At 67.8% G+C, this 230,686-nt stretch carries 206 protein-coding genes, 6 tRNA genes and 1 other RNA gene (1 of these 213 cut by a window edge); 107 read left to right on the top strand and 106 right to left on the bottom strand.

What is annotated here, in order from left to right:
- A protein-coding gene (locus ACSVDM_RS15795) for an APC family permease (RefSeq protein ID WP_439265757.1) crosses the window boundary here: on the top strand, positions 1-102 show its final stretch. The gene continues 1,137 nt to the left of window position 1, outside the view; the window shows 102 of its 1,239 coding nt (coding positions 1,138-1,239); its start codon lies beyond the left edge, outside the window; its stop codon occupies positions 100-102.
- A gap of 49 nt (positions 103-151) precedes the next feature.
- Entirely contained in the window at positions 152-1,492 is a 1,341-nt protein-coding gene (locus ACSVDM_RS15790; RefSeq protein WP_439265755.1) for a serine hydrolase domain-containing protein, read from the top strand.
- Positions 1,493-1,539: 47 nt separating this feature from the next.
- On the opposite strand, the gene ACSVDM_RS15785 is transcribed toward ACSVDM_RS15790, so the two are convergent.
- The 3 genes from ACSVDM_RS15785 to ACSVDM_RS15775 form a co-directional block, all read right to left on the bottom strand.
- On the bottom strand, positions 1,540-2,574 hold the full coding sequence (locus tag ACSVDM_RS15785) for an aspartate-semialdehyde dehydrogenase (protein WP_357150975.1): 1,035 nt from the start codon (positions 2,572-2,574) through the stop codon (positions 1,540-1,542).
- A gap of 2 nt (positions 2,575-2,576) precedes the next feature.
- The gene (locus ACSVDM_RS15780) at positions 2,577-3,842 is read right to left on the bottom strand and encodes an aspartate kinase (RefSeq protein WP_067494539.1); all 1,266 of its coding nucleotides are present in this window, start codon (positions 3,840-3,842) and stop codon (positions 2,577-2,579) included.
- Between the two features lie 136 nt (positions 3,843-3,978).
- Entirely contained in the window at positions 3,979-4,551 is a 573-nt protein-coding gene (locus ACSVDM_RS15775; RefSeq protein ID WP_067640440.1) for a dihydrofolate reductase family protein, read from the bottom strand.
- Positions 4,552-4,623: 72 nt separating this feature from the next.
- Between ACSVDM_RS15775 and ACSVDM_RS15770 the strand changes: the two genes are divergently transcribed.
- From ACSVDM_RS15770 to ACSVDM_RS15760, 3 genes are all read left to right on the top strand, one after another.
- On the top strand, positions 4,624-5,196 hold the full coding sequence (locus ACSVDM_RS15770) for a TetR/AcrR family transcriptional regulator (protein ID WP_067494545.1): 573 nt from the start codon (positions 4,624-4,626) through the stop codon (positions 5,194-5,196).
- Between the two features lie 97 nt (positions 5,197-5,293).
- Positions 5,294-5,752, top strand: coding sequence for an SRPBCC family protein (locus tag ACSVDM_RS15765; protein ID WP_439265752.1), 459 nt, complete (start codon positions 5,294-5,296; stop codon positions 5,750-5,752).
- 40 nt (positions 5,753-5,792) lie between these two features.
- Complete coding sequence (locus ACSVDM_RS15760; RefSeq protein WP_439265750.1) at positions 5,793-6,995, top strand: low temperature requirement protein A; 1,203 nt, start codon at positions 5,793-5,795, stop codon at positions 6,993-6,995.
- On the opposite strand, the gene ACSVDM_RS15755 is transcribed toward ACSVDM_RS15760, so the two are convergent.
- From ACSVDM_RS15755 to ACSVDM_RS15745, 3 genes are all read right to left on the bottom strand, one after another.
- Entirely contained in the window at positions 6,982-7,773 is a 792-nt protein-coding gene (locus ACSVDM_RS15755) for an ion transporter (protein WP_439265748.1), read from the bottom strand. The genes ACSVDM_RS15760 and ACSVDM_RS15755 overlap by 14 nt on opposite strands.
- Positions 7,774-7,929: 156 nt before the next feature.
- Positions 7,930-9,540 carry a GMC oxidoreductase gene (locus ACSVDM_RS15750; protein ID WP_439265746.1) on the bottom strand — a complete coding sequence of 537 codons (1,611 nt, stop codon included), beginning with the start codon at positions 9,538-9,540 and terminating at the stop codon, positions 7,930-7,932.
- Between the two features lie 107 nt (positions 9,541-9,647).
- Complete coding sequence (locus ACSVDM_RS15745; protein WP_439265744.1) at positions 9,648-10,412, bottom strand: sulfite exporter TauE/SafE family protein; 765 nt, start codon at positions 10,410-10,412, stop codon at positions 9,648-9,650.
- Between the two features lie 283 nt (positions 10,413-10,695).
- Between ACSVDM_RS15745 and leuA the strand changes: the two genes are divergently transcribed.
- Positions 10,696-12,495: a 2-isopropylmalate synthase gene (gene leuA / locus ACSVDM_RS15740; protein ID WP_067494564.1), complete on the top strand. Its 1,800-nt coding sequence runs from the start codon at positions 10,696-10,698 to the stop codon at positions 12,493-12,495.
- A 325-nt stretch (positions 12,496-12,820) separates the two neighbouring features.
- Entirely contained in the window at positions 12,821-14,578 is a 1,758-nt protein-coding gene (locus ACSVDM_RS15735) for a nucleotide-binding protein (RefSeq protein ID WP_439265799.1), read from the top strand.
- An 83-nt stretch (positions 14,579-14,661) separates the two neighbouring features.
- Here the strand turns inward: ACSVDM_RS15735 and ACSVDM_RS15730 are convergent, their stop codons facing one another.
- Complete coding sequence (locus ACSVDM_RS15730; protein ID WP_439265742.1) at positions 14,662-15,561, bottom strand: LysR family transcriptional regulator; 900 nt, start codon at positions 15,559-15,561, stop codon at positions 14,662-14,664.
- A gap of 72 nt (positions 15,562-15,633) precedes the next feature.
- On the opposite strand from ACSVDM_RS15730, the gene ACSVDM_RS15725 reads away from it, so the two are divergent.
- Positions 15,634-16,623, top strand: a complete 990-nt coding sequence (locus ACSVDM_RS15725; RefSeq protein WP_439265740.1) for an EamA family transporter — start codon at positions 15,634-15,636, stop codon at positions 16,621-16,623.
- Here ACSVDM_RS15725 and mycP read toward each other — a convergent pair.
- Complete coding sequence (mycP, locus tag ACSVDM_RS15720) at positions 16,572-17,906, bottom strand: type VII secretion-associated serine protease mycosin (RefSeq protein ID WP_243750020.1); 1,335 nt, start codon at positions 17,904-17,906, stop codon at positions 16,572-16,574. The genes ACSVDM_RS15725 and mycP overlap by 52 nt on opposite strands.
- A gap of 383 nt (positions 17,907-18,289) precedes the next feature.
- On the opposite strand from mycP, the gene ACSVDM_RS15715 reads away from it, so the two are divergent.
- The 3 genes from ACSVDM_RS15715 to ACSVDM_RS15705 all read left to right on the top strand — a co-directional run bounded on the left by ACSVDM_RS15715 (position 18,290) and on the right by ACSVDM_RS15705 (position 22,042).
- Positions 18,290-19,951, top strand: coding sequence for a hydroxysqualene dehydroxylase (locus tag ACSVDM_RS15715; RefSeq protein ID WP_439265738.1), 1,662 nt, complete (start codon positions 18,290-18,292; stop codon positions 19,949-19,951).
- A 68-nt stretch (positions 19,952-20,019) separates the two neighbouring features.
- Positions 20,020-21,255: a MurT ligase domain-containing protein gene (locus ACSVDM_RS15710; RefSeq protein WP_439265736.1), complete on the top strand. Its 1,236-nt coding sequence runs from the start codon at positions 20,020-20,022 to the stop codon at positions 21,253-21,255.
- 70 nt (positions 21,256-21,325) lie between these two features.
- Complete coding sequence (locus ACSVDM_RS15705) at positions 21,326-22,042, top strand: type 1 glutamine amidotransferase (RefSeq protein ID WP_067494578.1); 717 nt, start codon at positions 21,326-21,328, stop codon at positions 22,040-22,042.
- A gap of 1 nt (position 22,043) precedes the next feature.
- Here the strand turns inward: ACSVDM_RS15705 and ACSVDM_RS15700 are convergent, their stop codons facing one another.
- Genes ACSVDM_RS15700 through ACSVDM_RS15685 form a run of 4 tightly spaced genes read right to left on the bottom strand, consistent with a single transcriptional unit; the run spans position 22,044 to position 26,267 of the window.
- Positions 22,044-22,418: a type II toxin-antitoxin system VapC family toxin gene (locus ACSVDM_RS15700; RefSeq protein WP_439265733.1), complete on the bottom strand. Its 375-nt coding sequence runs from the start codon at positions 22,416-22,418 to the stop codon at positions 22,044-22,046.
- Entirely contained in the window at positions 22,415-22,666 is a 252-nt protein-coding gene (locus ACSVDM_RS15695) for a type II toxin-antitoxin system Phd/YefM family antitoxin (RefSeq protein WP_439265732.1), read from the bottom strand. The genes ACSVDM_RS15700 and ACSVDM_RS15695 overlap by 4 nt, the downstream gene beginning before the upstream one ends.
- Positions 22,667-22,716: 50 nt before the next feature.
- Positions 22,717-23,580, bottom strand: a complete 864-nt coding sequence (locus tag ACSVDM_RS15690; RefSeq protein WP_439265730.1) for a transglutaminase family protein — start codon at positions 23,578-23,580, stop codon at positions 22,717-22,719.
- A complete protein-coding gene (locus ACSVDM_RS15685; protein ID WP_439265728.1) occupies positions 23,577-26,267 on the bottom strand; it encodes a circularly permuted type 2 ATP-grasp protein in 2,691 nt (896 codons plus the stop codon). Before ACSVDM_RS15685 ends, ACSVDM_RS15690 begins: the two co-directional genes overlap by 4 nt.
- Positions 26,268-26,393: 126 nt before the next feature.
- Between ACSVDM_RS15685 and ACSVDM_RS15680 the strand changes: the two genes are divergently transcribed.
- A complete protein-coding gene (locus ACSVDM_RS15680; protein ID WP_439265726.1) occupies positions 26,394-27,029 on the top strand; it encodes a hypothetical protein in 636 nt (211 codons plus the stop codon).
- On the opposite strand, the gene recR is transcribed toward ACSVDM_RS15680, so the two are convergent.
- Both recR and ACSVDM_RS15670 read right to left on the bottom strand, forming a co-directional pair.
- On the bottom strand, positions 27,026-27,634 hold the full coding sequence (recR, locus tag ACSVDM_RS15675) for a recombination mediator RecR (RefSeq protein ID WP_067640390.1): 609 nt from the start codon (positions 27,632-27,634) through the stop codon (positions 27,026-27,028). The genes ACSVDM_RS15680 and recR overlap by 4 nt on opposite strands.
- Positions 27,634-27,948, bottom strand: coding sequence for a YbaB/EbfC family nucleoid-associated protein (locus tag ACSVDM_RS15670; protein ID WP_210740525.1), 315 nt, complete (start codon positions 27,946-27,948; stop codon positions 27,634-27,636). The genes recR and ACSVDM_RS15670 overlap by 1 nt, the downstream gene beginning before the upstream one ends.
- 239 nt (positions 27,949-28,187) lie before the next feature.
- Here ACSVDM_RS15670 and ACSVDM_RS15665 point away from each other — a divergent pair, with 239 nt between their 5' ends.
- From ACSVDM_RS15665 to ACSVDM_RS15655, 3 genes are read left to right on the top strand one after another with little or no spacing between them, the layout of a single operon-like run.
- Positions 28,188-28,736 (top strand): hypothetical protein, encoded by a 549-nt coding sequence (locus ACSVDM_RS15665; RefSeq protein ID WP_439265723.1) that lies wholly within the window; start codon positions 28,188-28,190, stop codon positions 28,734-28,736.
- Positions 28,737-28,777: 41 nt separating this feature from the next.
- Complete coding sequence (locus ACSVDM_RS15660; protein ID WP_439265721.1) at positions 28,778-29,608, top strand: MerR family transcriptional regulator; 831 nt, start codon at positions 28,778-28,780, stop codon at positions 29,606-29,608.
- Complete coding sequence (locus ACSVDM_RS15655; RefSeq protein ID WP_357395076.1) at positions 29,605-29,955, top strand: VOC family protein; 351 nt, start codon at positions 29,605-29,607, stop codon at positions 29,953-29,955. Before ACSVDM_RS15660 ends, ACSVDM_RS15655 begins: the two co-directional genes overlap by 4 nt.
- A gap of 1 nt (position 29,956) precedes the next feature.
- Here ACSVDM_RS15655 and ACSVDM_RS15650 read toward each other — a convergent pair whose 3' ends face one another.
- Entirely contained in the window at positions 29,957-30,391 is a 435-nt protein-coding gene (locus ACSVDM_RS15650) for an SRPBCC family protein (protein ID WP_439265719.1), read from the bottom strand.
- A 173-nt stretch (positions 30,392-30,564) separates the two neighbouring features.
- Between ACSVDM_RS15650 and ACSVDM_RS15645 the strand changes: the two genes are divergently transcribed.
- The 6 genes from ACSVDM_RS15645 (at position 30,565) to ACSVDM_RS15620 (ending at position 35,937) form a co-directional block, all read left to right on the top strand.
- The gene (locus ACSVDM_RS15645; RefSeq protein WP_439265797.1) at positions 30,565-31,998 is read left to right on the top strand and encodes an FAD-binding oxidoreductase; all 1,434 of its coding nucleotides are present in this window, start codon (positions 30,565-30,567) and stop codon (positions 31,996-31,998) included.
- The gene (locus ACSVDM_RS15640) at positions 31,995-33,311 is read left to right on the top strand and encodes a class I SAM-dependent methyltransferase (protein ID WP_357150939.1); all 1,317 of its coding nucleotides are present in this window, start codon (positions 31,995-31,997) and stop codon (positions 33,309-33,311) included. The genes ACSVDM_RS15645 and ACSVDM_RS15640 overlap by 4 nt, the downstream gene beginning before the upstream one ends.
- 152 nt (positions 33,312-33,463) lie before the next feature.
- Positions 33,464-33,805: a WXG100 family type VII secretion target gene (locus tag ACSVDM_RS15635; protein WP_439265795.1), complete on the top strand. Its 342-nt coding sequence runs from the start codon at positions 33,464-33,466 to the stop codon at positions 33,803-33,805.
- Positions 33,806-33,830: 25 nt separating this feature from the next.
- Positions 33,831-34,106 (top strand): WXG100 family type VII secretion target, encoded by a 276-nt coding sequence (locus ACSVDM_RS15630; protein ID WP_439265717.1) that lies wholly within the window; start codon positions 33,831-33,833, stop codon positions 34,104-34,106.
- Between the two features lie 8 nt (positions 34,107-34,114).
- Positions 34,115-35,428: a hypothetical protein gene (locus tag ACSVDM_RS15625; RefSeq protein WP_439265715.1), complete on the top strand. Its 1,314-nt coding sequence runs from the start codon at positions 34,115-34,117 to the stop codon at positions 35,426-35,428.
- Positions 35,428-35,937 carry a hypothetical protein gene (locus ACSVDM_RS15620; protein WP_439265713.1) on the top strand — a complete coding sequence of 170 codons (510 nt, stop codon included), beginning with the start codon at positions 35,428-35,430 and terminating at the stop codon, positions 35,935-35,937. Before ACSVDM_RS15625 ends, ACSVDM_RS15620 begins: the two co-directional genes overlap by 1 nt.
- On the opposite strand, the gene ACSVDM_RS15615 is transcribed toward ACSVDM_RS15620, so the two are convergent.
- The gene (locus ACSVDM_RS15615; RefSeq protein WP_439265711.1) at positions 35,938-39,489 is read right to left on the bottom strand and encodes a protein kinase domain-containing protein; all 3,552 of its coding nucleotides are present in this window, start codon (positions 39,487-39,489) and stop codon (positions 35,938-35,940) included.
- Between the two features lie 114 nt (positions 39,490-39,603).
- Positions 39,604-40,683, bottom strand: coding sequence for an esterase-like activity of phytase family protein (locus ACSVDM_RS15610; protein WP_439265709.1), 1,080 nt, complete (start codon positions 40,681-40,683; stop codon positions 39,604-39,606).
- Positions 40,684-40,821: 138 nt separating this feature from the next.
- On the opposite strand from ACSVDM_RS15610, the gene ACSVDM_RS15605 reads away from it, so the two are divergent.
- On the top strand, positions 40,822-41,568 hold the full coding sequence (locus ACSVDM_RS15605) for a hypothetical protein (RefSeq protein WP_439265707.1): 747 nt from the start codon (positions 40,822-40,824) through the stop codon (positions 41,566-41,568).
- Positions 41,569-41,703: 135 nt separating this feature from the next.
- The gene (locus tag ACSVDM_RS15600; protein WP_225281219.1) at positions 41,704-42,069 is read left to right on the top strand and encodes a cupin domain-containing protein; all 366 of its coding nucleotides are present in this window, start codon (positions 41,704-41,706) and stop codon (positions 42,067-42,069) included.
- A gap of 77 nt (positions 42,070-42,146) precedes the next feature.
- On the opposite strand, the gene ACSVDM_RS15595 is transcribed toward ACSVDM_RS15600, so the two are convergent.
- From ACSVDM_RS15595 to ACSVDM_RS15585, 3 genes are all read right to left on the bottom strand, one after another.
- The gene (locus ACSVDM_RS15595; RefSeq protein WP_067640365.1) at positions 42,147-44,297 is read right to left on the bottom strand and encodes a 3-hydroxyacyl-CoA dehydrogenase NAD-binding domain-containing protein; all 2,151 of its coding nucleotides are present in this window, start codon (positions 44,295-44,297) and stop codon (positions 42,147-42,149) included.
- 40 nt (positions 44,298-44,337) lie between these two features.
- Complete coding sequence (locus ACSVDM_RS15590; protein WP_067494619.1) at positions 44,338-45,552, bottom strand: acetyl-CoA C-acetyltransferase; 1,215 nt, start codon at positions 45,550-45,552, stop codon at positions 44,338-44,340.
- 189 nt (positions 45,553-45,741) lie between these two features.
- Positions 45,742-48,534 carry a DNA polymerase III subunit gamma and tau gene (locus tag ACSVDM_RS15585; RefSeq protein WP_439265705.1) on the bottom strand — a complete coding sequence of 931 codons (2,793 nt, stop codon included), beginning with the start codon at positions 48,532-48,534 and terminating at the stop codon, positions 45,742-45,744.
- A gap of 446 nt (positions 48,535-48,980) precedes the next feature.
- On the opposite strand from ACSVDM_RS15585, the gene ACSVDM_RS15580 reads away from it, so the two are divergent.
- Positions 48,981-49,808, top strand: a complete 828-nt coding sequence (locus tag ACSVDM_RS15580) for a hypothetical protein (RefSeq protein ID WP_067494625.1) — start codon at positions 48,981-48,983, stop codon at positions 49,806-49,808.
- A gap of 1 nt (position 49,809) precedes the next feature.
- On the opposite strand, the gene ACSVDM_RS15575 is transcribed toward ACSVDM_RS15580, so the two are convergent.
- Positions 49,810-50,718 carry a neutral zinc metallopeptidase gene (locus ACSVDM_RS15575; protein WP_439265703.1) on the bottom strand — a complete coding sequence of 303 codons (909 nt, stop codon included), beginning with the start codon at positions 50,716-50,718 and terminating at the stop codon, positions 49,810-49,812.
- 269 nt (positions 50,719-50,987) lie between these two features.
- Here ACSVDM_RS15575 and ACSVDM_RS15570 point away from each other — a divergent pair, with 269 nt between their 5' ends.
- Positions 50,988-52,601, top strand: coding sequence for a DUF2207 family protein (locus ACSVDM_RS15570; RefSeq protein WP_439265701.1), 1,614 nt, complete (start codon positions 50,988-50,990; stop codon positions 52,599-52,601).
- Here ACSVDM_RS15570 and ACSVDM_RS15565 read toward each other — a convergent pair whose 3' ends face one another.
- The 3 genes from ACSVDM_RS15565 to ACSVDM_RS15555 all read right to left on the bottom strand — a co-directional run bounded on the left by ACSVDM_RS15565 (position 52,602) and on the right by ACSVDM_RS15555 (position 55,572).
- Positions 52,602-53,870 carry an ROK family transcriptional regulator gene (locus ACSVDM_RS15565; protein ID WP_067640355.1) on the bottom strand — a complete coding sequence of 423 codons (1,269 nt, stop codon included), beginning with the start codon at positions 53,868-53,870 and terminating at the stop codon, positions 52,602-52,604. It lies immediately after the preceding gene.
- 358 nt (positions 53,871-54,228) lie between these two features.
- Complete coding sequence (locus ACSVDM_RS15560) at positions 54,229-54,924, bottom strand: hypothetical protein (RefSeq protein WP_357150919.1); 696 nt, start codon at positions 54,922-54,924, stop codon at positions 54,229-54,231.
- Positions 54,925-54,993: 69 nt separating this feature from the next.
- Positions 54,994-55,572 carry an HhH-GPD-type base excision DNA repair protein gene (locus tag ACSVDM_RS15555; protein ID WP_357150917.1) on the bottom strand — a complete coding sequence of 193 codons (579 nt, stop codon included), beginning with the start codon at positions 55,570-55,572 and terminating at the stop codon, positions 54,994-54,996.
- A 45-nt stretch (positions 55,573-55,617) separates the two neighbouring features.
- Between ACSVDM_RS15555 and ACSVDM_RS15550 the strand changes: the two genes are divergently transcribed.
- Positions 55,618-56,421 carry a methyltransferase domain-containing protein gene (locus ACSVDM_RS15550; protein ID WP_439265698.1) on the top strand — a complete coding sequence of 268 codons (804 nt, stop codon included), beginning with the start codon at positions 55,618-55,620 and terminating at the stop codon, positions 56,419-56,421.
- Between the two features lie 51 nt (positions 56,422-56,472).
- Here the strand turns inward: ACSVDM_RS15550 and ACSVDM_RS15545 are convergent, their stop codons facing one another.
- From ACSVDM_RS15545 to ACSVDM_RS15535, 3 genes are all read right to left on the bottom strand, one after another.
- Positions 56,473-57,762: an aminotransferase class I/II-fold pyridoxal phosphate-dependent enzyme gene (locus ACSVDM_RS15545; protein ID WP_439265696.1), complete on the bottom strand. Its 1,290-nt coding sequence runs from the start codon at positions 57,760-57,762 to the stop codon at positions 56,473-56,475.
- 129 nt (positions 57,763-57,891) lie between these two features.
- Positions 57,892-57,986: signal recognition particle sRNA small type (gene ffs / locus ACSVDM_RS15540), an RNA gene on the bottom strand.
- A 26-nt stretch (positions 57,987-58,012) separates the two neighbouring features.
- Positions 58,013-58,573, bottom strand: a complete 561-nt coding sequence (locus ACSVDM_RS15535) for a TetR/AcrR family transcriptional regulator (RefSeq protein ID WP_067640344.1) — start codon at positions 58,571-58,573, stop codon at positions 58,013-58,015.
- A 147-nt stretch (positions 58,574-58,720) separates the two neighbouring features.
- On the opposite strand from ACSVDM_RS15535, the gene ACSVDM_RS15530 reads away from it, so the two are divergent.
- From ACSVDM_RS15530 to ACSVDM_RS15520, 3 genes are all read left to right on the top strand, one after another.
- On the top strand, positions 58,721-59,722 hold the full coding sequence (locus ACSVDM_RS15530; RefSeq protein ID WP_439265694.1) for a hypothetical protein: 1,002 nt from the start codon (positions 58,721-58,723) through the stop codon (positions 59,720-59,722).
- Between the two features lie 67 nt (positions 59,723-59,789).
- Positions 59,790-59,877, top strand: a tRNA-Ser gene (locus tag ACSVDM_RS15525).
- A 253-nt stretch (positions 59,878-60,130) separates the two neighbouring features.
- Positions 60,131-60,544, top strand: coding sequence for a DUF5994 family protein (locus ACSVDM_RS15520; protein ID WP_133734144.1), 414 nt, complete (start codon positions 60,131-60,133; stop codon positions 60,542-60,544).
- Between the two features lies 1 nt (position 60,545).
- Here the strand turns inward: ACSVDM_RS15520 and ACSVDM_RS15515 are convergent, their stop codons facing one another.
- A complete protein-coding gene (locus ACSVDM_RS15515; RefSeq protein ID WP_084476706.1) occupies positions 60,546-61,991 on the bottom strand; it encodes a threonine/serine ThrE exporter family protein in 1,446 nt (481 codons plus the stop codon).
- An 85-nt stretch (positions 61,992-62,076) separates the two neighbouring features.
- Positions 62,077-62,208: a hypothetical protein gene (locus ACSVDM_RS15510; protein WP_255284036.1), complete on the bottom strand. Its 132-nt coding sequence runs from the start codon at positions 62,206-62,208 to the stop codon at positions 62,077-62,079.
- 126 nt (positions 62,209-62,334) lie between these two features.
- Between ACSVDM_RS15510 and ACSVDM_RS15505 the strand changes: the two genes are divergently transcribed.
- Complete coding sequence (locus tag ACSVDM_RS15505) at positions 62,335-62,973, top strand: helix-turn-helix domain-containing protein (RefSeq protein ID WP_166655806.1); 639 nt, start codon at positions 62,335-62,337, stop codon at positions 62,971-62,973.
- Positions 62,974-63,245: 272 nt separating this feature from the next.
- A complete protein-coding gene (locus ACSVDM_RS15500; RefSeq protein ID WP_084457204.1) occupies positions 63,246-63,692 on the top strand; it encodes a helix-turn-helix domain-containing protein in 447 nt (148 codons plus the stop codon).
- Here the strand turns inward: ACSVDM_RS15500 and ACSVDM_RS15495 are convergent.
- Both ACSVDM_RS15495 and ACSVDM_RS15490 read right to left on the bottom strand, forming a co-directional pair.
- A complete protein-coding gene (locus tag ACSVDM_RS15495; RefSeq protein WP_439265692.1) occupies positions 63,689-65,080 on the bottom strand; it encodes a wax ester/triacylglycerol synthase domain-containing protein in 1,392 nt (463 codons plus the stop codon). The genes ACSVDM_RS15500 and ACSVDM_RS15495 overlap by 4 nt on opposite strands.
- 85 nt (positions 65,081-65,165) lie before the next feature.
- The gene (locus tag ACSVDM_RS15490) at positions 65,166-65,375 is read right to left on the bottom strand and encodes a DUF397 domain-containing protein (RefSeq protein WP_067494664.1); all 210 of its coding nucleotides are present in this window, start codon (positions 65,373-65,375) and stop codon (positions 65,166-65,168) included.
- Positions 65,376-65,795: 420 nt separating this feature from the next.
- On the opposite strand from ACSVDM_RS15490, the gene ACSVDM_RS15485 reads away from it, so the two are divergent.
- Genes ACSVDM_RS15485 through ACSVDM_RS15475 form a run of 3 tightly spaced genes read left to right on the top strand, consistent with a single transcriptional unit; the run spans position 65,796 to position 67,960 of the window.
- On the top strand, positions 65,796-66,281 hold the full coding sequence (locus ACSVDM_RS15485) for a DUF309 domain-containing protein (protein WP_439265690.1): 486 nt from the start codon (positions 65,796-65,798) through the stop codon (positions 66,279-66,281).
- A gap of 10 nt (positions 66,282-66,291) precedes the next feature.
- Positions 66,292-67,212: a tRNA glutamyl-Q(34) synthetase GluQRS gene (gene gluQRS / locus ACSVDM_RS15480; RefSeq protein ID WP_439265688.1), complete on the top strand. Its 921-nt coding sequence runs from the start codon at positions 66,292-66,294 to the stop codon at positions 67,210-67,212.
- Between the two features lie 43 nt (positions 67,213-67,255).
- Positions 67,256-67,960 carry an RDD family protein gene (locus ACSVDM_RS15475; protein ID WP_439265687.1) on the top strand — a complete coding sequence of 235 codons (705 nt, stop codon included), beginning with the start codon at positions 67,256-67,258 and terminating at the stop codon, positions 67,958-67,960.
- A 74-nt stretch (positions 67,961-68,034) separates the two neighbouring features.
- Here ACSVDM_RS15475 and ACSVDM_RS15470 read toward each other — a convergent pair whose 3' ends face one another.
- Positions 68,035-68,595, bottom strand: a complete 561-nt coding sequence (locus ACSVDM_RS15470; RefSeq protein ID WP_067640330.1) for a DUF4190 domain-containing protein — start codon at positions 68,593-68,595, stop codon at positions 68,035-68,037.
- 84 nt (positions 68,596-68,679) lie between these two features.
- Here ACSVDM_RS15470 and ACSVDM_RS15465 point away from each other — a divergent pair, with 84 nt between their 5' ends.
- Positions 68,680-69,453, top strand: coding sequence for a queuosine precursor transporter (locus ACSVDM_RS15465; protein WP_067640328.1), 774 nt, complete (start codon positions 68,680-68,682; stop codon positions 69,451-69,453).
- A gap of 89 nt (positions 69,454-69,542) precedes the next feature.
- On the opposite strand, the gene tgt is transcribed toward ACSVDM_RS15465, so the two are convergent.
- The 5 genes from tgt to ACSVDM_RS15440 form a co-directional block, all read right to left on the bottom strand.
- Positions 69,543-70,796, bottom strand: coding sequence for a tRNA guanosine(34) transglycosylase Tgt (gene tgt / locus ACSVDM_RS15460; protein ID WP_439265684.1), 1,254 nt, complete (start codon positions 70,794-70,796; stop codon positions 69,543-69,545).
- Positions 70,797-70,816: 20 nt separating this feature from the next.
- Complete coding sequence (locus ACSVDM_RS15455; protein WP_357150895.1) at positions 70,817-72,721, bottom strand: ABC transporter ATP-binding protein; 1,905 nt, start codon at positions 72,719-72,721, stop codon at positions 70,817-70,819.
- The gene (locus tag ACSVDM_RS15450; protein WP_067640321.1) at positions 72,718-74,451 is read right to left on the bottom strand and encodes an ABC transporter ATP-binding protein; all 1,734 of its coding nucleotides are present in this window, start codon (positions 74,449-74,451) and stop codon (positions 72,718-72,720) included. Before ACSVDM_RS15450 ends, ACSVDM_RS15455 begins: the two co-directional genes overlap by 4 nt.
- Before the next feature lie 94 nt (positions 74,452-74,545).
- The gene (locus ACSVDM_RS15445) at positions 74,546-75,022 is read right to left on the bottom strand and encodes an RrF2 family transcriptional regulator (RefSeq protein WP_067494693.1); all 477 of its coding nucleotides are present in this window, start codon (positions 75,020-75,022) and stop codon (positions 74,546-74,548) included.
- 10 nt (positions 75,023-75,032) lie between these two features.
- On the bottom strand, positions 75,033-75,626 hold the full coding sequence (locus ACSVDM_RS15440) for a TetR/AcrR family transcriptional regulator (RefSeq protein WP_067494697.1): 594 nt from the start codon (positions 75,624-75,626) through the stop codon (positions 75,033-75,035).
- 133 nt (positions 75,627-75,759) lie between these two features.
- Between ACSVDM_RS15440 and ACSVDM_RS15435 the strand changes: the two genes are divergently transcribed.
- Positions 75,760-78,054, top strand: a complete 2,295-nt coding sequence (locus tag ACSVDM_RS15435; RefSeq protein ID WP_439265682.1) for an MMPL family transporter — start codon at positions 75,760-75,762, stop codon at positions 78,052-78,054.
- A gap of 161 nt (positions 78,055-78,215) precedes the next feature.
- Positions 78,216-80,504 (top strand): MMPL family transporter, encoded by a 2,289-nt coding sequence (locus ACSVDM_RS15430; protein ID WP_067640317.1) that lies wholly within the window; start codon positions 78,216-78,218, stop codon positions 80,502-80,504.
- A 33-nt stretch (positions 80,505-80,537) separates the two neighbouring features.
- Here the strand turns inward: ACSVDM_RS15430 and ACSVDM_RS15425 are convergent, their stop codons facing one another.
- Positions 80,538-80,786 carry a hypothetical protein gene (locus tag ACSVDM_RS15425; RefSeq protein WP_067494949.1) on the bottom strand — a complete coding sequence of 83 codons (249 nt, stop codon included), beginning with the start codon at positions 80,784-80,786 and terminating at the stop codon, positions 80,538-80,540.
- 285 nt (positions 80,787-81,071) lie between these two features.
- On the opposite strand from ACSVDM_RS15425, the gene ACSVDM_RS15420 reads away from it, so the two are divergent.
- Positions 81,072-82,049, top strand: a complete 978-nt coding sequence (locus tag ACSVDM_RS15420) for a GlxA family transcriptional regulator (protein WP_439265681.1) — start codon at positions 81,072-81,074, stop codon at positions 82,047-82,049.
- A 17-nt stretch (positions 82,050-82,066) separates the two neighbouring features.
- Here ACSVDM_RS15420 and ACSVDM_RS15415 read toward each other — a convergent pair.
- From ACSVDM_RS15415 to ACSVDM_RS15405, 3 genes are all read right to left on the bottom strand, one after another.
- Positions 82,067-82,157: transfer RNA gene (locus ACSVDM_RS15415), tRNA-Ser, on the bottom strand.
- 46 nt (positions 82,158-82,203) lie between these two features.
- Positions 82,204-82,638: a nucleoside deaminase gene (locus ACSVDM_RS15410; RefSeq protein ID WP_439265793.1), complete on the bottom strand. Its 435-nt coding sequence runs from the start codon at positions 82,636-82,638 to the stop codon at positions 82,204-82,206.
- An 11-nt stretch (positions 82,639-82,649) separates the two neighbouring features.
- On the bottom strand, positions 82,650-83,189 hold the full coding sequence (locus ACSVDM_RS15405; RefSeq protein ID WP_067494712.1) for a tRNA adenosine deaminase-associated protein: 540 nt from the start codon (positions 83,187-83,189) through the stop codon (positions 82,650-82,652).
- A 40-nt stretch (positions 83,190-83,229) separates the two neighbouring features.
- On the opposite strand from ACSVDM_RS15405, the gene ACSVDM_RS15400 reads away from it, so the two are divergent.
- On the top strand, positions 83,230-84,195 hold the full coding sequence (locus tag ACSVDM_RS15400; RefSeq protein ID WP_439265679.1) for a prephenate dehydrogenase: 966 nt from the start codon (positions 83,230-83,232) through the stop codon (positions 84,193-84,195).
- Positions 84,196-84,290: 95 nt separating this feature from the next.
- Here ACSVDM_RS15400 and ACSVDM_RS15395 read toward each other — a convergent pair whose 3' ends face one another.
- From ACSVDM_RS15395 to ACSVDM_RS15385, 3 genes are read right to left on the bottom strand one after another with little or no spacing between them, the layout of a single operon-like run.
- Positions 84,291-84,908 carry a putative glycolipid-binding domain-containing protein gene (locus tag ACSVDM_RS15395; RefSeq protein WP_084457200.1) on the bottom strand — a complete coding sequence of 206 codons (618 nt, stop codon included), beginning with the start codon at positions 84,906-84,908 and terminating at the stop codon, positions 84,291-84,293.
- Between the two features lie 49 nt (positions 84,909-84,957).
- Complete coding sequence (locus ACSVDM_RS15390) at positions 84,958-86,802, bottom strand: ABC transporter ATP-binding protein (RefSeq protein ID WP_439265676.1); 1,845 nt, start codon at positions 86,800-86,802, stop codon at positions 84,958-84,960.
- On the bottom strand, positions 86,802-88,631 hold the full coding sequence (locus ACSVDM_RS15385) for an ABC transporter ATP-binding protein (RefSeq protein ID WP_439265674.1): 1,830 nt from the start codon (positions 88,629-88,631) through the stop codon (positions 86,802-86,804). The genes ACSVDM_RS15390 and ACSVDM_RS15385 overlap by 1 nt, the downstream gene beginning before the upstream one ends.
- A gap of 271 nt (positions 88,632-88,902) precedes the next feature.
- On the opposite strand from ACSVDM_RS15385, the gene ACSVDM_RS15380 reads away from it, so the two are divergent.
- Complete coding sequence (locus ACSVDM_RS15380; protein ID WP_439265791.1) at positions 88,903-90,036, top strand: DNA cytosine methyltransferase; 1,134 nt, start codon at positions 88,903-88,905, stop codon at positions 90,034-90,036.
- Positions 90,033-90,479, top strand: coding sequence for a very short patch repair endonuclease (locus ACSVDM_RS15375; RefSeq protein ID WP_439265672.1), 447 nt, complete (start codon positions 90,033-90,035; stop codon positions 90,477-90,479). Before ACSVDM_RS15380 ends, ACSVDM_RS15375 begins: the two co-directional genes overlap by 4 nt.
- A gap of 49 nt (positions 90,480-90,528) precedes the next feature.
- Here the strand turns inward: ACSVDM_RS15375 and ACSVDM_RS15370 are convergent, their stop codons facing one another.
- Both ACSVDM_RS15370 and ACSVDM_RS15365 read right to left on the bottom strand, forming a co-directional pair.
- Entirely contained in the window at positions 90,529-90,657 is a 129-nt protein-coding gene (locus ACSVDM_RS15370; protein WP_255284037.1) for a hypothetical protein, read from the bottom strand.
- 113 nt (positions 90,658-90,770) lie between these two features.
- Positions 90,771-92,351, bottom strand: a complete 1,581-nt coding sequence (locus ACSVDM_RS15365) for an esterase-like activity of phytase family protein (protein WP_439265670.1) — start codon at positions 92,349-92,351, stop codon at positions 90,771-90,773.
- 85 nt (positions 92,352-92,436) lie between these two features.
- Here ACSVDM_RS15365 and ACSVDM_RS15360 point away from each other — a divergent pair, with 85 nt between their 5' ends.
- Both ACSVDM_RS15360 and ACSVDM_RS15355 read left to right on the top strand, forming a co-directional pair.
- Positions 92,437-92,832, top strand: a complete 396-nt coding sequence (locus tag ACSVDM_RS15360; protein ID WP_067494731.1) for a RidA family protein — start codon at positions 92,437-92,439, stop codon at positions 92,830-92,832.
- Positions 92,833-92,976: 144 nt separating this feature from the next.
- A complete protein-coding gene (locus ACSVDM_RS15355) occupies positions 92,977-93,702 on the top strand; it encodes a maleylpyruvate isomerase family mycothiol-dependent enzyme (RefSeq protein ID WP_439265668.1) in 726 nt (241 codons plus the stop codon).
- Positions 93,703-93,757: 55 nt separating this feature from the next.
- On the opposite strand, the gene ACSVDM_RS15350 is transcribed toward ACSVDM_RS15355, so the two are convergent.
- The 3 genes from ACSVDM_RS15350 to ACSVDM_RS15340 form a co-directional block, all read right to left on the bottom strand.
- Positions 93,758-93,830, bottom strand: a tRNA-Arg gene (locus ACSVDM_RS15350).
- A gap of 30 nt (positions 93,831-93,860) precedes the next feature.
- Positions 93,861-93,950 (bottom strand) — tRNA-Ser (locus ACSVDM_RS15345).
- Positions 93,951-94,043: 93 nt separating this feature from the next.
- Positions 94,044-94,772 carry a dienelactone hydrolase family protein gene (locus ACSVDM_RS15340; RefSeq protein WP_067494737.1) on the bottom strand — a complete coding sequence of 243 codons (729 nt, stop codon included), beginning with the start codon at positions 94,770-94,772 and terminating at the stop codon, positions 94,044-94,046.
- A 45-nt stretch (positions 94,773-94,817) separates the two neighbouring features.
- Here ACSVDM_RS15340 and hisC point away from each other — a divergent pair, with 45 nt between their 5' ends.
- Both hisC and ACSVDM_RS15330 read left to right on the top strand, forming a co-directional pair.
- Positions 94,818-95,885 carry a histidinol-phosphate transaminase gene (gene hisC / locus ACSVDM_RS15335; protein ID WP_439265666.1) on the top strand — a complete coding sequence of 356 codons (1,068 nt, stop codon included), beginning with the start codon at positions 94,818-94,820 and terminating at the stop codon, positions 95,883-95,885.
- A gap of 249 nt (positions 95,886-96,134) precedes the next feature.
- Positions 96,135-96,923: a DUF2382 domain-containing protein gene (locus tag ACSVDM_RS15330; protein ID WP_067640297.1), complete on the top strand. Its 789-nt coding sequence runs from the start codon at positions 96,135-96,137 to the stop codon at positions 96,921-96,923.
- Between the two features lie 56 nt (positions 96,924-96,979).
- Here ACSVDM_RS15330 and ACSVDM_RS15325 read toward each other — a convergent pair whose 3' ends face one another.
- Both ACSVDM_RS15325 and ACSVDM_RS15320 read right to left on the bottom strand, forming a co-directional pair.
- On the bottom strand, positions 96,980-97,396 hold the full coding sequence (locus ACSVDM_RS15325; RefSeq protein WP_439265664.1) for a hypothetical protein: 417 nt from the start codon (positions 97,394-97,396) through the stop codon (positions 96,980-96,982).
- A gap of 48 nt (positions 97,397-97,444) precedes the next feature.
- Positions 97,445-97,532: transfer RNA gene (locus ACSVDM_RS15320), tRNA-Ser, on the bottom strand.
- A gap of 161 nt (positions 97,533-97,693) precedes the next feature.
- Here ACSVDM_RS15320 and ACSVDM_RS15315 point away from each other — a divergent pair.
- Positions 97,694-98,677, top strand: a complete 984-nt coding sequence (locus ACSVDM_RS15315) for an NAD(P)H-quinone oxidoreductase (RefSeq protein ID WP_439265663.1) — start codon at positions 97,694-97,696, stop codon at positions 98,675-98,677.
- Between the two features lie 18 nt (positions 98,678-98,695).
- On the opposite strand, the gene ACSVDM_RS15310 is transcribed toward ACSVDM_RS15315, so the two are convergent.
- Positions 98,696-99,898, bottom strand: a complete 1,203-nt coding sequence (locus ACSVDM_RS15310) for a cysteine desulfurase-like protein (RefSeq protein ID WP_067494785.1) — start codon at positions 99,896-99,898, stop codon at positions 98,696-98,698.
- Positions 99,899-99,984: 86 nt separating this feature from the next.
- Here ACSVDM_RS15310 and ACSVDM_RS15305 point away from each other — a divergent pair, with 86 nt between their 5' ends.
- From ACSVDM_RS15305 to rsgA, 6 genes are all read left to right on the top strand, one after another.
- Positions 99,985-100,575, top strand: a complete 591-nt coding sequence (locus ACSVDM_RS15305; RefSeq protein ID WP_067640291.1) for a bacterial proteasome activator family protein — start codon at positions 99,985-99,987, stop codon at positions 100,573-100,575.
- Positions 100,576-100,688: 113 nt separating this feature from the next.
- Complete coding sequence (gene wzm, locus ACSVDM_RS15300) at positions 100,689-101,576, top strand: galactan export ABC transporter permease subunit Wzm/RfbD (protein ID WP_439265789.1); 888 nt, start codon at positions 100,689-100,691, stop codon at positions 101,574-101,576.
- Between the two features lie 18 nt (positions 101,577-101,594).
- Positions 101,595-102,413, top strand: coding sequence for a galactan export ABC transporter ATP-binding subunit Wzt/RfbE (gene wzt / locus ACSVDM_RS15295; RefSeq protein ID WP_067494791.1), 819 nt, complete (start codon positions 101,595-101,597; stop codon positions 102,411-102,413).
- Complete coding sequence (glfT1, locus tag ACSVDM_RS15290; protein WP_245655377.1) at positions 102,410-103,492, top strand: galactofuranosyltransferase GlfT1; 1,083 nt, start codon at positions 102,410-102,412, stop codon at positions 103,490-103,492. Before wzt ends, glfT1 begins: the two co-directional genes overlap by 4 nt.
- Positions 103,493-103,531: 39 nt before the next feature.
- Positions 103,532-104,059 carry a hypothetical protein gene (locus ACSVDM_RS15285; protein ID WP_439265661.1) on the top strand — a complete coding sequence of 176 codons (528 nt, stop codon included), beginning with the start codon at positions 103,532-103,534 and terminating at the stop codon, positions 104,057-104,059.
- 235 nt (positions 104,060-104,294) lie between these two features.
- The gene (rsgA, locus tag ACSVDM_RS15280; protein ID WP_439265659.1) at positions 104,295-105,326 is read left to right on the top strand and encodes a ribosome small subunit-dependent GTPase A; all 1,032 of its coding nucleotides are present in this window, start codon (positions 104,295-104,297) and stop codon (positions 105,324-105,326) included.
- Between the two features lie 72 nt (positions 105,327-105,398).
- On the opposite strand, the gene ACSVDM_RS15275 is transcribed toward rsgA, so the two are convergent.
- The gene (locus tag ACSVDM_RS15275) at positions 105,399-107,297 is read right to left on the bottom strand and encodes a glycosyltransferase (RefSeq protein ID WP_067494799.1); all 1,899 of its coding nucleotides are present in this window, start codon (positions 107,295-107,297) and stop codon (positions 105,399-105,401) included.
- Between the two features lie 110 nt (positions 107,298-107,407).
- Entirely contained in the window at positions 107,408-107,938 is a 531-nt protein-coding gene (locus tag ACSVDM_RS15270; RefSeq protein WP_067640283.1) for a GtrA family protein, read from the bottom strand.
- Positions 107,939-108,066: 128 nt separating this feature from the next.
- On the opposite strand from ACSVDM_RS15270, the gene ACSVDM_RS15265 reads away from it, so the two are divergent.
- Together ACSVDM_RS15265 and ACSVDM_RS15260 are read left to right on the top strand one after the other, a co-directional pair.
- Complete coding sequence (locus ACSVDM_RS15265; protein ID WP_067494802.1) at positions 108,067-109,032, top strand: glycosyltransferase; 966 nt, start codon at positions 108,067-108,069, stop codon at positions 109,030-109,032.
- The gene (locus ACSVDM_RS15260) at positions 109,029-110,546 is read left to right on the top strand and encodes a DUF2142 domain-containing protein (RefSeq protein ID WP_439265657.1); all 1,518 of its coding nucleotides are present in this window, start codon (positions 109,029-109,031) and stop codon (positions 110,544-110,546) included. Before ACSVDM_RS15265 ends, ACSVDM_RS15260 begins: the two co-directional genes overlap by 4 nt.
- A gap of 24 nt (positions 110,547-110,570) precedes the next feature.
- Here ACSVDM_RS15260 and rfbB read toward each other — a convergent pair whose 3' ends face one another.
- Positions 110,571-111,572, bottom strand: coding sequence for a dTDP-glucose 4,6-dehydratase (gene rfbB / locus ACSVDM_RS15255; RefSeq protein ID WP_181700758.1), 1,002 nt, complete (start codon positions 111,570-111,572; stop codon positions 110,571-110,573).
- Between the two features lie 306 nt (positions 111,573-111,878).
- Between rfbB and ACSVDM_RS15250 the strand changes: the two genes are divergently transcribed.
- The gene (locus tag ACSVDM_RS15250) at positions 111,879-112,580 is read left to right on the top strand and encodes a hypothetical protein (protein ID WP_181700760.1); all 702 of its coding nucleotides are present in this window, start codon (positions 111,879-111,881) and stop codon (positions 112,578-112,580) included.
- Between the two features lie 114 nt (positions 112,581-112,694).
- Here the strand turns inward: ACSVDM_RS15250 and ACSVDM_RS15245 are convergent, their stop codons facing one another.
- Positions 112,695-113,744, bottom strand: coding sequence for an alpha/beta hydrolase (locus tag ACSVDM_RS15245; RefSeq protein ID WP_439265655.1), 1,050 nt, complete (start codon positions 113,742-113,744; stop codon positions 112,695-112,697).
- Between the two features lie 242 nt (positions 113,745-113,986).
- Here ACSVDM_RS15245 and rfbA point away from each other — a divergent pair, with 242 nt between their 5' ends.
- Positions 113,987-114,859, top strand: coding sequence for a glucose-1-phosphate thymidylyltransferase RfbA (gene rfbA / locus ACSVDM_RS15240; protein WP_067494815.1), 873 nt, complete (start codon positions 113,987-113,989; stop codon positions 114,857-114,859).
- A 3-nt stretch (positions 114,860-114,862) separates the two neighbouring features.
- Entirely contained in the window at positions 114,863-115,411 is a 549-nt protein-coding gene (locus ACSVDM_RS15235) for a dTDP-4-dehydrorhamnose 3,5-epimerase family protein (RefSeq protein WP_439265652.1), read from the top strand.
- A 49-nt stretch (positions 115,412-115,460) separates the two neighbouring features.
- Here ACSVDM_RS15235 and ACSVDM_RS15230 read toward each other — a convergent pair whose 3' ends face one another.
- The gene (locus tag ACSVDM_RS15230) at positions 115,461-116,927 is read right to left on the bottom strand and encodes an MFS transporter (RefSeq protein ID WP_439265651.1); all 1,467 of its coding nucleotides are present in this window, start codon (positions 116,925-116,927) and stop codon (positions 115,461-115,463) included.
- An 85-nt stretch (positions 116,928-117,012) separates the two neighbouring features.
- Between ACSVDM_RS15230 and ACSVDM_RS15225 the strand changes: the two genes are divergently transcribed.
- A complete protein-coding gene (locus ACSVDM_RS15225; protein ID WP_067494823.1) occupies positions 117,013-117,411 on the top strand; it encodes a MarR family winged helix-turn-helix transcriptional regulator in 399 nt (132 codons plus the stop codon).
- Between the two features lie 3 nt (positions 117,412-117,414).
- Here ACSVDM_RS15225 and ACSVDM_RS15220 read toward each other — a convergent pair whose 3' ends face one another.
- Both ACSVDM_RS15220 and ACSVDM_RS15215 read right to left on the bottom strand, forming a co-directional pair.
- Entirely contained in the window at positions 117,415-118,260 is an 846-nt protein-coding gene (locus tag ACSVDM_RS15220) for a helix-turn-helix domain-containing protein (RefSeq protein WP_439265649.1), read from the bottom strand.
- Between the two features lie 121 nt (positions 118,261-118,381).
- Complete coding sequence (locus ACSVDM_RS15215) at positions 118,382-118,987, bottom strand: DUF4282 domain-containing protein (RefSeq protein WP_439265647.1); 606 nt, start codon at positions 118,985-118,987, stop codon at positions 118,382-118,384.
- A gap of 180 nt (positions 118,988-119,167) precedes the next feature.
- On the opposite strand from ACSVDM_RS15215, the gene ACSVDM_RS15210 reads away from it, so the two are divergent.
- The 3 genes from ACSVDM_RS15210 to ACSVDM_RS15200 all read left to right on the top strand — a co-directional run bounded on the left by ACSVDM_RS15210 (position 119,168) and on the right by ACSVDM_RS15200 (position 122,690).
- Positions 119,168-119,659 (top strand): hypothetical protein, encoded by a 492-nt coding sequence (locus tag ACSVDM_RS15210; protein WP_174552230.1) that lies wholly within the window; start codon positions 119,168-119,170, stop codon positions 119,657-119,659.
- 106 nt (positions 119,660-119,765) lie between these two features.
- Entirely contained in the window at positions 119,766-121,928 is a 2,163-nt protein-coding gene (locus ACSVDM_RS15205) for a molybdopterin-dependent oxidoreductase (protein WP_439265645.1), read from the top strand.
- A 138-nt stretch (positions 121,929-122,066) separates the two neighbouring features.
- Positions 122,067-122,690, top strand: coding sequence for a pyridoxamine 5'-phosphate oxidase family protein (locus ACSVDM_RS15200; protein WP_439265643.1), 624 nt, complete (start codon positions 122,067-122,069; stop codon positions 122,688-122,690).
- Here ACSVDM_RS15200 and ACSVDM_RS15195 read toward each other — a convergent pair whose 3' ends face one another.
- Positions 122,691-123,146, bottom strand: coding sequence for a GtrA family protein (locus tag ACSVDM_RS15195; RefSeq protein WP_084457194.1), 456 nt, complete (start codon positions 123,144-123,146; stop codon positions 122,691-122,693).
- 57 nt (positions 123,147-123,203) lie between these two features.
- Here ACSVDM_RS15195 and ACSVDM_RS15190 point away from each other — a divergent pair, with 57 nt between their 5' ends.
- From ACSVDM_RS15190 to ACSVDM_RS15180, 3 genes are all read left to right on the top strand, one after another.
- Positions 123,204-124,631, top strand: coding sequence for an FAD-binding protein (locus ACSVDM_RS15190; protein ID WP_439265640.1), 1,428 nt, complete (start codon positions 123,204-123,206; stop codon positions 124,629-124,631).
- Complete coding sequence (locus ACSVDM_RS15185) at positions 124,628-125,407, top strand: decaprenylphospho-beta-D-erythro-pentofuranosid-2-ulose 2-reductase (RefSeq protein ID WP_181700776.1); 780 nt, start codon at positions 124,628-124,630, stop codon at positions 125,405-125,407. Before ACSVDM_RS15190 ends, ACSVDM_RS15185 begins: the two co-directional genes overlap by 4 nt.
- 149 nt (positions 125,408-125,556) lie before the next feature.
- Positions 125,557-127,527: an arabinofuranosyltransferase gene (locus ACSVDM_RS15180; protein WP_439265638.1), complete on the top strand. Its 1,971-nt coding sequence runs from the start codon at positions 125,557-125,559 to the stop codon at positions 127,525-127,527.
- Position 127,528: 1 nt separating this feature from the next.
- Here ACSVDM_RS15180 and ACSVDM_RS15175 read toward each other — a convergent pair whose 3' ends face one another.
- Together ACSVDM_RS15175 and ACSVDM_RS15170 are read right to left on the bottom strand one after the other, a co-directional pair.
- The gene (locus ACSVDM_RS15175; RefSeq protein WP_439265636.1) at positions 127,529-127,921 is read right to left on the bottom strand and encodes a PIN domain-containing protein; all 393 of its coding nucleotides are present in this window, start codon (positions 127,919-127,921) and stop codon (positions 127,529-127,531) included.
- On the bottom strand, positions 127,918-128,172 hold the full coding sequence (locus tag ACSVDM_RS15170; RefSeq protein WP_067640258.1) for an AbrB/MazE/SpoVT family DNA-binding domain-containing protein: 255 nt from the start codon (positions 128,170-128,172) through the stop codon (positions 127,918-127,920). Before ACSVDM_RS15170 ends, ACSVDM_RS15175 begins: the two co-directional genes overlap by 4 nt.
- Before the next feature lie 190 nt (positions 128,173-128,362).
- Between ACSVDM_RS15170 and ACSVDM_RS15165 the strand changes: the two genes are divergently transcribed.
- The 4 genes from ACSVDM_RS15165 to ACSVDM_RS15150 all read left to right on the top strand — a co-directional run bounded on the left by ACSVDM_RS15165 (position 128,363) and on the right by ACSVDM_RS15150 (position 133,394).
- Positions 128,363-128,899 carry a hypothetical protein gene (locus tag ACSVDM_RS15165; RefSeq protein ID WP_439265633.1) on the top strand — a complete coding sequence of 179 codons (537 nt, stop codon included), beginning with the start codon at positions 128,363-128,365 and terminating at the stop codon, positions 128,897-128,899.
- A gap of 191 nt (positions 128,900-129,090) precedes the next feature.
- The gene (locus ACSVDM_RS15160; protein ID WP_067640256.1) at positions 129,091-129,600 is read left to right on the top strand and encodes a hypothetical protein; all 510 of its coding nucleotides are present in this window, start codon (positions 129,091-129,093) and stop codon (positions 129,598-129,600) included.
- A gap of 48 nt (positions 129,601-129,648) precedes the next feature.
- Entirely contained in the window at positions 129,649-133,080 is a 3,432-nt protein-coding gene (locus ACSVDM_RS15155) for an arabinosyltransferase domain-containing protein (protein ID WP_439265631.1), read from the top strand.
- 152 nt (positions 133,081-133,232) lie between these two features.
- Positions 133,233-133,394 (top strand): hypothetical protein, encoded by a 162-nt coding sequence (locus ACSVDM_RS15150; protein ID WP_157101793.1) that lies wholly within the window; start codon positions 133,233-133,235, stop codon positions 133,392-133,394.
- A 71-nt stretch (positions 133,395-133,465) separates the two neighbouring features.
- Here the strand turns inward: ACSVDM_RS15150 and ACSVDM_RS15145 are convergent, their stop codons facing one another.
- On the bottom strand, positions 133,466-136,798 hold the full coding sequence (locus tag ACSVDM_RS15145; protein ID WP_439265629.1) for an arabinosyltransferase domain-containing protein: 3,333 nt from the start codon (positions 136,796-136,798) through the stop codon (positions 133,466-133,468).
- Between the two features lie 471 nt (positions 136,799-137,269).
- Positions 137,270-137,572, bottom strand: a complete 303-nt coding sequence (locus ACSVDM_RS15140) for a hypothetical protein (RefSeq protein ID WP_245655374.1) — start codon at positions 137,570-137,572, stop codon at positions 137,270-137,272.
- Between ACSVDM_RS15140 and ACSVDM_RS15135 the strand changes: the two genes are divergently transcribed.
- From ACSVDM_RS15135 to ACSVDM_RS15120, 4 genes are all read left to right on the top strand, one after another.
- A complete protein-coding gene (locus tag ACSVDM_RS15135; protein ID WP_245655373.1) occupies positions 137,562-137,900 on the top strand; it encodes a hypothetical protein in 339 nt (112 codons plus the stop codon). The two genes, ACSVDM_RS15140 and ACSVDM_RS15135, sit on opposite strands and share 11 nt — an antisense overlap.
- A 188-nt stretch (positions 137,901-138,088) precedes the next feature.
- Positions 138,089-138,586, top strand: coding sequence for a peptidylprolyl isomerase (locus ACSVDM_RS15130; protein ID WP_439265626.1), 498 nt, complete (start codon positions 138,089-138,091; stop codon positions 138,584-138,586).
- Between the two features lie 106 nt (positions 138,587-138,692).
- Positions 138,693-139,190, top strand: a complete 498-nt coding sequence (locus ACSVDM_RS15125; RefSeq protein WP_439265625.1) for a hypothetical protein — start codon at positions 138,693-138,695, stop codon at positions 139,188-139,190.
- Between the two features lie 50 nt (positions 139,191-139,240).
- Complete coding sequence (locus ACSVDM_RS15120; RefSeq protein ID WP_439265623.1) at positions 139,241-140,095, top strand: hypothetical protein; 855 nt, start codon at positions 139,241-139,243, stop codon at positions 140,093-140,095.
- 56 nt (positions 140,096-140,151) lie between these two features.
- Here the strand turns inward: ACSVDM_RS15120 and ACSVDM_RS15115 are convergent, their stop codons facing one another.
- From ACSVDM_RS15115 to ACSVDM_RS15020, 20 genes are all read right to left on the bottom strand, one after another.
- On the bottom strand, positions 140,152-141,696 hold the full coding sequence (locus ACSVDM_RS15115) for an acyl-CoA carboxylase subunit beta (RefSeq protein ID WP_067494870.1): 1,545 nt from the start codon (positions 141,694-141,696) through the stop codon (positions 140,152-140,154).
- 5 nt (positions 141,697-141,701) lie between these two features.
- The gene (gene pks13 / locus ACSVDM_RS15110; protein ID WP_439265621.1) at positions 141,702-146,906 is read right to left on the bottom strand and encodes a polyketide synthase Pks13; all 5,205 of its coding nucleotides are present in this window, start codon (positions 146,904-146,906) and stop codon (positions 141,702-141,704) included.
- A gap of 94 nt (positions 146,907-147,000) precedes the next feature.
- The gene (gene fadD32, locus ACSVDM_RS15105; protein ID WP_439265620.1) at positions 147,001-148,914 is read right to left on the bottom strand and encodes a long-chain-fatty-acid--AMP ligase FadD32; all 1,914 of its coding nucleotides are present in this window, start codon (positions 148,912-148,914) and stop codon (positions 147,001-147,003) included.
- Between the two features lie 213 nt (positions 148,915-149,127).
- Positions 149,128-150,147 carry an LLM class F420-dependent oxidoreductase gene (locus ACSVDM_RS15100; protein ID WP_067494879.1) on the bottom strand — a complete coding sequence of 340 codons (1,020 nt, stop codon included), beginning with the start codon at positions 150,145-150,147 and terminating at the stop codon, positions 149,128-149,130.
- A gap of 153 nt (positions 150,148-150,300) precedes the next feature.
- Entirely contained in the window at positions 150,301-151,290 is a 990-nt protein-coding gene (locus ACSVDM_RS15095; RefSeq protein WP_067640242.1) for a cutinase family protein, read from the bottom strand.
- Positions 151,290-151,793, bottom strand: a complete 504-nt coding sequence (locus tag ACSVDM_RS15090; RefSeq protein ID WP_067494883.1) for a DUF732 domain-containing protein — start codon at positions 151,791-151,793, stop codon at positions 151,290-151,292. Before ACSVDM_RS15090 ends, ACSVDM_RS15095 begins: the two co-directional genes overlap by 1 nt.
- A gap of 113 nt (positions 151,794-151,906) precedes the next feature.
- On the bottom strand, positions 151,907-153,673 hold the full coding sequence (locus ACSVDM_RS15085) for an alpha/beta hydrolase-fold protein (RefSeq protein ID WP_439265786.1): 1,767 nt from the start codon (positions 153,671-153,673) through the stop codon (positions 151,907-151,909).
- Positions 153,674-153,889: 216 nt separating this feature from the next.
- On the bottom strand, positions 153,890-154,927 hold the full coding sequence (locus ACSVDM_RS15080) for an alpha/beta hydrolase (RefSeq protein WP_243750028.1): 1,038 nt from the start codon (positions 154,925-154,927) through the stop codon (positions 153,890-153,892).
- 239 nt (positions 154,928-155,166) lie between these two features.
- Entirely contained in the window at positions 155,167-156,225 is a 1,059-nt protein-coding gene (locus ACSVDM_RS15075) for an alpha/beta hydrolase (RefSeq protein ID WP_067640238.1), read from the bottom strand.
- Positions 156,226-156,526: 301 nt separating this feature from the next.
- Positions 156,527-157,597, bottom strand: a complete 1,071-nt coding sequence (locus ACSVDM_RS15070; protein WP_181700508.1) for an alpha/beta hydrolase — start codon at positions 157,595-157,597, stop codon at positions 156,527-156,529.
- Positions 157,598-157,754: 157 nt separating this feature from the next.
- Positions 157,755-159,656, bottom strand: a complete 1,902-nt coding sequence (zomB, locus tag ACSVDM_RS15065; protein ID WP_439265784.1) for a flagellar motor control protein ZomB — start codon at positions 159,654-159,656, stop codon at positions 157,755-157,757.
- 4 nt (positions 159,657-159,660) lie between these two features.
- Positions 159,661-160,593: a decaprenyl-phosphate phosphoribosyltransferase gene (locus tag ACSVDM_RS15060; protein WP_067494894.1), complete on the bottom strand. Its 933-nt coding sequence runs from the start codon at positions 160,591-160,593 to the stop codon at positions 159,661-159,663.
- A gap of 26 nt (positions 160,594-160,619) precedes the next feature.
- Positions 160,620-161,132 carry a phosphatase PAP2 family protein gene (locus ACSVDM_RS15055; protein WP_067494988.1) on the bottom strand — a complete coding sequence of 171 codons (513 nt, stop codon included), beginning with the start codon at positions 161,130-161,132 and terminating at the stop codon, positions 160,620-160,622.
- Between the two features lie 71 nt (positions 161,133-161,203).
- Positions 161,204-163,129, bottom strand: a complete 1,926-nt coding sequence (locus ACSVDM_RS15050; protein ID WP_439265615.1) for a glycosyltransferase — start codon at positions 163,127-163,129, stop codon at positions 161,204-161,206.
- Positions 163,126-164,364 (bottom strand): UDP-galactopyranose mutase, encoded by a 1,239-nt coding sequence (gene glf / locus ACSVDM_RS15045; protein WP_439265613.1) that lies wholly within the window; start codon positions 164,362-164,364, stop codon positions 163,126-163,128. The genes ACSVDM_RS15050 and glf overlap by 4 nt, the downstream gene beginning before the upstream one ends.
- A gap of 161 nt (positions 164,365-164,525) precedes the next feature.
- Positions 164,526-165,146 (bottom strand): hypothetical protein, encoded by a 621-nt coding sequence (locus ACSVDM_RS15040; RefSeq protein WP_067640229.1) that lies wholly within the window; start codon positions 165,144-165,146, stop codon positions 164,526-164,528.
- 49 nt (positions 165,147-165,195) lie between these two features.
- Positions 165,196-165,741, bottom strand: coding sequence for a hypothetical protein (locus ACSVDM_RS15035; RefSeq protein WP_439265611.1), 546 nt, complete (start codon positions 165,739-165,741; stop codon positions 165,196-165,198).
- 24 nt (positions 165,742-165,765) lie between these two features.
- Positions 165,766-166,176, bottom strand: a complete 411-nt coding sequence (locus tag ACSVDM_RS15030) for a hypothetical protein (RefSeq protein ID WP_439265610.1) — start codon at positions 166,174-166,176, stop codon at positions 165,766-165,768.
- Between the two features lie 247 nt (positions 166,177-166,423).
- Positions 166,424-167,182 carry a MerR family transcriptional regulator gene (locus ACSVDM_RS15025; RefSeq protein ID WP_067644284.1) on the bottom strand — a complete coding sequence of 253 codons (759 nt, stop codon included), beginning with the start codon at positions 167,180-167,182 and terminating at the stop codon, positions 166,424-166,426.
- 68 nt (positions 167,183-167,250) lie between these two features.
- Positions 167,251-167,964, bottom strand: a complete 714-nt coding sequence (locus tag ACSVDM_RS15020) for an SDR family NAD(P)-dependent oxidoreductase (RefSeq protein WP_439265608.1) — start codon at positions 167,962-167,964, stop codon at positions 167,251-167,253.
- A 107-nt stretch (positions 167,965-168,071) separates the two neighbouring features.
- Between ACSVDM_RS15020 and ACSVDM_RS15015 the strand changes: the two genes are divergently transcribed.
- Positions 168,072-168,698 carry a TetR/AcrR family transcriptional regulator gene (locus ACSVDM_RS15015; RefSeq protein WP_439265606.1) on the top strand — a complete coding sequence of 209 codons (627 nt, stop codon included), beginning with the start codon at positions 168,072-168,074 and terminating at the stop codon, positions 168,696-168,698.
- 57 nt (positions 168,699-168,755) lie between these two features.
- Here the strand turns inward: ACSVDM_RS15015 and ACSVDM_RS15010 are convergent, their stop codons facing one another.
- Positions 168,756-169,670 carry an EamA family transporter gene (locus tag ACSVDM_RS15010; protein ID WP_439265605.1) on the bottom strand — a complete coding sequence of 305 codons (915 nt, stop codon included), beginning with the start codon at positions 169,668-169,670 and terminating at the stop codon, positions 168,756-168,758.
- 104 nt (positions 169,671-169,774) lie between these two features.
- Here ACSVDM_RS15010 and ACSVDM_RS15005 point away from each other — a divergent pair, with 104 nt between their 5' ends.
- Positions 169,775-170,275, top strand: coding sequence for a MarR family winged helix-turn-helix transcriptional regulator (locus tag ACSVDM_RS15005; RefSeq protein WP_439265603.1), 501 nt, complete (start codon positions 169,775-169,777; stop codon positions 170,273-170,275).
- Between the two features lie 161 nt (positions 170,276-170,436).
- On the opposite strand, the gene ACSVDM_RS15000 is transcribed toward ACSVDM_RS15005, so the two are convergent.
- A complete protein-coding gene (locus tag ACSVDM_RS15000) occupies positions 170,437-172,083 on the bottom strand; it encodes a SpoIID/LytB domain-containing protein (RefSeq protein WP_439265602.1) in 1,647 nt (548 codons plus the stop codon).
- A gap of 321 nt (positions 172,084-172,404) precedes the next feature.
- Here ACSVDM_RS15000 and ACSVDM_RS14995 point away from each other — a divergent pair, with 321 nt between their 5' ends.
- Entirely contained in the window at positions 172,405-174,861 is a 2,457-nt protein-coding gene (locus ACSVDM_RS14995) for an N-acetylmuramoyl-L-alanine amidase (protein WP_439265600.1), read from the top strand.
- Between the two features lie 121 nt (positions 174,862-174,982).
- Here ACSVDM_RS14995 and ACSVDM_RS14990 read toward each other — a convergent pair whose 3' ends face one another.
- Positions 174,983-175,819, bottom strand: a complete 837-nt coding sequence (locus ACSVDM_RS14990; protein ID WP_181700242.1) for an HAD family hydrolase — start codon at positions 175,817-175,819, stop codon at positions 174,983-174,985.
- A 77-nt stretch (positions 175,820-175,896) separates the two neighbouring features.
- On the opposite strand from ACSVDM_RS14990, the gene ACSVDM_RS14985 reads away from it, so the two are divergent.
- The 15 genes from ACSVDM_RS14985 (at position 175,897) to ACSVDM_RS14915 (ending at position 194,284) form a co-directional block, all read left to right on the top strand.
- Positions 175,897-176,874: an ABC transporter permease gene (locus ACSVDM_RS14985; protein WP_181700240.1), complete on the top strand. Its 978-nt coding sequence runs from the start codon at positions 175,897-175,899 to the stop codon at positions 176,872-176,874.
- Complete coding sequence (locus ACSVDM_RS14980) at positions 176,871-177,839, top strand: ABC transporter permease (protein WP_439265598.1); 969 nt, start codon at positions 176,871-176,873, stop codon at positions 177,837-177,839. Before ACSVDM_RS14985 ends, ACSVDM_RS14980 begins: the two co-directional genes overlap by 4 nt.
- Complete coding sequence (locus ACSVDM_RS14975; RefSeq protein WP_439265596.1) at positions 177,836-179,680, top strand: ABC transporter ATP-binding protein; 1,845 nt, start codon at positions 177,836-177,838, stop codon at positions 179,678-179,680. The genes ACSVDM_RS14980 and ACSVDM_RS14975 overlap by 4 nt, the downstream gene beginning before the upstream one ends.
- 16 nt (positions 179,681-179,696) lie before the next feature.
- On the top strand, positions 179,697-181,388 hold the full coding sequence (locus ACSVDM_RS14970) for an ABC transporter family substrate-binding protein (protein WP_439265594.1): 1,692 nt from the start codon (positions 179,697-179,699) through the stop codon (positions 181,386-181,388).
- Positions 181,385-183,073 (top strand): ABC transporter family substrate-binding protein, encoded by a 1,689-nt coding sequence (locus ACSVDM_RS14965; protein WP_439265592.1) that lies wholly within the window; start codon positions 181,385-181,387, stop codon positions 183,071-183,073. Before ACSVDM_RS14970 ends, ACSVDM_RS14965 begins: the two co-directional genes overlap by 4 nt.
- A 32-nt stretch (positions 183,074-183,105) precedes the next feature.
- Positions 183,106-184,776: an ABC transporter family substrate-binding protein gene (locus ACSVDM_RS14960; RefSeq protein WP_439265590.1), complete on the top strand. Its 1,671-nt coding sequence runs from the start codon at positions 183,106-183,108 to the stop codon at positions 184,774-184,776.
- Positions 184,773-185,417 (top strand): hypothetical protein, encoded by a 645-nt coding sequence (locus tag ACSVDM_RS14955; protein ID WP_439265588.1) that lies wholly within the window; start codon positions 184,773-184,775, stop codon positions 185,415-185,417. The genes ACSVDM_RS14960 and ACSVDM_RS14955 overlap by 4 nt, the downstream gene beginning before the upstream one ends.
- 159 nt (positions 185,418-185,576) lie before the next feature.
- A complete protein-coding gene (locus ACSVDM_RS14950) occupies positions 185,577-186,362 on the top strand; it encodes a FadR/GntR family transcriptional regulator (protein ID WP_439265586.1) in 786 nt (261 codons plus the stop codon).
- A 171-nt stretch (positions 186,363-186,533) separates the two neighbouring features.
- Positions 186,534-187,160, top strand: a complete 627-nt coding sequence (locus ACSVDM_RS14945) for a sterol desaturase family protein (RefSeq protein ID WP_439265782.1) — start codon at positions 186,534-186,536, stop codon at positions 187,158-187,160.
- 139 nt (positions 187,161-187,299) lie between these two features.
- Positions 187,300-188,715, top strand: a complete 1,416-nt coding sequence (locus ACSVDM_RS14940; protein WP_439265584.1) for an MFS transporter — start codon at positions 187,300-187,302, stop codon at positions 188,713-188,715.
- Positions 188,716-188,767: 52 nt separating this feature from the next.
- The gene (locus tag ACSVDM_RS14935; protein WP_439265583.1) at positions 188,768-188,968 is read left to right on the top strand and encodes a heavy-metal-associated domain-containing protein; all 201 of its coding nucleotides are present in this window, start codon (positions 188,768-188,770) and stop codon (positions 188,966-188,968) included.
- 20 nt (positions 188,969-188,988) lie between these two features.
- Positions 188,989-189,918, top strand: coding sequence for a hypothetical protein (locus ACSVDM_RS14930; RefSeq protein ID WP_439265581.1), 930 nt, complete (start codon positions 188,989-188,991; stop codon positions 189,916-189,918).
- Between the two features lie 56 nt (positions 189,919-189,974).
- Entirely contained in the window at positions 189,975-192,224 is a 2,250-nt protein-coding gene (locus tag ACSVDM_RS14925; protein WP_439265579.1) for a heavy metal translocating P-type ATPase, read from the top strand.
- 142 nt (positions 192,225-192,366) lie between these two features.
- Entirely contained in the window at positions 192,367-193,506 is a 1,140-nt protein-coding gene (locus ACSVDM_RS14920) for a serine hydrolase domain-containing protein (protein WP_439265577.1), read from the top strand.
- Positions 193,507-193,510: 4 nt separating this feature from the next.
- Positions 193,511-194,284 carry a MerR family transcriptional regulator gene (locus ACSVDM_RS14915; protein ID WP_439265575.1) on the top strand — a complete coding sequence of 258 codons (774 nt, stop codon included), beginning with the start codon at positions 193,511-193,513 and terminating at the stop codon, positions 194,282-194,284.
- A gap of 58 nt (positions 194,285-194,342) precedes the next feature.
- On the opposite strand, the gene ACSVDM_RS14910 is transcribed toward ACSVDM_RS14915, so the two are convergent.
- Positions 194,343-195,056: a DUF6636 domain-containing protein gene (locus ACSVDM_RS14910; protein WP_439265573.1), complete on the bottom strand. Its 714-nt coding sequence runs from the start codon at positions 195,054-195,056 to the stop codon at positions 194,343-194,345.
- Between the two features lie 259 nt (positions 195,057-195,315).
- On the opposite strand from ACSVDM_RS14910, the gene ACSVDM_RS14905 reads away from it, so the two are divergent.
- Together ACSVDM_RS14905 and ACSVDM_RS14900 are read left to right on the top strand one after the other, a co-directional pair.
- The gene (locus tag ACSVDM_RS14905; protein ID WP_439265571.1) at positions 195,316-195,960 is read left to right on the top strand and encodes a histone deacetylase; all 645 of its coding nucleotides are present in this window, start codon (positions 195,316-195,318) and stop codon (positions 195,958-195,960) included.
- Between the two features lie 34 nt (positions 195,961-195,994).
- A complete protein-coding gene (locus ACSVDM_RS14900) occupies positions 195,995-197,407 on the top strand; it encodes a lipase maturation factor family protein (protein ID WP_439265569.1) in 1,413 nt (470 codons plus the stop codon).
- Positions 197,408-197,445: 38 nt separating this feature from the next.
- Here the strand turns inward: ACSVDM_RS14900 and ACSVDM_RS14895 are convergent.
- A tRNA-Gly gene (locus ACSVDM_RS14895) sits at positions 197,446-197,518 on the bottom strand.
- Between the two features lie 221 nt (positions 197,519-197,739).
- On the opposite strand from ACSVDM_RS14895, the gene ACSVDM_RS14890 reads away from it, so the two are divergent.
- Positions 197,740-198,156: a hypothetical protein gene (locus tag ACSVDM_RS14890; protein WP_439265567.1), complete on the top strand. Its 417-nt coding sequence runs from the start codon at positions 197,740-197,742 to the stop codon at positions 198,154-198,156.
- A gap of 13 nt (positions 198,157-198,169) precedes the next feature.
- On the opposite strand, the gene ACSVDM_RS14885 is transcribed toward ACSVDM_RS14890, so the two are convergent.
- Positions 198,170-199,024 (bottom strand): SDR family oxidoreductase, encoded by an 855-nt coding sequence (locus tag ACSVDM_RS14885; RefSeq protein WP_439265565.1) that lies wholly within the window; start codon positions 199,022-199,024, stop codon positions 198,170-198,172.
- Between the two features lie 162 nt (positions 199,025-199,186).
- Here ACSVDM_RS14885 and ACSVDM_RS14880 point away from each other — a divergent pair, with 162 nt between their 5' ends.
- Entirely contained in the window at positions 199,187-199,474 is a 288-nt protein-coding gene (locus tag ACSVDM_RS14880; protein ID WP_439265563.1) for a helix-turn-helix domain-containing protein, read from the top strand.
- On the opposite strand, the gene ACSVDM_RS14875 is transcribed toward ACSVDM_RS14880, so the two are convergent.
- Positions 199,471-200,229: a lysophospholipid acyltransferase family protein gene (locus ACSVDM_RS14875; RefSeq protein ID WP_067495346.1), complete on the bottom strand. Its 759-nt coding sequence runs from the start codon at positions 200,227-200,229 to the stop codon at positions 199,471-199,473. The two genes, ACSVDM_RS14880 and ACSVDM_RS14875, sit on opposite strands and share 4 nt — an antisense overlap.
- Positions 200,230-200,294: 65 nt before the next feature.
- Here ACSVDM_RS14875 and ACSVDM_RS14870 point away from each other — a divergent pair, with 65 nt between their 5' ends.
- Positions 200,295-201,182 (top strand): hypothetical protein, encoded by an 888-nt coding sequence (locus tag ACSVDM_RS14870; protein WP_439265561.1) that lies wholly within the window; start codon positions 200,295-200,297, stop codon positions 201,180-201,182.
- A 114-nt stretch (positions 201,183-201,296) separates the two neighbouring features.
- Entirely contained in the window at positions 201,297-202,832 is a 1,536-nt protein-coding gene (locus ACSVDM_RS14865; RefSeq protein WP_439265559.1) for a Rieske 2Fe-2S domain-containing protein, read from the top strand.
- A 67-nt stretch (positions 202,833-202,899) separates the two neighbouring features.
- On the opposite strand, the gene ACSVDM_RS14860 is transcribed toward ACSVDM_RS14865, so the two are convergent.
- The 11 genes from ACSVDM_RS14860 to serS form a co-directional block, all read right to left on the bottom strand.
- The gene (locus ACSVDM_RS14860) at positions 202,900-203,946 is read right to left on the bottom strand and encodes a Gfo/Idh/MocA family protein (RefSeq protein ID WP_439265557.1); all 1,047 of its coding nucleotides are present in this window, start codon (positions 203,944-203,946) and stop codon (positions 202,900-202,902) included.
- Between the two features lie 46 nt (positions 203,947-203,992).
- Positions 203,993-205,909: a protein kinase domain-containing protein gene (locus tag ACSVDM_RS14855; protein ID WP_439265555.1), complete on the bottom strand. Its 1,917-nt coding sequence runs from the start codon at positions 205,907-205,909 to the stop codon at positions 203,993-203,995.
- Positions 205,906-207,756, bottom strand: a complete 1,851-nt coding sequence (locus tag ACSVDM_RS14850; protein WP_439265553.1) for a protein kinase domain-containing protein — start codon at positions 207,754-207,756, stop codon at positions 205,906-205,908. Before ACSVDM_RS14850 ends, ACSVDM_RS14855 begins: the two co-directional genes overlap by 4 nt.
- A gap of 11 nt (positions 207,757-207,767) precedes the next feature.
- Positions 207,768-208,916 (bottom strand): DUF7373 family lipoprotein, encoded by a 1,149-nt coding sequence (locus ACSVDM_RS14845; RefSeq protein WP_439265551.1) that lies wholly within the window; start codon positions 208,914-208,916, stop codon positions 207,768-207,770.
- A gap of 55 nt (positions 208,917-208,971) precedes the next feature.
- Positions 208,972-210,846: a serine/threonine-protein kinase gene (locus ACSVDM_RS14840; RefSeq protein ID WP_439265550.1), complete on the bottom strand. Its 1,875-nt coding sequence runs from the start codon at positions 210,844-210,846 to the stop codon at positions 208,972-208,974.
- Positions 210,847-211,090: 244 nt separating this feature from the next.
- Positions 211,091-212,092 carry a DMT family transporter gene (locus ACSVDM_RS14835; RefSeq protein WP_439265548.1) on the bottom strand — a complete coding sequence of 334 codons (1,002 nt, stop codon included), beginning with the start codon at positions 212,090-212,092 and terminating at the stop codon, positions 211,091-211,093.
- 42 nt (positions 212,093-212,134) lie between these two features.
- Complete coding sequence (locus ACSVDM_RS14830) at positions 212,135-213,403, bottom strand: MFS transporter (protein WP_439265546.1); 1,269 nt, start codon at positions 213,401-213,403, stop codon at positions 212,135-212,137.
- A gap of 99 nt (positions 213,404-213,502) precedes the next feature.
- Entirely contained in the window at positions 213,503-213,763 is a 261-nt protein-coding gene (locus tag ACSVDM_RS14825) for a Txe/YoeB family addiction module toxin (RefSeq protein ID WP_067495331.1), read from the bottom strand.
- Positions 213,760-214,053: a type II toxin-antitoxin system Phd/YefM family antitoxin gene (locus tag ACSVDM_RS14820; protein WP_378667695.1), complete on the bottom strand. Its 294-nt coding sequence runs from the start codon at positions 214,051-214,053 to the stop codon at positions 213,760-213,762. The genes ACSVDM_RS14825 and ACSVDM_RS14820 overlap by 4 nt, the downstream gene beginning before the upstream one ends.
- Positions 214,054-214,082: 29 nt before the next feature.
- The gene (locus tag ACSVDM_RS14815) at positions 214,083-215,900 is read right to left on the bottom strand and encodes a putative bifunctional diguanylate cyclase/phosphodiesterase (protein WP_439265543.1); all 1,818 of its coding nucleotides are present in this window, start codon (positions 215,898-215,900) and stop codon (positions 214,083-214,085) included.
- A 78-nt stretch (positions 215,901-215,978) separates the two neighbouring features.
- Complete coding sequence (serS, locus tag ACSVDM_RS14810; RefSeq protein WP_067644185.1) at positions 215,979-217,235, bottom strand: serine--tRNA ligase; 1,257 nt, start codon at positions 217,233-217,235, stop codon at positions 215,979-215,981.
- Between the two features lie 80 nt (positions 217,236-217,315).
- Here serS and ACSVDM_RS14805 point away from each other — a divergent pair, with 80 nt between their 5' ends.
- The 6 genes from ACSVDM_RS14805 to ACSVDM_RS14780 all read left to right on the top strand — a co-directional run bounded on the left by ACSVDM_RS14805 (position 217,316) and on the right by ACSVDM_RS14780 (position 222,885).
- Positions 217,316-219,013: an aldehyde dehydrogenase family protein gene (locus ACSVDM_RS14805; protein ID WP_439265541.1), complete on the top strand. Its 1,698-nt coding sequence runs from the start codon at positions 217,316-217,318 to the stop codon at positions 219,011-219,013.
- 41 nt (positions 219,014-219,054) lie between these two features.
- Positions 219,055-220,119: a septum formation family protein gene (locus ACSVDM_RS14800; protein ID WP_181700181.1), complete on the top strand. Its 1,065-nt coding sequence runs from the start codon at positions 219,055-219,057 to the stop codon at positions 220,117-220,119.
- Positions 220,116-220,466 (top strand): metallopeptidase family protein, encoded by a 351-nt coding sequence (locus ACSVDM_RS14795; RefSeq protein ID WP_067495311.1) that lies wholly within the window; start codon positions 220,116-220,118, stop codon positions 220,464-220,466. Before ACSVDM_RS14800 ends, ACSVDM_RS14795 begins: the two co-directional genes overlap by 4 nt.
- Positions 220,467-220,576: 110 nt before the next feature.
- Positions 220,577-220,888, top strand: coding sequence for a PE family protein (locus tag ACSVDM_RS14790; protein ID WP_439265538.1), 312 nt, complete (start codon positions 220,577-220,579; stop codon positions 220,886-220,888).
- Positions 220,889-220,930: 42 nt separating this feature from the next.
- Positions 220,931-222,058, top strand: coding sequence for a PPE domain-containing protein (locus tag ACSVDM_RS14785; protein ID WP_181700177.1), 1,128 nt, complete (start codon positions 220,931-220,933; stop codon positions 222,056-222,058).
- A complete protein-coding gene (locus tag ACSVDM_RS14780; RefSeq protein WP_439265536.1) occupies positions 222,055-222,885 on the top strand; it encodes an ESX secretion-associated protein EspG in 831 nt (276 codons plus the stop codon). Before ACSVDM_RS14785 ends, ACSVDM_RS14780 begins: the two co-directional genes overlap by 4 nt.
- Here the strand turns inward: ACSVDM_RS14780 and ACSVDM_RS14775 are convergent.
- The 3 genes from ACSVDM_RS14775 to ACSVDM_RS14765 are packed head-to-tail and all read right to left on the bottom strand — an operon-like array spanning position 222,882 to position 224,918.
- Entirely contained in the window at positions 222,882-223,550 is a 669-nt protein-coding gene (locus ACSVDM_RS14775) for a histidine phosphatase family protein (protein ID WP_439265534.1), read from the bottom strand. The two genes, ACSVDM_RS14780 and ACSVDM_RS14775, sit on opposite strands and share 4 nt — an antisense overlap.
- Positions 223,547-224,461 (bottom strand): prephenate dehydratase, encoded by a 915-nt coding sequence (gene pheA, locus ACSVDM_RS14770; RefSeq protein ID WP_181700171.1) that lies wholly within the window; start codon positions 224,459-224,461, stop codon positions 223,547-223,549. The genes ACSVDM_RS14775 and pheA overlap by 4 nt, the downstream gene beginning before the upstream one ends.
- Before the next feature lie 40 nt (positions 224,462-224,501).
- Positions 224,502-224,918, bottom strand: a complete 417-nt coding sequence (locus ACSVDM_RS14765) for a hypothetical protein (RefSeq protein ID WP_181700169.1) — start codon at positions 224,916-224,918, stop codon at positions 224,502-224,504.
- Between the two features lie 108 nt (positions 224,919-225,026).
- On the opposite strand from ACSVDM_RS14765, the gene ACSVDM_RS14760 reads away from it, so the two are divergent.
- The 5 genes from ACSVDM_RS14760 to ACSVDM_RS14740 all read left to right on the top strand — a co-directional run bounded on the left by ACSVDM_RS14760 (position 225,027) and on the right by ACSVDM_RS14740 (position 229,363).
- Complete coding sequence (locus tag ACSVDM_RS14760; RefSeq protein ID WP_439265532.1) at positions 225,027-225,788, top strand: DUF2470 domain-containing protein; 762 nt, start codon at positions 225,027-225,029, stop codon at positions 225,786-225,788.
- Positions 225,789-225,848: 60 nt separating this feature from the next.
- Positions 225,849-226,625 (top strand): CPBP family intramembrane glutamic endopeptidase, encoded by a 777-nt coding sequence (locus ACSVDM_RS14755; RefSeq protein ID WP_439265530.1) that lies wholly within the window; start codon positions 225,849-225,851, stop codon positions 226,623-226,625.
- Positions 226,626-226,736: 111 nt separating this feature from the next.
- Positions 226,737-228,191: an LCP family protein gene (locus ACSVDM_RS14750; protein WP_439265528.1), complete on the top strand. Its 1,455-nt coding sequence runs from the start codon at positions 226,737-226,739 to the stop codon at positions 228,189-228,191.
- A 9-nt stretch (positions 228,192-228,200) separates the two neighbouring features.
- Positions 228,201-228,728 (top strand): ferritin, encoded by a 528-nt coding sequence (locus ACSVDM_RS14745; RefSeq protein ID WP_439265526.1) that lies wholly within the window; start codon positions 228,201-228,203, stop codon positions 228,726-228,728.
- 86 nt (positions 228,729-228,814) lie between these two features.
- Positions 228,815-229,363 (top strand): ferritin, encoded by a 549-nt coding sequence (locus tag ACSVDM_RS14740; RefSeq protein WP_181698155.1) that lies wholly within the window; start codon positions 228,815-228,817, stop codon positions 229,361-229,363.
- Between the two features lie 259 nt (positions 229,364-229,622).
- Here the strand turns inward: ACSVDM_RS14740 and ACSVDM_RS14735 are convergent, their stop codons facing one another.
- Positions 229,623-230,543, bottom strand: a complete 921-nt coding sequence (locus tag ACSVDM_RS14735; protein WP_439265524.1) for a DUF5926 family protein — start codon at positions 230,541-230,543, stop codon at positions 229,623-229,625.
- Between the last annotated feature and the right edge of the window lie 143 nt (positions 230,544-230,686).

Genomic DNA, 230,686 nt, shown 5'->3' with positions numbered 1-230,686 from the left:
GTCGGCTTCTCGTTGCCGATCGGCTCGGTGCTGGCCGGACTCGCGGTTCTCGCCCTCGGCGCGGCGGTATACGGAGTGCGGCGGAACATACCCGCGGGTTAGGGGCCTCGCTTTACGGGTTACGGCGCCACGAGCGAACTAACCTCGAATTATGCGAATCAGGGGTGTTCTCGCAGGGGTATTCGTCACGGCGCTGGTATCGGCGACGCTGTTCGCCGCCCCCGCCCAGAGCGCACCGACGACCACGTGCGAGGTGACCTCCGCCCGCGACCTGGAACGCGCCGAACCCGAAGCGGTCGGCCTCGATTCGGCGAAACTCACCGAGGCACTGCAGTTCGCGGCCACCCGCAACCGGCTCAATGTGCAGGTGTTCCGGCACAACTGCCTGGTCGGTGAGGGGTTGCGCAATCATGAGACCGGCAAGGTGGCGTGGAACATCTGGAGCGTCACCAAATCGGTGACATCCATGCTCGCCGGAATCGCTTCGGACCAAGGAAAACTCGTCATCGACGCCCCTATCGACCGCTACCTGCCACCTGGTCTCGGCGATGCGACGCACCGGTCGATCACCGTGGAACACCTGCTCACCGAAACCTCCGGCATGAAGGTCGGTGTGCTCACCGAGGGCATCACCGCCGTGGTGCCCGTCGACCCGAACAGCGCGGTGCAGGCGCTGGCCGTCCCGCTGGCGAACCCGCCGGGCACGGCCTTCAGTTACAGCCAGCGCAATGTCGACTTGCTGTCGTATGTCATCGAATTGGCGGTCGGCGAACCGCTGCAGCAGTTCGCGCAGCGCGAGCTTTTCGACCCGCTCGGCATCCCCGCCTCCGACTACTACTGGGCGCGTGACCGTTCCGGGCACACCTACGGCTATGCCCACCTGATGCTGCCGCCCGACGACCTCGCCAAGGTGGGCCTGCTCGTCGCCAACGACGGGCGCTGGGGCGCCGAGCAGGTGATCTCGGCCGACTACCTGCGCAGAGCGCGCACACCGTCGAAGCAGAACCCCTGCTACGGCTACCTGTTCTGGGTGGGCGCCGGGTGCAACGAGTCACCCGAATTCCTGCCGGACAATACGTTTTTCATGTCTGGCCTGGCCCTGCAGAACGTCTTCTTCCTGCCCGAGCTGGACATGATGGTGATGTGGACCGGCGCCTTCGGCAACATCTCCGCATACGGCCCGAGCGGCATCCTCGCCCACGCCGAGGAACTCCCCCACGAATTCTTTCGCCGCCTCTTCGCCGCCGTCACCGACGCCCCCGTCCCGACGCCCGCCCCCTACGTCGAACCACCCCTGAACTTCGACCCGAAATCCCTGGTAGACGCCGAAATCCTGTTGGCCGTCTTCGGCATCGGCCCCGGCGCCTACCCCGGCTGCACCGTCTTCAACTGCCTCAACCAACCCCTTGCCGCCCCCTTCGCCAGCATTCCCCCCGGCTGCGCCATCCTCGCCTGCGTAGGCAACGACCCCCGAACCCCCGGCATCCGCTGACAAAGCCGGGCCACCCCGCAGGGTGACCCGGCTTCGGAAAGTACCTGTCAGCGGTTGTTCAGCAGAACTTCCGCGATCTGAATCGTGTTCAGCGCGGCGCCCTTTCGCAGGTTGTCGCCCGAGATGAACAGGGCGAGGCCCCGCCCGTTCGGCACACCCGGATCCTGACGAATGCGCCCGACGAGCGAATCGTCCTGACCGGCGGCAGCCAGCGGAGTCGGCACGTCGACCAACCGCACGCCCGGCGCCTTCGCCAGCAACTCCTGGGCCTGCTGCACCGAAATCGGTTCGGCGAACTCGGCGTTGATCGACAGCGAGTGCCCGGTGAACACCGGCACGCGCACACAGGTGCCGCTCACCAGCAGGTCGGGCAGGCCGAGGATCTTGCGGCTCTCGTTGCGCAGCTTCTGGTCTTCGTCGGTCTCACCCGAGCCGTCGTCCACGAGCGCGCCCGCGAGCGGGATCACGTCGAAGGCGATGGGCGCCACGTACTTGTTCGGGGCGGGGAAGTCGACGGCCGAACCGTCGTGCACCAGCTTCTCGGCGTCGGCGGCCACCGCGCGCACCTGCGAGGCGAGCTCCTCGACACCGGCCAGCCCGGAACCCGACACCGCCTGGTACGACGACACGATCAGACGCTGCAGGCCCGCCACGTCGTGCAGCGGCTTGAGCACCGGCATCGCGGCCATGGTCGTGCAGTTCGGGTTGGCGATGATGCCCTTGGGCAGCGAGCGGGTGACTTCGGGGTTGACCTCCGAGACCACCAGCGGCACATCGGGATCCTTGCGCCAGGCCGAGGAGTTGTCGATGACAGTGACACCGGCGGCGGCGAAGCGCGGCGCCTGCACCCGCGACATGGTCGCCCCGGCGGAGAACAGCGCGATGTCGAGACCCGACGGATCGGCGGTCTCGGTGTCTTCGACGACGATCTCGCCGCCGCGCCACGGCAGTGTCTTACCGGCCGAGCGCGCGGACGCGAAGAAGCGCACCTCGTCGGCCGGGAAGTTGCGCTCCTCGAGCAGCTTGCGCATGACGGCGCCGACCTGACCGGTCGCGCCGACAACACCTACACGCACACCCATGATCAGCGCCCCGTTCCGCCGTGGACGACAGCGTCTTCGTCGCCGCCGAGATCGAAGGCCTTGTGCAGCACTTGCACGGCCTCGTCGAGTTCGGTGTCGCGCACGAGCACCGAGATCCGGATCTCCGAGGTGGAGATCAGATCAATGTTGACGCCCGCGTTGGCCAGCGCCTCACAGAAGGTCGCGGTGACGCCCGGGTGCGACTTCATGCCCGCACCGACCAGCGACACCTTGCCGATGTGGTCGTCGTAGAGGACCTGCGCGAAACCGATCTCGTCCTGACGCTTGGTGAGCATCTCCACCGCGCGGGCGCCGTCGGTCTTGGGCAGGGTGAAGGTGATGTCGGTCTTGCCCGTGTCGACCTTGGAGATGTTCTGCAGCACCATGTCGATGTTGATCTCGGCGTCGGCGACCGCGCGGAACACCTTGGCCGCGTAGCCCGGCTCGTCCGGCAGTGCCACGACGGTCACCTTGGCTTCGCTGCGGTCGTGCGCGACGCCGGTCAGGATTGCCTGCTCCACGGGAATGTCCTCCATCGATCCGAAAACAGTGGTGCCGATCTTGTCGGTGTAGGACGACCGGACATGAACGGGCACGTTGTAGCGGCGCGCGTACTCGACGCAGCGCAACATGAGCACCTTCGAGCCGCAGGCCGCCATCTCGAGCATTTCCTCGTAGGAGATGTTGTCGAGCTTCTGCGCGTCTTTGACGATGCGCGGGTCGGCGCTGAAGATGCCGTCGACGTCGGTGTAGATCTCGCAGACATCGGCTTTCAGCGCCGCGGCCAGGGCGACGGCGGTGGTGTCGGAACCGCCGCGGCCCAGCGTGGTGACGTCTTTGCTGTCCTGGCTCACGCCCTGGAAGCCGGCCACCAGCACGATCTGGCCTTCGTCGAGGGCTTCCTGCAGGCGGCCGGGGGTGACGTCGATGATCTTGGCGTTGCCGTGCGCGCCCGTGGTGATGACACCGGCCTGCGAGCCGGTGAACGAGCGCGCCTCGGCGCCGAGGGTGTGAATGGCCATGGCCACCAACGCGTTCGAGATGCGCTCACCGGAGGTGAGCAGCATGTCCATCTCGCGAGCGGGTGGCGCGGGGGCCACCTGCTCGGCGAGATCGAGGAGTTCGTCGGTGGTGTCACCCATCGCCGAGCAGACCACGACCACGTCGTGGCCCTGCTTCTTGGTCTCCACGATCCGTTCAGCGACGCGCCGGATCCGCTCGGCGGTGGCCACCGAGGATCCTCCGTACTTCTGAACAACGAGAGCCACAGCAAGGTCCTTCGCGATCGGGTATCAGTTCGGTATCAGGGACCTAGAGTACCGGCCGCCGGTCCCGTGATCTGCCGCTACCTCCCTGACCTGTGCAAAACGACACAGGCTCGTCACCTGTGCCCGATCTCGGCGATCAGGCCCGCTCGAACCAGGTGACCTGCGTGCCGTTGCCGAATTCCTGGCGCCGGACAGGACGGAAGTTTGTCGGTTTGAAGACGCCGGTGAACACCGGAACCCCGGAGCCCGCGATCACCGGGTAGCTCTTGACGACCATTTCGTCGATCTCGTCGATGAGCTGACCGGCCAGCTTGCCGCCGCCGCACAGCCAGATGTCCGCACCGTCCTCCTTCTTCAGCTCGCGCACCAGCTCGACGGGATCGCCGGAGAAGATCTCGACGCCGGGATGTTCGCTCTGATCGAGCGAAGATGACACGACGTACTGCTTCAGGTGTGAGAACGGGCTCTCGATGTGCCCCTCCGGCAGTACATAGGTGCCGCGCCCCATCAGCACGGTGTCCCAGTGCTGGGCCGGTAGCTCAGGGTCCATGCCGAAGTGGGCGCGCAGGTGGGTGGGGATGGAGTCGGGGAACTCCTTCATCATCCACTCCACGTACTCGGGTGGCGTCGGGTAGAAGTCGACCTCACCGCCGGGACCTGCGATGTAGCCGTCGAGGGAGACGCCGATGTAGTAGACGAGCTTTCGCATGGGGTACCGCCTCAGTTGTTGTACTATGGGTGAAGTGGTTAAAACGTAGTACTACAGACGGAGTGGTGTCAAGTGCGAAAAAATCCCGAACGTCGACAAGCCCTGCTCGACGCCGCCATCGAGGTCCTCGCCGCCGAGGGCGCCCGCGGCCTCACCTTCCGCGCCGTCGACAAACAGGCGAACGTGCCCGCCGGAACCGCCTCCAACTACTTCGCCAACCGCGACGAACTGCTCACCCAGGCGGGCAGCCGCTTCTACGAGGTGGTCCAGCCGACCGAGGAGACGCTCGCCCTGGTCAGCGAGGGACCGAAAACGGTCGAGAACATCACCGCGTTGATGAAAGAGGTCGTCGGCAGGCTCGAATCGCACCGCACCGCCTACCTCGCGCTGCTGGAATTACGTCTCGAAGCGACCCGTCGTCCGGAGCTGCGCAAGGTGCTCACCGAGCGGGTCGGCGCGGATCTGGAATTCAATGTCCGCAATCACCTGGCGTCGGGTCAGCCGGGCGACGAAGCCTCCGTACTACTGCTGTACCTGGCGCTGAACTGGCTGATCCTCGAACACCTAACCCTCCCAGGGGTGTTCACCGAGCAACAGAGTTCCCAGCTGATCGAAATCGCCGTCGAGCGGGCAATTCGCGGCTGACCCGGTCGTTTGTCCAGACCATAGACGTGTTGACGATCACTGGTACAACTGTGCACAATCGGCGCGAGAGACAGCGGGGGTTCGGAGGACAGGCAAGATGCGCTCGAAGATCGACATCCGTTTCACCGTTGATGCTCATATCGACCAGGTCATGGATGCCCTACTGGCAGTCGATCGCCTAGCGGAGTGGTCGCCGTCCTACAGCGATGTGCGGATGGGCCCGCCCGATGCCGAAGGCAGACCGCGGCGGGTGTTCGTCACCGCCCACTTCATGGGTGATTCCGACACCCAGGTGCTGGAATATCACTGGGAACCGAACCGGGTGTCCTGGGAGGTCGTCGACAGCAGTCGCGGTTCCAAGGGCGGCGGCTCGTTCGAGCTGTTCGAAGGGGGCGAGGTCACCGAGGTCGATCTGCACGTCGAGCTGCGCTATCCGCTGCCCATCCCCGGCATCCTGTTCAACCGCACCTTGCGCAAGCAGAACGAGGAAGCGGTCGCGAATTTCATCGACTTCGCCGAGCGATTCCCGGAGAACGAGGGCTACGCCGTCGGCTGAGTAGCGCGCCGCCCCGGCTCCGAGGTGACACGATAGGCCGATGATCGGAAAACCACGGGCCAGATTCCAGCCCGTGACCGAGGGCAGCTCGGTCACCCAGCTAGAGCTGTTCTTCGACCTGGTGATCGTCTTCGCGTTCACGATGGTCACCGACCTGGCCGCCGACAACACCTCGGCCGTGAACATGCTGCGCGCCCTGCTGGTGCTCGCGCTCATGTGGTGGTTGTGGATCGCCTATTCGTGGCTGGGCAATGTGGTGCGCGCCGACGAGGGCATCGCCCGAGTGGGCATCTTCGTCGCCATGGGCGGGGCGTTCCTGGCCGCGCTCACCATCCCCGAGGCGTTCGTCGACCTGCCCGGCGGCTGGTACGGGCCACTCGTCTTCGCCATCGCCTACCTGGTCGTGCGGTTGGTGCATGTCGTCATCTTCTGGACGGTGAGCCGCGACGATCCCAAGTTGCGCGGGCAGCTGCTGCGCTGGGCGCTGGGGTCGATCACGATCGGCACCGCACTGCTGGTGATCGCCGCGACCACCTCCGGGCTGGCCCAGATACTGCTGTGGCTCGCCGCGATCGTCGGCGACATGGTCTGGACGGCGGTGGCGGGCACGGATTGGCGGATCAACTCGGCCAAGCATTTCGCCGAACGGTACGGGCTGATCGTCATCGTCGCGCTGGGTGAGTCGATCGTGTCCATCGGCATCGGCGTGGCCGGATTGCCGATCTCGTGGCCGATCACGGTGGCCTCCATGCTCGGGCTCACGGTGTCGGGTCTGCTGTGGTGGCTGTACTTCGACGTGGCCGCCATCTCGATGGAAGAGGGACTGGCGAACGCGAAGGGTTCGGCGCAGATCAAGATCGCCCAGTTCAGCTACACCTACGGGCACTTCCCGATGATCGCCGGTGTCATCGCGCTCTCGCTGGGGCTGAAGAAGGTGCTGTACTACGTGGGCGACTCCTCGCACCATCAACTCACCGATCCGCTGTACGGCATTCCGCTCGGCGCGCTCTACGCCGGGCCCGCGGTGTTCCTGCTGGCGGTCGTCGGCGCGAAATACGCCGCGGTGCGGCAGTTCTCGACCGCCCGAGTGCTGGTGGCGGCTCTACTGTTCGCGTTGATCCCGGTCGCCGCGCAGCTGCCCGCGCTCGTCTCCCTCGGCCTGCTGTGCGCGGTCCTCGCCGCGCCGGTGATCTGGGAGACGGTGCACTATGCGCGCAGGCGCGACGAGATCAGGCACGCTTGATCTGCGAGAGATGATGGCGCACACCGTGTTCGGCCGGTGTCGCGCCGCGCTGTGAGGGCGGCACCCGCACGCCGGCGCGCACGGCCTCGTTGATCTGGTCGAGGTTCTCGCGCAGCATGTCGGCGACCAGTTCGTCGGTGCGCGGATCGTCGAGCAACTGGTTGAGCATGCGGTAGACGGTGTCGGCGACGAGCCGGATGATGTCGTCGTGGAACGGCACGTAACGCAGCTTGCCGGTCTGCGGGTCGTTCTTGATGAGATCGACGATGAGCTGGTCGATCTCGGCGTGGTTCTCCTCGAGCGCGGCGGCGATGTTCTTGGTGTAGTGGCCCGCGCGCAGCACATTGGAGACCTCGTCGAGGATCGCGACGGTCATCGGGCGGCGGATCACGTCGACGATGGTGCCGACGAACCGGTTGACGATCTTGGCCGTCACCCGCTCACCGAACGCCCGGTCGGCCACCCGGCCGAGCCGGATCAGGATCACCACGATCCGCAGCAATCGGAAGCCACGGAAGATCGGGCTGGTCACCGGGATCATGCCGAGCACTTCGTACCAGTAGACGAACGGGAACGTCCACGGCCAGCCCGCTCGCCGCCAGCGCCACAGGAACTCGATCGCGAAGATGCCGCAGATGATCCAGTCGACCACCACGATGGCGTGATAGGTCTTGCCCGACACCGGGAAGAAGGTGATCCAGGCGACCAGCACCACCGACACGATCGCCAGGACGAGCATGAAGATGTCGAGGCGCATCGACGGCGTTGTGGTCCGCACGTCCTGTACCTCGACCGGTTCGATCCCCGGTGACGCCAACTCGACCGCTCCTGTGGTTCCGGCGGCTGACGCCGCTACTCGGCCCGCCCGATCGGCGGCCAGTACTTTGCCCACGCTAATTGGTTGCGGCGCCGTCCGAGTGGGCTTCGGCGCGTGTCAGCCGCGCAGGATCGCCTCGATATTGCGTTCGGCCAGCGCCGTGATGGTCAGTGACGGGTTGACGGTGGCGGTGCTGCCGGGAATCGCGGCACCGTCCATCACGTACAGCCCGGGGTGTCCGTGCACCCGGCCGTAGGCGTCGGTGGCCTTGCCGAGCACCGCGCCGCCCAGCGGGTGGGCGGTGAACTCGGCGTTGGCGTCGTAGCCGAGGGCGCCGTATTCGGCCAGCGCACCGGCCCGGTCGGCGATCCGGCGGTCGACCGTGCGTGCCGCGTGCACCACGGCATCCTGGGCGGCGGTCGGCCAGGTGAGGCCGACGCCGCCGGTGGCCGGGTGGTAACCGAAGCGGGCGCGGGTCGGGTCGAGCACCATGCCGAGCGAGGCGAGCGCGCCGGTTTCGAAGGGGATGCCGGGGATGTACCAGTTCTCGAGCGTCAACGGCATCGTGGACTCGTCGTAGATGCGGCTCGCGCTCGGCACGCCCTGACCGAAACCGGCCAGGCCGCTGGCGCCGCGGGCCAGGACCACGTCACCGTTGGTGCCCCAGCCGTCGCCGATGTGCTCGTTGAGGTTGGGCAGCGCGCCGGTGGCCTGGGCGCGAACCAGCAGTTCGGAGGTGCCGACGGAACCGGCGCCGAGGAACAACTTGTCGCAGGTCAGGGTGCGGGTGCCGAGCTGCGCGCCGGTCGGGGCCAATTTCGTCACGGTGACCACGAACTTGCCGCCGGGTTCCTGGGCGATGCTGTCGACCCGGTGACCGGGGTACACCCGTGAACGGCCGGTCTGCTCGGCGTAGCGCAGGTAGTTCTGGTTCAGATCGAATTTGGCACCGTTGGAATTGCCGAGGTTGGACCGGGCGACGGTGGCCGACGGACGCGAGCCGCCCGCCAGCTCGGCGCGCAGCACGTCCCAGGTGAAGATCGAGTCGTTGGGCACCGGCTGGTACCCGGCCGCCCGCACCTGATCGTCCCAGGCACGGGAGTGCGTGAACGGCTGGGACTGGTAGATGTCACCGGGCATCGGGTCCAGGCGCAGCATCTGACGCACCCTCGGGAAGTACACCCGTTCCAGCTCGCCGTAGTCGACGACACCGCCGAAGACCTGGTCGAAGAGCCTGCGCTCGGGAGCGACCATGGCGCCGGTGAAGATCACCGAACCGCCACCGACGGCCGCCGCCCGCCACACGTCGATACCCGCGAACTCGGTGACGTCGAGGACACCGCCGAAGGCACCGAAACTCATCGGCACCTTGGTGACCCCGGTGAAGCTGGTGCGATGCCAGAAGCCGCGCCCGTCGGGCAGGTCGTCGCCGGTGAAGATCTCGCGCCACGGGTCGTTGGGCCAGCGCGAACCGCGCTCGAGCACGGTGTTGTCGATGCCCGCCTCGGCCAGGCGCAACGCGGTGACGGCGGCACCGAAGCCGGAGCCGATGACGATGGCGCTCGTGTGCGCGGGCGCGTCCGGAACCGGGGCGAAGATCTCGGGTACCCACGATTCGAACATCGCCGATCGCGGGTCGGCGTGCGCGGACGTGCCCGTCAGGGTCGATCCGACAGTCCCGGCGAGCGTCGCCAGTCCCGCCGCCTTGAAGAAGGCACGTCTGTGCACCAGGCCACCTCCCTCATCACGCATGGCCGAGCGCAGAATACCGCGCAACTTCCGAATCGACCCCGCTAGTGGCCGGATTTGTCACCGATCACCAGCAGGCGCCCACGTCAGGTCGTCAGCAGGCGGATCACAGCGATGGAACCGACAACGACGATCACCGCGCGCAGCACATTCGGCGGCAACTTGCGGCCCACCTTCGCGCCGAGCTGACCGCCGATGATCGAGCCGACCGCGATCAGCGCCACCGCCTGCCAGTTCACGTCGGCGATCACGATGAAGATCACCGCCGACACCGCGTTCACGATCAGCGCGAGCACGTTCTTCACCGCGTTGAGCCGCTGGATGTCCTCGTGCACGAACACCCCGAGCAGCCCGACGAGAAGTACGCCCTGGGCCGCGCCGAAGTAGCCGCCGTAGATGCCGGTGCCGAACACCGCGACGAGCAGGATCAGCCCCCCGTGTGCTGGTGCGGGGGTGTCCTCGCCGCGGCGACGTTTCACCCAGGCCGCCAGGCGCGGCTGCACGATCACCAGGATCAGGGCCGCGATGATGAGCACCGGGACCACCGCCTTGAACGCCGCCGCGGGCGTGGTCAGCAGCAGTACCGCGCCGGTGATGCCGCCGAGCAGCGAGGCGGTGCCCAGTTGCAGCAGCCGCTCGCGCTGGCCGACCAGTTCGCGGCGGTATCCGATCACCCCGCTCACCGAGCCGGGGACCAGACCGATGGTGTTGGAGACGTTCGCCGTCACCGGTGGCAAACCGAAGGCCAACAGCGCGGGGAAGGTGATGAGTGTGCCGGACCCGACGATGGTGTTGATGCCACCCGCCGCGATTCCGGCCACGAAGACGGCCAGTTGCTCGAACCAAGTCATGCGAATTCCTTTGGGACGTCTCGTCGTGCGCCAGGCACGTACAAGCGTTGCTGTCCCTGGAAACCGTACCGGTCGGACGGTGCGGCAGAATCGGCGTACCCAATTCCGCAGGCCGCTTACCAGCGCGGCTTCGCACACGGTAAGCTCGGGGAATCATGCAGCGGGCACTTCTTCTCGGCCGCCGCGACGGGTTCTGATACGGACCGGCTCCCGTCGCGGGGTTCCAACGCGCCGGTCGACCCGCTCCCATCAGGGAATCCACCACACCCACGGAGAAACTTGCATGTCCTCGGCTGACGCATTCGTATCCGCTTCGCGCACCATCACGGCCCCCAGCAAACCTGCCCCGGCCGACCAGCCCGCTTGGAACAACCAGAAGAACTCCTCGATGCCGGCCTTCCGGTACCGCCCGTACGCCGAGGAGGTCGAGCCGATCACGCTGCCCGACCGCACCTGGCCGGACAAGATCATCGACCGCGCGCCCGCGTGGTGCGCCGTCGACCTGCGCGACGGCAACCAGGCCCTCATCGACCCGATGAGCCCCGCCCGCAAGCGCCGCATGTTCGACCTGCTGGTCCGGATGGGTTACAAGGAGATCGAGGTCGGCTTCCCGGCCGCCAGCCAGACCGATTTCGACTTCGTCCGCGAGATCATCGAAGACGGCGCGATCCCCGCCGACGTCACCATCCAGGTGCTCACCCAGTGCCGCCCCGAGCTGATCGAGCGCACCTTCGAAGCGTGCAACGGTGCGCCGAACGTGATCGTGCACTTCTACAACTCCACCTCGATCCTGCAGCGCCGGGTCGTGTTCCGCGCCGACCGCGACGCGGTGAAGAAGATCGCCACCGACGCCGCCGCGCTGTGCCTGGAGATCGAGAAGCGCTACCCCGACACCGAGTGGCGCTACGAGTACAGCCCGGAGTCCTACACCGGTACCGAGCTGGACTACGCGCGCGAGGTGTGCGACGCGGTCTCCGAGATCATCGCGCCCACCCCGGCCAAGCCGCTGATCATCAACCTGCCCGCGACCGTCGAGATGGCCACGCCCAACGTGTACGCCGACTCGATCGAGTGGATGCACCGCAACCTGGCCCGCCGCGATTCCATCGTGCTGTCGCTGCACCCGCACAACGACCGCGGCACCGCCGTCGCGGCCGCCGAGCTGGGCTACCAGGCCGGTGCCGACCGCATCGAGGGCTGCCTGTTCGGCAACGGTGAGCGCACCGGCAACGTCTGCCTGGTGACCCTCGGCATGAACATGTTCTCCCGTGGCATCGACCCGCAGATCAACTTCTCCGACATCGACGAGATCCGTCGCACGGTCGAGTACTGCAACCAGCTGGCCGTGGCCGAGCGTCACCCCTACGGCGGTGACCTGGTCTACACCGCGTTCTCCGGCAGCCACCAGGACGCCATCAACAAGGGCCTGGACGCGATGAAGGCCACCGCCGACGCGCAGGACGCCGACGTCGCCGACATCGTCTGGGAGGTCCCGTACCTGCCGATCGACCCGAAGGACGTCGGCCGCACCTACGAGGCCGTGATCCGGGTGAACTCGCAGTCCGGCAAGGGCGGCGTCGCCTACATCATGAAGACCGATCACGGGCTGGTGCTGCCGCGCCGCCTGCAGATCGAGTTCTCGCAGGCCATCCAGGCGATCACCGACGGTGAAGGCGGCGAGGTGACGCCCAAGGAGATGTGGGACGTCTTCGCCACGGAGTACCTGAATCCGATTCTGCCGCTGGAACGCATCAAGCAGACGGTTACCGCCGCCGAGACCGATGGTGGGGTGGACTCCATCGTCGCGACGGTGAAGGTCGATGGGGTCGAGCAGGAGATCAGCGGGTCGGGCAACGGTCCGCTGGCGGCCTTCGTCGATGCGCTGGCCACTGTTGGTTACGACGTGCGGGTGCTGGACTACAGCGAGCACGCCATGTCGGCGGGTGACGATGCTCAGGCCGCCGCTTACGTCGAGGTCGCTGTGGGTGACAAGGTCGTCTGGGGTGTCGGCATCGCCACCTCCATTACGACTGCTTCCCTGCGCGCGGTCGTCTCGGCAGTGAACCGAGCCGCCAACCGCTGAGAACAGCATCGGGGCCGGGCAGCGTAGGCGTTGCCCGGCCTTCGGTGTTTTGGCGCAGGAGCCGCCTAGCGCACTGCCGGCCGTGCGGAACCTTCGCTGAGCTGGGCTCATGCACCGTCACTACTGCCCGTCGGCCTGCTGCCACTAGCGCGCGAAGATTAGCCGCGTGCTAGCGTTTTGGTGCACATTCAGCACCGAGCTTCCTGCTCGAAAAGATCGAGCAAGTGGGGGAACTGTGACCGACAACGACCATAATCCGACCTCTCCGCCCTGGCTGCAGAGTCCGTCGGCTGATACGGCCGACGCTGCGTCCGGTCCCTCCGGGGTGCAGACGGTGCGCGACGACGAGAACGAAGCCGTCGAAGCCGCTGCCGAACCGGCGGCCGAGAGCACCGACAAGCCCGATGAGCAGCCGCCCGCCGAGGCGGAGGTCGGGATCTCCGAGCAGACCGTCTTCCAGCCGGGCGGGTTCGTGCCCGGACCCTTTGCGCAGAACACGTTTTCGGTGCCCGACCCGTATCAGAGCGGTGGCGCGCACCCGGTGGCGAATGCCCCCGAGCAGCAACCGTGGCCTGGTCAGCCGGGTCAGTATCCGACCGGTGAGCAGCCGTATCCCGGTGCGCCGCCGCAGCATCCGGGCCAGGAACCGCAGGCCGGCCTCGATCAGCCGCAGTTCCCCGGGCAACAGTTCCCGGGCCAGGAGCAGCCGCAGTTCCCCGGACAGGAACCGGTCGCGCCGCAGGGCCCGCAGTCGGAGCCGATCTACAGCTGGGCGCCGCCTCCCCCGCCGATGTACCAGCCGCCCATGCAGGGCGGGATGCCGCCGGGTCCGCCGCCGGGTGAGTTCGGCCAGCCGGGTCAGATGCCGTCCGGGGAATTCGGGCAGCCCGGCCAGATGCCGGGTCAACCGCAACCGGGCGATTTCGGGCAGCCAGGTCAACCGCAACCGGGTGAATTCGGTGGGCAGCCGATGCAGCCGCAGGGGCAGTTCCCCGGTGGCGCGCCGATGGGAGCGCCCGGGCAGCAGTGGGGCGCACCGCAGCAGCAGCCGTTCCAGCCGCAGCACATGACACAGCCCGGGCAGCCGGGTCATTCGGTCAACGACCTGAATCTGCTGAAGCGGGCGCGTAAGTCGCCGCGCAGCGGGTGGCGCAAGGCTGTGCACAAGGTGTCCGGTGGTGTCATCAATCCGGGTGAGTCGGCGGCCGATGTGGTGCATCGCGACCTCGTCGAGCGGGTGAATCAGCCGGTGCGCGGCGACTACCGGATCGCGATCCTCTCGCTCAAGGGTGGTGTCGGTAAGACGACGACCACCGTCGGCCTGGGCTCCACCTTCGCCTCCCAGCGTGGTGACCGCGTGATCGCCATCGACGCCAACCCCGACCTGGGCACCCTCGCCCACCGGGTGCCGCGCCAGACCCGTTCGACGGTGCGCAACCTGCTCGAGGACCAGAGCATCACCCGCTACTCGGATGTGCGTGCGCACACCTCGCAGGCGCCGAGCCGGCTGGAAGTGCTTGCGTCCGAGCAGGACCCGGCCGTGTCGGAGGCGTTCAGCGAGGCCGATTACCGCAAGGCGATCGGCATCCTGCAGTCGTTCTACAACATCATCCTCACCGACTGCGGCACCGGTCTGATGCACTCGGCGATGGCCGGTGTGCTGGATATGGCGAGCTCGCTGGTGCTGGTCACCTCGCCCGCGATCGACGGTGCGCGCAGTGCGTCGGCGACGCTGGACTGGCTCGACCACCACGGTTACTCCAAGCTGGTCGAGCGCACCGTCGTGGTGGTGAACGCGTCGCGGCGCGGCGCCTCGACGGTCGACCTGGACCAGCTGCGCAAGCTGTTCCTCGACCGCACCCGCGCGGTGCAGGTCGTCCCGTTCGACGACCACCTGGCCGAGGGCGCCGAGATCGACCTCGAACTGGTGAGCAAGCCGACCCGGCGCGCCCTGCTGGAGCTGGCCGCGATGGTCGCCGACGATTTCGGCTACCACGGTCAGCAGCAGTTCCAGCCGGGTATGCAGGCCCAGTTCCAGACCGGGCAGTTCCAGCCGGGCCAGTACCAGCACGGTCAGTTCTGACGTAGTCGGCCGGCGTGGCCTCGCCACGTCGGCCGTCGCACCGCACAGGCCGGCTCGATGCGCGCCTGTCGAGTCGACCGGCCTCAGCGAGTCAGCACGTCCGCTGCGGCTGTCTCGAAGGCCGCGAGCACCGTGGCGATCGCCGGACGGCGATGCGCCTGTGGCCGGGTGACGATCTCGTACACCCGCGCCGCCCGCACCCCGTCGAGCCGCAGCACCGTCAGCTCCGGGTGGGCGACGGCGAATCGTGGCATCAGCGCGACGCCGTAGCCCGAGGCGACAACGGTCTCGATCACCCGAAACTCGTTGAGCCGCTGCGCGATCCGTGGTCGCACCCCGGTGACGGTGGCAATGGAGTTGAGCACGTCGTCGACCGGGAAACCGCCGCGCACACTCACCCAGGTCTCGTCGGCCAGTTCCTCGGGCCGCACCGAATCACGGTTCGCCAGAGGGTGATCCGCCGCGACGACCACGTCGATCGGTTCGCGCATGAGTACCCGCGCGGCGAGTCGTGGCCCGGCCAGCGAGGGCGCTCGTTCGTCGCGGTGGGTGAGCACGATGTCGTAGTCGGCGAGCAGCTTCCACGCTTCGCTCGGCGGCAGATCCTCGTCGCCCGCGACGAGTTCCACACCGCTGTCGGCGAGCGCGGTGAGCACCGGAGGCAGCAGCAGGGCGGCACCGGACGGGAACGACGCCACCCGCACCTGACCACGCGGCGACCCGCGATAGTGGGCCATCTCCGCCACGGCCCGGTCCATGGCGGCGAGCACGTCGTCCGCGCGGAGCACGAGGGCCTGACCGGCGTCGGTGAGCCGCACCCGCCTGCCGTCCGGCTCGAGCAGGGCGACGCCCGCTTCCCTGGCGAGCACCTTCAATTGCTGCGACACCGCCGAGGGTGTCATCGACAGCGCCTCGGCCACCGCGGCGACGGTGCCGCGTTCGGCGAGTTCCCGCAGAATCCGCAACCGGTCGACCGAAAACATGAAGTAAATCTACTTCATTCATCCACTTTAATTCGATTGTCCTGATGATTAGCCGACCGCACGATAGACCACGTGACCACCCGTGACCGCCTGCTCGGCCTGACCGTCGTCGTCCTGTGGGGCCTGAACTTCCTGGCCATCCGCATCGGCCTCGACCACTTCCCGCCGTTCTTCTTCGCCGCCCTCCGCTTCGCCGTCATCGCGCTGCCGGTGCTCGTGTTCATTCCGCGCCCGGCCGTGCCGACACGCTGGCTGCTGCTCTACGGCGCGGGTTTCGGCATCGCGCAGTTCGCGTTCCTGTTCACCGCCATGCACCTCGGCATGCCGACCGGCCTGGCCTCACTGGTCCTGCAGTCCTCGGCGCCGTTCACGGTCGTGCTCGGCGCGGTGCTGCTGCGCGAACGGTTGCGGCCGGTGCAGATCGCGGGCCTGGTGGTCGCCGTGCTCGGGATGACGATCATCGGTGCCGACCGCATGGCCCATGCCACCCTGCTGCCGGTCCTGCTCACCCTCGCGGGCGGCCTCGGCTGGGCGTTCGGCAATATCGGCGCCCGCAAGGCAGGCGCCGACTCCCCCGGCTTCGACCCGCTGCATCTGACGTTGTGGATGTCGGTGGTCCCGGTGCTGCCGCTGCTCGCCCTGTCGATGGCCGTCGAGGGCCCGACGGCCGGTTTCGCGGCACTCGGCTCGGCCTTCGCCACCGAAACCGGGCCGCCCGCGCTGATCGCCGTCGCCTACATCGCGATCCTCGCCACGGTCTGCGGCTCGGGCCTGTGGACGTACCTGATGAGCCGCTACCCGGCCGGTACCGTGGCCCCGCTGTCGCTGCTCGTCCCGGTCGTCGGCATCGCCGCGGCGTGGCTGGTGCTGGACGAACAGCCCACGGCCGCAGCCCTTTTCGGTGGCGTGATCGTCATCGCGGGGGCCTTCGCGGCGACCACCGCCAAGGCCCTTCCGGTTTCGACGCCGACCACCGAACCGGCACCTGTCCCGATCGATGCCGCGGTTGGTCAGTCCCTGCGTCCGCCGAGCGCACGCACGATCGGGAACGAGGCGAGATAACCGAGCACACACAGCACCACCACGACGCCCAACCCGATCAACGCCACATTCCGCGCGGTGTTGTCGGGCGCGGGCGGAGTGGGCGGCACGGCCAGCTGCACCTGGCGTCCCTCCGCGCTCGACGGCTTCTTGACCAGTGGTGTCGTCGTGTCGACATCGTGGGTGAGCGCGGCGACGGGGTCGATGGTGCCGAACCCGCCGTAGGGGTTCCAGCCCTCCGGGGTGGAGTGGGTGGTCGCCTGGATGCGATGGATCACCTGGGCGGCGGTGAGATGCGGGAACCGGGCCCGCACCAGCGCCGCCACCCCAGCGACATACGGCGCGGCGAACGAGGTGCCCGCGATATTGCTGTCGCCCTGGTTGGTGACGGTCGCGTATGCGAGCCCACCGCTGTTGGGATCCAGCGACACGATCTGCTCACCGGGCGCCGACACTCCGACCCACGGGCCGGGCACGGTGAACGACGAGGGCTGTCCGTTGAGGTCGACCGAACCGACCGAGAGCACGTACTCGTCATACCAGGCGGGAGTCACGGCGGTAGCCAGCGAATCCCACGGATCCGCACCAGGTTTAAGCGGGTTGATCCCCGGATTGCCGGTGCAGGCCTTGTTGTCACTGTTGCCTGCCGAGGCGATGATGACCGCGTCCTTCACCGTCGCCGCGTACGCGACGGCCGCACCGAGCTTGCGGTCGTTCATCGTCGGTGAGCCGCAAGCGACTTCGGAGATGTTGATGACGGTCGCGCCCATATTGGCCGCGTGCACCACGGCCTCCGACAGGCTCGACACATTGCCGACGCCACCGCCGTTCTTGGGGTCGTTCGGGTCGACCTCACGGCCCTTGGGCCGGTACGCGCTGGACGACTGCCTGATCCCGATGATCTGCGCCTCCGGTGCGACACCGGAGAAACCGTCCGTCGAGGACGGTTGACCGGCGATGATGCCCGCCACGAAGGTGCCGTGGGCGTCGCAGTCGACGGTGCCGTCGCTGTCGGCGACATAGTCACCGCCGCCGATGATGTTCGGCAACCGGGGGTGGCGGGCGACGCCGGTGTCGATCACCGCGACGGTCTGTCCCGCGCCACGGCTGAACTGCCAGGCCGGTTCGAGACCGAGGAATTTCTGGGCCGGTGGGGTGGAGGTGGACGGGCTGGTCCGCGTGCTCGTGCACGGGTTCGCCGCTTCGACCTCGGTGTACGGCTTGGGCGCCCCGTCGCCCGGCAGGGCCGAGGCGTCGATGGCGGGCGGCCGGGCCGCGGCAGCGGTCGGCGTGCCGATGCTCACCGAACAGCCGACGATCCCCGCGACGAGAACAACCCGTGTGACTACGTTGTGCGCCCGCCGGCGCCCCCACCAATTCCCACGCACTGCGGCATTGTCGCACATCCGCCACCTACCCGGTTCGCCGGTGAACGGCCGGACCCGATTGCCGAATCGCCGCCGCGACCGGCCGGTGGTCGCTAGCATGTGACCGGTCGGTTTCGAGCTCGGCGAACTGCGCACAGGTCGATATAGCCAGGTCTTCGCCGCGCTCTAGAGTGGTGGCAAATAGCAGGCAATACTCGAGCAAGGCAGCTGAACAGCGTATGGCGGAACAGCGGTGGCCCGTATCGCGCAGGAATTTTCTGCACGGCACGGTCGCAGCGGGGGTGGTAGCGGCGGGGGCCGTGACAGGAGTGCCCGCGAAGGCCGCTCCACCCGGACGCCGGGTCGCGGTGCTCGGCGGTGGTGTGGCCGGGTTGACGGCGGCGCACGAACTCGCCGAGCGCGGCTTCGAGGTCACGGTCTACGAGGCGCGGGCGCTCGGCGGCAAGGCGCGCAGCATCGCCGTTCCCGGCACCGGGCGCGACGGCCGCCCCGACCTGCCCGGTGAGCACGGTTTCCGTTTCTTCCCCGGTTTCTACCGGAACCTGCCCGACACGATGCGCCGAATCCCGGTGCGCGGCAACGCCGACGGGGTGTGGAACAACCTGATCGCCGTGCCCGAGGCGCGGTTCTCCCGGCGCGGCGGTGACGACATCTCGCTCGCCCTGCCCGGCACGGGCCTGCCCGTGACCACCGCCGACGCGGTCCGCGAAACGCTCACCGCGACGATCACCACCACCTCGAAAATGCCCGCCGACGAGGCCGCGTATTTCGCCAACCGGCTGCTGGTGTTCAACAGCAGCTGCCAGGCCCGCCGCTTCGGGCAGTGGGAGCACACCTCGTGGCGCGATTTCGTGCAGGGGCACACGCGCTCGCACGAGTTCCGCGCCATCGTGGCCCGCACGCTGACCAGCATCATGGTGGCCGCCAAGGAAGACCTGGCCAGCACGAGAACCATCGGCAGCATGGGTGAGCAGTTCCTCGGCAACCCGCTGGGCATCGGCAACGACGGCGGGCTCGACCGGGTGCTCAACAACGCGACCAATACCGCCTGGATCGACCCATGGGTGGCGCATCTGCGCGGGCTCGGTGTGCGTTTCGAGCTGAACGCGCGAGTGGAGGAACTCGTCGTGCGCGATCGGCGCATCGCCGCCGCGCGGGTGGCGGGGGTCGGCGAGGTCGACGCCGACTACTTCGTGGTCGCGCTGCCCGTCGAACACGCGCGGACCCTGTGGTCGGCCGACGTGCTGGAGCTGGCGCCGCAGTACGCGGCGATGGACCGGCTGCACGTCGACTGGATGAACGGCATACAGATCTATTTCCGGGCGCCGCTGCGCATCTCACGTGGTCATGCGGCATACGTGGATTCGCCGTGGTCGCTCACCTCGATCAGCCAGAACCAGTTGTGGACGCACAAGCTGCCCACCTTCGGCGACGGCTCGGTGGCCGACTGCCTGTCGGTCGACATCTCCGACTGGCACACCCCCGGCGTCCTCTACGGCAAACCGGCCACCGACTGCACGCACGAGGAGATCTTCCGCGAGGTGTGGGCGCAGCTGAGCGAGCATCTCAACGATCGCGAACAGCTGTTGCGTCCCGCCGAGGTGCATTCATGGTTCCTCGATCCGGGAATCTCCTGGCAGGGCGGCCGCAATGCCAATGCCGACCCGCTGCTGATCAACACCGCCGGTTCCTGGGACCACCGCCCCGAACCGCACGGCCCCATCGAAAATCTTTTCCTCGCGGGCGATTACGTGCGCACCGATGTGGACCTGGCAACGATGGAAGGCGCCAACGAGTCCGCCCGCGCGGCAGTGAACGCCCTGCTCGACGTGGCCGGTTCGGCGGCGCCGCACTGCGAGGTGTTCCATCTGCGCCGCACGCCCGGCCTCGAACCGCTGCGCGTGATCGATGCCGACCGCTACGCCAAGGGCCTGCCCAACCTGTTCGACGTGCCACTGTGAACGCGACCGGACGCAGCTCACACCGCTCCCGAAAGTCAGCCGTAACACCGCGCACATAGACTCGCGTCGTGGCAGACATCTCGGTGCGTGGGCGCCTGGCCTTGCGAGCGGCGGCGGCAGCGTCGTGGGCTTCGCAGAAGGCGGGCCGCGGCAAGGGTTCGATGATCGGCGGCCTGATCGCGCTGAAAATCGATCCGACGATCATGACTCAGCTGGGTCGCGACCGCCGGACGGTGCTCATCACCGGCACCAACGGCAAATCGACGACAACCAGGATGACCACGGCCGCGCTCGGCAGCCTCGGTCAGGTCGCCACCCAGGCCGACGGCGCCAATATGGACGCGGGCATCGTCGCGGCGCTCAGTCAGCACCCCGGGGTGGCGCTGGCCGCGATCGAGGTCGACGAGCTGCATCTGCCGCATGTGTGTGACGCGCTCGACCCCGCCGCCGTCGTGTTGCTGAACCTCAGCCGCGACCAGCTGGACCGGGTCGGCGAGATCAATATGATCGAACGCAAACTGCGTGCCGGGCTGCAACGTCATCCCGATGCCGTGGTGATCGCCAACTGCGACGACGTGCTCGTCGCGTCCATCGCCTACGACCACCCCAATGTGGTGTGGGTCGCCGCGGGCAGCGGCTGGGCCGTCGACGCGACCAGTTGCCCGCGCAGCGGTGAACCCATCGTCTGGGAGGGTGAGAACTGGCGTTCCACCGGCACCGATTTCCACCGCCCGCAACCGGATTGGTGGCTCGACGGCGAACAGCTGTGCGGTCCCGACGGGTTCCGCGCGCCCCTGCACCTTGCCCTGCCCGGCCGGGCCAATCGCGGGAACGCGGCCCAGGCCGTTGCCGCCGCCGTGGCGCTCGGCGCCGACGCGACCAAGGCCACCGATGCCACCGCAACGGTGCGTGAGATCGCGGGCCGCTACCGCACCGTCACCGTCGGCGAACACGACGCGCGGCTGCTGCTCGCCAAGAACCCGGCGGGCTGGCAGGAGGCGCTGTCGATGATCGAGCCGTCCTCGGCCGGGCTGGTGATCGCCGTGAACGGGCAGGTGCCCGACGGTGAGGATCTGTCGTGGTTGTGGGATGTGCGGTTCGAACACTTCGAAGGGGTGCAGGTGGTCGCCTCCGGTGAGCGGGCCACCGACCTGGCCGTCCGCCTGACCTATGCCGGCGTGGAGCACACGCTGGTGCCCGATCCGGTGCGTGCCATCGCGTCGTGCCCCGCCGGGCATGTCGAGGTGCTGGCCAACTACACCGCGTTCCGCGATCTGAATCGTGATCTGGAGGCCAGGGCATGATCGGTCAGCGCCCGGAGGAGGCAGCTTGCGTAACCACGGAGGGCGCCCGAGCATGCCGAGAGGAAACAGCATGAGCGAGTCCACTGTGCGTATCGGGCTGGTGCTGCCCGATGTGATGGGTACCTACGGCGACGGCGGCAACGCGCTCGTGCTGCGTCAACGGTTGCGGATGCGCGGGTACGACGCCGAGATCGTCGAGATCACCCTCGCCGACCCGGTCCCCGATTCGTTCGACATCTACACCCTCGGCGGTGCGGAGGATTCCGCCCAGCGCCTGGCGACCCGTCACCTGCAGCGCTACCCCGGCCTGCAACAGGCTGCCGCCAAAGGTGCTCCGGTGCTTGCCATCTGCGCCGCCATCCAGGTGCTCGGCAACTGGTACGAGACCTCGGCGGGCGAAAAGGTCGACGGTGTGAGCCTTTTCGACGTCACCACCTCACCCCAGGACACCCGCGCCATCGGCGAGGTGACAACCACGCCCTTGCTCGAAGGCCTCTCCGCTCCGCTCACGGGCTTCGAAAACCATCGCGGCGGAACAACTCTCGGCCCCGATGCGAAGCCCCTCGCCCGCGTCACCCGCGGTGTCGGCAACGGTGTCGGTGACGGCACCGAGGGCGTCGTCCAGGGCTCGGTCCTCGGCACCTACCTGCACGGCCCCGCCCTGGCCCGCAACCCCGAACTCGCCGACTACCTCATCGCCCGAGCCCTCGGCATCTCCCCCACCGACCTCACCCCCCTCGACCTCCCGGTAGTCGACCGCCTCCGCCGCGAACGCCTCCGCGCCTGAGTCAACACCGCAGTACGGACACCTCGTACTGCAGGCAGTAGGGGTCGCGGGTGACGAGCACCAGGTCCTCGCAGCGGGCCTGAGCAACGAGCATGCGGTCGAACGGGTCGCGGTGGATCAGGGGCAGGCGCGCCGCTTCGATGGCGTGACGCGCGTCTACCGGCAGGGGCAGGAATCCGCTGCCGACGACTTGTTCCGGCAGGTCGGGCGGGCCGACCACCTTCCCCGACGCCTGCTTCATCGCGATCTCCCACACCGAGACCGAGCTGAGGCACACGTCGGGGTCGTGGTCCAGCCGCTCGCGCAGCTCGTCGTTCAGGGCCGGATCATCGGTGAGCCACCACAGGATCACATGGGTATCGAGCAGCAGACTCATGCGCCGAAGTCGCGCGCGATGTCGGCGTTCGTCTCCGCCGAATCCCAATCCGGGGACAGCGTCACCCGTCCGCGCAGTGAACCCCGCCCTGTCCGGTTCGCTCGTCGCGTCAACGGCACGATCTTGGCGACCGGTGTCCCCGCCCGACTGATCACGATTTCCTCCCCCTGCTCCACCCGCTCGATGATGCGCGACAGGTTGGTCTTCGCGTCGTGAATATTGAACCGCTCCGCCGCGTCCCCAGCCATAACGCCTCCTTAGCTAAGAGGTTAGTCCGACCGCGCTCCAGCGTCTACCGTCAGCCGGCCGGGGCGACGTCTACGGAGACGTCGATGGTGGAGGTGGCGGCTTCGGTGTAGATGATTCCGCGCAAGGGGGCTACGTCTTGGTAGTCGCGGCCCCAGGCGAGGGTGGTGTAGCGGTCGTCGGGGAGTTGGTTGTTGGTCGGGTCGAAAGGGAGCCAGGTGGTGGGGGTGGGGAGCCAGACGGCGGTCCAGGCGTGGGTGGCGTCGGCGCCGATCATGCGTTCGCGGCCGGGGGGTGGCTCGGTGGCCAGGTAGCCGGAGACGTAGCGGGCGGCCAGGCCGTGGGAGCGTAGGCAGGCGGCGGCGAGGCGGGCGAAGTCCTGGCAGACGCCTTCGCGGGCGGTGAAGACATCGGCGACGCTGGTGCTCACCGTTGTCGAGCCGGTGCGGTAGTGGAAGTCGTGGTGGATGCGGGAGTTTAGTTCGGTGATCGCGTCCAGGAGTGGGCGGCCCGGGGTGAAGCTCTGCGCGGCATAGGCTTTGACGTCGGGCGTGATTTCGGGCGGGGTCAGGTCGAGGGTGAATTCGACGGCGAGGGGCCCGGTGTTCGCGGTCGGACGGGCCTGTTCCCAGGGGAGATCGGCGTCCGGTGGTGGCGGTTGATCGACTTCGACGAGCGATTCGGCTGTTACCACGAGTCGACGATGCTCCTGTGTCACATGGAAATACGTGGTGGCGTTGCCGTATACGTCGGGGCCTGCCGAGCGGTCGGACGGACCGGGGTCGATGTGGATGTCGTGGGCGAGCAAGCGCTGGCCGGGGAACTCTCGTGGTGTGAGATACGCACGTCCGTAGGAACTGCTCACCTCATCGGAGTAGGTGTAGGTGGTGTGGTGCAGCACGCGGTAGGTGCTCATCCGACCACCCTCGCGCTGCCCCACAGGGGCTGAATGCCCTGCGGCACGGTCAACTTGGAAGTCTCGAACGATTCGGCCAGCTTGCGCAACCGCAAGTGCACCCCTTCCAGCAGTTCCACCAGTTCGGTGCGCACACCGTCGTCGGCGTGTTCCAGATCGGCGGGGTCGACCCGCCGCACCATGCGTTGCGCGTCGGCGAGCAGGCGTTGCGAACGCGACGTACCCGAACTGCCTGGCAGCGCCTGGAAACCGTTTTCGAGCCGGTCGAGTTGGTACACCAGCGAGCGGGGGTTGGCGGCGTCGAACAGCAACAGGTCGGCCAGGGCAACGATCTGCGGCGCCCCACGATGTCTACGCCGGTACATGACTGCCGATTCGGTGGCCGCGAGCACCGCGTCGAACAGCACCTGCTCCTCCTCCTGCGGATGCTCACGCGCGAGCGTCGATTCGAGCAGGGCCGTCAGCGCGAGCCCGCGCTCCACCCGCTTGCCGATCTCCATCACCTGCCAACCCGTGTCGCGCACAAGGGATTCCGCCCCGATGCCCGACAGGGCGAGCAGGGCCGCCAGCGACAGCGAATGCACCGACGACATCGCCGTCTCACCCTCGGCACCACGGAATTCGGCCAGCGCCCGGTCCACCGCACCGAGGATCATCCAGGTATCCCCCGACACCTGGTCGCGCACAGCCCGAGCCGCCGACCCGTAATGGTCGATCGCGTAGGCCAACGACCCGGCCCGCTGCCGATCCCCGGTCAACGCCGCCAGATACCGGAACCCTTCGGCCGATGCCCCGACAACGCGAGACTCCGCGGCCGTTATGTCCGCGACCTCCGCACCGGACCCACTGTCGGCAGGCACCCCCGCCGCTCGCTCGGCGGGCCCCTCCATCGCCTCGAGAACACGGTCGGTACCGGTTGTCACCGCGAGCGCGTGCCACAGAACCGGCAGCGCCGCACCGCCTTCCAGCCACGGCCGGTAGCGATAGTCCTGGTAGACGTCGTGGGTCGCGGCGAGCAGCCGGACCACCGATTCGGCTCGCTCGCCGTAGCGACCCATCCAGAACAGGTCGTTGAGGACGCGCGGAGAACTCACCGCCTCCACCATCGGCGCGGCGCGGCGCGTGCGATCCTCGTGCGGGAGATCGGCGGCGGCGGGCGCGGCGGCCGGGGCCGCGCGGACCCAGACATCCTTGGCCGCCACCTTGATCGCGACATGACCCGGTTCGCGCCGCAACCACTGCTGGCCGAGACCACCGGCCATCGCCGTGTACCCACCACGCCGCGCCAGCGAGAACAACCGCATCCCCACCGGAGCCGGCGCCAGCCCCGACCGCTCCTGCACCGACGGCGCGACGGAGAATTCGGCGGGTTCCTGACCCACCCACCGCCACGTCTCGGCCTCGATCCGTGCCGCGAGCTCCGCGCGTTCGGCGGCGGTGAGGTTCGGCCCGAAGATGGTCGTCCCGTCGACGGCCGAACGAATCACCAGTTCACCGACATGTGAAACCAGATGGGCGCGTTCGGTTTCCACCTCGCCCCAGTACGACTGCACCCCGTCGAGCAGCAGTTCCTCACCGAGTACCGTCCGCGCGATCCGTGGCAGACACACACTCAGGGCGGGTGATTCGAGCAGTCCGCTGCCGAGGGTGTTGACCACCGTCACCGCTCCGCGCCGCAACACCTCGACCAACCCCACCACCCCGAGCCGCGAATCGGGCCGCAGGTCGAGCGGATCGGCGAACTCGGCGTCGACGCGGCGCAACACCACATCGACCCGTTCGAGACTGCCGAGCGACCGCATCCACAGCGCACCGTCGCGCACGACCAGATCAGCGCTCTCCACCAGCGGGAATCCGAGGGTCTGCGCCAGATAGGCCTGGTCGAAGGCGGTTTCGGACTGCGCGCCCGGACTCAGCACGACCACAACGGGTTCCGCGCCGTCGGCCGATTCGGGGGCCGCCTCGGCGAGCATCGACCGCATCGCCCGCGCGAACGGGCTCAGCGGACGTGGCCCGGCGTGTTCGAACGACTCCGGGATCGCCGAGGCGACAACGCGACGGTCGGCCAGCGCGTACCCGGCGCCCGACGGCGCCTGCGCCCAGTCGGCGAGCACCCGGAAGTCACCGTCACCGAACCGGCTGATGTCGCAGCCGTGCAGGAACAACTGATGCGTACCGGGCACGGTGATGCCGTGCGCGGCACGCACATACCCGGCACTGCCGAACACCACTTGCGGCGGCAGTACACCGGAGGTGAGCAGCCTGCGCGGCCCGTACACATCGGTGAGCACCTCGTCGAGTACACGGGAACGCTGCACGAGACCCGCTTCCAGGCGGGTCCAGTCGTCGGCGGAGACCAGCAGCGGGATGGGGTCGAGCCGCCACGGTCGCGCGCTGCCGTCGGGGCCGGTGTAGGTGACGCCGTCGTCCTCGATCCGCCTGCGCACCCGGTGATCGATGTCGGCCAGGCCCGCGACACCGCGCTCGGCGAAGGCCGCCGAGAGTTCGGCCCACATCGGGCGAACCCGGCCCTGGCTGTCGACCAGTTCGTCGTAATAGCCCGGGGTCGGCCCGCCGCATTCGTCGAACGGCGCGTCGGCCCGGCTCGCGGACCGGTACCGGGCGAACTGCTCGGCCACCTGCGCCCGCACGCCCGGCGCGAGTCGCGCCTCATCGAGCTCGGTCACGGGCCCTCCGTATCGTCGCCGGTCGACACCACGCACATCGGCCCCGATTCTCCCCCGCCACCGCCCCGAGCGGAGTGTTCCCGCCCTCGGTGAGTTCGGTCCGAGCACCTACGTAGGGTTGACCAGGTGAGCTACGACCACATCCTTCTGCCGTCGGGCGCGGCCTCCTCCCTCGACGAGATCGACGCCTACCTGACCGCGCAGGAAGGTCTGCCCGAGACCGACGCCATCGCCGAGATCGCGGCCGAACTCAACGCCCGCGACAGCGCGCTGCCCGAGGAGGACGGTTTCCTCAGCAGTCCCGTCAGCGGCCCGACCGGCGACACCCTGTTCGTGCCGTCGCCGTACGACGCGATCGGCTTCGTCCGCAATCTGCTGTTCGACCTGGCCACCCCGCGCGGCTACGCCGTCTACGACCCGCAGCTGTCGTGGCTGATCGATCCCGCCGGGCACATCCCGATCGCCGTCACCCACGGCGGCGCGGGCGAATTCCCTTATCTCACCGAGGAATTGGCGCACCGCTGGGTAGCCGGCCTGGCCGCGCCGAACCCGTACCTGATCGTCGAACGCGGCGAACAGAGCTACATCCAGACCTACCGCGACCCCGACGGCACCTACACCCTCGAATACCGCGACGGCTCGGCCGACCGGCATTTCGGGACGAAACTCGGCGACGCCGACGAGGTCGCCCGCATCATCTGGGACTGGACCGACGGCAAACCCGTTGCCGACGAAGCGAACTGGACCCGGGTCGAGCTCTAGAGCGCCCGGCGACCCGACAGCGCGCGACCGAGCGTCAGCTCATCGGCGAACTCCAGGTCGCCACCCATCGGCAGACCGGATGCCAACCGCGTCACCGTGAGTCCCGGGAAATCGCGCAGCATGCGCACCAGGTAGGTGGCGGTGGCCTCGCCCTCGGTGTTCGGGTCGGTCGCGATGATCACCTCGCTCACGTCGACACCGTCGTCCTGATTACCGATGCGGGTCAACAGTTCCCGGATCCGCAACTGGTCGGGCCCGACACCGCTGAGCGGATCGAGCGCACCACCGAGCACGTGGTAGCGACCACGGAACTCGCGGGTGCGCTCGATCGCCTGCACATCCTTGGGTTCCTCGACCACACAGATCATGGTGCGGTCGCGACGGGGGTCGGCGCAGATCCGGCACAGCTCGCCGTCGGCGACGGTGCCGCACGACACGCAGAACTGCACGCCGTCGCGCACCTTCTGCAGCACGGCCTGCAACCGGTCGATCTCCGGCGGCTCCACCTGCAGCAGATGAAAAGCGATGCGCTGCGCGCTCTTCGGACCGACACCGGGCAGTTTGCCCAGCTCGTCGATCAGATCCTGTACCGGCCCCTCATACATCAGAAATCAGGCAGTCCGGGCATCGAACCGCCGAGGCCCTGCGACAGCGGGCCGAGCCGTTCGGCGGCCAGCTGCTGCGCGTTGGCCATCGCGTCGTTGATCGCGCCGATCACCAGGTCCTGCAGACCGTCGACATCGGACGGATCGACGACCTTGGGGTCGATGGTGAGGGCGGTGATCTCGCCGCTCACCTTGATGGTCGCCTGCACGAGACCGCCACCGGCCTGGCCCTGCACCTCCGATTCGGCGAGCTCGGCCTGGGCCTGCATCACGGCCTGCTGCATCTGCTGGGCCTGGGCAAGCAGCGCTTGCATGTCGAACTGACCATCACCGGGTTGCACGAAGGCTCCTGTGTTGTTGGCGGCTGGCGCCGCGGGTTTTCGGCCCCGTGAGCCGCGGCCGACGACCGGATGGTGCATCGGGTGGGGGCTCGGGCCTTGTCCACGTACCAGCCTAGTCGGGGTGCTCGGAGGGCGGTGGCTGGCCTTCGGCGTTGCGTGCGGCCTAGGATCGGGACAGGTCGGGCTACGGGTCAGCAACCCTAGGAGATCGGATGAATCCCATGCGTGCTCGTCTGGTGACCACCTCGGCTCTGTGTGCGAGCCTGCTCGTTCTCACCCCGGTCGGCGCCGCCGCCGATCCACCGACACCCGTCGCCGACTACGGCGCCGGATGCGTGCTCGACCCCGGCAATCGTGCCGCGACCATCGACTCACTGCGGTTCCGCTGCAGTGTCGGCCAACAGGACCAGATCTACCGCGACGCGGGCGCCGGTGCGGTGCCGATGGGCGTCACCAACGGCTGGGTGCTCCGTCCGGAACGGCTGGACGGCATCGCGCAGTCGGTGTGGATCGGCAAGGTGTTCCGCACGGGCCCCGACGGCGGCACGCTGACGAACCGGGTCACCGGTGCCGGACTCGAGGCCTTCCCGGCCGATGTCTACCGGGCACCCTCGATCCTCGACGCCGCCCCGGCCTGGGCCCTGAACTACCCCTCGCCGGTCTACGACGAGATCAGAGAGGTCACGCCCGGCGTCTGGCTCGGCTATTCCTGGTGGCGCGGCGGCGGCCTGCTCGCGGCGTTCGTGCTCACCCCGGCCTGATCGTTGACCTTCCCGCTACTGGAGGGTGTTGGCTTGTCTCCATGACAGCCACCGTGACGATCGGCGAGTTCGCCCGCCTCACGCTTCTGAGCGTCAAGACGCTGCGCTACTACCACGAGATCGAGTTGCTCGAGCCGGTCGCGGTGGCGCCCGGTTCCGGGTACCGCCGCTACTCCGTCGACCAGGTCGAGCAGGCGCACCTCATTCGCAGGCTGCGCGATCTGGCCATGCCGCTGCCACGGATCCGTGAGGTACTCGCCGCACCCGACCCGACCACGCGCGACGCGACCCTGCGCGAACACCTCAGCGCGATGGAAGCCGAACTGCAGCGCACCAGGGACGTGGTCACCTCGTTGCGCGCGCTGCTCACCGTGCCCGCGCCGATGCTGCGGGTGGAATACCGGATCGAGCCGGCGTGCACCGCGCTCACCCGCACCGACCGGGTCGCCCGCGACGCCATCGGCGAATGGTGCGGTCTCGCCTTCGACCAGCTGTTCCAGACGGTGCTCACCGCGGGCGTGACACCGGGCGGAATCGCGGGCGCCACCTACTCGACCGAATTCTTCACCGACGAGTCGGGCGAGGTGAGCGCCTACCTGCCACTTCCCACGGGCACGAAACTCACCCCGCCACCCGGCCTCGAGCTCACCCACATGCCCGCCCGCCGCTACGCCGTGGCCGTGCACACCGGCGCGTTCGACGACTTCGACCGCACCTACGGCGCCCTCGGCAGCTATGTCGCCGAACACGACGAAGCCCTGGCCGACGAACCGATCCGCGAGCGTTACCTCGTGGGACCGCAGCACACCGACAACCCGGCCGAATACCGCACCGAAGTGTGCTGGCCCATCACCGAAGGAGAAACCCGATGACCCTCGCCATCGCCAATGTCGTCGTCGACTGCCACAACGCGGCCGCCCTCGCCGAGTTCTACGCCCAGCTGCTCGACGTGCCCGTCGAACCGGCGGCCTCACCGTTCTTCGCCGAGATCGGCCGGTCGACAGGCATGTCGCCGGTGCTGATGTTCATCCAGGTGCCCGACCGGACGCCGGGCAAGAACGCCGTGCACCTGGACTTCCACTCGACGCAGTGGGCCGATGCCCTCGAACGCGCGATCAGCCTGGGCGGCAAGCACATCGGCGACTTCGACCAGTACGGCGTGCAGTGGGTGACCGTCGCCGATCCCGAGGGCAACCTCTTCGACATCGGCAAATACTGACTCAGGCCAGTTCGCGCTTCAGGTTCTCCAGCAGCTCGGCCTGGATCTTCTTCAGGCCGAGCGGCGCGAAGATGCCCTCGAAGATGCCGCCGATGCCGCCCGCACCCTTCCAGGTGGTACGCACGGTGACGCGCGAACCGGCGCCCTCGGGCGTGACGGTCCAGGTGTTGACCATCGAGGAGTTGGCGTCGCGCTCGGTGAGAATCGAGTCCGCGACCGTCACACTGGCGCGCACGTTGCGCACCCGCTTCTCGGTGGCCTGCAGCGTCCACTCCACCACGGTGCCCGCGCCCTTACCGCCCTCGATCACCTTGTAGTCGCGGTAGTGCGAGGAGAGGATGCGCGGACGAACCGTCTCGTAGTCGCCGATCGCCTCGAGGGTGCGCTGCGGATCCGCCGCGACGACGATCGAACTGCTTGCACTGACCTGTCCCACTGTATGACTCCTTGTCGGGTGCGAAATCTCGACCGGGTTACATCCTGCCTTGCGCCACACCGCATCGCCCGACCAGGTCGTCGGGGAAGAAACAGCTGAGTGACATTTCTCCGTGGCGTGCATCTATCTGGTAGCCGGGCGGGCGGGCGCGTACTAGCGTCGACACAGTGGCAGTGAGTCTTTTGGGTAGGGCCGGCCACGAACCGGCCGCACGCGAGTCTGGATACGCCGCGCACCGCGCGGGTGTGGAGCGACTGCTGGCAAGCTATCGCGCCATCCCACCGGGTGCCGTCGTCCGGTTGGCGAAGAAGACATCGAACCTTTTCCGTGCCAGGGCGGCGACGACCGCGCCCGGGCTCGACGTGTCGGGGCTGGGGCAGGTGATCGCCGTCGACCCGCAGGCCAGAACCGCCGACGTGGCAGGCATGACCACCTACGAGGACCTGGTGGCGGCCACCCTCCCCTACGGGCTCGCCCCGCTGGTGGTTCCGCAGCTCAAGACCATCACCCTCGGTGGCGCCGTCACCGGGCTCGGCATCGAGTCGACCTCGTTCCGCAACGGTCTCCCGCACGAATCCGTGCTGGAAATGGACATCCTGACCGGGTCGGGCGAGATCCTCACCGCGACGCCGACCGGCGAGCACGCCGACCTCTTCCACGGTTTCCCCAACTCCTACGGCACCCTCGGCTACTCCGTTCGCCTGAAAATCGAGCTCGAAGCTGTCAAGCCCTATGTCGCGCTGCGGCACGTGCGGTTCCACGACCTGCGCACGCTGGAAACCGAGCTGGAACGCATCGTCACCGAGCGCTCCTACCAGGGCGAACAGGTCGACTACCTGGACGGCGTGGTCTTCAGTGCCGCCGAGAGCTACCTGACCCTCGGCAGGCAGACCGACGAACCCGGCCCGGTCAGCGACTACACCGGCATGGACATCTACTACCGCTCCCTGCAGCACGACGACGGCGTGAAGACCGACCGGCTCACCATCGCCGACTACCTGTGGCGCTGGGACACCGACTGGTTCTGGTGCTCACGCGCCTTCGGCACCCAGAACCCGAAGATCCGCCGGTTCTGGCCCAAGTCGTTGCGCCGCAGCAGCTTCTACTGGAAGCTCGTCGCGCTCGACCGCAAGTACCACTTCGACGACCGGCGCCGGGCCCGCAAGGGACTCGCCCCGCAGGAACGGGTGGTGCAGGACATCGAGGTGCCGGTCCACCGCACCGCCGACTTCGCCGAGTGGTTCCTGCGCGAGATCCCGATCGAACCGATCTGGCTGTGCCCGTTGCGTTTGCGCGAGACCGGTGCCGCCGACGGCAGCCGACCGTGGCCGCTGTACCCCCTCGAACCGCGCCACACCTACGTCAACTTCGGATTCTGGTCGGCGGTGCCCACCGTGCCCGGTCAGCCGGAGGGGGCGGCCAACCGCGCCATCGAGAAGATCGTCTCCGAATTCGACGGACACAAGTCCCTGTACTCGGACTCCTATTACGACGAGGCAGAATTCGCGAAGCTCTACGGCGGCCAGACCTATACCGCATTGAAGAACCGTTACGACCCGGACCAACGACTGCTGAATCTGTATTCGAAGGCGGTGCAACGCAAGTGACGACATTCAAGGACAGATCCGAGATCCTCGCCGAGCTGGGAACCCGGCTCAGCATCGCGGAGGTGTTCGAGAGCCTCATCGACGGTGACATCCCTGTCCGGCTGACGGCCTACGACGGCAGCGCGACCGGGCCCGCCGATTCGCCCTACACCCTCGACATCAAGAACCCGCGCGGCATCAACTACCTGGCCACCGCCCCCGGCGACCTCGGCATGGCCCGCGCCTACATCGCGGGCGACATGGTGGCGCAGGGGGTGCACCCCGGTGACCCGTACGACATCTTGAAGGCCATGCAGGACATGAAGTTCCACCGTCCTTCGGCCCTGTCGCTGGTGACCATCGCCCGCTCGCTCGGCTGGGAGCGGCTCAAGCCGATCGCCCCGCCGCCGCAGGAAACCCTGCCGCGCTGGCGCCGCATCGCCCTGGAGGGCTTACGCCACTCCAAGACCCGCGACGCCGAGGCGATCCACCACCACTACGACGTCTCCAACAAGTTCTACGAATACGTGCTCGGTCCGTCGATGACCTACACCTGCGCGGTGTACGGCGACCGCGACTGGACCCTCGAGCAGGCACAGGAGAACAAGTACCGGCTGATCTTCGACAAGCTGCGCCTGAAGGAAGGCGACCGGCTGCTCGACATCGGCTGCGGCTGGGGCGGCATGGTCCGCTACGCCGCCAAGCGTGGCGTGCGCGTCATCGGTGCCACGCTCTCGGCCGAACAGGCGGCGTGGGCGCAGCAGAAGATCGTCGAGGAAGGGCTCGCCGACCTGGCCGAAGTCCGCCACAGCGACTACCGCGACATCGTCGAGGGCGAGTTCGACGCCGTCTCCTCGATCGGTCTCACCGAACACATCGGGGTGCACAACTACCCCTTCTACTTCGGTTTCATCAAGGACAAACTCCGCGACGGCGGCCTGTTCCTCAACCACTGCATCACCCGCCCCGACAACACCCGAACCACCAAGGCCGGCGACTTCATCGACCGCTACGTCTTCCCCGACGGCGAACTCATCGGCTCGGGCCGCATCATCTCCGAGATCCAGAACCTCGGCCTCGAGGTCCTGCACGAGGAGAACCTGCGCGAGCACTACGCCCTCACCCTGCACGAATGGTGCAAGAACCTGGTCGACAACTGGGACGCCTGCGTCGACGAGGTAGGCGAGGGCACAGCAAAGGTCTGGGGCCTCTACATGGCAGGCTGCCGCCTCGGCTTCCAGCGCAACGTCGTCCAACTCCACCACGTCCTCGGCGTGAAACTGAACAAGAACGGAACCTGGGACGTCCCGTTGCGACCCTGGTGGCAGCCCTAGTGCGCACCGGTACCGACTCGGATCAGCCCGAGTCGGTACCGGTCAGGATCGGGGCCGACGACCTGTTGTGCTGAGACGGCGGCGCAAATTCGGACAGTGCTCAGCTGCTGCCGCACGGCAGGATGCCCTTACTGCAGGTAGGGTCGCTGATCATGAGCGCATCTGGGGGGAGCGACGGTTCGTCGCTGTCAGTGGTACCGACCGAAGTCCAGGCCGTCGGACGGTATGTGTACGGCATCGCCGAAGCACTACGCACTGCCCTCGCATCTGCGAACACCGAAGTCGACTCCCTCCTGTCCAGCGGGTGGAGGGGCGATCTCGCCACCCAGTTCGGTACCGGCTGGACCGAAACCCATGACGGCGGCGACACAATCATCGCCGCACTCACAACGATGGCCGAGAAGCTCGGTATCACCGCCGAGAACTATCAACAGCAAGATGCCGACCACGCCTATACGTTGAACATGTCCAGCCTCGATCTGCCGGCGATGTGACATGGGGTCGGAATTCACCGTAAACATGGACCAACTCGACCAAATCGTTGCCCGGATTGCAGGCCTCGCAGGCTTTATTGCCGACCATGTCGATGACATCGATGAGAAGGTCGCCGCACTCAAAGGCAGCGCCTGGGAAGGTATAGCCGCTGACGCCTACCAGGTAGCTCATACCCAATGGGTAACCGGGGCAAGAGAATTCGTGGACGGGTTACGCGACATGGGTACCGCAGCCGCGTCGGCCCACTCCCGTTACGGCGATGCCGCCGCACTGAACAAGAAGATGCTGGGCACCGGCTAGTGACATGGGTGATCGATACCGGCATGTACTACGATGCCGGCAACAAATGCCACCTGTTGGCCAGCGACCTCAGCCTAGCCCTCGGCCCACTGCTTGCTGCCCTGCAAAATGAATGCGGCGGCATGGCGGGCAACCACGACTCGTGCAATAGCTGGATCAGCACCTACGACACCCACGCCGCCGATATCGTCACTCTCGCTGCAACATTGGCCAACGCGCTGCAACGCTACGGCGACGTCCTCAAAGCCAATGGCTACAACTGGTGGTATTACAATCGGACAACCGCTACCGGCGAGGCACCCATTCGCCCGACCGAATCCGAGCCGCTGTACGACTCCGGCATGGCCTTGCCCGTCAGTTCCCGTGGAGACAACGGGCCGGGGTTGGACGAAGGCGTAGTGGTCGGTCTACTGGAACGTGTTGGTCGGATCCCCAACGGGGACACCACCAAACTCGTCCTCGCACGCGACGCGTGGAAGACCTTCGCCGAACACGCCACGGTCACCGGCGCAGCGACCCGGATCAACGGGGTCAGCGCGAAATTCGAAGGCAACAGCGATCCCAACATCATCACTATCGATGAAAAGCTCGCCACCCTCGAACAAGCAGCGAAGCTCCTCGCCGAAGCAGCCAAAGGCATCACAACGCCGCTGACCGAGCACAACGACGCGCTGAGCACCATGCGCGAGGATATCGGCAAACAAGTCGCGGCCGCCGCGGTAGAGCTCGGCGCCGCCATCGCCTTGACCGCCGTGGTAGTCGGTGTCGCCGCCTTTCTCACCGCCGGAATCGGTGCTGCTGCAGCCGGTGCTGGTGGAACCGCGATCACCGTAGAAATCGTCCAATCAACGGCGGTGATCATCAAGAACACTGTCACTGTGAGCCGGCTGGTCACGGCGGTCGGAGCGGTGGTCACCATCGGCGCCGCAAGCGGCGGATTCACCGCTATACCCGACCTCGCAAGCGCGGGGGTCTCCGCAGCGATAACGGCCATCGCTGGGATGACCGTCTACGCCGCGTCCGAGGAGGCCGAGGCGGTCAGGGACGTTGTAACGAACGACAGCGGCAACTTGATCGGAAGCGAGGACGCCGACAACGTCCAAATCGTCAGTCCCGCAGAACTCGATGCGGCACGGCGCGACCTTACTGATAAACTCGGGCCCCCCGAAGTGAAGTCGACACCAAAGGGAGATATTGAGGTCTGGAAGATCCCTGGCGATCCGCCGTCGACAGTGACCTATCGTCCATTCAGTCGTTCAGGCGGCCCCACGATCGACTTCAATAATGTTCCCGGCGTGTCGGTAAAGAGGTGGCATATCTGATGAAATATCTCGACAGTCGGTTTGTTAATTTTCGCGAGTACAAATTCGACAGCGACACCGGCCACAAATTTCAATGGATCGACATCAAGAATTTTGCGATCACAGATCATCTGCCGACTGACAGGCTGATTCTTCGTGCACTGGTCGAATCGGTCGAGTACAAGGACGACTACGTCGGCGGCGGGGTGGATCCCGCCGGGACCCGCCATGGTCCTTACTGGCTCTCAGCCATCGGGCCGCAATCCTTCCACCCGATCAACGCTGACGATGCCATCGCCGTTGTCAACGCCTGGCTGGCAAACTGCCGGGGAATACCCGAAGAGCTGCACGCCACCGTCGCAACCGAGGTTATCAAGCCGATTCGAGCAGGCGAGGCGGTTTTCGAATTAGGCGACTTGGGCCCCGATACGAAGAATGACTATGGCGATCTGCACATCGAATTTCACGAACTGGTCGTGATTTCGCGGGAACGAGCGCGGGTAGCGTTGATCGTGCTCACTGACGATTGATCAGTGTGACAGCAGTTCGTCCAGGAAGTGGCCGGGCATTCCGTCGAGGATGGGGTGCTGGGCAGTTTCGTGGGACTGGGTGCGCAGGACGTGCAGGAGGCCGACTACACCGGGGCCCGCGTCGAGCAAGGGGCGGGTCCAGCCGAGGTCGGCGCAGGTGCGCAGGACCGGCAGGACCAGGTTGGTCGCCTCGCCGATCCAGCCTGCCGCCGCCAGGCATTCGGCGAGTAGGAGGGTGGCGTCCAGTTCCGCGCGGGGGCGGGATTGTTCGAGGACACGCGAATACAGCACGCGGGCGTGGCGGGCGGCGCGGTCGTCGGCGCGCAGGCGCTGTTCGGTGAGCAGGGTGCGGATTTCGGCCACCTGCCTCGCCTCGGTGATAAGCGCGGCGGCGCCCGTTTTGCGGCGTCCGCCGTTGCCCGACGGGTCGACGACGATCCCGTTGGCGCCGTTGCCCGGCGGCAGCCCGAGGCGCGAGCGTTCCGCACGCACATGGGCGTCGAGGCGGGCCAGGCTGTTGGCGGCGGCCACGCGCGCGCCCTCCTCGAGCCGGGCCGCGGCGGTGTACTGGTCGCCGAGGGCGGCTTTCACGCGTGCTCCGATGACGAAGGTCGCGACGAGGAAGTCGACGGGGCCCACGCGCGTGAGCAGCTGGTGGCTCTCGTCGAGCAGCCGGTCGGCCATGGCCAGGTCACCGCGCCGGTAGGTCACCTCACCCAGCATGGCTGCCGCCACGCGCGCGGCGTCCGAGCGCGGCCCGGCCCTGGTGCGCGCTGTCTCGTAGGCCTCCTCGAGACAGGCGGTGGCCGTGGCGATATCGAGTTGTTCATAGGCCGCGGCGGCGCGGGCGCAGAGCCCGAAGACCGGGCCGAGCGGGTCTTTGGACCGAGCGTGATACTCGGCCGCCCAGTCCTGGGTGGCGGTGGCCGCGGCGAAGTCGAACTCGCACAGGCGCACGAACGACATCAGGTTGGCCGCCGTCGAGACGATCCAGTCCGGCAGGCCGTCCGGCGCTTCCAGGCAGGTGGCGAGCTGATCGGCCACGCCCTCGGTGTCGTCGTGGGCCACCCGGTCGGCCGCTTCGAGAACCGTTGCCGCGCAGCGTTCTTCCGCCTGCTCGGGACCGCCGGTGCTGCCCCGGGCCAGCAGGTTCGACAACCTGCCGAGGGCGGTGCGGGCGGTGCCGGACTGTTGCAGGTTCATATTGGCCCGTGCCACCGCCATCAACAGCTTCGACCGCGAACTCACCTGCTGCATGGGCAGTTTCGACACACTGCCGAGCAACGTCGCCAGCCGTGACCCGTCGATGAGGTCCATGCCGCCGCTTTCCAGCAGGTCGGCGGCCAGCTTGAGATCGGTCGCCGCCAGCGCGTGATCCACCGACTTGCGCAGCAATTGATGCTCCGCGTACCAGCGGGCGGCCTTGCGGTGCAGCACCTTCGAGCGTCCCGGGTGGTCGCGTTCGAGACGTGCGCGCAGGTGCTCGGCGAACAGCGGCTGCATGCGATACCACTCCGGATCGTGCGGGAGCCGATGCAGGAACAGCTCCCGCTGCTCGGCCTGCTCCAGCAGAGCGGCACCGTCGGGCACGTCGGCGAGCAGCGTGGCAAGCGAACCGTTCACCCGCTCCACCACCGAGATCGCCATCAGGAATTCCAGCAGGTCCGGTTCCAGCGTGTCGAGCACGTTCTCGGCCAGATACTCCCGCATCCCGTGCCCGCCTTCGGCGAGCTGCACCAGCAGCTGACCGGGATCGGCGGTGCCGCGCAGCGTCAGGCTCACCAGCTGGATGGCGGCGGGCCACCCGTCGGTCGCGGCGTGGATCTGCTCGACCTGCTCGTCGGTGAGCGCGAACCCGTTGCGCTCCACCAGGATCTGGCGGGTTTCCGACTCGGTGAGCCGCAACGCCGCCGCGTCGAGCTCGACCAGTTCGTCGCGCACCCGCAGCCTGCTGATCGGTAATCCGGCCTGGTCGCGGCTGGTCACGACGAACCGCACATGGTGACAACCGTTGTCGAGCAGCGTCGCCATCGCCCGGTGCACGCCGGGGTCCTGCACGCGGTGCCAGTCGTCGACGATGACGACCACCGGCCGGTCGCTGGCGTGGATCTCGTCGATCAGCGTGGCGATCACGAACGCCACCGCATCGGACGGGCGTTCCTCCAGCACCTGCTCGAGCCCGGCGCCGACATCGGGACGCACCCGCCGGATCGCCTGGATCAGGTGCGCGAGGAACCAGATCTCACTGTCGTCGTCGGAGTCGATACCGAGCCAGGCCACCGGAATATCGCGGGCGGCGAGGTCGGCGCGCCACTGGGTGGCGACGGTGCTCTTGCCGAAGCCGGCGGGCGCGTGGATCAGCGCGAGCCTGCGCAGACCACCCGAACGCAGGATGTCGAGCAGTCGTGGTCGGGGGAAGGGATCGCGCGCCGGGGTCGGCGGGCGGAACTTGGTCGCGGCGGTGGGCGGCAGGGTGCCGGTGGTCGGCTTGTGTACCGACACCGACGCGCCCGCCGGCTGCAGGGTGAGCGGCCAGCTGCGGCGCGCGGTGACCGCTTTGAGGGCTTCCGGCGGTGGCTCGGCGAGCTCGTCGCCGGTGACGAGCAGCGCCATCTCGTCGGGCACCTGACCGTGGGCGCGCTGTACGTCGCGCAGGAGTTCGCCGAATTCGTAGGCCGAGGCCGGGCGATCGGCCGGGTCCTGGGCCATGGCCTTTTCGATGGCGGCGGCCACATCGGCGGGGAAGTCCTTGGCGCGCAGGTCGGGGACGGCCTGCGTGGTGATGCGCAGGAACTGGGCGACGACCTTCTCCCCCGCCTGCCGCTCGAACGCGGCATGGCCGGTGAGCAGCGCGAACAAGGTAGCGCCGAGCCCATAGACATCGGACTGCACGGTCGGTTCATGGCCCTTGAGCACCTCGGGGGCCGTGAACGCGGGCGAACCGGTGATGAGGCTGCTCGAGGTCTGGAACCCGCCGGGTATGCGGGCGATACCGAAATCGGTGAGCTGCGGTTCGCCGTAACCGCTGATGAGGACGTTGGCCGGCTTCACATCGCGATGCAGGATGCCCGCCCGGTGCGCCGACTCGATCGCTGCCGCCAGCTTCACTCCGGCGCGCAGGGTGTCTTCCCAGGTGAGCGGGCCCCGGTCGTGGATGAGACGCTCCAGCGAGCCGCGCGGGCAGTACGGCATCACGATCAGCGGCAGGCCGGTGCCCGTGACGTCGACCTGCAGGATATCGACGATATTCGGGTGGCCCGACAGCCTGCCCATGGCCTGTTCCTCGCGCAGGAACCGCTCGCGGCTCTCCTGATCGATCTCCGAGGACAGCACCTTCACCGCGACGACGCGATCCAGCGCGGGCTGCACCGCCCGATACACCACACCGAACCCGCCGCGCCCGATCTCGGTGGCGTCGGTCAACCCCATCGCGTCGAGTTCGGCGACCACGGCCTCGTCGGTCTCACCCGGCGCGGTGGTCCGTTGCGTATCGGTCCCGACCGGCGACGATCCGGCTCGCCCATCCTGGATGCGCGTCGGCTCCGGTTCCATGTGACCACCTCTCGATTCGAAATGGCGTCACCGGTCTTACATATCCAAGCTAGCGCGATCCGGCATCCAACGGGTGGAGATTCGATGCAGTGGCGGCAACGGATGGCCCGACGGTCAGCGAACGGCCAGAACGATCACCTGGCTGCGCTGACGTGCGCTGAAGTTGTTGTCCGCGACCAGCACCAAGGTCCGCTCGCCGGAGGACAGCCGAGGTCCCCATGTCATCGCCTCGATGTTGTCGACGGCCGCGACGCCGAGGTCGGTGAGGTCGGCGACGAGACGTTTGGTCACCGGTCGCGCACCCGCGACGGGCGCGTCGAGGATATTCGTCGCGCCTGCCGTATCGATCTCGAAAACACGGACCCGGTTGCCCGCACCCTCGGCGAACGCGCGCTCGAGCACCAGGAATCGAGTCGGGTCGACGGGATCGACGGCCAGGATCGCGGTGACACCGTTGCTCGCCCGGCCGGGCTCCGGACGCGAATCGGTGAAGACCGGTTCGAGCGGATACGGGTACTGGGCGAGGAGTGGACCGAACCTGGCCTGCACGGTGATCCGGGTGGTCGCGCCGCTCGTCGGCGTGGCCTCTGGTCCGTCGCCGAGCAGGGGTCCTTCCATCGCGGTGACGAACAAGGCGCCGCCCGCCGCGAAGGTCGCCGCTTCGAGTGCCTGGTTCTGGCGTGGGCCCGAATCCGGGAGCATGCGTTCGTTTTCCGGGATCGGCAATTCGGATACGTAGGTTCCGTCCTGCCTTGCGACGCGCACGGAAGGGTCGGCGAGTACCGCGGCTCGCTCGCCCTCCTGCGTCCAGAAATGGTCGCCGGTCAGTGGGTCGACCCGAATGTCCTCCGGGTCGACCGACTTCGGCGGATACATCGAACCATCGGCGCGCCGCAACGGAACGGTTCCGGTGAATTCCACCGCCCCGACACCGGTGTCACCGAGCGGTATCCGCACCGTGTACACCCGGGCCGGGCTCTTCTCGGAGCGATCGTCGCTGATCAGCACGAAATCGCCGCTGCCGGGCCGGTAGTCGATGCCAGACAACCCACCGACCACCGTGCCCTGAAAGTCGAGGTCGTGCTCGATGACCTGCTCCCCGAACACCCGCACCATCGGTTCGGCGGTACTGACCGGGGCCCACACCCCGGCCAGTACCGCACCGAACACCACCGCACCCAGCCGACGTCCCATGACCGGCACGCTAGCCACCCCGGAGTGCCGTCGGGTGAACGCCGTTCGAATACTTCCGCCGACCCGGCCGGGCGGGGCCGATCGGTAAACTCGGGGCAGGCACGGGCGCGATTGCCGTCCGTGGAAGGGGGAGCTGAGATGACCTATCCACCACAGGATCCCGCCCCGTGGGGGCAGCCGTCGAAGGAGACGGCGTATCCACAGTTCGCGCAGGAAGTTCCGCCGCTCGCGCCGCCGCCGCGTAACTCCGGTGGGGCATGGATCGTCATCGCGCTGGTGGTGGTCGCGGGACTTGTCGGCGGCACCGGTTTGCTTGTGTGGGCGGGTAACAACGGGGTGGACGGTTCCGCGGTCGCGGCGTCGGCGACGGATGTGCCGTCGACCCGCAAGCCGACCACGACGAGCACCACGGGTAAACCACCGTCGAAATCCGGTGAGCGCCTGAGTTATACCGATTACGAAGGGCCGTGGGATTTCAAGTTCGACAATGTCGAATTGCACGCGGATTGGGTGGACGGCCGCGATCACACCAGTTGCGCTCCCATCGAGCACGCCGGGAAGCTCACCGAGCTCGGTTGTCAGTACGCCGCCGAACTGGTGTTGTCCGCCGAAGGCGGCGGCTTGAAATTCACCCAGTTCATCCTGGCGATGCCGGACAAAGCCACGGCCGAGGCCGCCGCCGACAAGATCGAGGACAAAGACTTCGAACTGCGCCCCGGCAGCTACATCAAGGATTTCGCGACCGGCAAATGGCGCGCGGGTTCACAGGCCGAATTCGTGGTGATCACGCTGGCCACCGCCACCTCCGCCGTCGACGCGGCCACCGTCGAGAAATACCTCCGCTACCGCCACACCGACATCATCACCGCCATTCTGTTCCGATAGCGGCCCTACCCTTGCGCACCTCGGCGCAGAGGCGAAGGATGAGATTTCTCGGTGGGCTCGGCCGTGGGCCGTGCCAGGCTCCCACACGGTGGACCACGACATGACCGCTCATCACCCGAGCAGAAGTGAGATGTCATGTCCACGCTCATCCGCATGAACTTCGACGCGCCCGAGGAAACCCGGCCGTTCGAACAGAACAAGGGTCGACTCGACCTGGTCAACACCGAAGCAGGCCCGGTCGGGCGGGCCGTCTTCGAACCCGGCTGGCGCTGGAGCGACCACGTGAAGCCGATCGCGGGCACCGACAGCTGCCAAGCACCCCACATCGGTTACTGCCTCTCGGGCCGCATCGTCGTAGCCATGGACGACGGCGAACAGCAGGAATTCGGCCCCGGCGACGTCATGGTCATCCCCCCGGGCCACGACGCCTGGGTCGTCGGCGACGAACCCTGCGTCATGCTCGACTGGCAGGGCTACGCCGACTACGCCAAACCCCACTGATACGGCGACAGCCCCGGCTCGCGGTGGCGAGGCGGGGCTGTCGGGTCAGCAGCGCCGGGGTGGGGCGCTGGTGGGTACTACTTGCGCAGGGAGGCCGGGACCTCGAAGCGGGGGCCGAACTTCTTGGCCAGTTCGTCGGCGCGGGCCACGAAGGCCTCCTGGCCACCGGGGTAGCCGACGATGAACTGGTGCGAGCCGCCCGACCAGGCCGGGAAGCCGATGCCGAAGATCGAGCCGATGTTCGCGTCGGCGGTGCTGGTGAGCACGCCTTCGTCGAAGCACTTCTGGGTCTCGATGGCCTCGGCGAACATCATCCGGTCCTTGAGGTCCTGGAAGGTGACACCCTCCGGGAGCTCACGCTGCGAGTTGTACAGCGAACGCAGCTCGCTCCACAGGCCAACAGCCTTGCCGTCGACGTAGTCGTAGAAGCCGGCGCCGCCCGCCTTGCCCTTGCGGTCGAACTCGCCGACCAGCTTGTCGAGCACCGCGGCGGTGGTCTCCGCGGCAGCGTTCAGCTCGCCACCGGCGGCCTTGATGGCGTCGGCGGTCTCCTTGTAGATCTTCTGCATGGTGGTGAAGTTCAGCTCGTCGCTGAGCTTCAGCGGCGCGGCCGGGTAGCCCGCCTGCAGACCGGCCTGCTCGACCGTCGAGGGGTCGACACCCTCGGCGACCATGGAGATGGCCTCGTTGATGAAGGTGCCGATCACGCGCGAGGTGAAGAAGCCACGGCTGTCGTTGACGACGATCGGGGTCTTCTTGATGGCGAGGGTGTAGTCGTACACCCGGGCCAGCGCCTCGTCGGAAGTGTTCTCGCCCTTGATGATCTCCACCAGCGGCATCTTGTCCACGGGGGAGAAGAAGTGGATACCGATGAAGTCCTCGGACCGCTTCACGCCCTCGGAGAGCAGGGTGATGGGCAGGGTAGAGGTGTTGGAGCCCAGCAGCGCGTCGGGATCGACGATGTCCTCGATCTCCTGGAACACCTTGTTCTTGAGATCGGGGTTCTCGAACACGGCCTCGATCACGAAGTCGACGCCCTTGAAGTCGGCGGCGTCCGCGGTCGGGGTGATGCGGGCCAGCAGCGCGTCGGACTTCTCCTGGGTGGTCTTGCCACGGGAGAGGGCCTTCTTCTCGATGGCCTCCGAGTACGCCTTGCCCTTCTCGGCGTTGGCGAGCTCGACGTCCTTGAGGACGACCTCGTAGCCTGCCTTGGCCGAGACGTAGGCGATGCCCGCGCCCATCATGCCTGCGCCGATGACGCCGATCTTCTTGATCTCGCGCTTGGGCACATCCTTGGGACGCGAACCGCCACCGTTGATGTGGTTCAGGTCGAAGAAGAACGCCTGGATCATGTTCTTCGCGACCGGGCCGGTCAGCAGGCTGATGAAGTAGCGACCCTCGATGGTCAGCGCGTTGTCGATGTCGACCTGCGCACCTTCGACCGCCGCGGCCATGATGGCGCGCGGGGCGGGCATGTTGGTGCCCTTGATCTGCTTGCGCAGGTTGGCCGGGAACGCGGGCAGGTTCGCCGCGAGCGCCGGGGTCGACGGGGTGCCGCCGGGGATCTTGTAGCCCTTCTTGTCCCACGGCTGGGCAGCCTCGGGGTTGGCCGCGATCCACGCCTTGGCGGCGGGCAGCAGCTCCTCGACGGAGGAGACGACCTCGTCGATCAGGCCGATTTCCTTGGCCTTGGTGACGCGGTGACGCTGACCCTGCAGCAGCACCTGCATCAGCGCGTTCTGCAGGCCGAGCATGCGCACGGTGCGGGTCACACCGCCGCCGCCGGGCAGCAGGCCGAGGGACACCTCGGGCAGGCCGATGGCCGAACCCTTCACGTCGGCCGCGATGCGGTGGTGGGTGGCCAGCGCGATCTCGAGGCCACCGCCGAGGGCGGCACCGTTGATGGCGGCGACGACCGGCTTGCCGAGCTGCTCGAGGCGACGCAGCGGGGCCTTGACACCGTCGAGCATCTTCGCGACGTCGGCGGCGTTGTCCGGGCCGACCTGCATCATGTTCTTCAGGTCGCCGCCGGCGAAGAAGGTCTTCTTGCCGGAGGTGATGACGACACCGGTGATGTCGTCCTTCTCGGCCTCGAGGCGGTCAACGGTCGCGGCCATCGAGGTGATGTACGCGTCGTTCATGGTGTTGGCGCCCTGGCTCGGGTCGTCGATGGTCAGGACGACCACGCCGTCGGCGTCCTTCTCCCAACCGATGATGTTGTCAGTCATAGTTTTTCGTTCTCTCCTATGAGAAGTTCCGGTTGGAAGGTCAGACCCGCTCGATGATGGTGGCAACGCCCATGCCGCCACCGATGCACAGCGTGATCAGGCCGTAGCGAGCGTTGCGGCGCTCCAGCTCGTCGAGCACGGTGCCGGTGATCATCGCGCCGGTGGCACCGAGGGGGTGACCCATCGCGATCGCGCCACCGTTGACGTTCAGCTTCTCGTCCGGGACGTTCAGGTCCTTCTGGAACTTCAGCACGACGGAGGCGAAGGCCTCGTTGATCTCGACGAGGTCCATGTCCTCGATCGTCAGACCGGCCAGCGCCAGCGCCTTCTTGGCGGCCGGGGTGGGACCGGTCAGCATGATGGTGGAGTCGGCACCGGAGGTGGCGGTGGCGACGACGCGGGCGCGCGGGGTCATCCCCGAGTTCTTGCCCGCATCCTCGGAACCGATCAGCAGCAGGGCGGCGCCGTCGACGATGCCCGAGCTGTTGCCGCCGTGGTGGACGTGGTTGATCTTCTCCACGTAGGTGAACTTCTGCAGCGCGACCGCGTCGAAGCCACCCATCTCGCCGATGCCCGCGAAGGCCGGGTTCAGCTTGGCCAGGTCCTCGGCGGTGGTGCCGGGGCGCATGTGCTCGTCGTTGTCGAGCACGACCAGGCCGTTGATGTCCTTGACCGGGACGATCGACTTGGCGAAGTAGCCGCCGGTGGTGGCCTTGGCCGCCAGGTCCTGCGAGCGCACGGCGTAGGCGTCGACGTCATCGCGGGTGAAGCCCTCGATGGTGGCGATCAGGTCGGCCGAGATGCCCTGGGGCACGAAGTAGCCGTCGTAGTTGGTGGCCGGGTCGAGCGCCCAGGCGCCGCCGTCGGAGCCCATCGGCACGCGCGACATGGACTCGACGCCACCGGCGATCACGAGCTCGTCGAAGCCCGAGCGCACCTTCTGCGCGGCCAGGTTCACGGCCTCGAGGCCGGAGGCACAGAAACGGTTCAGCTGGAAGCCACCGACGGTGTCGGGCAGGCCGGCGATGGTGACCGCGGTGCGGGCGATGTCCATGCCCTGGTCACCGACGGGGGTGACCACGCCGAGGATGATGTCGGAGATCCGATCCTCGTCGAGGTTCGGGAAGCGGCCACGCAGCTCCTGGATCAGACCAACAGTCAGATCGATCGGCTTGACCGAGTGCAGCGAGCCGTTCTTCTTGCCGCGGCCGCGCGGAGTGCGGATGGCCTCGTAGATGTAGGCCTCTGTGGTCATATCGGAGTGTTTCCTTCCTTGGGGTGCGGTGGCCGCACGAACGCCACGACCAATCGTCTTCGACGCCGTACAAATCCGGCAAGCACCAGCGGAGCATAGAACCATGCCCATCCGGAGTTCCCGGCCACCCGTTCATACTACCGTGGTGTGCGAACTCCGGTTAACTTAACGCGGTATGGACGGTGGCTGTCAACCGTCCAGAGACTTTGCGCCGAGCTCGCTGCGCAGCAACGCCAGGGCGACCTCGTCCGGGTCCTGCCGGTCGCCCGGAGCCACCGGAACCGCGGCGGCGGCCAGCATCTCCTGCTCCTCCTCCGGGGTCGGCGGGGCGGGAATGCCGGGCGCGGGGCGCGAGGCGCCGTCCGACTCGCCGCCGGAACGGGCCGGATCGACGGCATAACTGTCCTGCGGACCCGGGTCGTCGGGTAAGTCGGGGAAGTCGGGCGGCGGAATGTCGTCGTCGGGCTTACTGGTGCGTGCCCGCCCACCCTTGGCCTGACTCGGCCGGGAGAACTGCGGTCGCGCGGCGGGCTTGCTCTCCGCCGGACCCGCCGTGTTCTTGGCCTGCGGCGCCGGGCGTGCCGCGGGCGCGCCCGTCTCCCAGCGCACATCCAGTTCCCGCCCGAGCACCGCCCGCACGGCCGCCCGCACCGACTCGATATTGCGCGGATCGGACAACCGCTGCGCCAACGGCGCACTCTGATGCGCGAAAACGATCGTCTGCCCCTCCACCCGGGACACCGCCGCCCCCGACATCAACGCATGCAACGTGAGCCCGAACTCCCGCACCTTCGTCTTGATATCCGCCCACCCCGCATCGACAAGGGCGAGCAGGTCTTCCGACGGCGCCTGCCCCGGTGGGGACCCGGGCCGGTCCGTCGCGCCCGAGGCAGCACCTGCCGGTACAGACGTGGAGGGTGCGTCGGCTCGTCGAGCCTCCGCCACCGGCTCAGCTCCCGCACCAGCGCGCGAATCGCCCTCCGTCGCACCACCGACATGCGCGTGCCCGGACGGGCTATCGGCTCGCCGAGCGTGATCACCCTGCGGCGCACCACCGACGTACGCCGGTCCCGACTGGCTGTCGACCCGTGGAGAGGCTTCTCCTGGCTCATGGCCCATCCGACCGCGCGAATCACCCTGTGGCGAGGGAACTTCCGGCCCGTCGCGGCGGGTGTCCGGCGCCGGTGCAGAGCCGACTGATCCGGTAGCGGAATCGGATTCCGTCGAGGTCGGCGGGTTCGGGACGACATCCTGTGCGTCGGAGACCGGCGCTGCGGAGCTGGGCGGCCGCGACTGCGTAGCCGGACCGTGTTCGTCGCCACGCGACGCCGGCGCAACTGCGTCGGGGGCACTCGACGGCGGCGCGGCCGGGTGAGCCGCCACTGACGGCGTGGTGGTCGAGTCGGTGACCGACGACTGCGTGGCGGCCGGCGGTGCGGCGGCCGAGTGTGCGGTCGACGGTCGGCCGTTCGGCTCGGCGGACGGAGCGGGCGAGGGCGGGACGCGACCGTTGTCGGCGGCGTCGCGGTCGGCGACCGTGGCATCCGGGTGCGGCCCGCGGTCGGCGGCGGGACCGTCGGACGTGTGCGCGCGGACTTCCGCGGCACCCGAAGCACCAGGCGTTTCGGCGGTGGCGTCCTCCGCCCCCGGGCCACCCGACTTCCGTGCTGCGGCTTCCTTTTCCGCCATGGCGGCGGCGAGGATTTCCGCACCTCGGCGGCGGCCTTCGGCACTCGAACCTTGCGCACTCGACGAGGCCGGGCCGGGTGCGTCGGCCGGAGGGCGAGCGGGGGCGTCGCCGGCAGGGCGGGCGGAAGGGATTGCGCCGGTGGCGAATCCGCGTTCCAGACGCTCGAGGCGTTGGAGGGTGGCGGATTCGGTGTCGGAGACCGACGGGAGGAGCATGCGGGCGCAGATGACCTCGAGCAGGAGGCGGGGGGCGGTGGCGCCGCGCATTTCGCCGAGGCCCTCGTGGAGGAGTTCGGCGTAGCGGGTGAGGGTGGCGGGGCCGATGCGGGCGGCCTGGTCGCGCATGCGCTCGAGCACGTCGCCGGGGCCCGCGACTAGGCCGCGCTCGGCGGCATCGGGGACCGCGCGGAGCAGGATCAGGTCGCGCAGGCGTTCGAGCAGGTCGACGGCGAATCGGCGCGGGTCGTGCCCGGCCTCCATCACCTGGTCGATCGTGCCGAACAGCGCGGCGCCGTCGTCGGTGGCGAGCGCGTCGACGGCGTGGTCGATCAGCGCCACATCGGTGACGCCGAGCAGCGAAACCGCGCGCGGATAGGTGACACCCTCGGGCCCGGCACCGGCGAGCAGCTGGTCGAGCACACTGAGGCTGTCGCGCGGTGAACCCCCACCGGCCCGGATGACCAGCGGATACACCGCCTCCTCCACCGGCACGTGCTCCTGCTCGCAGATCTTGCCGAGCAGTCCGCGCATGGTCGCGGGCGGCAGCAACCGGAACGGGTAGTGGTGGGTGCGCGACCGAATGGTCGGCAGCACCTTGTCGGGTTCGGTGGTGGCGAAGATGAAGATCAGGTGGGCGGGCGGTTCCTCGACGATCTTGAGCAGCGCGTTGAAACCGGCCGTGGTGACCATATGCGCCTCGTCGACGATGAACACGCGATAGCGCGACTCGGCGGGCGCGTAGAAGGCACGATCACGCAGCTCACGGGTGTCGTCGACACCACCGTGACTGGCCGCGTCGAGCTCGATGACGTCGAGGTTGCCCGACCCGCCCGGCCCGAGCGCCACGCAGGACGCGCAAGTGCCACACGGCCGCGAGGTCGGCCCCTCCACGCAATTGAGCGAGCGGGCGAGGATGCGCGCCGAGGACGTCTTGCCGCAGCCACGCGGCCCGGAGAACAGGTACGCATGGCTGATGCGGCCGGTGTCCAGCGCTGTACTCAGCGGGTCGGTGACGTGCTCCTGACCCACTACCTCAGCGAATGTCGCCGGTCGATATTTCCGGTACAGAGCCACGGCCCAAAGGCTACCGGTGCGGTGTGACATCCCGGCTGGCGCCGCAGGGGTGGAACCGAAAGGCATAGCGGTACAGCAAGTTACATGTGTTGTAGATCACATGGTGGTTAAAGGTTCAACTCGAGGCCGCATAGCGGGCCCGGTGGGTGCAACTCACCGGTTATCGAGGGTTCTCGATTCGGCGAATCCAGACAGGACGAGTTCGTCGATCCTGGTTGTCGCGTAATTCCGTACCCGGTCCCCGAATATCGACCTGTTTCCAGATGTAACGAAAACGTGAACCGTCGTGACAGCGGCGCAAGCGGCTGGCTACCGTGGTTATCGGCAACTTCGGTGGCCAAACCTTCATCAGGTTGGTGACCCCGGCCGGTCCCTCATCCCGACCGGGGCACAACCTTCGCGCACCGATCGCTCCCCCACCGCATCGACCGGAGGAACGTTTCATCGTGCTGTCGTGTGATGACATCGCAGCCGCCTGGCTGGCCCACACCGAGTTCGCGGGCGACCACGCCGCGGTCGGACTGCTGAGCCGGGCGATCAGCCCGCAGGACTTCGACATCAAACGCGACTCCTTACCCGTCGCGGCGGCCGCCGACCCGGCCACCGCGGCCGCCATCCTGCAGCTGCTCGAGCGCGGGCAGGTGCCGACGATGGCCGCGATCCGCACCCTCACCGCGCAGAACGAGATGCGCCGCGAGGCCGAACGGATCGAACGGCTCGGCAGGCGGGCACAGCGCAGCATCGACGAGTTCGGCCGCATCCTGGCCAGGCTCGCGGCCGCACATTGGACCGAGCACGGCATCGGCCCCACCCGCCGCGACATCCTCGCCGACCCCCAGATCACCGAACTCATCGCCGACCGGGTCGGGGAGATCGCGCCGACCGCCGTGAAACACCTGTGGCTCATCGAACGCGCGCAGCGCGCGGGCTGGATCGCCTCCAACGCGAACCCGGGCTCGCTGTGCCCCGCCCGCCGTTGGCACACAACGAAATACGGCAACCGGGTGTCGCAGAAGCCGGTGAACATGATCGGGAAGATGGTCGCGGGTTTCGTCGCCGAGCACACCGTTGACAAGGGTCGCGCCCCGAGCTGGGCGGCACTGTCGCGCGACCTGCGTGACGATCGTGGCCGCCGGGTGTTCTTCGATGTGGCCGACGCGCACGCCCAGCGCCGCTGGCTGGTGACCGCCGAATGGCTCGCCGACACCGGCGACGACCTGCCCGCCCCGGGCAAACGTGGCCTGCGCGCGCTGGCCAAGGACGCTCGCGGCTGACTCAGCTCACGTCGCCGGCCGCCGCGATGAAGGTATTGCACTGCGGCGTCAGGTTTTCCAGCCCGGCTTCGAACCACTTGCCGCCGTTGTCGGCGGTGCCGTGGTCGCGCATGTCGCCCGGCCGGTCGCCGCGCCCGTAGGAATCGCGGGTGGCGAGGGTGACCTGGTCCGACGACAGCGAACCGCCGCCCTTGGACGCGGCGATGAACATGGCGTCGAAACAGTTGGCCTGCAACTCGACTCGGCGTGACAGCTCGAGCCCCTTGGTCGAGCGCGCCCCCGCGTCGACCCGTTCGCTGTTGGCCTTGCGCAGGATTCCGGACTGCGCCTGGATGTGGTGCCCGTATTCGTGCGCGAACACCGACAGGTACACCACCCAGTTGTCACGGAACTGATCGGTCTGCAACTGGCTGATCGGCATGTAGATGGTCTTGTTCGCCGCGCAGTAGAAGGCAGCGAAGTTGCTGGTGGAGCCGGTGCACGGGGTGGTGATGCCGTCGGTGGTGGCGGTGATGCTCAGCGTCGGCGACTCGAAGGGCAGCCCGTTGGCGGCCATCAGCGGCTTCCACGCCGCTTCCAGGCAGCCCGCCGCGGATTCGAAGAACCTGCGGGCCTTGTCCACCTGTGTGCCCCACGGGGCGTAGTCGCAGGAGGCGGGCACCAGGGTGCCGTCGGCATCGGTGACCAGCGGGTTGTCACCGGTCTTGGCGGGCGCGCTCCCCGGTTGCGGCGTGTAGGTAGTGGTCGGTCTCGGGCCGAACGCGTCGATGCCGATATCGACGCCCTTGTTCACGGCGAACTTCACCAGACCACCGACGACGAGGAAAATCACCACCAACATCAGCGAGGTGAAACCGCCGCGTCGCTTGCGTGGCGGCGGGGTCGGCCTGCCGGGTGGCCCGTAGGGCATCGGCGGCGGACGGTAGCCCGGCGGCGGTCCATAGGCCGGACGCTGCTGCGGATACCCTTGCGGCGGTGGGTATCCGGGCGGACCGTAGCCCTGTTGCGGGCGATAGCCCGGGGCACGACCATAGCCGGGGGGTGGCGGAACCGGTCGTCCACCGGGCCCGTATGGGCCGTAGCCGTACGGTGGTTGGTTCACGTCCCCCGTACCCCCTCGTCTAGTTCGTCGCCGACAGCCGCTGACGCAGGATAGCAAGCTGTCTAGAGTAGGCAGCCATGCTGACTTTTCGGGGGGGCGCCGCGGGCGCGCTGCTGCTCGCTTCGGCGGGCCTGCTCGCGGCCGCTCCGGTAGCCCACACGCAGCCCGCGGGGGTGTCGATCACCGCCGATCTCACCTTGACCGAGACAGGCGTGCTGCAGGTCGTCGAAACCGTCGCGGTGCCCGCCGACGGGAACTTCACGATGTCGCTGCCGTTGCGCCTCGGCCTGGGCGACGGTGTGGAGCGGGTGTTCGAGGTCACCGATGTGTCCGCGACCGGGGCGGGCACCGCGACCACCGTCGACGACCAGTTCGTCGTGAAGGCCGAGCCCGGTGAATCCAAGTTCACGTATACGGTGCACAACACCGTCGCCGACGCGCCGGGCACGCAGCTGTTCCACTGGCTCGGCGTGCTCAACGCCGACATCGCCTCCCTCGATGTGTCGGTGATCAGCCCGAGCTTCCAAATGGGCATCGTCGACTGCAAATTGGGCCCCGCGGGCAGTGCGCGCCCGTGCGCCGAGGTGCACGTCGAACCCGACGGTGTGCTGTACCTGAGCCAGACCGACCTGCGCAAGGGCGACGCGATCGACCTCACCCTGCAGATGCCACCCGGCACGGTGCCCGCCAATGCCGATGTGCGCGACGGTGATTCGAACAACTTCTTCGCCTTCACCACCCCGGTCCTCGCCGCCTTCGGCGCCCTGCTGCTGGCACTGGCCGGGATGATCGCCTACGTGCTCACCGCCCGCAAGCGCGGTGCGACGGCCCGCGCCACCAGCGACACGTTCGACCCGCTCGTCACCAGCGGTGACCGGATGGAATTCACCTCCCCCGACGGCGTCCTGCCCGGCGAGGCAGGTCTGCTGCTCGACGAACACGTCGACCCGGTCGACATCGCCGCCACCGTCGTCGATCTGGCGGTGCGCCGCTACCTGTGGATCGCCCCGGTGAACGCGCGCGGCGAGGACGACTGGCGGATCAGCCGCGTCAACGCCCCCGACGACCAGCTGCGCGAGTACGAGCGGGTCGTCTACGACATGTTGCTGCCCGAGGGCACCGACACCGTCGCCGTGCGTGAGCTGCGCGCGCCCGGCCGCCTGCAACTCGACCCGATCCGCGAGGCCATGCGCCGCGATGCGGTGTCGACCGGCGCGCTGGCCGATCCGAAGCAGCGGATGCTGCCCCGCTGGATCGGCGCCGCACTGATCGCCGTCGGCGCCGCGACCACCGTCGCCCTGGCGTTGACCGCCGGGCACGCCCTGGTCGGCGTGGCGATCCTGCTGGCCGGGGTGGCCGCGGTCGTGCTGCCGAACTACCTGCCGACGCGAACCACGCTGGGTGACACCGTGGTCGGCCGGATCAAGGCGATGGGACGCGGACTCGACTCGGTGTCACGCGACCGCATCCCACCGATCGATCAGGAGACGATCTTCTCTCGCGCCCTGCCCTACACGGTGATCAGCGGTCGCGCCGACAACTGGATCCGCACCTTCCGCGATATGGACCCGTCCGCCGATTCCCAGCCCGGCCTGTACTGGTTCGCCGGCTACGACCGCGACCGCAACCTGCACCGCTTCGCCTCCCAGTTCCCGTTCTTCATCACGGCCCTGGAAGGCGCGTGTAAGTAGCTACACCCGGCGCAGGGCGGCCAGCGGGTCGGCGTACAACGCGCTGAGCGAGGTGACGACGGCGGCGAATTCCTGGACCTTGCCGCCGAATCCGCTGACCCGGATGTCGGTCGGGGGCAGCTGGGTGCTCTGGGTGAACGCGCGGGCCACGTGGCCGAGGGCCGGGCGGTAGCCGGTGAAGGCCTGTCCGCCGAGGACCACCCGGTCCGGGTTGAGCATGTCGCGGACCAAGGCGACGGTCTGGCCGAGCATGGTCGCGCGTTCGGCGAGCAGCTCGCGGGCGCCCTCGGAACCGGACTCGGCGGCCCGGTACAGGTCGGCGATGGTGGTGCCCGCGGTTCCGTTGTGCGCCGGGATGATCCCGCGCCCGACCGCACGCGCCTGCAGCGCCCGATCGCCGACGGTCACTTCCAAGCAGCCACGCCTGCCGCAGGTGCACTGCACGTCCGAACCGGTGGGCAGGTGCGCGATGGAACCCGGGCCGTTGCTCGGGGTGTGTACCCGCCCGTCGAGGGTGACGGCGATGCCGGCCGTCTCGCGGACGTAGAAGTACAGGCTGCTGCCTGGCTGGTCGGCGGGCTGTTCCGGGCCGCGCGCGTCGAAGGTCGGCAGCAGCAGTTCCGAGGCGGCCATCGCTTCCACGTGGGGCGCGACGGAAACCGGCAGCTCGAGCACGTCGCCGAGGACCTGGCCGAGCGGTGCGCCCTGCCACGCCAGTTTCGGATGGTCGACGAGACCGGTGTGCGTGTCTACCCGGCCACCGATGGCGACGCCTGCCCACAGCGGGGTGCGCCGGTGCCAGCGCTGCAGGAATGCCTTGGCGCTGCGGGCGACCGTGGTGACGGCGAAGTCCTGCCCGGTCTGCGGTGTCGCGATGGCAAGCCCACCGAGGATGCGGCCGCGCAGGTCGGCGGCCACGATTTTCGTCGCCGCGGCGCCGATGTGGATGCCGATGGTGAGGTAGGCGTCGTGGTCGATCTCGAAGGGCACCCGTGGCCGCCCGACCGCACCGGCGGCGGTGAGATCGGCGCGTTCACGCAGCAGACCGGCTGAAAGCAGCGCGGCCACTTGGCGGTTCACCGTCGCGATGCTCAAACCCGTTGCCCGGGCGGCATTGTCGCGGGAGATGGGGCCGCCGACAGCGGCGCGCAGCACGGCGGCGGCAGGGTTGTCGCTGCGCCGCAGTTCAGGGGCAACGACGGGACGCGAAACTCGGGGACGACCGGTGACCACCCGCGAAATCGGGCGGTCGAGAATGGGGGCAGACATATGCAGTTCCTTGCCGAAAAGCCCGTTTCAACTACGGGTTTGCCTACACGAGGGGTGTGGCAGCTCGCGAGCCCGACAGGCTCAGCTGCAGCGGCAGGAACGACACAGTTCGCGCGTCAACGGCAACCGCAGACCCAGCGCGGCGGTCACGTAGGTGACCCGCGGGGCGGAGTGATGGTTGCCGGACATAACAATCAAATTAACACCGAATCGCCACCCATCCAAGACCGACCGGCGAATTGTGTGGTGACACACAGCAAATCACCAGGTCAGCGCGGTGCGGTGGAAGGCGTAAAGGTGCTGTGACACAGCACGAACCCCTCCCGAGGACGCCGGGAGGGGTTCGTGCGCGGGCGGCCTACTTGGCCGGTGGAGTGAAGGGCTGGTTGATGGTGGTGAAGTACTGGATCGCGGCGGCGACGGCTACCGGGCCGGTGACGAACAGCTGCCCGGCGATCACGCCGAGGAAGCCGACGGCGGCCGCACCCGCGACGCACCCGCCCAGCGGGCCGAGGCCGAACAGGGTGAGCAGCGCACCGGTGGCGACGAGGCCGAGCGCCGCGCCCGCGATGCAACCGGCGGCGGCCCCGCCGAGCCCGCCGACCAGGGTGCCGATGGTCGCGCCCATCGAGATCGTCGAGGTCAGGCGCGACCAGGCCGCCTGCTCACGCTCGTACTCCGACTTCCAGGGCGCCTTGTCCTCGTACGGCAGGGCGACCGGCTTGTAGACGGCCTTGGCCGGGTCGAGCTGCGGGGTGAGGGTGGCGGTGTTACCCGAGATCTCGGCGGCGATCGGCAACTCGAACTCGTCGAGCCGGAACGTCAGCGGGGTGGCCGCGACGGTGGTTCCATCGGCGGCTTTGATCTTGAACGCACCGTCCTCGGTGACCAGCGATCCGGCATCGGTGGTGACGACGGCCCTCGACTCGTCGACGACCTCGGCGGTGTAGTTGATCGGTGCTGCTTGCTCGGGCGCCGCGTTGACGGTGCCCGCGGTGACCCCGGTCGCCACGGTCAACAGTGCCGCAACCACGGCGAACTTCCTCATCTTCATGCCGGAAAGCTTCCGGTAAACGCGTTTGCCTGACGAGGAATAAACGCACCGAGATCGCAATCGCCGAATTCACTCGGCCGCTTTGGCCGCGGCTTTCGCTTGTTTCTTGAATTCCCTTACTTCGGCGAGGGTTTCGGCGTCCACGACGTCGGCGACCGAACGGCGCGAACCCTCGTCGCCGTAGGCACCCGCCGCTTTTCGCCAGCCCTCCGGTTGCACACCGCGTTGTTTGCCGAGCAGGGCGAGGAAGATCTTCGCCTTCTGCGCGCCGAAGCCCGGCAGGTCCTGCAACCGGCGCAGCACTTCCTTGCCGTCGGGGTCGCCCTCGGTCCAGATCTTGGCTGGTACGCCGTCGTAGTGCTCGATGATGTAGTTGGCGAGCGCCTGCGCGCGCCGGGCCATCGACCGGCCGTACCGGTGGATGGCGGGTGGGGTGGCGGCGAGTTCCTCGAATTCGGCCGGGTCGGCCTCGGCGATACGGCGCAGATCGAATCCGCCCATTCGCCCGGCCAGTTTCTGCGGCCCCCGAAAGGCGTGTTCCATCGGGTACTGCTGATCCAGGAGCATGCCGAGCAGCAAGGCGAAATCGTCGGTGCTGAGTAGTTGATCGGCCTCGGCGTCCTGGGCAAGGCACAGCGTTCGGGTCATATATTCATCGTGACACATTTCACTGCACCCACATCGGCGGTACGAATGACGGATTACACCCCACGCCCGGACCGTTTCGATCGGGCGGGACAACCCCAGCTGATCGATGCCCATGACCTGGAGGTGACACAGCCCGGCGTGCGCGCTCTCGGCGCCTGGACCCATGAACGACTCGGTTTGCGGCCCGGCGACAGCGCGCTCGACATCGGTTCCGGCACCGGCTCGGAAGTGTTCACCTTCGCCGACGCGGTCGGCCCCCGTGGCACCGCCGTCGGCGTGGAACCCGACCCGGATCTGCTCGCCTCCGCCACCCGGCGCGCGACCGAACGCGGCTCCACCGCCACCTTCGTCTCCGGGGACGCCTACGGATTGCCCTTCGGCGACAACACCTTCGACGCCGTCCTGTGCGAACGCGTCTTCCAGCACCTGACCGCCCCCGCCCGCGCCGCGACCGAAATCGCGCGCGTCCTGCGCCCCGGCGGCCGCGCGGTGGTCGTCGACGCCGACTGGGCGACCGCCATCATCCACCCCGGCGCCCCCGAGGTGGCCCGCGCGGTGATCGACACCCTGATCTCCTCCACCACCAACCCCTTCTCCGGTCGCAGACTGGCCGGCCTCCTCACCGACGCGGGCCTGATCGTCGACGAGATCGGCTCCCACGCCCTGGTCCAGGACCGAACCATCGGCGCGGGCGCCCTGGTCAACCGCATAGCCGACCTCGCGGTCCTGCGCGGAACCGTCACCCCCGAAGCCCGCGACCAACTCCGCACCGACCTCCACGAGGCCGCGGCCCGAGGCCACACCCACATCTCGGTCACCGTCTTCGCGACCCTGGCCCACAAGAAATAGACGAAACCCCGCGTATCCCGGCAGGCGGGGTACGCGGGGCCTCGTTCGTGGTCAGGCTTCGAGCAGCTTCTCCGTCGCGGCCAGCAACACACAGGTCGCCAACCCGTCCATCGCCTTCTCCAGCTCCGGCAGCTGCGGGAAACTCGGCGCGATCCGGATGTTCTTGTCCTCGGGATCGTTGCGGTACGGGAACGCCGACCCAGCGGCCGTCAGCGCGATCCCCGCGTCCTTGGCCAACGCGATCACCCGCGCCGCCGTCCCCTCGAGCACATCGAGACTGATGAAGTACCCACCCTTGGGCTCGGTCCACGACGCGACCTTCGACGCACCGAGCCGATCCTCGAGGATCCGGCGCACCAGCGCGAACTTCGGCTCGAGCAACCGCCGATGCTTCTGCATGTGCTCGCGCACGCCTTCGGCGTCGGTGAAGAACCGCAGGTGGCGCAGCTGGTTGAGCTTGTCGGGGCCGATGCTCTTCTTGCCCGCGTGGTCGAGGTACCAGTCGATATTGGCCTTGGACGCACCGAAGAAGCTCACGCCCGCACCGGCGAAGGTGATCTTGGAGGTCGAGGCGAAGACCAGCGGACGGTTCGGGTGACCGGCGGCCGCCGCCATGCCGAGCACGTCGAGCACGGGTGCGGCGGTGTCGGTGAGCGGGTGCACCGCGTAGGCGTTGTCCCAGAACAGGCGGAAGTCGGGTGCGGCTGCGGGCATCGAAACCAGTTCGCGCACAACCTCTTCGGAGAAGACCACGCCGGTGGGGTTGGAGTAGTTCGGCACCGCCCACAGACCCTTGATCTGCGGGTCGTTTGCCAGCAACCGCGCGATGGCGTGGGTGTCGGGGCCGTCGTGGCGCATCGGGATGGTGATCATCTCGATGCCGAGCGCCTCGGTGATGGCGAAGTGCCGGTCGTAGCCGGGGGCGGGACACAGCCACTTGACCGGCTCGTCGGAGGCCCAGCGGCGCGGGGAGTCGGGGGTGCCGTAGAGCATCGAGAAGACGATGATGTCGTGCATCATCTCGAGGCTGGCGTTGTTGCCCGCCACCAATTGGTCGACGGGGATGCCGAGCAGTTCGCCGAAGATGGCGCGCAGTTCGGGCAGGCCGGTGAGGCCGCCGTAGTTGCGGCAGTCGGTGCCGGTGCCGTCGCGGAAGTCGCCGTCGCCGGGTAGGGCCAACAGGGGCGAGGAGAGGTCGAGCTGTTCCGGTGACGGCTTACCTCGGGTGAGATCCAGCGTGAGCTTCTCGGTCTTGAGCGTCGCGTAGTTCGCGGTCTGGGACTCGTGCTCGGACACGAGTTCCGCGTGGCTCATCAAACCGATCTGCGTTTGCCGGGGCATCCTGGGCAGCCTTTCGAAGCAGCAAGGTGGGTGTACCCGCAACGTTACCCGGCGGTTGCCGGGAATCGGCAGGGTATCCGGGGAGGATGGGCTCGCACGCTGCGAAGGTGTGCAGCGGAGTCCCGAAAATTAAGGGGACCCCGCGCACCCGGCAGAGCCCGTTGACCCTTGCTGCCTTCCGGCCCTGGGGGAGTTCACAGGATGCGCGCCGCGCGGGATCCGTCGGCCAGTGTAGCCGCAATCGCGCGCACTAGCGATTTCGGGGTTCGAACAGCAGGTCGGCGGCTCGGATGAGCACCTCGACACGGGTGCGGCCCTCGTGATCGGCGGCGAGGAAGTGCCCGCCGATCACGGCGCAGAAGGCGAGCAGGGCACGGGCTTCCACCTCATCGGGATCATCGCAGAATTCGCCGATCGTCTCGCGCAGCAACGCCATTCGCGCGTTGTCGACGCGGCGCAGGCGGGTGGCGACGTCGTCGTCGCGCCGGGCCCAGTCGCGAACGGCCAGATCGATGGGCAGCAGCCGGTGATCCGAGAGGGTGAGGACACCGGCCATGCGCGCCCGGTTCTTGGGATCGAGGCCCGCGTTGTCGACCTTGGCGAGCACCTCGTCGACGGCCTCGCGCTCCCAGGCTTCCAGCATCGCCGTCAGCAGGGCCTCGCGGTCGGCGAAGTAGCCGTAGAAACCGCCCTTGGTGACGCCGATGCGTTTGGCGAGCGCTTCCACCCGCACCGCGTCGACACCCGAGGTGGCGAGCACGTGCAGCCCCTCTTCGATCCATCGTTCGCGTGGTGTTCGCGCGACGCCCACGTGTGCTCCGTTTCTGCTCGCCCGACGACGGAAGAACCAGTGTACGTAGGCGTATAGATACGTCATCGCATGACGAAGCTGGCTACGATCAGTGCGATATCGGCAAGGGGGGTCCCGGTTCCCCATGACTACGAGGGGGTTCCGCGCGTGACCGGCCCGAACCAGCAACCGCCCGGCGGCGACGTACCGCCGTCCGACCCGACTGTGCAGTGGTGGGAACGCCCAGGCCCCGACTCGGGTCAGCCACCACAGCAGGCCGATCCGACCATCCTGCGCGGTGACATCGGCGCGCCCGGCCCCTACACCGCACCGCCCGCGCCCCAGCACAGCGGCGCCAACCCCTACACCGCTCCCCCGGCGGCGACGCCGTACCAGAGCGGTGCCAACCCGCAGCCCTACACCGGCCTGCCCTACCAGGCAGGCGCCACCGCACAGCCGTTCGCGGCGCCGCCGCAGTACCCGGCCCAGCAGTGGGGCACGCCGCCGCGTCCGCCGTCGTCGGGCAACAAGGCCGTGTGGTGGATCGTCGGCGGCGCGGTGCTGCTGGTCGGCGTGCTGGTGATCGGCCTCATCGCGTTCGCCGCGAACAAGGCCGACGAGACCAACCCGTTCGGTCCCAACCCGTCCGAATGGGAAGGTGACTACGCCTTCCAGAAGGGCAAGAACGCCTGCGACCTGATCGACCTCACGGTGCTCAACCAGTGGTCCTCGACCAGGGAGACGACCACGCACACCGAGCGTGAGCCCTCGGAGTACGGCGGTGGCGGCTCCTACAACTGCGACGCCAAGAACCAGGACTCCGGCCGCAGCGGCACCGGCGCGAAGATCTCGCTCGAGGTGGCGTTCAAGTCCAGCTACGAGACCGAATCGGACTACTCGCGCTGGAAGGGCTACGACACCAAGACCACCGGTAAGGACTACGACCACGGCCCGCTCAGCGGCCTCGGCACGGAGGCGTACTACGCCTACGAGCAGCGCATCTACGGTTCCATCCCGAACGACTACATCTACGTGGTCGCCGCGCACGACAGCAATATCTCGGTGAAGGTGGAGATCGAGGTGGACAAGATGGGCAGTGTCGACAAGTCGACCCTGCGCTCGGCCGCCGAAACCCAGGTCCGCAAGGTCCTGACCGCACTGAAGAAATAGCAGGTCAGCGGGGTAGGACGGGGGCCGGTTTGGCATCGGCCCCCGTCGACCCGCTATGCTGCTCCACGGAGGATTCGCCTAGTGGCCTATGGCGCTCGCCTGGAACGCGGGTTGGGTTAACGCCCTCAGGGGTTCAAATCCCCTATCCTCCGCCACAGCAGGGCCCTGATCGGTTCGCCGGTCGGGGCCCTGTTCGTTTGATCCGGTGGATCTGTCGGTGGGTGTCCGTAGAGTGACCCCCGATGGTGCGGGAGACCCCCACCGCACCCGACCGCCGTCGTCGCCGCGATAAATCGCGCGTGCAGACACAGCGGAACTGGGTATTAAAGGCTTCGTGCCCGTCGAAACCGACGGCGCACACCGGCCGGCGCCGAGAGCGCCGGCCGAACACACCAAGAGGAAACTTTCGTGAGTACACCTGACACGACTATCGGTCGCGACACAGCGGGCCCCATTCGCCTGATGCTGCGCGACCGCAAGACGGCACCCGGCCCGATCGACGGCGCCTGGTGGCCGCGCACCGACGCGCCGATGACCGAGATGCACCAGCTGGTCACCGCGGTCGGCCCGCAGATCGGCAAGCTGGCCCAGCTCGGATTCGACTGGACCGCCGACGAATCCGGCGCCGACGAGGCCGCGCGCATCATGCACCTGGTCGGCAGCAACGGCGCGAGCCTCGCGCTGCTCGTCATCCCCGCCTCCACCGAGGCGGCCGCCGCGCGCAGCCAGATGCGCTGGGCCGCGGGCAAGCCCCGTATCCAGGATCCGGCGCCGGCCGACACCGCCGCCGACGGACCGCGCACGCTGATGGGCGCGGTCTGAGTCAGCGGTCGCTGGTGTAGGTCGGGTCGAAGTCGCGCGGTGTGCCGCGGCGGCTGAGCAACCGGTCGAACCATTCACCGAGAATGACGCCCGCCGCCAGCGCGCACCCCACGCCGAAGGCACCGAGAATCTGCCCGAACCCGAGCAGCGTTTCGTCCTCGAGCAGGGCGTACAGCCCTCGGTACACCTTCAGACCGGGCAGCAGCGGCGTGATGCCCGCGGCCGCGACGACCAGCGGCGGAGTGAGCGCGCGCCGCGCCATCAGACCACCGGCCATGCCGATCAGCGTGGCCGCCGCACCCGAGGCGACGACCGGCCCGAACCCGATGTCCTGGACGACGAGGTAGGCCGCGGTGCCACCCGCACCGCTGAGACCGGCCGCGAACAAGGCCCGCCGCTCGGCGTAACAGGCCATCGCGAACGCGACCGCCGCCACCGCACCGGCACTGAGCTTGAGCGCGAGGAACTCGGTATCGCGACCCGCGTTCGCCGCGATCTCGGGCACCTCGATCCCGAGAATCGTCGAAACCCGCAGGGCCAGACCGATGCCCGCGACGATGCCGCCGGTCATCATCACCACTTCGAGCATGCGGGCCGCGGCGGTGACCGGCGCACCGGTGATGGCGTCCTGTACCGAACCGACCAGTTGCAATCCGGACAGCAGCACAGTGATCCCCGCCGCGACGATCAGCGCCGCATCGGCTCGCCATTGGTCGCTGAACGCGGCCAGCGCTATCGCGGGGGTCGAGGCGATGACGCCACCGATCATGTTCTGGAAGAACAACGGCAGACCGAGCTGATGCAGCGCCCGGTTCACCAGGTCGATGACGGCGGTCGTGGCGAAACTGATCACCGCGAGCATCACGCCGCCGCCGAGCAGCACCGCGATGGCCGCGGCCAGCAGCGACCATCCCGCCGTGGAGACCCAGCGTGGATACGGGTGCCGGGCGGAGACGATCTCGTCGAGCGCGGCGTGCGCGTTCTCCACCGGAACCACCTGGGTGCGGATGCGCCGGGTCAACCGGTCGACGGCGGCGAGGCGGGTGAAGTCGAGCGAGCGGTACTTCACCACCCGCATATCGCTGGCCGGCGGCAGATACGGGCCGCGGTCGGCCCAGATGCGGATGGCGTCGAAGGTGACGTCGATATCGCATTTGTCCAGCCCGTAGGTGGAGGCGATGAAGCGCACCTGCGCGGAGGTGTCGCCGACACCGGTACCGGCGGCGAGCACCACCTCACCCACCCGTACCGCCAGATCGAGCACCTGCGACACCTCGGCGTCGTCGGTGAGGTCGATCGGGCGCAGCGGGGTGGGCGCGGCGACGATGTTGTCGGCGGTCGCGCGTTCGAGCGGACGCCAGAACGGGCGGCGCAGGCGCAGACGCGGACGCGAACCGAGGCGTCCGAGGGACGAATCGTCGTCGTCCGCCGTGTGCTCCGCTGTCATACTTCGACCGTAACGGCGTTTCGTGCCGGTTCGCCGTCTCGTCACGAGTTCGTCAACGTGTCGTTCGTAACTCCCCGCGACCTGCTCAGATGTCGTCGATCAGACCCGTGCTGTAGGCGGTGGCGGCGAGGTGCTGCAGGCAACGTGGTCCGCACCCGTCGTGCTCGGTCAGCACGAAACGGGCCTGCTGGAGCGAAGAGATGGGAGAATCGGCCACGCAGTCGGCATGTGCGGTGCGCCAGTGATGTTCGATATCGCCGGTGACGACCCGTGGCGGCGGGTCCGGCGCGGATGTGTCGGGCAGGGTGTGACGGTAGGGGCCGGCAATGGAGGCGATGACTGTATGAACACCGGGACGGGGAAGGTGATTCAGGAGCGGCGGCGCTTGCTCGGGCTGTCGCAGCCCGCGCTGGCCACCGCCATCGGGGTGAGTTCGCGGCAGATCACCCGGTATGAATCCGAGGAGCAGTCGCCGACCCTTCCGGTCGCGATCCGGCTGGCCGACGCGTTGCGCATCTCGCTGGCGGAACTGGCCGGGATCGTCGACAACCGGGTCGACCTGGCGGGCCGCTGGTGGGCAGCCTGGCAGAAGGCGGCGAAACACGGTGACGAGGTCGAGGTAGCGGAGGTGACGATCCGGCACGAAGGCGACCACCTGCTGCTCGACACCGCCGAAACCGCTGCGGCCGAGGACGATCCGGGGCCGGGTGTGCGCGGTGAGATGCGGGTATGGGACGGCGACGCGATCACCGGCTGGGTGCGTGGCATGGATGTCGCCTTCCCGGTCGGCACCATCTACTACTCGCTGCACCCCCAGGGCGCTCATGCGGTGGGCTCGTGGACGACGAAATCGGGCCCCGACGGTGTGGTGCGCGGCTGGAGCGCACTGGCCAGGGAGAAGTCCGACGCCGAGAAGCTCCTGCTGGAGATGTTGCGCGGCGACGGCGTCGTCGAATCGTGGCCGGGTGCCCGCTCGGACTGAATCCTGCGGCGGATGTCGGCGACGGTCGGACGGCCGGTGACGGTCTCGGCGGGCGGTAGTAACAGCAGGTACCGGGTGAGTGCCCCGAATCCCAAGAGGCCAAGGGCGATCCACAGGTAGACATCCATGCTTTCCCCTCCGAACGTGTCAGTGCTGCACGGGTGGCGCGGTATGGTTCTGGTGAAGCCGCCAGGGAAAAGTATGGTCACTGTCAAGACCTTTTGGACAGCAAAAAGCGTCTACAAACGTCTACAGTTCTCTACGATGGCTGCATGTCCAGTCGGGGCGAGCAGGGGAGACTCGTAGGCGCGCGGTTGCGGCGGCTGCGGGAAGAAGCCGGATTGTCCTTGGCGGGGTTGGCCACCCGCGTTCCGTACAGCCGGGCCGCGCTCGGTCACTACGAAACCGGCACGCGCGCCGCGCCTTCCGAGGTGATCGACTGGTACGAGCGGGTGCACGCCCAGGCGGTGCCTGCCCTCCCCCGCGTGCGGCGCGATCCGCGCGCGGCCGACGCGGCACTCGCCGCCGCTATCGCGCATCGGACCGGCCGTCCCCTCATCGAGATCGGCCGCCCACACCAGGGTGATTCGGGGTACTTCTGTCCGTTCCGGATCGACGGGTTGATCGAGGGTGAGGCGGCGGGCACCGACGCGGCCACCGCGCTGCGTTCGGCGCTGCGGGCGATCGGCGACGAGCTGGGGCGGGCGGGCAAGCGCTAGCCGCGCACGGCGTCCACCGCTTCGGCGAGCAGGGCCAGGTACCGATCCGGATCCGGCACGGCCGCTTTGTCGGAATGCACGGAGAGCGTGATGGTTTCGCCGAGCCCGTGGATGCCGTGGGTCAGGTGCATGACGGTGCCGAGCGCCGGGAATCCGCCGGTGAACAGGACCGGCGCGCCCGCGAAGGTGAGGTCGGCGGCACCACGATTCACGCTGGAGACGACGGTGTTGCCGTCGATCGCCTGCGGTGGTGTGTCGAGGTCGGCGCGGGCGACGTCACACACCGCGAACAGCGCGGGAACGGTGTCACCGACTCGATCCTGCACGGCGAGAAGTGGATTCAGCGCGCGTTCACGACGGGTTCGCAGTTCGTCGGCGATCAGTTCGGCACGGGCGCGCAGGTCGGGTTCCTCGATGTGCAGGTCGATGGACAGGCTCCGGTAGTTGTTGTGCGCGTCGCTCGATGCGGGCACGGCCATCGGCAGTGCGGCGCCGAGGCGTTCCGGTGCTCGACCGTGCTCGGTGAGGTAGGTGGTGAGTGCGCGCGAAATCGCCGTCAGCGCAAGCACTGTCACTGTGACGTGCGGGCGGCGGAGTGCGTCCGCGGGGACGACGAGCATGCGGACCTGATGGTCGAGCGCCGCGACGGGCCGCATCGTGTTGAGCGCACCGGGCGCGAAGCCGGTTGTGGGCGCGGGCACTTCGCCGGCGGCGGTGCGCTCGGCGAGTTCCTGGTGGGCACGGCCCGCCGCCAGACCACGGCGGAACGTCGCGACCAGCTGCCGGGGAAAACGCAGTACCCCAAGCACACTCGGATCCATCCATCCACAGAGTTGTCCCCAGTAATCCACAGGGCTCACCGGCGTTTTCACAGGATCCACTCGGTGTTTCACCGAGTTATCCACAGGTACACCGGGAACCCTGTGGATAAAAAGGGATCTGGTGAGTGCGGCCGCACGGGTGCCGTCGGCGAGAGCATGGGAGATCTGAACCACCGCGACCAGCGCGGGCCCGGTCGACATCGGCGCATCGCGAACGCCACGGAAAACGTGCAGCCGCCAGGGTCGTTCGGTGGCGTCGACGCCGGTGCCCAGAAGTTCGCCGAGCCGGTCGAGCAGAGTGGGCCACGGTAGGCCGTCGGGCCGGTGGGCAATGAATTGCTGGGGAATGAATTCGGCCGGAATCCAGTGCGGATAGTCGAGGTCGAACGCGGTCTCGCGCAACCGGCGGCACAGATCGGGAATGAGCGCGACGCGGTCGGCAACGGCGGCGCGCAGTTCCTCGGTAGGAGTAGGCGTTTCGGCGAAACAGTAGAGCAGGAACACATCATTGGCGGTGCGGCGCGACAGCCAGAACATCGTCGCGTCGCGCGGGGCCATTCCGGTCACCCGGCCACGATAGGCCACGCCGAGAGAAGGCCCCGAGTCCTATCGACCCGGGGCCCGGACTGCCCGGTTCAGGCGCATTCGCGGTTCAGCCGCGCGCGAACTGTCCCGCGGTGACGTCGGCGAGAAACGCTCGCCACGCTCCTGGTCCGAAGGCCAGCACGGGGCCACGCCCGTGATCCTTGGTGTCGCGGACCGCGATTTCGCCGCCGGTGAGAAAGGCGACTTCCACGCAGTTTCCATCGGGACCGCTGTAGGTGCTCTTGCGCCACACAGCGCCCGTCACATCAACCTCCACAGCACTTGCTCCTTTGCATCAGTGAGAACGGGATAACACCGCCGAATCGGTTCAGCATTTCCGATTTACGGCGCGACCGACGAGTTACTTCGTGGCACCCACAGCACTGCCACCCGGAACGCGCAACCGATCGGCACGAACCAGCGCATGAGGCGTTTCCGCCTCCGGGGGCTGCCCCCGCGGAAGAAACACTAGCAGGTCTTCCGCAAGTTTGCGGATGAGAATTTGCTTTCTCATATCCGTTTGCCAAGCTTGCGAAGGTTCGGGTTTGCGGCGGCATTGCCGGAGCCTCTTACCCATTCCCCACGGGCTTGACACATGCGGATTTACTTCCATGTGATTGGTTCGTGATACGTCACTTTCCTGCCCGCCTCACAGGCCACATCAGCACCATCCGACGTGGACGTGGATCATGGGGGAATGATCTCCCGTGACCGCGACGCCGCAGGTCGTGCCCGTAACGACCGCCCACGCGACCGACTCGGCCGACCACTGCCGCCCGGCAGTGCCGGAGTCGCCCGAATTCCCGACGATCTCGAGTTGACCCCCCAGCAAACTCTGACCTTCGCCCAGCAACTGCTGGACGACGGATTGGCATTCAACGCACACGAGGTTTTGGAGGCGGCCTGGAAGAACGGGCCGGTTGCCGAGCGAATGCTCTGGCAGGGTCTTGCCCAATATGCCGTCGGCCTGACCCACATCCAGCGCGGCAACACCAAGGGCGCGACTACCCTGCTACAGCGCGCCTGCGAGCGGCTCGGCGCCTACCCGGCGAATGCCCAGCAGCACGATGTCGACCGTGCGGGCCTGATCTCCTACGCCGAACAGCTGCTCGACGCCATCGACGGCGGCGCCCAGCTCACCGACGAACAGCTGCGGCCGAGGCTGCGCCGCCCGACCGACTAGGATCGGACAGGTGTCCAGTTCACCAGGTGCAGGCCGCTACGCCCCGAGCCCCTCGGGCGAGCTCCACCTGGGCAATCTGCGCACCGCCATCCTGGCCTGGCTCTACGCCCGCACCACCGGGCGCGCGTTCCGGATGCGCATCGACGACCTCGACCGGGTCCGCCCGGGAGCGGCACAACGCCAGCTCGACGACCTCGCCGCCATCGGGCTCGACTGGGACGGTCCGGTGCTGCGGCAATCCGACCGGCTGGCGGTCTACGAGTCGACGATCGAGGAACTCACCGCGGCCGGGCGCACCTACGAATGTTTCTGCACCAGACGCGAAATCCAGCAGGCCGCCGCCGCACCGCACGGTCCGATGGGCGCCTACCCCGGCACCTGCCGCACGCTCACCGACGCACAGCGTGCCGCTCGCCGGGCCGAAGGCCGTTCACCCGCAGTGCGCTTGCGCGCCGACGTGACCGACTACGAGATCACCGACCTGCGCCACGGCCGCCACCGAGGCGCCGTCGACGATCTGGTGCTGCGCCGGGGTGACGGCATCCCCGCCTACAACCTCACCGTCGTGGTCGACGATGCCGCCCAGGGTGTGGACCAAGTGGTGCGCGGCGACGATCTGCTGCCGTCCACCCCACGCCAGGCCTATCTCGCCGACCTGCTCGGGCTGTCACGGCCCGTCTACGCCCATGTTCCGTTGGTACTCAACACCGAAGGTAAAAGGCTTGCCAAACGTGATGGGGCGGTGAGCCTTTCCGACCAGATGGCGCTCGGCAACACGCCCGGCGACGTGGTGGCGGCGATCGCCGATTCACTCGGATATGCCGCTCGCACAACGGCAGAGCTCCGCGAGGTTTTCGACCCGGCGCGCATCCCGGAGAAACCATGGATACTCGAGCCTATCGGGTTGTTCCAACCAGACCGATGTCCGTAACGTACGCAACGACCGATCTACTGATCACGACGAGGACGAATTTATGACCAGCGGTGGTTACGACCCCAATCAGTACCCGCAGGGCGGTCAGCCCGGCGGCTACGGCCAGGACCCCTACGGCCAGCAGCAGCCGGGTTACGGACAGCAGCAGCCTTACGGTCAGCCGAATCCGGGATACGGCCAGCCGGTGCCCGGTTACGGGCAGGCCGACCCGTACGGTCAGCAGCAGCCCGCCTACGGCCAGCAGCCGTACGGGCAGCCGCAGCCCGGTTACGGTGCCGATCCGTACAACCAGCAGGGTTTCGGTGGCTCGCAGGCCGGTGACCTCGGCACGCGCCTCGGCGCGCGTGTCATCGACGGTTTCATCATCGGTATTCCGCTGGGAATCCTGAACTTCGTCCTCGGTATGGCACTGATGGACAGCCCGTTCCTCGCAGGCATCATCCTGTGGGTGATCATGGGCATCGCTTACGTGGGCTACAACGTGGGCTTCGAAGTGACGCAGGGCACCACTCTCGGCAAGAAGCTGCTCGGTCTGCGGGTCGTCGCCCCCGGTGGCGCGCCGAAGCTCACCCCGGAGGCCTCGCTCAAGCGCAATATCTTCCTTGCGCCCCTGGCCATCTACTGCCTCGGTGGCCTGGTCACCACCGGCCTTTCCATCTACATCGCGGTCACCATCAACAACGACCCGAACAAGCAGGGCTGGCACGACAAGTTCGCAGGCGGAACCCAGGTCGTCAAGGGCTGATTCAGCCCCGACCTGCGAAAACCCCAAGGGGCGCTTCCGGATTCCGGAAGCGCCCCTTGTGTTGTCCGCGAAAGTCAGTAGGTGGACGAAGAATCCATCCCGCCGACCACACCCAGGACCACGACGAAAACGATGTAGAGCAGCCAGAGCACCAGGGAGATGGCACCGATCCAGATGCCGGCCTGCGCCATCCCCTTGCCTTCACCGCCGCGTTCCTTGATCTGGTTGATCGCCATCACACCGAGGATGATGCCGACGATCGAACCGACACCGCAGCTGCACAGGCCGATCAGCGACGACACCAGCGCGCCGATGGCGAGGCCGTTGGTGCCCTGCGGCTGCGGGTACCCGCCGTACGGGTTGTAGGCCCCGGCCGCCGGGTATCCGCCGTACTGCGGCTGCTGCGGATACTGCGGCGCGGCAGGCTGCTGATAGTTCGGATACTGCGGCTGCGACGGCGGTTGCTGCTGCGGGTATTGCGGCGCGGACTGCTGCGGGTTGGACGGGTAGCTCGAAGGCTGCGACGGCGGGGCGGTCGGGTACTGCGGCACCGAACCCGGCGCGCCGGATTCCGGGGACACGCCGGAACCGCCGTACTGCTTCCACCACTCGTCGGAATCGCCGGGATTCGTCATTGCTACAGCGTATTGCATAGGCGTTTGGAGCGCTGGCGCGCTCGAGGCGGGGACCTGCGTGCCCCTGCTGGGAAGATGTAACCCGTGACTGATGCAAACTCGCTCGACAAACCCGCCGAATCTGGGCACCCCGCGCCGGAGCATGCGGCATTCGCCCAGGTAGCGCGGGGGTTCTATCCGGTAATCGTCGCCGTGTTCACCGCGACGCTGATCATCTCCAATATCTGCGCCACCAAGGGCGTGGAGTTCTTCTCCGGCAGTTCGGTCGTGCTCGGCCCGCTGCAGATCCTGCCGATCGCCACCGACGGCGCCTTCTTCCTGTTCCCCTTGGCCTACATCCTGGGTGACGTCCTCAGCGAGGTCTACGGCTTCCGCGCCACTCGCCACGCCATCTACACCGGTTTCGCGGCGCTGCTGCTCACCGTCGGCTGTTTCTTCGTCGCCGTCCGGCTGCCTGCCGCCGGTTTCTACGAGAACCAGGAAGCGTTCCGCACCGTTCTCGGCACCACCCCGCAGCTGGTGCTCGCCGGGCTCGCCGGGTACTTCGTCGGTCAGTTGCTGAACTCGGCGACGCTGGTGTTCATCAAGGAACGCACCAAGGAAAAGCATCTGTGGGCCCGGCTGATCGGGTCGACCGTGGTCGGCGAGTTCGCCGACACCCTGATTTTCTGCTCGATCGCCGCCCCGGCGATCGGCATCGACACCTGGCAGTCGTTCGTCAACTTCGTGATCGTCGGCTTCGTCTGGAAGACCGTGTGCGAGGTGCTCGTCCTCCCGATCACCTACCGCGTCATAGCCATCCTGAAGAAGAAGGAGCCGACCTACGCTCCTGCGAAGGTCGACGCGCTACACGACTGACGCCGGTCAGGTGATCACCACGCTCTGGTGGCGGCATCGACCGAGAGCCCCGCGCCACCAGAGCGTGGTGATCGAGCGTCCGGCAACGCTTACTCCCCCGGCGCTTTGATACGGCCTTGCCACTGGCCGAGGAATTCCTTCTTGAACTCGTCGAAGTAGCCGCCTTCGATGCTCGCCCGGATCCGGTCGACCAGGCGGACGGTGAACCGCTCGTTGTGGATGGTGCACAGCGTCGCCGAGAGCATCTCCTTGGCCTTGAACAGGTGATGCAGGTAGGCGCGGGTGTAGTGCGCGCAGGTGTAGCAGTCGCAGTTCTCGTCGATGGGGGTGAAATCGCGGCGGAAGCGGCTGGTGTTGATGTTGAACCGGCCCTCGTCGACGTAGATCGCCGCATTGCGCGCCACTCGCGAGGGGTTCACGCAGTCGAAGGTGTCGGCCCCGTTCTCGATGGCGACGAACATGTCCTCGGGCTCGCTGATGCCGAGCATGTGCCTCGGTTTGGCCTCGGGCAGCTCGTCGCAGCACCAGCCGACGATGGTGCCGAGATTGTGTTTCTCCAGCGCACCGCCGATGCCGTACCCGTCGAATTCCGTTCCGCCACTGCCCCGGATGGATTCGAGTTCACGACAGGCCTTGCGGCGCAGGTCTTCGTACTGCGCGCCCTGGATCACCGCGAACAGCGCCTGGTAGGGCCGATGCGTGCGGGCGGCGGTGAGCCGTTCGTGCTCGTCGATGCAGCGTTGCGCCCACTCGTGCGTGCGCTGCAGCGACTTCTCCTGGTAGCCACGGGTATTCATCAGGGTGGTGAGTTCGTCGAAGGCGAACATGATGTCGGCGCCGAGCTGATGCTGGATACCCATCGACACCTCGGGGGTGAACCGGTGCTTCGAGCCGTCGAGGTGGGAGCGGAAGGTGACACCGTCGTCGTCGACGGTGGCGAGCCGCTCCTTGCCCGCCGCGATCACCTGATCGGAGCGCACCCCGACCGCCTCCATCGCGAGCACCTTCTTGAAACCCACACCCAGCGACATCACCTGGAAACCACCGCTGTCGGTGAAGGTCGGCCCGTCCCAGTTCATGAACTTCCCGAGCCCACCGGCCTCGTCGACGATGTCGGAACCCGGCTGCAGATACAGGTGGTAGGCGTTGGCGAGCAGCGCCTGCGCCCCCAGCTCCTTCATCGTCTCCGGCAGCACCGCCTTCACCGACGCCTTCGTCCCCACCGGAATGAAGGCGGGCGTCGCGATCTCCCCGTGCGGCGTACTGATGACGCCGGTACGCCCGTGCCGGTCCCCGTCGAGACGGGTACCTACCGTGAAGGAGAATTCGCTGCTGTCGGCCACCCGCCCATGGTGCCAGGGCGCTACTGGGCGGCCGCGAACTGGGCGTTGTACAGGCGGTAGTAGGCGCCGCGTTCCTCTAGCAGGCGTTCGTGGTTGCCGTGTTCGACGATGCGGCCCTTCTCCATCACCACGATCAGGTCCGCGTCGCGAATCGTCGAAAGCCGGTGGGCGATGACGAAACTCGTGCGGTCGCGACGCAGCGCGGCGGTGGCGTGCTGCACCAGCAGTTCGGTGCGGGTGTCGACCGAGCTGGTCGCCTCGTCGAGGATCAGGATGGACGGCTTGGCCAGGAACGCGCGGGCGATGGTGATGAGCTGCTTCTCACCGGCGCTCACCCCGCCGCCTTCCTCGTCGATCACCGTGTCGTAGCCGTCGGGCAGCGAATGCACGAACCGGTCGACGTAGGCGGCGCGGGCCGCGGCGATGATGTCGTGCTCGGAGGCGTTGGGATTGCCGTAGGCGATATTCTCGCGGATGGTGCCCTGGAACAGCCAGGTGTCCTGCAACACCATGCCGATACGCGAACGCAGGTGGTCGCGGGTGATGGTGGTGATGTCGACGTCGTCGATGGAGATGGTGCCCGCGTCGATCTCGTAGAAGCGCATCAGCAGGTTCACCAGCGTGGTCTTGCCCGCACCGGTCGGGCCGACGATGGCGATCACATGACCCGGGTCGGCCACCAGCGAAAGCCGTTCGATGACAGGGGTTTCCGGGTCGTAACCGAAGGACACCGCGTCGAACTCCACCCGGCCGCGGTCGACCGGGCGCGAGTTCTCCACCAGCGGGTCGGGGCTCTGTTCCTCGGCGTCGAGGATCTCGAAGATCCGCTCGGCCGAGGCCACCCCGGACTGCAGCAGGTTGGCCATGGCGCCGATCTGGGTGAGCGGCTGGCTGAACTGGCGCGAGTACTGGATGAAGGCCTGCACCTCACCGAGCGAGAGATTGCCGGTGGCCACCCGCAGGCCGCCGACCAGCGCGATGAACACGAAGTTCACGTTTCCGAGGAACATGATCGCTGGCATGATCAGGCCGGAGATGAACTGCGCCTTGAAGCTGGCGTTGTAGAGCTTGTCGTTGCGCTCGTCGAACTCCCGGCCGACCTCGCGGCTGCGACCGAACGCGGTGATGATCTCGTGGCCGGTGTAGGCCTCCTCCACCGAGGAGTTCACCTCACCGGTGAATTTCCACTGGTTCACGAAGTGCGGCTTGGACCGTTTGGCGATCTGCGCGGTGACGACGATGGCCGCGGGCACCGTGAGCAGGGCGATCAGCGCCAGCAGCGGCGAGATCCAGAACATCATGATCAAGATGCCGACCACGGTGAACAGCGAGACGAGCAGCTGGCTCATGGTCTGCTGCAGGCTCTGGGAGACATTGTCGACGTCGTTGGTGACGCGGCTGAGCACGTCGCCGCGCGGTGCGGTGTCGAAGTAGCGCAGCGGCAGGCGGTGCAGCTTGTTCTCCACGTCGTCGCGCAGGCGTTTGACCGTGCGGTTGATGACGACGTTGAGCAGATAACCCTGCAGCCAGCCGAACACCGCGGCGACCACGTAGAGCACGAGCACCAGCGTGAGCACCCGGCCGACCGCACCGAAATCGATACCGGTGCCAGGGATCACGTTCATGGCCGAGAGCATGTCGGCGCGGGTGTTCTCCCCGCGCTGACGCAGCATCTCGACGGTTTCGTCCTTGCTCAGCCCCGCCGGGAGCTGCTTGCCGACGAACCCGTCGAACACCAGGTTCGTCGCCTTGCCGAGCAACCACGGGCCGAGCGTGTTGAGCACCACCGAGGTGACGACGAGCGCGATGATGACCGCGACGGAGAACTTCTCCGGCGCGAGCCTGCGCAGCAGCCGCTTCAGCGACGGAACGAACGATTTCGGTTTGGTACCCGGGGCGCCGGGGACGGGTGCACCCGGCCTCATCGAGCCTCCTCCACACTGAGCTGGGACTCGACGATCTCGCGGTACTCCGGGCACCGCTGCATCAGTTCGTCATGGGTGCCGAGGCCTGCCATCGCGCCGTCCTCGAGGACGACGATCTGGTCGGCGTCGCGAATGGTCTGGATCCGCTGGGCCACGATGATCACCGACGCGTCGGCGGTCTCGGGTTTCAGCGCCGCGCGCAACCGGGCGTCGGTCGCCACGTCGAGCGCGGAGAACGAATCGTCGAACAGGTAGATGCGCGGCTTGCGCACCAGCGCGCGGGCGATGCACAGGCGCTGCCGCTGACCACCCGACACCGTCGTCCCACCCTGGGCGACCGGAGTGTCGAGGCCCTGCGGCATCTCGCGCACGAAGTCGGCCGCCTGGGCCACCTCGAGCGCGTGCCAGAGCTCGTCGTCGGTGGCGTCGGGTTTGCCGTAGCGCAGGTTGCTCGCGACGGTTCCGGAGAACAGGTACGCCTTCTGTGGCACCAATCCGATTCCGCCGCGCAGGGTTTCGAGGTCCAGGTGCCGCACGTCGGTGCCGCCCACGTACACCGCACCGTCGGTGACATCGATCAGGCGCGGGATCAGATTGACGAGCGTGGTCTTGCCCGCACCGGTGGAACCGACCACGGCCGTTGTCGTTCCGGGTGCGACCTGGAAGCGGATGGCTCGCAGCACCGGCTTCTCCGCACCGGGGAAGGCGAATTCGGCGAACTGCAGGTCGACGGTCGCCGGATCGCCTGCGAAGGGCTGCGGCAGGCGCGGCGGGCGCACCGAGGACTCGGTCTCGAGCACCGCGCCGATCCGGTCGGCCGAGACCGCCGCGCGCGGGGCCATCATCGCCAGGAACGAGGCCATCATCACGGCCATCAGGATCTGCATGATGTAGGACAGCATCGCGGTGAGCGAGCCGATCTGCATGGTGCCGTCGTCGACGTGATGCCCGCCGAACCAGATCACCCCGACGGCGGTGACATTGGAGATGAGCATGACGATCGGGAACATCAGCGCCATCAGCTTGCCCACGCGCAGCGAGGCGTCGGTGAGCGAGGTGTTGGCCATCCCGAAGCGCCAGATCTCCTGACGTTCCCGCACGAACGCGCGGATCACCCGGATACCGGTGATCTGCTCGCGCAGCACCCGGTTCACCCCGTCGATGCGTTCCTGCATCTGCCGGAAGCCCGGCACCATCTTTGCGACGACCAGCCCCATGCTCAGCGCCAGCGCGGGCACCGCGATGAGCAGCAGCCACGAGAGCCCGGCGTCTTCGCGCACCGCCATGATGATGCCGCCGACGCACATGATCGGTGCCATCACCAGAATCGTCACCGACATCACGATGAGCAGCTGCACCTGCTGGATGTCGTTGGTGGAGCGGGTGATGAGCGAGGGCGCGCCGAACAGGCCGACCTCGCGCGCGGAGAACGTCTCGACCCGGTGCAGCACCGCGCCACGCATGTCCCGGCCCGCGCCCATCGCCGCCTGCGCACCGAAGTACACCGAGGCCGACGAGGCGATGATCTGCACGCAGCTCACCGCCAGCATCCACAGGCCGGTGGTCCAGATGTAGCCGATGTCGCCCCTGGTGATGCCGTTGTCGATGAGGTCGGCGTTGAGGCTGGGCAGGTAGAGCATCGCGATGACCGAGACCAGCTGGAGCACGAGGACCCCGGCCAGCTGGGCGCGGTACGGGGCCAGGTAGGTCCGCAGCAGGGTGATCAACATGATGGACGCAGGCTACCGCGTGCGGCGAGGCCGCGCCCCCGGGTTATCCAGGCGTTTCACCAGGCCTGTGGATAAACCCGCACCTGTGGATAAATCACGCGTCGGCGGGAGTACGTGGCTCGCGCCGCGCCCAGGCGCCGGGATCCGCGATCAACTCATCGATGAAACCGGGCAGTCGGTCGGCGGCGATATCGGCGATCGACACGTTCTCGAGCACGGCCCGGATATTCACCCGCAGCGCGATCCACACCCGCTGCAGCGGTTCGGCCGCACCGGGGTAGCGCACGTCCTCGGGGCGCTGCCCGCGCACCGAGGCCAGCGGCGACTCCACGCCACGGATCACGTCGGCCACCGAGATCTCCTCGGCCGGCCTGCCCAGCCGGTACCCGCCGTCCGGTCCGCGCCTGCTGCGCACCAGTTCGGCGCGACGCAGCTCGGCGAGCACGGTCTCGAGGACCTTCGGCGGGATCTGGGCCGCGGCGGCGATGGCCTCGGCCTTCACGACCCCGTCGGCCGCGGCGAGCTCGAGCAACGTTCGCACCGCGTAATCGACCCTTGCGGTGATATGCACGGTCTCGAACCTACGCGGTCGCGCCGCCGGCCAGCACGGCGGTCGCCGCGTCGAGCAACGTCTGCTCGACGAGCGCGTCGGTGGCTCCCGGCGCCAGCTCGATCGACAGCAGCGCCACCCCGAGCACCTCGATGGCACCGGCCGCGCGCAGCATCGACTCCGGCGTCGGATTCGGTCCGGACAGCCAGGTCCGCAGCTCGCGAGTGGGTTCCATGAGATCCGGGTAACGATCGGCGATGGCGTTGACGATGGCGGCGGTGTCGCGCACACACAGCGCGCCCGCGTCGCGGTGGCGGATCATGCCGCGCAGATAGGTGCGCAGGACGGCGCGGATGCCCTCGCTGTCGTAGGGGACGGCGTCGATATCGGTGACGATGTCGCGCATGTGATCGATGATCGGGTCGATGATCGCCAGCAGCAGATCGAGCTTCGACGCGTAGTGGTAGTACAGCGACGCCTTTGTGATTCCCACCATATCGGCCACTTCGCGCAAGCTCGTCTGCTCGAAGCCTTTCGCGGCGAACAGCCGGAGCGCGGCATCACGAATCGCCTGTTTAGTGCCTCCACCTGCGGTAACGGTGTCGGCGGTGTCCCGGGCAGCCATGTGGCAATCCTCCCATGAATCGGTTGTGATCTATCCGGCGCCCATAAAATTGAGGTTGCCCCTCCGCTTACGCCGTCGGTAGTCTACCTACCGCACGGTAGACAAATCATTCGCGATGTGGAGGCGGGGACACGTGTCCGTATACCTGTACCGATGGGGAAAGTTCGCTTTCCGCCGTAAATGGATAGTGTTGCCGGTCTGGCTACTGCTGTTCGTGCTGCTCGGCGGGCTCGGCGCCACCCTCAGCAAGCCGATGAGCAACGATTTCAGCATGCCCGAGCTGCCTTCGGCTCGCGCCAACGAAATCCTCGACAAGCACTTCCCCGGCATGTCCGAACAGTTCAAGTTCGACGCTGTGGCAGGCACGTATGTGATCGCCGCGCCGGAAGGCCAGCAGCTCACCGATCCGGCCAACCGTGCCGCGATCGAAGCGTTCATCGGCAAGCTCGGTGAACTGCCGATCGTCGACAAGACCAAGCCGCTGGCCAACCCGATCGAGATGACCGACAAGATGGGCTGCCTGAGCAACCCTGACCCGTCGACCTGCTCGGGCGCCCCGCTCAACGTCTTGAACGAAACCGCGCCGAAGACCGTCGCAACCCTCAACGTGCCGTTCACCATCGAGAACGTCACCGACGTGACCGACGCCGAGCGCGACGCCGCCTTCGAGGTCGGCGACGACGCCCGCAACGCCGGCCTGACCGTCGAACTCAGCGGTTCCATCGCGATGAAGCAGGAACAGCCGAGCGGCAAGTCCGAGCTCATCGGTATGGCCGTCGCCCTGATCGTCATGGTGATCGCGTTCGGCGCCATCGTCGCCGCGGTCGTCCCGATCGTCACCGCCATCGTCGGCCTCGGCGCCGCGACCTCGACGATCATGCTCGGCACCTCCTTCATGGAAGTGCCCGGCTTCACCACCTTCCTCGCCTCGATGATCGGCATCGCGTTGTCGATCGACTACGCGCTGTTCATCGTCTCGCGTTACAAACACGAACTGTCCGTGCGTGATTCGGCCGAGGAAGCCGCCGGTACCGCGCTGGGCACCGCCGGTTCGGCCGTGGTGTTCGCCGGTCTCACCGTCATCATCGCGCTCGGCGCGCTGAGCATCGTCGGCGTGGAGTTCCTGACCTTCATGGGTCTCGGTGGCGCCATCGCCGCCGCGTTCGCGGTGCTCACCGCCGTCACCCTGATGCCCGCCCTGATGGGCGCCTTCGGTAAGGCCCTGTTCAAGCCGAAGCTGCCGCTGGTGGCCCAGCACGATCCCGAGGACGACACCTCGGTCACCAACGGTCAGCGTTTCGCCCGCCTGATCGGCAAGGCGCCGTGGGTCGCCCTGATCCTGTCGGTGGTCGTGCTCGGCGCGCTCGCCGCACCCGCCGCGGGCCTGAACCTCGGCCTGCCCGGCGAGGACAGCCTGCCCAAGACCTCGACCGTGCGTAAGGCCTACGACCTGCGCACCGAGGGCTTCGGTGAGGGCAGCAACGGTGTGCTCATGGTCGTCGCCGACCTGAGTGCCACGCCCGAGGGTCAGCGTGAGGCGGCGCTCGGCGCGCTGCGCGACAAGCTCGCCTCCTACGAGGGCATGGACTACGTCACCGAGCCGCAGTGGAGTGAGGACAAGCAGGGCGCCATGCTCAACGGCGTCCCGGTGTCCGGCCCGAACAACCAGGAAACCAAGGATCTGGTGCAGTCGGCGCGCGGCGCCGAGGCCGAGCTGCAGGCGCAGTACGGCATGCAGTACGGCATCACCGGTACCACCGCGATCTACGCCGATGTCGACCACGCGCTGCTCAGCAAGATCGTGCCGTACCTGGCGATCGTCGCCGGTGCCGCGTTCATCCTGCTGATCCTGGTGTTCCGCTCGATCCTGGTCCCGCTCACCGCGGCGCTGGGGTTCCTGCTGTCGATGGCTGCCACCTTCGGTGCCACCGTGCTGATCTTCCAGGAGGGCACCTTCGGGCTGATCGAGGACCCACAGCCGCTGGTCAGCTTCCTGCCGATCATGTTGATCGGCTTGGTGTTCGGTCTCGCGATGGACTACCAGGTGTTCCTGGTGACCCGCATGCGTGAGGAATTCGTGCACGGCCGTTCGCCGAAGGAAGCCATGGTCGCCGGGTACCACCACGGCGCCCGCGTGGTCACCTCGGCCGCGATCATCATGATCTCGGTATTCGGCTCCTTCATCATGGAAACCGACGTCACCGCGAAGTCGTTCGGTTTCGCGCTGGCCGCCGGTGTCGCCATCGACGCCTTCGTGGTCCGCATGGTGATCGTGCCCGCGCTGCTGGTGATCATGGGCAAGTGGGCCTGGTGGATGCCGAAGTGGCTCGACCGCATCGTTCCCGATATCGATGTCGAGGGCGCCAAGCTCGAGCAGCTGCGCAACTCGGGTACCGAGACGGTGAAGCACCCGGTCGCCGTCGGCTGACCGTAATGCCCTACACGACCCCGCGATCCGCCCCATGGATCGCGGGGTCGTCGCATGTGCGGGCCCGGTTGCTTGATATCGCGGTATCGCGGCACCAGACTCAGGACTAGTTCGACCCGGCTCTACTCCACGCTCTGCATCGAATCACCGAGGAGAAACCCGTGTCCGTCTATCTGTACCGGTGGGGAAAGCTGGCCTTTCGCCGCAAATGGATCGTGCTCCCCGTCTGGTTACTCTGCTTCATGGTGCTCGGCGGACTCGGTGCCCAGCTGCAGAAACCGATGACCGACGACTTCAGCATGCCGAACCTGCCGTCGGAGCGAGCGACCGAAATCCTCGACAAGCACTTCCCCGGTATGTCGGAGGCGTTCGCGTTCGACGCGGTCACCGGCACCTACGTCGTCGGCGCGCCCGCAGGCCAGAAGCTCACCGACCCGGCCAATCGCCAGGCCGTCGCGGCGATGATCGAACGGCTCGAGCAGTTGCCGATCGTCGATCACACCGAACCGATCGTCGACCCGATCACGGCCACCGAGGAGATGGGTTGCCTTACCGCGCAACCCGATCCGTCGACCTGCAGTGGCGCGCCGCTCAATGTGCTGAACGAGTCGGCACCCGATACCGTCGCCTACTTCAGCGTGCCGTTCACAATCAAAGAGTTCGCCGATGTGAAGCCCGAGGACCGCGAGGCCGCCTACGCCGTCGGCGACGACGCCCGCGCCGCCGGGCTCACGGTGGAGATGAGCGGCAGCCTGCCCATGGAGCAGGAGATGCCGAGCGGTAAGTCCGAGATGATCGGTATGGCCGTTGCCCTGGTGGTGATGATCGTGGCATTCGGCGCGATCGTCGCGGCCTTCGTGCCGATCATCACCGCCATCGTCGGCCTCGGCGCCGCGACCTCGCTGATCTTCCTGTCCACCACGGTGCTCGAGATCCCGAGCTTCACGACGTTCCTCGCGTCGATGATCGGGATCGCGCTGTCGATCGACTACGCGCTGTTCATCGTCTCCCGCTACAAACACGAACTAACCGTGCAGGATTCGGCCGAGGAAGCCGCCGGTACCGCGCTCGGTACGGCGGGCTCGGCGGTGGTGTTCGCCGGTCTCACCGTGATCATCGCGCTCGCCGGGCTGGCCATCGTCGGTGTCCGGTTCCTGACGTTCATGGGTCTCGGTGGTGCGGTGGCGGCCGCGTTCGCCGTGCTCACCGCCATCACCCTCATGCCGGCGCTGCTCGGTGCGTTCGGCAAGGCCCTGTTCAAGCCGAAGCTGCCGCTGATCGCCCAGCACGATCCCGAGGACGACAGCGTCGTCACCAACGGCACCCGCGTCGCCCGGGTGATCGCCAAGTTCCCCGCGGTGACGATGATCCTGGCCATCGTGGTGCTCGGGCTGCTCGCCGCGCCCGCGCTGAACCTGAACCTCGGTCTGCCCGGCGAGGACAGCCTGCCCAAGTCGACCACCGTGCGTAAGGCCTACGACCTGCGCACCGAGGGTTTCGGTGAGGGCAGCAACGGTGTGTTGCAGGTGGCCGTCGACCTGGCCGACACCCCCGCCGACCAGCGGCCCGCCGCACTGAATGCCTTGCGCGACAAGCTCATGTCCTACCCCGACATGGAACTGGTCACCGAACCGCAGATGAGCTCCGACGGCGCGGGCGCCCTCATCAACGGCATTCCCAAGGCCGGACCCAACGATCAGTCGACCAAGGATCTGGTGCAGTCGGCCCGCGATGCCGAGGCCGCGCTGCACGAGCAGTACCAGATGTCGTACGGCATCACGGGAACCACCGCGATCTACGCCGATATCGACCACGTGTTGTTGAGCAAGATCGTGCCGTACATGGCGATCGTCGCGGGCGCCGCGTTCATCCTGCTGATCCTGGTGTTCCGCTCGATCCTGGTCCCGCTCACGGCCGCGCTCGGGTTCCTGTTGTCGATGGCGGCGACGTTCGGCGCGACCGTGCTGGTCTTCCAGGAGGGCAAGCTCGGGCTGATCTCGGACCCGCACCCGCTGGTGAGCTTCCTGCCGATCATGTTGATCGGCTTGGTATTCGGGCTCGCGATGGACTACCAGGTGTTCCTGGTGACCCGCATGCGCGAGGAGTACGTGCACGGTTCCGAACCGACCGAGGCGGTGGTGAAGGGTTATCACCACGGCGCGCGCGTGGTCACCTCCGCGGCGATCATCATGATCTCGGTGTTCGGTTCGTTCCTGCTCGAATCCGATGTCACCGCGAAGTCGATGGGCTTCGCGCTGGCGGCGGGCGTCGCGCTCGACGCGTTCGTCGTGCGCATGGTGCTCATTCCCGCTCTGCTTGTGCTGCTGGGCAAATGGGCGTGGTGGATGCCCGCCTGGCTGGACAAGATCGTTCCCGATATCGACGTGGAGGGTTCCAAGCTGCGCGAGATCCACCGCAACGACCGTGAGATGGCGGCCGCGGAACTGTGAGACCCGGGCCGGGCACTCGTTCGGGTGCCCGGCCTACTTGCTCGGTTGCGGAACCTCGCATTCGGTGACCCTCGGGTTCAGCCCGATGTAGTTCCCCGGTCCCGCCGCCGCCGTGACGGCGATCGTCGCCCAATCCGAGCACTCCCTCGGGAGTTTCGAGAAATAGTGCCGCTGACCTGCGGCGAGCAGCCCCACGGCCACCCACCCGAGCACGATCAGAACCAAGAGCTTCCCCCCGAGCCCGATCCCGGACTTCGCGGGTGGCGGCACACGCCCGCGCATAATCATCGTTCCTTCCCGGATTTCGGTGTAACTCAGTCTATTACGCGAGTACTACACCGCAGGTCGGACGCAGGTGAATAGCCGTCGACAGCTCTCGATCAGCGCGTTGTGGGTTTCGCGGGTTCGCGACGGGCGGCGGCGGGCGGGCACACACCGTGCCTGATGGCGTTCGCGGCGTGAATGCCGAGTGCGAATTCCTTCAATTTCTTCCACATGAATCCATGGTCGCGAGCTGCGAAGGCCACGAGAAGTGGCGTAGATGACGACTATCGCTAAGATTCAGACATGGGTTCGACCGTGTCGGTGCTGGCCTACGACGGGATGACGGCGTTCGAGGCCGGCATCGTCATCGAGGTGTTCGGCCTCGTGTGGCCCGACATCGATCAGCCCTGGTACGAGCTGAAGGTCTGCACCGAAACCCCCGACCCCATCCGGGTGATCGGCGGCGCGACCATGAGCAGCCCCTACGGTCTCGCCGACTTCGCCGCCGCCGACACGGTGGTGGTGCCCAGCGTCGCCGACCCGCGCGCCGCCACCTCACCGGAACTGATCGAGGCACTGCGGCAGGCGCATCGCGACGGGGCACGCATCGTGTCGATCTGCTCGGGTGCTTTCGCGCTCGCGGCAGCCGGGCTGTTGGACGGTCGCCGGGCCACCACGCACTGGCGATACGCCGACCTGCTGCGTGAGCGGTACCCCGCCGTGGTCGTCGACGCCGAACCGCTCTACACCGACGACGGCGACATCCTCACCAGCGCGGGCTGCGCGGCGGGCCTCGACCTGGCGCTGCACCTGGTGCGCACCGACATGGGCGCGTCCGTCGCGAACGCGGTCGCCCGCAGGTTGGTGATCCAGCCGCACCGCACCGGCGGGCAGGCGCAGTACATCGAGTCCCCGATGCCGCCAGAACCCCTCGACGACCCGGTCGGGCGCAGCCTGGCCTGGGCCGCCGAACACATCCACGAGCCGCTCGGCGTCGCCGACCTCGCCCGGGTCGCGGGCCTGTCCCAGCGCACCTACCTGCGTCATTTCGTTCGGTCCACCGGCACCACTCCGAGCAAATGGCTCATCCCGCAACGTATCCAGGCGGCCCTTGCGATGCTCGAAACCAGCGATGCCCCGGTGGAGGAGATCGCCACGGCCGTCGGCTTCGCCACCGCGGTCACCTTCCGCCACCACTTCGCGAAGGCGCTGCACACCTCCCCCTCGGCGTACCGCAACACCTTCCGAACCGCACAAAGCAAAAGCCCCTCACCTGCCTGAACAGGTAAGGGGCTTGCTGGCGGTGGCGGAGGGATTTGAACCCTCGGACGGGGGTTACCCGTCACACGCTTTCGAGGCGTGCTCCTTAGGCCGCTCGGACACGCCACCGCCGACTACGGTACCGGATAGGGGGCTCGATCACTAAATCGGCTGGTCAGCGCTGGTTGCGGAAGAAGGTGTCGAGGAGGGCGACGCACTCGGATTCGAGGATTCCGGCGCGTACCTGAGGGCGGTGGTTGAGGCGGCGGTCGCGGACTACGTCCCACAGGGAGCCGACGGCGCCGGTCTTGGGTTCCCAGGCGCCGAAGATCACCTTCTCGACGCGGGCGAGAACCAGCGCGCCCGCGCACATCGTGCACGGTTCCAAGGTGACGGCGAGGGTCGCGCCTTCGAGCCGCCAACCGTCGCCGTGGACGGCCGCGGCTTTTCGCAGGGCGAGAACTTCCGCGTGGGCGGTCGGGTCGCCGAGGGCTTCGCGGGCATTGGCCGCGCGGGCCAGCTCCCGACCTTGCGCATCGAAGACGACGGCGCCGACCGGCACGTCGCGCGGGTCGGCGTTGGCGGCGGCCGCGAGCGCGGCGCGCAGCATGTCCTCGTCGGTCACTTCTGCAGTTTGTCCAGCACCGCCGCGTATTCGTCGGCGAAACCGAGGCGCTCGGCGATCAGTTTCAGCTGTTCGTCCGGGTAGAGGTCGGTGTCGGCGAGGATCACGCTGAGTACCGGTTCGGGTAGGCCGAGGTCGGCGAGTACGCCGAGGTCGCCCTCTTCCCACGGTTCTATGTCGTCGAGCTCGTCGGGGTCGATGTCGGGGATCTCGACATTGAGTGCGTCGAGGACGTCGGCGGCGATGTCGTAGTCGATCGCGGCGGTCGCGTCGGAGACGAGCAGCCGGGTGCCGCTCGGCGCGGGCCGCAGCACGATGAAGAACTCGTCGTCGACGTCGAGCAGCCCGAACACCGCACCGGAGCTGCGCAATGCCTTCAATTCGGTCTCGGCGGTGGAGAGGTCGACGAGGGCGTCGTGGCTGAGAGGACTGCACCGCCACGTACCTTCTTCGCGGACCACCGCCACGGCGAACCCTTCGACGTCGAAGTCGTCATCCGACGCCGCCCTGTTCGTGCCCGAGCGCTGTGCTGCCATGGACCAAACGGTAGTCTGTCCCGCCCGTAATGATGAACTCGTGTGCCAATCTGTTCTCGTGAGTATCGACGAGCGTGGTGCCGTGTGCGTCCTCGGAACGGGTCTGATCGGCGGCTCCGTGCTGCGCGCGGCCGTGGACACCGGGTACGAGGCGTTCGGGTACAACCGGTCTGCCGACGGCGCGCAGGCCGCCCGGCTCGACGGTTTCGACGTGTCGGGTGACCTGCCCGCGGTGCTGAGCCGGGCCGCTGCCGCCGACGCGCTCGTGGTGCTCGCGGTGCCGATGCCCGCCGTCGCGCCGGTGCTCGCGGAGGTCGCCGCCTATGCGCCGGAGTGTGCGCTGACCGATGTGGTCAGCGTGAAGGGACCGGTGGCCGACGCGGTGCGCAAGCAGGGACTCGAGGCCCGGTATGTGGGCGGTCACCCGATGGCCGGTACATCTGAATCCGGCTGGGCGGCAACCGATCCCGAGCTGTTCCGCGGCGCGGTGTGGGCTGTGGGCGTGGACGAGGGCACCCGGGTGGAGCCGTGGTCGCGGGTGGTTCGGCTGGCTTTGGACTGCGGTTCCGTCGTGGTTCCGGTCGTTGCCGAGGAACACGACCAGGCCGTCGCGCGGATCTCGCACCTGCCGCATGTGCTCGCCGAGGCGCTGGCCGCGGCCGGGGCGGGCGGGGGTGAGCTGGCGCTCGGGTTGGCGGCCGGTTCGTTCCGCGACGGGACCCGGGTAGCCGGTACCGCGCCCGACCTGGTTCGCGCGATCTGTGAACCGAATGCCGGGGCATTGGAACTGGTGCTCGACGAAACCATCGAGGCGTTGATCGCCGCGCGTGACGCTCTTCGCGCCGACGGCACGCTCGGCGAGGTTGTCGAGGCGGGTTACCGGGGGCGGTCGGCGTACGACGGCCGGGCGCAATGGGAGATCACGGGGGTGACGCCCGGCGCCGACGGCTGGCTCGACGAGCTGCGGCGTGCTGGTCGGCGCGGTGGGGTGCTGCGGGCGCTGTAGTCGGTCGCGACCGTTCGCCGGCCGCCGCGGCCAGGTCGATCCGGGTGGTCGACGCCGGCAAGCGGCCGCCTGCGATGGGTGGCCGGTGCCGCGATTCAGACCCGCTCGGCCAGCCCCGGGTAGTCGAGCACGAACCCTTCCGGGTCGACCGTCAGCGTGGCGCTCGAAACCGGGGAGAGCACGTTGATGCCGTCGGCGGCACTCGAATAGGTGAGTTCGGCCTCCTGCACCAGCAGGTCGGGCAGACGCACGTAGACGACCGGCACCTGCACGTCACCGACGGCGTTCTGCAGGCAGAACCGGCGGATCGGCAGGGTGTTGAAGAACGGGCTGAGCACCACGTCCACATCGAGGGCGCCGGCGAAGGTCGAGCGCACGTGGGTGCCGCCCGCGTCGACGAGCCAGTAGTTCTCCTCGTCCCGCGACACCGAGGCGTGGCGTTCACCGGCGGCGGTCGTGGTGCGCAGCGACAAACGCCTGGTCGCGCCCGCTTCGTCGGTGACCAGATCGTAGGAGGCGCTGAACGCCGGGTGCTCGTGGTTGGCGCTGCCGATCATCCGGCCCGCGGCCCTGATCCGGTTGCCGTTCACCGTCACCCGGACCGATTCCATCCGGGAGTTGTCGTGGGCTCGCCAGGTGAGCACCGCCGGCCACCGAGAGGCCGGTCTGTTCTCGGTGGGGCCTGCGGCCGGGCCCGGGGCTGGGGTCGTCACCTCTCTACGGTAAGCGACACCGGCCCCGGCGCTGTACAACACGAGCGCATCACACCAGCGAATCCCGCCAGGCGGCGTGCAGTCCGGCGAAGCGGCCCTGGCCCGCGATCAGCTCGGCCGGTGCCCCGTCCTCCACCACGCGGCCGCCGTCGAGCACCAGCACCCGGTCGGCAATGGCGACCGTGGACAGGCGATGCGCGATGATGACGGCCGTCCGGCCACGCAGCAGCGTCTCCAGCGCACGCTGAACCAGGCGCTCACCGGGGATGTCGAGACTCGACGTCGCCTCGTCGAGCACGATCACCACCGGATCGGCGAGGAACACCCTGGCGAAGGCGACCAGCTGGCGCTGACCGGCCGATAATCGCCCGCCCCTGGTTCGCACGTCGGTGTCGTATCCGTCCGGCAGCGACCCGACGAACTGGTCGAGCCCGACCGCGCGAGCCGCCGCCCGCACCTCGGCATCGGTGGCCGATGGCCTGCCGAGCCGGATGTTGTCGGCGATCGTGCCGGAGAACAGGTACGCCTCCTGCGTGATCATCACGACGTGCCTGCGCAGCTCGGTATCGGCCAGTTCGCGCAGGTCGACACCGTCGAGGGTGATGGTGCCGCCGGACGGGTCGTAGAACCGGGTGAGCAGCTTGGCCAGCGTCGACTTGCCCGCCCCGGTGGCACCGACCAGTGCGACGATCTGCCCGGCCGGGATGTCGAGGTCGAATTCCGGCAGCACCGGCGATGCCGCGTCGTAGCCGAACCACACCTTGTCCATCCGCACCGCACCGGTGGGATGTTCGACGGTGACCGGCTCGACCGGTTCCGCGACCGCCGGTTCCTCCTCGAGCACACCGGAGATCTTCTCCAGTGCTGCCGCGGCCGACTGGTAGGAGTTGAACACCTGGGCCAACTCGTCGAGCGGGCCGAAGAACTGGTTGAGGTAGAGCAGGTAGGCCGCGAGCACACCGATGGCCAGGTTGCCCTCCATCACCTGCCAGGACCCGACGAGCAGCACGACGACGGTTGTCACCTTGCCGATGAAGTTCGACAGGCCGACGTAGTCGCCGACGCCGCGCATCGCGGTGGTCGTCGCCTTCTGGTACGCCGCGTCCTCGACGCCGAGCACTTCCTGGTTGCGGTGTTCGCGCCGGAACGCCTGCACCGCCCGCATGCCGCTCATCGATTCGACGAACTGCACGACCACCCTGGCGATCGCGCCACGGGTCCGCCGGTAACCCGCCCGCTGACGCCGCTGCGCCCACCGGGTGACGAACACCAGCGGCACGAACCCGAGCAGCACGATGGCCGCGAGCATCGGGTCGAGCCAGACGAGCAGGACGGCGATGGTGACCACCGAGAGCAGCGCGCTCGCCGCCTGGTTCAGCGCGCCTTCGAGCAGGTCCTGCAGTGCCTCGATATCGCTGGTGAGCCGGGTGACGACCTTGCCCGAGGTGTATTTCTCGTGGAACGACACACTCAACCGCTGGGTGTGCGCGAAGGTGCGCACCCGCAGGTCGAACAGCACCCGCTGGCTCAGCGCTCCGGCCGCGCGCAGGAAGGCGAAGGTGGTGAGACCCGACAGCACCGTCACCGCGACGAACCCGGCGACGGTCGCGATCAACGGCGTCCAGTTGCCTTGGCGCCCTTGGGTTATTCCGTGGTCGAGCCCGTAGGCGATGAACAACGGCACCGACACCTTCGCCGCGTTGTCCAGCACGATCAGGACGAAGGTGAGGACGGCCAGCTTGCGGTAGGGCCGGACCAGATCGAGCAGCAGTCTGCGAGAACGGCCGGCGAGCACCACGTTTCCGGTGCCGGTGACGGCGTCGTCCTCCTTGGCGATGCCGCGCCAGTCGGCCGCCTGGTCCTGTTGTGGTTCAACTGTTTCGGTGGTGGTCATCAGGCACCGCCCATCAGTTCGCGGTAGTGGCGGCTGGTGCGAAGCAGCTTGTCGTGGGTGCCCTCGGCGACGATGTGTCCCCCGGCGAGCAGCGCCACCCGGTCGGCCAGTGCGGCGGTGGACGGGCGGTGCGCCACCAGCAGGGTCGTCGCACCGGAGAGCACCGCGCGCAGCCGATCCTGCACGCGCTCCTCGGTTTCCACGTCCAGCGCGGAGAGCGGGTCGTCGAGCACCATGATCCGGCCCTCGTCGGCATCCGCCGCACCGGTGAGCACCGCCCTGGCCAGCGCGAGCCGTTGCCGCTGTCCGCCGGACAGACTCATGCCCTGCTCACCGATCCTGGTGTCGAGACCCCACGGCAGCGCGTCGACGAACTCGGTGGCCTGGGCGATGTCGAGCGCGCGGCGCACGTCGTCGTCGGTGGCGCTCGGGTCGCCGAGGGCCACGTTCTCGCGCACGCTCGCCGAGAACAGCACCGGCTCCTCGAAGGCGACCGTCACCACCCGGCGCAGGTCGGCCAGTCGCAGCGTGGCGATGTCGACGCCGTCGATGGTGATGCGACCGGCGTTCACGTCGTAGAGGCGCGGAATCAGCTCGAGCAGTGCGGTTTTGCCGCTACCGGTCGCGCCGACGAGCGCGACCGTCTCGCCCGGCCTGATCCGCAGCGAGACATCCTCCAGCACAGCGTTTTCCGGACCGCCGTCGGCGCGCGGGTAACTGAACCGGACGCCCTCGATCACCAGTTCGCCGCGCACCGGCACGGGCAGGGCGACCGGGTCCGGCGGGTCGGCGATGTCGAGCGGGGTGTCGATGATCTCCCAGTACCGGTCGGCGGCGGTCCGTGCCTCGAACAGCTCCGACAGCAGGAAGCCGAGCCAGATCACCGGCCACTGCAGGAACGTTTCCAGCGTGACGGCGGCGACCAGGGTGCCGATGGTCATGGAGCCCTGCGCCACCGCGTATCCGCCGACACCGAGCGACAGCGCGATCGCGATGGTCGGCAGGGCCACCAGCGCCGACCACAGCGTCGCGTCCAGATGCACCTTCGTCAGCTCGGTGCGTTGCAGTTCACGCGACAGCGCGGTGAAGCGGGCGCCGAAGAACTGGCCACGGCCGAGCGCCTTGAGCACACGCACGCCCTGCGCGGATTCCTGGGCGATGGTCGCCAGGTCTCCCGCCTGGTCCTGGGAGCGGCGCGAGGCCACCTCGAACCGGCGGACGAAACGCGCGCAGTACACGGTGAGCGGCAGACAGGTCACCGTGAAGATCAGCCCCACCTGCCAATTCAGCACGAACAAGGCGATGAGCCCGACGGGCGCGATCACCGAGTTGACGATGAGGAACGGCCCGGCGAACGCGACGAACCGGCGCAGCGCCGACATGTCGTCGATCGCACGCGAGAGCAGCTGACCGGACTGCCACCCGTCGTGACGGCCGATCGAGAGCGCCTGCAGCTTCGCGAACAGCTTTGCGCGCATGGTGATTTCGAATGTCGTCGCCGGTTTGGACACCAACCAGCGTCTGCCCCACATGCCGAACGATTCGAGTGCGCCGAGCAGGAACACGAACGCGACCGGCACGAGCAGCCCCGCGAAATCGCGGCGGGCGATCGGCCCGTCGATGATGCGGGCGATGACCAGCGGAGTCACCACCGCGGTCGCGGCCATCATGATGGCCAGCAGGTTCGCCAGGATCAGCGGAACCCGGTACGGCTTCAGGTAGGGCAGGAACCGGCGCAGCGAGCGCATACCCCCGCGCGCTCGCTGTGTGGGCTGCCCGGAACTGTCGGCCTCCGATTCGGCGACCGCCAGTTCTGATGTGACAGACAAAGACTCCCCCTCGGGTCCGGTTGGATGGTTGGTTACCGGAACGGACTCCCAGACGATGTTCGCATCGGGGTCCGACAAGTAGGCCCTTCCAGAGTCGCACCGGACCCCCGTTCCCGGCCACCGATTTTTCTGCCGGACGAAAGCATCCACAGCCGTGCACAGCCCCGGCCGCTACGCCCTCTGCCGCTGTTCAGCGGCCCGATACAATGCCGCAGGCGCGAGAAGTGGGTGGTTGCGCGTTCCGACAAGCACAGGAGGACTGTTGACGCGGATGGTCGGGTTGTTCGCCGGGATCGGCGGGCTCGAACTCGGCCTCGGCAGACACGGATGGTCCACCGAGTTGCTGTGTGAGATCGATCCGGGTGCGCAGGGTGTGCTCGCCGCGCGTTTTCCCGAAACACCTCTGCACGCCGACATCACCCGGCTGCGTTCGCTGCCCGCGCGCACCGAACTGGTCGCGGCGGGGTTCCCGTGCCAGGACCTCTCGCAGGCCGGACGCACCGCGGGTATCACCGGTCGCCGTTCCGGGCTGGTCGACGAGGTGTTCCGGCTGGTCCGGCGGCAGCGTGGGCCGCGCTGGCTGCTGATCGAGAACGTGCCGTTCATGCTCCAGCTGGGTCGTGGTGCGGCGATGCGCCACATCACCACCGCCCTGGAGGAACTCGGCTACACCTGGGCCTATCGGGTGGTCGACGGTCGCGCGTTCGGCCTGCCGCAACGGCGCCAGCGCGTGCTGATGCTCGCCTCGCGCACCGAGGACCCGCGCCAGGTGCTGTTCGGTGACGACGCGGGCCCGCGCGACTACGGCGACCCCGACCGCGACCCGTGCGGCTTCTACTGGACCGAGGGCGTGCGCGGCCTCGGCTGGGTGGTGAACGCGGTGCCGACCTTGAAGGGTGGTTCCGGGCTCGGCATCGCCAGCCCGCCCGCGGTGCGGCTTCCGGCGGGCGAGATCGTCACCCCTGGCATCATCGATGGGGAACGATTACAGGGTTTCGATGCCGAGTGGACCGCGCCCGCGCTCGACGTGCCGGGTGTGCGGCACGGGCATCGGTGGAAGTTGGTCGGCAACGCGGTGAGTGTGCGGATGGCGAACTGGGTGGGTGAGCGGCTGGCCGCGCCGCTGGAGCCGCTCACCGTGGGTGCGCCGCTGCGGCCGGGCGCACCGTGGCCGAGTGCGGCGTGGGGGCATGCGGGCGTGGTGCATCAGGTACCGCTGTCGACGTGGCCGGTGCACGAGCCCTACGAGGATCTGAAGAACTTCCTCACCGAACCCCGATTGCTATCCCCTCGGGCCACGGCCGGGTTTCTGCGACGAACGTCCATGGGCAACTTACGTTTTCCGCCCGGATTCCTCGACGACGTGCGCGACCATCTCGATCGCATGGGTGGCTGGGCGGCATGACCGGGCGGCGGGACCACGGAGACGCTCCGCGGTCGGCACCCGTCACCGACGCGGCGACCAGCGCGCGCATGTCGCGCCAGCGCCGTGCCGACACCGCTCCCGAACTCGCCCTACGACGCGAGCTGCACCGCGCGGGCCTGCGCTATTTCGTCGACCGCGCGCCGATCAAGGGCCAGCGCAGGCGCGCCGATGTGGTTTTCCCACGCCGTCGCGTCGCCGTGTATGTCGACGGGTGCTTCTGGCATCGGTGTCCCGAACACGCGACCGATCCGAAGAACAATGCCGAGTGGTGGGCGCAGAAGCTGGCGGGCAATGTGGCACGCGATCGCGCTACCGATGCCGCGTTGATCGAGGCGGGCTGGCAGGTGGTGCGGGTGTGGGAACACGAGGACCCGCGGGTCGTCGCCCAGCAGATCGTCGCGTTGGTTCGCGGGACTGGTTGATCGGGGTTCGGCTCTCGCCCGAGAATGCCCCGTGACCGGGCGCGCTTGGTCAGCGGCGGTGGGGCGAGCGGTCGGCGCGGACGCGGACCAGCGAACGGGGTGCGTTGGCGGCGGCGTAGCCGGAGACCACCATCGCCAGGATCGTGGCGAAGCCGGCCAGTGCGATCACGTAGCTCATCTAAGACCTTCCGGTTGGTTACATCGCCCAGCTTGCCCGTCCAACCTGACAACAACCTGTGCGCCCTGTGATGAAACCGCGTGTGACGCGGTCACACACCCCGTTCGCCCCACCTACTCCACGGTGATCTTCACCGTATGACCTCCCACTTTCGCGGGCAGCTTCGTCGTGTCGACCACCAGCACCTCACCGGTGTCCTGTAATCCGTTGGCCAGCGTCTTCGGCTTCAATCCGAACGGCGGCTGCTCGCCGGTGCTCGCGGCGAGACCGAAGTCGCTGTCGTTGGCGATGTAGATGGTCTTGCCGCCGTCGAGCGAGGCGATGCCCTCGATCTTGTCGTGGCCGAAGAACCTGCCCTTGTCGTCGAGCGCGGTGACCAGGGCCGCCAGGTCGAGATTGCTCTTCTTCTCCACCGGGGTGATGCCCGACTTCTTCAGTGCGGCAACCGCATCGGCGGTCGGGACGGTGCCGATCAGGGTTTCGATCGGCTTGCCGTCGACCAGCAGACCGCCCTGCTCGGCGTCGTACCGAGCGCCCGCGAGGGTGGAGTTGGGGCCGACGTCGGTGGCGCCCGCGATGTCGATCGTCCAGATCTTCTTGTTCGCCTCGGGCGCCAGGTTCCCGTCACGTTCGGCTACCAGGAAGGTCGTCGCGCTCAGCGCCGTGATCTCGGAGACCGCGACCTTGTTCTGCTTCGGGTTCTCCAGTGGGTACAGGAATTCCTTCTGCGCCTTGGTTTTCAGATCGACGGTGACGATCCGCGCGAACGGAACTTCCTTGGCCGACCCGTCGAGGCCCGGCGTCTTCAGCGCGCTCTGCACCATGCCGACCAGCGTGCTGCCGTCCGGGGTGATGGTCAGCCCTTCCATGCCCTGGTTGGGGCTGCGCAGCGCGATCTCCTTCGGCAGCCCGCTGCCGGGTGCGAGCCGTTCGATCTCGGTGCCGTCGGCGGCGAAGTGCACCAGGAACGGACCGTATTCGTCCGATACCCAGAACGTGCCGTCGGCAAGTGCGACAAGGCCTTCCGGGTCGAGACCGTGATCGGTGGCAGGCAGTACGGTGCCCGCCAAATCCTTGATCGTTTCGCCGGTGCTCGCCGCCGAATCGACCTGGCCGTTGAACGGCACGCCGGCACGATTGCGCAGTTCGATGGTCGACTGCAGCACGGCCCGGCCGCCGACCAGTTCGAACTTGCCGATCTTCGGAACGAACGACGGTGTGGGCGAGAGCTTCTCGTTCTTGCCCGGTCCGTCGACGTTCGGGCCGCGGTCGGTGAGGCCGTAGAACTCGTCGGTGCTGCCGGGCACCACCGTCCAGGCAGAGCCGAAACCGCTGCCCTGCACGGTGGTGCCACCGAACTCGCCGAGCAACGGAATATCGGTGGTGTACAAGCGAACCGCGTCGCTGGTGTGCACTGTGAATTGGTCGAGCCCCTTGTACCCCGCAGCCGGGGTGTACAAGTAGGCCTCGTCGGCTACGCGGGTGAGACTGCCGTGCTCCGGTTCGAGGCTCACCCCGACGACGGCGTCTCCACCTACTTTCGCGCTGAGTTCTTCCAATGAAATCAGCAGCGCCTGCCCCTCGGCCACGGTGAAGTCGGGATCAGAGCTCGGCGTCGAGCATCCCGCCGTAACGGCGGCAGCACACAGCGCGGCCGTGAGCGGGAAGAGACGAAGAGCTGGTCGTGCGTTCATCCGCCTTGCGTACCGCGCGCAACCGACCAGCAGACGACCGGGAAATGAATTGTCCTCCCGCAGCCGGTGCCTCATTCTGGCCACCATGACAACAACCCGGTTCAACATTTCCTCTGCCTCCGACTTCGAAGATGTCGTCGGGTATTCGCGCGCCGTGCGGGTGGGCGACCATGTGCTGGTCAGCGGCACCACGGCGGCGCTGCCCGGTGGGGGCGCGGTCGGTGGCGACGATATCGGCGCCCAGACCCGCGAGATCCTCGCGCGGATCGCCACCGCACTCGACCAGGCGGGCGCGAGTGTGCGCGATGTGGTGCGGACCAGGATGTTCGTCACTGATATCTCCCGTTGGCCGGAGGTCGCGGCCGCTCACGCCGAGGTATTCGGCGATATCCGGCCCGCGGCGTCGATGTACGAGGTCACCGCGTTGATCGCGCCGGGGCTGCTGGTGGAGATCGAAGCCGATGCGATCGTCGCCGGCTGATCGTCGCATCACGGGCACTTCGCGCCCGGGCCGTCGACGGCGAAAAGTGCACAGTTATCCACAGGTTTCGAGTTATCCACAGGACCGGGTCGAGGGCGTCGTGAACGCCGGTGTCGCGCGCACCGAACTACTACCCTCGATCTCGTGACCAGCGAAATGGCAACGCCCACCGACCTGTTGGCTCAGGTCTCCGCTTCCACCGCGCGTCTCCGAGCCTCGATCGACGCGCTCGGCGAATCGGCCCTGGCCGAGCCGTCCCAGCTGCCCGGCTGGACCCGCGGCCATGTCGTCGCCCACTTGTCCCGCAATGCGGACAGCTTGCTGAACCTGCTGCTGTGGGCGCACACCGGCATCGAGATCCCGCAGTATCCGAGCGTGGCGGTGCGCGACGCCGACATCGAAACCGGTGCGGGCCGCGCGCCCGACGTGCAGCGGGCCGACTTCGCCGCGTCGGCGCATCGCTGGCAGGCCCTGGCCACCACCATGTCCGCCGCCGACTGGGCGGCCGAGGTCCGCAACCGCCAGGGCGGCACCCTCACCGCCGACATCGTCCCGTGGATGCGTCTGCGCGAAACCGAGATCCACCACGTCGACCTCGCCGTCGGCTATACCCCCGCCGACTGGCCGAAGGAATTCGTCGCCCGCCTGCTCCCCGAAACCGTCGCCGACCTGTCGGCCAAGGTCCACCCCGAAGCCACCCCGACCTTCGACATCCAAGCCACCGACACCGACTTCATCGCCACCATCGGCCCCGACCGCCCCCACCACACCGTCTTGGGCCCCGCCACCTCCCTCCTGGCCTGGCTCCTGGGCCGCACCCCCGGCACCGACCTGACCGGCCCCCTCCCCCCACTCCCCGCCTGGAAATAACCACACAAAAAAAATCCGCCTCCTACCGGGGATACCGATAGGAGGCGGATTGTTGTGCGCCCGAAGGGATTCGAACCCCTAACCTCTTGATCCGTAGTCAAGTGCTCTATCCGTTGAGCTACGGGCGCATGGTCTTCAGTTGTACCGGCGAACCGGTGTGGCGGAGGCGAGAGGATTTGAACCTCCGGTCCCCGTGAAGGGACAACTCATTAGCAGTGAGTCCCATTCGGCCGCTCTGGCACGCCTCCTGGAGCCTTCTCTTTCGAGGGCACCGGTCCTTGTCGAACCGCCGGGAATGAAGATTACACGAGCAGTCGTAGGAGTCCAAAACGCCTGGTCAGCTAGCGTAAATTGCTGTCGAACCAGTCGTAGATGCGGGTCTGGGAATCGATACGGATGGCGGCGGCAGCGTCGTCGTCGGGGTCGGGGCGGTCGGCGCGGTGACGTAGGCCGGGGTAGGTGACGGTGAGACTGGCCACATTCGCGCGGGCGGTGGCGTCGCGGAGCTGGTCGACGGCCTCGGGTGGGGTCGCGGGATCGTCGGCGCCGAACAGGCCGAGCCAGGGGGCTTGCAGGCTGGGGGCCACCTCCACCAGTGAGGTGCGCTGGTCGGGGAGCGGGTCGACGATGCCTGCGGCGGCCACGCTCACGGCGGCGCCGATGGGTCGGTTGGTGGCCACGAGGAAGGCGGCCGTGCCCGCGGTGTCGAAACCGAGGACACCGATGGTGTCGGGGAAGACTCCGCGGCGGGTGAGCCAGTCGAAGCCCGCGTCGAAGTCGGCGAACAGTTCGTCGCCGAACACCTCGTGGACGTCGTCGTCGGGGAGACGATCGAACAGGTGCGGGGCGACGACGATCCAGCCCTCCTGGGCAAGCGATCGCATGAGCTCGACGAGCTGGGGCGGGAACTCTCGCGATTCGTGCAGGACGACGATGCCGCCGCGCGCCGTTCGTTCCGGCTCGACGACGGTGATCGGCACCGAGGTGCGCGCGCTGGTTTCGGCGCCACCCGGCTCACCGGCGGACTCCACCGGCCGCAGTGGGGCGACATCGTTGTAAGTGCCCGGCATATTCCCAGCGTAGGCGGCAGAACTGGTCTTGGGTAGGGTGGAGCGGTGACAGCGCGTATCCGGCACGACCTGGCCACCATTCCCGCCTATGTTCCCGGCCGTACCCACCCGGACGCGGTGAAGCTCGCCTCGAACGAGACGACGTTCGGCCCGCTGCCGAGCGCGGCGAAGGCGATCGCGGCGGCGGCCGAGCAGGCCAACCGGTACCCCGACAACCAGGTCACCGAGTTGCGGGCGGCGCTGGCCGAATTCCTCGGTATGAGCGTTGCCAACGTCGCGGTCGGCTGCGGCAGTGTGGCGCTGTGCCAGGAACTCGTGCAGATCACCTGCGATGCCACGACCGACGAGGTGGTGTTCGCGTGGCGCTCGTTCGAGGCGTACCCGATCGTCACCCAGGTGGGCAATGCCACCTCGGTGCCGGTGCCGCTGACCGCCGATCATCGCCACGACCTGGACGCGATGGCCGACGCGATCACGGAACGAACCAAGCTGATCTTCGTCTGCAACCCGAACAATCCGACGGGCACGGCGCACCCACGCGCCGAGCTGGAGCGTTTCCTCGATCGGGTGCCCCCACACGTGCTGGTGGTGCTCGACGAGGCGTATTTCGAGTACCTGCGGTTGCCGGAGACCGACGGTATCGAGATCTGCCGCACCCGACCCAATGTCGTTGTACTGCGGACGTTCTCGAAGGCGTACGGCCTGGCCGGGTTGCGCGTGGGTTACGCCGTCGGGGATCCCGAGGTGATCACCGCGCTGCTGAAGGTGCACATCCCGTTCAGCGTGAACCGGGTGGCCCAGGCGGCCGCGATCGCCTCGCTGGAGGCGTACGGCGAGCTGCTCGATCGCACCGACGTGCTCATCACCCAGCGGGCGCAGGTGCGCGACGCACTGCTGGCCGCCGGGTACGAGGTGCCACCGAGTGAGGCCAATTTCGTCTGGCTGCCGCTCGGTGCGCGCAGCCTGGAATTCGCCGAGGCGAGCGCTGCTGCGGGTGTGCTGGTTCGCCCGTTCGCCGGTGACGGCGTGCGCGTGACCATCGGCGACCCGCATGAGAACGAGCGTTTCCTCGCCTTCGCCACCGCACCGGAGAATACGGCGCGGTTCAGCTGAACCTTGCGCCACTTGCTATTTCGGGCCCAAAGATGGACGGCTGACCGATTACGTCGCGTCCTTCGCGGGCCCGATTCCATATCCCCGCCCTCACCTCGGGTTGTTTGGTCCCCTGGACCCCGGGTATTTGCCGCCACGTAGCTGATCTGGTCAACCCGATCACTGCGTCCCGACTGGTCACCCACAACCCACGCGGACCGTCACCCGGATCGGGATCGACGGCCTCCGCTCCCGGTAGGAGGGATGAAAATGAGCAAGGCAACATTGGATTCGCTGATCGGCGCCACCGCCTATGACGAGCGGGGCGAGAAGATCGGCAAGGTCAAGCAGATCTACATCGACAACAACACGGGCTCCCCGACCTGGGCCGCCGTCTCGACCGGCCTGTTCAGTGCCGACTCGCTGGTGCCGCTGGCGGGCGCCGAACACAAGGCCGACGAGGACACGTTGCGTCTGCACGTCGACAAGGAGCAGGTGAAGTCCGCCCCGCACCTCGACGACGGCGGCCGCATCAGCGCCCAGTCCGAGCAGGAACTGTTCCGCCACTACCACGTGGACCCGCGCTCGGCCGGCTGGAACACCTATGGGCGTCAGCAGATCCGCCCCGGTACCGACGAGCCGATGACCCACGGCAATCCGGCGGCCATGAATCGTGGCACCACCGACGATTCGATGATCCGTTCGGAGGAGCAGCTGCGCGTCGACACCGAAAGCGAGGAGGTCGGCACCGCACGGCTGCGTAAGTACGTGGTGACCGAGGAGCAGACCATCAAGGTCCCGACCACCCACGAAGAGGCGCACATCGTCCGTGAGCCGATCACCGGCGAGCGCACCGGTCGCACCGAGATCGGTGACGACGAGCGCGAGGTGACGCTGCACGCCGACCAGGTGCACGTCCAGAAGGAAGCGGTCCCGGTGGAACGTGTCCGTCTCGAGGTGGACGAGGTCGCCGACGAACAGACCGTCTCCGACACCGTCCGCAAGGAGCGTGTGGAAACCGAAGGCTTCGACGACGACCGTCGCCGGAACAAGCCGTGACGTAAATGCTCTCGCGTAGGCCCCGGTTTCGCACCGGGGCTTAGGCGCGTCCGGGGTCAGATCGCCAGGGCGATCCAGGCCACGACCAGGAGCACACAGAACGCCAACGCCACGTAACTGAGTGCCACTCCGGGCGTGGCCTGACGTTCCGCACCGAGCGCACCCTTCATATAGATCTGGGCGGGCGCGGAGTAGTGCACCTCGGTGGTATGACCGGGGAAGACCTGGACGGAGGCATGGTTACTGCCGTAGCCCATTCCCCATTGCGTCGTCTCGACGGTCAGCATGTGCGTACCCGGCGGCACGGGGACGAAGTTGGCGCCCCACGTGATGTGCGGAACCTCGAACCCGTCGACTCTGACCCGTGCACCGATCCCGAACGCGATCGGCAACTTCCGCGTGTGGACGACGACCCCGGTCTGCCCCGGTACAGCCCGGAACTGCGGAGCCGCGGGAAATGCAGCACCGGTCATGAGAACTCCCCCTCGAAACAACCTGATGCCGGGCGAAAAGCCCGGCGGTGGCGGAGACGGAGGGATTTGAACCCCCGATGGTGTTACCCATGCTCGCTTTCAAGGCGAGTGCATTCGGCCGCTCTGCCACGTCTCCCTGAGCAGAAATACTAGCCGACGCGACCGCGACAACAGATCTCGCACGAACATGGGTAACTCCCCGGGCACGGGCTGCCCCGACCCAACACCATCCGCAAGACGCCAACGCACAGCCCCACGCACTTAGTCTGGCCAAAAGACGCGGAGAGGCGGAACAGCATGCGTGCTATCGAGCTGAACGGGTTCGGTGGGCCCGAGGTGATGGAGTGGACCGTGACGGTCGATCCCGAACCCGGCGCGGGCGAGGTGTTGATCGAAGTCGTTGCGGCAGGGGTGAACCGGGCCGATGTGATGCAACGGCGTGGCTTCTATCCGCCGCCACCGGACGCCAGTTCGGTACCCGGTCTCGAGTGCTCCGGAACCATCGTCGAGCTGGGCCCCGGGGTCACGGACTGGAAGGTCGGAGACCGGGTGTGCGCGCTATTGGCGGGCGGCGGGTACGCCGAGTTGGCGGCCGTGCCGACCACCCAGCTGTTGCCGGTGCCCGAGGAGATGGACCTGGCTGCCGCCGCCGGCTTGCCCGAGGTGGCGGCGACGGTGTGGTCGAACCTGGTGATGACCGCGGGGATGCGCTCGGGGCAGCTGGTGCTGATCCACGGCGGTGGCGGTGGCATCGGTACGCACGCCATCCAGGTGGCGCGCAGGCGGGGCGCGCGGGTGGCGGTGACGGCCGGGTCGGACGCGAAGCTGGCCAAATGCGCGGGTCTGGGCGCCGAAATCCTCGTCAACTACCGCACCCAGGATTTCGTGACCGTGCTCGCCGACGCCGGTGGCGCCGACATCATTCTCGACAACATGGGTGCCGCCTACCTGGAACGCAATGTGGAGGCGCTCGCCCCGCACGGCCGGTTGGTGGTGATCGGGTTGCAAGGCGGCACTACCGGGTCGCTGAATATCGGTGGGCTGCTGCGCAAATGGGGTTCGGTGCATGCCACGAACCTGCGCGCCCGACCACGGGCGGGCGAGGGCAGCAAGGCCGAGGTCATCGCCGCGGTGCGCACGCAGTTGTGGCCGGATGTGGCGGCGGGCGAGATCTTTCCGGTGATCTCGGCAGAACTACCCGTCACCGAAGCCGGTCGCGCCCACGAATTGCTCGACGCACCCGAAACTTTCGGCAAAGTCGTGCTGCGCGTGCGCGACTGAGCGCAAGAACGGCACGGCCTATTCGAGCGAGCTGAGGGCCCGGCCGAGCTGGTCGATTTCGTAGCGCGTGGTGTACGGGGCCAAGCCGATGGTGACGGCCCCGCCCTCGTCGTTGACACCGAGGGCGTCGAGTAATCGGCTGCCGCCGTGCACCCCGCTGACCGTGCCGATGCGGGCGTCGGCCAGTTTGGCCGCCACCTTCTCCGCCTGCATGCCCGCCATCGTGAAGCTGACGGTGGGGATGCGGGTGGAGGCACGGCCGATCACGGTCAGGCCCTCGACCTGCTCCAACACCTGCATGAGGTGGTCGAAGAGCTGATCGTGGTAGTCCTGCAGCGAGGTGATCGAGATTTCGAGGCGCTCGCGGCGGGTGCCGGTGGCGCGCTCGTCGAGTCCGGCGAGGAAGTCGATCGACTGGGTGAGCCCGGCCAGCAGCGCGTACTGGTGCCCGCCCACCTCCAGGCGTTCAGCCCCCTTGGCGTAGGGGTTGAGCGACATCGACGGGATGCGGTCGAGGAAGGCGGGGTCGCGGAACACCAGCGCACCGACCTGCGGGCCGCCCCACGACGGCGCGCTCAGGGCGACCACGTCGGCATTGAGTTCGTCGATGTCGATCAGCGCGTACGGTGCGGCGCCGAACGCGTCGGCGACCAGCAGACCGCCCACATCGTGGACCCGGTCAGCGGCCACCCGAACGGCGGGCGCGGAACCGACGATCGGCGACGCGGCGGTGAGCGCGACCAGGCGCGCGGTCGGCCCGATCAGCTCCTCGAACTGCCACGACGGCATCTCGCACGTCTCGATCTCCACCTCGGCCCAGCGCACGTGCGCGCCGTAGCGGTTGGCGATGCGCAGCCACGGCGCGACATTGGCCTCGTCGTCGAGGCGGGAGAGCACGATGCCCGTGCCGAGACCCAGGCGCGAACTCAGGGACTCGGCCAGCCAGGCGAGCAGAACCGCACGATCGGGACCGAGCACGACGCCGGCCGGATCTCCGCCGACGAGGTCGGCGACCGCCTCCCGGGCGGCGTCGAGGATCGCGCCGCTGCGGGTCGCCGCACCGTGGCGGCCGATGTGGGAAAACGAGGAGGTACGGAAACCCGTTGAGACGGCACGCGATACCGAATCGGGAACCAGCATCCCCGCCTGCGGGTCCAGATGGATCCAGCCGTCGCCCAGGGACGGTATCAGGCCCCGAACCCTCGCGACGTCATAAGTCATGGTGGCCACTTTAAGGGCAGCGGGCGTCGCGGTGTAACCGCGTGGGGGTTTTAGCGCGAAGCCGACACACGCGCAATGATGGGGCTATGACGCACTCGGAGGACACCCCCGAATCCATCGTCGTGATCGGTCCCGACGGTCGGCCGGTCACCGTGCCCGCCGACTCCGACGCCGCGGCCGAATACACCGCGCAGGTGGTCGACGGGGACAAGAAGGCCGACGACGACCGCGACGAGTCGGCCGAGTCGCTGGCCGACATGGTGGAGCAGCCCGCCAAGGTGATGCGGATCGGGACCATGATCAAACAGCTGCTCGAGGAGGTGCGCGCCGCTCCCCTCGACGACGCGAGCCGCTCGCGCCTCAAAGACATCCACAAGTCCTCGGTCCGCGAACTCGAGCAGGGCCTGGCCCCCGAACTGCGCGAGGAACTCGAACGCCTCACCCTGCCCTTCACCGACGAGTCCGTGCCGTCCGATGCCGAACTGCGCATCGCCCAGGCCCAACTCGTCGGCTGGCTCGAAGGCCTGTTCCACGGCATCCAGACCGCCCTGTTCGCCCAGCAGATGGCCGCCCGCGCCCAACTCGAACAGATGCGCCAGGGCGCCCTCCCGCCCGGCATGCACGCGGCCGACGGGAAGGCAGGCCATGGCCATGTCGGCGGCGGGCAGTACCTGTAAGGTCGGGGATCGTGCCCGCTGCTGCCGCTCGTTCCGAATCGGTCTCCGACCAGGGTGACGCGCGTACCGAAGAGAGCCCCGTGCATACCGACGACACACCGACCGAAGCCGAGGTGGCCGACGCGGCCGCCGCCGAACAGACCGCTGACGCCCCGCTGCTGGTGAAGACGCCGATGGTGTCGGATTCGCAGACGTTCCGGCGCGCGTTCAAAGACATGCGCGACGGGTTCCATCAGCGTGAGCTGTGGTTGTCGCTGGGTTGGCAGGACATCAAGCAGCGCTATCGCCGGTCGGTGCTCGGCCCGTTCTGGATCACCATCGCGACCGGTCTGCAGGCGCTGGCGATGGGCCTGCTGTATTCGACGCTGCTGGATCAGCCGATCAGCGAATACCTGCCGTATGTGACGGTCGGTTTGATCGTCTGGAACGTGATCAGCGCGTCGATCCTCGAGGGTTCGGATGTGTTCATCGCCAACGAGGGACTGATCAAACAGTTGCCCTCGGCGCTGAGCGTGCATGTGTATCGCCTGGTGTGGCGCCAGTTCCTGTTCTTCATCCACAACGCGGCGATCTACGCGGTGCTGCTGCTCGCGTTCTCCATCTGGCGCGATCTGGACTGGACGTTGTTGCTGGTTGTTCCGGCGATCCTGCTGCTGTTCCTCAATGCCATGTGGGTGTCGATCGTGTTCGGCATCTTCTCCACCCGCTACCGCGACATCGCCCCGATCCTGGGCTCGATGACGCTGATGCTGTTCGTGCTGACCCCGGTGATGTGGTCGACGAAGGCGCTGGAGAACTCGGTCGGCGGCATGAGCGACCGGGCCAAGCTGATCGAGATCATCCCCACCTTCCACTACCTCGAGATCGTGCGCGGCCCGCTGCTCGGCGAGCCGACCGACTGGCATTCCTGGGCCATCGTCGGCGCGATCACGGTGGTCGGCTGGGTGGTCGCGATCCTGGCGCTCAAGCAGTACCGTGCCCGCGTCCCGTACTGGGTTTAGGAGACTGTCGTGAGCCGTGTGAGTATCGAAACCCATGACGCGTGGGTCGAGTTCCCGATCTTCGACGCCAAGTCGCGGTCGCTGAAGAAGGCCTTCCTCGGTAAGGCGGGCGGCGCGATCGGGCGCAACAGTTCCGACGTGGTCGTGGTCGAGGCGTTGCGCGAGATCAACCTCTCGCTCAAGGAAGGCGACCGGGTCGGGCTCGTCGGGCACAACGGCGCGGGCAAGTCGACGCTGCTTCGCCTGCTCTCGGGCATCTACGAACCCTCGCGCGGCAGTGCGCGCATCCGCGGCCGCGTGGCACCCGTGTTCGACCTCGGTGTCGGCATGGATCCGGAGATCTCCGGCTACGAGAACATCATCATCCGCGGCCTGTTCCTCGGGCAGACCCGCAAGCAGATGCTTGCCAAGATCGACGAGATCGCCGACTTCACCGAGCTCGGTGAGTACCTGTCGATGCCGTTGCGCACCTATTCCACGGGTATGCGGGTGCGCCTGGCGATGGGTGTGGTCACCTCGATCGACCCCGAGATCCTGCTGCTCGACGAGGGCATCGGCGCCGTCGACGCCGAGTTCATGAAGAAGGCGCGCACCCGGCTGCAGTCGCTGGTCGCGCGGTCGGGCATCCTCGTTTTCGCCAGCCACTCCAACGAATTCCTCGCCCAGCTGTGCGATACCGCGATGTGGATCGACCACGGTCGCATCCGCGAGCAGGGCGGCATCGAAGACGTTGTGCGAGCGTATGAAGGGCCCGAGGCGGGTAATCACGTGGCACAGGTGCTTCGCGAGCTGGAAGCCGAGCAGGGCGACAAAGAATTGGAGCAGAATCAGGCATGAGCGGTCACAGTGAGGACGCTGTCCCGGCCGCTGTGCCCGGTGGGTTCAGCATGGCCGATCGGCTCGAGGCGGGGGTTGCCCCGGTGGAGCCCGCCGCCGTGCTGCCCGTGACCGAGGAGCCCGAGCTGCCCGCGGGCGCCGAACCGGCCGATCTGAGCACCGACACCGGACCGGACGCGCGGATCATCGCGGTCGTCGTCACCCACAAGCGCCGCGAACTGCTCGCCGAATCGCTGAAAGTGCTTGCCTCGCAGTCGCGTCCGATCGACCATCTGATCGTCGTCGACAACGCCAACGAGGACGAGGTGGCCGAGCTGGTCGCCCAGCAGCCCATCGAGGCCACCTACCTCGGTTCGCGCCACAACCTCGGCGGCGCGGGCGGTTTCGCGCTCGGCATGCTGCACGCGCTCACCCAGGGCGCGGACTGGGTGTGGCTGGCCGACGACGACGGCCGACCCGACGGCCCGGAAGTCCTCGCGACGCTGATCGATTGTGCGCGCAGGCACAACCTGGTCGAGGTATCGCCGGTGGTGTGCGATATCGACGACCCCGATCGGCTCGCTTTCCCGCTGCGCCGGGGCGTGGTGTGGCGCAGGCGACGCTCGGAGCTCGGCGACGAGGACTTCCTGCCCGGCATCGCGTCGCTGTTCAACGGCGCGCTGATCTCGGCGAAGGCCGTCGACCTGATCGGTGTGCCCGACCTGCGCCTGTTCGTGCGTGGCGACGAGGTGGAGGTGCATCGGCGCCTGGTCCGGTCGGGCCTGCCGTTCGGCACCTGCCTGCAGACCGCCTACCTGCACCCCAACGGTGCCGAGGAGTTCAAGCCGATTCTCGGCGGGCGCATGCACACCCAGTACCCCGACGATCCGGTGAAGCGCTACTTCACCTATCGCAATCGCGGGTACCTGATGTCGCAGCCCGGTATGCGGAAGCTGTTGCCGCAGGAATGGATTCGGTTCTCCTGGTTCTTCCTGGTGACGCGCCGCGATCCGGCGGGCTTGAAGGAATGGTTCCGGTTGCGCTCGCTCGGACGCAATGAGCAGTTCGGCAAGCCGGACCAGCGAGGCCCCCAGAAATAGGGGCATAGTTCCTGGGGCTCGCGACCTAGGATTCGACAGGTGACCTTACGAACGAGTTTCGCGCCCGCCGCTGCCGCCGTTCTCGCGGGCAGTGCGCTGTGCCTGATTGCGCCGGGCACAGCAAGCGCTGATGACACCTGTCAGCTCGGCGTCTCCAATGTCGGCCCCCGCTCCTGCGTGATGAACGAAGTGCGGACGGCCCCGGTGCCCACGCTGGGCAACGGCGTGTGCTTCGGCATCGTCAACGTGGGCGGCACCGCGTTCGACGGACCGCTCAACGACCCGAGCGTGGCGCCCGGCGCCACCCACAGCATCTCGCTGCGCATCTCGCACGGCCTGCTCGGCAACATGGCGCCTGCCCTGCTCACCTGCGATGTGAACGTCATCGTCGACTGGCGGAACCTGGACAACGGCGTCACCGGCTCCATGACGCATTTCGTCCCCGCCCGGCACAACAGCACCTACCCGTTCCAGGTGATCGCCCCCACCGGTCCCGGCCGGTTCCAGCTCACCGTGCGCACCGACCGGCCGAGCCTGCCCGCTTCGACCGAGGTCGTCGTTCCCTGACCTGCGTCGATGCCGCCGGCGAGCTGATCGGGCGCTCGCCGGCATAAATCAGTTGTGCGGTGTCGCGGGTATGCGGCACAGTAGGAGCAACGTTGGAGAGGAGGTGGATGTCCGTGAGTACAGACGTGTGGATTGCCGTGCCCGGGGTGCGCGATGGCGCCCCGACTGCTCCGGACATCACCTCTACTCGCTGAGCCCGACGTCGGGCTCGGCGCCCGACGAAGGACTTCTACCGATGGTCGACTACGACCTGCTCGTCCCTTACGGCTGGACCGAAGCCGTAGCTTCCGAATATCTCCCACTGCTCGGCGATCTCGTGCCCGCACGCATCGTCCGGATGGATCGAAGCGAATGCGATGTGGTCGCACCGGGCGGCCCGTCTCGTGCCGCCTGTCCGCGTGACATCACCGGCTTGTGCACCGGCGACTGGGTCGGTCTCGATGCCGAAGGCACTGTGCGCCTGCTGCTTCCGCGCCGTTCGGCGATCATGCGATCGTCGGTGTCGGGGCGCTCCGTCGCCCAGGTGCTCGCCACCAATGTCGACACCGTGCTGATCTGCAGTGCCGCCGACGGTGACGTCGATCTGGGACGGATCGAGCGCATGCTCGCCCTCACCTGGGAGAGCAATGCCCAACCCGTGGTCGTGCTCACCAAAGCCGATGCGGCGGATCATCTTCCGCTCGACGAGGTGCGCGCGGTCGCGCCGGGGGCGACGGTGCTCGCGGTGAGTGCCGCCGCCGAGACAGGGCTCGATGTGCTCACCGCCGTGCTGCACGGCACGGTTGCCTTGATCGGGCCGTCCGGCGCGGGCAAGTCGACCCTGGCCAATGCCCTGCTCGGCGCGGAAGTGTTCGCCACCAACGCCGTTCGCGCGGTCGACGGCAAGGGCCGCCATACAACGGTCCACCGGGAACTGCGACCGCTCCCCGGCGGCGGCACCCTCATCGACACACCGGGTCTACGCGGTATCGGCCTCTACGACGCCGCCGACGGTATCGGCAAGACCTTCAGCGACATCGAATCCCTCGCCGCTGATTGCCGTTTCGCCGACTGCGCGCACGAGACCGAACCGGGCTGCGCGGTCCAGGCGGGCATCGCCGACGGCACCATCACCGAGCGCCGCCTCACCAGCTACCGCAAGCTGGCGAAGGAGAACGAGTGGATGGCCGCGCGCACCGACAAGCGACTGGCCGCCGAACGCGAACGCGCCTGGCGCAGCATCGCCAAGCAACACCGCAAGCAGTACCGCGAACGCGGCTACCGCTGACCTAGCCGATCACCACACGCTGGTGGCGGAAGCCTCTCGGGCGATGCCGCCACCAGCGCGTGGTGATCTCGGTCAGCTGGGGTCGATGCCGTAGAGGCGGGCCCAGTTCTCACGGCTGGTGAGTTCGGGGACCGCCGCGCGGTATTCGGCCTGGAGCCTGGGGAGTTCGCGGCGGAGTTTGCGCAGCGTGCGGTAGGTGCGGATGAGCAGAGCGCGGGCACGGGCCTTGTCGCGGCGGCGCACGCGCACACCCGACTGGGAGGCGTCGGTGACGACCACGTGGTCGAACAGGCCCACATGCCACCAGTGCGCGTCCTCGCGGGTGACACCGATCAGGCCGTGCTGGGTGCGCCCGGTCCACTGCATGATCGCGCGCTTGATGAGCACGAGGGTGATGCGGCTCGGCTCACCGCTCGCCCGGCGGACCTGGATCTCGGCGGAGTTCACCGGTGGGGTCGCGGCGGGGTGCTTGATGGTCTCGGGGTAGTCGTTGCGGGAGGTGCGGGCCGCGGCCAGCGCCTCGATTCCGCCGTCGCGCAACACCTTCGGACCCTTCATGAAGTCCTCGATGCCCTGCAGGGTGGTGTGCACCAGGCCGTACTGCATGCCGACGAGGTGTTCGGCGATGTAGCGGAAGAAGTCCTTGGTGATGGCCTTGCCGTCGAGATCGGTGTGCAGGGCGCCGACGATGAGCGAGTTGCGCGTGGAGAAGTAGCGCGCCCAGTCGTCGTAGTCCTTCCAGTAGAAGTCGGCGTGCCAGACGGCGGCGTTGGGCAGGGTGACGGTGACGAAACCGTGCTCGCGGGCCCGGATGCCGTATTCGACGTCGTCCCACTGGAAGAAGATCGGGACCGGAAGGCCGATCTTCTTCACCACCTCGGCCGGGATCAGGCAGGTCCACCAGGCGTTGTAGCCGGCGTCGACGCGGCGCTCCTGGTTCTTCTTGAGCATGGAGGTGTTGCGCAGCGCCTTGGGCACCTTCTGCCCGTGCTTGAGCTCACCCAGGCGCACGTCCTCGGCACCCACGTTGAGGTAGTCGGGGTTGAGCAGGAACAGCATCTGCGCGCCGACCAGCGTCGGCTCGACGGTCAGGTTCGCGAAGGCCTGCAGGCGAAGGACGGTCTCGGGCTCGCAGAGGATGTCGTCGTCCATCAGGATGACGTCGGCGTGCTCGTTGGCCGCCGACACCTCGTACAGCCCACGGGTGAAGCCGCCCGCGCCACCGAGATTGGGCTGACGGATGTAGCGCAGCTTGTCGCCGAAATCGGGACGGACCTGCTGGAACAGCGGCCGGTTCTCGACCGGGTCGGTGCCCTGGTCCACGACGTAGACCGCGTCGATGGCGGCCAGCACCGTGGGGTCCGAGGCCAGCGCGGCGACGGTGTGGGCGCAGTCCTCGGCCCGGTTGAAGGTGCAGATCGCGATGGCGACCGGGCGAACCGTCTCGGGCGCCTTGGCGGTCCAGGTGAGCTCGGTGATGTCGAGCTCACCGCCGAGCGCGTCGAACTCGAGCCACAGCGCGCCACCGTCGACGTACTGGTCCAGCGGTGCGGACAGGCTCACGAACCCGCTGCTGGTCGCCACCAGCGAGGCGACGATACGGCGGTGGCCCGCGATATCGGAGGCGACCAGGCGCACATTCGCCTTGTTCCCCACCTGCAGATTCGCGGTGGCGGTCACCTCGGTGACGGTGGTCCAGCGCTGCCAGTAGCTCGCGGCGAACCGGCCGAAGTAGGTGTTGGTGTGCGCGGTCGCGCCCTTGGGCAGGTGCAGCGACAGGCGCTCGCGGATGGCGGCACCCCCCTTGACCACGGCGTAGAGCTCGTCGCTCACCCGGGCCGACGGGCCGGTGAAGATGCCCCTGGCCAGGACCAAGCGTTCGGGTGCCGAGTGTTCACCACGCAGTGACGCGGGTGCGGCCTCGTGCCGTTCGTTCGATTCGGTCACGACTCGAGTAGCCGACTGCTCCATGAAGTCCTCGAAATTCTCGGTATCGACTGCGCCGACGCAAGCAGTCACGTAAGGAAAGGGCGGCGCGGCGGGCGGGGTGAGGATATCAATCACCGCCGGGCCGGGCGCCGTCAGTGAGGGGTAACAGCACCCCGCGCGTGTTGCTCACCGGTTGCCTCGGCGCCGGTGAACACGAATTTGTCGTAGGCCCAATAACGGAATATGACAGCAAGCGTCTGGCCGATGACGGTCGCGGAAATGTTGTCCGACAGCGGCGACGACAGATCGAGCACATAGCGGGAAAAGCCGAGGCAGCCCAGTTGCAGGCCGATCGCCACGACATTCACCAGCGCGTACAACAGGTATTCGCGCCCGGCGCTGCCGGACTTCTTGTGCGCGAAGGTCCACCACTTGTTGCCGAAGTAGGTGACCACCGTCGCCACGACGATCGCGACGACTTTCGCGGTGAGCGGGGAGTGATAGAGCACACCTTCGGACAGCGACAATCCGCCGCCCCAGAACACCAGCAGGTTGTACGTACCGGCGTCGACGAGGAAGCCGACCGCGCCGACGACGAGGAACGCCGCCCCCTGCCGCAACGCCGTCGTCACCTTCGTCAGCAGCGAAGCGGGGGCGGGCTCGGATAGATCAGGGTGGGACACGGGCCGACGGTACACCGAGGACCGGCGTGTCCCCGAGTTACGCTCGGCGAACCGGATGAGCGCCGAAGACCTGTGCTGTGTACCCTCCCGGTGACCCTTTAACTGCCTACATCTGAGGATTGACCCGGGTGGACTCCACCGAGCTTCGCATTGCCGCCGTGGTCCCCTGCCACAACGAAGAGGCCGCGGTCGCCAAGGTCGTCGCCGACCTGAAGGCCGCCGTGCCGGGGATCGTCGTCTACGTCTACGACAACCTGAGCACCGACCGCACCGCCGAATGCGCCCGTGAGGCCGGGGCGATCGTGCGCTACGAGAACACCAAGGGCAAGGGCAATGTGGTTCGCCGCGCCTTCGCCGATATCGAGGCCGACGTCTACCTGATGATCGACGGCGACGACACCTACGAGGCGTCGGCCGCACCGCTGATGATCAAGACCCTGCTCGAGGGCCCCTACGATCACGTGCTCGGAGTGCGCAAGCAGGACGAGGACACCAACGCCTACCGGTCCGGGCACGAGACCGGCAACAAGGTGCTCAACGGCGTGGTCGGCAAGGTGTTCGGCGACAATGTCGAAGACATGCTGAGCGGCTTCCGGGTGTTCTCGCGCCGCTTCGTCAAGAGCTTCCCCGCCGTCTCCCGTGAGTTCGAGATCGAGACCGAACTGACCGTGCACTCGCTGCACCTGCGGGTTCCGCAGACCGCAGTGCAGGTGGGTTTCCGTGACCGCCCCGCGGGCAGCGAATCGAAGCTGCGCACCTACCGCGACGGCACCAAGATCCTCGCGCTGATCCTCGGCCTGGCCCGCCACGAACGCCCGGTCGCCTTCTACGGCCTGTTCGGCACGCTGGCCCTGCTGTTCTCGGTGATCCTCACCGTGCCGATCGTGATCGAGTTCTACAACACCCACGAGGTGGCGCGGTTCCCGACGCTGTTCTTCGCGTTCACCCTGATGCTGCTCGGCTGCCTTGCCTGGACCGCGGGGCTGATTCTCGACGGCATCCGCCGGTCGCGGCACGAAGCGGCGCGGCTGGTGTATCTGCGGTATTCGGCCGTCGGCGAGAGCACGGACATCGCGGCCGGAGACCGTCGGTGACCAGCACCGTCGAACCGGAAACCGTCGCCGCCGAACAGGTACCCGCGACCGAGCGCAAAGACCGCCTGCCCGCCACGGTCCGCTCGCTGACCGGCCGCTTCGGTGCCGCGACGGTGGCGTTCGCCGTGCTCGCGACGGTGTTCGGCGCGCTGTTCGCCGTGCTCACCCCCGCGTTCTGGGGCCACGACGAGATCACCCAGTTCGGCCGCGCCTACCAGGTGGCGCACGGCGGGGTGTTCCCACAGCGCATCCACGACGATCGCGGCGTCGCCTACGGCGGGCAGATCCCGGTGAGCATCGACGAGCTCATGGGCTACGCCTTCCGCGACTACAACGACAACCCCGAGGAACCGGGCGCGATGGTCGCCGACCCCGGCGCCTACGACCGGCTCGCCGGTGCCGACATCTCCTCGGCGACCCGGCCGATGTGGTTCACCAACACCGCCGCCTACTCCCCCGTGCCGTATGTGCCTGCCGCCGTCGGCATCCGGGCAGGCGAGGCGCTCGGCCTGAACATCGGCGGGATGTACCTGCTCACCCGCCTGGCCGGGTTGGCGGCCTACCTCGCGGTGGTCGGGTTCGGGCTCTACGCCTTGCGGCAGCGGCGCAGCCAGTGGCTGGTGTTCACCGTGGCCGTGCTGCCGATCGCGCTGTTCCAGGCGGGCACCGTCACCGCCGACACGCTCACCAACGCGCTGGCCATTCTGGTGTCGGCGCTGCTGGTGAAGGCGCTGTTCATCGGTGACCGGCTGAGCAAGCCCGAGACCGCCGCCCTGCTGGCCGCCACGATCGCGCTGCCGCTGAGCAAACCCGCCTACGTGCTGCTGGCCATGCTGATCGTGGTCGTGCCCGCCGAACGCCTCGGTTTCACCGGCAAGCTGAAGGTGCTGCCGTGGGTGTTCGCGGTCACCGGCGGCACGCTGTTCCTGGTCTGGACCAAGATCGCCGCACCGACCGGCGACGGCATGAGCCTGATGCGCCCGCCGCACCAGTGGGGTCAGGTGCGTCCCGGTGACCAGCTGCGCGGGATCCTCGGCGACCCGCTGCAGTTCGTGCACACCTTCGGCGAGAGCATCGCCCTGCGCGATCACCGCTGGTTCAACCAGTTCTTCGGCGAACTCGGCTTCGCCTACGTCGACGCGCCGGCGCTGACGATGCTGGCCTGCCTGATCGCGTTCGCGGTGAGCTTCGGCATCGCCGACCTGCTGACCAGCACGCTGCGCCGCACCCTGATCGTCGCGGCGACGGTGCTCGCCAGCGTGGCGATGGTCTACGTGACGCTGTACATGTCGTTCACACCGGTGGACTACTACATCATCGACGGCGTGCAGGGCAGGTACTTCGTGCCGCTGGCCATCCTCGGTATCGCGGTGGTGATCCGCTGGGTCCCGCTGCGGTTGCGCGATGCCGACGGTGTCGTCCCGACCCGCGGGCCGGGACTCACCGTGGCCTGCGCGTCGCTGATCGCGCTGATCGCCGCTGCCGCAACGTATTACACCGTCGTCTGGGGCTGACCCCGCGGACGACGGTGTAGTCCGTCAGAGTTTCTGCTCGCCCGCCGCCGCGTAGGCGCGTTCGGTGTCGGCCTTCTTCGGCCGCCACCAGTCCTCGTTCTCGCGGTACCAGGTGATGGTGTCGGCCAGCCCGGCCCGGAAGTCGCTGTAGCGCGGTGACCAGCCCAGTTCCGTGCGCAGCAGGCTCGCGTCGATCGCGTAGCGCTGGTCGTGGCCGGGCCGGTCGGTGACGTGGTCGAAATCGGTGGGATCGCGATCGAAAGCTTCCAGAATCAACTGCACGACGGTGAGATTGTCGAGTTCACCATCGGCACCGATGAGATAGGTCTGCCCGATTCGGCCGCGCTCGAGAATGTCCCAGACCGCGCGATTGTGATCGTCGACGTGAATCCAGTCGCGCACCTGATGACCGGCACCGTACAAACGCGGGCGCACGCCGTCGATCAAATTGGTGATCTGGCGTGGGATGAATTTCTCCACGTGCTGATACGGGCCGTAATTGTTGGAACAGTTCGACAGCGTGGCGCGCACTCCGAAGGAACGGGTCCAGGCGCGCACGAGCAGATCGCTCCCCGCTTTCGTCGCCGAATACGGGCTCGACGGGTTGTAGGCCGTTGTTTCGGTGAAGGCGGGGTCGTCGGGGGTGAGGTCGCCGTAGACCTCGTCGGTGGAAACGTGGTGGTAGCGCACGTCGTGGCGGCGCACGGCCTGCAGCAGGGAGTAGGTGCCGACGATATTGGTCTGCACGAACGGCCACGGTTCGGCGAGCGAGTTGTCGTTGTGGGATTCGGCGGCGAAATGCACGACCGCGTCGACACCGCTGACGAGATTGTCGACGAGGTCGAGATCGGCGATGTCGCCGTGGACGAATTCGATGCGGTCGGCCACCGGATCGAGCGACGCGCGGTTTCCGGCGTAGGTGAGCGCGTCGAGGACGGTCACCGCTACGTCGGGGCGCGTGGCCACCGTCTGCTGGACGAAATTCGCACCGATGAATCCGGCCCCGCCGGTAACGAGCACTCGCACGTCGACAACGATACGTGCTCGCGATCGGGGACAGAAAGCGAACCGGCACTCGCCCAGGTAGAAACAGTCACGGTATTTACACCGTGATGTCCGTCACACCGGGCGCGTTCAGGTTACGGCCCGGGGTCTGCTTTCCTGAGAAAAACCCTAGTCGGCACTCAGGTTTCTAGGTGCGCACCGGCCCTGGGGTATCAACGGTGAACAGAATTTGAATAGAAGTACACAGGTGGTTCACCGCTCGTTAGCTGCGGGGGCTTTTGATCATCGGGTCCCCTCCGAACGCTCCAACATCGAGGTTCAACAAAAATGCTGATGAGGAAATTCGCCGCCACTTCGGCGCTGCTGATCGCTGCCATGGGCGTCGCCGCCGGCACCGCGCACGCCGAAGAGGCCCCGGCCGCCGCTGCGCCGATCAACTACACCGCCGAAATCGTCGAGGACTCGAAGGCCGTCGTCACCACCGACGCCGGCTCGATGGTCGTCGAGGACAATGTCCTGAAGATCAAGGCGGCCGACGGCACCGTCGTCGCGGGCACCCCGCTGGCGTTCCGCATCGAAGAGCACGAGCTCCCGATCGTGGCCGAGATCTCCGGCAACACCGCCACCCTGACCCCGGTGATGGACCCGGCCAAGGCCGTCTACAAGCCGGTCGCCCTGCCTTACGAGGCGCAGGCGCCCTGGAAGTCCGAGTACGACCGTGAGGTCGCGGCGTTCAACCGTCTGAAGGACACCATCTCCGTCGGCGCCACCATGGGTGCCCTCGTCGGTGGCCTCGGTGGCGCGGCTGTCGGCTGCATCGCCGGTGCCGGTGCCGGCCTGGTCCTGACCGGTGCCCTCCTGGCCCTGTTCGGCGCGGGCCCGCTGGCCGGCTGCATCGCCGGTGCCGCCGCTGTCGGCTTCCTCGGTGTGCTGGCCGGTCAGCTGTTCATCACCGCTCCGGTCGCCATCGGTGCGGCGATCCAGTACTTCGCCACCGTCACCTCGCCGTTCACCCCGCCTGCCAAGTAATTCCGGTTCCGAACGTGCGATAACCGCACTCGCGTAAGCACATTCGCGAGCAGATACACCAGGTGCCCCGCCGCGACTCGACAGAGTTGCGGCGGGGCACCTGTCGTTTCGAGGTCAGGCGGTGCGGGCACGCTCGGCGGGCGCCACCGCTTCCCGCACGAACTTGGCGACTCGTCCGAGCGCCGAACGGCTCTCCGGCATGTCCGGCAGGATGCTCATGAAGGCGTGCACCTGGCCCCGCCACAGCTCGAGTGTGTGCGGCACACCCGCCGCACCGAGCCGATGGGCCATGAGTTCGCAGTCGTAGCGCAGCAATTCGTCCTCGGCCGCGATCAGCAGTACCGGGGGCAAACCGGCCAGGTCGGCATTGACCGGTGAGAGCTTGGCGTCGAGCGGGCCCTCGTGCTCGGCACCGAGGCGGACCACGGCCTCCAGCCCGGCCAGCGGAATGTAGGCGTCGCGGCGCACATTCACGTAGTCCTTCTTCGCCCGGTAGTCCAGATCGAGCAGCGGACTCAAGCCGACGAGACCCGCGGGCAGCGGCAATCCGATGTCGCGGGCGCGCAGCGCGGTGGCGAAGGTGAGGAACCCGCCCGCCGAGTCACCGGCGAAGACGATGCGGCCCGGGTCGGCGCCGTGGCGCAGCAGCCAGCGGTAGGCCAGCACGCAGTCGTCGATGGCGGCGTCGATCGAACCCGGCAGCTGACGGTATTCCACATTGAGCACCGGCAGTCCGGTCCGCCTGGCCAGACCGGCGGCGACGGCACGATGGGTCGACAATCCGCAGACGGCGAAACCGCCACCGTGCAGATACAGCAGCGCGCCGTGACGCAGCGCCCGCGAGGCGCCCGCGGGACGGATCATCTCCATCTTGAATCCGTCGAGCTGGATCTGTTCGCGCTCGATACCCGTCGGTTCGGGACGCAGGCGCGCGAGCAGGTCGACGGCGATTCCGCCGATGGGGATGGTTGTCCGGTTGATGGGGACGGTGCGCAACAGCGGTCCGACGACGCCGACGCAGGCACCCATCAGCACGCGCGACGCGGTGCTCGTCCGCCCGGAGTTGACGACGATTCCCGCCGCCTTCGGACTGGTGGTGACCCTGGGGGCAGCGGGGACGATCCCGCCCAACACACCGGGCCTGCCGATCTTCGAGGCTTCCATCGCGCACCTACCTCACACTGGCGCGTCGACTCGATGGCCCGGGTGCGAGCCCCGGATCGGATGTCGACGCTGACATCTAACACAGTGATGTTTCACACATCGACGCTCACATAATCAGATGAACGCCGTCGTGTCCCAGTTATCGACCGACACACCCGGTCGCGAAACGTTCGTGATCAATTCGTCCACGTGTCGGAACCTCCCCGACTCCTGCGACGCCGGAACTGGCAGACTTGCCACCTATGCGCGGAATCATCTTGGCGGGCGGCACCGGATCGCGGCTGCACCCGATCACGCGCGGGGTGAGCAAGCAGCTCGTCCCGGTCTACGACAAACCGATGGTCTACTACCCCTTGTCCACCCTCATGTTGGCAGGGATCGACGACATTCTCGTCATCACCACGCCGGAGGATGCCGAGGCGTTCACCCGGTTGCTCGGTGACGGCAGCCAGTTCGGGGTGTCGATCAGCTACGTGGTCCAGCCCGAACCCGACGGCCTGGCCAGGGCTTTCGTGCTCGGCGCCGACCACATCGGCACCGAACCCGCCGCGCTCGTGCTCGGCGACAACATCTTCCACGGCCCCGGCCTCGGCGCCAGCCTGCACCGCTTCCACGACATCGACGGCGGCGCGGTGTTCGCCTACTGGGTGAGCGACCCCACCGCCTACGGCGTGGTGGAGTTCGTGGACGGTCGCGCGGTCTCCATCGAGGAGAAGCCGAAGGTGCCGCGCTCCAACTACGCCATCCCCGGTCTGTACTTCTACGACAACGACGTGGTCGAGATCGCGCGCGAGCTGCGTCCCTCGGCGCGCGGGGAGTACGAGATCACCGACATCAACCGCGCCTACCTCGAGCAGGGCAGGCTCAGCGTCGACGTGCTCGCGCGCGGCACCGCCTGGCTCGACACCGGCACCTTCGACTCGCTGCTCGACGCCGCCAACTACGTGCGGACCATCGAGGAACGCCAGGGCCTCAAGATCGGGGTGCCCGAGGAGGTGGCGTGGCGGCGCGGCCTGATCTCCGACGACCAGCTGTGCGAACTGGCCGAACCGATGGTTCGCTCCGGCTACGGCCGCTACCTGCTCGACCTGATCGACCGCGGAAAAGACTGGTAGCGCATGGAGATCCGTGAACTGGCCATCCCCGGCGCGTGGGTGGTCACCCCCCGCCTGCTCGGCGACGACCGCGGCATGTTCTGCGAGTCGTTCAAAGCCTCGGAGTTCGAGAAGGCCACCGGGCGGCCCTTCGACCTGCACCAGGTGAACACCTCGGTGTCGGCCGCGGGAGTGCTGCGCGGCATCCACTACACCGAGGACCCGCCGGGCCAGGCCAAGTATGTGACGTGTGTGCGCGGCGCCTTTCTCGACGTGGTCGTCGACCTGCGACCGGGTTCGCCCACCTACGGCCACTGGGACAGCGTGCTGCTCGACGACGTGGACCGCCGCTCGGTGTTCCTGTCCGAGGGTCTCGGTCACGCCATCCTCTCGCTGGAGAACTACTCGACGGTGACCTACCTGTGCTCGCTCGAGTACACCCCCGAATTCGACCGCGACCTGGACGCTTTCGACCCCCGGCTGGCCATCGACTGGCCGACCGAGGGCCGCGACGGCCGCCCGCTCACCTTCATCCGCTCCGCCAAGGACCAGGCAGCGCCGCGGTTCGCCTGATACGCCGAAAGGCACCACCGTGCATGGTGGTGCCGTTCAGCGCTTCGGATCAGACCGTCTGGAGCACCTTCTCCTCCTCGACCACCGGCGCGTCGGTGATCCGCTTGCGCGGCCAGAAGACCGTGAGCGCGACCAGTGCGCCGAGCACCGTGACACCGGCGGCGAACTCGAGGCCGGGGCGGTAGGTGTCGAGCATCTGCTGCGGCGAGGTGCCGTGCGCGGCGCCGGAGGTGACGATGGCGGTGGTCACCGCGAGCACCACGGCCGCGCCGACCTGCATGGAGGTCTGCAGCACGCCGGCCGCCAGGCCCTGCTCCTCGTCGTCGATACCGCTGGTGGCCTGCACGTTGATGGCGGGGAAGCCGACCCAGCCGATACCGATCAGCAGGACCGCGGGCAGCAGCACGGTCAGGTAGTCGGGTGCGGTGTCGATCCGCAGGAACAGCAGGTAGCCGACGGCCATCACCGACATGGTCACGGCGATCACCGGGCCGGTGCCGAAGCGGTCGATCAGCTTGTCGGAGAAGAACGCCGAGGCGACGACAAGGATGCCGACCGGCAGCAGCGCCATGGCGAGCTTCAGCGGCGACCAGCCGAGGGTGTCCTGCAGGTACAGCGTGACGATGAACTGCCAGCTGAAGTACGAGCCGGCGACCGCGATGATGGCCAGGCTGGCCCGCACCAGCGACACCTTGCGCAGGATCCCGAGCCGGACCAGCGGGTGGGCGACACGCTGCTCGGTGACGACGAACGCGGCGAACAGGGCGACCACGGCGATGAACGAGACGACGGTCCGTGCCGAGGCCCAGCCGACCTCGGGCGCGGTGACCACGGTGTAGACCAGCAGCAGCATGCCCGAGGTGGACAGCAGCGCGCCGAGCAGATCGTGGCCGCCTTCCTCGGCCTTGCCGTCCTTGGGGATCAGCACGAACGCCGAGATCAGCGCGGCGACGGCGATCGGAACGGGCAGCAGGAAGGTCCAGCGCCAGCCGACGCCGGTCATCAGGCCGCCGAAGAGCAGGCCCATGGAGTAACCGCCCGCGCCGAACACGGTGTAGATGGACAGCGCCTTGTTGCGCGCCTTTCCTTCGGCGAAGGTGGTGGCGATGATCGACAGGCCGGTCGGCGCGGTGAACGCGGCGGCCAGACCCTTGATGAAGCGGGTGACGATCAGCAGCGTCGGGTCGCTGACCAGGCCACCGATCAGGGACGCGACCGCGAAGACGGCCAGGGCGATGAGGAACACCTTGCGGCGCCCGAGCAGGTCGGCCGTGCGACCGCCGAGCAGCAGCAGACCGCCGTAGCCGAGGACGTAACCGCCCACGAGCCACTGCAGAGTGGAGGTGGACATATCGAGTTCGGCGCCGATGGAGGGCAGGGCGACGCCGATCATCGAAACATCGAGACCGTCGAGGAACAGAACAATGCACAGGGTGATCAGCAGGCCCCAGAGGCGAGCGGACCACCGGGTCGGGTCGGTCGCCTCGGCGGCCGAGAGCGTTGCTGGCGAAGTCATGCGGAGGACATTACATGCATGCGCATTTAATGCCAACACATTTAATGCAGTTGCATGGATCGAGTGGGCGCACTAAGATGGCCGCATGTCGAACCCGGCCAACACAGCTCGGCGCAACGAAGCGCCCACCGAGCTGGTGGGCCAGTGGCGCGCATTGCTCGACCGGCACGCCGCCGTGAGCTGCGCACTGGAGAAGGCGCTTCAGAACGAACACCGGATCGGACTCAGCGAGTTCGAGATCCTCGACCGTCTAGTCGACGCGGCTTGCGAGAAGTACCGCATGACCGACCTGTCCGGCGACATCTACCTGAGTCAGAGCGCACTCTCGCGCGCCGTGGCCCGGCTCGAACGCGACGACCTGGTCGAACGCATCACCTGCGACGGCGACCGGCGGGCGTGTTTCGTCAAGCTCACGGAAAAGGGCAGGGCGGTCTACGACCAGGCCCTGCCCACGCACCGTTCGGTGCTCACCGACTCCTGGTAGGAGCTACACCGTCGCGCTCGCCGCGGCGGTAATGTCGGCGAAAGCGGCTCGGTAACGGTCGAATTCGACCGGCTTGTCGAGATAGACCGAACCGGCGAAGGTCTCCACGTAGACCACCGGCGGTTCCTGCTTGTCGACCGCGTTGTCACCGTCGAAATCGAGCACGGTGAACCGGCCCGACTCGAGCCCGGCGTGGTAGCCGCAGTCGTCCGGGATCACCCGGATGTCGACGGTGTCGCGTTCGGCCAGCTCACGCAGCCGCGCACGCTGACCGGCGAGCACCCGATCGTCACCGATCCGGCGCGTCAGCACCGCCGCGGCGAGCACCACCCGCAGCCGCAACGGCGAGCCCGCCCTGGTGAGCAACGCCTGCCTGGCCGCGCTCACCCGCAGCCGCCGTTCCAGGTCGGCGTCGGTGAGTTCGGGAACCGTGCGTTCGAGCAGCGCCCTGGTGTAGTCCTCGGTCTGCAACAGCGCCGGGACCAGGCCGTCCTCGTAGATCGACAGCTCGGCCGCCGCCTCTTCGAGCCCGATGTAGACCTCGAAACCCTCCGGAATCACATCGCCGTAACTCGTCCACCATCCCCTTGCCTTGGTTTCGCGAGCCAGCGCGGCCAACGGTTCCACCTGGTCGGCGGGCGCGCCGTACACCTTGCACATGGCCTCGACATCGAGGCTGCGCAGCGATGTCTGCCCCGTTTCGATCCGCCAGATCTTCGCTTCCGACCACTCGAGTTGCGCCGCCGCGGTTCTGGTGGTCATCCGCGCACGATTGCGCAGGTCACGTAAGTGCCTGCCCAGCTGCCTGCGCGGCATGGTCGAACCGGTGACGCCCTGCGGTGAAGCCATACTTCCCCCCTGTATCCAAATCCGGCCTCCCCCTTGTCCTCTGGAGGCCGCCGTTCGCAGCTGACGCATCATCAGATCTGCGGACGGATTGTTTCACAATGAATCGGACACCGCGCAAGACCTACTTCTTCTTCCGGAACCGCCAGAACTGAACGGCGCGAACATCTTCGGACAACTGATTCACCGGTTCTGCCACATCGGACAGTGCTTGGAACAGTCCGTCGGCGAGTTCGCTGATGTGCTCGACCCGGCCCGCGAGCCGGGCGGCGTTGTCGGCGAATTCGAGCATCAACCGCACCGACGCGGCGATGGTGAGCCCGAGCGGAACGGCCACGAGGGCGGCGAGCACACCGAGCACCGCCGAGGCCTTCCACATCAGCACCGTCAGCGCGATCGGCAGGCCGATCGCGAAGGAGATCACGCACAGGATGTAGGCCAGCGGCAGCAGCGTGCGGGTCGCGGGCCTGCGGAATTGCACGTCGAGCAGGGAGCGCAGCGCCTCGGCGCCCCACTGGGTGGCCGAGCGGGTGCTGCGGAACGGATCGTCGAAGCCCGCGTCGCGCGCGAGCCTCATCTCCTCGGTCTCTTCGGAGTCCTCGGCCTGCTCTCGCGAACGCGACGCCGTACGCTTCACGTCGGCCTCTTTCCAAGAGAGCCAGCGGGATTCGGCCTCGAACTCCTCGGCCTCCGGCTCACCGGCCGGGGTGGTGTTCGGCACGTCGGTCATGGTCCGAATCCTGCCCGCTTTCCGACGACACGCCAACACCACGGGGACCGAACCTGCGATAGCGAAGGTTCGTCGAATGAGACGAAGCAGACACTCTCGATTATTTTTCGGAATCCGCGTAACAACTCGGCCACCTTGGGCCGATACGCCCATGAACGCAGGAACAGAGCTCTTCGGGGAATGGAGAACACAGTGCGCACGACGTTTCCGACCAACACTATGGCCGCCGACAAGGGTGCCGCCGCGCTGGACTACGCCGCGCGGGGTTGGAACGTCGCCGAAACCACCAACGGCCTGTGCCTGGTGACCGACGAGAACGTTTCGGCCATCGAGATCACCGGTGAGATGGCAGGCGAGGTCCGCCGCTTCCTGCGCGCCAACAACCTGTCCGGCCCCGTGATCGAGATCCCCGGCGCCGAGCGTCGCGAGATCCACCTGGTGACCGGCGTCGCCAAGGCCACCATGGCCATCGCCGCGATGCGCGAGGCCGGTGTGCTGGTGCACACCGACGGTGCGAGCATCCCGCTGCCGCCCACCCAGCTGGCCGCCGGTTCGGCGTCGTGGGGCGTCGCCCCGTCCGAGGCCCGCTGGATCCCGCCGGTCGTCGCGCTCGGTGCCGCCGTGCGCGCCGCCGCCACCCGCAAGCGCGCCACCCTGACCGTGGCCTGCTGAGGCAGCTTTCCACAGCCAACCCGCGACCGCGACGGATCCCCACGTCGCCTCGCGGGTTTTCTGCGTTTCCCGGTGCCGAGCGGTTGGGGTGGAGTAGGCATGAACCATGGCTCCGCGTTCGTTGCTTCGCACCTGTCCGCTCTGTGAGGCCGTCTGCGGCCTGAGCATCACCCTCGACGACAACGACCGGGTGCTCTCGGTGCGCGGCGACCGCGACGATCCGTTCAGCAAGGGCTTCATCTGCCCGAAGGGCGCCGGTTTCGGCAAGCTCGACGACGACCCCGACCTGGTCACCACTCCGCTCATCCGCGACGGCGCCGACTTCCGCCCGTCGAGCTGGGACGAGGCGTTCGACCTGATCGCGCAGCGTTTCGCCGCCGTCCACGCGGCGCACGGCACCGGCGCCACCGCCGTCTACCTCGGCAATCCCACCGCCCACACGATCGCGGGCGCCCTCTACGCACCCGCGCTGGTCCGCGCGCTGAGCACCCGGCACGTGTACTCGGCGAGCACCGCCGATCAGATGCCCAAGCAGGTGGCCGCCGGGCTGATGTTCGGCGACCCGATGGTCGTGCCCGTTCCCGACCTCGACCGCACCGACTACCTGCTGATGCTCGGCGCCAACCCGCTGGAATCGAACGGTTCACTGTGCACGGCGCCCAACTTTCCCGGCCGGTTGAAGGCGTTGCGGGCGCGCGGCGGCAAGCTCGTCGTTGTCGATCCGCGGGCGACGCGCACGGCGGAGCTGGCCGACGAACACCTCTTCATCCGACCCGGCACCGATGCGTATCTGCTGTTCGCGGTGGTGCACACGTTGTTCGCCGAGAACCTGGCCGACGTGCGCGTGGAGGTCGACGGCCTCGACGAACTACGCGCGGCCGCAGCGGATTTCACCCCCGAGGTCGCGACGGAACGCACCGGCGTTCCGGCCGAGACCATCCGCCGCATCGCACGCGAACTCGCCGCCGCCCCGACGGCCGCCGTCTATGCCCGAATCGGCACGTGCACCACCGAATTCGGCACGCTCACACAGTGGCTCGTCGATGCGATCAATGTCCTCACCGGCAATCTCGACTCACCCGGTGGCGCCATGTTCGCCACCCCCGCGGCCCTCGGCATCACGCGGACCAAGCCGTTCCGGCCGGGCCGCTGGACCAGCCGGGTGCGCGAATTGCCCGAAACCATGGGCGAACTCCCCGTCGCCACCCTCGCCGACGAACTCGAAACCCCTGGTGAAGGGCAGATCCGCGCGCTGGTGACGGTGGCGGGCAACCCGGTGCTCTCCGCACCGAGCGGCGCGCGGCTCGACGCGGGACTGGCCGGGCTCGACTTCATGGTGAGCGTCGACCGGTACGTCAACGAGACCACCCGGCACGCGAATGTGATTCTGCCGCCGCCTCGTTCGATCCAGTCACCGCACTACGACTTCGCGCTGCTGCACTTCGCGGTGCGCAACTACGCGCGCTACTCGCGCCCCCTGGTGCCGCTCGACGGCAGGCCGTCGGAATCGGCGGTGCTCGCCCGGCTCGCCGCGGCCGTGAGCGGGCAGCCGCATCACAGCGACGAGGCCGTCGCGATGATCGACGAGCTGGTCATCGCGGGCATGCTGCACAAAGCGGGCATGAGTGACCGGCGCGACGAGCTGGAGGGCGCCGACACCACCGAACAGCGCGTCGACCTGATGCTCAAACTCGGCCCCTACGGCGCGTGGAACGGCGGGGACCTCGGCCTGCGCACCCTCCTCGACAACCCGCACGGCATCGACCTCGGCCCGCTGGAACCACGCCTGCCGGGAGTGCTGCTGACTGCAACGGGACGCGTCGACCTGGCACCGCAGCCCTTGCTCGCCGATGTGTCGCGCCTGCGGGAAGGCCTCGCGGCGAGTGCGCCACCCATGGTGCTGATCGGGCGCAGGCAGCTGCGTTCCAACAACAGCTGGATGCACAACATCGAGGCACTCGTCGGCGGATCCAACCACTGCACCCTGCACATCCACCCCGACGACGCCGACCGCCTCGGCATCGGCGAGGCGGCCGAGATCACCTCGGCCGCCGGATCACTGACCGTGCAAGTGGAGCTGACAGCGGCGATCATGCCCGGGGTGGTGAGCCTGCCGCACGGGTGGGGACACGCCGCGAGCACCACCCAGTCGGTGGCCCGCGCGCACGCAGGCGTGAATGCCAATGCGCTGACCGACAATTCGATCGTCGACGCGATCACCGGAACCGCCGTCTTCAACGGTGTGCCGGTGACGGTCGGTCCGGCCTGATCGGTCGTCGTCCAGGAAACCCGAAGCAAACCGCCCGTTACGGTCCTTCGCAATACTGGACTCGCCACGCCGCGCGCCGAACTCCCCTAGACTCCAATGAGATTGTGGTCACAGCACTTCGGCAGCAGAGGGGCCCCGATGCCTGGAACACAGATCGGCAGCGACGGAGAGCACGAACTTCAGGAAACGTTGGGCACCACCGAACGCGCCGAACGGTTCTACGACGACCAGGTCATCGACTATCTGAACCCGATGATGATGGAATTCGTCACCCGGATGGACATGGCGTTCATCTCCACCGCCGACGCGCACGGCGAATGCGACGCCAGCTTCCGTGCAGGCACCCCCGGTTTCCTGCACGTGATCGACGATCGCACGATTGCGTACCCCGAATACCGTGGTAACGGGGTGATGGCCAGCCTCGGCAATATCCTCGAGAACCCGCACGTCGGGATCCTGATGATCGACTTCGTCCGCGACCTCATCGGCCTGCACGTGAACGGGAAGGCCCGCATGGTCGCCGACAGCGAGCTACGCGAAACGGTCACCGATCTGCCACCCGCCGAACGGGGCAAAGCGGCGCAGGTATGGGTGGTCGTCGACGTGGAAGAGGCATACATCCACTGCCGCAAGCACATTCCGCAGATGATCCCCGTCTCCCGCGACCGCCGCGAATGGGGCACCGACAACGTCCGCGCCAAAGGCGGCGACTACTTCGGTGTGAAGGCGGGCCGCCAGCACGCCGAAGTCAAAGCCGGCTGACTACTTGATCTTGAAGATCACCACACGCTGCACGACGAAGTTGATCACCGTCGCCGTGCCCTGCGCCACGACGAACGCCACCGCCTGACGCCACCACTGGTCGGGCAGCGCGAACGCGAACGCGGCATACATCCCGAGCTGCACGGCGAACGTCACCGCGTACAGCGCGACGACCGCCACGAACCGCTTGCGGCTCGGCTCGGCCTGGAACGTCCAGCGACGATTGATCAGGTAGGCCGTCGTCGTACCGGCGATGAAGCTGATCGCCTTGGCGAGCACCTCCGGCACCCCGAGCACGTTCGACAGCAACAGCAGCAAGCCGAAGTCGACGATCGCCGAGAAACCGCCCGTGAGGGTGAACCGGACAATCTGAGTCTTCAGATCGACATCGGTACCCCCCGGCTCGTCGACCAGGGGAATTTCGGGGGGCAGGGGCAGATGCGGCTGTGCTTGCACGTGAGGAAGGGTACGAGACCGGTCACAGGTTGTGCCATGCCTGTAGCCTCTAAGCCGATGTCTGAGAACATTTCGACCACCAACGACGGGCCGTTTACGCTTCCTACGCGTACGCGCAAGCTCACCGGTTGGGGTCGCACCGCACCCACCTCCGCCGAAGTGCTCTCGACCGGCGATCCCGAGCTGATCGCCCAGGCCGTGCGCATGGTCGCCGAGGACAACGACAGCAAGCCGGCGCATCTGCGACGCGGCGTGATCGCCCGTGGCCTCGGCCGCTCCTACGGCGACCACGCCCAGAACGCGGGCGGCCTCGTCATCGACATGCCCGCGCTCAACCGCATCCACCGCATCGACCGCGACACCCGCCTGGTCGACGTGGACGGCGGCGTGAGCCTGGACCAGCTGATGAAGGCCGCGCTCCCGTTCGGCCTGTGGGTTCCCGTGCTACCCGGCACCCGCCAGGTGACCATCGGCGGCGCCATCGCCTCCGATATCCACGGCAAGAACCACCACAGCGAGGGCAGCTTCGGCAACCACGTCCGCTCGATCGACCTGCTCGTCGCGGACGGTTCGGTGCGCACGGTGTCACCCGACAACGACGCCGAGCTGTTCTGGGCGACGGTCGGCGGCAACGGGCTCACCGGCATCATCCTGCGCGCGACCGTCGAGATGGCGCCGACGGAGACCGCCTACTTCCTCAACGACGGTGTGAAGACCGCGACCCTCGACGAGACGGTCGCCGCGCACAGCGACGGTAGCGAGGCGAACTACACCTACTCGAGCGCCTGGTTCGACGTGATCAGCCCGCTGCCCAAGCTGGGCCGCGCCACCATCACTCGTGGTCGCCTGGCCAAGCTCGATGAGCTGCCCAAGCGGCTGCAGAAGAAGCCGCTGAAGTTCGACGCGCCGCACCTGATGACCGTGCCGGACATCTTCCCGAACTTCACCATGAACAAGCTGACGCTGTCGGCCATCGGTGAGGCGTACTACGCGATGGGCGGGAACTACACCGGCAAGGTGCAGAACCTGACGCAGTTCTACCACCCGCTCGACATGATCTCGGAGTGGAACCGTGGCTACGGTTCCAACGGGTTCCTGCAGTACCAGTTCGTGGTGCCGACCGAGGCGGTCGAGGAGTTCAAGCGGATCATCATCGACATCCAGGCCTCGGGCCACTACTCGGCGCTGAATGTGTTCAAGCTGTTCGGCCCCGGTAACGACGCGCCGTTGAGCTTCCCGATGCCGGGCTGGAACATCTGCGTGGACTTCCCGATCAAGCCGGGCCTCAACGAGCTGGTCACCGAGCTGGACCGCCGCGTGATGGAATTCGGCGGCCGTCTCTACACCGCGAAGGACTCGCGCACCAGCGCCGAGACCTTCCACAAGATGTACCCCCGGATCGACGAGTGGATCAAGGTCCGCCGCAGCGTCGACCCGAACGGCGTGTTCATGTCCGATATGGCCAGGAGGCTGGAGCTCCAGTGATCAACGCAGTTGGCAACCCGCAGACCATCCTGCTGTTCGGCGGCACCTCCGAGATCGGTCTCGCGATCTGCGCGGAGTACCTGCGCAAGAGCCCCGCGCGGATCATCCTGGCGAACCTGCCCGGCGACCCGCTGCTCGACGACGCCGTCGCCAAGCTGAAGGGGGCCGGTGCCACGGCCGTCGAGGTCATCGACTTCGACGCGCTCGACACCGACTCGCACCCGAAGGTCGTCGACGCCGCGTTCGCCGGTGGTGACGTGGACGTCGCGATCGTGGCGTTCGGTGTGCTCGGCGACGCCGAGCAGCTGTGGCAGGACCAGCGCAAGGCGGTCATGACCGTCGGCATCAACTACACCGCCGGTGTGTCGGTGGGTGTGCTGGTCGGCGACAAGTTCAAGGCGCAGGGTCACGGCCGGTTCATCGTGATGTCGTCGGTGGCGGGCGAGCGGGTGCGTCGCTCGAACTTCGTGTACGGCTCGACCAAGGCCGGCCTCGACGGCTTCTACCTGGGTCTCGGCGAAGCGCTTCGCCCCTACGGCCCGCGCGTCACCGTCGTCCGGCCGATGCAGGTGCGTACCTCCGCGACCAAGGCCCACTGGGAAGCGACCGGCTCCAAGGAAGCGCCGCTCACGGTCGACCCGGAAGACGTCGCCCGCCAGGCCGTCGCCGCCTCGGAGAAGGGCACCGAGATCGTGTGGACCCCCAACGAGGCCCGCTTCGTGATGTCGGCCCTGCGCCACGTGCCGCGCCCGATCTTCCGCAAGCTCCCCATCTGATCGAGAGCCATCGCGACTGCCGCACCGCCACTCCGGCGGTGCGGCAGTTTCTTTGTGCCGGGGCCTCGGCGCGAGCCCGACGGACTCGGCACACTCCACTAGGCTGACCCGGACCGTCGAGCAGAGTGGACCCGGAGGAATGCGCGCCGATGACTACCGATGACAACGTGCGGGCGGGGCGCGCGACAGCGACCGGTCTCGCCGAAGGTGCCGCGGCGGCGCTCGTCGCGCTGGTCGTGGCGGTGGTCGGGCTGTTCGCGTTCTCGGCGGTGCAGTGGCCTGCGTTCAACTCCTCCAACGTGACTCGGGCGCTGACCACCGTCGGGCAGGTCGTCTCGGTGGGGCTGCTGGTGGTCTCGGTGTTGCTGATCCGGCTGCGAAAGTGGCCCGTGCTCGCGAAACTTGCTTCCTGGGTGGGCATTTCGGGATTCGTCACGGTGACGCTCGGGATGCCCTTGGCGGCGACGAAGCTGTACCTGTTCGGTGTTTCGGTCGACCAGGAATTCCGCACCGAGTATCTGACGCGGCTCACCGACAGTGCGGCACTGCGGGACATGACCTACGTGGATCTGCCGCCGTTCTATCCGGCCGGGTGGTTCTGGATCGGTGGGCGGGTCGCGAACCTGCTCGGTATGGACGGCTGGGAGGTGTTCAAGCCGTACTCCATCGGCATGCTCGCCGTGGCCGCCACGGTGGCGCTCGTGCTGTGGGCGCAGCTGGTGCGCGCCGACATGGCCGTGGGCGCCGCGGCCGCGGTGACCGCGATGACCTTGGCCTATGCCTCGCCCGAGGCGTACGGGGCGGTGCTCGTCGTGTTCATTCCGCCGGTGCTCGTGCTGGCGTGGGGTGCGCTGCACCGCCGCTCGGGCGGATGGGGCGCGGTGCTCGGGACCGGGTTGTTCCTCGGGGTCGCGGCATGCTTCTACACGCTGTACCTGGCAATCGCGGCTTTCACCGTGGTGCTGATGGCGGTGATCGCCGCCGCGTGCGCGTTGTACGCACGGCGAGCGAGCGGGCGGGCGATCGGCAAGCGCGACGCGGCCGTCACCACCGAGCCGGCGTGGCGGGTGGTCGTCGTGCCGTTCACGCGGCTGGCGGCGATCGGCGTGCTCGCGATCGCGGTGGCGCTGGTGGTGTGGACGCCGTATCTGCTGAAGATGCTGTCGGGTGCGAAGTTGCCCTCCGGCAACGCTTTCCACTATCTGCCCGAGTCGGGTGCGCAGCTGGCGTTCCCGATGCTCGAGTTCTCTTTGCGTGGGGCGCTGTGCCTGCTCGGGTTGCTGTGGCTGGTCGTGCGGGCGGGATCGTCGCGGCGGGCGCAGGCGCTCGGCATCGGCGTGGTGGCGATCTACCTGTGGACATTGCTGTCGATGGCCGCGACGGCGGCGGGCACCACCCTGTTGTCGTTCCGGCTGGAACCGGTGCTGCTCGCCTTGCTCGCCGCCGCAGGTGTTTTCGGCTTCGTCGAGGGCGGCCGCGCGGTGTATCAGGCGCTGAACGAACCCGCGCCGGTGCGTACCGCGGCCGCCGCGCTCGCGGTGCTCGGCGCGATGGCCTTCGCCCAGACGATCCCCACCGTTCTGGTCCACGAGATCGACACCGCCTACACCGACACGGTGCCCACCGAAACACCCGACGCCTACGGCACTTTCGGTGAACGCGGCGACAAGCGCCGCCCCTCCGCCGTGGCCTACTACCACGCCCTCGACGAGGCTCTACTGGCGCAAACCAGCCGTCCCCGTGACGAATCCGTCGTCCTCACGGCCGACACCAGCTTCCTGTCCTTCTACCCCTACTTCGGTTTCCAGGCCCTCACCTCGCACTACGCGAACCCACTCGCCGACTTCAAGGCCCGCGCCGACGCCATCGCCGCCTGGAGCGGACTCGACTCCCCCCAGGCCCTCCTCGACGCCATGTCGGCCGCCCCCTGGCGCGCCCCCGACGCCTTCCTCTTCCGCCGCGACGGCGACAACTACACCCTCCGCCTCGCCGAAGACGTCTACCCCAACGACCCCAACGTCAAGCGCTACACCGTCACCTTCCCCCGCCCCCTCTTCGCCTCCCCAGCCTTCACCACCACCGACATCGGCCCCTTCACCCTCATCACCGTCAACCGCTGAATCAAGGCTCGATACGGCGCACGGTGCCGACCTTGCCGATCCCTTTGTCGAACGACGCGATCACCGAATCGGAGTCGGCTTCGGCTAGCGCGACGAGGTAGGCATCGGCGAATGAAAGCCGTTGGTGCTCATACACATCGACGGTCCGGATGAGGACGGCCGGATCGTCGGTCTGGATATTTCGGGAGCCGATCACGGCACGGGCCAGTGCCGCGACCTCAGGCCTGGGCACCCGGTACACGCTCTGCAAGACGTACACGGTTTCCGCGAGGATGAGGTCCGGAAGGTAGAACTCGTCGGTCCCCGCGAGGAGGGCTGTGGCTCGCCTGCCCATCTCGGGAGGGTCCTGCGTGAAGTGCCTGACGAGGATGTTCGTGTCGAGGAAGATCGTCACTCCGGATTGGCCTCCCGCCACTGTTGCGCCCAGGCCTCGTCGCGGATCTCTTCCCACGAACGGCCGCGCACCTGTGGCGGGACCTGCACACTGCCCGCGAGGTCCAGCAGGTCAGGTGTCTTCGCGAGCACCACGACATCGCCTTCCACCCGGAAGTGGACGTTGTCGCCGGTGTGCAATTCCAGCGCGTCACGGACCGCTTTGGGCACCGTGATCTGCCCCTTCGACGTCAACCTCGCGAGCGCGTCCACAACAACTCCTTACTTCCCCACTGAAGTAAGGATACCGCAATCGAGTTTCACCAACCCTGTCTTCCGGGTGGGGAGGCGCACTACACTTGGCGGTGCGGAACGGTCGTCGTCGGTGGGGGTCGGCGGATGGCGAAGGTTATCGATCCTGCACGTTGTGGGTCCGGGTGGCCCGTTACCGGAGGAGGACTTCATGTCCGATCCGTTGCACACCAGGGTGTGCCTCACCGGAGTGAATTGCATCTGTCCGAGTATCAGTGTGTTCGTGGTGCCCGAGCCGCTGGTTCGGGGTGGGCAGATGCTGCATCTGCTGGAACAGGCACCGGTGGCCGAACGGGGGCCCGAACCCGATCCCGACCTCATCGACCTGATCGAGGCGGTGCGCACGCCGTTGAATCTGCCCGGGCTGGCCCGGGTGCAGCGGGTGGCGTTCACCGGCCCACGGCACGATCCCACCGCGGCGCGCACCGTGCTGCACGACCATCTGATCGAGGAACCGGCGCCGATCGGGCTCGATGTGGACGATCCGGCGGAGCTCACCCGGCTCTCGATGCTGCCCGAACACCGGATCGGACCCCGGCGCATCGACGACTTCCAGGCGCACTCGGTGCGTCAGGCGATGGCGGCGGTGTACCAGTTTTTCGGCGTGGACCAGCGGGTACCCCTCGTCTACCACGGTTTCGCCGACCCCGGCGACGGCTGGTTCGCCCTGCGCGCATCGGCAGCCTGACCGGACATGTGTCCATAGACACCCGGTAGCTACTGGTGTGCGGAGCACCGATAGACAACAATATGTGCGGTTGCAGTGAACAAACCGCACAGTCCGTCGGACGGGGCGAGTACGCTGCGAAATGTTGACAAGTTCGGCCGACCGAAATCAGTTTTGGTAGCGCTGATCGGTACGGATGCAGAGGTATAGCTATGACGCTCAGCAGACCGGAGCGAATCGATTTCCTGATGCGGGAACACCGCCAGGACGCCGAACCTGCGCCACGGGAACAACTGCACTCACTCGGCGATATCGAGAAGTTCGTGGTCGATGCCGCGATCGCCATGCTCTCCCCCGGTCAGAAGTTCGCCCTGCTGTGGTCGCTGCAGGTCGGCGGGCATCTGGTGGCGGGCGTTCAGGTCAAGGAGCGCGACGGGTCGGTCACCAATATGGTGCCGCCGACCGAGGTCGTCGAATACCTGGCCGACCACAAGCGCATGTCCTACGACCCGGCGGTCGGCGCCTGGCTGAGTGCGGAGATCTTCATCGCCGGACCCACCCGATTCAAGGCCACCTACTCGCCGGGCACCGTCGCCGACTGGATGCCCGAGGTGTCGGTCGACGATCTGCGCGCCGAGTTCGTGGCCTACCCGCGGCCGGCCGCGGAGATCCCCGATTGGGCCCGCTCGCAGCTCGATTGGTCGAACAGGATGACCGGATAGGACGCGGCGCCCCCGCACGATCGGGTCGGGTGGCTAGCATCAACCCCCGTGCGACCGGACCGATCTGAACGAGCGTTCACCCGATACCGCCTGATCGCCCTCGTCTGTGGGCTGCTCGGGTTCGTGCTTGCCCTGCTCACACCGCTGTTGCCGGTGCGCCAGGACCGCGCGAGCCTCGACTGGCCGCAGGCGGGCGCGACGAATGTGCAAGCACCACTGGTGTCGTATGTGCCCCAGCAGGTGAACGCGCAATTGCCGTGTCCGGTGCTGCGCGGGCTGCCCGGCGGTGATGTGCGCGGCCCGGAGGGCGAGAACCCCACACCGCAGCCGACGACCTTGCTCACCACGATCCCGGCCGAATCCGGGCAGATCACCAAGGGTCTGAGTGTCGTCGCGCGCGAGGGCGTGCTCACGGTGCAGGCCCGCGATGTGCCGATGCTGTCGGCGCCGATCGAGGAGATCGCGAACTGCGACCACATCGCGATCGACTCGACCATCGCCGCGACGACTGTCGAGTTCGTCGGGGTGACGCGGGCCGACGGTAGCCCGTTCCGCAACACCGTCACCGTGGACAAGCGGCCGCAGATCGTCGGGGTGTACACCGATCTCGACGAAACCCAGCTCGCCGGCGCCCGGTTCCACGCCGATATCGACTCCCGCTTCACCTCCACCCCGACGCCGCTGAAACTGGCCGTGATGATCGTGGCCGCGCTCGCCACCCTCGCCGCGCTGGTCGCCCTGCACCTGCTCGACCGCGCCGACGGCCGCCGCGCCCGCCACTTCCTGCCCCGGCACTGGTGGCGCATCACGCCGACCGACGTGGTCGTGGTGGCGACGCTGCTCGGCTGGCATGTGATCGGCGCGAACACCTCCGACGACGGCTACATCCTGAACATGGCGCGCGCCTCCGGCCCGTCGGGCTACATGGCGAACTACTACCGCTGGTTCGGGGTGCCCGAGGCGCCGTTCGGATGGTCCTACGAGCTGCTGGCCTGGATGACGAAGATCTCCGACGCCAGCCCGTGGATGCGGCTGCCCGCCCTCGTCGCTGGCCTGGTGTGCTGGGCGGTGATCAGCCGGGAGGTGCTGCCCCGCCTCGGTGCCCGGGTGCGCCGCGACAAGGTGGCGCTGTGGACGGCGGGCCTGGTCTTCCTCGCCTTCTGGCTCCCCTACGACAACGGTCTTCGCCCCGAACCGCTCATCGCGGCAGGTGCCCTGCTCACCTGGTGCGCCATCGAACGCGCGATCGCCACCGCCCGCCTGCTCCCCGCCGCCCTCGCGATCCTCATCGCCGCGTTCTCCCTCGCCGCAGGACCGACCGGACTCATCTGCATCGCCGCGCTCATCGCAGGCACGCGACCGGTCATGCAGATCATCATCAAACGCGCCCAAGGTCTACGTCCTCGCGAAATCGCCGCTGACAGAGACGGACTCGATGCTGCCGCCGAGGACAGCACAGCCGGTGCACCCGCCCCGACAGAAGCGCCGATCACCGATGGCAAGCTCGGGGCCCGGAGCACAGCCGACGGCGCCCACGCATCGGGTCGACTTTCCCTGGCCACCAAGATCTTCCGCTACGCCGCCCTCCTGGCACCGGGCATAGCCGCAGGCACCCTGGTCCTCATCGTCGTCTTCGCCGACCAGACCCTGGCGACCGTCATGGAAGCCACCCGCGTGCGCACCCTGGTCGGCCCCAACGCGGCGTGGTTCGACGAACGCACCCGCTGGGATTCGCTGTTCATGCTCTCCCCCGACGGCTCGCTGGCCAGGCGTTTCGGCGTCCTCGTGATGCTGCTGTGCCTGCTGGTGTGCATCCTGCAGGTGTTGCGCAAGGGCCGCATCCCCGGCACCTCGCGCGGTCCGTCGGTGCGCATTCTCGGCATCGTGTTCGGTGCGCTGCTGCTGATGATGTGGACGCCGACCAAGTGGACACACCACTTCGGTGTGTACGCGGGGCTGGCAGGCTCGCTCGCCGCACTGGCCGCTGTCGCAGTGGGGGCCAACGGTATTCGCGCACCTCGCAATCGCGCTCTGTTCACCGCGGCGGTCCTGTTCCTGCTCGCGCTCACGTTCACCGGCTCCAACGGTTGGTGGTACGTGTCCAGCTTCGGGGTGCCGTTCTGGGACAAGGCGCCGATGGTCGCGGGCAAGGGTGTGTCGACGCTGCTGCTCGGGCTCAGCGTGCTCGCCCTGCTCGTCGCCCTGTACTTCCACCTGCGCGACCCGTACCGCAAGCCGTCGCGCCCAGCCCGTTTCGACCGTTTCGCCACCATGCCGTTGACGATCGCGGCCGCACTGCTCGTGGCGTTCGAGGTGGCGTCGATGCTGAAGGGCGCGGTCACGCAGTACCCGGCCTATTCGATCGCCAAGTCGAATATCGAATCGCTGCAGGGCAATACGTGTGCCCTGGCCAACGACGTACTGGTGGAGACGAATACGGCCGATTCCCTGCTCACCCCGATCACCGGCACCCCCGCCGACGGGCTGAGCACCGAATCGGTGGCCTTCACCCCGAACGGTGTGGCCGCCGACCTCACCGCCGACGCCGACGAGACCGTGGTCGGCGGGGCCAACTCCGTCGACAAGGACTCGGCCAACAAGACGACCAACACCACCGGCGCGGGTACCGGCGGCGGCACGAGCACCGAGGCGGGCATCAACGGCAGCACCGTCGCCCTGCCGTTCGGCCTCGACCCGGCCCGCACGCCGGTGCTCGGCTCCTACCAGGACGGTGTGCAGCAGCAGGCGAAGCTGACCTCGCAGTGGTACGGCGCCGATGTCGACGCCGTGCGCGACGATCCCGCCTACCAGGCGCTGGTAGTCACCGCCGCGGGCCGCATCCGCTACGTCGACAACGACGGCGTCGTGCACTACGGCCAAGACCTGGTCGTCGAGTACGGCACCCGCGCCGACGACGGATCGGTACAGGTCACCGGCTCGATCCAGCCGCTCGACATCGGCCCGTCGCCGTCGTGGCGCAACCTGCGCGTGCCGCTGGACCGCCTGCCCGCGGGCGTGAACGCGGTGCGCCTGGTCGCCACCGACAACGACATCACCCAGAAGCAGTGGCTCGCGGTGACCCCGCCGCGCCTGCCGAAACTGGCCTCCCTCGACTCGGTGGTCGGGCACACCGACCCTGTGCTGCTGGACTGGCACGTCGGCCTGGCGTTCCCGTGTCAGCGCCCGTTCGAGCACCACGACGGTGTCGCCGAGGCGCCGAAGTGGCGGATCCTGCCCGACCGGGTGGGTTCGGACGCGGCCAACGCCTGGCAGGACGACATCGGCGGCGGCCCGCTCGGGTGGACAGGTCTGCTGATGAAGGCCGAGACTGTGCCCACCTACCTGGATCGTGATCTCGGTCGCGACTGGGGCTCGCTGGAGCGGTTCACCCCGTACGAACCGGCGCCGCCCGCCGACATCACGGTGCGCGTGGTAGACCAGTCCGGACGAGCGAAGGAGCCGGACATCCGGGCACGGTAGAGACTGGGGCAGCGCATGGGCAGTGATCGGGCAGTTGCGCTGCTGTTTCACGAAAACCCTAGTGTCACTGGACATTTCGGTTCGGTGAAAGACCCGTTAAGGAGCCGCTCAACTTGGCCCGTTCTCAGGTTTGGGCACGTACCCTGGTGGGTATGACAGGAGCCTTCGATGACATGGACCTGCGGGATCTCGTCGACCTGCTCAGCGACGACGAGAAGAAGGAACTACGACCTGCCGTGATGCGGGTGCTGGAAAGACTGCCCTCCCAGGAGGTATTACGCCGCGACCTCAACCGTCGCTTGCTCAACGTCTGACCTTCCACACACGGCATACAAACCGAAGGCGGGGACCACGATGGTGGTCCCCGCCTTCACGCTTTCCCGCCTCAGAACACCCGCAGCGGTCCCGGGCTCCAGAACCCGTCGCGACCGGTCGTCGCGGTCTCGAGCTGGGCCGGTTCGGCCTGGATGTGCTGGTCGTAGCGTTCCAGCGAGCCCCAGTCGCGGGCCCAGTCGTCCTTCAGATACGTGGGGATCGTCACCCGGGCGGCCAGCATCTGCGCGAAGCCGAGCGGGCCACCGAACTCCTGGGCCTGCCAGGTATCGGTCGAGGAGATCGCCAGCGGGCGGTCGGGCAGGATGCGGTAGTTGGGCACCTCCGCCACGCCGTTCTCGTGCGAGAACGGACGCTGGCACGGGAACTGCAGGCCCACGGCCCAGTCGAGCAGCACCGGCTGGGTGCGGCCGATGAAGCTGTCGAGGCTCTGCAGCTCGGGCACACGCGGCGGGGTGAACGCCAGCCACTGGTCACCGATCAGAATCGGGTCGTTGGCCAGGATGCGCACGGCGTTCGCCTCGGGAGCCAGCTCGGCCAGCGGCACCCGCAGGTTGCGCCACGACGGCGCCGGACCGATATCGCGCGGCTGGTAGGTGCCGAGCGGGGTGACGCTGCCGTCGGGGTTGCGCGTGCCGTACTCCACGAGCAGCGACTGGCCGTACTTGTCGGCGCCGGTGTCGTCCTTGGAGGCGATGCGACCGGCCGCGCTGATGACGATCAGCGGTGACTCCTCGGTGCGCGCCGGCAACCCGTACCAGGACGACTCGAGACGGGCGCGCTGCTGCATGCCCTCCTGATAGGAGCCGAGCACCGGCGTCTGCGCGGGATCGAGACCGAACGGCAGGGCGACGGTCGACCCGTTGACGCCACGCGCGCCCTCACCACCACCGGTGCCCGCGCTCTCACCTTCGGCGAAGGCGGCGCCGACCGACTGGTTGCTGGTGTTGCCGGTACCCGGCTTCACCTCGACGGCGTCGGCCGACAGGTCGCTCGGCACGCCGTTGGGGCTGAACCCTTCGGCCAGCGTGCCGCGCAGCGGGTCGGCGGGGTCGACGAGCGGACGCGACGGGTCGACGATCGGGTCGAGCCTGCCGCTGTTCGGGTCGGCTTCCACCAGCACGTCGCGAGCCAGGCCGCAGCTCTCGCCACCGAGCGCGTCGATGTTGGAGCGGGCGAGCGAGTACGCCGGGTACTGCTGGGTGGCGCCCTTCACCAGCGAGAGCACCTCGAACGCGACCATCAGCCCGACCACGACGGTGAGCGGGATGGCGGCGAACTTCCGAATCCGCCTGCCGCGCTTGGTCTTCGCCGAGGGCTGCGGTTTCACGTAGTCCTCGCGCAGCGCGTACCAGCCGACCAGCGCCAATCCGACGCCGAACAGGATCAGCATCACGGTGTTGGAGTGCACCCCGCGCAGCGAGATGGTCTTGTCGAACCACGGCACGCCGTAGCTGGACACGTACCAGTACCCGTTGATGCCCGAGAACGACAGCGCGAGCACGAACAGCAGACCGGCGAGGAAGATCGCCCGGTTCTTGCGTGAACGCAACGCGCTCTGCGATACGGCCACCGCCGTCACCGCGGCCAGCGATCCGGCGATGCCCGCGTACGCGCCGAAGTGGTGGGTCCACTTCGTCGGGTTGAACATCATGAAGAAGATCGTCCCGAACACCACGGCCATCAAACGCCAGGTCGGACCCGACGCGATACCGGGCACCTGACGGCGGCGCAGCAGCACCAGCAGCGTCGTGAACAGGCACAGCAGCATCACCAGGAAGGCGAAGCGGCGGGCCAGCGAGCCGTCGACGGTCTCGACGAACATGTAGTAGTAGCGCAGGTAGTCCTCGTACCAGGCCAGGTTCGGGCCGGTGGCCTGACGCACCCGGTTGGCCTCCTGGATGCCGGCGAAGGTCTGGTCGCTGTAGACCACGGTGAGCACGAGCAGGCCCGCCGAGGCGATCGGCGCGAGCAGCGCGGCCGTGCCGAACTGGCGATGACGGCGCACGATGATCCGCACCAGCGGCCGGATACCGGCCAGCAGCGCGGCCACACACATCAGGCCGGTCGGGGCGGCGGCCAGCGTGAAGGCGGCGACGAGCACCGCGATCCCGGCGGGCAGCAGCCGGCCGGTGGCGATGGCGCGTTCGATCGAGACCCAGGTGAGCAGCGCGCCGAGCGCGACGATCGGCTCCGAGCGCAGGCCGTTGTCGAAGGGCAGCCAGAAGGCGAGGAACACCAGACCACCGGTCCACAGCGCCACCTGGCTGCGCTTGACCGCGTTGCCGAGACGGGGCACCACCTCGCGGCTGATGACCATCCAGCACAGGATCGCGCAGATCAGCGCCGGGACGCGCACCCACGGGCTGGCCGTGGAGATCTCGGCGAACACCTGGATGACGTAGTAGTACCAGCCGAACGGCGCCTCCGGCACGCCGTACCAGCGGAAGTAGTTGGCCATGTAGCCCGCTTCGGGCGCCACCCGGACCATCGAGAGGATGTAGCCGTCGTCGGAGGTGTTGGCGCCGACGAAATGCCACACGAGCAGCGTGCCGATCACCGCGCCGTCGGCCCAGGTGGGCTCGAGCCAGTTCTTCGGCAGGAACCGGCGGTGCCCACGCCCGTCGCTGCCGTCGAGCTGGGCGAGCGCACCGAGTGCCAGCAGGGTGCACAGCACGGCCGCGATGATCGCGATGAGTTTCACCGCCGACGGGCTCGACGAGAACCTGGTGTCGATGGTCGAGGTGAGCGAGAGGCCCTGGGGTACTTCGCCTTCCAGGTCGGAGAACACGCCGACGATCTGCGGGCGCAGGTCGCCGCCGAGCTCGCCCTCCACCGGGACGCGCACCGTCTCCGTCGCGCCGGGCTGACCGGGGATCGGCCGCTCGATCTCGGTCGTCAGGCCGTCGAACGAGGCGCGGGTGCGGTGCTGGTCGGAGGCGATGGTGATGGTCGAGCAACCGCCCATCTCCGAACGCGGCGCCGAGGCGACCACCGCGTTGCGGTCGACCACGTCGACGGCGGTGTCGGAGACGCGAACGAACAGCGCCTCGAGCGCGGCGCCGTCGCCCTGGGGCGGTGCGGTGGCCAGCAGCATGCCGCCCTGGGCGGGCAACCGGTCGACCGCGGCACACGGAATGGTGGCGTTGAGGTCGATCGGCACCTGCGACATCAGCGGCGCTTGCAGATTGCCGAGCTTGCCGTTCTGCGGCCAGTTCAGCTGCGCGGTGGTCTGGGTGACCGGCAGGAACGGCGTCGCCACCGCGAACACGGCTCCCAGGAGTCCGGCGATCAGCGCGATCCATCGCGCGATGCGGAAGTCCTTCGCGGAGGCCACCGGTTCTGCGGGTGGCTTGGAGAGAACAGCTGTTGCGGCGTCTGGCACGGTTCGCCATGGTATCTGCTGGGTTGACTCAGCGTTGGTGCGCGCGAGTCAGCGACCGTGGAGTCGCCGGGTCGCCAGTGTGAAGTTCAAGCATTTCATTAGGTTTAACCTGGTAGAGCCCGTGATCCTCCCGCCGGCCCCTCTTGTTTCGCCATGATGCGTATCGGCTATCGATCCAGGTCCGTTCGGAGTGACAGAACTTGACCGAAGAAGGCACAGGAGTTATCCGATGATACCAGCGCGGGTTCTCGGTGTTGATAAAAAGTGCGGTAACTGTTACACGCGGTAACGTCAGTGCATTCTAAGGCCGGAATCGGCGCATACGCACCTTTTCCACGAAAGTTTCCGCACGAAATCGTCGCGATGAATCGAGCGCTGTAAACAATTCCCATTCGTACTCTTGAACGTGACAGCTTTCATCCCGAAAGTCTGTCGGCTTCACCTAGGAGTACGCATGAGCCATACCAATTTCTATACGCGTGCAGCCCTGGCTTCCGTGAGTTGTGCGGCAGCCGCAATTGCCTTCGGAATAGGGCCGGCGCACGCCGCCGGATCCACCACCGTTTCGCCCGCCGGGGCGAATGTGTCGGCAACCAATTCGGGGACGGTGAAGTTCGTGGCGGGCAGCGTCACGGTGACCTGCACGACCTCGAGCACCACCGGCGCGGTACCCGCCGCGCCGAACAACTCGAACCCGAGCGGGCCGGTGACGGTTCCGATCGCGGCACCGAGCATCACCGGGTGCACCACGAGCATGTGGGGTGTGAGCGCCACCGTCACCACCAGCGGCAGCTGGGCGATCACCGGCCAGAACGGCTCGCCCATCACGGGCAGCCTGGTGATTCCCACCGGTGGCGCGGTGATCAAGACCTCCGGTCTCGCCACCTGCACCGCCGTTGTCGCCCCCACGGCACCGGCGAATGTGGCCGGCTCGTGGACCAACGGGTCGCCCTCGACGGTGTCGCTGAACAACGCCTCGGCGCCCATCAAGGTGACCGGTGGATTCGGCTGCCCGACCAGCTCGACCACCGGAACGGTGACGGCCACCTACAAGGTGAACAACACCACCGACCCGTCCACGCCGATTACCGTCGGCCCCTGATAACGGGTCTTTTTCACGGGTTTTGTCGCGGTGACGGGTAACGCGACGAAGTCACCGCGAATCGGGTGAAGCACACCGGTGTGCGAAATCGGCCCGCGTGCGTTCGGGTGCGCACGCGGGCCTCCGACATTTCCGCCGCAGCGGACCCCGATCACTTCCGCACCCCTTCCGTCCCTAGACTCGACCGCATGACCAAGGTGAATCTCGTAACAAACTTCGGACCGATCGTGCTCGAGTTGGACGACCAGGCCGCGCCGAACACGGTCGCCAACTTCGTGAACTACGTGAACTCCGGCCATTACAACGGCACCGTGTTCCACCGCGTCATCCCCGGTTTCATGGTGCAGGGCGGCGGCTTCGAGCCCGGCCTGAAGCAGAAGCCCACCCAGGCGCCCATCCAGAACGAAGCAACCAACGGCCTCAAGAACGACAAGTACACCGTCGCGATGGCCCGCACCAACGACCCCCACTCGGCCACCGCCCAGTTCTTCATCAACGTCTCCGACAACGCCTTCCTCAACCACACGGCCCCCCAGGGCCAGGGCTGGGGCTACGCCGTGTTCGGCAAGGTCGCCGAGGGCACCGAGGTAGTCGACAAGATCGCCGCCGTCCCCACCGGCAACGCGGGCCCCCACCAGGACGTCCCCCGCGACGACGTCATCATCGAATCCGCAACCGTCGCCTGATTTCCGACGCTTGCCCGGGCCGCCACCTTCCTTTCGGTGGCGGCCCGTTTTTCGAACCTCGGACCGGCCGAATGCGGCCGCAACACACGCGGTATGGTGCCAAGACTTGTCAAAGTTCTTGGGGGAACACGTGAAAGACCTCATCTATTCTGCGCTGGGCGTTGTGTTCGGCGGTTTTCTCGTCTTCGGTGGGATCGTCACTCACAACAGTGGCGCCGACTGCGACGGCACGGCCATGTCGGCCGGCCAGACCTGCGTGACGACCAGCAAAGGCTCGTCGGTGGAGCGCAACGCCGCCGAACAAGAGGCACAGAACAAACGCACCGGGTGGATGCTGATGGGCGGTGGGGCGGTGATGAGCGTCGGCTGCGCATTTTGGCTGCGAAGCAATCTCCGGTCGCGCCGGGCACGCCGCACCGCCACCGCACCGCAGGGTTACGCCCCCGCCGCCCAGCCCGGCGCACAGGGCCAGTGGCCGACACCCGCCCCACAACCCCAGGGCCAGTGGCCACACGGCGGTCCCGCCTACGGCGCACCCACTTACCCGCCGCAACATTCGCAGAATAACCCGCAGGGCACCTACAACCCGAACTACCGACGGTAATCGGGCACACCCCGTGCCCCCTCGCTGTTCGATGGCCGGAGTCTCGAAAAGTGAAGCGTAAGTGGGTGTTCTCGCTCGCCTGCACAGTGGGGTTGGTTGCCTTGTGCGCGGTGATCGCGCTGGGCATGTGGCGGAGTGGGGATAGTGTCGCGCGGGCTGTTTCGAAGTATGTGGGGTGCTTCGGGATCAGCATCCTATTCGTGGTGGTGTTGGCGGTGCGTGGCCGAATTCCTGGTCGGGCGGCGGTGCGTGTGCGGTCGATCGAGGGTAGTTCGATAACCGTCGTGCCGGGTTCGGGCTCGTATTTCTGGTTGTTCCAGGGATTTTGGGGATGCCTCGCCATTCTCGGCATCGGCGCCGCGGTGGAAATCGGCGTCGGTTCCTGGCGTACCCACTACCCGCTGGCGCTGATCCTGGGCGGGATGGGGGTGGCTGCCGCCTCCGTGCCCGCATTGGCGCTGGCGGGGAGGCTGCGACCGGGATCGCTCAGGCTCGGGCCGGACGAGATCGTGCATCGCGGATTCAGTTCGCGGACACGGCTGGCGTGGGCCGATGTGGTGCGGGTGAGCACTTCGTACGATCAGGTGCCGGTGATCGAAATAGCGGGTCCGCATGCCGCGAGCTGGACATTCGATTTCACGATCCCGAAAATCGGCATAGGCGGAAAGTCCGTGCGCATCTGGTCGTTGGACCGAGACCCATATCCCGGCCGGATGCGCCTCGAATGCCCCCGCTTCGATACCGACCCGATCACCCTGTACCGATATCTCGCCTATTACACGGCAAATCCTTCAGCACGACGCGAATTGGGGTCGAACGCGTCGATCGAACGGTGGCACGCTGTGTGCAGTGAAGTCGGATACTCAGTGGAAGATCGAGTTTTCGCGCCGATCGAATCGGACTGACAGCAGACGAAAGCGGGCCGCTCGGAGTATTCCGAAGCGGCCCGTTTCAGGTGCTTTTACAAAGGCAATACGTGGTGTTTGCGGGGGTTGCGCTGGAGTTTCTTGTCCTGGAGGAGTTTCAGGGCTCGGCGGAGTTCCAGGCGGGTGGTGGCGGGTTCGATTACCGCGTCGATGAAGCCGCGTTCGGCGGCTACCCAGGGGGTGGCGATGTTGGCGTTGTAGAAGTCGATCAGGTTTTGGCGGATGGCGGCGCGCTGGTCTTCGGGGGCGGCGGCGATCTGGGCGGCGCCGAGGAGGCTGACGGCGCCCTCGGCGCCCATCACGGCGAGGCGGGCGGTCGGCCAGGCGAGGTTGATGTCGGCGCCGAGCTGCTTGGAGCCCATCACCGCGTAGCCGCCGCCGTAGGACTTGCGGACCACCAGGGTGATCTTGGGGACCGAGGCTTCCACGTAGGAGAACAGGAAGCGGCCGCCGCGCTTGATGACGCCGACCTTCTCCTGTTCCACGCCGGGCAGGAAGCCGGGGGTGTCGACGACGAAGATCAGCGGGATCTCGAAGGCGTCGCACAGGCGCACGAAGTGCGAGGCCTTGTCCGAGGCGCGCGCGTCCAGGGCGCCGGCCGAGGCCAGCGGCTGATTGGCGACCACACCGACGCTGCGGCCGTCGACCCTGGCGAAACCGGTGATGATGTTGGGGCCGGTGCCCGCGCTGATCTCCTTGAACTCACCGTCGTCGAAGATGCGCAGCAGGATGTCGTACATGTCGTAGCCGGCGTTGTCGGAATCCGGCATGATCGTGTTCAGCTCACGATCGGAGTCGGTGATCTCGGGCTCGATGCCCGGGTTCACGACCGGCGGAAGCTCCTGGCAGCTGCTCGGCATGTAGGCCAGGTACTCGCGCACCCACTGGAACGCGGCGGCCTCGTCGACGGCAACGTGGTGGATGTTGCCGTACTCGGCCTGCGTCTTCGCACCGCCGAGCTCCTCGAGGCTCACGTCCTCGCCGGTGACCTCTTTGATGATCTTCGGACCGGTGACGAACATGTGCGCCGACTCGGTCGCCACCACCACATCGGTGCAGATCGGCTGGTACACCGCGCCACCGGCGCAGTTGCCGAGGATCACCGACACCAGCGGCACCATGCCCGACAGCGGCTCCACATTGGTCGCCATCCACGCGTACCAGGCCAGCGAGCTGATGGCCTCCTGCACGCGCGCGCCACCGGAATCGTTGATGCCGACCAGCGGGATACCGACCTTGGCGGCGTACTGCATGATCCCGCACAGCTTGCGGCCGAACGCCTCACCCACCGAACCGCCGTACACGGTCTGGTCGTGCGAGAACACCGCGACCGGACGGCCGTCGACCTGTCCGTGGCCGACGACGACACCGTCGCCGTAGAGGGCGGTCGGGTCGCCGGGCTTACGGACCAGCGCACCGATCTCGACGAAGGTGCCCGGATCCATCAGCATGTTGATCCGGTCGCGGGCACTCGGAATGCCCTTACGCGCCCGCTTTTCGATACCCTTCGCGCCCGCGGGCTCTTTGGCGAGCTCGAGCCGCTGGTTCAGATCGGCAAGCTTTTCGGCGGTCGTGCTCAACTAACTCAATCTCCCTTTGCGGAAATCGCGGCCAGCTTGGCGGCGAGGTCGGCACCGATCTGGCCGATCCGCGGTTCGTCGACAATCTGCAGGTGGTCGCCCGGAATATGGACGATCTCCAGGTTGGGAATGTATTCGTCCCAGCCGCCGTTGGGGCGGCGGTCAGCAAAACGAGGCTCGAGCTGGATCATGCCGTCGTGGTAGCGGTCGGCCAGGTACAGCACCGCGTCACCGTCGTACCGAGACGGCTGTGCCTTGGCAAGGTGACGGCTCTCGATCCACGAGGTGCGCTGGTGCTCGAGCACGCCACCGGGAATCTTCGCGCCGGTGAGTTTCACCAGGCTGGCCACGATGTCGTACTGCTCCTCATCGCTGGCCGCTGCCAGTTGCTGCAGCTCCTCGTCGGGCAGTTCACCGTCGACGCCATAGGTCGACTTCGCGAACTGCTGGTAACGCTTGATGCGGCGCATCCGCTCCTCGGAGCTGTTGTCTTCGTCCTGAACCGGCAACGCCAGGTCGATCAGACCGACGACACGCACATCGGCGCCCTCTTCACGCAGGAGCTGAGCGACCTGCAGCGACAACACCGCACCGAGCGACCAGCCGTACAGCACGTACGGGCCGTTGCCCTGGATCTTGCGCAATTCGGGCAGGTACTGACGCGCACGCTCTTCGATGTCGCCTTCGACACGCTCGAAGCCGTACATCGGCGTATCGGCGGGCAGACGCTTCAGCAGCGGCTCGTAGACCAGTGTGTTGCCACCCGACGGATGGAAAACGAAGACCGGCACAGCATCCGAACCATCGGCGCGCGGACGCAGCGGACGCACGAAGCCATCCACTTCGGTGCTGCTGTCCTGCAGATTCCGCACGATCTCGGCGAGCTGCTCGATGGTTTCGCAATCGAGCACATCGTCGACCGTCACCTCGGCCTTGACCCGCTCCGAGAGCCGGGCCGCCATCTTCTCGGCCACGTCCTCTTCGAGAATCGGCAGGGTGTTGTAGACACCGCCGGGCGACGTGCCGGTGACCACGGCCCACGTGGCGTACGCGAGGCGCTCGGCAGCGTCACGTGGCGGAACGTTGTCCTCATCCGCACTCGCGTCGGCGAAGTAGTCGATATCGGCGACGGCGTCCGAAACCGGCTCGGCCACCGCACCATTGGTGGCAGCACCGGTCGCGGCATCCGCCCTGGTGGCAGTGCCCGCGTCAGCACCTGCGGTCGAAACCGATTCGGCGACACCGTTTTCCGACGGCAACTCAGCACCAGCAGCCTTGGCCGCGGCCAACGGATCATCCCCCGCGGCGATAGCGGCCCGAGCCGCCTCGACGAAGTTCGCGTCGACCCCGAGCTCCACATCCTCGCCCGCGGCCCGCGCGGCGGCCTGCTTCTCCGCCATCGCCGCGACCTCGTCGCGGTGCTCGATCGCGTAGCGCAGCACCTTGGCCACCTCGTGCAGGCTGGCGTCGCGCACGGCCGACACCTGCAACTGCGGGATGTCGAACTCGTATTCCACGCGGTTCTTGATGCGCATGGCCATCAGCGAGTCGAGGCCGAGTTCCATCAGCGGAATCTCCATGGGGAGGTCCTCGACGGCGTAACCCATGGACTCGGCGACGATCACGCACAGTCGCTGTTCGACGGTCTCGCTGCCGTTGGGGTCCCAGCGGTCGCTGGTGGCGACGGCGATCTCGGCGGCGGAAGGTTCAGCAGCCGGAACCGCGACGGGCGCAACCGGTTCCGGCAGGGCCGCACCGGAGGTGACGACCGCGTCGAACAGCAGGGTGAACCCGACCGGCGTCTTGGCGTGCACCTGCACCGACGCCCCACCGAGGTGCGGGGTGAGGGTGGTGGTGAGGGTGCCGGTGGTCGGCAGCTCGGCGTGCGGGTGCGTCACTGTGACGGCGACATCGGAAAGCACCTGCGCGGCAGCGGCCTTCACCAGGGCGGTGAGGTCGCCGACGGAGGCCGCCTGGACCTCCCAGGCGTGACGGCCGTCGGGCATCGCGACGTGCGCGCCGGGCACGCGGGTGTTGCCCGAACCCGAGGACATCGTGACCTTGGGCCAGTACTCCTTGCGCACGAACGCGGTACGCGGGATATCCGCGTAATCACCTTCGGGCAGCAGCGAACTCAGGTTCACCGCATGACCGTGCACGTAGAGCTGGGCGAGCGCGCCGATGACACCGGCCGACTCGTCCTCCTTGCGCTTGAGCGTCGGGATGAGCTGCGCGTCGTGCACACCGGCCGCGAAGGTGGTGCCCAGAACCTGCATCAGCGCAACGGAATTCGGCGCCAGCTCGAGGAACGTGGTGTGCCCGGTGTCGACGGCGGCCTTGACCGCGTTGGTGAAGTACACGCTGTGGCGCATGTTCTTCACCCAGTACGGCTCGTCGTGGATCGGGTCGGTGCCGGGCTTGAAGTACAGGCCCTCGTGCACGGTCGAGTACAGGCCGACCTTCAGCGACGTGGGCTCGATACCGGCGAGTTCGGCGGCGAGTTCGCCGAGCAGCGGATCCATCTGGGAGGTGTGGCCGGCGCCGCGGGTAGGCAGGATGCGGGCGAACTTGCCCATGCCCTCCACCTCGGCGACGATCTGCTCCACCTGATCGCGCGGACCACCGATGACGGTGTTCGTCGGCGCCGCGTACACCGCGCATTCCACATCGGGGAAGCGCGGCAGCAGCTGGGCCACGTCGTGGGCGCTGAGTTCGACCAGTGCCATATTGCGCACGTCGTCCTCGGTGATCATCTGCTCGCCCTCGCCCATCAGGCGCGAGCGGGCGCAGATCACGCGCACCGCGTCCTCGATCGACAGACCGCCCGCGATGTAGGCACCGGCGACCTCACCCATCGAATGACCGACCACCGCGGCGGGTTCCGCGCCGTGTGCGCGCAGCACGGCGGCCAGGCCGAGCTGGATGGTGAAGATACCGACCTGGCAGGTGCCGACGTCGTAGTCCTGCTCGTCGTCGAGGAACATCTCGCGAATCGAGTAGCCGGCCTCGTCCTGCACCAGCTCGTCGACCTCGTCGACCGTCTTACGGAAGATCGAGTTCTCGGTGTAGAGCTGCTTGGCCATCTTGCGGTGCTGGGAGCCGAAACCGGCCATCACCCACACCGGGCCGTTGGACGCGGGCGAGTCGGCGGTGAACACACCGGCGCCCGGCTTGCCCTCGGCGATCGCGCGCAGACCGGCCACGGCCTCCTCGTGCGTCTTGGCGACGACGACACCGCGCGAACGCTGGTGGCTGCGCTTGGCCAGCGAACGGGCCACGTCGGCCAGCGGCACATCCTTGCCCGCACCCTCTAGCCAGTCGGCGAGCCGGGCGGCGGCACGCTTGCGGCGCGACGGCAGGTAGGCGGACACGGCGAGGATCACCGGCAGCGGCTCCTCGCGGTCGCCGTCCCACTCGAGCGGGGCCGGTTCGACAGCGGCCTCGGTGATCGCGACAGCCTCGGCGACCACATCGGTGGTCTCCTCACCCTCGACCAGGGCGGCGGCGACCTGCTCGGACGTGACGTCCTCGACGACGGGCTGCGACGGCACGTATTCCTGCAACACCACGTGCGCGTTGGTGCCACCGAAACCGAAACCGGAGATACCGACGGTGGCGACACCGCTGTAGCGCGGGAACTCGGTCGGCTCGTCGACGACCTTGAGGTTGGCCTGCTCGAACGGGATGTACGGGCTCGGGCCCGCGTAGTTGATGTTCGGCGGAATCACGTTGTGCTGGAACGACATCAGCACCTTGGCCAGCGCGGGCACGCCCGCACCGGATTCGAGGTGGCCGAAGTTGGTCTTCACCGAACCGAGCAGGGCGGGCTTGTCTGCCTCGCGGCCACGGCCGATGACGCGGGCCAGGGCGTCGGCCTCGATCGGGTCGCCGATGGGGGTGCCGGTGCCGTGCGCCTCGATGTAGTCGACCGAGGAGGGGGCGATGCGCGCGTCGCGGTAGGCGGCACGCAGCACGTCGACCTGGGCGTCGGGGTTGGGGGCGAACAGGCCGTTGGAACGGCCGTCGGAGTTCACGGCCGAACCCTTGATCACGCCGAGGATGTTGTCGCCGTCGCGTTCGGCGTCGACGAGGCGCTTGAGCACGACAAGGCCCGCGCCCTCGGAACGGACCATGCCGTCGGCGTCGGAGGAGAACGCCTTGATGTGCCCGTCCTTGGCGACCGCACCGTTCTGGTCGAAACCGAGCGTGATCACCGGGGCCAGGATCATGTTCACGCCGCCGGCGAGCGCCACGTCGGCCTCGCCGTCACGCAGCGCGCGCACCGCCTGGTGCACCGCGACGATGGTCGAGGAGCAGGCGGTGTCGACGGTGATCGAGGGGCCGCGGAAGTCGAAGAAGTACGAGACACGGTTCGCGATCACACCGGTCGACGCGCCGAGCAGGGCATAACCCTCGGCCGACACCGGCAGATCCGGATCACGGTCACCCAGACCCAGCGAGGCGAGCAGCTGGAAGTCGCTGGTCGAGGAGCCGACGAACACGCCGACCTTGCCGCCCTTGAGGTCACTGGCCGGAATGCGCGCGTGCTCGAGCGCCTCCCAGGTGAGCTCCATCATCAGCCGCTGCTGCGGGTCGACCCGCTCCACCTCGACCGGCGACATCGCGAAGAACTCCGCGTCGAAGCCCTTCACCACGTCCTGGTCCAGGTAGCCGCCGAGGGTGTTGCCCGCCTCGATGGCCGCCGCGACCGACGGGTCGGCGCGGAACTCGTCCCAGCGGCCCTCGGGCAGCTCACGGATCGCGTCGCCGCGGCCCATGATGAATTCCCAGGTCGACTCGGGAGTGTCGCCCGCGCCCGGCAGCCGCGTCGACAGGCCGACCACGGCGATGTCGTGCGCCTCACCGGGGGTGAAGCTCGCGGTGTACTCGTCGGCCGACTCCTCGACCTCCTCCGGCTCACCGTTGACGATGATCTCGGCCAGCGACGCGATGGTCGGGTGCTGGTAGATCACCGTGGGAGCCAGCGAAACGCCGGTGCGGTCCTCGATGTCGCCACCGAGGGCCAGCGCGTCGCGCGAGGCAAGCCCGAACTCCTCCATCGGCCGGTCGACGGTGATCGCGTCGATCGACTGGCCGGTCGCCTCGGCGACCCAGCGGCGCAGCCAGTCACGCAGCTCGGCGACCGAGAGTTCGGTCTGCTCCGCGGGGAGGTCGGGGTTCTGGGTGGGCGTGCCCTCGTTGTCAGCCATCAATTCCTCAAGCTACCTGTCTGCGTACAGGGCGCGCCGTGGATTGACGCCCGGTGTGGTCGCACCGGGCGTCAGCTCCGAGCCGGTCGGCCGATTACTCTTCCGGTGCATCGGGGAAAGCCTGCTGGGTGTAACCACCGCGCAGCGTTCCCTCGAGGTAGGCGGCCTTGCAGGCGCGCCGGGCGATCTTGCCGCTGGACGTACGCGGAATGGAACCCGCGGGCACGAGCAGCACGTCACGCGCGGTGACGCCGTGGCGCTGCGAGATCGCCGCGCGCACCGCGTCGGCGATCGGGCCCGGGTCGGCCTTACCGGCGCCGGGACCGCGTTCGGCCACGATCACCAGCTGCTCGGACGCGTCGTCGGCGTCGAACTTCAGGCCCGAGTGGCTGTCAGCGGCGAATACTTCGGCGGGCAGCTGGTTGGCGGGCACCGCGAAGGCGGCGACGAAACCGGGACGCAGCGCCGTCGAGGCCTCCTGGGCGGAGTACTCGAGGTCCTGCGGGTAGTGGTTACGTCCGTCGACGATCACCAGGTCCTTCACGCGACCGGTGATGTACAGCTCGCCCTCGAAGTACACGCCGTAGTCGCCGGTGCGCATCCAGTCGGCACCGGGCTCGGCGCCCTCGGTGTGCCCACCCGGCTGCGCTTCGGCGATCTTGTTGCGGAACGTCTTGGCCGACTCGTCGGGGCGACCCCAGTAGCCGATGCCCATGTTCTTGCCGTGCAGCCAGATCTCGCCGACCCGGCCGTCGGGCAGCTCACGGCCGCCCTTGGGATCGTCGATCGACTCCGGGTCGATGATCGCGGCCCACTGCGACAACCCGACGTAACCGCAGGAGACCTGCGCGATGGCGTTCGGCGCGGTCGGCTCGACCCGAACCATCCGGCCCGCGTTCAGCTCGTCACGGTCGACGTAGATGTACTTGGCCTCGTCCTCGGCCTTGGTCGCCGAGACGAACAGCGTCGCCTCCGCCATGCCATAGCAGGGCTTGATGGCCGTCTTGGGCAGACCGAACGGCGCGAACGCCTCGTTGAACTTCTTCATCGAGGACACCGTCACCGGCTCGGACCCGTTGATCAGGCCGATCACGTTCGACAGGTCCAGCGACTCGCCCGCCTTCGGCACACCACGCGCGGCGGCATGCTCGAACGCGAAGTTCGGCGCGGCCGCGAAGGTACCGGCACCGTCGGAGACGGCGGCCAGCTCGTTGATCCAGCGCGACGGGCGGCGCACGAACGCGCTCGGCGACATGATGGTGATGAACTTGCCGCCGACGGCGGGCAGGATCACGGTCAGCAGGCCCATGTCGTGGAACAGCGGGAGCCAGGTGACACCACGCGAGTTCTCGTTCATGTTCAGCGAGTTGATCATCTGCAGCAGGTTCGTCCCGACCGCGCGGTGCGTGATCTCCACGCCGGCGGGGGTGCGGGTGGAACCCGAGGTGTACTGCAGGTAGGCGATGTCGTCGATCGCGGTGTCGGGGCGGACCCACGAGTCACCGAGGGTGTCGGGGATCGCGTCGACGGCGATGATGCGCGGGCGCTGAGCGGCGGGCAGCGAACGGAAGAACTGGCGCACGCCTGCCGCCGAGGAGGTAGCGGTGAGGATCGCCGACGGCTCGCAGTCGCCGAGCACGGCATGCAGCCGGTCGGTGTGGCCGGGTTCGTCCGGATCGAACAGCGGCACCGAGATGGTGCCCGCGTAGATCGCAGCGAAGAAGGAGATCACGTAGTCCAGGCCCTGCGGCGCGAGGATCGCGACCCGGTCGCCCGGGTTGGTCACCTGTTGCAGGCGAGCGGCCACCGCGCGCAGCCGAACTCCGAACTCCTGCCAGGTCAGCTCGTGCACCTCGCCGTCGCGTTCCCGCGAATAGTCGATGTAGCGGTACGCGAGCGTGTTCGCATCGTTACGGGTGTGCTTCTCGACGTGATCGACCAGGGTCCGACCCTCGGGAATAACGATGTTCCCGGTCTCGTCCAGGTAGTCGTCGAAAGTCTCTTCCATTCCTTCTTCTCCTCCGAGGCCGAGTCACCGGTGAATTCGTCCAACGCATTTCGACGTTGACGCCGGTGCGGCCACGACTCGCTATCGCCACCGGCCCCCGGAGCACGCCGGAGCATGCATCCTGACAACCTGCGGATTTTCGAGCGGTCTGCGCGGTAGACCGCTATCGGCTAGATGTTCTCAAACCAGAGTCATGTTACAGAGAACCCCCGCTCAGTCCTCCCGCAGCAGCGGAATGACAGGCGCGAACGCGTCCATCTGGGTGGGGAAGATGCCGACATACGACATCGACGTGAGTTCGCGCACACGCTTGATCTGTTCGGCGATTTCCTCGAACGTACCGATCGCGACGTAGGGCGAGTTCAGAATATCTTCCACCGAGAGTTCCACGTCGACCTCGAGGTCCGGGTGCAGGCCGCGATCGATCGCGCGCAGCGCCATCTCGGCGGTCTTCTCCCGGTCGTCGGTGATGACGATGGCGGTGATGGCCCAGTTCAGTTCGATGTCGGCGAACCGGTCACCGGCAGCGGCCTTGACGATGTTGACCTTCTCGATCGTCTTCTCGAGCGTGATGCCCGAGAGCAGGCCCTTGCCGTTCTTGGTCGTCTGCGGCACCACCGAGACGATGTCGGCGTGCTTGGCCGCCAGGGCGAGCATCTTCGGACCGCCACCACCGGTACACAGCGGCGGACGCGGGCCCTGCCGCGGGCGCGGCGTGCCCTTGATGCCGCGCACCTGGTAGTGCTTGCCCTCGAAGTTGCATTCCTGGCCGCGCAGCAGCGTGTCGAGAATCGTCAGCGACTCGTCGAGCTTCTCCAGGCGCACGCCCGGACGCTCGTACGGGATGCCCGCGTTCTCGAACTCTTCCTTGATCCAGCCCGCGCCGACGCCGACTTCCAGCCTGCCCTTGGACAGCACGTCGATGGTCGCCAGGTCCTTGGCGAGCACGACGGGATGGCGGAATCCGTTGGCCAGCACCGAGGTGCCGAGCCGGATCTTGCTCGTGGCCTGCGTGAGTGCGCCCAGCGCGGCGATCGGGCCGATCTGGTCACCCAGGTGATCGGGCACGACGAACGTGTCGTAACCCATCTCCTCGGCTTCCTGTGCCGTCTGGACGAACTTGCGCGCGCCACCCTCCTGCTTGTTGCCCTCGCCCGCCGCGGCGAAACGGAACGGACGCAGCGGCGTACCCAGCGCGGTCAACTCACCGACGGGTGCCCCAGCTTCGGTCATGAACTCTTCGCTCCTGGCTCTCCGGTGTGTTCGGGCGCAATCACCAGCGCACTTTACAGCGTGCGAGCGAACAGTACTGCGGATGTCACAGCGAGGCATGAACCACGCCAAACATGGCGGCCCTGTGACTGTGACAACCTCGTCTTGCGAAACTCAGGAATGCGGTGGATGGGGGGCGTTCTGGATGAGCTCGCTCGCCCAGTTGACCGTCCACTGGGTGGCCGTGGTGCCCTGCCCGTCGACGGTATTGCTCGCGTAGAGCGCGTGCACCGGGTTGCCCGCCGATCGGATCAGCGCAGCGAGACTGCCCAGCGCGTTCACCGGATTGAGCGCTTCGCGCGGCGCGTCGCAGATCATGTCGCCGGGGGCGCAGATGGAGAACACCTTCGGTGCCAGCTCGCCGAAACCACCCTCACGCGGGCCGGTCATCGTGATTCCCGGCACGTTCACCCCCCGCAACGCGACTTCGGCACCCTCGCCCGCAGGCGGTGGGTCGCCGATCTCGGTCGGCTGGCCGGGGCCGGTGTTCGCGGTGCGACGGCCGTCGGCGATCACGGTGACGCCGAGTACCCGGTCGGCGGGGATCGGGCCGTTGCCCGCGCCGATCTGGGCGGCCACGTCACCGGCGATCACCGCGCCCTGGGAGAACCCGGCGATCACGTAGGTGGTGAGCGGGCACTGCTGATGACGCTGAGCCAGGATGTCGGTGGCCCGCGCGGTGCCCTCGGTGCGGCTGTTGTTGTAGGAGGCCTGACCGTCGGGCGGGATGGCGATGGGGTTCGAGAACTGTGCCACGTAGGGCACGGTGTACACCTCGAGCCGGTTCTCCGGGAACTGCGCGCGCAGCGGATTGGTGATGCTGAGCATCAGCGAGATCGGATTGGCCGTCGGGTTGTACGGGTCGTCGTTGCTGGCCGACTCCCAGGTACCGGGAATCGACAGCAACATCACATCGGGACAGTCCGCCGACTGCGATGTCGGTGGCGGGGGCCCGGGCGGCGTCGGCCCCGGCTCACGCAACCGGCCCGCGAGCAGGTACCACAGCAGCACGATGACGATGATCGCCAGGACGAGCAGCGCGAGTACCGTCAGACACCCCGCAGGCCAGAACCTGCGGGTACGTCGCGTCGGTCGGGGATTCATCAGCAGTAGGTGGAGTTCGCGGCCGCGATGTAGATCTCGGCGGCCTTGTTGACGTCCATCTTGGCCGGGTCGAACGCGGCGTCGGTGCCCGCCATCGCGGCGACGAAGGTGGCGATGTCGGCGTCACTCGCGCCGGTGCTCTTCGCCGAGCAGATGTAGGTGGCCGCGGTGATCGCGCTGGTCTGGTCGGCCGGATGGATGCCGTTCTTGCCGAGCTCGTCGAGGAACGCCTTGTCCTTACCGGTGGCCGGGGTCTCCTCGACGGTCGGCGCGACCTGCGGCTGCTCGGGAGCCGAGGTCTCGGACTCCGGCGCCGCCGAGGTGGTGTCCTCGGCCGCCGAGGTGGCGGGAGCCTGCGTGGTCGCCGACGCGGCGGCGCTCGCACTCGACGAAAGGGTCGGTGTCTGCGAGGCGGTCGAGTCGTTGTCGCCGCAGGCGGACAGCAGGGCGACGGCCGCGAGGGCCGCGACCGATCCGGCTACCTTGCCAGGGATCCGATGCATGAAGATGTCTTTCCTCGATCGTTAGTCAGGGGAGCGGTCGCTGCCAAGGCTAGCCGGACACACGGGTGGTCCGGGCGCCCCGGCACGAACCTCAGCGAGTTCTCAGCCCGAGCTCACACACCGTGCACTTCGGATCTGCCGTCACGCACCACGATGAACCCGGTCTGAAAATTCTGCTGCACACCACCCGGAACGGTGAACTCGTCGCTCACCGGATACCCCAGACGGCCGTTCTCGAAGCCCTGTGCGGCCCAGGCGTCGGCCAGCGGGCCCGGTCGCACCGCGAAGGCACCCGAGAGCGGGCTCCAGTAGATGGTGCCGCCCTCGAACCGGGTGGCCCGGCCGAAGTCCTTCAGCGGCAGCTCACCCGACACCGGGAACCCCAGGGGGCTGTTCTCGAATCCGAGCTGGGCGTACTTGTCGAGGATGAAGCCCTCCACGCGGTGCGCGCCGGTGGCGGCGCTGTGGAACATGGTGCCGTGTTCGAAGGCCTGCACCGCGCCGTCGCGGCTGGGCGTGCGCGCCTCGGCGGCCAGCGGGTAGCCCGCGGGCCCACCCTCGAAGCCCTGCCTGCCCCATTCCTCGAGGAAGGCGCCGCGCACCACCTGCGCGCCGGTCTGCGGCGACCAGTAGATCGAGCCGCCCTCGAAGGTCTGCATGCGGCCACGCCCGTCGGGCAGGCCGTGCTCGTCGCCGGTCGGCAGGCCCAACGGTGAAGCGGCACCGCCGATTCCGGCATATGTGCCGCCGATCCGGCCACCGACGGCGTGGGTGCCGGTCGCGGCCGAATGGAACACCCGGCCGTTCATGAAGTCCTGTACCACCCCGGCGCCCGCCGCGTACTCCCCTGTGACGCACCCGCCGAGCCAATTCGCCACCTGCACAACCGAACCGATCGCCCCGCCCGCCGCGCACTGCGCCCCACCGGGCTCCGTGCCCAGCGCGGCCGCGGCTTGCGGCCACGACTGACGCATCTCGAAATCCCAGTACGGCCACGAATGTGTGCCCGCCGGACGGTAATTCGCCTGCACCGGGATCGCGAGCTTCTCCAGCTTGGTCACGAAATTCTGGGTCGACAGACGCGAGAGGATCTCCAGCCCGGTGCCCGCCCAGTTCTCGCTCAGCAGCGGGATCTCGCCCGCCTGATCATGGCTGCCCGCCAGCCCGCTGCCGCTCGAGACGTACATGCTCACGCCTTTGAGCTTCTCCGCGAGCAGATACGGGTCGTGGGCGGCCCACTCCGGGCTGCCGGGCGGACCCCACATGGCCGACGACTCGAACCCGCCCGCGTCGCGGACCGCGAATTCGATCGCCTGCGGCATACCGAGCGTCGTCGTGGTGAGCAGGCCCGAGTACGAGGCCACGTACTTCATCAGGCCGGGATTGCGGCCCGCCAGGTTCATCGCGGCCGTGCCACCCATCGAAAGGCCCTGGACGCCACGCACATCCGTCGTGCGCCAATCACGTTCGAGCACCGGCGGGAGTTCCTTGGTGAGGAAGGTCTCCCACTTGTACACATGACCGTTGTTGGGCTCGAGCCAATCGGAGTAGAAGCTGGACTGGCCGCCCACCGGCAGCACCACGTTCACGTTCTTGTCGGCGTAGAAGCCTTCGGCGTCGGCGTCTTTGGTCCAGCCGTTCTCGTCGTCCTGGGCGCGCAGGCCGTCGAGCATCAGCATCATCGGGAACGCGGCGTCGGGCCGGGCGTGCCAGTCGCGGGCCAGCAGCATCTGCACCTGGATGGGGGTGTTCATGGCGGGCGAGAAGACCGTCAAGGCCACCCGTCGGTCCGTCAGCCACTCCACCCGTTGCACCGACGCCACCGCGGCCTGCGCGGGCGTGGGAACGGTGAGTGCCGGACCGAGCAGGGCGGCGGTCATGGCCGCGATTCCGAGGATCCGCCGAATCGGCGCCCGGAGACGATGTTTCTGCAACACGCGCGACCTCCTATCCCCACCCTGGGACACAGCCTCCGTCACGTTGTACCGCAGTACCGGCCGATAACCGGGGAAGACACGCGAAGCGCCCGCACAGCAAAAAGACCGGCCCACCCTGCGGGTGAGCCGGTCTTCTCAGCGTTGCTGTGCGGAAACTACTCAGGCACCGAGCGCGCCCAGGATCTGCGGGCGAGCCTTCCACAGCTGGTCTTCCCAGTACTTCCACGAGTGGGTACCGGTGGCCGGGAAGTCGAAGGTGGCCGGGATGCCGAGGCTGGCCAGACGACGCTGGAACGCCAGGGTGCTCACGAACGAGATGGCCTCGATGCCCATCGCGTTGGCGGTGTTGTACACCCCGCCCAGACCGGCCGGACGATCGTGCTGACCGGGCAGGCCGTTGGCCGAGGAGATGAACATCGGCAGACCACGCAGCTCCGGCGCGAACACCATCGGGTCCATCCGCAGCCACGCCGGGCTCCACGGAGCGGCCATGGAGTCGACGTTGAAGCGGCCCGCGTCGAGCATCATCACGCGGATGGCCTCACGCATGCCGGGGGCACCCCAGTTCAGCGGGCCCGACAGCGAGGAAGCGTGCTTGAACTGGTCGCGGTGCAGGGCGGCCAGCCGCAGCGCGGCCGGACCCGACATCGACAGGCCGAGCACCGCGTTGTTGTGGCGGGAAACGCCGTAGCCCTCGAGGAAGGCGGGGAGCTCTTCGGTGAGGAAGGTTTCCCACTTGTAGGTGGTCTTCTGACCGTTGGTGTTGGACGCGGCGGTCCAGTCGGCGTACCAGCTGGACTGGCCACCGACCGGCATCACCAGGGTGACGTTGTCGTTGGCGAACTGCTGCATCGCGTTGGTCTCGAAGGACCAGGCGTTGCGGTCGTCGCGGGCGCGCAGACCGTCGAGCAGGTACAACGCGGCATTGCCACCATTGCGGGCCCACTGGACCTGGACCTTCACCGGACCCATCTTCGACGGGACCATCAGTTCTTCGTAGCCACCCGCGGGCGCACGCAGTGCGACACCCGGAACCGGCGCGGCGAACGCAGTCGGGGCCGCCGCACCCGCGGCGATCGGCAGCACGAGGGCTGCTGCGCCGACAGCTAGAATTCGATTACGCCAACCACGAGGTGCTGTGCCCCGGGAGGTACCCGGCTGGTCACCCTTCGGCGCGACGGCCTTGCCGAAACGCATGTGAATTCCGCTCTCTTTCTGCTGTTATGGCATGCCAGACACGTCGGTGCCGACAACCGGATCCCGACACTCCGGTCGTCAGAAGAGATGAAACAACGATCTGGTCACACTTACGCTCGCTGGAGGATATTCGACCGGCGAATTAACTGCAAGGGCAGGGATATTGGCGGCTGGCGCCGCTGGGGTTGTCCGGACACACGAAACCGGCGCCGAAATGTTCGGCGCCGGTTCATGTTTTGTCAGCCGATATTGTTCGACAGGTCCGGGATCATGCGCAGGGCCTCGTCGTTCCAGGTGTTCCAGGCGTGGATGCCGAAGGGCGGGAACGAGTAGGTGACGTTGCGGGCGCCGAGGGTGGCCATGCGGACTTCGAAGGCCCGAGTGTTCGCCAGCGCCAGCGCTTCCAGCGCCATTCCGTTGACGGTGTTGATGTTCGGTCCGTCGGAACTGGTCGGCAAGCCTGAGCCCGCCGCTATCCACAGGCGGGTGTTGTTGCGGACCAGGTTGGGGGCGAACACGAACGGGTCCATCCGCAGCCACTGTGGGCCCCACGGCGGGGCCATGGAGTCCACGTTGTAGCCGCCCGCGTCGATCATGCCGAGGCGGATGGCCTCACGCATACCGGGCGCGGAGATGTTCAGGTAGCCCGAGTAGGCGCCCGCGAAGGAGAACTGGTCGGGGTGGTAGGCGGCGAGAGTGAGCGCCGCCGAACCGCCCATCGACAGGCCGAACACGCCGTTGCGGGTGCGGCTGAAGCCGAGCCGGTCACCGAGCGCGTTGGGCAGTTCCCTGGTGAGGAAGGTTTCCCACTGGTACCGGTAGCTCTTGCCCGGTCCGCCTGCGAACGCGTCGATCCCGCCGGAACCGGTGGCGGGGCCCGTGCCGGGCACGCCGAAGAAGCTGCTCGGGGAATTCCAGTCGGCGTAGAAACTCGACATTCCACCGACCGGCATCACCACGTTGATATCGGCCCGCGCGAGCGCGTTGGGGATATCGGTCTCGATTTCCCAGCCGTTGAGATGCTCGGGGGCGCGCATACCGTCGAGGACATAGACCACTCGATTGGTGTTGCCGTTGGCCGCGCGCAGAATGCGCGTCTTCACCGGGCCCATGCCGGAATCGACCCAGAAGTCGAACGCGGCCGGGTTGAAGCCCGCGGCGGCCGGCGCGGCGGTGCCGCCGACGGCCGTGGCGAGCGGGACGAGCAGAGCCATGGATACGCCCGCGGCCCATCGCCGCACCCACGATCCGCGGGTTGCGGTCTTCACGGGTCCACGCTCGCGGCGCAGTGTTCGCATTCGACTAGACCTTTCTCGGCAGACCGATAGCGCAAACCCCGAGCTACGCAGTCGGATTCCTCATCGGGCGCCAAAATGTGATCGAACCAGGGCAAAACGGACGATTCAACCTCGACGCATGCTCACTGAGTATCAAACGCTTCACGAACGCTTACATGTTGCTGGAAAGTGACCCGCAACACAACTCTGGGTGATCTGTCGCACATGATTCGTCACCGTCTTTGCCTCGGATCGTGACGCGAAAGCACAAAACCGCCCGGGTGCGAATGCACCCGGGCGGTTTCGCGTGAAACCAGCCGACTCAGCCGATATTGGCCGAAAGGTCGGGGATCATGCGGTGGACTTCCGCTTCCCAGTTGCGCCAGTTGTGCACGCCGGTGATCGGGAAGTCGAAGGTGGCGTTGCCGCCGCCGAGGGTGGCCATGCGGACCTGGAAGGCCCGGCTGTTGACCATCGCGAGCAGTTCCAGCGGAACGCCCTGCACGATTTCCATCGGGTTGGACACATCGCCGGCACCGGGGATACCGCTGGCGGCCGAGACCCAGACGCGGGTGCCGTTGGCGACCAGGCGCGGGGCGAAGACGAACGGGTCCATCCGCAGCCACTGCGGGCCCCACGGCGGCGCCATCGCGTCGATGTTGAAGGCGCCCGCGGAGATCATGGCGGTGCGCATCGCCTCACGCATGCCCGGCGCGGAGATGTTCAGGTAGCCGGAGAACGAACCGGCGTAGCTGAACTGGTCGGGGTGGTAGGCGGCCAGGGTCAGGGCGGCCGAGCCACCCATCGACAGACCGAAGACACCGTTGTTGTTGGGGTTGAAACCGAGCCTGCTCGACAGCGCGTTACGCAGATGCGTGGTCAGGAAGGTTTCCCACTTGTAAGTGTTCTTCTTGCCCGCCACCTGGGCCGGAGCGATCGACGAACCGGTCATCGACGAACCGGTGGCCGCCGAACCGGTGGAGCTACCGCCCGAACCGGCGTCGAGGCCGAAGAAGTTGCTCGGCGCGTTCCAGTCGGCGTAGAAGCTGGACTGGCCGCCGACGGGCATCACGACGTTGATGTTGGCGTCCATCAGCGCGCGGGCGACGTTGGTGTCCTTCTCCCAGCCGCTGAGGTCGTCCTGGGCCCGCATGCCGTCGAGCGCGTACACGACCCGGTTGGTGTTGCCGTCGGCCGCACGGAAGATCCGCGACTTGATCGGGCCCATTTCGGAGTCGACCCAGAAATCGAAACCACTGGGATCGAATGCCGCCGTCGCGGTGCCGGTGGGACCTGCCACCGACGCCCCGAGCGGCAGCACGATCGCCAACGAAACCAGCACCGACCGCTTGAGCCAGCCGGCTCCCCTGGTTCTCAGACGTCCGCCACGCATTCTGTGTTGGGCCTTTCCTCGTGCGGTTCACGCGGAACCGCGGTTGCAATGACCGCCGACTGACATCCGGCACACCAGTGCGCCGACGGAAGTTCCTCGTTGACCCTATCGCTACATCGATAGCCTGGCGTTACCAAAAAGTAATTATGTGATCGATTCAGCGCTGTGGCTCGGGGTAGGGGTTGACCAACCCACACCGCTGGATCTCGTACTTCGGGACGCGGTCGATGCGGTACTTCGCGAAGGTCATCGCATTGCGGAGGTTGTGCTTGAACCGATCGAAGGTGAGCGGGTCGCGCACGGAGATCATCAGGGCCTGCGTTTCGGGGCACGACATGGCGGTGCGTGCCTGCGTCACCCACTTCTCGTCCATGAACCACGGCATCCACGGATGGATGTCGACCATGCCCGAATCGACGACCACCCAGTCGGGGTACAGGCTCTTGTCGTGGCCGATGCGGCCGTCGACGAGCCGGTCCGAATGCGCGGCCAGCGGGTAGGCCAGGCCCATCGGGTCGATCACGCGCACGCTCAGCGGCACGTTCATGCTGGTCATGCCGAGGTTGAGGAAGTACACGGTGTGCCCGGCGCCGCCCTCGGGGATGGGCTGCGGCGGCGGGTCGAGGTACCAGAAGGTGAACGACGGCGAATTCAGCAGCAGGCCGCCGTTGGGGTTGTTCGCGATGTCGTTGACCATGGCTCGCATGCGCGGGTAGTCGAGGTAGTCCTCGGCGCGGATCGGATGGTCGTGACCTGTGTTGAGCACGTAGTACACACGCTCGTCGACGATGCCCGAGGCGCTGATCTTGGTTCCGGTGGTGATGGCGGTGGTGCTCGCCGCGTACAGCGACCAGCCCGCCGTGCCGAGCAGCGCGACGAGCAGCACCGCGAACGACCAGTCCCTTGCCGCGAACGCGCGCACCGGGATGGGGACGACGGCCACCGGGAGCAGCAGCAGGAACAGCTGGGTGAGCAGCATCCGGCCGTGCATGAAGTCACCGCCCACGCGCACCGCGTACACGGTGAGCAGCACGCCGCTGAGCAGCACCATCACCACGACCGCGCTCGGCGAACGGAACCACGAGCGAATCGCGGCGATCGACCAGGTGGGCTTCACCCGGAACCCGTGCGCCATGGCGGCGAGCACGCCCGCGACCAGCAGCACCAGCAGCGGGATCCACAGGTAGTAGGGCCCGACCAGATCGGCCAGGTACTTCAGGCCCTGCCCCCACTTGGCACCGCCCGCGTCCTTGGCGACGGCGGTATTGGGATAGGGCAGGCCGTAGTAGCCCATGCGCCAGATCTGGTAGGCGACCGGGACAAGCCCGGCGACCAGAACGATCAACGCGCGCAGCACCACGGGCCCGAACCGGAACTGCGGCATCGGCGCGAGGAAGATCATGCCGAGCGCGAGCACCCCGATCAAGGTGGCCTCGGGCCGGACAAGCGGTGCGAGACCGGCCAGGAACACCAACCCGAGCAGGCCGGGCACCCGCACGACCGCGGCCTGGCTCCACCGGATCATCAGCCACCACAGCAACCCGACCCAGCAGATCACCAGGCCGCTCTCCAGCCCGGAGGTCGCGTAGTCGCGGGCGGGCGGCAGCGCGATGTAGACGAGCACACCCGCCGGGATCAGCAGCTGACCGGTGCTTCCGCCCCACAGCCGCGCGGTGCCGAGCATGGCGAACACCATCGCGAGCACCGAGACGACGAGGGCGACAGCGAGCACCACGTATTCGAGCCTGGCCTGGGTGACCCAGCTGAAGAACCAGACGATGTAGGTCCAGGCGGTGCTGGTATTGGTTTCGACCCGCTCGTCCATGTTGAAGACCGGGCCGTTGCCCGCGAGCAGGTTGCGCACTGTGCGAAGGACGATGAGCCCGTCGTCGGCGATCCAGCGCCGCTGCCAGGCACCGATCGCGAACAGCGCGGCGGTGAGCACGACCCCACCGACGAATGTGGCCCGGGACGCGGCTGCGAAACGCGCGGCCGGGCGCGCCTGTTCGGCGCTGCCCAGCCGTTCGTCTTCAGATGATTCCCGCTCCGCTACCACGATCTCGTCAGGTGAGATAGACAGCGACACCTACCGCTCCGATCCAGGCAATAGCGAGGAACTGCAGGATGCGGTCCCCCAGCGCGATCTCTTCGGGTTCACCGGCCTCGCCGCCATCGACGTCGACCGCGTAACGCAGGACTGCGATGGTAAACGGCACCATCGAGATCGCGTACCACTGGGTGTCACGGGCCTCACCCTGCTGGAACGCCCACAGTCCGTAGAACACCACGAGCGCGGTGGCCGCGAGCGTCCAGACGAAGCGCAGGTAGGTGGGGGTGTAGTACTGCAGCGACTTGCGGATCTTGGCGCCCGTGTCGAGCGCGATCTGCAGTTCGGCGTAGCGCTTGCCCGCCGCCATGAACAGCGAACCGAACGCCATGATCAGCAGGAACCATTGCGACAGTTCGATATCCGCGGCCGCGCCACCGGCGATGGCGCGCAGCAGGAAGCCCGAGGAGACGATGCAGATGTCGAGCACGGCCTGGTGCTTGAGCCCGAGGCAGTACGCCAGCTGGATGCCGATGTACACGGCCATCACCACGGCGAGATGCCAGGACGCGAGGAACGAACCGGCGATCGAACCGACCAGCAGCACGGCGGCCAGCGCGTAAGCCAGGTTGACAGGAACGACGCCCGCCGCGATCGGCCGGAACCGCTTCGTCGGGTGGGCGCGGTCGGCCTCGACATCGAGGGAGTCGTTGACCAGGTAGATGCCCGACGCCGCCATGCAGAACACGACGAACGCGATCGCCACATGCGCGAGGATCCCCAGGTCGCTGACGGCTTCGGGGCCCGCGGCGAGCGGCGCGGCGAGCACGAGCACGTTCTTGACCCACTGACGTGGGCGAACGGCCTTGACGAGCCCGCCGGCCAGGGTCTTCGGCGGGCCCTTCACAGCAGCCTCGTCCAGGACGGCGGCGGACGGTTCTTCGCTCATCTCAGCCAGAGTTCTTTCGGTAGCGGTCACGGGCGGCGTCTCTTTTCGGCGGCGAGCACGGCGGCGGCCGACGCGGCCCCCAGTGCGGAACCGGCGAGCACATCGGAAGGGTAATGCACCCCGAGCACGACCCGGGACAACAGCATCGGTGGCACGAGCACCGCAGGCAAGGGTAGCCCGGTGAGCCTGCCGAGCAACACCGCCGCCGCCGTTGTGGAGGTGGCGTGCGAGGACGGGAAGCTCAGCTTGCTCGGCGTCGACACGTTGACCTGCACCGACGGATCGTTCGGGCGCGGGCGGCGGACGATGCGCTTGATGACGATCGACGCCGCGTGCGCGCCGACCGCGCCGACGGCCACGCCCGCCCACTGACGGCGGCGCGGCTTGTCGACCAGCCAGCCCGCCGCCGCGATGCCGACCCAGCCGAGCGCGTGCTCACCGAAGTGCGACATCGCCCGCGCGGCCGAAACGACGGCCGGATTCGTGCCGATGGTGCCCTGCACGGCGTTGAGGATCGCGACCTCGACGGGCACCTCCACGTACTCGCCACTGCACGCGCAGTCGCCGCCGCAGCCCTCGTCGAGGAGTTCCAGTTCCGGGTTGATCGCGTTCACTTGCTCGTTCCGTTCAGGCCGAAGGTCTTCTCCCACGCCGCCGTGCTTGTCAGCTCGGCGTGCGCGGCCCGGTAGCGCTGCTGCATCTCCGGGAAGCGGGCGGTGAGCTCCTTGCGCAGGCGCAGAGCTTCCTTGAGCAGCTCCGCCGCCTTGCGCGGGTCGCGCTTGCGGTACACCACGCCACGGCCGTCGGCGGTCGTCACGGTCACGCCGTCGACCTGCGAGAGCAGGAACCAGCGCGCGTCCAGCGTCGGCACGTTGAGCTGCGGTGTCTCGTGGGCGGCCGGGTCGGCCTTGCGGAAGTTGTGCACCACGCCCTTGGCCAGGCGCGCCACCTTCGCGATGGGGTTGCCCGGTTCCCCGACGGCGCCGACACCGTGGCGGCTGGCCAGCGGCAGTTCGGTCGACGACGGAACCACGACGGCGTCCGGGTACTCCTTGCGCATCGCGTGGATCTTGCCCAGCGCGCTCGGCAGCAGGTCGAACAGACCTTCCGGACCGGCGAGGAAGTCGCGGATCGCCTCGTTCTGGATGGCGACCGTGGAGTACTCGAGGCACAGCAGGTGCTTGAGGGTGGCCTTGACCGTGTTCACGATCATCGGCTTGCCGTCGCCCGGCAGGTGCAGCGAGGCGACGACCAGGCGATTGCGCAGGTGGAAGTAGGCCTGCCAGTCGATGGCGTCGTCCTTGTCGGACCAGGCCATGTGCCACACAGCGGCACCGGGGAGGGTGACCGTGGAGTACCCCGCGTCACGCGCGCGCAGACCGTATTCGACGTCGTCCCACTTGAGGAACAGCGGCAGCGGCTGACCGATCTGCTCGGCGACCTTGCGCGGGATCACGCAGGTCCACCAGCCGTTGAAGTCGACGTCGATGCGCCGGTGCAGCAGCTTGGAGTTGTCGCGATCCTTGAGCGGATACTTCGAGAAGTCGTGGTCGTACTCGACATTCGGCGCCGAGGACCACATGAAGATCCCGCGATCGACGACCTCACCCATGCTGTGCAGGTGCGAACGTTCCTGCAGGTTCAGCATCTGCCCGCCGACCAGCAGCGGCGACTTGGCGAACCGGGAGAACGCGAGGGCGCGCAGGATCGAGTCGGGCTCGATCTCGATGTCGTCGTCCATGTAGACGATGAACTCGGCGTCGGTCTTCAGCGCCTCGTACATGACGCGGCTGTAGCCACCGGACCCGCCGAGGTTGGGCTGGTCGTGGATGCTGAGCCGGTCGCCCAGTGTCGCGGCGGCCTCGGTGAAGCCCGGCTCGTCGACGACCTTGCGGTTGCCCTGGTCGGCCACGATCACCGCGGCGACATTGCCGAGCACCAGCGGGTCCGAGCCGAGGGCGGCCAGGGTCTTCACCAGGTCGGTCGGCCGGTTGAAGGTGGGCATGCCGACGGCGATGCTGCCGGTGCCCGGCGCCTCCTGCGGCGCGTACCAACCACCCGCGAGCAGGGTGACCGCCGTGTCGGTGGTGATGTCGAACCAGATCCAGCCGCCGTCCTCGAACGGGCCCAGGTCGGTCTCGAACTCCACCGACACCGAATCGGCGCCCTGCGGAACGGCGAACTCCTTGCCCTGCACGTGGATTCGCGAACCGTCCGCCTTGGAGCGGTACACGTCGACGCGACCGTGCCCGGCCAGCTCCAGCCGGAGCACCACCGACTTCAGCACGCTCCACCGACGCCAGTAGCTGGCGGGCAGCGCGTTGAAGTAGGTGCAGAACGACACCTCCGACTCCGCGCCGATCGAGAGCGCGGTGCGGCTGGTGGCGTGCGCGCGGCGGGCGTTGGTGGTGGATTCCTCCAGGTAGAGAGTCCGCACGTCCAACGGCTCACCCGGGCGCGGCAGGATGACGCGTTGCAGCAGCGACTTGGCGCGGGTCTCGGTGGTCACGTCTTCGAGCATCGGTTGCGCGCTCATGCCTCGTCCACCAGGGGCGCACCCGACTCGAGATGCGGCCGGAGCACGTTCTCGAACATGCTCAGCGCCGAACCGATCGCCATGTGCATATCCAGGTACTGGTAGGTGCCGAGGCGACCACCGAAAAGCACCTTGCGCTCGGCGGTTTCACGCTTGGCGCGCTCGCGGTAGGCGAGCAGCTTGGCGCGGTCCTCCGGGGTGTTGATCGGGTAGTACGGTTCGTCGCCGGTCTGGGCGAAACGCGAGAACTCGCGCATGATGACCGTCTTGTCGGTCGGGTAGTCGCGTTCCGGGTGGAAGTGGCGCGGCTCGATGATGCGGGTGAACGGGACGTCGGCGTCGTTGTAGTTCATGACGCTGGTGCCCTGGTAGTCACCCTGCTCGAGCACCTCGGTCTCGAAATCGATGGTGCGCCAGCCCAGTTCGCCTTCGGCGTAGTCGAAGTACAGGTCCAGCGGGCCGGTGTAGACGACGGGGGCGGCCGGGTTGGCGGCGGTGATCTCGTCACGCACGTCGAACCAGTCGGTGTTGAGGCGCACGTCGATGAGCTCGGAGGCGGCCATGTTCTCCAGCCACTTCGTGTACCCCTCCTTGGGCAAGCCCTCGTAGGTGTCGTTGAAGTAGCGGTTGTCGAAGGTGTAGCGCACCGGCAGGCGGGTGATGTTGCCCGCGGGCAGTTCCTTCGGGTCGGTCTGCCACTGCTTGGCGGTGTAGTCGCGCACGAACGCCTCGTAGAGGGGGCGCCCGATCAGCGAGATCGCCTTCTCCTCGAGGTTCTGCGCGTCGGCGGTCTTCACCTCGGCGGCCTGCTCGGCGATCAGCTTCTTGGCCTCTTCGGGGGTGAAGTAGCGGCCGAAGAACTGCGAGATCAGACCCAGCCCCATCGGGAACTGGTAGGCCTGGCCCTTGTGCATGGCGAACACGCGATGCTGGTAGCCGGTGAACTCGGTGAACTGGGTGACGTAGTCCCACACCTTCTTGTTCGAGGTGTGGAACAGGTGCGCGCCGTACTTGTGAATCTCGATTCCGGTTTCCGGATCGGGCTCGGAGTAGGCGTTGCCACCCAGGTGGTAGCGGCGGTCGATCACCAGCACCCGCTTACCCAGCACGTTCGCGGCCCGCTCGGCCACGGTCAGGCCGAAGAAGCCGGACCCGACCACGATCAGGTCGTACTGGTTTGCCTGGCTGGCGGAATCTGCGTTGACGGAGTTACCCGGGGACGATGCGGCGGTCACGGGTGCCCAGCGTATCGGAAGACCGCCGATTGTCCCGGCGGAGTCCATGACCGACTCCTGACCTGGGCTTTCATCAGCCGCTACCCGGACAGGACCGCACCGACGGCGATGCGTACGGCAACGTCGGGTGTGAGTCGCTGTTCCGGGGCGGGATGCGAGCGTCAGTAGTGGGGATATGCGGTCGGGCGGCCGGCGCGGATCCAGCGGCCCGTCGAGGGGGCGGCCGTCAGGATGAGGATGATCAGGGGGAAGAACGAGATCACGAGGGCGCCCGCGATCGCGCCGCCGGCCTCCGATGAGGAGGTTTGGCTCAGCGCCATGAGGACCGAGACCCAGGTGCCTGCCAGGGCGAGGACGGACAGCAGGATCAGGAGCACTCGGCCTGCGGTCTTGCGGCGGAACAACAGGATCGAGCCGAGGAACCACAGCAGGCTGGGGACGGCGCCGATGGCGAGGCCGATGGTCACCTCGGATCGGCCCGCTTCGTCGGTGGCGCTGGTCGGCTCGGTGCCGAAGATGACGGCTGCGGCGATTCCGAGCCCGCCGAGGGCGATCAGCGACAGCAGCAGTGAGATGACAGCAGCGGTGATCGCCGTTCCCCCGCCGGGGCGCGGCTGGCCGTAGCCCGGCGGGTACGCGCCGTAAGCCGGTGCGCCATAGCCGTATTCGGCATACGGCTGAGCACCGTAGGGCTGGGCGTAGGGGTCGGGGGCGTAGCCCGGTTGTGCGTAACCCTGTGCCGCGTACGGGTCGTAGCCCTGTGGGCCGTGCGGATACCCCATCGTTTCCCCCTCCGGACGAGCTGTGTGCCCTGGTGCTGACCAGCTGAAACTATACGGCCGGTCCGACAAGATCTTTCGGGCGTGCGCGTGTGTAGGCCGCCGTCCACGGCAGGAGCGCCATGAGCAGCACGATCGCGCCGAGACCGGTCGCGGTGCCCGCGGCGGTCCAGTTGTGGTTGACGATCGCCGTCACCGCCCCCGGCACCCCACCGAGACCGACGAAGATCGAACGCAGTACCGATTGGTCGGCGAACCAGTGGATGCCGTACCCCGAGTCGTAGCCGATGAGCGTGGCGAGCAGGGCGAGCAGGCCGAGGCCGAGTTGCGCCGCGGCGGCGACGATCAGCACCCAGCGGCCGGTGTCGTCGCGGCGGGCGAGCAGCAGCGCGCCGTAGCCGAAGGCGAACGCGGCGACCAGCGCGCCGAGAGTGCTGAAGAGGACGAGCGAATCGTCGAGCAGCTCCGGGTCGCTGAAGAAGGTGCGCAGGACGTAGGCCGCGCCGAGCAGATTCGCGACGGCGGCGAGCGCGCCGAGGGTCACGGCGACGACGGCCGTCACGTCACCGAGAGTCGTTGTCTTCTCCTGCTCGAGCATGGTCCGACCGTATCCCGTCCGCCGCTATCGCGTCGCGGTCCAGCGGCGCGTCGGCTCGATCACGCTGAACGCCAGGATCACCACATTGAGCCCGAGCCAGCAGTCCAGCGGCCCGAACCGCCAGCCGTGACTCGCCCCGTTCAGCACAACGACCAGCCCCGTCGCCCCCGCCATCACCGCCGCCATGGTGAGCAGCACTCGCCTGCCGAGCATCCGGCGCCGCAACAACAGCACCGCGCCGAGCAGATACACCACGCCGAGCCCGCCGACGATCCCCGCGCCCACATAGTCGAGATCGATCTGACGCCCGAGCGTCCGCAGAACCGCGGTCGCCACCCCCACGACGATCCCCGCCACGCCGACCAGCAACCCCAGCCAGCCCGCGATCAGCGCGGTCACCGCGCGCGAAGGCCCCTCCGGCCGCACCTGCTCCACACTGTCCCCGCTACTTGTCGTCGTTCGGAGTCAGTTATACGGGGCTTGCGTGATCTGCGCCGGGGTGTGCTGCGGTTGCGGTCCCAGCTGTACGGAACCACCTCGGTGTTTTATGCACCACGGAGGTACTGGGCGCAATCCAAAAGAGCCGGGTACTCCACCCCGCAACATCCGCACCCAAGACCGCGCCCGGGCAACATCCACCCGAGCGCGGCCCCGTCACACCCCGTCGCGCCCCGGCCAACCCCTACGCCGGATGCGCGGCGGCGTACGCGCGGAACGCATCCCGGATGTACTCGGCGGTGTTCTCGCCGTGCACGTCGTAGTTCTTGCGGAAGCGCGGATCGGCGACGTACATCTCGCCGAGACCGACGAGATATTCGTTGGTCACCGGCCGACCCTGCGTACCGTCACCGAGCCACGCGCGGTGCCGTTCGACGATGGCCTGCACCGTGTCGCCTTCCACCGGAAGTCCTGCGGCGTGCGCCTTTCCGAAGTCGGCGGCGATGTCGAGCTGGGTCTGCAGGAACTGCTGCTTGCCCTCTTCGCTCAGCGAACGCCACCAACGGTCGCCGCTCTCGTAGGCCTCCTTGCCCCAGCGCTGGGTGACTTCTTCCTTGTACTGCGTGTGGTCGAAACCGTCGAAAACCTCAGCGGCCATGAGCGGTTCACCTCTTTCCGTCTTGTGCAATGTGGTCGACACCGACTCGATCTGCCGCGCGATCCGATCCTGTTGCTGCCGAAGCAGTTCCAGGTGGGTGCGCAGCGCGTCGGTGGTGTTCTGTTCACCGGCGAGAACCTCGGCGATCACCGGAAGGCCGAGCCCGAGTTCGCGCAGCAGCAGAATGCGCTGCAGGCGGACCAGGGAGTTCTGGTCGTAGTAGCGGTAGCCGTTGGCGCCGATCCGGCTCGGCTCCAGCAGCCCGAGCTGTCCGTAGTGGCGCAGCGTGCGGCTGGTGGTGCCCGCGGCCTTCGCGAGGTCCTGAATGGACCATTCACCCACCATGACCAGCTCCTTTCTCGTCGATGAGACCAGTCTGCAAGTTGACGCTACGTCAAGGTCAACACCGAAAGTCAGAACCCGATCTCGACCTCGACGGTGTCGCGTTCGGTGTACATCCGCCAGTACTCGGCGCCGAGTTCGGCGTTGCCGATGCGCGGTAGCACCATCCCGTCGGGGATCAGCTCGGGATGGGCGTCGACCTGGTGCTGCACCGCGCTGTTCTCGATGAGCGAGCCGATGGCGAGCAGCCCGGCGAACACCCCGGTGCCGTCGAGTTCGGCCGCCAACTGCCGGACATACGCACGCTGGGCGCCGAGGGCAACGCCCATATTCGCGAGGTAGGGCTGCAGATTCACCTCGGACGCACCGGAGGAGAACAGCAGCGCTCCCCGCCCGCGCGCGAGCATCCCGGGCAGGAGTTCGCGACCGAGCTGGATCGACGAATACACCTTGAGGGCGAACGGCACCTCGAGCGCGGCCCGGTCGACCTCACGGGTCGAGGCACTGCGCACCGATATCCCGGCGGCGGCCGCGTGCACCGCCACCTCGATCGGGCCCAGTTTCTCCTCGACCCGGGCGATCACCCCGGTCAGCTGGGCGGGATCGGTGATGTCGGCCGCGAAGGGCTCGGCCTCGATACCGACCGCGCGCAACCCCGCCACGCGCTCCGCGGCCGCGCCGGGATCCCGTCCGATCGCCGCTATCCGAAAGCCGTTGCGCCCGAAGACCTGTGCTGTGCCCGCGCCGAGCCCCGGTCCGTATCCGAAAATCGCGAGTGTGCGCATCCGGTAAACCTCTTCAAGTTGAGTGGTGGTTCAAGTTATCGGCAACGTAGCACTAACTTGAACCCTGGCTCAAGATATTTCGGCGGGTCGATTTGTAGGATCGGCGGATGCCCGAGGACAAGCCGTTGCGCAGCGATGCCAGGCGCAACCGTGACGCCCTGGTCAGCGCGGCCCGGGAACTCTTCGAGGAACGCGGCCTCGACGCACCACTCAAGGAGATCGCCGCGCGAGCGGGCGTGGCGATCGGCACCCTGTACAACCGTTTCCCCACCCGCGACGAACTCATCGCCGCCGCCGTCGACGACCGGGTCGGGGCGGGCGCTCGCATCGCCGAGCAGGCACTGGAACTCGACGACCCGTGGGAGGCGTTCGTCTTCCTGGTCGAGGGCATCTGCGCACTGCACGCCGAGGACCGCGTGCTCGGCGAACTCGCCCTGCGCAACCCACCGAGCCCGGCCCTCGAACGCGCCCGCGTGCACGGTCACGATCTGATGCGCCGAATCGTCACGCGCGCACAGCGGGCCGGGGCATTGCGCCCGGACTGGACACTCGAGGACATCGCCTTCATCACCTGGTCACACACCAGCGTGCTCGCCGCGACCGCGCACATCGCCCCCGACCTGTGGCGCCGCAACCTCGCCCTCATCCTGGACGGCCTGCGCGCGAAAGCCGCACACCCCCTGCCGGTTCCGGCCCTCACCGAGGACCAGCTGATGCAGGCGATGCGCGGCTGACGCCCCCTCCGCCGACGCGGGTACTTCTTCGGGGCCCCAGTCCAACGGCACTCGGTCTCAGCGAGCGGCGACGACCGGTTCTCGTGGCACGGTCTCGACGCGGGCGGTCTTCGCCGGGAGCTGGCCGAGGACTGTGCCCGCGAGGGCGATGACGAGGCCGAGGACCTGGAGCGGGGCCAGTGCCTGGCTGAGCGCGAGCCAGCCGATGACGGCCGCGGTGACGGGACTGAGCAGGCCGAGGAAGGAGACCGAGGTGGCCGAGACGCGGGCGATGCCGCGGAACCACAGCCAATAGGCCAGGGCGGTGCCGATGACGCCGAGGTAGAGGTAGCCGCCGACGGCTTCGGCGTCGAGGGCGGGTGGGGCGCCTTCCACGAACAGGGCGAGCGGGGTGATGAGCAGGCCCGCGGCGGTGAGCTGCCAACCCGTGACGGTGAGCGGGCCGACGCCGGTCGGGTGGCCCCACTTCTTGGCGAGCACGGTGCCCGCGCCCAGCGAGGCGGCGGCCGCGAGGCCCGCGAGTACGCCGACCGTGTCGAGTTCGACAGTGCCGCGCAGGACGACGAGGCCGACCCCGAACACCCCGATCAGACCGGCGAGAACCTTACGGCGAGTAGGTGTTTCGGCCAGCAGCACGGCGGCGAAGCCGAGTGCGAACATGGGTGCGATCGCGGCGAGCACGCCCGCCACACCGCCGGGGAGCCGGTAGGCGGCCAGGAACAGCAGGGGGAAGAAGACGCCCATGTTGAGCGTGCCGAGCACGGCGGCGCGGCCGATCCAGATGCCGCGCGGCAGGGTGCGGGTGATGGCGAGCAGGACGAGACCCACGGGAAGTGCCCGCATGAGGGCGGTGAACAGTGGCCGGTCGGGCGGGAGGAATTCGGTGGTGACGGCGTAGGTGGAGCCCCAGGCGATGGGGGTGAGTGCGGTGAGGGCGAGGGTGCGCGCGTCGCCGTGGGTTGCGGTCGTCATGTTCGCTCCTGATTGATAATCTCAACGTTGAAATATCTACTCCTGGCGATGCCTCATCGTCAAGTAGATGAATGTTGAGATATTCAACGGAGAGAGGAACTCGCATGTCCGATGCCGTGGACTCGATCGTCGAACACTGGAATCGCGAACGCCCCGACGTCGACGTGTCGCCGATGGCGGTGATCGGCCGCATCACCCGCCTCGGCCGCCTCTTCGATCAGGAACTGCGCGCGTTCTTCGCCCAGCACGACCTCGAGCGCTGGGAATTCGACGTGCTCGCCACCCTGCGCCGCTCCGGCGGCACCAAGGGCCTCACCGCGGGCGCGCTCAACCGCGCCGCCATGGTCACCTCCGGCGCGATCACCAATCGCATCGACCGGCTCGCCGCGAAAGACCTGGTCCGCCGCGTCCCCTGCGCCGACGACCGCCGCTCGATCTTCGTCCAGCTCACCGACAAGGGCACCGAACTCGTCGACCGCCTGCTCCCCCTGCACGTCGCCAACGAGCAACGCCTCCTCGCTTGCCTCACCCCCGAAGACCGCGACAACCTCGTCGATCTCCTGCGCACGCTGTCCATCGCCCTGGGCGACACGTCGATCAGCTGACCGGAACCGTCACGAGGTCGCCCCGGCCCACGCGGACAAAGGGAGACCGACTGTGGGCGAGCTTCGCTCAGGAGTGCGCGATTTCGGCCGCAGCCGGACAGGGACGATCCTCGCATCCGGTGGCAGCTGCGTTGTTCGGCCGTGACGGAGACCGTCGTGCGCTATTCAGTCGGGACCGCGCTCGCCTGGAGTGGTGGCGGGACGGCACCCGGGTCCGGTTCGAGGATCTGTTCCGGCGCGAAGTTCGGGTCGGCGCCGGCGCTCACCTCCGGCGCCGGGTCCGGGGCACTGCCACCGCTCGGGTCAGAGGCACCGCTCGGGTCAGTGGCAGCGTTCGGGTCGGTGGCGGCGTTCGGGTCGGTGGCGGCGTTCGGGTCGGTGGCGGCGTTCGGGTTTGTGGCACCACTCGGGTCGGGAGCAGTGTTCGCGCCTGGGTCGCCGCTCGGGTCGGGGGCCGGGCCGACGTCGGCGAGGTTCGGGAGTTGGGGTGCGCCTTCGAGTGGCGTATCACTCTGCGGCCCAATTTTTTTCGGCGGTGTAGCGGCTGATCCGGGCAGCTGCTCGCCGACCTCGGGCACCAGCTGAAGCAGGGTGGAGAAGTCGACCACTTGGGCGCCAAGGGTTTTCGTCGCCACGATGACACCGTTGGTGTACAGGCGGTAGGTGCCCGCGCGTTGGGGCAGCATCATCTCCGGGCCGATGGGGGCGCCGATCGAACTGCCGGGACCACCGAGGCGGCGGTATTCGGTGTCGATCACCGACTCACCCGCCAGCGCTTCGATGGTCGGTCCGGGATCGGCGGGGAGCTCGGGAAGCGCTGGGATGGGCAGGGATTCGACGAGGTCGCCGGGGGCCGGGCCGACGGCGAAGGTTTCGATGTCGGCGGGTCGGCCGCCGTCGGGAGCGGCGGAGTACTCCGAGCGCAGGATCAGGCCGTCGCGCAGCAGTACCGTGCCGACGGTGGCGGCGACGGCGTCGGTGGTTCGCGCGTCTTCCTTGACCGTGCCGGGGTAGACCTGGCAGTCGGTGGTGTCGCAGGTCTGCGCGTACGGGTAGCGGTCTTCGGCGAGGGCGTAGGAGCGGGCGGCGATGGCCTGTGCGCGCAGGGCCTCGAATGCGCCCTGATCGGCCCAGTTGGCCTGCATTTCGGCGGGCAGAACGCCGGCGAGATAGTCCTCGATATCGACCTGGTTCACGGTCCGGTACGAGCCGTTCTCGAGTGCGACGCCGAGCGCGCCGCGATAGGCGGTGCCGCCGCAGAGGGTGAGGTGTTCGTCGGCGGGGCGGCCCGGCCCGGCACCGATCGGGTAGACGTACGGGTCGTCGGTTGCGCTCTGCCACAACACTTCTCCGTCACAACCGGCGGTCACCACCACGCTGGCGCCACCGTCTGGCATCGGGGTGAGGTGGGCGGCCTCGCCGGGTCCGATCATCCGGCCCGCGACCTGCGCGCCCGCGGCGGCATAGGTGTCGAGGGTGGCGTCGTCCTGGGCTTGCAGGCGTACGCCGATGGTGGTTGCTCCGATTTGGCCGAGTTCCGCCCCGGGGTAGTAGTGGCCGAGGATCTGCTCGGCGTTCCAGCCCGCGCGCGCGTTGTCGAAGGCGCCGACCTGGCTCATACCGCGGCCGTGCCCCGCGCCGACCGTCGGCTCCACGTCGGGCAGCAGTTGCCACAGCCCGAGTGCCCCGGTGAGCACGAGCGCCGTACCGCCCACCAGCACCGGAAGGGGTGGCGCCGCGAGTATCGGAACCGCACGGCGGCGGGTGCCGCGACGGGTCTTACGGGCGATCGAGGTATCCGCTCTCATCCTGCGCTCCCACGGTTCGGGGGTTCTACCGGCGGAGCTCGCGTCGGCATGTCGTCCGCGCCGAGCGGGTTCCGAGGGCTACATTCGAGCAATCACATAACTCTCGAGTTGAGGTTTAGATGTGTGACGTATGTTAACTAGTGTGGTGTGTGAGGCAAGAGGAAGCAAGCATCACTTGCCGGTGAGTAATGGCCACTGAAGAGGTTCTCGGCCCGCCTCGCTGCCGAGAACCCGCGGCGCCAGCCGCAGACAACACGAGCTCGACCCTGATTGGAGAGGCACGTGCGATACCGAAAGCCGAAACGTTCCTACGTGCTACCGGTGGTCACGACCCTCGCGGTCGCCGCGCCGATCGGCGCGTTCGCGCTCAGCGATTCGACCGATTACCGCAGCGCGAACAATTCCCAGTTCGCGGCGGTGCAGCCGGAGCTGTCGGAGGTCGCGCTCACGTCGGTCCCCGACATCACGATCCCCCTGCGCGAGCTGACCGGCCTCGACCTGCCCGACCTGCACCTGTCGGACCTGCGCATGCTCGGGCTGCCGTCGTCGATCCCGATCCCGCCCGGAATCCCCGCGCCCCCGGGCGTGGCGCTGCCGACCGAGATCCCGCTCCCCCAGATCCCCACCAAGGCTCCGTCGACGCCGACCGAGCAGGCCGCCCCGTCCGCCACCCCCGGCGCGGCGCCCGCGCCCGGACGCCCCCCGGCACCGACCACGGCAGTCCCGACAGCTCCCCCTGCGGCCGCGCCACCGGCTGCTCCCACACCGGCACCCGGCGCGCCCGCGCCTGCCGCGCCACCCGCCGCCGCGCCGGCACCAGCCGCCCCCGCGGCTCCGCAGGGCCAAGCGCCCGCACCAGCCGAATCAGCTCCGGCGCCGGGCGCGGCCGCGCCGAACGGCCAGGCACCGGCAGCCCCCGCCCAGGCACCGGGCGCCCCGCAAGACCAAGCCGCGCCCGCACCGCAGGCCCAGGTCCCGGCGGCCCGAAAGCTCCCTGCCGGAGCCAAATTCATCGCCGACCCGGAAAACCTGGAACCCGGCACCACCCCCGACACCCCGGCTCTCGCGCCGGGCGCGGTCGACCCGGAACTCGTCGACGAGGTCGGCGCCCAGGTCAAGGAGCTCACCCAGGAGACGCCGTTCAGCATGGTCGCCCTCACCGCGCGCGACCTGGTGAACACCACGACCAAGCTGCGCGCCCGCCAGCCGGACGGCAGCTGGGGGCCCTGGTACAACGCCGATCCGATCGACACGCGCGCCACCGATCAGACCCCGGCCGACGCACCGACCGGCACCGAACCGATCTACGTCGGCGAGACGACCGCCGTGCAGATGCTGGTGACCCGCAAGCCCACCGCGGGCCCGGATCACGACCCGGCGCACCTCACCGAGGCCGCGCTCAAGGCGGTGCTCATCAATCCGGGCCGGGCGGCGATCGATGCCGCGCTCAACGATGTGGCGGCGGCTCTGCCGGGCGGTGGTCCCAAGGTCATCACCCGGGCGCAGTGGGGTGCCGACGAGTCGATCCGCTGCCAGGAACCCACCTACGACGACGGCATCGGCGGCGTCACCGTGCATCACACGGCGGGCCGCAACGACTACAGCCGGGCCGAGTCGGCGGGCATCGTCCGCGCGATCTACGCCTATCACGCCGAAACCCTCGGCTGGTGCGACATGGGCTACAACGCCCTGGTCGACCAGTACGGGCAGATCTTCGAGGGCCGCTACGGCGGCCTCGACCGCGACGTGCAGGGCGCGCACGCGGGCGGGTTCAACGAGAACACCGCCGGTGTGGCGCTGATGGGCAACTACGAGAACGAGCAGCCGAGCAACGAGGCGATCACCGCGATCGGCCGGTTCATCGGCTGGCGCACCGGCATCGCCGGTCTCGATCCCGAGGGCGAGACCGTGATGTACTCCGAGGGCACCGAGTTCACCCCGTACGCCCAGGACGAGGCGGTGGAGTTGCCGGTGGTGTTCGCGCACCGCGACGTGGGCAACACCGACTGCCCCGGCGACGCCGCCTACGCCATGATGGACCGCATTCGCGCCATCGCCGCGGGCAATTCGGTCACCAACGACGCGTCGAGCACCCCGCATCGCCCGCCGAGTAATCAGGCGCGGGCGCCGCAGGGCAACATGGCCGAGCTGGGCGCGCTGGTGGACAAGTTCCTCGGCCTGTCGAGTGAGAATCCGATCGCCAAGCACTGGGTGAGCCGCGGTGGTGCCGACGGTCCGCTCGGCGCTCCGCAGGCGGATCTGCTCGCGGGTGCGGGCGGGCGTCAGTACGCGAAGTTCGCGAACGGGTTCGTGTATTCGGGCGAGAACGGTCAGGTGTTCGAGGTGGTCGGCGCGATTCTCGACCGCTATCTGAGTCTTGGTGCCGACGCGGGCGTGCTCGGCCCGCCGACGGGCAGTTCGTATCTGGTCCCGGACGGTCTCCGCACGGATTTCCAGAACGGTTCGCTGGTGCTCAACGAGCTCACCGGCATCGTCACCACCTTCTGGAAGACCTACAACGACACCTATGAGCAGGAAATGAACGGCAGCAAGCCGGAACAGGCACCGCCGACCACCGCGCCGACGCTCGGCCTGACGGTCCCGGCCGAACCCGGCGCACCGGAGTCCGCCGCACCGACCGGCCCGCAGTCGTCGACCACGGCGCCACCCGCGGGTTCACCGGCGCCCGCCGGTCCGCAGGCTCCGGCTGTGCAACAGGCCCCTGAACAGGGCGTTCCAGCACAATCGGCGCCCGCCGAGCCTGCCCCTGCGGGCTGACCTACCGCAGCAACGACAGAGCCGGTGCGCTCCTCCGGGAGAGCACCGGCTCTTCGTCATCAGCCCGGAAAGTTCACCGGTTCGGTCCCCGGGCTCATCGAGGCCGAGCACCGACAGCGCGCTAGGTCCACCACCGCTCGAGCACCATCGCCACCCCGTCGTCCACATTCGTCCCGGTCACCTCGTCGGCCGCCGCCCGCGCCTCGGGGTGCGCGTTCCCCATCGCGACTCCGTGCCCGGCCATCGTCAGCATCGGCACATCGTTGGGCATGTCCCCGAACGCGACGATCTCGTCCTCGCGCACGCTCATCCGCCGCGCCACCTCGGCCAGCCCGGACGCCTTGGTCACCCCCGGCACGGCGAGTTCGATCAGCCCGTGCTCGGTGGAGTAGGTGATCTCGGCACGGTCACCGATCAGCGGGGCCAGCGCCGCGCGCATCTCGGAACTGCGGGCCGTGCTGAGCCGGATCAGCATCTTGATGGCCGGTGCGTCGATCACCTCGGCATGCGAGACGACGGTGTCGTCGGGATTGAGCCACGCGTGTTCATACGTCGGCGAGCTGACGAACTGCGGCGTAGCGGCGTCGTGCGCGCTCACCCCCACCCGTTCGGCGGCGAGCCCGCACCCGGGTAACGCGCGTTCGGCGATCTCGGCGAGCCAGCCGAGGGTCTCGGTGTCGAGGGTGTGGCTGGCGAGCACGCGGTCGGTGGCGCTGTCGTAGACGACGGCGCCGTTTCCGCAGATGGCCAGCGGTGCGTAGCCGAGTTCGCTGACCACCGGGTCGATCCAGCGGGGCGGTCTGCCGGTGGCGAGCACGAAGGTGGCACCGTCGGCGAGGACAGCGCCGACGGCGGCCTTGGTGCGGGGCGAAATCCGGTCGGCGTCGTCGATGAGGGTGCCGTCGACGTCGGTGGCGACCAGCTTCGGTTTCGGGTGCGTGCTCGTCATCGTTTCCATCCTGCCGCACGTCGGCACGCGGCGGCGCGTGACTGTCCTTATGATCAGGGCTTGATTACCCGATCCAGAGGGGACTGATGACCGGCTTCTTGGTGCGGCGCGCGCTGAACTACCTCGTGCTCCTGTTGCTGGCTTCGTTTCTGACGTTCAGCCTCGCCTCACTCACCTTCCGTCCGCTCGACAGTCTCGAGCAGCGCAATCCGCGCCCACCGCAGTCGGTGATCGACGCCAAGGCCGAGCAGCTGCATCTCGACGAGCCGATCCCGCAGCGCTATCTCACCTGGCTCGGTGGTGTGGCGCAAGGAGATTTCGGGACGACGCTGGCCGGCCAGCCGGTGAGCGAGGAACTCGGCAGGCGGGTCGCGGTGAGTCTGCGGCTGTTGATCCTCGGATCGATCATCGGCACGGTCCTCGGTGTGCTGATCGGTGCGGCGGGGGCGATCAGGCAGTACAAATTCAGCGACTATTTCTCGACGGTGCTGTCGCTGCTGATCTTGTCCACACCGATCTTCCTCTTGGCGACATTGCTGAAATACGGTGCGCTGGAGATCAATACGCTCACCGGCAGCCAGATCTTCCTCTATACGGGTGAAACCTCGGCCACCGAGATCACGGGCCTGTGGAACCAGATCGTCGACCGGGTACAGCATCTCGTGCTGCCGACCTTGGCGCTCGCCCTCGGCGGCATGGCCGGGTACAGCCGCTATCAGCGCAACGCCATGCTCGATGTGCTGCAGAGCGATTTCATCCGGACCGCGAGAGCCAAAGGCCTGACCCGTAATCGGGCGCTCTACAAACACGGTCTGCGCACCGCGCTGATCCCGATGGCCACGATTTTCGCCTACAGTCTCGGCGGTCTCATCACCGGCGCCACCTTCACCGAGAAGATCTTCGGCTGGCACGGTGTCGGCGAGTGGCTGGTCGATTCGATCAATGCCCAGGACTTGTACGTGGTGGTCACCGTGACCGCGTTCGCCGGGCTCGTGGTGCTCGTGTCGGGCCTGCTGTCCGATATCGTTCTCGCCCTGCTCGACCCGAGGGTGCGTGTGTCATGACCGAGACCGAACTGATCGTCGTCGGCGCACCGGAGATCGCGGCGGCCGGTCGCCGCAAACTGGTGTGGCGGCGTTTCCTGCGCAACAAGCCCGCCGTGGCCGGTGCGGTGATCCTGGTGCTGCTGCTGATCGCCAGTTTCGCGCTGCCGCCGCTGCTGCCGTGGGACTACCAGCAGATGGACTACAAGGCGCTGATGAAGCCGCCGAGTCTCGAGCACCCGTTCGGCACCACCCAGATCGGGCAGGACGTGCTCGCCCAAACCCTGCGTGGCCTGCAGAAATCGCTCATCATCGGCTTCTGTGTCGCGCTGTTCTCCAGCGTGATCGCCGCGACCGCCGGTGCGGTGGCCGGCCTGCTCGGCGGCTGGACCGACCGGGCCATCATGTGGCTGGTCGACCTGCTGCTGGTGGTGCCCAGCTTCATCATCATCGCGCTGTTCGCCCCGCGCACCAAGGGTTCCGGGTCGATCGCGATCCTGATCGTGCTGCTCAGCGTGTTCGGCTGGATGATCGCCGCACGCATCATCCGTGGTCTCACACTCAGCCTGCGTGATCGCGAATTCGTCCGTGCCGCACGGTATATGGGCGCGCCGACGCGCAAGATCATCGTGAGCCACATCGTGCCGAACATCGCCTCGATCCTCATCATCGACACCACCCTCGCCGTGGGCGCGGCGATCATGGCCGAAACCGGTTTGAGCTTCCTCGGTTTCGGTGTGCAGCCGCCCGATGTGTCGCTGGGTTCGCTGATCGCCGCGGGCACCAAGTCGGCGCTCACCTATCCGTGGTTGTTCCTGTTCGCCGGTGGGCTGCTCATCACGATCGTGTTGTGCGCCAACCTCGTCGGTGACGGTCTGCGTGACGCGTTCGACCCCGGTGCCCGTGGTGCGCGCAAGTGGCGCAAGGACAGCGCCGAGCGCAAGGACCAGGCGCAGGTGGAGTTGAAGAAAGCCGAGAAGCGATGACGAATTCGACCGCACCGCTGCTGGAAGTCACCGATCTGCGTGTGTCGTTCCCCGGCGAGGAGGGCCGCGTCGAGGCCGTGCGCGGGGTGAACTACACCGTGTCCGACGGTGAGGTCCTCGCGATCGTCGGCGAGTCCGGTTCCGGTAAGTCGGTGTCCTCGCTCGCGGTGATCGGGCTGCTGCCCGAGCAGGCGCGGGTGCAGGGTTCGGTGCGGTTGCGTGGCCGCGAACTGCTCGGCCTCGGCGACAAGCAGATGTCGAAGCTGCGCGGTTCCTCGATCAGCATGGTGTTCCAGGACCCGCTCTCGGCGCTCACGCCGGTCTACCGGGTGGGCGATCAGGTGGCCGAGGCGCTGCTCGCGCACGGCAAGATGAACCGCAAGGAAGCCGGCGAAAAGGCCGTCGAGCTGCTCGAACTCGTCGGCATCCCCGATGCCCGTGCGCGTTCGCGTGCCTTCCCGCACGAGTTTTCCGGCGGTATGCGTCAGCGGGTGGTGATCGCGATGGCCATCGCCAACGATCCCGCCCTCATCATCTGCGACGAGCCGACCACCGCGCTCGACGTCACCGTGCAGGCGCAGATCCTCGACCTGCTGCGCAAGGCGCGCGACATCACCGGTGCCGGCGTTATCATGATCACCCACGACATGGGTATCGCGGCGACGCTCGCCGACCGGGTCGCGGTCATGTACGCCGGGAAGGTCGTCGAAACGGCACCGGTGACAGAACTTTTCGCGGCGCCACGCATGCCGTACACGGTCGGTCTGCTCGGTTCCATCCCCCGCATGGACGGTCCCGCCCGCACCCCGCTGATCCCGATCGTCGGCGCACCGCCCGCCATGCACGCCCTGCCGCCGGGGTGTTCGTTCGCGCCGCGCTGCCCCGTCTCGATCGACGACTGCACCGCCGCCGAACCCCCGCTCGAGCGGGTGAGCCAAGGTCATTCGGCGGCCTGCATCCGCACCGCCGAACTCGGCACGCCGGAACTGTTCGACGCCTACCGCGCCGACATCGCGGCCCAGCCGCATCCCGACCGCACCGATGACGACGTGGTCCTCCGGGTCACCGACCTGGTGAAAACCTTCCCGCTCACCTCGGGTGTGCTGTTGCGGCGGCGCACCGGCGAGGTGCGGGCCGTCGACGGGATCGGTTTCAGTGTGCGCGCGGGCCGCACCCTGGCGCTGGTCGGCGAATCCGGTTCGGGCAAGTCGACGACGCTCACCCAGATCATGGATCTGGTTCGCCCCCAATCGGGTTCGATCGAGGTGCTCGGTCACGATGTCGCCACGCTCACCAAGGCGCAGATCCGGGAGATCCGGCGCAAGATGCAGATCGTCTTCCAGGACCCGAGCGCCTCGCTCGACCCGCGCCTGCCGATCTTCGACGTGCTCGCCGAACCCTTGCGCATCGACGGCCGTTCCCGCGACGAGGTGAACAAGCGGGTGCCGGAGTTGTTGCGGCAGGTCGGGCTGCGGCCCGAGCACGCCGACCGGTACCCCTCGGATTTCTCCGGCGGGCAGAAGCAGCGCATCAGCATCGCGCGGGCGCTCGCGCTCGACCCGTCCTTGCTCGTCCTGGACGAACCGGTGTCGTCGCTGGACGTGTCGATTCAGGCCGGTGTGCTGAATCTGCTGCGCGATCTGCAGGCCGAGCGAGGACTGTCGTATCTGTTCGTGTCGCACGACCTGTCGGTGGTGCGCAATCTCGCCCACGACATCGCGGTGATGTTGCGCGGCAAGATCGTCGAATCCGGTCCGGCGGAGCAGATTTTCGCGAATCCTCAGCACGAGTACACCCGCTCGCTGATCGCGGCCGTGCCCGAACCCGCCGTGAGCGGCTGACCTTGGAGGAGACGCCATGAGAACCCGACGCCTACGCACGCACGGTGCCCGGCTGCGCTGTGCGGCCGTGGTGGTGGCCGCCGGGATGATCGTGGCGGGTTGTGGTGGCGGTGACGACGCGGCCGACGGGTACACCGGCGCGATCGGCAGCTCCATCGACATCAATCCCACCGAAGTCGGGGAACTGCGCGAGGGCGGGAATCTGCGCCTGGCCGTCACCTCGTATCCGGCGAACTGGAACACGCTGTCCAACGACGGCAACGACGGGGAGATCGGCGAGATCGTGCGCGCCATGCTGCCGCGCGCGTTCGAAGTGGACGCGTCTGGTCAGCTGACGGTCGACACCGACTTCTTCACCGGCGTGGAGTTGACCAGCACCGATCCGATGCGGGTGACGTACACGATCAATCCCTCGGCGGTGTGGTCCGACGGCACGCCCATCACCTGGGAGGACATCGCCGCCCAGGCCAACGCGCTGAGCGGGCGCGACAAGCGGTACCTGATCGCGATCACCAACGGTTTCGAATTCGTCGAGAAGGTGGAGCGCGGCGTCGACGACCGGCAGGCGGTACTCACCTTCAACACCCCCTACGCCGACTGGCGCGGACAGTTCGCGGGCAACACCAACCTCTACCCGAAGTCGGTGACCAGCACGCCCGAAGCGTTCAACACCAGCCTCGCCGATGCGATGGGTGTGTCGGCCGGGCCGTTCATCGTCACCGGAACCGATCGGGGTCAGGGCCGGATCACGTTGGGCCGCAACCCCCGCTGGTGGGGTGACAAGCCGGTGCTCGACACCATCACCTACTCTGTGCTCGACCATTCGTCGTGGGTGCAGGCATTGCAGAACAACGAACTCGACCTGGTCCGGTTGACCACCCTCGAAGATGTGCAGACCGTGCGCGGCACCGAAGGGCTCGTCGTGCGCCGCGCACCGGGTAATCGCTGGCGCCACATCACTTTCAACGGCGCACCCGGTTCCATCCTGGCCGATCAAGGCGTGCGCGTTGCCATTTCGAAGGCCATCGACCGTCAGCACATCGTCGATGCTTTGCAGGGTGGCCTCGTCGAAAAGCCGACGCCGTTGAACAACCACATCTTCCTGCAGGGCCAAAAGGGTTACCAGGACAACAGTCTCGGCTTCGACCCCGACGCCGCCGCCCGCGAACTCGATGCGCTCGGCTGGAAACTCAACGGCGACGTCCGCGAGAAAGACGGCCGCAAACTCGTCATCCGCGACGTGATGTACAACGACCCGACCTGGGTGCAGATCGCCCAGATCATCCAGCAGAACCTGGCCGCGATCGGCGTCGGCCTCACCATCGACACCAAACCGGGCGCCGGCTATTTCACCGACGTCATCCAGCCCGGCGACTTCGACGCCGCCCAATTCATCTTCCAGGGCGACCCGTTCCCGCTGAGCAGCATCCGCCAGATCTACTACTACGACCCCGACGACCTCCAGGGCAATTACGGCCGCATCGGCTCCCCCGAACTCAACGCCCTCATCGAACGCACCCTCACCGAACTCGACCCGGAAAAGTCCATCGAACTCGCCAACCAAGTCGACCGCAAAGTCTTCGAAGAAGGCCATTCCCTGCCACTCATGCAAACCGACGGAAGCGTCGGCGCCCGCTCGACCCTCGCCAATATCGGTTCACCGGGACTGGCCACCTACGACTACACGAAGATCGGATTCCTGAAATGACCACAGCTACCTATGGTTCCCGGCTGCGTCGCGCCGGATTTCGCGTCGCCGCACCAGTGGCCGCGCTGACGCTGCTGCTCGGTGGTTGTGGTTCCGGTCCCGAGCTGGAGACCGGGTCGAGTTCGATCACGGCGATGAACGACATCAACCCCAAGGAACGCGACGAATTGCGGGACGGCGGCAATCTCCGCCTGCCGCTCACCGGTTTCCCGCCCACCTTCAATGCCAATCACATCGACGGCGACAGCGAGGTGAGCGATGTGGTCGGGTGGACGCTGCCCGGCACCATCAATGCCGATGCGGCAGGCAACATCACGGTTGACCACAACTATTTCACCGACGTGCAGCTCACCAACACCGAGCCGCAGCAGGTGACATACACGATCAATCCGAAGGCGGTGTGGTCGGACGGTTCGCCCATCACCTGGGAGGATCTGAAGTCGCAGGCACATGCTTTGAGTGGTCGCGATCTCGGTTATCAGGTGTCGGCGACGCAGGGCTACGACCGCGTCGAGAAGGTCGAGCGCGGCGTCGACGACCGGCAGGCGATCGTCACCTACGCCAAGCACTACGCCGAATGGCAGGGTCTGTTCAATCCGCTGTACCCGAAGCAGAGCACCGCAACGACCCAGGCCTTCGATGACATGTACCGCAACGAAATGCCGCTGTCGGCGGGGCCGTTCATGGTGACGGGGATCGACCGCGCGCAGCAGCGCATCACCTTGAACCGCAACCCGAAATGGTGGGGTGACACCCCGAAGCTCGACACGGTCACCTACAGCGTTCTCGACTATTCGGCACGTCTGAACGCTCTGCAGAACAACGAACTCGACGCTGCGACGGTTTCGGGCATCGATGAGGTGAAGACCGCGAGCAATTCCCCCGGCATCAAGGTGCGCCGCGCCCCCGCGCCGCGGTTCTCGCACTTCACTTTCAACGGCGCGCCCGGTTCCATCCTGGCCGACCCGAAGCTGCGCGTCGCGATCTCCAAAGGCATCGACCGTCAGGCCATCGCCACCGCCACCCAGAACGGCATCGTCACCGACCCGAAGCCGCTGAACAACCACATCTACCTCGACGGGCAGAAGGGCTATCAGGACAACGCCCAGTCGGTGGCCTACGACCCCGCCGAAGCAGCCCGCATGCTCGACGAACTCGGCTGGAAACTCAACGGCGACGTCCGCGAGAAGGACGGCCGCAAACTCGAGATCCGCGACGTGATGTACCAGCAGGACAGCTGGGTGCAGATGGCCCAGATCGCCCAGCAGAACCTGGCCCAGATCGGGGTGAAACTGCACATCGAGACCTACCCGGGCAACGGCCTGTTCACCGATGTCATCGACCCGGGCAACTTCGATATCGCCCAGTTCACCTGGTCCAAGAGCATCTTCCCGCTCGGTGCGCTCCCGCAGATCTACGCCTACAACCCGGAAAATCCGCTCAGCAACAAGGGCCGCATCGGCTCACCCGAACTGAACGCCCTGATCGAGGAGATCATCTCCGAGCTCGACCCGGAGAAGGCGATCGACATGGCCAACGAGGCCGACCGGATCATCTTCGAATCCGGTTTCTCCCTGCCCATCGTGCAGTCGGCGGGCACGGTCGCGGTGCGCGAAACCCTCGCCAATTACGGTGCCTCGGGCTTGGCTTCCTACGACTACACCAAGGTCGGCTTCGTCAAGTGACCTCGGCCCGCTTACGGAAAGGGCGCAACCCCATGCGAATTCGCTCGCTCGGTACCCGATTCGCGGTGCCATGTGTGGCCATCGGCCTGATCCTGTCCGGGTGTTCGGGCGACACCGGCGGTTCCTCCGGGACCAATCTCATCGGTACCGGCAACGACATCAATGCCCACGATGTGGCCGACCTGCGCGACGGCGGCAATCTGCGGTTGGTGCTGACCGCACTGCCCGAGACATTCAACTATTTGCAGGTCGACGGGACTACCGAGAACACCGGCGATGTGATCGAGCCGCTGCTGCCTTCGCCCTACACCAGCAACGCCGCAGGCGAATTGTCGGTCAATCACGACTATTTCACCGATATCCAGCTCACCGGCACCAACCCGCAACAGGTGACGTACACGATCAATCCGAAGGCCGTGTGGTCCGACGGAACGCCCATCACCTGGGAGGATCTTCGCTCGCAAGCGGCGGCGCTCAGTGGCCGTGACCCGGCATTTCTGATTTCGGCGACCAGCGGGTTCGAGCGCGTGGAGAAGGTGGAACGCGGTGTCGATGATCGGCAGGCCGTCGTCACCTTCTCGCAGCCGTATGCCGAATGGCAGGGACAGTTCAGTCCGCTGTATCCGAAGGCGAGCACCGAATCGGCCGCGGCGTTCAACGACCGTGACCGCAACGGTCTCGTGGTGAGCGCCGGCCCGTTCCAGATCAGCTCGATCGACCGCACCCAGAACCGGATCGTCCTGTCACGCAATCCGGCCTGGTGGGGCGCGGCACCCAAACTCGACACGATCACCTTCAGCGTGCTCGACAGTTCCGCTTGGCTGCCCGCCATCCAGAACAACGAACTCGACGTCGCCTACATGTCCGGCATCGAGAATGTCACCGGCGCCAAGCAGGCGGCGGGCGTGGTGCTGCGGCGCACACCGGAACCGAGCTGGTCGCACATCACGTTCAACGGCGCGCCCGGCTCGCTGCTCGAGGACCCCCAGTTGCGGATCGCGCTGTCCAAGGCGATCGACCGGCAGGGCATCGTCAATGCCGCGCAGAACGGCGTGGTCGACGATCCGAAGCCGCTGAACAACCACATCTACATGCAGGGCCAGAAGGGGTACCAGGACAATTCCGGACCCATCTCCTTCGACCCGACCGCGGCGGCGAAGATGCTCGACGACCTCGGCTGGAAACTCAACGGTGAGGTCCGCGAGAAGGACGGGCGCAAGCTCGAACTCCGCGATGTGATGTACCAGCAGGACGGCTGGGTGCAGACCGCGCAGATCGTGCAGCAGAACCTGGCACAGATCGGCGTGAAGCTGAACATCCAGACGGTGCCGGGTGCGGGGCTTTTCAAGGACGTGATCGACCCGGGCAACTTCGAACTGGCCCAGTTCAGTTGGGGCGGAAGCGTGCTGCCGCTCGGTGCGTTGCCGCAGATCTACGCCTACGACCCGAACAACTTGAAGTCCAACAAGGCCCGGATCGGGTCGCCGGAGCTGAACGCGCTCATCGAACGCACGATCTCCGAACTCGATCCCGACAAGGCGCGCGAACTCGCCAACGAATGCGACAAGCTGATCTTCGCTTCCGGCTATTCGATTCCGCTGCAACAGGCTTCGGGCACCTATGCCGTGCGGGAGAACCTCGCCAACTACGGAGCGTTCGGCCTCGCGTCACCCGACTACACCAAGGTCGGCTTCCTGAAGTGAGCCTGCGCGCCCTCACCTATCCACTGGCGGTCACATGCGGCACCCTCGTCGTCATCGCGGCGTGGGTGCCGTTCGCCGACCTGGATCAGGTGAGTGCGCTGGCCGTGGTGGCGTTGGGGGTGCTCGGGTACACCGGCTATCAGATGACGCTGGCGTTCGGGGTGCTGCCCAGTGGGGTCGCGGCGCGGCGGGACGGCGGCGGGATCGCGGCGGGGCGGCGGGTTCGGCAGCAGCATCGGCTGGTGAGCCGGTCGTTCCTGGAGATCAGCGTGGGTGAGCGCACGGTGTGGCAGCCGGTGTTCTACGAACCGGCACTGTCCACCCTCACCCCCACCGACCTGGACATCACCCCGCGCTCGATTTCCGCTGGCTCGACCCGGTTCTTCCCCTCCGGCCGGGCACGCACCACCGAACCCCCGGGCAAGCTCGTCGACAACCCCACCCGTCCCGCCGACCCACCCGCCTTCACCCCGACCCGGCGCCTGATCCTCGACGCCCAATCCACGGTCGCCGCCCCTTTCGCCGGCCTCCTCTGGGTCTACGTCATGAACGGCGGCCTCCCCGCCTTCATCGGCGCCACCACCGTCACCGCCGCCACCGCCACCTGGCTCTCCGCCATCCGAGGCTCCGACCCCAGCTGAACGGTTGATCACCACGCTGTGGTGGCGACATCGGCTGAGTAGCTTCCGCCGCCAGAGTGTGGTGATCGCGCGTCCCCGATTCGTGAGCGTGGGGCGAGTACCGGTTGCGGACTGGTCTTACCACTTGACCAGCTGGCCAGGCGGGCGCATGCTTGGGATATGGCGTGGACTCCTGTTGTGAAGCGGTCGGTATCCGGAGACGTGTTCGAGCAGATTGCCGAGCAGGTCTTGGGTGGGGAGCTGGCGGTGGGCAGTTCGTTGCCGAGTGAGCGGCAGCTGGCCGAGGCGCTGGGAGTTTCACGGCCTGCGGTGCGGGAGGCGTTGCAGCGGTTGGCGGCGGCGGGGTTGGTCTCGGTGCGGCAGGGGGAAGCGACGACCGTGCTGGATTATCGGCGCAGTTCGGGGTTGGAGGTGCTGCCACGGCTGTTGCTTCGGGGGGACTCGATCGATCCGGCGGTCGCGCGGAGCATCCTCGAGGCGCGGTTGCACAACGGGCCGAAGATCGCCGAGCTCGCCGCGCGCCGGGTGCGCAGGGAGGCCGCTCGCGGGGGCGGCACGGCCTTGTCGGCCGAGGCCGCGCCGACGCCCATCGCGGAATCGGCGGTGGACGGCGAGTTGACGCTCCTGCACGACTCGGTCGAAAGGCTTGTCGCCGCGTCGGATCCACTCACCCAGCAGCGGATCGCGCTCGAATTCTGGGATCACGTGCTCGATCTCGCCGACTCGATCGCGTTCCGGCTGATGTATTCCATGCTGCGCGCCGCCTACGAACCCGCGTTGGCCGCGCTCGCGCCGATCATGTCCGCCGAGGTGGGCAATGGGGGCGCGTATCGAGACCTGGCCGCCGCGATCGACGCGGGCGAGCCGGAACGGGCCGCCGAACGCGCTCGGGCACTGCTCGAGCCGGCGACCACCGCTCTCATCCATGCCCTCGACGGGGCATGATCCACCCGAGGAAGCACCATGACTACTGACCGTCCGACAACGTCGTCGCACGAAACCCCGACCGGCACAAGCGAGAAGGCTCCCGAACGGACCGGCTCGGGCTCCGCCGAGCACCTGCCTCGCACGAAGCGAAGCGAATCCGCAGGCAGCACGGGCCGAATTCGCCGCAGCATGTCCCTGGGCGCGGCGGGGCGAGAATTCCTTCGGCATCCGTCGCCGTGGATGATCGGCGCGGTCCTGGTCGTCGCCTTGGTCGCACGCGTGCTGGTCGGAGATTGGCAGCTCACCGACGCACTGGTGCCGATCCTGATCCTCGCGGCATTCCCGCTGATCGAATGGGTCATCCATGTCACCGTTTTGCATTGGCGGCCAAAGCATCTAGGCCCTATTACCCTCGACAGCGAGTTGGCCCGCAAGCACCGCGCCCACCACACCGATCCCCGCGATGTGCCACTGATCTTCATCCCGCCGAAGTCGCTACTGCTCACCATCGTCACCCTGGTGGCGATCGCGCTGCTCGCGTTCCCGCGCCTCGGCCTCGGCCTCACCTTCCTGCTCACCATCACCGTTCTCGGCCTGCTCTACGAGTGGACGCACTACCTGATCCACACCGACTACAAGCCGAAACACACCGCGTATCGGGCGATTTGGCGTAATCATCGCCATCACCACTACAAGAACGAGCACTACTGGTTCACGGTCACCACCACCGGCACGGCCGATCGACTGCTCGGCACCGCGCCGGACCCGGCCACCACGCCCACCTCACCGACCGCGCGAAACCTGCACGCACACTGACCCTCTCGTCCCGACGCCCGGCTCGCACCCCGCGAACCGGGCGTTTCGCCGTTCGAGCACATTCATGCTTGACACCTTTATACCCTAGGGGGGTAAGGTACCGTCCACGAGACGCACTCAGCTCGAAAGGACGAAAGTCGTGACTACGCAATCGCAATCCACCCGCAGGTGGTGGGCGCTGGCGGTGATCGCCGCCGCGCAATTCATGGTCATCATGGACACCTCGATCATCGGGATCGCGCTGCCCAAGATGCAGGCCGAACTCGGCTTCACCCCCGGGAATCTCACCTGGGTCTTCAATGCCTACGTGATCGCCTTCGGCGGTCTGCTCCTACTCGGCGGACGGCTGTCGGACCTGTTCGGTGCCCGCCGGGTGTTCGGGGCGGGCTGGCTGGTGCTGGCCGTCGGCTCGGTGATCGCCGGTGCCGCGGGCTCGGTCGGCGTCGAGCTGGCCGGTCGGGCGATCCAAGGAGCCGGTTCGGCGCTGATCGCACCGTCGGCGCTCACGCTGCTGATGATGCTGTTCGGCGGTACGCCACAGGAACTCACCAAGGCACTCGCGGTGTACGGAGCGGCTGCGCCGGCAGGCGGTACGGCGGGCGTGTTCCTGGGTGGCGTCATCACCGAATATGTGAGCTGGCCTTGGGTTTTCTACATCAACATCCCGATCGCCGTGCTCGCGCTGATCGCGGTTCCGCTGTTGATGCCCGCCGCACCCGCCCGTAAGGGATCCATCGACCTCGCCGGATCCGTCACTGTGACAGCCGGTTTGGCCGCGGCCGTGTACGCCATCGTGCAGGCGCCGGAGGTCGGCTGGGCATCCGGGCAGACCTGGGGTGTGCTCGCCGTGGCCGCCGCCTTGCTCGCCGGTTTCGTCGCCATCCAGTCGCGCCGCTCGGAACCGCTGATGCGGCTGAGCATCTTCCGCGCACCGAACCTGGCCGCCGCCAACTTCGCCCAGTTCGCGCTGGCCGCCGCCTGGGTGCCGATGTGGTTCTTCCTCAACCTGTACCTGCAGCAGGTACTCGGCTACAGCGCGTTCCCCTCGGGCGCGGCACTGCTGCCGATGACGACGCTCATCATGCTCGGCATGGTCGTGCTCGCCCCGAAGGCGATGCAGCGGTTCGGCGCCAAGCCGATGATCGTGACCGGTCTGGTTGTGCTCGGTCTCGGCCTGGGCATCATGTCGCTGGTCCGCCCCACCGGCAATTTCTGGGTCGACGTGCTGCCGGCCTCGCTGGTGACCGCGGGCGGTATGTCGCTGGCGTTCATCCCCTCGCTCGGCACCGCCATCTCGGCCGCGCGACCGGAGGAGGGCGGGCTCGCCTCGGGCATCGTCAACGTCAGCTACCAGGTGGGTTCGGCGCTCGGCCTGGCCGCGATGACGGCGGTGGCGGCCGCGTTCGGCGCGGGTGAACTGGGTGATCCGACGGCGCTCACCGACGGCTACTCCGCCGCCTTCCTCGGCGCGGGCCTGCTGGCCCTCGTCGGCGCGGGCATCGCGGCGGCAACCCTGCGCAGCCCCGCCGAGGACAAGACCCCCGCCCAGGTTTGACAACCTACCCTAGGGGGGTATGGTAACTATGACGACGACAGAGGAGAACATCATGAGCACCACCGTGACCGTCACCGGCATGACCTGCGGCTGCTGCACCAACAAGGTGCGCGACAAGGTCGGCGCCCTGCCGGGCGTCACCGGCGTCGAGGTCGACCTGGCCGCAGGCTCGGTGACCATCGAAGGCGCCACCCCCGACCGCACCGCCCTCGCCGACGCCGTCACCGCGGCCGGCTTCCAGCTCGCAGACTGAAACCGAAACGGAGCATCCCGATGAACGCAACAGGCAAGTTCGCCGGATTCACCCTCGGCCTCGCGGCGGTCTTCGGGATCGCTCTGGGTGTCGGCGCCCTGGTCGGCCCGGAGCCCACCCAGGCTCCGGCCGGGCACGGCGAGCACTCGGCGGCGGCACCGGCCGGTGACCTGCCCGGTGGCCTGCTGGTCACCGACCAGGGCTACACGCTGGCGCTCGACACGACGGTCGTGAAGAGCGCGGCGCAGACGCCCGTCTCGTTCCGCATCCTCGACGCGACCGGCGCACCGCTCACCGAGTACCAGACCAGCCACGACAAGGACCTGCACCTGATCGTGGTCCGCCGCGACATGGCCGCCTTCCAGCATGTCCACCCGGTGCTCGACGCCGCGGGCACCTGGTCGGTGCCGCTGAACCTGAGCCGGGCGGGCGACTACCGGGTGTTCGCCGACTTCACCCCGGCGGGCGGGTCGAACCTGACCCTCGGCGCCGACCTGCGCGTGGCAGGCAACTACGACGTGCAGGCACTACCCGCACCCGCGGCCACCGCCAAGGTCGGCGAGTACACCGTCGCGCTGAACGGAACCGTGGCTCCGGGCCAGTCCTCGAAGGTCACGCTGTCGGTGAGCCGCAACGGCACACCGGTCACCGACCTGCAGCCCTACCTCGGCGCCTACGGTCACCTGGTCGCCCTGCGCGCCGCCGACCTCGCCTACCTGCACGTTCACCCCGAAGGCACGCCCGGCGACGGCGTGACACCGGCCGGTCCGGGCATCGACTTCGTGGTGAACGCACCGAGCGCGGGCGACTACCGTCTGTTCCTCGACTTCCAGCACCAGGGCGTGGTCCGCACCGCCGAGTTCACCCTGCGCGTCGCCCAGTCGGGTGCGAGCACTCCCGCACCGACCGGCGCGCCGGCCGACCACGGCACCCCCGGCCACGGCCACTGAGCACCACCCGCAAACCTTCAGCAAGAATCGATATCAGGAAACGATCGGAGCACCCCATGACCGCCGTGACACACCCACCGGGCACCGGCCAGGTAGAACTGGTGATCGGTGGCATGACCTGCGCTTCCTGCGCGAACCGCATCGAGAAGAAGCTCAACAAGCTCGATGGCGTCACCGCGACCGTCAACTACGCCACCGAGAAGGCGCGCGTGGATGTCACCGGTGACGTGTCCCCCGAGGAACTGATCGCCACCGTCGAGCAGGCCGGCTACACCGCGGCACTGCCCGCCCTGAAGCAACCCGAGACCACCGACGCGCCCACCGAGGACGACCCGACCGCATCGCTGCGCACCCGCCTGCTGGTGTCGCTGGTGCTCACCGTCCCGGTGATCGCGATGGCGATGATCCCCGCTCTGCAGTTCACCAACTGGCAGTGGCTCTCGCTCACCCTGGCCGCGCCGGTCGTGATCTGGGGCGCGCTGCCGTTCCACAAGGCGGCCTGGACCAACCTGAAGCACGGCACCGCGACCATGGACACCCTGGTGTCGATGGGCACGCTCGCCGCGTTCGGGTGGTCGCTGTACGCCCTGTTCTGGGGCACCGCGGGCACACCCGGCATGACGCACCCGTTCGAATTCACCATCGCCCGGATGGACGGCACCGGCAGCATCTACCTCGAGGCCGCCGCGGGCGTCACCACGTTCATCCTGGCCGGACGCTACTTCGAGGCCAGGTCCAAGCGCCGCGCCGGTGCCGCGCTGAAGGCGCTGCTCGAGCTGGGCGCCAAGGACGTGGCCGTGGTGCGGGGCGGCGTGGAGACACGAATCCCGGTGGAGCAGTTGGCCGTCGGTGACGTGTTCGTCGTCCGGCCCGGTGAGAAGATCGCCACCGACGGTGTGGTGACCGAGGGTTCCTCGGCCGTCGACGCCTCCATGCTCACCGGCGAATCGGTGCCGGTGGAGGTCGGCGTTGACGACACCGTCACCGGTGCGACAGTGAACGTCGGTGGACGACTCCTGGTGCGCGCCAGCAGAATCGGCTCCGACACCCAGCTCGCCCAGATGGCGCAGATGGTCGAGGACGCGCAGACCGGCAAGGCGCAGGCCCAGCGGCTGGCCGACAAGATCTCGGGCATCTTCGTCCCGATCGTCATCGCCCTGGCCGTCGCCACCCTCGGGTTCTGGCTGGGCACCGGCGGTTCCATCGCCGCCGCCTTCACCGCCGGAGTCGCGGTGCTCATCATCGCCTGCCCGTGCGCCCTCGGCCTGGCCACCCCGACCGCGCTGATGGTCGGCACCGGACGCGGCGCGCAGCTCGGCATCCTCATCAAGGGCCCCGAGATGCTGGAATCGACCCGCAAGGTCGATACCATCGTGCTGGACAAGACCGGTACCGTCACCACCGGCAAGATGACCCTGCTCGACGTGATCCCCGCCGAGGGTGAGGACAAGGCCCGCGTGCTGGAACTGGCCGGTGCGCTCGAGGATTCCTCGGAGCACCCGATCGCCCAGGCGATCGCCAAGGCCGCACGTGATGCCGGAACGTTGCCCGAGGTGGAGGGTTTCGCCAATATCGAAGGTCTCGGTGTGCAGGGTGTCGTCGACGGTCACGCCGTGATCGTGGGCCGGGCCCGGCTGCTGGCCGACTGGTCGCAGCCCCTCGGTGACGACCTCGCCGCCGCCATGGCCGACGCGGAATCGACGGGTAAGACCGCCGTGGCGATCGGCTGGGACGGCAAGGCACGCGGCGTGCTCGCGGTCGCCGACGCGGTGAAACCGACCTCCGCACAGGCCATCTCGCAGTTCCGCCGGCTCGGCCTCACCCCGATCCTGCTCACCGGCGACAACGCCCGCGCGGCGAACGCCATCGCCGCCGAGGTGGGTATCGAGCAGGTGATCGCCGAGGTACTGCCGCAGGACAAGGTGGAAACGGTCAAGCGGTTGCAGGCCGAGGGCAAGGTCGTCGCCATGGTCGGTGACGGCGTGAACGACGCACCGGCCCTGGCCCAGGCCGATCTCGGCCTGTCGATGGGTACGGGAACCGACGTGGCCATCGAGGCCGCCGATCTCACCCTGGTGCGTGGTGACCTGCGGGCCGCGGCCGACGCGATCCGCCTCTCGCGCCGCACCCTGGCCACGATCAAGGGCAACCTGTTCTGGGCATTCGCCTACAACGTGGCCGCGATCCCGCTGGCCATGGCGGGCCTGCTCAACCCGATGCTGGCCGGTGCCGCGATGGCGTTCAGCTCGGTCTTCGTGGTGAGCAACAGCCTGCGGTTGCGTCGGTTCAAGTCGACCGCGCAGTAGCGCGCGGAAAGAGCGGGGCGGCAGTTACCTTGCCGCCCCGCTCTTTCGGTGATCCAGATCACTCTTGCGGTTGACCTAAGGTCAAGGTGGAGCCTTGGTCGCAGCGGCGGGAAAGCCGATCACGCGAACAGGAGCGATCACCATGTCGAACACGAACACCCTTGCCACTCAGGACCGTCCGGAACTCCAGGAACTCATCGAGCGCATCGTCGACAGCGGTTTCGTCGGTGCGTCACTGCGGGTGAACGACGAGCGCGGCGAGTGGGCGGGCAGCGCGGGAGTAAGCGAACTCGGCGCCACCACACCGCCGCCCGTCGACGGTCACGTCCGAATCGGCAGCAATACCAAGACTTTCACCGCCGCCATCGTGCTGCGGCTGGTCGCCGAGGGCCGGATCGAGCTGGACGCCCCGGCGATCCGCTACCTGCCCGACTACGCGCTCGACGAGCGGGTCACCGTCCGAATGCTGTTGCAGCACACCAGCGGGATCTTCAATATCACCGGCGAGCTGTACGAGGACGGCACCATCGTGCCCGGCGTGCCCTCCACCATCGCGGGCAAGGAGTGGGTCGACAAGCGGTTCGAGACCTACCGACCGGAGGACCTGGCCACCCTCGCCCTCTCGAAGCCTGCGCGATTCGAGCCCGGGACCGGCTGGAGCTATTCGAACACCAACTACATCATCGCCCGGTTGCTGGTGGAGCAGATCACCGGCCGCTCGCTCGCCGAGGAGGCGCAGCGCCTGATCTTCGGCCCGCTCGGCATGACCGACACCGTGCTGCCCGGCGCCTCGACGGATCTGCCCGAACCGCACCCGCACGCCTACTACCGCTACAGCGACGGCGGCGAGCAGCACACCGTCGACGTCACCCTGCACAACCCGTCCTGGGTCTGCACCGGCGGTGACATGATCTCGACCACCGCCGACCTGCACACCTTCATCCGCGCCCTGCTCGACGGCACGCTGCTGCCCGAACCGCTGCTGGCCGAGATGCTGCGCACCCACGACACCGGGATCCCCGGCATGCCCTACGGGCTCGGGGTGTTCGTGCAGGAAACCGAGGGCGGCGCCACCTTGATCACCCACAACGGCGGGATCGCCGGTTACGCGACACTGATGTACAGCACCCCCGACGCGAGCGTGACCATGACCGCGTACCTGACCTTCGTCGACGACGCGGAGATGACACTGGCGCCGGTCTTCCAGGTCACGCAGAAGACGCTGGTCGAAGCGGTGTTCGGCGGTGAACCGGGAAACGCGCTGTCGGACAAGGCAAGCTGAGCACATGCGGAACGGGGTGACGATCGGGCAGGCGGCGGCGTTCGTCGGTGTCACGGTGAAGACGGTGCGGCACTATCACAAGCTCGGCCTGGTGACCGAGCCCGAGCGGGACAGCGCCGGGTACCGGCGGTACGGCTCGGCCGAACTGTTGCGGCTGGTCCAGGTGCGGACGCTGGCCGCCGCCGGGGTGCCGCTGGCCGACATCGAACCCCTGCTCGACGCCGACGCCGACCAGTTCGCCACCGCCCTGGCCGACGTCGGACGTCAGCTCACCGAGCGCATCGAGGAGCTCACCGCCCGGCGCGACACGCTGCACCGGCTCAGCGACGGCAATCGAGCCCTGCTGCCCGACCGCGCGGTCGCGATGCTGGAACGGATGCCGAGCCTCGGTTTTCCCGAGGCCGAGGTCGCGGCGACCAGGGAGGGCTGGGTGCTGGCGCGGGCCCTGGTCCCCGACGGGTTCGACGACTACCTCACCGACGTCGAGAACGCCATCGAGGACCCGGATTTCGTCGCCCTGCTGCGGCGCGGTGTCGAGGCCGCGGCCTGGGCCCCCGACGATCCCCGCATCGAGGATCTCGCCGACGAGATGATCGAGCACTACCTCGCCAACCCGGCGCACCTGAGAATCGTGACCGGCATGCAGGCTCGCACCGAGGCCGCGACCCGCTACCAGCTCATCGCCCACCACGGCCACGAACCCACCTCGACCGCGGGCGTGCTCGGCGCCCTCGTCGAGACCAAGCTGCGCGCGGCGGGCATCCACATTCCGAGGTAGTGCCGCGGCACTGCAACACGGCAGCACGAGCTCCGGCGTGTGGCGATGCCGTTCGAGCTCAGAATGTGTGCTGGTCGTCGGCCGAGATCGCGAAGCCGTGACCACCCGACACGCAGCGGACACCCTGCGAGGACGAGCTGCAGGTGTAGCCGTTGACGGTGAGGGATTCGGCGTAGTTCAGCACCACGCCGCCTGCGGGCGAACCGTCCTGTGGAATACCGACGAAGATGCCCTGGCTGGTGCACAGGAGTTCCGACTTGCCCTGGTAGAGGTGCGCGGCGACCTTGCGGTCGGGGGCGTCGGTGCAGTTCGGCAGCTTCGGCGAAATGTAGTTCGTGGAGGCCAGCTGACAGCCGACACCGTAGGGAGCCTGGGTGAGGATGCCGCAGTAGATGTTCCCGGACGGTGACCGGAAGTAGTGGCCGCCGTCGAGCTGGTACTTGTTCGCGTCGACGGGGGTGAAGCCGTCCTTGCTCGGAGCCGGGACGGCCGTCGGTTTCGGGGTATCCGGTGCCTGGGTGTCGGGGCTACCCGCCCCCGGCGAACCCGCGCCGGGCGAACCCGCGTCAGGCGAACCTGTCCCCGGCGAACCCGCGCCAGGTGAGCCCGCACCAGGTGCGCTGGACGGCTGACCCGTGCTCGGTGCGGGCGAGGCATAGGTGGCCGAGTGCTGAGTGGTAGTGCTCGGCAGGCTCGAACCCGACTCGGTGCCGCAAGCGGTGAGCCCTCCGGTCAATGCCACAACAGCTGCCAGCATGAGGACTGTACGCATGAAAACATCTCCGCTCGTTTGGCTTTCCCGACCGAATGGTCATTCGTTCAGAACGCGGCTAACCGTTACAGTCGAGCCACGTTATCTCGTGTCGCTGCACTGTTTTCGGTCGCTCTCAGTCTGTCCCGACTGGCAGTTTCCAGACCGAACGTTCTCGATTCTTGCGTCCTTCGGTCTTCCCGCCCTCGCAGGGACAATCGAAGGGGTGGATCAATCCGTTTCTTCGGCATTCGAACCGTGACTGATCAGGAATGAGCCTGTGACACAACAGATCTGGTATGCGGCATACGGCTCCAACATGTGCGCGGCCCGCTTCGACTACTACCGGCTCGGTGGCACACCACCCGGCACGGACCACCTCTACGCAGGCTTCCGCGATCCCACCCCACCCGCGAAGACCACCGCCCTCACCGTGCCTGGCACCGTGTATTTCGCCTGGCAGAGCCCGGTGTGGACCGGCGGCGTCGCCTTCTACACCGACCAACCCGCACCCGGGTGGCCGAACGGTGCCGTCGCCAGGGGGTATCTGCTCACCCTCGACCAGTTCGCCGACCTGCTCGACCAGGAGATGTACCGCACGCCGGGCCGCGGCTTCGACGTGTCACGGGTCGTCGAGGAGGGACGGGTCCGCTTCGGGCCGGGCCGCTACGAAACCGTCGTCCATCTCGGTGACGAGGACGGCGTGCCGATCCTGACGTTCACAGCCCCCTGGCTACCCGAAGCTGTTGAGGTACAGCCCCCTTCGGCCAGATATCTCGCCATGATCGGGGCCGGACTACGCGAAGGTCAGGGGTGGGACACCGACCGGATCGTCGATTACCTGCGGGTGCGGCCCGGTGTCGCCGGACAATGGGACGAGCGCGAACTGCGCGCCGCCCTGTTATCGACGCACGACACCGGGTAGTCCACCGAAGGGCCGATCTCCCAGGAGCGAGCGCATGGAGTGGTCCGCGGCACCGGAATACTGGTACGGCAGGCTGATCTTCCAGCGCGGCCTGGCGGTGATCTATGCCGTCGCCTTCCTGACCGCCGCACTCCAGTTCCGGGCCTTGCTCGGCGAACCCGGCATGCTGCCGATTCCGCGTTTCCTCGAACGCTCGTCGTGGCGGCAGTCGCCGAGCCTGTTCCATCTGCGCTATTCGGATCGGCTGTTCGCCGCCGTGTCGTGGACGGGGGTGGCGCTCGCGGTCGCGGTGGCGGCGGGTCTGGCCGACGCGGTGCCGCTGTGGGCGGCCGTGCTGCTGTGGTTCGCGCTGTGGGTGCTCTATCTGTCGATCGTCAACGTCGGCCAGCTGTGGTACGGCTTCGGCTGGGAATCACTGCTGCTCGAGGCCGGTTTCCTGGCGATATTCCTCGGCAACGACACCATCGCCCCGCCGCTGCTCGTGCTGCTGGCCGCGCGGTGGCTGTTGTTCCGGGTGGAGTTCGGGGCCGGGCTGATCAAGCTGCGCGGCGATCCGTGCTGGCGCGACCTGACCTGCCTGTACTACCACCACGAAACCCAGCCGATGCCCGGTCCGCTGAGCTGGTTCTTCCACCACCTGCCCAAACCACTGCACAAGGTGGAGGTGGCGGCCAATCACTTCGCCCAGCTCATCGTGCCGTTCGGGCTGTTCGCGCCGCAGCCGGTGGCGAGTATCGCGGCGGCGATCGTCATCGTCACCCAGCTGTGGCTTGTGCTGTCGGGCAATTTCGCCTGGCTGAACTGGGTGACATTGCTGCTGGCCGCCACCGCGCTTTCACTGCCCGGCGGACAGTCCGCGCCCGCTGCGCCGGGCTGGTTCGTCGGCGTCTGCATCGCCTACGTGGCCCTCGTGGTGGTGGCGAGCTACTGGCCGGTGCGCAATATGCTCTCGCCGAATCAGCAGATGAACGCCTCCTTCGACCCGTTGCACCTGGTCAACACCTATGGCGCGTTCGGGTCGATCGGCCGGACCCGCTACGAGATCGTGCTGGAGGGCACCGACGACACGTACCTCACCGACGACACCGTGTGGCGCGAATACGCGTTCAAAGGCAAACCGGGCGACCCGCGTCGAATGCCACGCCAGTTCGCGCCCTACCACCTGCGCCTGGACTGGCTGATGTGGTTCGCCGCGATCTCGCCCGCCTACGCCCGCTCGTGGGCGCTGCCGCTGGCCGCGCGGCTGTTGCGCAACGACCCCGACACCATGCGCCTGCTCGGGCCCAATCCGTTCCCCGACGACCCGCCGCACTATGTGCGGGCCCACCTCTACGAATACGAGTTCAGCACCCCGGCCGAACTGTTCGGGCAGCGGATCTGGTGGCGCCGCACACTGATCGGCGAGTTCCTGCCGCCACTCACGCGTGACCGCCTGAACCGGTACTGACAGCAGAAAAGCCCGGCATCCAGGCCGGGCTTTCGTTGAGCGGATGACGAGATTCGAACTCGCGACCCTCACCTTGGCAAGGTGATGCGCTACCAGCTGCGCTACATCCGCGTGCACGTCCTCGGCCCGATCCGGGCCTCGTGGTGCGAGAAGGAACTTTAGCGTGCCCGTCACCGAAACACGAAATCCGCCCCCTTGACCGCCGCCCGGACGGTCTGCCGCCCCGGCGATCGGGCCCACCGTTAAGCCCGCGATAAGAATGCGGAAGCCGTTGCACGGGAGGCTTATTCGCAGGTAGGCAACCATTGCCGCCACTCAGGGGAGGTAAGGGATTGAAGACTCTCGGACTGCTCACCGCCGCCGTGGCTGTGACGACCGTCATGGTCGCGGGCCCCGCGAACGCCGACATCACCGATGCCGTCGGATTCGTCGACACCACCGACAACGGTGGCGAGGAGGGTTACAGCGACTACGCCATCGACATCAACCACCCCGGTTCCTGCCTGGTGGTGCAGAACCACACCGGCGGCCGGGTCCGCATGCGGTTGGACTACCCGACCAGCCGGGGCTCCTGGTCGTTCGGCCACGACGACGTCAAGATCGTCACCCGCGAGGGCAACGCCGTGAAGTCGCCGTCGGGCCGGTGGCATGTGCGGGTGAACCCGCCGATCAACCCCGTCTGGACCTACGACGCGAAACGCAACACCAGCTGGGGCTGCAACGGCTCGTGGGTGCTGAGCATGAACTGATCGGGGGTGTCGATCAGCGCTCGGTGAAGGCCGTGCGGTGGTCGGCGGCCCATTCGGCGTAGTCGCGGGGTGGGCGGCCGAGCACGGCGGCGATGTCGTCGGTGACGAGCTCGTTGTGACCGTGCCGGATGAAGGACTGGCCCTGCGAAGCCGCTTCGACGAACGCGGGCGACAGCCCCGCCGACCGCATGAACTCCGGTGCGTCGTCCTCGGCGATATCGGTGACGGCGATCGGGCGACCGAGCACCTCGGCCAGCGCGGCGGCCTGCTCACGCGCGGTCTGCAGGGTGGGACCGGTGAGTGTGTAGGTCCGGCCGTGGTGGTCGCCGGTGCGCAAGGCAGCGGCGGCGACCTCGGCCACATCGCGCGGGTCGACGACCGCCTGCCTACCGTCACCGGTGAGGTTCGGTACCGGCAGCCCGGCGCGCAACGGTTCGATCCAGCTGAGCGTGTTCGAGGCGAAAGTGTTGGGGCGCAGGATCGTCCATTCCAACCCTGAGCTCCGCACGGCGTCCTCGCCGGGCACGTGCCAGCGACCGGGCACACCGAGGCGCGGGTCGCCCGCGCCGATGATGGACAGTTTCACCACGCGGCGTACTCCGGCTACGCGCGCGGCCTCGACCAGGGCGGCGTCGACATCGGTGTCGCCCGGACCGGGCAGCCCATTGAGGAAAGCGGCCTCGATCCCGGCCATCGCCGGGGCGAAGGTGGCCGGGTCGCGGTAGTCGACGCGCACCACCTCCACCCCGGCGGGGAAGGTCGCGTTCGCGGGGTCGCGAGTGGTCGCCCGGACCGCGACGCCCTCGGCGACGAGATGGGAAACCAGGGCATTACCGATGGTGCCGGTGGCACCGGTGATCAGGATCATGGATCGAGCATGTCGACCCGACGACCTCGCCCAGCCGTTCGCCCATCCGCCCGTCACCTCGACCACCGTGGTGGTGCGCACCGAATATTCCGGCCGGAGGGCGGCCTTCGTCATCGGGGCCCAGACCAGGGCGGCCTACTCACGGGCCGAGACGCCCGGTGGGTGCGTGCGCCTGCGCCTGGCACCCGGCTCGCGGTCAGCGAACGCCAGCTGCGCTCGCTCTTCGCCGCCGGAATCGGGTTGTCGCCCAAGCATTTCGCCAGGATCGACCGCGTACGGCGCGTCCTCACAGCCGCGGGCAAGACGCCGTGGTCGGACCTCGCGGCGGCGACCGGCTACTACGACCAGTCCCACCTCACGGCCGACTTCTGGACCCTGATGGGTGTGCCGCCCGCCGCCTACCTGCGCGGCGAGCCGCCACCACCGATGCGTTGCCGGGCGCCCGGCTAGTTCTCGGGCTTCGCCCGCTCGGCCTTGCGCGCCAACCGCTCGGCGGCCTCGGCGTTGTCGAGAGCGGTGGCCTCCTCCAGCGAGGGAGCGCTGCCACCGAGGCGCTTGGGCACCCAGTAGGCGCCGGGCTCGTGTTCGTAGTCCTTCTGCAGGTCGGCGAGCATGGCCTGCATGGTTCCGCGCAGCTCGGCGGTCAGGTCGCCGACGGGTTCGTAGGGCTTGATCGGCTTGCCGACGGCGATGGAGATCGGGGTGTTGGTGCGGCCCAGGCGCTTCGGGAAGCCCTTGGTCCACACGCGCTGAGCGCCCCAGATGACGATCGGGATGATCGGCACGTCGGCTTCCAGGGCCATCCGGGCCGCGCCGGACTTGAATTCCTTGATCTCGAAGCTGCGGCTGATGGTCGCCTCGGGATACACGCCGACGAGCTCGCCGTCGCGCAGGTACTTCACCGCCGCCTTGTAGGAGTCGGCGCCCGCGGTGCGGTCGACCGGAATGTGTTTGAGGGCGCGCATGATCGGGCCGGAGATCTTGTTGTCGAACACCTCCGCCTTCGCCATGAACCTGATGTAGCGCTTGGGGGTGCGCGCGGGCAGGCCGGCGTAGGTGAAGTCCATGTAGCCGGTGTGGTTGATCGCCACCACGGCACCACCTGTCGCGGGGATGTTTTCGGCCCCCTTGACGGTGAACTTCAGACCTTCGAGGAAGAAGACGGTTCGGGCCAGGCCGATGATCGACCGGTAGACGGGTTCCACAATTCAGCTAGCGTAGTCGCAGATCGCCGCTTCCGGCACCCGGCCAAGGAATGAGGAACGTCGAAGTGCAACGCGCTCAGCTGCCCCCGTTTGCTCCGACCCGTCGCGCGAGTGCGCTGGCCGCGGGCCTGACCGCCGCCGCGCTGATCGCCGGCTGCGACTCGGTATCGGGCATTCCGGGCGACGAACCGGTGGCCGCGCCTGCCACCAGCACCTCGGCAGTAGCCGCGTCTTCGACCGCCACCGAGGCCGCGACCACACCGGTACCGACCACCGAGCCGCTGCCCGCCGACGCACCGCAGGTCGGCGCGGTGGCGGGGAACCCGGATGCCGTGACCGCCGTGCGCCGCTGGGCCGCCGACCTGCGCTCGGCGACGGTCACCGAGCTACAGGACAAGTGCTGGACCATCCCGCCGCGCACCGTCGCCGACATGTACGTCGACCCGCAGTCGATCCTCGCCGCCCTGAGCAGGCCGGGCACCGCGACCGCCGACACCGTCACCTGGCGCAACGCGACGACGACGATCACCGTGGAGCAGCGCGACATCGCTATGGGCTATGCCTGCGGCCGGGTTTTCCCCGCCGGCGTCGAGCCCGGTTACGACGAGGCCGACGCGCGTCACACCGTCCGCCGTTACCTGGCCCGCGCAACGGGCAAACCTCTCAACCCGGACGACACCGAACAGATCCACCCCCTGACCTGCGCGGCGAGCCCGACCGCCTGGGACCCACAGGGCACCGGCAATCCCACAGCACCCCCGCTGTCCACCGACTCGGGCAAAGTAGGCAATGTCACCTCCTTCGCCGACCAAGAGCTATCATCCGAACGAGTTCAGGGGGATTACCTGGCGGTTCAGGTCCCGGTGACCACCTCCCCCGGGGGCACCAGGACGCGCACATTCACCGTCGTCTCGACCCCCGAGGGCTACTGCATCGGTGATGTAACGGTTTAGCCACTACCCTTGTTGGCTGGTGCCGCCGCAGTGGTCAGAGCTCGGCGGCGGCTCGCGTCACCAGGTCGAGCCCGGTGCGTCGGCGAATCAGATCCTGGTAGGAGGACATAGCTCGTGCAGATCACCAGTGTCGGACATGCTGGCTTCCACATCCGAACCGAGGCCGGGACCATCCTGTGCGACCCGTGGGTGAACCCCGCCTACTTCGCGTCGTGGTTCCCGTTCCCGGACAACACCGGCCTGGACTGGGCGGCGCTCGGCGACGTCGACTACCTCTACGTCTCGCACCTGCACCGCGACCACTTCGACGCCGCACTGCTGCGCGAGCACGTCAACAAGGAGGCGACGGTCCTGCTGCCCGACTACCCGGTGCCGGATCTGCGCCGCGAGCTCGAGGCCCTCGGCTTCACCAAGTTCTTCGAGACCGAGGACTCGGTCAAGCACACCGTCACCGGGCCCAAGGGTTCGCTCGACATCATGATCGTCGCGCTGCGCGCGCCCGCCGACGGCCCCATCGGCGACTCGGGCATCCTCGTCTCCGACGGCGAGACCACCTGCTTCAACATGAACGACGCCCGCCCCGTCGACATGGACGTGATCCACGACGCGTTCGGGCACATCGACATCCACCTGCTGCAGTACTCGGGCGCCATCTGGTACCCGGCCGTCTACGACATCCCCGCGCGCACCAAGGCCAACTTCGGCAAGCAGAAGCGCCAGCGCGGCATGGACCGGGCCCGCTCCTACATCGAGCAGGTCGGTGCCACTTGGGTGGTGCCGTCGGCCGGTCCGCCGGTGTTCCTCGACGACGAATTGCGCTACCTCAACGACGACCGCGGCGACGAGGGCAACATCTTCCCGGACCAGATCGTGTTTCTCGAGCAGATGGAGATCCACGGCAACAAGGGCGGGATCCTGATGATCCCCGGTTCCGTGGCCGACGTGCGCGGTGCCGACCTCGACCTCACGCACCCCTTCAACCCGCAGCGCATCTACGGCGACAAGGCCGCCTACATCGCCGACATGGCCGAACGCTTCGCGCCCGTGCTCGCCGCCGAGAAGGCGACGTGGGAGCACGGCGAGGGTTCGCTGCTCGAGCCGCTGCGCGAGCTGTTCGAGCCGATCATGAAGCAGAGCGCGCTCATCAGCGACGGCATCGGCTACCCCGTGGGCCTGGTGCTCGGCGAGGAAACCATCGTCCTGGACTTCCCGCAGCGCACCGTGCGCGAGCCCATCGAAGGCGAGGGGCGCTACCGCTACGGCTTCCGCATCGCCCCCGAACTGGTGCGCACCGTGCTGCGCGACGACGAACCGGACTGGGTGAACACGATCTTCCTGTCCACCCGCTTCCAGGCGTGGCGTATCGGCGGCTACAACGAATTCCTCTACACCTTCTTCAAGTGCCTCACCGACGAGCGCATCGCCTACGCCGACGGCTGGTTCGCCGAGGCGCACGACGACTCGGCCACCATCGAACTCGACGGCTGGGAAGTGCAGCGCCGCTGCCCGCACCTCAAGGCCGACCTGTCGAAATTCGGTGTGGTGGAAGGCAACAACCTCACCTGCAACCTGCACGGGTGGCAGTGGGACCTGGAGTCGGGGCGCTGCAAGACGTCCAAGGGGCACGAACTGCGTTCCGCCAAGCTCTGATTCGGGCGGCGACCAGCCGACACAACCCCCGCCGTGGGCCGACCGTCGGCTTGCCGGGTGGGTGGGATCAGTCGTCTTCGGGTGGAGTGGCGACGTGGCGCGCGTATTCCAGGATGCGCAGGGTTTCCACGGCGTCGCGTGGGTCCACCGGAACCGGGGCGTCGTCCAGTAGGGCGGCGGCCATCTGGGCGTAGAAGGCCGGGTAGTCGCCGGGGAGGGTGGGGATCGGCTTCAGGTCATCGCCCGCGCCGAAGGTGCCCCATTTGTCGGGAGTGACTGTGCCCCACGGGTTTCCGTCGTCCGGGCGGCGGCCGGCACGCAGGTCGTCTTCCTGTGGGTCGAGGCCCGAGACGGTGTAGGCGTTGGTGGAACCGAGCACGCGCATACGCGGACCGAGTTGGGGTGCGACGGCACTCATCCACAGGTGTGAGCGGACGCCGGAGGCGTGGGTGAGGGCGATGAAGGCGTCGTCGTCGGCCTGCACGTCCGGGCGGCGCTGGTCGAGTTCGGCGTAGACCTCGGTGACCGGGCCGAACAGGGTGAGCGCCTGATCCACCAGGTGACTGCCCAGATCGAACAAGATCCCCGCCCCGTCCTCGGCGGAGCCGACCTCACGCCAGCCACCTTTCGACACCGGCCGCCACCGCTCGAACCGCGACTCGAACCGGCGCACCTCACCGAGCTCGCCGCCGTCCATCAACGCCCGCACGGTCAGGAAGTCGTTGTCCCAGCGCCGGTTCTGGAAAACACTCAGCGGCAGCCCCGCCCGCCCGGCGACAGTGACCACCTCCTCGGCATCGGCCGACTTCACCGCGAACGGTTTGTCGACCACCACCGGCAACCCCGCGACCAACGCCTTCACCGCCAGCTCCGCATGCGTCCGATTCGGTGTCGCGATCACCGCCAGATCCACATCGTCGGCCTCGGCGAACATCTCCTCCGCGCTCTCCCACACCCGCACCCCCGGATGCCGCGCCCGCGCCTGCGCGGCCCGCTCCGCCGACGACGTCACCACCGCCGCCACCCGCATCCTCGGCTCCGCCGCGATCAACGGCGCATGAAACACCGCCCCCGCCAACCCGAACCCGACAACCGCAACCCCGAGCTGATCCATCCCGACCCTTCCGTCGACGATCCCCGCCCGAGTATCCCCTCCTTGCTCACCGCTTCGGTAGTTTCTCCACGGCCCGGCGCAGGAATGTGGTGGCGATCGAGCAGGATTGCTCGGTCCCTTGCGGCATTCCTTCGACGGTCACCTGCACCGTTTCCTCCCCGGCGTTCGGCACGAGGTAGGCGCGGGTGCATTCGATGTGGCCGTCCTTGCGGTAGATCTCCATACCGTCGACGCGCAGCACCTGGGGGTTCTTGCCCGTGGTCACCGGGCTGGTGCGCAGGAGTTGCAGGTTCAACCGGACGCGCGCGTCCCATTGGCAGGTGTGGGCGTCGGCGATGGTCGGTGCCGGTGGGAGCGGGCCGATGCTCTCGGCTACGGCATCGCGGTCGAGCAGGGTGCAGGGTTCGAGCAAGGCGAGAGGTGACGGATGCTCGGCCTGCGGGGCCGTGGTCAGCGAGCGGGCCAGCGCGGCAGCCACGTGGTCGACGCCCGCGCAGTCCTTGACCGAAGGTGGGGTGAGCAGCGTGAGGACGATGCCCGCTTCGCGTTCGTCGCCCGGGCTCGCGATGGCGCGCACGCACCCGGACGGACTGCCGTGGGTGATCGGAACACCGTCGACCACAGTCTGATTCAGGGTGAGGTACTCGTCTTCCTTGCCGAGCTCCAGATTGAGGATGTACTTGCCCGAGTCGAGGGAACATCCCCAGGGGCCGGTCGGTCGCGTTTTCCAGGAGTCGGCAGGGAGCGGGGTCGGTGCCACGGGGACCTCTGTGCCGATCGCGGACGTCAGCCAGGCGCAGGCATCGATGCGGCGCAACTCGGCCAGGGTCAGGCCGGTCACCGGACCAGGTTCACTCTCCGGACGGGTGACGAAGTAGGTGAGCCCGACCAGCGCGAGCAACACCACGACCAGCCCGCCCGCGATACCGGTGCGCGCTCGAGCACTGGCGCCCATCCACCGCTCACGGCCGTACTCCGTGGCGCTCCTCGCTGCTTGCCGGAGCGAGGTCCACTCGGCGCCGACGATGTCGGCGAACGACTTCGCCTGCTCCGGTTCCGGTGGAGTGAGGGCGGGTGCGGCGGCACGCAGCGCCGAGATCTCCTGCTGTACCCGTCCGATGTCGTCGAGAACCGGTGCGGGCCAGGGCGGCGGGCCACTCGGTGGGCCACCGAGATACTGGAGGATCTGTGCGGGCGTGGGCCTGGCCACCGGGTCTTTGCGCAGGCATGCGGCCAGCATCTCGTAGAGCGGTTCGGGCACCCGGCTCAGATCGGGTTCGCGATTGGCGATATTGAACAGGGTGTACGGCACCGATGGCGCCGCGAACGGTGCCACTCCCGACGCTGCGTAGGCCAGCACCGAGCCGAGCGCGAAAACATCGGCGGCGGGGGTGAGTTCCAGACCGAGTGCCTGTTCGGGTGCCAAGAAGTCGGGCGTGCCGATGGTGGTCGCTGTTCCGGTGGTGGACAGGCCTGCCGCAGGAGTGACGCCGATCTCACCCAGGCGCCCACCGTCTTTCGCCAGCAGGACGGTGTCGGCGCGCAATCGCTGATGCACCAACCCGGCGGCGTGCACGGCGCCGAGAGCGGACGCCAGTGCGGCGGCCAAGGCACGCACAGCGGGGACCGGCAGCGGGCCGTGCTCGGCTACAGCCGCATCGAGCCGCACACCAGGCACGAAAAGCGATGCCAACCAGGGCTTGTCGGCATCGGCATCGACATCGATCACCGTGGTGTTGGACGGTCCGGCGACGCGCATGGCGGCAACGGCACTGTGCCGCAACCGCACCCGGAATTCGGGTTCCGCGAGCAGTTCGGGGTGCACCTGCCGCACGACCACGAGCGCGTCGTCGGGGCCGGTGGCGAGCACACTGTGATCACCGGCCGACGGGTCGAGCGCGCCGATCACCCGGTAGCGGCCGATGGTCTGCGGATCGTCCGGGCCCGGTGGATGAATCGTCATGAGGGAGGCAACTTCTGGAGGACGGATTCGAGCACGGGGGTGGCGAGGGCGCAGGGGCCGGCGTGGGATGAAGACGTGGCGTGGTATGTCACGGATATCTGCTCGGCCAGGTCGTCGCGGCTCGGCCGCGTCATGACCAGAAGATCACACACGGTGGCGTCGTCACGGCCGACGTAGACCGTGCGACCACCGATCGTCCTGGTCGTCGGGTGGGGGTTGCCGGTCCGAACACTGTCAGGTCGGGTCTTTTCGGTGAGGTCGAGATAGAGGGAGCCGTCGGTGCCCCAGAAATTGCAGCTGTGCGGCGCGCGGGACCGCTCGGAATCGCCTACCGCGGCACGGACAGCCGCCATATCGACGAGGGCACACGGGTCGAGGGCGAGGATCGAGTTGTCGGGGTAGTCGCGCAGCGGAGGATCGACCGACAGGCGCCGGACGATGGCAGCGAGAGCTCGCTCGGCCACCGGACACCCGTCACCGCCCGGCACGCTCGCGGTGACCGAGAACACCGTCTGCCTGCCGCTCTGCTCCTTGACCGAACGACGGCAGAAGGCGGACTCCCGCTCGTCGCCGAGCACCGGCATCCAGTTGATGGTCTGCCCGAGCGGCGGGTCGTTGGCGTAATCGGGCCGGGTTGTGTCGAGCGAGATGTTGATCTCGCGACCGGCGGGATCGCGATACGTGGACCGGCAATCGGAGGGGCTGTACCCTTCCACCCCGCTGACGGAGGTGCCGAGTTCGCCGATCACCTGCGGTGTCAGGAGCGCGCAGATGTCGAGGCGCCGGGTCTCCTCCTCGGTCAGCGCCAGCGGCGGGTCGTCCATCGCGACCGCGGTGCCGTCCCGGCCGATGCCGACCAGTGCGATGCAGCCGAGGACCAATACCGACACCACTGCCGCCGCCGCTGCCAGGCGCGGCAGCTTCCGATCGGGTCGCGACTCCTCGACGGCCGCCGCCGACGCGGTTCCGTTGGCCCACGCCGCCGCCTCCGCCTGGTGATCGGCGATGCGGCGACGAATACGCACCGGCCACACGGGTTCGGCGTCGATGCGGGCCGCGGCGTCGAGCAACTGCTCGGGAGTGGGTCGCGCGGCCGGATCCTTGGCGAGACACGCGTCGACCAGCGAACGGATCGGTCCGGGGATCGCGGTGGTGTCCGGCGTGCTGTAGAGGACGTTGTAGAGGACCTGCGGTGTGGACGCCGCCGCGAAGGGGCTCGTGCCGGTAGCCGCCATCGCCAGGATCGCACCGACGGCGAAGACATCGGAAGCGGCTGTGAGCGTGCGGCATTCGGCCTGCTCGGGCGACATGTACGCGGGCGAGCCGATCACGGCGCCGGTGGCGGTGAGGGTGACGTCGTCTTCGATGGCGCGGGCGATGCCGAAGTCGATCACCCGTGGACCGTCATTGGTGAGCAGGACATTGCTCGGCGTCAGGTCCCGGTGCACCAGACCGGTGCGGTGGATTTCGAGCAAGGCCATCGCCAGGCCCGTGGCCAGCAGCTTCAGACCGCTCACCGTCAGGGGGCCGAACTCGGCGACCATGTCCTGCAGTGCCGGTCCCGCGATGTACTCCGAAGCGAGCCAGGGTGTTTCGGACTCGGCATCGTGGTCGATCACGCCCGCGGTGTACGCACCGGTGACCTGCTGGGACGCGAGCACCTCCCGCCGAAACCTGGCGCGGAACTCCGGGTTGCCGGTGAACTGCTGATGGATCTGTTTCACCGCGACCAGTCGGCCGTCCGGTGCCTGCCCGAGCAGCACTTGGCCCATGCCACCCCGGCCGAGCACGGCCAGCAGCCGGTAGCGGCCGAGCTGCGCGGGATCACGTGGCCCCAGCGATGTCATGCGCGCTTCACTCACCACGAACCGCCGAGCAGTGCGTATTGGGCCACGGCTTGGCGCCGGGTCTCGACTTCCTGATTACCGTTGATACGGACCACGAATTCGCCGTGCCGCACCAGGCACGCGAACCGACGCGCGGGGATCGACGCGGGGTCGGGCCGAAGCGCGCTGTAGCAGGAGATACCCGGCAGACCTGCCACCCCCGAAGTTTCGCGGTATCGGGTGAGCATCTGCTGTTTTTCGACCTCGGCGTAGCTTTCGGCGGATGCGCTGTCCGCGGTGCGATACAGGAACTTATTGTGCGCCACCGCGATCGTGTCGACCTTGTTGGCCTCGAGTTCGCGCATTCGCGTGCGGGGTTCGTTGTTCCGCAGGGCGAACGCACGTGGGCCGGTCACGAGGAAATCCCAGCGGTCGGGCCAGTAGTCGTCGGTTTTCACGATCCGCGGGAGCAGCTTGTCCGGGTCGAGCTTCAGGCTGGAAAGGTCGGCTGCCGGTGTGGGCGTGAAGGTTTCGAGTTCGGCCAGCTGGGCACGATAGGTGCGGGTGAGCAGGTCGGCCAGCTGCTCGGGATTCGGGTCGACGATCTTCGCGTAGAGCCGGATCACCAGGTTCTTCCACACCAGCCAGCTACCGACCGTCGGTACACCGGGTCGCCAATGTGCGAGCGCCGCAGGGTATTCGGTGAGAACGATGGGCATGTTCTCGGGAGTCGCACCGAAATCTGCCGCGGCCATCGCCTGCGCGGCCGCGGTGGCCTGCGCTTCGTCCGGCAGCGACAGCAGGGTGATGGACAGGAATTTGTTCTTCAGTTCGTTGTCGTCGAGACCGTTGCCACCGATCACGCCGAACCCGGCGAGCACGTCGAACGGGTCGAGGGCGGTGCGCTGCACACCCGAGAGCAGATCGTCGACGCCGCGCACACCGACCAGCGGGCCGCCGCCGTTGCCCGCGGTCAGCTCGGGGTCGATGCGGTCGGCGAAGATCACCCGCTCGCCGAGGCGCAGCGATTCGACCAGGGTGCCACGCATCCGGCTCGGGCCGTCGTCGTAGTCGCCCGGTTGCGCGACCAGCGCGTATTCGCCGTGGTCGGGTGCCTGGTCACCGCATGCGGCGGTGAGCAGACACAGCGACAACAGCGCCGCACCCCAGCGATAACGCACGCCCATCCCCCTTCGAAACTCTGCCGTGAAGCTATCACCCCCGCGTTTGCCGTCGCTACCGCGCAGGCAGCCTGCCGACCGCCTGCTTGATCAGCGGATCTGCCACCGCGCAGAGCTCGTCATCGCTCTCGGCGGGATTGCTGACCAGCACTTCGACGTCCTCGCGGTAGGTCTCGCCGATCTTGCGGAACAGGTACACCCGCTGACAGCGGTGCTCGCCGATCGTGCCGATGCTGTCTTCCTCGACGATCACTCCGTCACCCAGGTCGACTGCCTTGCCTGGCAGTACTCGCTGCCGCGGTTGCGACGTCGTGATCCGGATGGTGTTGTTGTCGCGCATCCATTCACACACGTGCGCGGATTTGGCGGTCGCCCGGCCGAGCGTCGGATCATCCAGCAGCGCACAGGGATCCACCGATGACAGCGACTGTGCTGCGGCCGGGTCGGCGGACAGGGCACCGATCGCTGCGGCGAGCCGGTCGACGGCGTGGTCGGCGAGGGCGCAGTCGGTGCGGGTGAAGGTGTCGACCACGATGCCCCAGCGTTGTCCGTCGGCGCCGCCTTCGATGCCGAAGGCGCAGTCCTCGCCGCGTTGCGCGACCCCGTAGCCGTTGGCGACCTTGCTGGTTGTACCGAAACCTTCCAGCGCCGCGCCGATTTCGACGGCCAGGCGTGCGCCGCCCGAGCTGCCGTCGCAACCCCAGCTCGCGGTCGGGAGCCAACGCCAGTCGGCGACCGTTGTCGCTGCCTTGTCGGCGGCTTCTTCGGGGAGCGTTGCACCGAGAGCCTGGATCACCCACGCGCAGGTGTCTACCCCACGTAGATCATCCAGGGCCGGCAGGGTTTTCGTCGGGGCGGCGACCGTGGTCGGTGTCGGTGCGGGTTCGTCGCCGGGGCGCAGGACAACAAAGGTGGTGGCCGCGATCAGAACAGTAGCGGCTGCGGCTATCCCGCCGAGTAGGACCGGGCGGCGTTTACGCGAGGGCGCTGGAGGTGGCGCGGCGATCGGCGTGTGGGCCGGGATGATCTGTGTTGCCTCGGGGTCCGAGGTGAGGGCGACGAGATTTCGTGTCTGTTCGGCGATCTGGGTGTGGACCGGGGCGGGCCACGGCTGCGCTTGGACCGGTAGGACGCCTAAATAGTCCAGGATCTGGGCGGGGGTAGGCCGGGTCTTCGGGTCCTTGCGCAGGCAGCCGGCGATCAGCTCACGAAGCTCGATCGGCACATTCTCGAGTTGCGGTTCGCTGTGCACGATATTGAACAGGGTGTACGGCGCCGAGTTGGCCGCGAAAGGGCTCTTGCCGGTGGCGGCCATGCACAGCATCGAGCCGAGGGAGAAGACGTCGCTCGCCGACGTCACCGGTTCGCTCATCGCCTGCTCCGGCGACATATAGGCGGGTGAGCCGACCACCGCGCCGACCTCCGTGAGCGGCGCCCCTGTTCCGGTGGCCTGGGCGATTCCGAAGTCGATCACGCGCGGTCCGTCGGTGGCGAGAATGACGTTGGCGGGCTTGAGGTCCCGGTGTACCAGGCCGGTGCTGTGGATGGAGTGCAGTGCCGAGGCCAAGCCGGAGGCGAGCGTGCGCATCGCCGGAACCGGGAGCGGTCCCAGTTCGCGGACCGCCTTGTCCAATGGCACACCGGGGATGAACAGCGAAGCGAGCCAAGGTGGTTCGGCCTTGGTGTCGAAGTCGACCACCGCGGCGGTGAACGCCCCCGACACCCGGGCCGAGATGGCGACCTCGCGCTCGAAACGGGCGCGGAACTCGCGGTCGTCGAGCAGATGGGCGTGGATCTGTTTGATGGCGACGAATCGGCCGTCCGGACCGGTCGCCAGGACCACCCGACCCATCCCGCCCGACCCGAGCACACCCTGCACCCGGTAACGACCGATCACCGGTGATTCGGTCGGCGACAACGGCTCGATCACTGCACTCCCCCAGCTCGGACCCGCCGACGCGGGTGAGCGCGCCATCGTCCGTCGGCGCGCTCGCTCGCCAGCAACCTAACATTTCGCCGATGTGTCAGCGACGTGCTCGCCGGGCCATGAAGTTCCGCCGGGGCACCGGAAGCGTGCCCCTGCACCGCCCGCTGCTGCACCTGGGCCAGACCTTCGCCACCGGGGAACACGTGTCGATGACCCGTGTGCGACAGCCCCTTGGCGGGCCGTGGTGTCAGCTGCGCGGATTCTCCGGCGGTGACGATGCGGCGCGGCTCGCCATGATCACCGCGATCAGGACGATCGCGCAGCTCAGGAGGGCCGAGGGCGCCAGGCGGCCGTCGGCGGTGTCGAGCAGGAGGGCGGCGACGAGTTGGCCTGCTACCGAGGTGAGGCCGAGGAGGAGGACGCCGATCATGCTGACGGTGATCGCGGCCAGGGCGATGAAGGCTACGCCGATCAGGCCGCCGAGATAGAGCCAGGGGGTGGTGGGGAATTGGGTGGGGAGGCCCTCGGTGAGGAGGGTGTAGGTGTCGAAGAGGCAGAGGGCGATCAGGCCGACGGTGAAGTTGACGAGGGTGGCGGGGAAGGGGCCGCCGACTGCGCCGACGCGGCCGTTGACCGCCTGCTGCCAGGCCAGGCCGATGCCCGCGAGGGCAGGTAGGGCGATGAGCAGGTAGTCGGGGACACCGGTGTCGGCGGGGGCGGGGGCGTCGCGGCCGCTCGCCGCGAGGACGACACCGATGATGCCGAGGCCGGCGGCCAGCACCCGCCACCAGGTGATCGGTGTCCGGCCGTTCGGTGCGAGACCTACCCGGTCGACGACGAGGCTGCTGAGGAGTTGGCCTGCGACGACGGCGACGGTGAAGGCGGTGACGCCGATGGCGGCGATGGTGAGGCCCTGGCTTGCGACGAAGAACGCACCGCACACGCCGCCCAGGAGGTACCAGGGGCGCAGGCTGCCGTCAGTCGTGGCGGTGCGGACCGAGCCGAGGCCCGATCGCAGGGTCGGGCTGACGGCGAAGGCGATCAGCAGGGCCAGCAGGCCGATTCCGAAACTGATCGTGGCGGCTGCGACACCGTCGCCGAGTTCCGCTCCGAGTGCCCCGTTGATCCGTCCCTGCACCGCGACACCGCCGCCGATGCTGAACCCGAAGATCGCTCCGAGACCGTTGCGCCCGACCACTCCGCCCTTTCCGCCGTCGTAGCTTTCGACACTACCGATGCGCGAACCCACCGCGGCTCGGTGGCGATCCGTACTCGACCGGGTTGCCAACGATCACTTCCGTCCCGGCAACCAACTCGGAGCGACCAGCCCGGCCGCCAACAACACCACTCCCAACCCGGCGATCGCCACCGACATCGAAACCCACTGTGTAGCAGCGGCAACAACACCGAAGACCGCCAACGCCACCACCTCCGACAGCAAGCCGACCACCGAGGTGACCGTTGCCCGGGCGCGCCCTTCGATCGCATCCTGCAGGCGCGCGCCGGCGACGACCTCGGCATTGAAGTCGATCCCGTACGCCACGGCGATCCCGAGGAATCCGATCCACAGCAGTCCGGCGCCGACAGCCAACGCACCGGCGATGAACAGGATTCCCGCGACGAACAGGGCGACTCCGACCAGCCGTGCGGGCGCGGACTCGGTGCGCCCCGCCAACAGCGAACCGGCCAGCGAACCCGCGACGGTCACGCCGACGAGCAAGGCGGAGATGGCGGGCGAGGCACCACCGGAAACAGCGAGCAGGCCGAAGTATTCGTCGAAAGCGGTGACGCCGTAGAGAAGTGCGCCGAGCAGCACACCGCGACGCACTCGTCGCACATGCATCGACTCGGCGATCCCGGTCCGCAGCATCGCCACATAGCGCTCGCGTGCCGGTCGATCCGCCTCGACAACGCCCGGTGGTGCGGTGACTCCGGGAGGCGGCGTCGGGTCGTCTTCCAGCGCATCGACTTCCGTGGCCGAAATGGCCACCGGTGCCCGCGGCAGTGCCAGCGCGGTGACGGTGTGGACGACACCGACGCCGACGCTCACCCAGCCGACCAGGCCGTACCCACCCCACGCGAAAAGCGGTGCGGCCGCGACGATCGCGATGAGAACAGTCGACTCCTGCGCTGCCCGACCCCAGCCCATGATGCGCGCGTACTGGGCGGTTTCCCCTCGCGCCACCAGGTCGTCGTAGATCAACGCCTCGAACGTGCCCGATTCCAGCGCACCGGCGATCCCCCACACGACGAATCCCACCGCGAACCCGGCGAACGAGGGAGCGACCATCCAGATCGTAAACCCGGCTGCCTGCAACACCGCGCTGAAAACGAGCAGACCGCGCCGCGACACCGTGTCCGCCCACGCACCGGAGGGCACCTCGAGCAGGAACGCCGTCACCGACCACAGCGCGAGCAGCAACGAGATCTGCGCGGTCCCGAGCCCGTGATCAGCGAAAAGCACACCGTAGAGCGCGTAGATGGGCAGCAGATCCCGCGAGCCCTTGAACAGCACCGCGCGAACCCCGAGCCCACGCACACTGCCCGGCGCACGACTCACCGCCGCCGCCAGGCGCCTACACAGCGAGAAAGGTCAACAGCCGTAGATGAGCATCCGCATGCGTCCATCGTTCGCCACCGCCAACCACCCGTCAAGCAGTTATTCGTAGTGATGACGGCACGACAAGATCCGGATCACACCGCCGTCGACCCGATAGACCAACCGATGTTCCTGCGTGATCCGGCGCGACCACCAGCCCGAAAGACTGTGCAGCAGTGGCTCCGGCTTGCCGATCCCATCGGCTTGACCATTGGTCGCGATGTCGTCCAACAGGCGGTTGATCTTGCGAGCGGCAGCACGGTCATTGGCGACTGTCCAGACATAGTCCGCCCAGGCTTCGGAGAAGAACTCCAGCTTCACGCGACACCGGCCGAGTCACCGGTTGCATCGCCATCCGGGACTTCGATGCGCGCCTGCGGAGCGAAGCCACCCGCCGCGAACTCTTCCAGCCCGCGTTGCAGGTGCCGCGCATTGGCGGGAGTGCCTAGTAGATGCGCGGTTTCCTTGAGCGCCTCGTACTCCCGTAGCGAAACGACGACGGCCGCGTCGTGCCCCGCGCGGGTGACGACGACCTCTTCGAGGTCGTCGGTGGCGGCGTCCAGCACACTCGCCAATGTCGCGCGGGCTTCGGTGTAGCTGATCTGCCTCATGAAGTCACTGTACAGGAATTCTGTACAGATCAGCCGAGGGGGATCCAGCCGTTGGCGGCGAGGGAATCGTCGTCGTCGGAGTGGGGGGCGTTGAGGTCGTTGATGAGGTCGGAGACCGGGTGGGAGTCGCTGTAGTGGTAGCCCTGGGCCAGGGCGAAGCCGAGTTCGGTGAGGACGGCGGCCTGGTATTCGGTTTCCACGCCCTCGGCGATCACCTGCAGGTCGAGGGACTTGCTGAGGGCGGCGATGACGCCGAGCAGGGGTGGGGCGGGGGAATCGGAGCGGATGGCGGCTACGAAGGACTGGTCGACCTTGAGGATGTCGCTGGGGATGGTGGCCAGGCGGCTCAGTGAGGAGTAGCCGGTGCCGAAGTCGTCGATGGCGATGCGCACGCCTCGGTCGCGCAGGGTGTGCAGGTTGGCGATGGCTGTCTGGGATTCGGCGGCCAGTTCGCTTTCGGTCACCTCGAGCACGAGTTGGTCGGCGGGCCAACCGGTGTCGTTGAGGATGGTGGCGACCCGTTCGGCGTAGTCGGTTTCGGCCAGTTCCAGGCCGGAGACGTTCACGTTCAGGGTCAGGTTCAGGGAGGCGAAGCTCTCCTGCAGGCGGGCGGCGTCGGCGCAGGCGCGGCGCAACACGAGTTCGTCCAGGTCGGAGATGAGGTCGTATTCCTCGGCGACCCGGATGAGGCCCTCGGTGGTGACCTCGGGCTGCGCGTTGGACGACCAGCGCAGCAACGCTTCGACACCGACGGCCTGACCGCCGTCCTCGGTGAGGCTGACGATCGGCTGGTAGTGCACGTCGAGGGCGCCGCTGTCGATGGCCTCGCGCAGCTCGACCGCGAGCGGCAACTGCCGCGACGATTCGAGCACCGTGCGGTTGCGCCCGGCCTGCTTGGCCCGGTACAGCCCCACATCGGCACGGCTGATCAGCAGCGACCCCGACTCGCCCGGCTGCCACGACGTGACACCGGCCGAACAGCCCATGGTCACCGCCGCCCGCAGCTGTTCGGTGAGCAGGATCGCGGCCTGCTCGGTGGTACCGGGCAGCAGCAGCGCGAAGACGTCGCCACCGAAGCGGGCGAGCACCTGGTCGGGGGCGAGCAGGTCGAGCCAGGTGTCGGCCACGCGCTGTAGAACGGCGTCGCCGGCGCGGTGACCGAGGTGGTCGTTGATCTTCTGGAAGCGGTCGAGGTCGACCAGCACCAGCGACAGGCCCTGCCCGCCGCGTCCGGCCGCGTCGATCGCCGGATTGAGCTGCTTTTCGAAACCGCGCCGGTTGAGCAGGCCGGTGAGTACGTCGATGTCGGCGTCGGACGCCATGCGGGTGAGGATGCCGACCACCACCCCGGCCCCGAAGGTGACCCCGGCCGGGATCAGGCCCGACCACCACGGCAGCCCGCGATCGGGCAGCACCCACAGGCACAGCACCATCGCGAGGCCGATGTGCGCGGCGGCCTGTGGCCAGGCGAAGAACAGTGCCGCGTCGCAGGCGATGAAGACATAGAACGACGCGAGCGTGATACCGCCGACCAGGTTCGGGAACGAATGCACCGCGATGGTGACCAGCACGGTCGCGGTCGCCAGGTAGAGGTGGTGCAGCGCGTGCGGCATGCGCGGACCCCAGGCCAGCAGCGTCAGACCGAGCAGCAGCGCGACCGCGGCGGCGGTGCCGACCAGCAGTCTGTTGCCGTCGTCGCCCGGCGCGATGGCAGTGATGGTCAGGCCGAGGACACCGCCGAGAACGTAGAACGCCCCCGTTGTCCTGGCCATGACTTTTGCCGTCGCCAACGCCGATGCCGCCCGCACCCGGGTTCGGGTATCGCCGCGCGCCCCGATTCCTCGCACGAGCACCAGCCTAGATGTTGTTCGGTTCCGATGTTTGCCACATCACACAAATGCCTGACCAGCAAACAGTGGAAAGCTCTACGGTGTCAAAACGTCGGTACCGACGAACGGCACCAGCGCCTCGGGCACCCGGACCGAACCGTCGGCCTGCTGGTGGTTCTCGAGGATCGCCACGATCCAGCGGGTGGTCGCGAGCGTGCCGTTCAAGGTAGCCGCGATCTGGGCTTTTCCGTTCTCGTCGCGGTAGCGGACCGAGAGCCTGCGCGCCTGGAAGGTCGTGCAGTTGGAGGTGGAGGTGAGCTCGCGGTAGGTCTGCTGGGTGGGCACCCACGCCTCGCAGTCGAACTTGCGCGCGGCCGAGCTGCCGAGGTCGCCCGCGGCCACGTCGATCACCCGGTAGGGCACGTCGATCGCGGCGAGCATCTCGCGTTCCCAGGCGAGCAGGCGCTGGTGCTCTTCGGCGGCCTGGTCGGGGGTGGTGTAGACGAACATCTCCACCTTGTCGAACTGGTGCACCCGGATGATGCCCCTGGTGTCCTTGCCGTAGCTGCCCGCCTCGCGACGGAAGCACGACGACCAGCCCGCGTACCGCTTCGGGCCCGCGCTCAGGTCGAGGATCTCGTCGGCGTGGAAGCCCGCCAGTGGCACCTCCGAGGTGCCGACCAGGTACAGGTCGTCGTCGGCGAGGTGGTAGACCTCGTCGGAGTGCTGACCCAGGAAGCCGGTACCGGCCATGATCTCCGGCCGGACGAGCACCGGCGGGATCATCATGGTGAAACCGTTGGCCACCGCCCGCTGCGCGGCCAGCTGCAGCAGACCGAGCTGCAGCAGCGCGCCGTGCCCGGTGAGGAAGTAGAACCGCGAACCCGACACCTTGGCGCCGCGCTCCATGTCCAGCAGCCCGAGCGACTCACCGAGCTCCAGGTGGTCCTTCGGCTCGAAGTCGAATTGCGGTGGGGTGCCCACGGTTTCGAGCACGACGTAGTCGTCCTCGCCGCCCGCCGGCGCGCCTTCCTGCACGACATTGGAGATGGCGCGATGCGCGGCGTCGAGATCGGCGTCGGCCGCGCTCTGGGCGTGCTCGGCCTCTTTGACCTTCGCCGACATGTCGGTGGCGGCGGCCAGCAGCGCGGGACGTTCTTCCTTGCTCGCCTTGCCGATCACCTTGCCCATGGCCTTGTGCTCGGCGCGCAGGGAGTCGGCGGTGGCGACGGCGGCGCGGCGAGCCGCGTCGGCTTCGAGCAGGGCGTCGACGAGCGCGGGGTCCTCACCGCGGGCCCGCTGCGAGGCACGGACGGCTTCCGGGTTCTCGCGCAGGAATCGGAGGTCGATCATGAGAAAACAGCCTAGTTGTTTACGCGATCCTCAGAATTTCGGCCTATGCCAACGTGCCCGGGCGGGGGCATAGTTGCGGGGTGAGTACCACTTTCGACACCGCCGTCATCGATACCGCGCTCGACGATCTCACCGAGGGGGCGAAAACCTGGGCCGCGACCGATCTGCGCCGCCGCCGCGAGCTGCTCGACGAGCTGCACGCGCTCACCGCCCGCGACGCCGAGTCGTGGGTGGCCGCGGCCAGGACCATCAAGAAACTCGACGCCGACAGCCCCCTGCTCGGTGAGGAGTGGATGTCGGGCCCGATGACGCTGCTGGCGGGCGCCAAGGCACTGAGCGAGTCGCTGGCGGCGCTCGAGCGTGGCGCCAGCCCGATCGACGGCGTCGACCTCGGTACCGCGCCCGGTGGCCGGGTGAGCGTGCCCGCGCTGCCACACGGCTTCTACGACTGGCTGCTGCTCAACGGGTTCAGCGCCGAGGTGTGGTTGCGTCCCGGTGTCGACGCGGCCACCGCGCGGCGCAAAGCCGGTCTGGCCCAGCGTGATCCGAAGCAGACCAACGGTGTCGGCGCGGTGCTCGGCGCGGGCAACATCATGTCCATCGCGCCGCTGGACACCCTCTACGAGCTCTACGCCAACAACCGGGTGGTCGCGCTCAAGCTCAACCCGATCACCGATCCGCTGCTGCCGGTGTTCCAGGCGGTGTTCGCGCCGTTCATCGAGCTCGGCGTGGTACGCATCCTCACCGGCGGCGCGCCCGAGGGCGGTTACCTGGTGAACCATCCGAAGGTCGACCACGTGCACATGACCGGCGGCGCGCCGACCCACGACGCGATCGTCTGGGGCGTCGGCGAGGACGCGCAGCGCCGCAAGCAGGCCGGGGAGCCCGCGCTGACCAAGCCGATCACCAGCGAACTCGGCGGCGTGGCGCCGTGCATCATCGTGCCGGGCAAGTGGAGCAAGGCCGACCTGAAGTTCCAGGCCGAGCACGTGGCGACGATGCGCCTGCACAACGGCGGCTACAACTGTGTGGCCGCGCAGACGGTCGTGCTCAGCGCCGATTGGGACCAGAAGGATCAGTTCCTCACCGAACTGCGCGCCGCCATCGACAACGCCCCCGTCCGCACCGCCTACTACCCCGGCAGCGACACCCGCGTCGAGGGCGCGCTGACCAGCTACCCCGACGCCGGGCGCGCCAACGGCCGCGTCCTCGTCGAGAACCTGCCGATGACCGGCACCCCACTGCTGCGCACCGAGTACTTCTCCCCCGTCCTCGGCGTGGTCGAACTGCCCGGCACGGGCGCGGAATTCCTCGACAAGGCGGTCGATTTCGCCAACGACGAGCTGATGGGCACCCTCGGCGCCAATCTGCTCGCGCATCCGGCGACCATCAGCGAACTCGGCGACGCCTTCGACACGGCCGTGGCGAACCTGCGCTACGGCACCGTCGCGATCAACTCGTGGACCGGTCTGGCGTTCCTGACGCCACGTGCGAGCTGGGGCGCTTTCCCCGGGCACACCATCGACGACATCCAGAGCGGCATCGGCGTCGTCCACAACGCCTTCCTGCTCGACGACGTCGAACGCACGGTGGTGCGCGGACCGTTCCGCCCGGCGCCCCGATCGCTGTTCGCGGGCGAATTCGCCACCACCCCGAAACCGCCGTGGTTCGTCGCCAACAAGACCGCCGCGGCCACCGGTCGCAAGCTCACCGGCTTCTACGGTGACGGCAAGCTGCGCAGACTGCCCGGCATCTTCGTCTCGGCCCTGCGCGGCTGAGCCCGCCCGCCGCGCCGATCGGCTCCCATACAATCGCCGTCGTGTCCGATCATCAGAGCGACCCGGCCGAGAAAACCGCTGAACGCGGCGCCGGTCCGCTGCATCTGTCGGCGACGAAACTGCGGTGGGGACTGCTGATCGGCGCGCTCGGCGCGGTGCTCGCGGCGCTGGTCACGATGACGGTGACCGGTTTCGAATCCGACAAGGTGGAGGCACACCAGCCCGGCGCCGCGCCCGTGGTCAGGGACAAGGAGTTCAGCAGCGCCAACGAGGGCGACTGCCTGACCTGGGGCAAGCCCGACCGCAGCGACCTGCTGAAGGTGAACTGCGCCGACCAGCACCTGTTCGAGGTGGCCGGTGTCGTCGACTTGAAGGCCTACCCGGGTCGCGAGTTCGGCGACGGCACCCGGCACCCGGACTCGTTGCGGATGACCGAGCTGCGCGACGAGCACTGCGTGCCCGCGGTGCAGCGCTACCTCGGTGGGCGGTTCGATCCGCGCGGCAAGTTCATGGTGAACGTGATGTCGCCGAGCCCGGCGGGCTGGCAGCACGGTGACCGCACGCTGCGCTGCGGTCTGCAGGTGGCCGCCACGTCGACCAGTCCGGCCTCGACCGGTTCGGCGACCCAGGGCGACCAGTCGAAGGTGCATGCCGTCGGCACCTGCCTCGGCATCAACCAGAACCTGCCGACCGATCCGGTGGACTGCGCGCAACCGCACGCGGTCGAGATCGTCGGCAACGTCGACCTGGGGAAGAATTTCACCGGTGGACCGCCCTCGGAGGCCGATCAGGACAAGTTCGTCGAGGCCGAATGCAATCGGTTGTCCACCGAGTACCTCGGCAGCCCCGACGCGATCCGCAACAAGACGCTCACGCTGTTCTTCGATTATCTGGAACCGACCAGTTGGCTCGCGGGCAGCCGCCAACTCGACTGCTGGCTCGGAAAGGGCGCCGACCGTGAGGGTTTCGCGCCGATCGTCGGTTCGGCGCGCGGGGAAATCCTGATCGACGGACAGGCTCCGGTTCCGCCGCCCAACACCGGCCGCTCCACACCGGCCCCGCTGCCGGGCGCCGCACCGCTGCCGCCGCAGCCACAACCGCGATGACCGAACGGATGTCGCCCGACCGGTTCGAGGAACTGGTCGGCGACGCGCTCGACCTCATCCCACCCGAGCTCACCGGGGCGATCGACAACGTCGTGGTGCTGGTGGAGGCGCGTAATGACGAGGAGCCCTCGCTGCTCGGTCTGTACCACGGCGTCGCCCTCACCGAACGCGACAGTTACTACGCGGGTTCGCTTCCCGATACCGTAACCATCTATCGGGAGGCTATTCTCGACATCTGTAGCAGTGACGACGAGGTGGTCGAGGAAGTCGCGATCACCGTGATCCACGAAATAGCACACTATTTCGGGATTGACGACGACCGGCTACATGAGCTGGGATGGGGCTAGCGAAGTTGGGTGGGGAAATCGATGGAACCGAACGACCCGCTCTCGCGTCCTATCACTCGTAGGGGGAATTCTCGTGGTTCCCGTTAGTCGCCACTAGAAGGAGTCGGGTCATGGTTGGACACGTTCTCGTCACACCGGAAATCATCCTCGCCGCGGCTGCCGAGCTGGATCTGCTGGCCGAGCGGCTCGCGGCAGCGGCCGCCCTTGCCGGGCCGACCACGCACGTGCTGCCTTCGGGCGCCGAAGAGGTCTCGCTGCTGGCGGCTGGACACTTCAACCGCGCCGCGGCTACACACGACGGCGCCATCGCCCAGGGCATTCTCGAGCTGCACCACGCGGCCGCAACCCTGCGCTCGCAGTTGGTCACCCACATCGGCGAGGACATTGCCGGCGCGGCAACGATCAACGCCGTCCAGGTGTAACCCGAACCCGCCGACGATCATTCATTCAGGGGAGAAACAAGTATGACCGCAGGGATCACCGGGGTCTTCTGGCTGCCGCGCATGGCCGAAGTCAACTCGACCACACTCAACGCGGGCGCGCATGCCGTCCCGATCTCGGCTGCCGCCACCTCCTGGGGCACCCTTGCTGCCGCCTGGGGCGACGCCGCCTTCACCGTCACCCGCGTGATCGCCGAGGTCGGCGTCGGTCTGCAGGGCCTCAACGGTCTGGCCGTGCTCGGCCGGCTCGCGCCGTTCCTGCACTGGACCGGGCAGCAGAGCGTGATGGCCGCGACCATGAGCGCCAAGGCCGCCGCCAACGCCACCGCCTACACGGTCGCCTCGATCGCCATGCCGAGCCTGCCCGAGATCGCCGCGACCAACGCGGCGGTCGCGGCTTCGGCCAACCCGCCCGGCGTCGTGTCGGGCGCGTTCGAGGTGGCCGAGGTCGCCCGGCACGCGATGGATATTCGCGCAGCGCTGGTGATGGAGACCTACGAGGCCGCCACTACTGCCACCGTCACCACCCCCGGTGAGTTCGCCATGCCGCCCGCCATCGCCAGCGGCGCCGGTTCGGCCGCCCAGGGCGAGTTCGGCGGCGGCGATCCGCTGCAGACCGCCGTGGCCGCCGCGCAGGCCTTCGTGTCCAACCCCGGCGTCGTCAGCGCGGCCACCCAGGCCGCGAACGTCGCGGGCAGCGTCGTGTCCGGTGGTGTCGGTACGGTCGGCAACATCGGTGCCACCGCGCTGTCGGCGGCCACCTCGACCGTTCCCGCCGCCGCCGGTGTCGCGCCCGCGATGGCCGCCGGAGCCGGAGCCGCCGCCATGGGTGGAATGTCCACCGCGTCGGCGAGCCTCGGTGGGGTGTCGCTCGGTGGCAACGGGCTGAAGCTGCCCGAAGGCTGGGGTGCCCCGTCGTCGAGCGCTCCCGCGGCCGCGCCGGTCGGCGAGACCGTTGTCACCCGCTCGGAGGCCGCGCCCGTGCGTAACTCCCAACCGGCCGCGAACCCGCTGCTCGGCAACCGCGCCAAGGGCGAGGACGACGAGGAACACGACGCGAACGACTACGGGCGCTCCGACGAGGCGTTCACCGATGGCCGCTATGTCGCCGAGGGAGTGATCGGCGCCGATCTCACCGGATCGGCCAAGTGACGGTGCTCGGCGGGGGCGGCGGCGGATCGCTGCTCGAGGCGGTGGTGCTCTCGCTCGACGAGATGCAGTTCCTGCTCGAGCAGCTGCAGTTCGACGAGATGCCCGTGGTGCTCGACGCCATGGGCCGCTACGACCATGTCTCGGCGCACGACGCGGCCATGGAGGCAGCCGAAAAGCTGCTCACCGAACGGGAATTGCTGTTCGGTGACGTGGTGGTACCCGAACTCGCCGAGCGCTTGCGGGTGCTCTACCGGCCGCAGTGGATCATCGCGCTGCGGTGGGTGGTCGCCGGCCAGGTGAACCGGTTCTGTCTGGCGCAGGGCGACGACCGCGCGGTCGTCGCCCTGCGCGGGCCGGACTCGTATGTCATCGACGACGCGGGTCTCGACCTGCCCGGCGCGGTGCTGCAAGCCCTCGGCACCACCGAGGCACTCGAGCTGTACGGCATGAACGCGCCGACCGAGCAACTCGCTCCGATCTTCGGCGACACCGGCGATGCCGCCGCAACCGCCGCGCGGCTCAGCGAGGTGGGCAAGCCGGCCACCGACGCGAAAACTCTCGCCTCCGCGCTGGTCGAAATCCACTCCTACGCCGAGATCGTCGGCGTGGCCTACGGCGACGGCACCCGCGACGTGCAGGACAACCACATCGCCGTGTTCAACACGCGCGCAGGACGTTTCATCATCACCGCCAGCGTCGCCGACGACGGCGTGAAGTGGTCGTCCATCGCCACCGGAACCAACGCCCGCCTCCGCACAGCGGTAGCCGACCTCATCGAATCCCTCCCGATCCGAGAGGAATTCAAGGCCACCGTCCAGGGCGCTTAACCCATCGGGTCGTCCGGGGTGGGGTCGGCCTTCACGGTGAACGGTGGGGTGAATCGGCCCCAGCGCAGGCATTCCCAGCCGCCGTCCTCGGTGGGGAGCAGCTCGATCGTCTCGGTGTTGTCGAGGTGGTTGTTGGTGGTGAACGGCGGTGCGACGCCTGCCAGTTCCTTGCCGACCAAACGCATCGCGGCGCCGTGGTTCACGACAACCACGTCGCCGTCCTCGTCGCCCTCCAGGTACTGCGCGCGGAGCTGGGCCAGGACCGGGAGGATGCGGTCGAGCACCTCACGGCCGGATTCGCCGCCGGGGGTTCGCGTGTCGAGTTCGCCGTGGTGCCAGCCGCGGTAGATCCGCTGGAACAGTTCGTGGGAGTCGCGGTCGGAGCGGCCGTGGAGTTCGCCGACCTGCACTTCGTAGAGGTCGGGCAGGACCTGGGCGGTGGTGCCCGTGGCGGCCTCGATGTAGCCCGCGGTCTGGCGGGCGCGCAGCGCCTCCGAGGCCACCAGCACCCGGGGCGGGCGGATCAGCGTGTCGCCGAATGCTTTCGCCTGTGCCACACCGCGTTCGGTGAGTGGCAGGCCGGGGACCCGAGTGTCGAGGATGCGGGCCACATTTCCCTCGGTCTCGCCGTGGCGGACCAGGATCAGCTTCGCGCGGTTTGTCATAGGTCCGCGACCCCCTTTCGCAATTGCGTCAACCATTCCGCGGCGGGTTCGTCCGACGGTGGCGGGGTGCCGACCGCCGAACAGGCGGGCCACGAGCCGAGGAAACGGATTCGGGCGGTGCGGTGCAGCGCCTTCAAGGTCTCGGCGACGGCCGGGTCGTCGATATGGCCGACGCAGTCGAGGTAGAACCGGTAGGTGCCCATGCCGGTGCGGGTGGGCCGGGATTCGATGCGGGTGAGATCGACACCGCGCGTGGCGAATTCGGCGAAGGCCCGCATGAGTGAGCCCGGTTCGTTGGGCAGTTCGAGGACGACGGAGGTGCGGTCGGCACCGGTCGCCTGCGGGGCGACACCGGGCAGGCGCACCAGCACGAAACGGGTGATGGCCTGCTCGTGGTCGGCCACACCTTGCGCGAGGGCGACGAGGCCGAGCCGTTCACCGGCGAGGGCGGTGGAGACGGCCGCGTCGGCGGTGCCCGCGACCACGTCCTCGGCGGCGGCGGCGTTGGAGGCCGAGATGAACGGTGTCGCCTCGGGCATGTTCCTGGCCACCCACTCACGCACCTGCGCGGCCGCCACCGGATAGGCCGCGAGGGTGCGCACGTCGGCGAGGGCGGTGCCGGGCCGGGCGAGGATCGTGAAGGTGACCTCGAGTTCGGTCTCGGCGACGATCTGCAGGCGCGGACCGACAGCCAGCGAGTCGAGGGTGGCGGGGATGGAGCCTTCGACCGAGCTTTCGATCGGGACGACGGCGCCCGTCACCGCACCGGAGCGGATCAGGTCGAGTGCCGCGCCCTGACTGGGCGCGGCGATGCGCTCGACGGGTTCGTCGAACGCCCCCGATTTCTCGAACTGCACCAGCGCCATCTCGGTGAAGGTTCCGGATGGCCCGAAATACGCGATACGCGGCACACAGAAAGATTAGCTGGACCGGCGGTCGGCGCGCCCCGCGTCAGGATTCGAGGACCGACACCGCCGCGCGAACCGACTGCTCATCGCCGGTTTCGATGGCGAGCAGCACGGTTCGGGTCGCCTCGATAGCGGCGGGTTTCAGTGCGGTGAGGAAGGGGAGATCGGGTGCGGCGAGGGCGGTGGGGATGTCCTCGCCGCAGAGCGCGGCGACCGTGCCCGCGATGACGGCGAGCGCGCGGGGGCCGCTCTCGGTGCGGGCGACGAAGCCGCCGTCGGCGTGGGCCACCTCGACCAGGGCGGCGGCCAGTTCCGGGTCGGGGATGTCGACGTCGACGACGCGCGTGCCGTCGGGTGTGCTGCCGAGCGGGCGGATCAAACCCGCGACGAGGCTGCGGCGCGGGGCCGACAGGCTCACCAGCACAGGTTCGCCGGGAGAGGTGGTGTCGTCGTGCGCCATCCGACCACGGTAGAGGCACGCTTTCGGCGTGTCGGCGGCGGACCTCTTGCGCGAACCCGCCGCGTAACTTAGCTTAGGGTTACCTTATTCAACGTCGCGGAGGTTGACATGTCGAGCCCCACCACGATTCTCGCGCCCACCACTGCCGAGCGCGTGCGCAGTGCGTGTCTGCGCGCGGAGACCGCGGTGCTCGCACTGCCCGGCATCGACCCCGTGCCGACCACCCTGCATCACCTGCGCCGCTGCGGTGACGCGGTGATCGCCGTTCCCGCCGACTCGCTCGCCGCCGCCCTCGCCGCCACCGCCAACGAGACCTCCGCGGTGCTCGAACTCACCGACCACGCACCCCTGCCGCTGCGCGAGCCCGTGCGCGCGCTGGTGTGGTTGCGCGGCTGGGTGCGTCAGGTGCCGCCGCACGCCCAGCGCGCGCTCGCCGTCGAAATCGCCAAGGACTTCCCGCATCCCGGCCTGCTCGACGTAGGCCACGGCGCGACTCTGCTTCGGGTGGTGGTGAACTCGGCGGTGCTCGCCGACACCTCCGGCGCCGAATCCGTCGACCACGCCGACCTGCGGGCGGCCACCGCCGACCCGTTCTGCGAGATGGAAGGTGCCTGGCTGGCCCACATGGCCGAGGACCACGCCGACCTCATCGCCCAACTCGCGCGCCACCTGCCCGCCCGCCTGCAGGGCGGCCGGGTCCACCCGCTGTCGATCGACCGCTACGGCATGACACTGCGCGTGGAGAGCATCGACGCCGATCACGATGTGCGCCTGCCCTTCTCGGTCCCCGCCGACGACGTCGAGTCGCTCAGCAAGGCCGTCCGCCTCCTCGCCGGCTGCCCCTTCCTGAACGGCCTGCGCCGCAGATAACCATCCGGACATCAAGGCTGAACGGCAGCAGGACGACATTCCCTGCCTACACTGCGCGGCATGCGCGTGGAACCTCCCGAGACCCAGCTGAGCGAACGCGAGCGGTTCGGGATCCGGGTCGAGATCGGCGTCGTACTGCTGGTGACATTCGGGCTCAGCGGGATCAGTGCGGGGCTTTCACTACTCGATTCCGCGCTGTCGCCGGGTGGGGTCGGCGGGCGGACGGTCGCGCTGAACGCGTCGCGCTCGAACAATTCGGTCATCGACCTGTTGTTCCAACTCGTCGGCATCACGCGGCTGTTGGCGTGGGCCGCGCTCGGCCTCTACCTGTTGTGGCGCAGCGGAATCGGGCCGCGCCTGGTCGGGTTGGCGCGGTTCGGCCGCACCGACGCGATCGCCGGTGTGGTGCTCGCGGCGGTGATCGGGATACCGGGGCTCGGCCTGTATCTGCTCGCCCATGCGCTCGGGGTGAGCGTGACCATCGTGCCGAACTCGATCGACGAACACTGGTGGCGGCTGCCGGTACTCATCGCGTCGGCCTGTGCGAATTCGGTCGCCGAGGAGGTGATCGTTGTCGCCTACCTCATCAGCAGGCTGCGCAAACTCGGTTGGTCGGAGAACGGTTCGCTGCTCGCCTCGGCGCTGCTGCGTGGTAGTTATCACCTGTACCAGGGCCTCGGGGGTGGGCTGGGCAATATCGTGATGGGTCTCGTCTTCGGCCGATACTGGCAGCGGACGAACCGGCTGTGGCCGCTGATCCTCGCGCACGCCCTCATCGATGCCGTCGCCTATCTCGGCTACAACGTGCTGCGCGGACGCGTCGGTTGGCTACCGTGACGGCGTGTCACCGCGCGGCGCGCTAACGGTCGGGTCGACCATGGGTATGCAGTAGTGACCGCGCACGCAAACCCAGCCCGCGCACCCCACGATCAGTAGAGTTCGACAGTGATGAACGGCGACAACCCACGCGATGATCCACGCAGGCGCCGGGTGCCGCCGCCGACCGGCCGCCCCGGCCCGCCGCCCGATGCCCGGCGACCTCCGCCCGTCCCGGGCCGGCCCGCGCCCGACGCACGGCGTCCCCCGCCCGTTCCCGGCCGCCCCGCACCCGACGCACGACGCCCTGTGCCGCCTCCGCCCGGCGCGGGCCGACCCGGCTACCCGGCACCCGACGGCCCGACCGTCCGCCACACCCCGCACGATCGTCGCCCCGCCTCGCACATCGAACCCACCCAGGTCCTGCACCGCGACGGCCGCGACAACCAACCCCTCGCGTACTCACAGGCCTCTCAGCCCCCACAGGCGCCCCCGGCTCCGCGCGAGACGAAGCCGCGCAGACGCGAACCGGTGCAGCACGCCCCGACGCAGCGACCGGTCCCCCATCACGACGCGGTCCCGCCACGCAGACGCACCCCGCCGCCCGTGGTCGGGGGTCGCGCACCACGTCCACCGCGTCCCCGCCGCAGGCGCCACCCGTTCCGCTGGTTCACGGTGGTGGTCGTCGCGCTGATCGTTGGCATGATCGCCGGTGTCATCTACCTGGACAACTCGCTGACCCGCATCCCCGCGCTCGCTTCCTACAGCGACCGGGTGGGCGACACCCCCGGCACGAACTGGCTGCTCGTCGGTTCCGACGGGCGCGGTGACCTGTCCGAGGACCAGGAAGCCGAACTGGCCACCGGTGGTGACACCGGGCCCGAACGCACCGACACGATCATGCTGGTGCACATCCCGTCGTCCGGCCCGACCACCATGGTCAGCCTGCCGCGCGACTCGTATGTGAGCATCCCCGGCCACGGCAAGGACAAGCTCAACGCCTCCTTCGCGCTCGGTGGCGCACCCCTGCTCGTACAGACCGTCGAGGTGGCCACCGGCGTGCGCATCGACCATTACGCCCAGATCGGTTTCGGTGGTTTCGCCAGTGTCGTCGACGCGCTCGGCGGTATCGAAATGTGTTTGGACCAGCCGATCGTCGACCCGCTGGCCGGTCTGGACCTGCCCGCGGGCTGTCAGGAACTCAGCGGCCCGCAGGCACTGGGTTTCGTGCGCACCCGCGCGACCCCGAACGCCGATGTGGACCGGATGAATCATCAGCGCATGTTCATGTCGGCGCTGCTGAAGAAGGCGACGAGCATGGGCACGCTCGCCAATCCGTTCGCGCTGTGGCCGATGGCGACGGGCGTGGCAGGCTCGCTGAAGGTCGACGACGGTGACCACATCTGGAACCTCGCGGCCCTCGGCTGGGCGATGCGCGGCGACACCGTGACGACCAGCGTGCCGATCGGCGGCTTCACCGATACCGATGTGGGCAATGTGCTGCTCTGGGACAAGGCCAAGGCGCCCGGCTTCTTCGACGCGCTCGCCAAGGATCAGCAGATTCCGGAGGATCTGCTCACCCGGTAACGTCGACTCATGGCCGACTTCACCGAACTCCTGCGTGACCAGATCCGCCACGGACTCACCGCGGCCCAGCAGTACCTGGCCGCCGCCGTCTACTTCGACGCGCAGCGACTCCCCCAGCTCGCCGGACAGACCTACTCACATTCCTCGCGACATCGCGCGCACGCGCTGCGCATGGTGCAGTATCTGCTCGACCGCGATGTCGCCGTGCGCGTCGGCGGGCTCGACGAGGTGCGCCCCGATTTCGATTCCCCGCGCGACGCGATCGCCTTCCTGCTCGCCCGTGAGGAGACGATCACCACCCAGATCAGTACGCTCGCGGCCACCGCCCGCGCGGCGAACGATTATCTGGGCGAACAATTCACCCAGTGGTTCCTGAAGGAGCAGGTCGACGAGATGTCGGCGCTCACCACGCTGCTCAAGGTGCTCGACCGCGACGGGAATTTGTTCGATGTGGAAGAATTCGTCCGGCGCGAACTCGCCGGAGCTGCGAAAACAGCCACAAGGATGCCGAAAATGGCGGGTGAGGGGCACATCTAGTTAGGAAATACTTGGTTAGGGAATACTGTCCTCAATAAGGCTGCACTTGGATGACAAGCCCTCTGACCAGCGCTAATGTTGCCGACATGTCGAGCAATCCGGAAACCCCGCGCAGCAAATTCCACAGCCTGCTCCAAGACCAGATCCGGCATGAGTTCAACGCCGAGCACCAGTACATCGCCATCGCGGTGTGGTTCGACAATGCCGATCTGCCACAGCTGGCCAAGCGCTTCTACGCGCAGTCCGTGGAAGAACGCAATCACGCGATGATGATCGTGCAGTATTTCCTCGACCGCGATATCAGCGTCGAAATCGCGGGTGTCGATGCGGCGAAGTCGCATTTCGACAACCCCCGCGAGCCGATCGCGCTGGCGCTGTCGCAGGAGAAGACTGTCACCGACCAGATCATCCAGCTCGCGAGCACCGCCCGCGAAGAGGGCGACTACCTCGGCGAGCAGTTCATGCAGTGGTTCCTCAAGGAGCAGGTCGAGGAAGTCGCCGCGATGAACACGCTGCTCAATATCGCCGATCGGGCCGGGTCGAACATGTTCGATCTGGAGAACTTCATCGCGCGTGAGATGAGCACTCCGTCGGATGCGTCCGGGGCGCCGTCCGCCGCGGGCGGCAGCCTGTAGGTCCAACAGCGAACGGCTTCGGCTCGCGGGCAGCGAGCCGAAGCCGTTTCGTGTGTCACCAGCCGGAGCCGGAACCGCCCGAGCCGGTGTTGGCGAGGATGGTGCCGATCACCATCTGTGCGAGACCGGCAACAGAGCCGAGAAATTCCATGATGTCCTCCGACTTTCACTGACGCCGAGCGTCGGCGTTGGGGTCAACCTAACCGACCGAACAGTGTGAAAGTGGAATGTTTCATTAATTTCATCCGCACGGAAATGTTCAGCGCAGGGTGACCTGACGCGAACGCAGACCGTCGCGCGAACGCCGTTCCTCGCTCGTCATCGGGGCGTCCGAGGCCAGCGCCTCGGCCAGGCGCGCGCCGAATTCGCGTGCGGGCGCCTCCCATTCGGTGGGGTGGTGCTCCGGATCGAGATCGAAAACCGGAACCAGCACACCGTGGGTGCGGAAGGAACCGGCGAACCGCGAACCCTCGCCCATGTGCAGGCCGCCGCCCGCGTGCACCCGCGCCAGCGCGAGCATCAGGGCGTCCTCGTCTTCCGGACGCACCCAGCGCACGTGCGCCTTCTCGCCCGCGTCGACCCACCACGCCGCGCCGACACCGTCGGCACCCAGATCCAGGCGGGCCGAAGGCATGATCGCCTGCTTGGCCTGCTCGATGGTCGCCGCCACCTGCGGGTCGGGGGTCACGCCCTCGGGCACCCACCAGTCGAAGTCCTGGTGCACGGTGAGCTCCAGGTCGGCGCCGGGATCGATGACGTCCGCCAGGCGCGGCCCGCCCTCGACGGCCTCCGGGGCCGTGAGCGACTCGCCCGGTTCGGCCGACTGCGTCCACAGGATCGCGGCGGCGATATCGGCCGACGGATCGGCGCCACGGAACTGCATCTGCGTGCCGACGAAACCGACCGGCTCGTCACCGGCGCGCACCAGGGCGGCGACCGCGCCGGGCAGCACCGTCGCCAGGGTGACCTCGCGCTGCGCGGCCACACCGGGCGCGAGCTTCAAGGTCGCGGTCGCCGACGGCACGAACTCCCGCAGCGCCACCAGATCACATTCGGCAGCAAGACCTTCGAACGGTCGCGTCACGACCGCCGATGCCTGCTCCTGCGCCGCACGCCGCTCGGCGAGACGCTGAGCCCGATTACTGTCGGGCTTAGGACTGTTCCGCTTGCTTTTACCCACGGCACGGAGTTTATGGCCGCCGATCACGTCGCGGCCCCGCGCCCCCGTTCTCGGCGCGCCTGGCGACTCTGGACTGACCGGAGGGTGCGACGAAGGAGTGCCCGGAGGGAGGGAAGAGGCGGAGTCAAGCGCCGAGAACCGCG

The sequence above is a fragment of the Nocardia sp. JW2 genome (assembly GCF_051843015.1).
In the GTDB taxonomy this organism is placed as follows: domain Bacteria; phylum Actinomycetota; class Actinomycetes; order Mycobacteriales; family Mycobacteriaceae; genus Nocardia; species Nocardia coubleae.
This window is presented reverse-complemented; position numbering and strand designations above follow the sequence as displayed.

What these genes read in the sequence shown, in the direction of transcription:
- ACSVDM_RS14970 (WP_439265594.1), top strand. Translation starts at nt 179,697, where the DNA reads ATGAGAACCCGACGCCTACGCACGCACGGTGCCCGGCTGCGCTGTGCG.
- ACSVDM_RS15405 (WP_067494712.1), bottom strand. Translation starts at nt 83,189, where the DNA reads ATGGCAGCACAGCGCTCGGGCACGAACAGGGCGGCGTCGGATGACGAC.
- ACSVDM_RS15785 (WP_357150975.1), bottom strand. Translation starts at nt 2,574, where the DNA reads ATGGGTGTGCGTGTAGGTGTTGTCGGCGCGACCGGTCAGGTCGGCGCC.
- ACSVDM_RS15235 (WP_439265652.1), top strand. Translation starts at nt 114,863, where the DNA reads ATGGAGATCCGTGAACTGGCCATCCCCGGCGCGTGGGTGGTCACCCCC.
- ACSVDM_RS14765 (WP_181700169.1), bottom strand. Translation starts at nt 224,918, where the DNA reads ATGGCGCACGACGACACCACCTCTCCCGGCGAACCTGTGCTGGTGAGC.
- ACSVDM_RS15575 (WP_439265703.1), bottom strand. Translation starts at nt 50,718, where the DNA reads ATGCCCTACGGGCCACCCGGCAGGCCGACCCCGCCGCCACGCAAGCGA.
- ACSVDM_RS15000 (WP_439265602.1), bottom strand. Translation starts at nt 172,083, where the DNA reads ATGAGAGCGGATACCTCGATCGCCCGTAAGACCCGTCGCGGCACCCGC.
- ACSVDM_RS15340 (WP_067494737.1), bottom strand. Translation starts at nt 94,772, where the DNA reads ATGCCGGGCACTTACAACGATGTCGCCCCACTGCGGCCGGTGGAGTCC.
- ACSVDM_RS15550 (WP_439265698.1), top strand. Translation starts at nt 55,618, where the DNA reads ATGACGGATTACACCCCACGCCCGGACCGTTTCGATCGGGCGGGACAA.
- ACSVDM_RS15225 (WP_067494823.1), top strand. Translation starts at nt 117,013, where the DNA reads ATGTCGAACCCGGCCAACACAGCTCGGCGCAACGAAGCGCCCACCGAG.
- ACSVDM_RS15230 (WP_439265651.1), bottom strand. Translation starts at nt 116,927, where the DNA reads ATGACTTCGCCAGCAACGCTCTCGGCCGCCGAGGCGACCGACCCGACC.
- ACSVDM_RS15150 (WP_157101793.1), top strand. Translation starts at nt 133,233, where the DNA reads ATGACAGGAGCCTTCGATGACATGGACCTGCGGGATCTCGTCGACCTG.
- ACSVDM_RS15670 (WP_210740525.1), bottom strand. Translation starts at nt 27,948, where the DNA reads ATGCAAGCGCTGCTTGCCCAGGCCCAGCAGATGCAGCAGGCCGTGATG.
- ACSVDM_RS14795 (WP_067495311.1), top strand. Translation starts at nt 220,116, where the DNA reads ATGACCGAACGGATGTCGCCCGACCGGTTCGAGGAACTGGTCGGCGAC.
- ACSVDM_RS15245 (WP_439265655.1), bottom strand. Translation starts at nt 113,744, where the DNA reads ATGGAAGCCTCGAAGATCGGCAGGCCCGGTGTGTTGGGCGGGATCGTC.
- ACSVDM_RS15560 (WP_357150919.1), bottom strand. Translation starts at nt 54,924, where the DNA reads ATGAAGATGAGGAAGTTCGCCGTGGTTGCGGCACTGTTGACCGTGGCG.
- ACSVDM_RS15095 (WP_067640242.1), bottom strand. Translation starts at nt 151,290, where the DNA reads ATGAATCCCCGACCGACGCGACGTACCCGCAGGTTCTGGCCTGCGGGG.
- ACSVDM_RS15730 (WP_439265742.1), bottom strand. Translation starts at nt 15,561, where the DNA reads ATGTTTTCGGTCGACCGGTTGCGGATTCTGCGGGAACTCGCCGAACGC.
- ACSVDM_RS15275 (WP_067494799.1), bottom strand. Translation starts at nt 107,297, where the DNA reads ATGGAGCAGTCGGCTACTCGAGTCGTGACCGAATCGAACGAACGGCAC.
- ACSVDM_RS15310 (WP_067494785.1), bottom strand. Translation starts at nt 99,898, where the DNA reads ATGACTTATGACGTCGCGAGGGTTCGGGGCCTGATACCGTCCCTGGGC.
- ACSVDM_RS15325 (WP_439265664.1), bottom strand. Translation starts at nt 97,396, where the DNA reads ATGACCGGTGCTGCATTTCCCGCGGCTCCGCAGTTCCGGGCTGTACCG.
- ACSVDM_RS14850 (WP_439265553.1), bottom strand. Translation starts at nt 207,756, where the DNA reads ATGACATCGCTGGGGCCACGTGATCCCGCGCAGCTCGGCCGCTACCGG.
- rsgA (WP_439265659.1), top strand. Translation starts at nt 104,295, where the DNA reads ATGGTCGACTACGACCTGCTCGTCCCTTACGGCTGGACCGAAGCCGTA.
- ACSVDM_RS15200 (WP_439265643.1), top strand. Translation starts at nt 122,067, where the DNA reads ATGCCTGGAACACAGATCGGCAGCGACGGAGAGCACGAACTTCAGGAA.
- ACSVDM_RS14745 (WP_439265526.1), top strand. Translation starts at nt 228,201, where the DNA reads ATGGCCGACTTCACCGAACTCCTGCGTGACCAGATCCGCCACGGACTC.
- ACSVDM_RS15180 (WP_439265638.1), top strand. Translation starts at nt 125,557, where the DNA reads ATGACTACCGATGACAACGTGCGGGCGGGGCGCGCGACAGCGACCGGT.
- ACSVDM_RS15475 (WP_439265687.1), top strand. Translation starts at nt 67,256, where the DNA reads ATGACCAGCGGTGGTTACGACCCCAATCAGTACCCGCAGGGCGGTCAG.
- ACSVDM_RS15565 (WP_067640355.1), bottom strand. Translation starts at nt 53,870, where the DNA reads ATGTCTGCCCCCATTCTCGACCGCCCGATTTCGCGGGTGGTCACCGGT.
- ACSVDM_RS15025 (WP_067644284.1), bottom strand. Translation starts at nt 167,182, where the DNA reads ATGGTGGGTGAATGGTCCATTCAGGACCTCGCGAAGGCCGCGGGCACC.
- ACSVDM_RS15455 (WP_357150895.1), bottom strand. Translation starts at nt 72,721, where the DNA reads ATGAGGCCGGGTGCACCCGTCCCCGGCGCCCCGGGTACCAAACCGAAA.
- ACSVDM_RS15010 (WP_439265605.1), bottom strand. Translation starts at nt 169,670, where the DNA reads ATGACGACCGCAACCCACGGCGACGCGCGCACCCTCGCCCTCACCGCA.
- ACSVDM_RS15370 (WP_255284037.1), bottom strand. Translation starts at nt 90,657, where the DNA reads ATGAGCTACGTGATCGCACTGGCCGGCTTCGCCACGATCCTGGCGATG.
- ACSVDM_RS14785 (WP_181700177.1), top strand. Translation starts at nt 220,931, where the DNA reads ATGACCGCAGGGATCACCGGGGTCTTCTGGCTGCCGCGCATGGCCGAA.
- ACSVDM_RS14980 (WP_439265598.1), top strand. Translation starts at nt 176,871, where the DNA reads ATGACCGAGACCGAACTGATCGTCGTCGGCGCACCGGAGATCGCGGCG.
- ACSVDM_RS15505 (WP_166655806.1), top strand. Translation starts at nt 62,335, where the DNA reads ATGAACACCGGGACGGGGAAGGTGATTCAGGAGCGGCGGCGCTTGCTC.
- ACSVDM_RS15760 (WP_439265750.1), top strand. Translation starts at nt 5,793, where the DNA reads ATGATCGGAAAACCACGGGCCAGATTCCAGCCCGTGACCGAGGGCAGC.
- ACSVDM_RS15210 (WP_174552230.1), top strand. Translation starts at nt 119,168, where the DNA reads ATGGAGAACACAGTGCGCACGACGTTTCCGACCAACACTATGGCCGCC.
- pks13 (WP_439265621.1), bottom strand. Translation starts at nt 146,906, where the DNA reads ATGGCTGACAACGAGGGCACGCCCACCCAGAACCCCGACCTCCCCGCG.
- ACSVDM_RS14950 (WP_439265586.1), top strand. Translation starts at nt 185,577, where the DNA reads ATGGCGTGGACTCCTGTTGTGAAGCGGTCGGTATCCGGAGACGTGTTC.
- ACSVDM_RS15705 (WP_067494578.1), top strand. Translation starts at nt 21,326, where the DNA reads ATGAGCGAGTCCACTGTGCGTATCGGGCTGGTGCTGCCCGATGTGATG.
- ACSVDM_RS14920 (WP_439265577.1), top strand. Translation starts at nt 192,367, where the DNA reads ATGTCGAACACGAACACCCTTGCCACTCAGGACCGTCCGGAACTCCAG.
- ACSVDM_RS15035 (WP_439265611.1), bottom strand. Translation starts at nt 165,741, where the DNA reads ATGCTCGAGCAGGAGAAGACAACGACTCTCGGTGACGTGACGGCCGTC.
- ACSVDM_RS15015 (WP_439265606.1), top strand. Translation starts at nt 168,072, where the DNA reads ATGCCCGAGGACAAGCCGTTGCGCAGCGATGCCAGGCGCAACCGTGAC.
- ACSVDM_RS14885 (WP_439265565.1), bottom strand. Translation starts at nt 199,024, where the DNA reads ATGATCCTGATCACCGGTGCCACCGGCACCATCGGTAATGCCCTGGTT.
- ACSVDM_RS14990 (WP_181700242.1), bottom strand. Translation starts at nt 175,819, where the DNA reads ATGGAAACGATGACGAGCACGCACCCGAAACCGAAGCTGGTCGCCACC.
- ACSVDM_RS15655 (WP_357395076.1), top strand. Translation starts at nt 29,605, where the DNA reads ATGACCCTCGCCATCGCCAATGTCGTCGTCGACTGCCACAACGCGGCC.
- ACSVDM_RS15440 (WP_067494697.1), bottom strand. Translation starts at nt 75,626, where the DNA reads ATGGCTGCCCGGGACACCGCCGACACCGTTACCGCAGGTGGAGGCACT.
- fadD32 (WP_439265620.1), bottom strand. Translation starts at nt 148,914, where the DNA reads ATGGAAGAGACTTTCGACGACTACCTGGACGAGACCGGGAACATCGTT.
- ACSVDM_RS15790 (WP_439265755.1), top strand. Translation starts at nt 152, where the DNA reads ATGCGAATCAGGGGTGTTCTCGCAGGGGTATTCGTCACGGCGCTGGTA.
- ACSVDM_RS14900 (WP_439265569.1), top strand. Translation starts at nt 195,995, where the DNA reads ATGGAGTGGTCCGCGGCACCGGAATACTGGTACGGCAGGCTGATCTTC.
- ACSVDM_RS14755 (WP_439265530.1), top strand. Translation starts at nt 225,849, where the DNA reads ATGCGCGTGGAACCTCCCGAGACCCAGCTGAGCGAACGCGAGCGGTTC.
- ACSVDM_RS15745 (WP_439265744.1), bottom strand. Translation starts at nt 10,412, where the DNA reads ATGACTTGGTTCGAGCAACTGGCCGTCTTCGTGGCCGGAATCGCGGCG.
- ACSVDM_RS14945 (WP_439265782.1), top strand. Translation starts at nt 186,534, where the DNA reads ATGTCCCTGGGCGCGGCGGGGCGAGAATTCCTTCGGCATCCGTCGCCG.
- ACSVDM_RS15590 (WP_067494619.1), bottom strand. Translation starts at nt 45,552, where the DNA reads ATGACCACAGAGGCCTACATCTACGAGGCCATCCGCACTCCGCGCGGC.
- ACSVDM_RS15765 (WP_439265752.1), top strand. Translation starts at nt 5,294, where the DNA reads ATGCGCTCGAAGATCGACATCCGTTTCACCGTTGATGCTCATATCGAC.
- ACSVDM_RS14965 (WP_439265592.1), top strand. Translation starts at nt 181,385, where the DNA reads ATGACCACAGCTACCTATGGTTCCCGGCTGCGTCGCGCCGGATTTCGC.
- ACSVDM_RS14820 (WP_378667695.1), bottom strand. Translation starts at nt 214,053, where the DNA reads ATGAGGCAGATCAGCTACACCGAAGCCCGCGCGACATTGGCGAGTGTG.
- ACSVDM_RS15690 (WP_439265730.1), bottom strand. Translation starts at nt 23,580, where the DNA reads ATGAGCACCTACCGCGTGCTGCACCACACCACCTACACCTACTCCGAT.
- ACSVDM_RS15160 (WP_067640256.1), top strand. Translation starts at nt 129,091, where the DNA reads ATGACGCTCAGCAGACCGGAGCGAATCGATTTCCTGATGCGGGAACAC.
- ACSVDM_RS15620 (WP_439265713.1), top strand. Translation starts at nt 35,428, where the DNA reads ATGAAATATCTCGACAGTCGGTTTGTTAATTTTCGCGAGTACAAATTC.
- ACSVDM_RS15080 (WP_243750028.1), bottom strand. Translation starts at nt 154,927, where the DNA reads ATGCGTTTCGGCAAGGCCGTCGCGCCGAAGGGTGACCAGCCGGGTACC.
- ACSVDM_RS15330 (WP_067640297.1), top strand. Translation starts at nt 96,135, where the DNA reads ATGAGCAAGGCAACATTGGATTCGCTGATCGGCGCCACCGCCTATGAC.
- ACSVDM_RS15315 (WP_439265663.1), top strand. Translation starts at nt 97,694, where the DNA reads ATGCGTGCTATCGAGCTGAACGGGTTCGGTGGGCCCGAGGTGATGGAG.
- ACSVDM_RS15100 (WP_067494879.1), bottom strand. Translation starts at nt 150,147, where the DNA reads ATGACCGAAGCTGGGGCACCCGTCGGTGAGTTGACCGCGCTGGGTACG.
- ACSVDM_RS15215 (WP_439265647.1), bottom strand. Translation starts at nt 118,987, where the DNA reads ATGACCGACGTGCCGAACACCACCCCGGCCGGTGAGCCGGAGGCCGAG.
- ACSVDM_RS14960 (WP_439265590.1), top strand. Translation starts at nt 183,106, where the DNA reads ATGCGAATTCGCTCGCTCGGTACCCGATTCGCGGTGCCATGTGTGGCC.
- glfT1 (WP_245655377.1), top strand. Translation starts at nt 102,410, where the DNA reads ATGAGCGGTCACAGTGAGGACGCTGTCCCGGCCGCTGTGCCCGGTGGG.
- ACSVDM_RS15595 (WP_067640365.1), bottom strand. Translation starts at nt 44,297, where the DNA reads ATGACTGACAACATCATCGGTTGGGAGAAGGACGCCGACGGCGTGGTC.
- ACSVDM_RS14855 (WP_439265555.1), bottom strand. Translation starts at nt 205,909, where the DNA reads ATGACGATTCATCCACCGGGCCCGGACGATCCGCAGACCATCGGCCGC.
- ACSVDM_RS15130 (WP_439265626.1), top strand. Translation starts at nt 138,089, where the DNA reads ATGACCAAGGTGAATCTCGTAACAAACTTCGGACCGATCGTGCTCGAG.
- ACSVDM_RS15165 (WP_439265633.1), top strand. Translation starts at nt 128,363, where the DNA reads ATGTCCGATCCGTTGCACACCAGGGTGTGCCTCACCGGAGTGAATTGC.
- ACSVDM_RS15775 (WP_067640440.1), bottom strand. Translation starts at nt 4,551, where the DNA reads ATGCGAAAGCTCGTCTACTACATCGGCGTCTCCCTCGACGGCTACATC.
- ACSVDM_RS15050 (WP_439265615.1), bottom strand. Translation starts at nt 163,129, where the DNA reads ATGAGCGCGCAACCGATGCTCGAAGACGTGACCACCGAGACCCGCGCC.
- ACSVDM_RS15380 (WP_439265791.1), top strand. Translation starts at nt 88,903, where the DNA reads ATGGTCGGGTTGTTCGCCGGGATCGGCGGGCTCGAACTCGGCCTCGGC.
- ACSVDM_RS14760 (WP_439265532.1), top strand. Translation starts at nt 225,027, where the DNA reads ATGTCGAGCCCCACCACGATTCTCGCGCCCACCACTGCCGAGCGCGTG.
- ACSVDM_RS15545 (WP_439265696.1), bottom strand. Translation starts at nt 57,762, where the DNA reads ATGCCCCGGCAAACGCAGATCGGTTTGATGAGCCACGCGGAACTCGTG.
- ACSVDM_RS15090 (WP_067494883.1), bottom strand. Translation starts at nt 151,793, where the DNA reads ATGCATCGGATCCCTGGCAAGGTAGCCGGATCGGTCGCGGCCCTCGCG.
- ACSVDM_RS15695 (WP_439265732.1), bottom strand. Translation starts at nt 22,666, where the DNA reads ATGGCTGGGGACGCGGCGGAGCGGTTCAATATTCACGACGCGAAGACC.
- ACSVDM_RS15605 (WP_439265707.1), top strand. Translation starts at nt 40,822, where the DNA reads ATGACCTATCCACCACAGGATCCCGCCCCGTGGGGGCAGCCGTCGAAG.
- ACSVDM_RS15040 (WP_067640229.1), bottom strand. Translation starts at nt 165,146, where the DNA reads ATGGGGTATCCGCACGGCCCACAGGGCTACGACCCGTACGCGGCACAG.
- ACSVDM_RS14860 (WP_439265557.1), bottom strand. Translation starts at nt 203,946, where the DNA reads ATGGATCAGCTCGGGGTTGCGGTTGTCGGGTTCGGGTTGGCGGGGGCG.
- ACSVDM_RS15635 (WP_439265795.1), top strand. Translation starts at nt 33,464, where the DNA reads ATGAGCGCATCTGGGGGGAGCGACGGTTCGTCGCTGTCAGTGGTACCG.
- ACSVDM_RS14775 (WP_439265534.1), bottom strand. Translation starts at nt 223,550, where the DNA reads ATGACAAACCGCGCGAAGCTGATCCTGGTCCGCCACGGCGAGACCGAG.
- ACSVDM_RS14910 (WP_439265573.1), bottom strand. Translation starts at nt 195,056, where the DNA reads ATGCGTACAGTCCTCATGCTGGCAGCTGTTGTGGCATTGACCGGAGGG.
- ACSVDM_RS15190 (WP_439265640.1), top strand. Translation starts at nt 123,204, where the DNA reads ATGTCTGAGAACATTTCGACCACCAACGACGGGCCGTTTACGCTTCCT.
- ACSVDM_RS15515 (WP_084476706.1), bottom strand. Translation starts at nt 61,991, where the DNA reads ATGACAGCGGAGCACACGGCGGACGACGACGATTCGTCCCTCGGACGC.
- ACSVDM_RS14985 (WP_181700240.1), top strand. Translation starts at nt 175,897, where the DNA reads ATGACCGGCTTCTTGGTGCGGCGCGCGCTGAACTACCTCGTGCTCCTG.
- ACSVDM_RS15600 (WP_225281219.1), top strand. Translation starts at nt 41,704, where the DNA reads ATGTCCACGCTCATCCGCATGAACTTCGACGCGCCCGAGGAAACCCGG.
- ACSVDM_RS15500 (WP_084457204.1), top strand. Translation starts at nt 63,246, where the DNA reads ATGTCCAGTCGGGGCGAGCAGGGGAGACTCGTAGGCGCGCGGTTGCGG.
- ACSVDM_RS15660 (WP_439265721.1), top strand. Translation starts at nt 28,778, where the DNA reads ATGACAGCCACCGTGACGATCGGCGAGTTCGCCCGCCTCACGCTTCTG.
- ACSVDM_RS15070 (WP_181700508.1), bottom strand. Translation starts at nt 157,597, where the DNA reads ATGCGTGGCGGACGTCTGAGAACCAGGGGAGCCGGCTGGCTCAAGCGG.
- ACSVDM_RS15205 (WP_439265645.1), top strand. Translation starts at nt 119,766, where the DNA reads ATGGCTCCGCGTTCGTTGCTTCGCACCTGTCCGCTCTGTGAGGCCGTC.
- ACSVDM_RS15610 (WP_439265709.1), bottom strand. Translation starts at nt 40,683, where the DNA reads ATGGGACGTCGGCTGGGTGCGGTGGTGTTCGGTGCGGTACTGGCCGGG.
- ACSVDM_RS15615 (WP_439265711.1), bottom strand. Translation starts at nt 39,489, where the DNA reads ATGGAACCGGAGCCGACGCGCATCCAGGATGGGCGAGCCGGATCGTCG.
- ACSVDM_RS15020 (WP_439265608.1), bottom strand. Translation starts at nt 167,964, where the DNA reads ATGCGCACACTCGCGATTTTCGGATACGGACCGGGGCTCGGCGCGGGC.
- ACSVDM_RS14935 (WP_439265583.1), top strand. Translation starts at nt 188,768, where the DNA reads ATGAGCACCACCGTGACCGTCACCGGCATGACCTGCGGCTGCTGCACC.
- ACSVDM_RS14975 (WP_439265596.1), top strand. Translation starts at nt 177,836, where the DNA reads ATGACGAATTCGACCGCACCGCTGCTGGAAGTCACCGATCTGCGTGTG.
- ACSVDM_RS14930 (WP_439265581.1), top strand. Translation starts at nt 188,989, where the DNA reads ATGAACGCAACAGGCAAGTTCGCCGGATTCACCCTCGGCCTCGCGGCG.
- ACSVDM_RS14740 (WP_181698155.1), top strand. Translation starts at nt 228,815, where the DNA reads ATGTCGAGCAATCCGGAAACCCCGCGCAGCAAATTCCACAGCCTGCTC.
- ACSVDM_RS15305 (WP_067640291.1), top strand. Translation starts at nt 99,985, where the DNA reads ATGACGCACTCGGAGGACACCCCCGAATCCATCGTCGTGATCGGTCCC.
- ACSVDM_RS14925 (WP_439265579.1), top strand. Translation starts at nt 189,975, where the DNA reads ATGACCGCCGTGACACACCCACCGGGCACCGGCCAGGTAGAACTGGTG.
- ACSVDM_RS15410 (WP_439265793.1), bottom strand. Translation starts at nt 82,638, where the DNA reads ATGCTGCGCGCCGCGCTCGCGGCCGCCGCCAACGCCGACCCGCGCGAC.
- ACSVDM_RS15665 (WP_439265723.1), top strand. Translation starts at nt 28,188, where the DNA reads ATGAATCCCATGCGTGCTCGTCTGGTGACCACCTCGGCTCTGTGTGCG.
- ACSVDM_RS15700 (WP_439265733.1), bottom strand. Translation starts at nt 22,418, where the DNA reads ATGAGTCTGCTGCTCGATACCCATGTGATCCTGTGGTGGCTCACCGAT.
- rfbA (WP_067494815.1), top strand. Translation starts at nt 113,987, where the DNA reads ATGCGCGGAATCATCTTGGCGGGCGGCACCGGATCGCGGCTGCACCCG.
- ACSVDM_RS15570 (WP_439265701.1), top strand. Translation starts at nt 50,988, where the DNA reads ATGCTGACTTTTCGGGGGGGCGCCGCGGGCGCGCTGCTGCTCGCTTCG.
- ACSVDM_RS14750 (WP_439265528.1), top strand. Translation starts at nt 226,737, where the DNA reads ATGAACGGCGACAACCCACGCGATGATCCACGCAGGCGCCGGGTGCCG.
- recR (WP_067640390.1), bottom strand. Translation starts at nt 27,634, where the DNA reads ATGTATGAGGGGCCGGTACAGGATCTGATCGACGAGCTGGGCAAACTG.
- ACSVDM_RS15420 (WP_439265681.1), top strand. Translation starts at nt 81,072, where the DNA reads ATGGGTTCGACCGTGTCGGTGCTGGCCTACGACGGGATGACGGCGTTC.
- ACSVDM_RS15390 (WP_439265676.1), bottom strand. Translation starts at nt 86,802, where the DNA reads ATGACCACCACCGAAACAGTTGAACCACAACAGGACCAGGCGGCCGAC.
- ACSVDM_RS15425 (WP_067494949.1), bottom strand. Translation starts at nt 80,786, where the DNA reads ATGCGCGGGCGTGTGCCGCCACCCGCGAAGTCCGGGATCGGGCTCGGG.
- ACSVDM_RS15470 (WP_067640330.1), bottom strand. Translation starts at nt 68,595, where the DNA reads ATGACGAATCCCGGCGATTCCGACGAGTGGTGGAAGCAGTACGGCGGT.
- serS (WP_067644185.1), bottom strand. Translation starts at nt 217,235, where the DNA reads ATGATCGACCTCCGATTCCTGCGCGAGAACCCGGAAGCCGTCCGTGCC.
- ACSVDM_RS15250 (WP_181700760.1), top strand. Translation starts at nt 111,879, where the DNA reads ATGCTGATGAGGAAATTCGCCGCCACTTCGGCGCTGCTGATCGCTGCC.
- ACSVDM_RS15075 (WP_067640238.1), bottom strand. Translation starts at nt 156,225, where the DNA reads ATGCGAACACTGCGCCGCGAGCGTGGACCCGTGAAGACCGCAACCCGC.
- ACSVDM_RS15485 (WP_439265690.1), top strand. Translation starts at nt 65,796, where the DNA reads ATGATCTCCCGTGACCGCGACGCCGCAGGTCGTGCCCGTAACGACCGC.
- ACSVDM_RS15375 (WP_439265672.1), top strand. Translation starts at nt 90,033, where the DNA reads ATGACCGGGCGGCGGGACCACGGAGACGCTCCGCGGTCGGCACCCGTC.
- ACSVDM_RS15360 (WP_067494731.1), top strand. Translation starts at nt 92,437, where the DNA reads ATGACAACAACCCGGTTCAACATTTCCTCTGCCTCCGACTTCGAAGAT.
- ACSVDM_RS15630 (WP_439265717.1), top strand. Translation starts at nt 33,831, where the DNA reads ATGGACCAACTCGACCAAATCGTTGCCCGGATTGCAGGCCTCGCAGGC.
- ACSVDM_RS15060 (WP_067494894.1), bottom strand. Translation starts at nt 160,593, where the DNA reads ATGAGCGAAGAACCGTCCGCCGCCGTCCTGGACGAGGCTGCTGTGAAG.
- ACSVDM_RS15450 (WP_067640321.1), bottom strand. Translation starts at nt 74,451, where the DNA reads ATGTTGATCACCCTGCTGCGGACCTACCTGGCCCCGTACCGCGCCCAG.
- ACSVDM_RS14790 (WP_439265538.1), top strand. Translation starts at nt 220,577, where the DNA reads ATGGTTGGACACGTTCTCGTCACACCGGAAATCATCCTCGCCGCGGCT.
- leuA (WP_067494564.1), top strand. Translation starts at nt 10,696, where the DNA reads ATGTCCTCGGCTGACGCATTCGTATCCGCTTCGCGCACCATCACGGCC.
- ACSVDM_RS14915 (WP_439265575.1), top strand. Translation starts at nt 193,511, where the DNA reads ATGCGGAACGGGGTGACGATCGGGCAGGCGGCGGCGTTCGTCGGTGTC.
- ACSVDM_RS15555 (WP_357150917.1), bottom strand. Translation starts at nt 55,572, where the DNA reads ATGACCCGAACGCTGTGCCTTGCCCAGGACGCCGAGGCCGATCAACTA.
- ACSVDM_RS15365 (WP_439265670.1), bottom strand. Translation starts at nt 92,351, where the DNA reads ATGAACGCACGACCAGCTCTTCGTCTCTTCCCGCTCACGGCCGCGCTG.
- ACSVDM_RS15005 (WP_439265603.1), top strand. Translation starts at nt 169,775, where the DNA reads ATGTCCGATGCCGTGGACTCGATCGTCGAACACTGGAATCGCGAACGC.
- ACSVDM_RS15085 (WP_439265786.1), bottom strand. Translation starts at nt 153,673, where the DNA reads ATGACCGCCGCCCTGCTCGGTCCGGCACTCACCGTTCCCACGCCCGCG.
- ACSVDM_RS15220 (WP_439265649.1), bottom strand. Translation starts at nt 118,260, where the DNA reads ATGGCTTCACCGCAGGGCGTCACCGGTTCGACCATGCCGCGCAGGCAG.